We start from the raw sequence: 230686 nt of genomic DNA, 5'->3' as shown, positions 1-230686 counted from the left end.
GCTCCAGCCGTGCAGACGCCAGCGTTCGCGCCGCCCGAGCAAACGCGCGGCCATCCGCTTGGGCCCCGGCACATGCCGCGCCAGATCGACCAGCAGCAAATGACGCAGGCCGCTCGCCGCCGGCAGGGCTTTGAGCACGCGCGACCACAGGTCCACGCCCGGGAACGGCGCCAACGTCACCAGGATGCTGGCGCCGGCTTCTGCCAGCAGCGCTCCGATCGCCTCGGCGTCGAGCAGCGGATTGATCGCCATGACGATGCCCGCGGCCTCGCCGCCCCACAGCACGAAGTGGGTTTCCGGAAGATTCGGCAGCACGTAGGCGATCACCGAATCGGGCCTCGCGCCCAGGGCATGAAACGTATTGGCGCTGCGATGGATCTGGCGCAGGAACTGCGCGTAGCTCCAACACTCGGCGCGGGCGTGGTCGTCGGTGCGCAGGAAGAACGACAAGGCCGGCGCATCCGGGTCGAGCGCCGCGCCGCGCGCGATCATCTCCAGCGTGTTCGACGGCAAGTCCGGCGGACCCGCGCTTTCCAAGGCTTCGATATCGCGTAGAGAACCGATTCCGCTCATGCGCCGCCACTCCGTCGTGGGAGCCGGCGCCGGTTCGCGCCGCGCTCGTGTCCGCGTCACTGTGCCGCAATCGCCGCGCCGCAATCGCAACCGGCTTCAAGATTCGTCGTGCGCGGTCGGCGCGACTCAGTCCATGCCGACCCGCGCGTAGTCGACGAACTCGAAGTCGAATTCGTTGCGCGCGTCGGCCGCGTGCGACTCGCGCCATTCCACCCGCCACTCGCCGCTGTCGAAACGCGGGAAGAACGCGTCGGCCCCGATGACCTGGGTATCGACCCGGGTCAAGTGCATGCGCGCGGCCGAGGCCAGGCACAGCGCGTAGACCTCGCCGCCGCCGATCACGCACAACTCGGCGGCGCCGTCGGTCTGGGCCCGCTCCAATGCCTGTTCGGTCGAGCCCACCGCCTCCATGCCGGCGAACGGCACCTCACCGGACCGGGTCAGCACCAGGTTGCGCCGTCCGGGCAGCGCGCGACCCAGCGACTGCGCGGTCTTGCGCCCCATCAGCAGCGGCTTGCCCAGGGTCAACGCCTTGAAGCGTTTGAGATCGTCGGACAAACGCCACGGCAATGCGTTGTCGCGGCCGATGGCGTGGTTGCGGTCGAGCGCGGCGATCAGTACCAGACGGGTCATGCGGAACTCCTTGCGCCGTGGCGGTCAGGCGGACGGGATCACTTGAGCGAATCCGAAAGGCGTCCTTGCGCGACGAAATCCCCGTCGCCGGGGTCGATCTCGCCGTACTCGACATCGTCGAGCTTCCATCGGCCATCCTCGCGCACCATCGACGCGCGATTGTTCCGACGCACGGTCACATCCGAATCGACGCAGACGAATTCGATCTCGAAACTTTCCCGGCCCGGTCCGAGCACACTGCGCTTGCCGAGCTCGAACCCGGTCACGCCGTCGGCCAAGCCGGAAAACATATCGCCCTCGATGTAGGGCGGCTTCAAGCCGGGCTCCTGCGCGATCATGCGATCGCGTTCGCGCGCGGCCGGCTCCATCAGCGCCAGCAAGCGCCTGGACAGCAGCGGCCGGTAACGCGCGAGGTCTTCGCCGACCGGCAGGCCGCTGGCGTGCAGCTGCAGATGCAGGCGGTAGAACGCATGCGCCGCGTCGGCCGCACTGCCGTCGGGCAAGGACACGTCGGCTTCGGGTTCGGCACGTACGCCAGGTTCGATCGGGGCCTTGGGCGGCAATGGTTCCGGCAGCGCTTTCAGCGCCGATCCCGCCTGTGGCGCCACGGTCTGCAACGCGATCGAGGAGTCTTCGCCGGGCCGCATGCATGCGCTCAGGCACGGCAACAGCAACAGCGCCCACCCCGCCACGCGCAGTCGCGACGACGGCGCGGACGTCACCTCGCCATCCTCAAACCGCCACCGGCGCCTTGATCGCCGGCAAGGGGTCGTAGCCTTCGATGGCGATGTCCTCGTAGCTGAAACCGAAGATATCGCTCACCTGCGGATTGAGCTTCAAGGTCGGCAATGCGCGCGGCGTGCGCGAGAGCTGTTCGCGCGCCTGATCGTAGTGATTCGAGTACAGATGCGCGTCGCCGAGGGTATGGACGAAATCGCCCACGCCCAGGCCGCAGATCTGCGCGACCATATGGGTCAGCAGCGCGTAGCTGGCGATGTTGAACGGCACGCCGAGGAAGATGTCGCCGCTGCGCTGATAGAGCTGGCAGCTGAGCTTACCGTCGGCGACGTAGAACTGGAACAGCGCATGGCAGGGCATCAGCGCCATCCGCGGCAGGTCGGCCACGTTCCAGGCGCTGACGATCAGCCGGCGCGAATCGGGATTACGCTTGATTTCGTCGATCACCCAGCGGATCTGATCGATCTCCACGCCGTCGGCGCCGGACCAGCGTCGCCATTGCTTGCCGTAGACCGGCCCGAGCTCGCCGTCGCCATCGGCCCACTCGTCCCAGATGCTGACCTTGTGGTCCTTGAGATAGGCGATGTTGGTTTCGCCCTTCAGGAACCACAGCAGCTCGTGCACGATCGAGCGCAGGTGCAGCTTCTTGGTGGTGACCAACGGAAACCCGGCGTTCAAGTCGAACCGAAGCTGCCAGCCGAACACGCTGCGCGTGCCGGTGCCGGTGCGATCGGCCTTCTCCGCACCGTGCTCGAGTACATGACGAAGCAGATCGAGGTATTGCTGCATGGCTCAGCCCTTCGCCGGCGCGGATGCGGCCTGGTTTTCGGCCGCCAGCGGCTGCGGCTGCAGGGTCGGCGAACGGGTCGACAGCCACAACCAGAACAGGCCCAGCACGATCAACGGCGTGCTCAGCACCTGGCCCATGGTCAGCCAGCCGAACGCCAGATAGCCTTGATCGCCGAGCTGCGCATCGGGCACGCGCACGAACTCGACCAGGAAACGGAAGCAGCCGTACAGCAGCGCGAACATGCCCGACACCGCGTAGCGCGGACGCGGCTTGCGCGAGAACCACCACAGCACCACGAACATGGTCAGCCCTTCCAACGCGGCCTGATACAGCTGCGAGGGATGGCGCGCGTAGCGATCCAGCGCGCCGGCGGCGTACTGAGTCTGCAATTGCTGCGTGGTCCAGTTGGCGAACTCCGGTGCACGCGGGAAGATCACGCCCCAGCCGCCGTCGGTGAACTTGCCCCACAACTCGCCGCCGACGTAGTTGCCCAGGCGGCCGAAGCCCAGTCCCGGCGGCACCAGCGGCGCGACGAAATCCATCACGTCGAAGAAATGCGTGCGCTGGCTGCGCGCCCACCACCACGCCGCGCCCATCACGCCGAGCAGGCCGCCGTGGAAGCTCATGCCGCCTTCCCAGATCCGGAACAGCATCAACGGGTCTTTGAGCAACTCGGCGAAGTTGTAGAAGAACACGTAGCCCAGGCGTCCGCCGAGCACCACGCCGAGCATGGCGTAGAACAGCAGATCGCCGTAGGCCTGTTCGTTGACGCCGGGCAAACGGCCGGCGCGCACGCGCTGTCGGCCCAGCCACCAGGCGGTGACGAAGCCGAGCAGATACATGATCCCGTACCAATGGATTTGCAGCGGGCCGAGATGAAGCGCGATCGGATCGATCTGGTGCAGGATGGTCATGCGGCGGGACAGGCTCGGGGGCGGATGACCGGCTTATTGTGCCCCAGGCCGCCCTCAGCCGGGGTGCCGGTTGCGGCCGCCGGGGGCAGGCGAACACTGTGTTTCAGCGTGGGTTGGGCCGGATCGGGTTCGGGCGGGCGCTGCTTTTGTGGGAGGGGCTTCAGCCCCGACGGTTTTCGATCAGCTAGCCATACAGTTTCGATACCTGATCGAAAGGCGTCGGGGCTGAAGCCCCTCCCACAAAAAGCAAAGCTCATGCCGCATGGGTCAAATCCATCCCGGGCAAGCCAAGCCGCAGCGTCGAAGCCGGGCGATCAAAGCCGCGCCGGCCGGTCCGCCAGTTCGTTGCCCTCGCCGGCCGCGTCGTCCGCCGCGCGCGGGAATTGCTCTGCGATGATCTCCGACAAGGCCGCCACGCCGCCCAGCACCGCCGCTTCGGGCTCGCCCGCCGCCAAGGCCCGCTGGATGCTTTCGCACACCGCCTGCCAGCGCTCGTCGCCGACCCGCGTGTCGTAACCGCGATCGGCCACGATCTCGATGCGGTGATCGGCCAGCAACAGGTACAGCAATACCCCGTTGTTGGCCGCCGTATCCCAGACCCCGAGTTGCGCGAAGGCCGACAACGCGGCCTGGCGCGCGTCGCGGCCGTCGAGCAGCTCGCGCACGCTCAGCCGCGATTCGACCGCGAAACACAATTGACCGCGATGCCTGGCCTCGCCGGCCGCGATGGCCGCGCCGATGCGTTGCAGGCTGACCTCGGGAAACAGCCGCCGCGAAGACGGCGCGAACAAATGCCGCAGCACGCGCATCACCAACTCCCCGAGGCGCCGCCGCCTCCGCTGGAACCGCCACCGCCCGACCAGCCGCCGCCTCCACCGCCCCAGCCACCTCCGCCGTAGCTGCCCGAGCCGCCGCCCACGTACACCCCGCCGGAGCGACCGAGCATGGCGACGACCGCGCCCGCCACCGCCGCCCAGGCGACCGCCCAACCGGTCAGCGGCAACAACAGCAAGGTGCCTGCGCCGATCGCGACGCCGCCGATCAAGCCGCGCACCCACATCGGCACGCGGCTCAGCAGAAAGTGGACGAAGCCACCGGCGAAAATACCGATCATCAAACCCAGCACCCAATCGCCCTGGGGCGCCCTGCCGCCGCCCTGCGACTCGGCCAGCGGCGCCGGCAACGGTTCGCCGTCGATGAGCTTGATCAGCATCTGGCTGGCCTCGCCGATACCGCCGTCGTAGTCGCCGACGCGGAATCGGGGGGTGATGTATTCCTGAATGATGCGTCCGGCCTGGGCGTCGGTGATCGCGCCTTCCAGGCCGTAGCCGACTTCGATGCGCACGCGTCTGTCGTCCTTGGCCACCAGCAGCAGCACGCCGTCGTCGATGCCTTTGCGGCCCAGCTTGAATTGCTCGAACGCGCGCACCGCGTAGGTCTCGATTTCCTCCGGCCGGGTGGTCTGCACGATCAGTATCTGCAACTGCGCGCCCTTGCGCCGCTGCAGGTCGAGCGCCTGCGCCTCGAGCGAATCGCGGACCGCGGGGCTCAGCGTGCCGGTGGTGTCGACCACCGGCGAAGGCATCGGCGGGATCGTCGCGTCGCCGGCCGGCGCTTCTTCGGCCGCCGGCGTCGCGGCCGGCGCTTGCGCGACCTCGGGCGGCGACTTCAGCGCTTGCGCGCCGTCCTGCGCCAGCGCCGGCACCAGCGACAGCATCGCCAGCAGTCCGGCCGCGAGCGGACCGATCCAACGGCGCCGCACGCGGCGCATCGTCGTCGGCATCAGCGCCGGGATCGCCGGCATCGCGACGCGATCAGCCCTTGGCCGGGGCCGGCGGATTGGCCGCCGGCTGCGCGGGCTGGCCGAATTCGACCTTCGGCGCTTCCTGGATCTGCACCGGATTGTCGACGGTGAAATTGGGCTTGACCGCATAACCGAACATCTTCGCGGTCAGATTGGTCGGGAACTTGCGGATGAAGGTGTTGTAGTCCTGCACCGTGGTGATGTAACGCTGGCGCTCCACGGTGATCCGGTTCTCGGTGCCTTCCAACTGGGTCTGCAGGCTCAGGAAGCTCTGATCGGCCTTGAGCTGGGGATAGTTTTCGCTGACCACCAGCAGCCGGCCGATCGCGCCGCGCAGTTCGCCCTGGGCCTGCTCGAACTGCTGCAGCGAGGCCGGATCGTTGGCGTTGACGTTGATGCTGCCGACCTTGGCGCGCGCTTCGGTGACCTGGATCAGCACTTGCTGCTCATGGCTGGCGTAACCCTTTACCGTCGCGACCAGATTCGGCACCAGATCGGCACGGCGCTTGTAGACGTTGAGCACCTGCGACCACGCCGCGGTGACCGCTTCATCTTTCTGCTGGATGGTGTTGTAGCCGCAGCCGCTGAGCAGCGCGGTCAGGGCGAGCACGATCAGGGCACGGAACATGAGGCGGCACTCCAACGGGATGACGGCCGCATTGCAGCATCGGATGGCGGGGGGCGCAATGGACGGCGTGTGACGATGCGGGTCGGCGGCCAAACGGAGCGAGGCACTTGCGAGGGGGAGGCAATCGGAGGTCTGTCGCGGGATTCGAGCTCTCTTACGGGATCCGAGAGTCTCTTACGGGATCCGAGGTCTTTTGTGGGAGGGGCTTCAGCCCCGACGCTGTTCGATCCGGATTGGCGAATCCCGATGCTCTGGGCGAAAAGCGTCGGGGCTGAAGCCCCTCCCACAAAAGACCTCCTTCTACAAAAGGCCTCCTACAAGCTACAAAAGACCTCCTGCAACGACACCGGCGACGGCCAACGAAAAAGGCCGGCGATCGCTCGCCGGCCTTTCGATGACGCAACGCCGCGGCGGGCGCGCTTACTCGGCGGTCACCCGGCGCAGCGCGCGCTTCTTCGCCCACAGGTTCAAACATTCCACCAGCGCCGAGAAACCCATCGCGCCGTAGATGTAGCCCTTGGGAATATGCACTTCCACGCCGTCGGCAATCAGATACACGCCGACCAGCACGATGAAGGCCAGCGCCAGCATCTTGATGGTCGGGTTGTTGTCGATGAAATGGCCCAGCGGCTTGGCCGCCAGCAGCATCACCGCCACCGCCAACAGGATCGCGGCGACCATCACCGGAGTGTGATTGGCCATGCCGACCGCGGCGATCACCGAGTCCAGCGAGAACACGATGTCGATCACCGCGATCTGCGCGATCACCATCATGAACGACGCCGCCGGCTTGGTGTGCACATCGTCGGAGTCGCCCTCGCCGACGATCAGATCCTTGATCTCCATCGAGCCCTTCACCAGCAAGAACGCGCCGCCGAGGATCAGCACCAGATCGCGCACCGAGATGCCCTGGCCGAGCACGGTGAACAGATCGCTGGTCAGGCCGGCCAGCCAGGCCAGGGTCAACAGCAGCGCGATTCGGCTGATGCAGGCCACCGCGATACCAAACTTGCGGGCCTTCTCGCGCTCATCGAACGGCAGCTTGCTGACCGCGATCGAAATGAACACCAGATTGTCGATGCCCAGCACGATTTCGATCGCGCTCAGGGTGATCAGGGTGATCCAGACCTGCGGATCGGCGAGTAGGGAAATCACGTCAGTCACGTACGGCTTACCTCAAGATGGATAACGAAATCGCCCGCAGCCTCGGTGCGGGCAGCTCGGGCCGCCGCGACGGCCCGGGTCGAACGGCGCGGACGGCGCCGTTCTTGGATGCGCGATGCGGCGCTGGGCCGCGCTCAGCCCATCAGGTGTTGCCACAGGCGCGGACCGAGAATCGCGGCCCACACCAGCAGCACGTTCATCAACAGCACGAACACCGCCGCCGAGCCCATGTCCTTGGCGCGGCCGGCCAGCTCATGGAACTCCGGGCCGTAGCGTTCGATCACCGCCTCGACCGCGGAATTGAGCAGTTCCACGCTCAGCACCAACAGGATCGAGCCGATCAGCAGGGCGCGTTCGACCCCGGTGGCGCCGAAATGCCAGCCCACCGGCGCCAACACCAGGAACAGATAGACCTCCAGCCGGAACGAGGACTCGTGCAGCCAGGCCGCGCGCAGGCCCTGAAAGGACCAGGTCGCCGCCTTGAGGATGCGGCCCGGACCGCGCGGGAGGTGCCCGTATTCGTCAGCCATGCCGGCGCTGCTCCGATGCGACCGCAAGGCGGCAGGGCGCACGACCGCGGGAAGCGGGGCGCGCGGGCTGAGACGGCTCGGAGGTCGGCATGGCGTGCGGGTCTCGATCGTGCCGGCCGGGGCCGGCCGTAGGCGGCCGGCGGCCGCTGCAAGGCGGGGATTTTGCCACAAGCCCGGCGGCGCTGCCCTCCGCCCAGGGCGAGCGGGCATGGCGTTCAGCGCCGATGGAGCGCCGCGGCAGCACCGTCGCGCCCCAGGGCGGTGGCCGCGGACCGGACCTGTCGATGCGCCGAACGCCGGTTCGACTCTGCGGCCGTTTGCGCCGGGACAAGGCTCGGTCTGGCGCCTGCGGCGCGTAAGCAGGGTCGCCCGCAAGTCGAGCGAAGGCGGCGAGGTCCGCGGCGTCGGGCTCGATCGCGGCCTTGGGTCAGCCCGAGCCTGGCCGCGGATCCGTCGGCCACGCGGCCGGCAAGAATCAAGGCCGCGTTTTGGTGCCCGCCTCGACCACGTCGCGCTGCCAATAACCGAGCAGCTGAGCGCGCTGGCGCGGGCTCAGCCCGGCCAGGCATTCATCGCGCAAGCGCTCCGCGCGCGGGCGATCGCGCGCGGCGAGCAGCTCGCGCGCGGCTTCCAGCAAAGCGCGCCGGCGCACGTCGAGATTGCCGAAGGGATCGAAATAGGAATCCACCCGCGCCGAATCCTTGACCCCGTTCCAGGAAAACTTCGCGTCCCCCGCCGATGCCGCGATCACCCGGTATCGTTCGATCGCCTCGCCTCGCCGGATCCGTCCCTCCAGCAGATCCAGGCGGGTGCGGAACAACTGCGTTTGCGGCGTGGTGCCGGTCGCTTCCAAGGCTTCGACCGCGCCGCGCACGAAACCCCAATCGATCGCACCGCTCGACGACTGCGTGCCGAGCAAGTTGAAGCTGGCGATCGCCACGCGGTACTCGGGCCGGTCGTGCGCTTCGATCTCCGCCTCGCCGGGACGGCCCAACGACGAAGGCTGCACCAGCCGGATACCCGGCTCGTCCTTCAAAACCGCTTTGATATCGTGCTTGTGGAATTCGCCCACCACCACGACCACGGTGCCGCCTGGGTGTGCCCGTGCGGCGGCGGCGACGCGGCGCGCTTGCAGGTAGGTGCGATACAGGTACAGCCGCCGGGGCAGATCGTCCTTGCCGCGCGCCGCCGGCGTCGCCGTCCAACGGATGACGCGCTCGAGATTGTTGGGGCCGTCGGCGTGGAAGAAATCGCGCGCCAGGCTGTCCTGGCCGAACTTCAGAAACTGGTGCACGCCCTTGGCGGGACGCAGCTCCGGCGGCGTCTCGAAGTCGATGCCGAAACCGAGTTCGGCGTCTTCGGCCGGCGGTTGCCAATCGATGGGACACAACTCGATCCGATGCCGGCGCGCGAACGGCACCACCACGTCCTGGACCTCGTAGGTGAACTCGTAGAAGTCGCCGCGGGCGTAGGCTTCGGGCGCGCGCTCGATGCAGATCGCATCGGGTGCTGCGCGGTCGAGGAACGCATCCAGCAGCGCCGGCCGATCGTTACTGGCGACGAGTTGGACGGCATGGTCCACGCCCAGGATCATCACCGTCGTCGGCGCCGGCTCGATGCCCTGCGCCTGCGAGCCGGCCGCGCAGATCAACAGCAACGCACTCAGCCACCGCTTCTTCATTCGCGCTCCGCACCCTGGGATGCGCAAACGATGTCATGGCCCGGGCACCGGCGACCGTGCCTATAGTCGTAGTCGGCGGCCACGCCGTTTTTCGGCAGGGCCGCGGCCGATCTTCGAACGAGAGCGTTGCGCCCGCTGCGCACGGCACGGCTCACTGCTGGCGCAAGGCCTCGATCGGATCCAACTGCGAAGCCTTGCGCGCCGGGTAATAGCCGAAGAACAAACCGGTCGCGATCGAGAACCCCGCCGCCAACCCGATCACCTGCCCGTTCAAGGCCACCGGCAGAGCGCCGAGCTTGCCGACCAGCAAGGTGCCGACCACGCCGATCGCGATGCCGAACGCGCCGCCGATCAGCGAGATCAACATCGCCTCGGCGAGGAACTGGCGCTGGATGTCGCGCGGGCCCGCGCCGACCGCCATGCGCAGGCCGATCTCGCGGATCCGCTCGGTCACCGACACCAGCATGATGTTCATGATGCCGATGCCGCCGACGATCAGCGAGATCGTCGCCACTGCGCCGAGCAGCAGCGACATCAAGCGGGTGGTCTGGGTGCGCGTGGCCACTACCTCGGCGATGTTGCGCACGCTGAAATCGTCGTCGGCGCCGGGCTGGATGCGGTGACGCTGACGCAGCAGTCCCTCGATCTGCTCCTGCGCGTAGGACACGTCTTCGGCGCGGCCGACGCCGACCGCGATCTGCATCACCGCGCCGTTGGGCAGGCCCATCGCGCCGAGCAGGCGGCGGCGCCCGGTTTCCAGCGGCACCAGCACCACATCGTCCTGATCCTGGCCGAAACCGCCCTGGCCCTTGGGCTTGAGCGTGCCGATCACGGTGAACGGCACCCGCCCCAGGCGAATGGTCTGGCCGATCGCGTCCTCGTCGCCGAACAGTTCGCGGCGCACGGTTTCGCCCAGGATCACCGACTTGGCGGCGCTGCCGTAATCGCGCGTCTCGAAACTCGAACCGGCGGCGATGCTCCAGCCGTTGATGTCGAAGAAATCGGTCTGCACGCCCTGCCACTGGGTCGACCAGTTGTTCTCGGCGAACACCGCCTGAGTCCCGCCGCGCAAGGACGCGGCCACGTACTGCACTTCGGGTACTTCGCTGCGGATCGCCTCGCCGTCGGCTTCGGTCAGGGTGAAGAAGCTCGACGAACTCAAGCGCACGCCGCCGGTGCCGCGCCCGCCGCCGCCGGAACTGATGTCCAGGCGGTTGGAACCCAGGCCCGAGACCAGTTTGTCGATCTCCGACTGGGTGCCCTGCCCGACCGACACCATCACGATCACCGCGGCGATGCCGATGATCACGCCCAACGACGTCAGCGCGCTGCGCAACCAATTGCCTCGCAATGCGAATACCGCGGTGCGCAGCACTTCGAGGAAGTTCATGCGCCGGCCTCCTGCACGTGCAACTCACCGTCGCGCATCACGAAAATCCGGTCCGCATGCGCGGCCACATCCGGATCGTGGGTGATCAACACCACGGTGTGGTCTTGCGCCTGCAGACTCTTGAACAACGCCAGGATCTCCTCGCCGGTGCGCGTATCCAGCGCGCCGGTGGGCTCATCGGCGAGGATGACCGGCGGCCGGTTGATCAGCGCGCGCGCGACCGCCACGCGTTGCTGCTGGCCGCCGGACAGTTCGCTGGGCCGGTGATTGGAACGCGGGCCCAGGCCGACCGCTTCCAGCGCGGCTTGCGCGCGCTGCAGGCGCTCCACGCGGGGAACGTTGGCATAGCCCATCGGCATCGCCACGTTCTCCAGCGCGCTCATGCGCGAGAGCAGATTGAAACCCTGGAACACGAAACCGATCTTGTCGCGGCGCAGGATCGCGCGCTCCTCGGCATCCAGGCTGGCCACGTCGACGCCGTCGCACAGGTACACGCCGCTGGTGGGCGTGTCGAGGCAACCGATCAGATTCATCAAGGTGGATTTGCCCGAACCCGACGGCCCCATGATCGCGACGAACTCGCCGCGCGCGATCGACAATTCCACGCCGTGCAGCGCGATCACCTCGGCCTCGGACCCGGGCGAATAGACCTTGCCCAGATCGCGCGTCTCGATCACCGCGGGCTTGCCGCCGACCGCGCTCATTGGCTCGCGCGCCCGCTGCCGACGATGATCTCGTCGCCTTCCTTGATGTTGCCCGAGACCTCGGTCCAAGTGCCGTCGCTGACGCCGACCCGGACCACCACCGCCTGCGCCTTGCCGTCGACCAGCTTGTACAGCGGCGCCCGGCGCGCGCTGACCAGGGCGGCGATCTCGCCGTCCCATTGCTTGCGTTGCGCCTCGGTGAGCGCCTCGCGGAAACCGGAGAACTGCTGGTTGAAGCGCTCCTGCAAGCGCTGACGCGCGGCCCCGGACGGGGCGCCGCCATTGCTGTTGGCATTGCGATTGTTGTTGCCGCCGCCCGGACCGCGGCCGCCCATGATGATGGTCGGCGCGCCGCCGGGCGGGCCGCCGCTGGCGCCGGCCGGCGGCGCGGCCACGCGCGCGGCCATGCGTTGTTTCATCTGGGCCAGCGCGCCGTCGAACAACGCTTTCTGGCTGGCATCGAGCTTGAGCTTGTCGGCCAGCGCCGGCAGATCGTTGCCCAGGCCGCTGCGCTGCGCGCCGTTCGCGCCGCCCGACGCGCCCGCCGCGGCCGCATCGTCGTCGCCCGGCTTGTAGCGCAGCGCCGCGTTGCCGACGCGCAGTACGCCGTCGCGATGGCTGACTTCGATCTCGGCGTTGGCGGTCATGCCCGGCAACAGCACGCCGTCGGCGTTGTCGACCGACACCACCACCGGATAGGTGATGACATTGCTGGTGTTGGTCGCCGACAAACGCATTTGCTGCACGGCGCCGCGGAATTTGCGGTCGGGGAAAGAGTCGACGGTGAAGTCCACGCCCTGGCCCGCCTTGACCTGGCCGATGTCGGCCTCGTCGATGGCCAGCACGATCTCCATCTTCGACAGATCCTCGGCGATCTGGAACAGCACCGGCGATTGCAGGCTCGCGGCCACGGTCTGCCCAGGCTCGACCGTGCGGGTCAGCACCACGCCGTCGACCGGCGCGCGGATCACGGTGCGCTGCAGGTTGAGTTGCGAGGTCTGGGTCGAGGCGATCTGTTGGTTGATCTGAGCTTCCGCGCCGGCCAGTTGCGCGCGCGCTTGATCGCGCGCGGCGCGGGCCAGATCGGCGTCGCTGCGCGCGACCAACTGGTTCTTGGCCAGTTCGGTTTTGCGCTGATAGTCGAGTTCGGCGTTGCGCAAGGTCGCCTGCGCCGTGGCCAAGCCGGCGCGTGCGTTGTTGATCTGCGCCGAGCCCTGGGCGATCTGCGCTTCATAGGTGCTCGGATCGATGCGCGCGATCACCTGGCCCTTGGTCACCCGGTCGTTGAAATCGGCCAGCACTTCGGTGACCTGTCCGGAAATCTGGCTGCCGACGTCGACCGTGGAAATCGCCGACAACGCGCCGGTGGCCGAGATCGCCACGCGGATGTCGCCGCGTTCGACCTTGGCGGTGCGGTACGCCCCGGCCGCTTCCTCGGCGCTGCGCTTGCTGTAGAAATGCCAGCCGATCCCGGCCGCCGCCAGCACCAGCACGGCGATGACCGCGCGCTTGGGCCACGGCGACCGGCGCGGACGCAGGCTCTTGTTCGGGCTGGACGGGGTAGACGGCTTGGCTGCGCTCATGGTCTGGATTCGATGGCTATGCAGGCGCGAACGCGCGTGGCTGAACGGGGTTGACACTCGCGCTGTACTTGACCGCATTTGCCGCGAACGGTTCAGTTTCGTCGCGAGCCACCGACTCGGCAAGCGCGGCCGTCGCGCTGTGCTCCGCGGTGGCTTATCGGTAAACGGATGCGGCGTGACGGCGAAGCGTCGCGCCGCGGGCGATTTCGGCAGTCACGAGGTCCCTGGGGAGGCTCGGCACCGAATCGCGGGGCGATGAGGTCACTGGCAAGCCACGAGGTCTTTTGTGGGAGGGGCTTCAGCCCCGACGCTGTTCGCTCCGATCGCGATGGACTCCATTGCAATGGTTCTGTCGCTGCGGACCGAACAGCGTCGGGGCTGAAGCCCCTCCCACAAAAGACTTCATGGCTTTCCTGGCGCGCTTCGCTTGGACGGCTGCTTGGTCGGTTGCCTGGCCTGCCACCCGATCAGCGCGACAGATCGAAATGCAAGTCGGCGCCCGAGCGCAGCCCGCTGGCTCCGGCGCGCAGTCGAACCTCGTCGTCCGCCTTCTGCGCATGTGCCGGTGCCGCGACGCCCTGCGCCACGCGCCGCACGCCGGTGGTCTTGGCCAGGCCGGTGCACCAGGCCTGCCACCGCTTGCCGTTGCGCCGGTCGCGGTATCCCGCGCCCTGCAGTTGCTCGGGCGTGGCCGGCTCGGGCGTGAGCAGATCCAGATACTCGATCAAACCCCGCTCCGGGCCGCCGTCGTCGGCCACCGCATGGCAATAGATCGCGGTCCACAGATCCTCGCGCAGCCGCACCGCGTACACGTCGCCGGCCGCGACCGGCCCCGGCAACGAGCGTCCGGCCACGCGCGGCGCGGCGGCGCGCTTGACCTTCGCCGCGACCGGCGCGGCCGGCTTGACCGCCGGTTTGCCGATACCGCCGAACAAACGCTCGACCGCCGCCGTGTTGATGCCGTCGTCGGCGCTCCACCATGCCAGCGGCGCGGGCACCTCGACCCGGACGTTGGGCCGCTGGTCGCGCTCGACCGCGCGGGTCCAGCCGGTGAGCAAGCCCGGATGCTCGGCGTGTTCAATCACGCTGATGAAGGACAAGGCTTCGAGCGTGGATTCGCAGCGGTAGACCGTATTCGCGCTGAGCAGTTTGGCGTCCTTGAGCGCCTTGCGCGCGGCGCTGTAGCGGGTGCCGGGCGGCAACTGGCCGAGCAGTTCGAGCAGGCTGTGCCAGGTCCAGGCATCGTATTCGCCCGGTTGCGGCCACGATGCGGCGGCGAGCGCGAACTCCAAGGCCGCCACCGCCTCGACCGGGCCGTAGTTACCCCAGCCGGTGCCCTGGATCGAACGGTACAGCGCCCGCTGGGTCAGATCGAGCGGCATGCGCGCATCGTGGAAACAGACCCGGCAGGTCGGGTTCTTCTCGCTCATCGGTTCGAACGCGTGTGCCGGCATCGCCAGACCCAGGCACGCCGCGGGCAGAACCGATTGCCAGCTCAGGTCGGCGCTGGTCAGCGACGCGACGAACGCCCCGCCCGCCTGGCGCAGATCGATGCGCGCGGCCAACTCGCGCAATCGCGTCACCGCCTCGTCGTGACCCATCGCGCTCAGCGCGTTGGGCGGCAGCCCGGCCGCATCGAGATCGCGCAGGTCCTGCGCCGAGAAAGTGGCCGGCACCTTGTGCAGATAGCGGCCGTCTGCATCGAAATAAGTCGTGCCGCTCAAGTAGATGCGTTCGAGCAGGCCTCGGATTTCTGGCGTCATCGTATCGATCCTTCGCGCACGGCATGAAGGCCGAATATACCCGCCGCGATCGGCGATTCGCGCCGATGTGGCCACCCGGATACGCCGAGAACCGATCGGCCGCGGCCGCTCAGGCTTCGGGCACGCGCGGCAACGGAGCCGGCAGCGGCACCGTCGAGGCGGAGACCTGGATTCCGGGCTTGAAGCGGATCAACGCGGTGGTGCCTTGCTCGGGCGCGCTGGTCAGGGTCACCGGCCAGCCGAAACGTTCGCCGAGCCGGCGCACGATCGACAAGCCCATGCCCTTGCCGTCGTTGGCCGAGAAGTCGGCGCGGTAGAACGGAGTGAAGGCCTTGGTCAGGGTTTCCACCGACATGCCGATGCCGGTGTCGCGGATCTCGATGCTGTCGCGATTCAGGAGCACGTCGATCCGCCCCTGATCGGTAAAACGCACTGCGTTGCTGAGCAGGTTGCCGATCATCACTCCCAGCGCATGCGGCGGCGCGACCAGGCGCGGGCCGCCTTCGTCGTACAAATGCAGCTCCACCGGCTTGCCGTTGAGCAAGGGCAGGATCCGCTCCATCTCGTTGTCGACGATGTCGCGCACCGCGAACTCCTCCGATTGCGGCTCCACGTCGGATTCGCGCGCCAGGATCAGGAAGGCGTCGATCACCGCCTCCATGTCGCGGCCCGCGCGTTGCACCCGCAGCAGTGAGCGCTGTGCGCGCAGCGGCGTGTCCGGATCGGCCAGCATCAGGTCGGTGGCCACGCGGATCACGGTCAGCGGCGTGCGCAGTTCGTGGCTGGCGTCGCGGGTGAAGTCGCGTTCGCGCTGGACGAAATCGCTGACGCGTTCGGCCAGGCCGCTGAGCGCGCTCGACAGGCGGCGCACTTCGCTGCCCGGGTCGTAGGGGAATTTGATCGGCTCGATCAGGCTGGTGTCGGGATCGCGCGGGTCCCATTGCGAGACCACGTTGGCCAGCCAGCTCACCGGCGACACCAGGCGCTTGGAGGTGCGGTAGGTATGCCAGGAAATCAGGTAGGTGGTCAGCAGCGAGAACAGCAGCGAGAACAGACCGGTGTAGAGGATCGCCTCATCGATCAGCTCGGTCGCGTAGACCATGTAGAAGGTGCCGCGCTCGCGCCGGTCGACCAACACCACCCGGCCGCCGCCGGGCAAGTTGTGCAGGCCCGAATCGACCGCGCGCATCGAGGCGGGCAGCACCGAATCGCTGGCCCCGGCCGGGACGAAATGGCCGCGCGTGGTCGAGGTGCGCGGCAAAGGGTAGTCCGGATTGCGCGCGCGACCGGCCCAGTAGTCGTCGGCCTCGCGCTGCATGCGCTGTTCCAGCACGACGTGACGCACCGCCAAGCCCGCCAGGAGAATGCCCAGCGTAATGGCGATGCTGCCGATCAAGGCTTGCAGGATGAACGCAAGCTTGATCTTGCGCGGTAACCCTTGCGGCATGGCGGCTGCGACGCGTCAGTCGGGCGGCTGAGAAATGTCCGCCACGCGATACCCGGCGCTTTGTACGGTATGCAGCAGTTGCTTGCCGAACGGCTTGTCGATGGTCTTGCGCAGGTTGTACAGATGGCTGCGCAGGGTGTCCGAATCGGGCAGACCGTTGCCCCAGATCTCGCGTTCGATTTCCTGGCGGCTGACCACCCGCGGCGATTCGCGCATCAGGATGGTCAACAGGCGCAGGCCGATCGGCGAGAGCTGCAGTTCGCTGCCGCCGCGGGTGACCCGCAGGCTGGCCGGATCGAGCACCAGATCGGCGACCTTGAGCACTTCGCCACCGACCTGGCGGCGCTCGCGACGGATCAGGGCGCGCAGACGCGCCTCCAGTTCCTGGATCGCGAAGGGCTTGGTCAGGTAATCGTCGGCGCCGGCGCTCAGGCCGGTGAGCTTCTCGTCGAGCGTGTCGCGCGCGGTCAGCATCAGTACCGGCGTCGACTTGCGCGCTTCTTCACGCAGTTTCTTGCAGACCTCGATGCCGTCCATGCGCGGCAGCATCAGGTCCAGCACGATCACGTCGTAACTGTTCTCGGTCGCCAGGCGATAGCCGTCGAGGCCGTCCGCGGCGTAATCGACTTCAAAACCGCGGCTTTCGAGGTACTCGCCGACCATCTCGGAGATATTGCGGTTGTCTTCGACGATGAGGACCAGGCCCCCGTCTCTCGTACCCTGCATGCAGCCTCTCCATTCCTTCAGTTTTGTGAAGGTTGCCGTCGATAAGGTGGACGGCTCGTGAAGGCCACCATTAGGCTGCCCAATTCCGCCGTCCAATGCCCTCTGGGCACTCAATCGATGCTCGCCGACCGTCTGTACCCGATCTTGCTGCTGCTGGGCTCCAACATTTTCATGACCTTCGCCTGGTACGGCCACCTGAAGTACAAGTCCTCGCCGCTGGTGATCGCCATCGCGGTCAGCTGGGGCATCGCCTTGTTCGAGTACTGCCTGCAGGTGCCGGCCAACCGCATGGGCAGCGCGGTCTACTCGGCGCCGCAGCTCAAGGGCATGCAGGAGGTCATCACCTTGCTGGTGTTCGCCGGATTCTCGGCCTGGTACCTGGGCGAGCCGCTGAAATGGAACCACTGGGCCGGGTTCGGGCTGATCGTGGTGGCGGCCTGGCTGATCTTTCTGGATTGAGACAGCGGTGAACCGAAGCGGGGCCCCGGCACTGGGCGCGGCGAAGCGGGCTCAGGGCCCGCACAGGGATTCGACCAGAACCTCGCGTTGCCACTGCTGGCCGCCGGCCCGCACGGTCAGCCGCGCGTTCCACAACACCCGGGTGCTGGCATCGGCGTGTTCGCGCGCATGCAACGCGCGCGAGGCCGGCACGGCGGTCCAGCCGCCCTGCTCGTCCTCGACCTGCAACCGCGGCGGCCGCAGGCGCAGGTAGGCCGACACCCGCTCGGCCGGCACCGACCAGACCAGATCGGCCCCGCGCTGGCGCCGCAAGGTGGTGGATTCCACGTCGAACCGGCCATCGCTGCGGCGCAAGGCCACAGGCTGGCCGTCGAGCGACAGAAACAAGGCCGGCCAAGTCGCCGGATCCGCATCGTCGCCGTCGTTCTCACGCCACACCGTGGCGATCACCGCATCGCCCTCGGCCGGGGTCGGCGCGGCCGGGCGCATCCGCACGATCGGGCAGGTCTTGCTGTCCATCGCCGCGTCCAGCCAGGCCGAACGGCGCATCGGCAGGTCGGGCGAAACGGCGTGCGCGGCCGTCGTCATCGACATGAGCACGGCCGCGACGAGGAAGCCGAGCGACGCCGCCGGCTTGCCTTCGTGCGCCGCGCGGCTCGGCCCCATGCCTCGGCGCCGCCTCAGAACCTGATCTTGCCGGTCAAAATATCCTTGAACATCACCCAATCCCCGGCAAAGGAATAAAACGGGTATTTGAAGGTCGCCGGCCGGTTCTTCTCGAAGAAGAAATGCCCGACCCAGGCGAAACCGTAACCGCAGAACAAGGCCGCCAGCAGCAGCCACGGCCGCGCCTGGAACACGGCCAGCGCGAACAGCGTCAACACCCCGCAACTGCCGATGAAATGCAGCCGCCGGCTGGTGCGGTTGCTGTGTTCGCTCAAATAGAACGGATAGAACTCGCGAAAGCTTGCGAACCGGCTGGCCATCGATTTCTCCTATCGGCTGCATGTCTGGATTGCCGGGCCGAACCGGCTACTTCAGTTGTCGCCGCAAACGAAGTTGCCGCCACGCCACCACGACCGCGAACACGACCAGGATCGCTCCCATCGCGGTCAAAGCGTTGAACCAGCCGCGCTCGCTCAGGCCGAAATAAAACAGTACCGCCCCCAGCAACAGCGGAAATATCACCAACACGACACTTCCGCGGCGGGCGTGGCGGAAACTGGCTTCGCTGTTGGCGATCAGGGCGTCGCTGCGGCGCACGCGCGGCTCGCATTCGTCCGAACAGACCAGGGGACGGTCCGATCTCGCGCACGCATTGCGCGCATACGCCGCGCCCGCAGGAACGGCAGATGCCGAGCGCTTCGGTGGGAGCGTGGCGGTAGCAGTGCATGGGCCGACTCGGCGGGCGACGGCCCGATCCTGCGCCTGGACGCGCGAGGCTTCAAGTCGCCGGGCGAATTCCGCAATCTTTTGCGGAAGGGGCTTGGGCCCCGACGCTGTTCGATCAGGCCTGTGTCAGATCAGGCCAGTGCAAATTCGTGTCGGCGCTGAAGCCTCCCACAAAGACACCGGAGCGCTCACAAGAGGCGACCGTGTTCGATCCGCGGCCTTCGGCCCGACCGATGGGTTCAACCCGCCCGTGGCGAAAACATGATCACCGCCATCCCGGCCAGGCACAGGCCCGCACCCAGCAGGTCCCAACGCGTGGGCTTGATCGAATCGACCCACCACAGCCAGAAGATCGCCACGGTAATGTAGACGCCGCCGTAGGCCGCATAGACGCGACCCGACGCGGTGGGATGCAGGCTCAACAGCCAGGCGAACAAGGCCAGGCTCGCCGCCGCCGGCAACAACAGCCAAGCGCTGCCGCTCTTGCGCAGCCACAGGTACGGCAGATAGCAACCGACGATTTCGGCCACGGCGGTGAGCAGGAACAACAGGAAGGTCTTGAGCATGACGGCGTTCCGGCGGTGAGTGTCTGTGCCGTGAAGGGGCGCAGTGGCGGACAGGAAGGCGTCGGGCCTGAAGGCCCTCCCACAAAAGACTTCGTAGCTGCGCGGTTTTGTGGGAAGACCTTCTTTCGAAGCCTCAAGGTCTTGTGGGAAGGCCTTCTTTCAAAGCCGCGAGCTTTTGTGGGAAGACCTTCTTTCGAAGCCGCGAGCTTTTGTGGGAAGGCCTTCTTTCAAAGCCGCGAGCCTTTGTGGGAAGGCCTTCCATCGAAGCTGCAAGGTTTTGCAGGAAGCCTTCTTTCGAAGCCTCGAGGTTTTTGTGGGAGGGCCTTCAGGCCCGACGCTTTCCGCTCAGGTCGCCGGCAATTGGCAGGACCGCACAACCCCGCGCTCCGCTCACTCGCCGCGCTCGGCCCGCTTGGCCTTGTCCCAGTACGCGTCCTGCCCTTCCAGCGGCAATTCGGCCAGCGACAATCCATCCTGCGCGGCCAGCAACTCCATCGCTCGGAAGCGTCGCTCGAACTTGAGATTGGCGCGGCGCAGCGCGCCGCCGACGTCGACCTTGCCGTGCCGGGCCAGATTGGCGCAGACGAACAGCACGTCGCCGATCTCGTCCTCCAGCCGGTCGCGCGCGGCCGCATCGTCCGGCGCGGCGGCGACGGCATCGAACTCGGCGCGGACCTCGTCGATTTCCTCGTGCAGCTTGGCGATCACCGGCGTCACGCCGGGCCAATCGAAACCCACCGTGGCAGCGCGCTTTTGCAGCTTCACTGCACGCTGCCATTCCGGCAGGCCGCGCGCGATCCCGGCCAGGGCCGAGGTGTCGGCCTCGCCCGAGGCCTCGCGCTCGCGGCGCTTGAGTTCTTCCCAGGCCACCGTCTGCGCGTCGGCGTCCTCGACGCTGGCATCGCCGAACACGTGCGGATGCCGGCGCAGCATCTTGTCGCTGATCGCCGCGACCACCTCGTCGAAACCGAACTCGCCCTGTTCCTGCGCCATGCGCGAATGGAACACCACCTGCAGCAGCAGATCGCCGAGTTCGTCCTTCAGCGCGGCCAGATCCTGGCGATCGATCGCGTCGGCGACTTCGTAGGCTTCCTCGATCGTGTACGGCGCGATCGTGGCGAAGGTCTGTTCGATGTCCCACGGGCAGCCGCGTTCGCGATCGCGCAAGCGCGCCATGATCTCGAGCAAGCCGGCGATGCCCGGCGGCAGATTCAATACCTCAGCCATCTCGCCATTCCTTCCACGGCAGCGCGCGATCGCCCAGCGCGATGAAGTCGCCGTTGAGCAGATGATCGCGCTGGTTGTAACGGAACGGCCGGCCGCTCGGATCCAACACCGCGCCGCCGGCCGATTCGAGCACGCATTGCCCGGCCGCGGTGTCCCACTCGCTGGTCGGGCCGAAGCGTGGATACAGGTCCAGCGCGCCCTCGGCGATGCGGCAGAATTTCAACGAGGAACCCAGGCTGACCATGCGGATTCCGCCGGCCGCCTCGCGGTGCGCGCGGACCAGGAAATCGTCGCTGCGCTGGCTGTGGTGCGAACGGCTCGCCGCCACCCGCAGCGGTTGCGCGGGCGGCACCTGCGCGCGCACCTGCACTTGCACATCGCCATCGCGGCGATAAGCGCCGCCGCCGCGCTGGCCATGCCACAACGCGCCGCCGACCGGCGCCAGCACCAGGCCGAACACGGCCACGCCGTCTTCGATCAAAGCCAGATTCACCGAGAACTCGCCGTTGCGCTTGACGAACTCGCGAGTGCCGTCGAGCGGATCGACCAACCACAGGCGCGTCCATTGCCGGCGCTGCTCGAGCCCGATCTCCGCCGATTCCTCCGACAGCACCGGAATCTGCGGCGTCAGCCGGGCCAGCCCGTCGACGATCACATGATGCGCGGCCATGTCGGCCGCAGTCACCGGCGAGGCATCGGCCTTGCGTTCTACTTCGAATTCGCCGTCGTACACCGTCAGGATCGCCGCGGCCGCGGCGCGCGCGATTTCGATCGCGCCCTCGGTCAGCGCGCGGTCGTCTAGGCCCGCGACCAGGCTCATGGCGCCGGCGCGTCGGTCGCGCCCGCTGTCGGATACGGCTGCGGCGCCGGCTCGCCGTTGCGCAGCCATTCGCGGGCGATGAACAACGCGGCAATGCTGCGGCCTTCGGAGAAGTCCTCGCGCAGGATCAGTTCGTGCAGGTCGTCGAGCTTGAACGGCACCACCTCGAGCTCTTCGGGCTCGTCGCCGGGCAGACGCTCGGGATACAGATCGCGCGCCAGCACCAGATGCGCCTGATGGCTCATATAGGTGGGCGCCAGGGTCAGCGAACGCAGCACGGTCAGTGAACGCGCACCGTAACCGGCTTCTTCCTTGAGTTCGCGGTTGGCCGCCTCGATCGCATTCTCGCCCGCGTCGATCCGGCCCTTGACCAGACCTAACTCGTAGCGATGCACGCCCGCGGCGTATTCGCGCACCAACAGAACGGTGTCTGCATCCAGCATCGGCACGACGATCACCGCGCCTGGACCGGCCGTGCGGTTGCGCCCGTGCAGGCGTTCGTACTGGCGACGCTCGCCGTTGGAAAACTCCAGGTCGAGCGACTCCATCCGGTACGGGCCGGCCTGGTGCTCGGTGACGCTGTGGATGATCGGCAGCCGTCGACTCATGGCGCCGCTCCAAACACCAGCGATCCGAGCCTGAGCGATCCGGGCATGAGCAAGGAGCGGAAAGGCACGATAATAGGGGGATGCGAGAGATCACTCACGACCCACAGATGCTAACAGAGCCGGGCATTGCTGCGGCGGACTCCTGGCGCGAACGCGACCTGAAGGTGCTCTGGCACCCCTGCACGCAGATGCGCGAACACCCCCACACCCTGCCCCTGCTGCCGATCGCCAGCGGCCGCGGCCCCTGGCTGATCGGCCAGGACGGCCGCCGCTACCTGGATGCGATTTCCAGTTGGTGGACCAATCTGTTCGGCCATGCCGAGCCGCGCATCGCCCAGGCCATCGCGACCCAGGCGCAGACGCTGGAACACGTGATCCTGGCCGGCTGCTCGCACCCGCCCGCGGTCGAGCTGGCCGAGCGCCTGCTGGCGATCGCGCCGCGCCAACAAGGCCGCGCGCCGCTGAGCAAGGTGTTCTACGCCGACAACGGCTCGGCCGGGGTCGAGGTGGCGCTGAAGATGGCCTTCCACTGGTTCCGCAACCGCGGCGTCGACGGGCGGACCAAGTTCATCGCCCTGGAAAACGGCTATCACGGCGAGACGCTCGGCGCGCTCGCGGTCGGCGATATTCCGCTGTATCGGCGGATTTACGCGCCGTTGCTCGCCGAGTCGATCTTCGCGCCCTCGCCCGACGCGTATACGTGCGAACCCGGCGAAAGCCCGGCCGACCGCGCGCGCCGGGCCGCGCAGGCTTTGCGCGAATTGCTCGCACGCCATGCCGATGAAGTCTGCGCGTTGATCCTGGAGCCGCGCGTGCAGTGCGCCGGCGGCATGCGCATGCACGATCCGCTGTATCTCAAGCTGGCGCGCGAACTGTGCGACGCGCACGGCGTGTTCCTGATCGCCGACGAGATCGCGGTGGGCTTCGGCCGCACCGGCACGATGTTCGCGAGCGAACAATCCGGCGTCATGCCGGACCTGTTGTGCCTGTCCAAGGGTTTGACCGGCGGCGCGCTGCCGCTGGCGGCGGTGCTGACCACGCAGGATATCTACGACGGTTTCCTCGACGATTCGCGCGAGCGCGCCTTCCTGCATTCGCACAGCTACACCGGCAATCCGCTGGCCTGCGCGGCGGCGCTGGCCAGCCTGGACATCTTCCGCGACGACGCGGTGATCGAGCGCAACCGCGCAACCGCGGCGCGCATGAGCGCGCTCGCGGCCGCCTTCGCCGACCACCCGCACGTGGCCGACGTGCGCCAGGCCGGCATGATCGTCGCCTTCGAACTCACCCGCGGCGGCGACAAACGCACACCGTTCGATGCAGCCGCGCGGATCGGCCTGCGCGCCTATCGCGCCGCGCTCGAACGCGGCGTGCTGCTGCGGCCGCTGGGCGACATCTTGTATTGGATGCCGCCCTACTCGATCGACGAAGAAGCCTTGCAACTGCTCGCCGCGACCACCCGCGCGGCGATCGACCACGCCGTGCAGGAGGCCGACGCATGCGCCTGACCCGAGTCCACGTCGATGCCGCGCTCTCGCCCGGCACCGAGGTCGCGTTGCCCGAGGGCCCGGCCACCCATCTGGCGCGCGTGTTGCGTCACGAAGTCGGCGATGCCTGCGTGCTGTTCAACGGCGATGGCCGCGATTATCACGGCCGGATCAGCGCGGTGAGCAAGCGCGAAGTGCGCGTGGAAATTCTTTCCGCCGAAGACGTCGCGCGCGAATCGCCGCTGGGCTTGCACCTGCTGCAAGGCGTGGCGCGCGGAGAGAAGATGGATCTGATCCTGCAGAAAGCCACCGAACTCGGCGTCGCCGCGGTGCTGCCGCTGTGGTCGCAGCGCAGCGAGGTCAAGCTCGATGAAGCGCGCGCGGAAAAGCGCCTGGCGCACTGGCGCAGCGTGGTCGCCTCGGCCTGCGAACAAAGCGGCCGCGCCCGCGTGCCCGAGGTCGCCGCGCCGCGTTCGCTGACCGCGACCCTGGCGGCATTGCCCGCCGGCGGTACGCGTCTGATTCTCGACCCGGACGGCGAACTGACATTCGCCACGCTGCAGATCGCCGCGGCCACGCCGGTGCTGTTGGCGATCGGTCCGGAAGGCGGATGGTCGCCGCTGGATCGCCAGCAACTGCGCGATGCGGGTTTCCAGGGATTGCGCCTGGGCCCGCGCATCCTGCGCACCGAAACCGCCGGGCTGGCGGCGATCGCGGCCTTGCAGGCGCGCTTCGGCGATCTGGCCTGACGCCTGCGCGGCGGCGGTGTCGCCGCCGCGCGGACGGCCGATCGCTCAGGCCTGCGGCCAACGCATGCGGAACTCGCTCGATTTTCCAGGCGCGGTCGCCAGCGACATGCGCGCTTGCAGGGCGCGGATCCGCTCCATCACCATCGGCAGCCCCAGACCGCGGCTGCCACTGCCGTCGTTGGCCACCGCCGTGGTCACGCCGGATTCGAATACCTTCAAGATCGCATCGCGCTCGCTCATGCGGCCGACTTCATCGGCTCGATAACGGCCGTCGCGCAGCAACGCGGTACGCAAACGCACCAGGTTGATGCCGCGCCCGTCGTCGCGCACGCCGAACTGCCACGGGCCGGCCTCGTCGCGACTCAAGGTCAGCCGCACCACGCCGACCGGATCCTTGCCGACGCGCCGGCGCATCGACATGGACTCGACCCCGTGGGTCACCGCATTGCCGATCAGTTCCAGGCCGACCTCGCGCAGAATTCCCATCGTCGGCGCCGGCAGTTGTTCGAACAGATCCAACACCGCCTCCACCCGCACCGACTTGCCCTGTTGTCCGGCCAGGCGCCGCGCATGCGCGGCCCAATCGACGAACGCCGCCTTGGCCGGCGTCAACACCGCATCGCCGCCGCCGGACAGGGTCAGCAAGGGAATCAGGCCGAACGGATCTTCGACGTCGACTTCGGGCGAGGCGATGCCGAGCCGGCACCCATCGTCCGGCGGGACAGCGATCGACCGGTCGAACGAAGCGCCGTTCGCCGTCGCGCTTGCCGCAACGCGCTCGGAGCCGGTGCCCTCGTCCGGCGGTGGCGTCGGAGCATCGCTGCGTAAGCGCGGGGCTTCGGCGATGGAGGTGTCCGTCTGAGTGACGGCCGACGCATCCTGGGTGGCGACCGGTTCGGCAGGCTTCATCGACTGCGCTGATTGCACCGAAGCCTGGGCCGACGGCGGAGAGCGCGGCGGCGCATCGATCGCCGGGCTCGGCGGATCGGGATCGCGCGCGCCTGCGGCATCGCTTTGCGTTCGTCCGAACAGGTCCTTCGGCGGTTTCGCATCGCTGGCATCCGCTGCGACAAGTTTCGAACCAAGATCCGAATCGCCCGCCGCCGCCGACAGACGCGAGTCCGACTTCACGGCATCGGCCGGATTGCCCGCCGACGGCCGCGCCTGCGGTTCTTCATCCGACAACACCATCCTGCGCGACTGCATGCGCGCGAGAAACGCGACCGCTCGCTCATGCCCACCGGCGACAGTGGTTGCGATCGCGATCGGTGGTTGCAGCGCCGGCTTCGATGGGACCGGATCGATCGGAGCGTGCCTGATCGGTTCGGGAACCATCGCAGCGGGCCTGACCGACACCGGTTCGCTCACCAATCCTGTCGCCGACTTCGATGCCGCCTCACCCGCAATTGCTTGCGCTGCGGCTGGCGAAACCGCGGGCACAGGCGGCGCGTGGCTCCGCGCGGAAGCCGCCGACGCCAGGCCGGTAGCGTCTGGCACAGGCGCGGCCAACGCGGGCCGACCGCCATCGTCGGAAACCTTGCGCGGGCCGGGCGTCATCGCCGCCGGAGCCGTCCTGCGTTCGACCTGCGCCAACAACTCGCGCATCGTGGCGATGCGTTCGCCCAGATGCTCGACATGCGCGGCCAAACGTTGTCCGTCCTCGTAGCCGTAGTCCGCGCGGTCGCTCAACTCGGTCAGATCCAGTTCCAGACAATGCGCCGGCGTCTCGATCAGATCCAGATCGATCTCGCCGGCTTCGCGCTTGAGCAATTGCGCCTCGGTGAGCAAGGCCCGATAAGACGCATCGCGCTCGTTCGCGCCGCTCGCCACCGCCAGACGCTGCAACCGCACGCGGATCCGCTCCAACACCGCCACGCCGTGATCCAGGCCGGCGCGAATCTGCGCGCCATCGCGCCCCAGCACCCGCACCAGCCCTTCGATCTGGGCTCGCAAGCGCAGTTTCGCGCCGGCCAGCTCCTTGTTCAGACGCAGACGGTCGCCGATGTCGCTGACCGAGACCAACAGATACTCGGCGACGCCGTCGCGTTCGATCCGCTCGAAGCGAAAACCCAATTGCGTCTGCCGCGACGGCGGGCCGGCGAACACGATTTCGGCCAGGGGATTGCGCGCCGACAAACGGCGGTCGCGTCCGCCATCGCCGAACAGCAGGCGCAGATAAGCGCGCACCGCGTCCAGGGTTTCGGCCGGCAGCATCGGCCGCAGCACTTCGATCAGGTCCATTCCCGGCCATAGTTTTCGTTGCAACACCTGCAGCAACGCCGGAGACACCGGATCTCGGATGATGAAATCGGCATCGATCAGGAACATCCCGTCGGGCATCGCCCGCAGCACTTCCTCGGCGCGCGCGCGCCACAACGCCTGCGCGTCGTCTTCGGCGCGCAGACGCCTCAATGGATCGACGATCAGGTAGACGACGGCCAACAGCAGCGACAATCCGCCGCCGATCAGAACCATCCACAAACCCCGCTGCGCGAACCCGGACGGCTCGGCATCGCTCAAGGCTTGCGCGATCAACACCGCCGCCGAGGCGCACACCACCGCCACGCACACCATGATCGCGGCGATCGCGCCGAACAGTCCAAGATATCGCCGCCGAGCGGCCGTCATCGCATCCAACATGCCTGCCTCCCGCCGTCCGCGGCGATGGTGGCGACACCGCCGGGGGCCGTAACCCGACCGGTGCCGCCATCACCGCCGCGCGCGTCGCTGTTCCCACCTCGTCCGCGTGCCGCCGCTCATGGCGCGGCGGACGCCGCACAGCGCGTCGCCATGTGTTCGCGTGCCGCGCCATCCCGTTCGCCGCTCAATCCGTAAGCGGCCGCCTCATGGATCGCGAAGGACGGCCCCGGGACGGGCACCGCATCGGCCCGTCGCTGCGCATCAGGGGCTGCGCGACGACAATGGTCCACCGTCGCCGAGACCGCCTTCGCAAACCGTTGCCGGCCGGTCAATCCAGTCGTTCGATATCGACCACCAGCGATGAGCTGTAGGTTTTCCAACTCACCATGATCACGTAAGGCCGTTTGCGCGAACCCGAGTTGCTGATCGCCCCGGCCGCGGTCTTGGGCACCGAGATTTCCATGTCGCCGCCGAAATGCTTGCGCGCGTTTCCGGCCAGGGTATTGGCCAGTTCACCGACGGTGTCGCGCAGATTGGCGTCGGACTGATCGCTCTCGTTCAACGCCAGCAGCAGATGCCGGATCATCGCGCGCGGCGCCGACACGGTGATGGTGCCGCGGAACTGCCCGCTGATCGCGATCTGGCCGCTGTAGTCGTACACCGGAACGGTCCCGCTGTTGTCGTCGAGGAAGGCCCCGCGCACCACCGCCGCCTCATGAGTGAGCTGATTGAAGTAATTCGTCACCGCATCGATGAAGACCTTGATCTCGGTTTCGTTGAGGTCGCTCATTGCGGCAGCATCTCCAGTAAGGCTTGGACCAGTTGGTCGTCGGTGAACGGTTTGTAGAGGAATCCGCGCGCGCCTTTCTTGAGCGCATTGATCGCGGTGGTTTTATCGCTCAGCGCCGACACGACGAGGATGTTGACGTTCTCGTCGATGGCGGCGATCTGCTCGGTGCACTCCACCCCACCCAGTTCGGGCATGGTCAAGTCCATCGTCACCACGTTGGGACGGTGGCGCACGAACAAGTTCAGCGCCTCGGCGCCGTTGCGCGCCTGACCGACGATCTCCAGCCCAGGCAGGCGCGTATCGTTCGCCAGGCGCGCGATGCGCTGGCGAATCACATTGGAGTCGTCGACGATCAATAGCTTCATCATGGTCTGGACTCGTCAGAAAGAGAGCTGGAACTCGCCGGAATCCACCGGTGCGTTCGGAGCGACGGGCGCGGCGGCGGGCCTGATCTCGGCCACCGGCAAGCGGATACGGAATTCGGTATAGGCGCCGACCTTGGTCGCCAGCGAGATCGTCCCCGACATCGCGCGCACCTGTTTCATCACCAGGTCCATGCCGACGCCGTGCCCGGAGTCGCGATCGCCTCCGTCGGTGGCGGTGGACACGCCGGGCTCGAAGATCTTCATGATCGCGTCGCGATCGCTGAGCGCGGACAACTGCTCCGGCGTGTACTGCGCGGAGTTGGCCAACGCGGCGCGCACGCGCTTGGCGTCGATGCCGCGGCCGTCGTCGCGCGCCACCAATTCGATCTGGCGGCTGCCGATGTCCTCGCTGCGGAAGCTGATGGTACCGACCGGCGACTTGGCCACCGCCCGGCGCTCTTCGACCGGCTCGATGCCGTGTGCCACGGCGTTGCGCAGCAGCTGCAGGCCAATCGTGCGCAACGCATTCAGCGGCTCGGCCGGAACCCGGTCGAAGGCTTCCAGTTGCATGTCCAACTGCACCTGCTTGCCCTGTTCGCGGGCAATGCGCTCGGCGAGCCCGCGCCAGCCCTCCACCGCGCGCTGCGACGGCGAAGCCGCGCTGACCCGGGGTTCGGCGCTGTCGCGGCTGCCGTTGATCCTGTCGAGAAACTCGCGAATGGTCGTCACGCACTCGAACATATCGTCCAAGTGCACGGTCATCTTGACCATGTCGCTGCCCTCGACGCTGCCGCGATCGCGCAGGCCGATCAGGTCGACTTCGAAGTTGTGCGCCAGCGCTTCGATCATCTCCAGCCCCAACGCCGCCGCCTCGCTCTTGAGCGAGTGCACATCGCGGAAGATCGCATTGACCAGTTCGCTGTAGTCGGTTCCGCTGCGGCGCGCGGCGGCCTGGCGCAAATCGTCGTTGACCCGTTCGAGCACCACGCCGATGCGGTGCAGGAAGAAGCGCACTTCGCTGGATTCGCGGCTGAGCACGCGCAGCAGACCTTCCATTTCCTCGCGGGTGCGGGTCTTGGCCGCGGCGATCTCGTTGGTCAGGCGCACGCGTTCGGTCGCATCGGACACGGTCACCAGCAGATAGACCGTGCCCTCGCTTTCCTGCACGCGGTTGAACTGGAAATTGAGATAACGCGGCTGCGGTTGGCCGCGGCCGTCGCTGCCACCGGCCACCGGAACTTCCGACAGCGGATTGAGGCTGGCGACCAGGTTTTCCTTGACCCGCTTGCCGAACAGCAGGCCCAGGTAGTCGCGCGTGGCCTCCAGAGTCTGTGGCGCGACCATCGGGCGCATCACCTCGATCAGGTTCATGCCCGGCTCGACTTTGCGCTGCATGATCTGCGACAACGAGGTCGACATCTGGTTGCCGATCATGAAGTCGCCGGTCACCAGGAACAGGCCTTCCTTCACCGTGGCCAGAATGTCGTCGGTCTGTTTGCGCGACTGGATCACCGCCCGGTCGCCGGCCAACAGGCGGCGGAAGGCGACCAAGGCGGTGAACAGGAAGTTCAGCACGATCAACGCCGCACCGATGGTCTGCGCGGTGCTCAAGCGCTGGTTGGCCTTTTCGGTGATCGCCTGCGAAGCGGCGACCTGTTTATTGAGCAAGCCGAACAGCTCGGTATTGTTGCCACGGCCGTAATCGATCGCCCGGGCCAGTTCGGCCGCATCGACCGTGTTGCCCGCGAGCAAGGGTTTCACATGCGCCTGGTACGGCGTCCATATCTTCGCGATTCGGCCGTTGAGATCGGCCATTTCCGCCGAGATGATGCCGCGATCCAGGCTGCCGTCTTCATCGCCCGGCAGCATCCCGCCGTCGCGGAACACGGTGATGGTGTTGCCGATCAGTTGCGAACGCTGTTTCAGCGTGTCACGGGTTTCCTGGTCGACCGGCCGGCCGGCCGCGAGGTCCTGCTGCATTTCCAGCATCGATCGCAAGACGATCTGCGAGGCGCTTCGCTCGGCGCCGGCGATGTCTCGGGCGTGCGTGCCTTGCGCGATCTGCTGCGACAACAGCAAGCTCGCACCGATCAACGACGCGGCGATGACCAGAAACAGGCTCACCGCCAGGATCAAAACGAAGTATCGCTTCCAGAACGTGCTGCCCTTGGCCTGTTGCATGATGGCTCCCCCTGTGAGCACCGCCGGCGACTACCGGCGCTGTCGCGCGTTGCGGCGTGTTTCAGAAATAGATCTGCAGGCGCAGCTCGGCGATGTTCGGATCCAGATCGATGCCGCGCCGCTTGCTGTCGACCATTACGTAGTTGGCCTGCAGCTTGAAGTGCTGGCCGATGTACCAGTTCACCCCGACCGTCCAATCGCTCTGTCGCCCACCGAAGGAGACATCGCGATCGTCCAGATCGACATGCGAGTAACGCGCGGCCAGTTCCACCGCGCCGTAGCCGTGTTTCGGCTTTACGTTGCCGAACGCCGCGCTCTTGTAGCTGCGCTTTTCTCCGGTCAGCACCCTCGCGGCGGAGACGTAGTAACCGTCGGCGCTGTAGTCGTTCAGGCCTTCGCGCTCGACGTCGATGCGCAGGTATTCGCCCTGCACCAACAGCGGGCCGTGTTGCCAGATCGCTTCCAGACCGAGCCGGTCGACGGTTTCGACCCTGCCCAGCGCGCCGGAGTCGACCAGGCGCACGTCGGTCAGGAACGCCTCCGGACGCACGCGCAACCGCGCCGAATCGTCGTCGTGCTTCTCGTTGGAAGCCGCGACGCCCAGGTGAATCACATCGCTGTCGGTCTTGAGCGGGTTGAACACCACGCGCGCGCCCAAAGTCCGGCCGTCGTTGTCGCCCTGCAGGTCGCCGCCGGTCATGAGCGCGGCGTTGAAGTACCAGCCGGCCAATTTTTCGTAGGTCCAGTCGACGCCCAGACGGCGCCCCTGGTAGACCATGCTCGCCGGCAGAGAACGCTCGAGGAACGTGGTCGAGGTGGTACCGACCGCGCTTTCTTCGTAACCCACCGGAGTCTTGAACTGGCCGATGCGCAGGTCGCCGCCGACCTCGTTGGACAGGCGCAGGAAGTTGTCGAGCCAAACCTTGCTCTTGAAGTCGTAACCGATGGCGACATCGAACACGCCGGGCTTGCGCAAGAACGCGTTGAGTTCCTGGCGCCGCCACGCGTCGTCGACGACGAAGCGTTCGCCGCCGTTGGGCAGGCGATCGTCGCCGAACCGGTTGTAGTCGTAGCTCAGATTGCCCCTGAGGCCGAGCTCCACGCCCGAATCGGTGGCCAGCTTGACCGGCCAGTCGCCCAGCAGGCTGTAGCTCGGCGCTTCCGCGCAAGCCGCGCCGGCAAACGCCAAAGACACCGCGCCCGCAAGCATGCTCTTGATCCGCATAATCGTTCCCCTGTGATTGCTTTTCGTCCGGCCTGGCCGGAGTTCGATTGCTGGTCGGATCGTCGGCTTGGCGAATGCTCCAAGCGACATCGCCGATTTCACGCAGTACCCGGTGGTCGCGGCCCTCATGACCGGATCGCGACGGCCGTGCTCCCACGGTTCGGTCGCAGCATTCGTTCCCCAACGTCTGCCGCGGCCTGCGTCGAGCCGCGCGTCGTTCGCCGATCCCACCTGCCCTGGATCGCGGCCGACGCGCCGCACTCGCCTTCCCCTTGCCTTCCCTACCTCGCACATCGGTCTCGCGAGGTGAATTGCGCGCTGCACATCACATCGCGGACTTTCAGTTCGCGCTCTCGATATCGATACGCACCCCACTTGTCCAGCAGGAAAAAACCGCGATGCAGCCTCAAACCGCATCACGCGTGCACATCAGGGATCGAATAGGTGTGTGAGGCGCACCGCGCGCACGCACAGTCGTTTCGATGCCGCGCGCAACGCTACGACATCGCGCCCGATTGAGGACCGCGGTCAGGAACCTCGTCGAATCAAACAGCTACCGTGGCGACACCGATGCGTTGCGATGGCGACGGGGATGCAAGCCGCGTTGCGCGATGAATCGCGCCGGCACGTTGGCCGCGCCAAGTAGCACCTGGCGATGTGTCCACGACCAAGGAGTCGAAAGAAGCATCGACAGTTGGCCTGCGGATCTTTGAAAAATGTGATGTAAATCACATTGCATTCATTTTGGGCGCGAGGGTGCTGTGCCTTATGACACGCTGTTTATCGCGTGCAGGCATACGCAGGAACGCCAGTGTTGCTTGCGCGTGCGGCGGCCGCCGCGCGGCCGCTCAGATCTTGAAATAGATGCGCCGCTTATCGAGCAGCTTGACCACCGCCCACCACAGTGCGACGAACACCAGCGCGAAGGCCAGCGACGGCAGATACGGACCGAACCGCGGCGTCATCCAGTCCGCGAAACCGTACCGGTAGATCGGTTCCAACCAGCCCATTGCGATCAGCAAGTACAACATCAACGCCGAACCGGCGTACGCGGTGATCGCGTTGACACCGAACGCGCGTCCGATCGGCGGCCAACCGGCACGGTCGATCAGTCCATGGAACAACGCCAGAATCCAGCACGACCAGCCGCTCGACCACAGCACGTAGGCCGGCGTCCACAGGTTCTTGTTGATCGGCTGGGCCTGGGAAACCGCCCAACCCGCGATCAGGCACGCCAGTCCGGCGATGCACAACGCGCGCAGTTCGCCGCGCCGCAGCCAGTCGCCCGCGCGCAGGCCCAGCAAGGTGGTGGCCAGGGCGCCGAGCGTGGATACCAGACCTTCGGGGTCGTGCCCGCGGCCGGTGGCGGCGTCGATCTGGTAGACGTGCGCGCCGAACAGCGCGTGATCGAAACGGCTGGCGATGTTCTCGAACGGCGCGTAGCTGCCGCCCGATGCAAGCAGCGCGGCGTAACCGCCCAGCAGAACGAAGAACCCGATCCATTGCGCCCGTGTCGGCACGTATAAGGCGATCGCGGCGGCCGCAGCGAAACACAGACCGATGCGCTGCAACACACCGGGCAGGCGCAGAGATTCCCGGCCCGTGACCCACATCGCGATCGCGTGCAGCAACAGGCCCAGGCCCAGGATGCGCAACGCGCGCCACAACGCCGGAGGCAACAGATCGGCCGCGGGCACGCCGCTCTCGCGACGCGGCATCATCGCCAGCGCGATCGACACGCCGACGATGAACAAGAACATCGGGAATACTTGATCGGTCGGGGTGAACCCGTTCCATTGCGCGTGCGACAGCGGCGCGTAGACGTGGCTCCAATCGCCGGGATCGTTGACCAGCAGCATCGCCGCGACGGTCAGACCGCGCAGCGCATCGACCGAAGCGTAGCGTTTGACCGCGGACGCGGACGGCTGCGGCATCGCGCCGCCCGGCTGCGGCGCCGCGCTCAAGCCGCTTGCGCGAGCGCTTCGCCGATCATCGCCTCGACCGCTTCCAGATCGGGCAGCAGCGCGGCATCGTCGTTGAGTTTCACCCGCGCCTGCACGCCGTGCGGGAGCACGTCGCCTTCGCGGCCGTCACGGCTGAGGCTGTCGGCGGCCACGGTGACCAGACGCGGGAAGCCCTGGGTCAGCAGCGCGAAATACGGCAGTCGCGACGCCGCGCTGAGCGCCTTGAGCACGACCACCTTGCTGCCCAGGCCGCCGGGCTCGCGGGCCAGGCCGGACAGTTCGCCGAACGCAACCAGCGGCAGGGTCCAACCGCGCCAGCGTATCTCGCCGAGCAACCAGCGCGGCACGCCGGAGATCGGCGCCGGCGGCGCATACGACAACACCTCGGCGATGGTCGCGTTGGGCAGCAGCAAACGCGCGCCGCCGACCTGGATCAGCACGCCGCGGATGTCGTTCTGGGCACCGGCCGCGGTGACATCGTCGGAGGCGTCGCTGATTGGATTTTCGTTCGACATCGCGCGGATCCTCGCCGCGACGCGCGCGGCTTGTTGCGGAGGCTTCGACGGGCGAAGCCATTAAGTGAGACGCCGCGGCCGCTGCCCGCGGCCGCTTTCGGATCGGACTACGCGGGTCGCATCGCGCGCCGCGCAGCTTGTTTCAAAGCACCGGCGTTTCGGCCGGAACTCAGTTCGGATTCGGTCTGGACCAGCGCGTCGCCAACTTGGCCGCCAATTCGGCCGGCTGACCTTGTCCGGCGCCGCGCGCGATCGCCGCGGTGGCGGCGGCCGCATCGTAGCAACCGTCCGGCGCCTGGCCGGCGACCAAGGCGCCGTGGCCGGACAGCTTCATCGCCGCATCGACCTGGGCCGGATCGGCGCCGCTGAACAGCAATACCGCGCTGTCGGCCGCAGGCAGCGCTTCGAGCACATCGCCGCCTTCCACGAACTGGATGCCGCCTTCGGACACCTCGATCCCCACGCCCGCCGGCAGGATGTAGATCACCCCGGCGATGGTGCGCGAACCGGGTTCGGCCAATTTGACCAGCACCGAGGTCGCGCGCTGCATCTGCGCGACCAGCTTGTCGTAACGGCCGCCGTCCAGGCGTTGCTGCACGAGCACCGGCCGTTGGAAATCCTCCGGCAAGGCACCGAGCAGCTGACGCACGGCGTCGGGACCGCCGATGCCGGCCAGCACCAGGATCGCGCCGTTGCGGGTCGTGGCCGGCAAGCGGTCGTCGACCAGTTCCAAACCGGAAATACGCCGTTCGATTTCGTCCAGATCGTGCTTGCCCAACGAGGCGCCGCCGTGCGCGCCGCTCTGTCCGGTCGCCGCGCTGACCAGGCTGGCTTCATCGCTGAACGACCAATCCGGCACCGAGGGTACCGACGGCGGCGGCGTACGCGCGGCCAACGGCTCGCTGACGTCGTGCGAATCGAAATCCACGGTGGACTCGAACTTGAAGCTGTCCGCGCCGTCCTGGCCGCGGTGGCCGTCGTCGAATTCGATCGGCGCGATCGGCGTCGGGTCGCGCCGCGTGGCGTCGAAATCGATGCGCCCGCCTTCGGCGGCGAACGCCGCATCGAGGTCGACCAGTTCCTGCACCCGATTCGGCGCCGGCGCGCGCCATACGTCCAGATCGCCCAGGCCCGTTTCGTCCAAGACCGGCAGATCGGTATGTCCGACCTCGGCCTGGACCCAGTCGCCGATGTCCTGCGAGTACGGCTGAGGCTGGCCGGGCACGGTCGAACTGTTGTCGACCGCTTCCAAGGTCAGGCTGGTGAAATCAAAATCGGACTCGTCCCGATACGCGACGTCTTGTTGCACGACCGGCTGCGCGGTGAGTTCCTCGACGTCGTCGTCGGCCGCATAAGCCTGGATTTCGATCACGTCTTCATCGCCGAGCGGCGCCGTGCCCAACGCCTGACGGGCGAAGAATTCGCGTGCCTCGTCCGGCAGCGGCGGCGGCTCGGAGAGGACGCGATCGCCGGCCGAACCGATCGGCGCGACCCGCCCCAACTCGCCGATCTGTTCGGCGGCGGCGAAGGACGAAGCATCGGATGCGGGCTCGGCGGACACCGCGTCGAACGCGAGCGAGCCGGCGGCCGACGCAGTGCGAAGCGAGTCGGCTTGCGGCGGCTCGATCTCGAAGGCTTCGACCGCTTCGATTTCCTCGATGTCGCCGTAATCGACAGCGGCCGGCTCGGACTGAGGCAGCACCGCCAGTTCGATGTCGGGCGACACCGGTTCCTGCGCCAACGGCGAGGCCTCCGACAGCGGGCGCTGGAAACCTTCGGCGACCAGCACCGGCGGAGCTTCCGGCTCGGGCTCGCGTCCCGGCGGCAATACGTCGTCGTGGCGGTTGAGCTTGGCGCTGAGATGGCGCGCCCAGCGCGCCGCATCCCAGCCTTCGCGCGAAGCGGCCAGTTCGGCCTCCTCGAAAATCACCTCGATCGACGGATCGACCAGCAGGTTCTCGAATCGGTCCAGCGCATCCTCGGCGGCCGGATCGAGCACGACCACGACCACTTCCGGATCGGCCGCGTCGAGCGCGGCCGGATCGAGCACGGTCGGATCGCCTTCGAGCACCAGATTCGCGCCGGCCTCGACCAGCGCCCCACGCAGGCGCTCGCAGGCCACGCCGGCCCGCGCCAACAGTACGACGCGACGTTCTGCTTCAGCCATGACTACGGGAAATTCCAAGCAGTTCGAACACGTTGCGGATCAATTCGGGCTCCTGATAGGGCTTGCCGAGATAGCGCTCCACGCCGATCTCGAACGCGCGCTGGCGGTGTTTTTCGCCGGTACGCGAGGTGATCATCACGATCGGCACGTCGCGCAGATGCGGATCGGCCTTCATCTGGGTGGCCAGTTCATAGCCGTCCATGCGCGGCATTTCGATATCGAGCAGCATCAGATCCGGCACGCGTTCGGCCATGCGCTCGAGCGCGTCGATGCCGTCCTTCGCCGTCACCACCTCGAAATTGTGGCGCTCCAGCACGCGGCCGGTCACCTTGCGCATGGTCACCGAATCGTCGACCACCATCACCAGCGGCACGCGGCGGGTTTCCACCGACGCCGGCGGCGGCGCCGCGTTCTGGGCGAAATCCTGCAGCAGCGCGGCGCGGCGGCGTACCAGCGGGGCGATGTCGAGGATCACCACCACGCGACCGTCGCCCATGATGGTCGCGCCGAAGATGCCCGGCACCGACGCCACCTGCGGGCCGACCGGCTTGACCACGATTTCGCGGTTTCCGATGACCTGATCGATGGTGACCGCGGCGCGCAGATCGCCGGAGCGGATCAGCAGCAGCGGCATCTGCATCTGGCCTTCGGCCTTGGCCGGCGCGTGGCCGACCAGTACGCCCAGGTCGTGGACGTGGTAGTCCTCGCCGCCGTAGCGGTAGGCCAGGTCACCGGCGTCGAGCAGTTCGCGCGACAGGCGGCCGACGCCGCGCACCGAAGCGATCGGCACGGCGAAGGTGATGTCGCCGATGCGCACGAACACCGCCTGGGTGACCGCGAGGGTCTGCGGCAGACGCAGGGTGAAGTGAACGCCCTTGCCCGGGGTCGAATGAATATCGAGCGTGCCGCCGAGCTGACGTACTTCGCTGGCGACCACGTCCATGCCGACGCCGCGGCCGGCCAGTCGGCTGACCTCGTCGGCGGTGGAGAAGCCCGGTTCCAGGATCAGCGTGTCCAGATCGGTTTCCGACAGCACCGCGTCGGTGCGGACCAGGCCGCGTTCCTCGCCGCGGCGACGGATCGCCGCGCGGTCGAGACCGGCGCCGTCGTCGGCCACTTCCAGCACCACTTCCGAACCTTCGCGGCGCACCGCGATGCGCACCGTGCCTTCTTCGGGCTTGCCCGCGGCGCGGCGCTGGCCGGGTTTTTCCAGACCGTGCGCGACCGCGTTGCGGAGCATGTGCTCCAGCGGCGCGGTCATGCGTTCGAGCACGTTGCGGTCGAGTTCGCCCTGGGTGCCTTCCAGCTTCAGCGCGACCTGCTTGCCCAGTTCGGTCGAAGCCTGACGGACCACGCGACGCAGACGCGGCAGCAGCGTATCGAACGGTACCATGCGCGTGCGCATGAGGCCTTCCTGCAGCTCCGAGCTCACGCGCGACTGCTGCAGCAGCAAGGTTTCGTACTGGCGGGTCAGATCGTCGAGGGTGATCTGCAGGCTGTTCTGGTCGGCGGCCGATTCGCCCAGCGCGCGCGAGAGCTGCTGCAGGGTCGAGAAACGGTCGAGTTCCAGCGGATCGAACGATTGGTCGCCCGATACGCCCTCGCGCTGGTAGCGCGCGATGATCTGCGCTTCGGTTTCGATTTCCAGGCGGCGCAGCTGATCGCGCATACGCAGGTTGGTCTGCGCCATTTCCGCGATCGCGCCGCGGAACGCGCCCAACTGCTGTTCCAGGCGGGCGCGGTAGATCGCCACTTCGCCGGCGTAGTTGACCAGTCGATCCAGCAGATCGGCGCGGATGCGCACCTGTTCCTGCGGAGCGCGCACGCCGATGTCGTCTTCGTCGAAGAACGGCTGGTCGACGATCGGCGCCGACAACGGCTTGAGCGCGCCGCTGTCTTCGGCCGTCGCGTGCACCGCCTGCGCGGGCAGGAGCGCTTCGCCCTCGATCATGCCCGGCAATGTGTCGCCGCGCGAACGCGCGTCGAACATCGCGATCAGCGCCTGCGGCATGGCGATCGCCTTGCGCGCGCCTACCCGGGTGACCATCGCGTGCAGGCGGTCGAAACCGCGTTCGAGCAGGACGATGCCGTCGCGGCCGAGTTCGACGCGATGGTCGACCACCGCTTCGAGCAACGATTCCATGACGTGGCCGAGTTCGCCCACCGCCATGATGCCGGCCATGCGCGCGCCGCCCTTGAGCGTATGCAGATCGCGTTGCAGGCCGACCAGCGGTTCGCGCTCGTTCGGAGCGTCGCGCAGCTGGGCCAACACCCCGTCGGAATGATCGAGCAGATCGCCGCCTTCTTCGACGAAGATGTCGACCAGCTCCGGATCGAGTTCGCTCAGATCCAAGGCGTCTTCCGGATCCGGATCGGCGCTGGAGGCTTGCGCGAACGCCGCCGCGAGCGCGGCGGAGATACCGGCGACGGCGCTGCTCGGGAGCGCGGCGCTGTGCGCGTGAGCCGCGGCGCTGGCTGCGGCTTCGGCGGCGCGAGCAGCCTCGTCCTCGAGGTGAGCCTGGACCATTTCGTCCGGCTCGCTGGTTGCGGCTTCGAGGTACTCAGCACCCACACGTTCGGATTCGGCGCGTCCGGATTCGGCCTGTTCGGCGGCGAGGCGTTCGGCTTCCGCATGCTCGGCTTCGGCCTGCTCGGCGGCGACACGTTCTGCTTCCAGACGCTCGGCTTGGGCCTGTTCTGCGGCGAGACGTTCGGCCTCCAGACGTTCGGCTTCGGCTCGCTCGGCGGCGATCCGCTCAGCTTCAAGACGTGCGGCTTCGGCCTCGGCCGTGTATTGCGCTTCCAGACGCTCGTATTCGAGACGCTCTTCTTCGGCCTGGCGTTCGGCTGCCAGACGCGCTGCTTCGGCTTGTTCCGCGGCGAGGCGTTCGTCCTGCTCGGCGGCAAGGCGCTCGGCCTCGACGCGTTCGGTTTCCAGACGCTCGGCCTCGGCCTGCTCCGCGGCCAGACGCTCGGCTTGCGCTTGTTCGGCGGCGAGACGTTCGGCTTCAGCGCGTTCGGCTTCAGCGCGTTCGGCTTCCACGCGCGCGGCTTCGGCCTGCTCCGCAGCAAGGCGCTCGGCCTGTGCTTGTTCGGCGGCGAGACGCTCGGCTTCGATGCGCTCGGCGTCCACGCGCGCGGCTTCGGCTTGCTCCGCAGCAAGGCGCTCGGCCTGCGCTTGTTCGGCGGCGAGACGCTCGGCTTCGATGCGTTCGGCTTCCACACGCGCAGCTTCGGCCTGCTCGGCGGCAAGGCGCTCGGCCTGCACCCGCTCGGCAGCGACACGCTCGGCTTCCACACGCGCGGCCTCTGCTTGCTCCGCGGCAAAACGCTCGGCCTCGCGACGCGCGACTTCCGCTTGTTCGTTGGCGATCCGCGCGGCTTCGGCCTGTTCGGCGGCGACGCGCTCGGCGTGCGCACGCTCGGCCTGTTGACGCTCGGCTTCGGCCTGCTCAGCGGCGATGCGTGCGGCGGCGGCCTGCTCGGCGGCGATACGCTCGGCATTGACGCGAGCTTGTTCGGCTATGGTCGAATCGCTCAACCCCATCGGGCCGACGTTGCGAGCGTCGAAGTCGCCCGGCAACACGTCCAGGCTGATCTCGAAGGCTTCCTCGTTGGAGGCCGGGGTCGAGGTTTCGGCGTTGCCGCTCTCGCTCTCGCGCGACAGATCGTAGCCTTCGAACGCGCTCAGATCGGTGGCGGTGAGCTCGGACAGATCCTGGCCGTCGCTCGGGCCATCGAGGTCGAGGTCGAACCCCTCATCGATCATCGGCGAGCGCGCGTCGGGCAGGCTGTCGCGCAGCATCGCGATGCGCTCGGGCAGGCCGACGAACATCGGCACGTGCGGCGTCGGCGACTTCAGGGCTTCGACGGTGCTGCGGATCGCGTCGGCGACCGCGGTCAACGCGGACATGCCTTCGTCGCTGACCGGCGCGGCGCTGGCGAGCAGACGCTTGACGTAGACCTCGGTCGGCCCGGTCACGTCGGTGATGACCGGCACTTCGGTCATCGCGAAGGCGCCGTTCAAGGTATGGATGGAGCGCTGCAACTGATCGCTGGCCGGCTGCCGCTTGAGCTGCGAGGCGGCGAGCCAGGCCTCGATGGTGACCAGATGGCCTGCGACTTCGCCGTCGAGGATTTCCAGCAGCACCGGATCGACCGATGCCGGCACGTACGGACCGTCGATCGTCGGCTTGGTCGCGACCGGTTCGCTCGGCGCGTCCAACGACACCGGAGCCGGCGGCTGATAGAACGCTTCTTCGCCGCTGGAGAGCAGGTCGGCATGCGCTTCGATGCCGGCCACGTCGATGCTGAGCGGCGCTTCGTTGCGCAGCGCGGCGTAGAAGCCCGGCAGCGCGCGATGCGCGTGTTCGATCAGGTCGATCACTTCCGGACTGGCCGGACGGCCGTGCTCGCGCACGCGGTTGAGCAGGTTTTCGACCTTCCAGCTGAACTCGCCCAAGGTGCGCGCGCCGACCAGGCGGCCGCTGCCCTTGAGGGTATGGAATACGCGGCGCACCGGCTGCACGCGCGACAGATCGTCCGGCGCTTCGCGCCAGGCCGGCAGCAGCTGATCGAGGTTGGCGATTTCTTCCTCGAACTCTTCGAGGAAGATTTCCCGCACTTCATCGTCGATGTCGTCGACCGTCTCGAAACCGCCCTGAGCCGGCCGGGACTGGCCGAGGAACGACGGCGGCGAGGACGGCACGGCCTCCATCAACGCGGTGTTGACCAGACCGCCGGACACTCGCTCGGTGAAGTCGGCCGCTTCAGCGGTCGGCTGGCCCGACGCGGTTTCCGGCTCGAACGCCGATGCGTACTGGGCGGCGCCGTGTTCGGCGTCGACCGGCTCGGAGGCGGTCGGCGCGGCGTGGACTTCGATCTCCGACAGGCCCCAATCGGGCGCGACCGGCACTTGCGGCTTCGGCGCTCCGGCGACCGGTTCGCGCGCCGCGGGCGCGGACACCTGCGACGCGGCGGTTTGCGCTTGTTCGGTCGGCGGCTCGGCCCGGACCACGTCCGGCAGCGGCCAGTAACGCAGCGCTTCCAGGCTCTGGCGGGCGATGTCGAGGATGTCGTCGCGGTTCGGGCGTTGCTCGCGCAGCGCTTCGAGGTAGTACTCCAGGCTGGCCAGGGCGTCGGCCAGGGTGTCGAGCTGCTGGCCGCTGGGCACGCGGCGTCGGCCGATCAGTTCGACTTCGGTGTAGCGCTTCACGCCGGTGAGGTAATCGGCCGCCAGCGGCAGCTCGATCATGCGCAGGGCGCCGGCGACTTCGTCGAGCACGCGCGGGACTTCGGTGAGTTCCTCGTGGTCCCACTTGGTTTCCACGAAGGCGACGAAGGACTGGCGCGCATCGCCGAAGTTGGCGATGGCTTCGCGCGCGACCACGTCGAGCACCTTGCGCGCTTCGCCGGCCAGCAAATCTTCTTCGGCTTTGTCGTCGGGCAGGCCCAGGCGCGAGACCTGGTCGTCGAGCGAGGCGTCCACGTACAGCAGCGCCCCTGCGACATCGAGCAGGGTGCCCTCGTCGGCGGCGCGGCGGCCTTCGGCGATTTCGCTCATGGCCTCGCGCTGCTGCAGCACCACGGTGCGGGCCATGCCCAGCCCCATCATGCCGAGGGTGTCGCTGACCCGCGCCAGCGCCTCGACCTGCGGGCGCAATTCGCCGGCGTCGGTCTGGTTGGTGCGCAGGTGCAGGTCGAGCGCGTCCTTGACCCGCAGCAGGTCTTCCTTGATCGCCGCCGCGACGGTGTCGAGCAAGGCGCGATTGCGGCCGCTGAGGCTGCCGCGGGCGTGTTCGAGTTCGGACTCGCTGGGCAGATGCGCGGCGAGTTCGAAGGTCTGGCGCAGATCGTCCAGCGCCGGATGGCGGCCGTCGCTGTGGGCGACGTGGTACAGCAACTGGCGGGTGGGCTCGGCCGCGGGCTCGCCGCGCGGCGCGCTGAAGCCGTCGTCGGCCAGCATCTGCCGGGCTTCGCGCTCGACTCCGCCGAACGCCTGACGCAGCGCGCGGGTCGGCGGCAGCGCGCCGTCGCGCAGCGCGTGGGCGACCGAGGAGGCCACCCACAGCATGCGACGCACCGGTTCGAGCACCACATCGGCCAGCAGGCCGTCGATGGCAGAAGCCAATTGCGCGGTATTGCCCGGCGCGCCTTCTTCCGGCCATGCGGCCAGTGCGTCGCGCAGCGAGGCCAGATGCGGCGCGCTGACGTTGCGGCCGCCCGCGGCGCCGACCGGCAGCGGCGGCGGCAGATGCGCCGGCAGCGGACGGTCGAGGTTGGGCGCGAACAGCACGCTTTCGTTGAGGCCGGACTCGCCGCGCGTGGCGCGCAGTTCGTTGAGCAAGGGCAGCAGCACGATCGGAATATCGCGATGGCCGCCCTGCAGGCGTTCCAGATAATCGGGCAGCAGCACCACGCCGCGCATCAGCGCGGCGCAGGCTTCGTCGCGGTCGTTGACCGCGCCCTGCTGCAGCGCCACGGCCAGGCGTTCCATTTCCTCGGCGACCATCGCCGGGGCGTACAGCTCGACCATGCGCAGGGTGCCGTGCACCTGATGCAGATGGCTGGCGCACACCCGCATGCGCGAGGTGTCGGCGGGATCTTCGGCGAACGCCTCGATCTCCTGCCGCGCCTGACGCAGGGTTTCGTCCAGCTCGGGCTTGATCCAGCCCAGCGTGGTGGTGTCGATGGCTTCGCGCAAGGCGGTCATGGCGCGCTCCGCCCGTCAACGCGGTCGCGTCGCAGACGCGATCCGTGGCTCAGCCAGCGATGTGTCGGACGCTTCATCCTCGGTACAACCCTTTCGTAAGTCTGTTTCAGAGCACGCTGCATCGAAGCTGCCTGGCGCAGTTGCCGGTCCATCGCCGTCCCCCGCCGTCGGCAGTTCCGCGGCCCGTCCTCAGGCCGGCAGCTTGAAGTCGGCGACCGAACGACGCAGGTCGGCGGCCAACTGCGCCAGGTTTCCAATCGATGCCGCGGTCTGATTGGCGCCCTGCGAGGTCTGCGAGGTGATCTGCTGAATCGTGTTCATCGTCTGGGTGATGTTCGAGGCCGCGCTGGACTGCTGCTGCGCCGCGCTGGAAATGCCTTGAATCAGGTTCGACAAATCCGACGACACCTTTTCGATCTCGCCCAGTGCGGTACCGGCGTCCTCCGCCAATCGCGCACCCGCGACCACTTCCGAAGTCGTCTGCTCCATCGAGCTCACAGCTTCGTTGGTGTCGGACTGAATTGTCTGGACCAACGTCTCGATTCGCTTCGTCGCGTTGGACGCGCGTTCGGCCAGTCGCTGCACTTCGTCGGCCACCACCGCGAAGCCTCGGCCCGCTTCGCCAGCGGAGGCCGCCTGGATGGCCGCGTTGAGCGCCAGGATGTTGGTCTGCTCGGAGATGTCGTTGATCAGTTCGACGATCGAGCCGATTTCCTGCGAGCTCTCGCCCAGGCGCTTGATTCGCTTGGAGGTCTCCTGGATCTGATCGCGGATCGAATCCATGCCTTGAATCGTCTGCCGCACCACGCCCGCGCCCTTGGTCGCGATCTGCACCGAGCGCTGCGCCACGTCGGCCGATTCGGCCGAGTTCTTCGACACCTGGTTGATCGAGGCCGCGATTTCGCTGATGCGGTCGGAGGCCGAATTGATTTCCTGCGCCTGGTGTTCGGCGGCCTCGGCCAGATGCATCGCGGTGGCCTGGGTTTCCTGGGCGCTCGACGCCACCTGCACCGAGGTATCGGTAATCGTCTGCACCAGGCTGCGCAGCTGTTCGACGGCGAAGTTGATCGAGTCGGCGATCGCGCCGGTCATGTCTTCGGTGACCGTCGCTTTCACCGTCAGGTCGCCTTCTGCGAGCGAACCCATTTCGTCCAGCAAGCGCATGATCGCTTCCTGGTTCCGGTCGTTGAGTTCTTTCGTGGTCTGGTAGCGGCGCTGCTGGGCGTAGTTCAACGAGAACAGCAAGCCGGCGATCGCGACCAGCGCAGCCAGGCCGGAGATGATCGAGACCCAGATGTTGCCGAACACGCTGGTGTCGCGCACCGAGCCGAACGAGGTGAAGGCGCTGAAGAGCGATTCGCTCTCGGCGAGCATCTTGTCCGAGCCGCTGGTGATCGATTCGGCCGCCGCCTGCGCCTGGAACAGGTTCTTGGAGCTGGCCGAGATGGCGTCCAGGTCCTTCTTCATTTCCAGCCACAGCGCCTCGGCCTGGCCCAGCGCGGCCAGCGCGCCGCCGTTGGACAGCGCGTTGACGCCGAAGGAGGCGTCGCCCTTGCGCAGGCCGGTGAGGATGTTGCCGAACACGATCGCGTCGCGGCCGAGCGCGTCGCCGGCCATGCCGGCGCCGCTGCCGCCGGCGCGGATTTCAGTGATGCGGCGAGCCATGGTCGCCGACAGCACCACCTGGCGCAGGGCGATGTAGACCTGCGAGGACGGCGAGCCGGAGGCCGACATGGCGCGGACCAGTTCGTCCAGGCGCGCCTGCAGCTGCGGCACCTTGGCCGAGAAGTTGTCGGCGTTGCCGGCCAGGGCCAGCACCGCCTGTTCGGAAGCGATCACCTGTTCGGCGCTCTTGCCCATCGGCTCCCAGCTCTTGCTGACCACCCCGATCGGGCCGGACACGCCGGCGGTGCTGCCGAAGTTGTCGTTGAGCTGCTGGATGTCGGAGTCGATCGCCGCCTTGGTCTTCTTGAACTCGGCGAAGGTGTCCTTGTTGCCGCCGACCGCTTCGCGTCCTTGCACTGCGAGCTTCTGCGAGTTGACCTGCAAACGCGAGGCCGCCGAGCTGGCGCCGCCCAACCGGGCCGCCTTCCAGGTCGCGTAGCCGGTATTGAGGCCGAACACCAACACCGATAGGCCCAGCACGATCAGCCAGGTATTGGCGCCCAGTAGGCGGCTCTTGCCGGCGTTGTCCATCACAGTGCTCATGGTTCGGAAACCTCAGGTGTACGTGCGTTTGCGTGCTGGATTGAAGGGAGCGGCTTCAGGCCGCTGCTTGTCGGAATTCGGGAGTGCGCGCCAGCCGGTCGAGGCTGAAGATGCCCCAGGGCTGGCCGTCGATCAGATAGGCGCGATCGACGAAATGGGAGTAGCGGCCTTCGACCATGCGCTGCGCGCTGGCGTCGTCGAGCGCGACCTGCTGCTGGTCGTGGAAGCTGCGCTGGCCGTAGAGCTCGTCGATCAGCACCGCCACGTCGCCGCCGGGCTGGCGCACCAGCAAGATGCGCTGGCCTTCGTGCAGCACGGTGCGCTCGCCCTCCAGGAACTGCTTGAGGTCGACGATCGGCAGCAGGCTGCCGCGCACGTTGGCCAGCCCCAGCATCCACGCCTGCGCGCCGGGCACCTGGGTGACCTGGGGCAGCGAGAGGATTTCCACCACTTCGGTGAAGGTCGAGGCCAGCCGGCGACCGCCGATGCGGTAACCCACGCCGCGCCACAGGCCGGGCGCATCGAGCTGTTCGGGCAGACCGGGTACGTGCGCCAGGGAGCGGCGCTCGTAATCGCTCAGCACATCGAACGGCGTGTTCAAGGTCATCGTGTCAGTTACCCAGCAATTCTTTGATCCGCGCGATCAGCTCATCCTCGCGCGGCGGTTTGACGATGTAGTCGCGTGCGCCCTGGCGCATGCCCCAGAGGCGGTCGGCTTCCATGCCCTTGGTGCTGACGATCAGGACCGGGATCTCCTTGGTCTGCGCGTCGCGGCTGAGCGCGCGCGTGGCCTGGAACCCGTTCATGCCCGGCAACACCACATCCATCATCACCAGGTCCGGACGTTCCCGCTTGGCGGTCTCGATACCGTCCTCGGCGCTGCCCGCGGCGAAGACCTCGTGGCCGTTGCGCTGCAGCAGTTGGGTCAGGACCGCGGTGTCCGTCGGCGAGTCCTCGATAAGCAGGATGCGTGCCATGGTGTGCCCTACCCCCCGGTCAGGCGTGTACGTGCTTGCGGATCGCGTCGAGGAGTTCCTCGCGCGTGAAAGGCTTGGTCAGGTATTGCTCGGAGCCGACGATGCGTCCCCGGGCTTTATCGAACAGCCCATCCTTGGACGAAAGCATGATGACCGGCGTGCCCTTGAACAATTGATTGTTCTTGATGAGCGCACAGGTCTGATAGCCGTCCAGACGCGGCATCATGATATCCACGAAAATGATTTGCGGCTGCTGATCGGCGATCTTCGCCAACGCTTCGAATCCGTCGATGGCCGTGACCACCGCGCATCCTTCGCGCTTCAACAGCGTCTCGGCGGTTCGACGGATGGTCTTGGAATCGTCGATCACCATGACCCTGAGACCATCGAGGCTGCCGCTACGAACCTCGTCGAGCATTCTGTGTATCCCCCATTGCAAACGCCTTGAAATCCCCGGGCGTCGCGAAGCCGTCTTTATTCCAAGCCGCACGCAGACTGTCAAGCGCGCGTTCCGTGCCCGGAAACTGAATACGCAACGCATCGACATCACGGAGCGGATTTGCCGGGCATCACACGATGCCGGCGGCCGCATCCATCGGCCTGCGTATCCTCACCCTTAGCATCCGGCGATGACCTGATCGTTGCGTGTCGCAAATGGACGCAGTGCGGCCGTTTGCGACCCCTCCATCATGACAGATACCGGCGACCCGCCTGCTACCATCCCGTCAATCTTTCAGGATTCCGTTCCCATGCCGTTGGACATCGTCGTCGTGATGGACCCGATCGGGTCGATCAAGATCGCCAAGGACTCAACCTTCGCCATGCTACTGGAAGGCCAGCGGCGCGGACATCGGCTGTGGTACGTCAAACCCGGCGGTTTGAGCCTTCGCGGCGGAAAAGCCGTGGCGAACATGGCCCCTTTGCGAGTCCGCGACGACAAGGCCGGCTGGCATGAATTGGGAGAATCGTCACAAATCGAGCTCGGCGCTGCGCACGTGATCCTGATGCGCAAGGATCCGCCGGTCGATGCCGAGTACCTGCACGACACCCAGATTCTGTCGGTCGCCCAGCGCGCCGGCGCGTTCGTGGTCAACGACCCGCAGGGTTTGCGCGACTACAACGAGAAACTGGCCGCCCTGCTGTTCCCGCAGTGCTGCATCGACACCCTGGTCAGCCGCGAGGCGGCCGAGCTCAAGGCCTTCGTCCACGAACACGGCGAAGCGGTGCTCAAGCCGCTGGACGGCATGGGCGGGCGCTCGATCTTCCGTGCCAGCGCCGGGGAGGCCAACCTCAACGTGATCCTGGAAACCCTTGGGGATGGAGGGCGTCATCTGGTCATGGCGCAGAAATTCCTGCCGCAGATCAGCGACGGCGACAAACGCATCCTGCTGGTCGACGGCGTGCCGGTCGACTACGCCCTGGCACGCATTCCGCAAGGCGACGAGTTCCGCGGCAATCTGGCCGTCGGCGGACGCGGCGAAGGCCGGCCGCTGAGCGAGCGCGACCGCTGGATCGCCCGCGAGGTCGGCCCGGAGATGAAGCGCCGCGGCATGCTGTTCGTGGGCCTGGACGTGATCGGCGACTACATGACCGAGCTCAACGTCACCAGCCCTACCTGCATCCGCGAGCTGGACGAGCAATTCGGTCTCAACATCGCCGGCCTGCTGTTCGACGCGATCGAGGCCCGCCTGACCGCCGCCCGCGCCGCATGAGTTCCCGAGCCGTATGAGTTCTATCTCGCCTCCCCTGCCCGGCGGCGGCCTGGCCGAACCGCAGCGTTTCAGCGCCACCATGGTGCTGTCGGTGATCGTCCACGGCATCTTCCTGCTCGGCGTCGGCTACACCCTGGAGAAGGCGGCGCCGGTGGTGCCCGCGCTCGACGTGATCCTGACCCAAACCCAGACCGCGCTGACGCCCAAGCAGGCCGACTTCCTGGCCCAGGCCAACAACCAGGGCGGCGGCGAGCACGACAAGAGCACCCGCCCGCGCGACAACCAGTCCGGCCCGGCGCCGCAGGCCGAAGCCGGCGTGGCGCAGATGGCGCTGCGCGCGCAGTCGCCGACCGTCCAGCCCGAACCGGTCGCGCGCGTGGTCAGCAGCACCCGCGGCGAAACCGTGACCGCGCGCGACCGCGCCACCCAGACCCCGACCGAGCACCCGCTGCCGCCGGGCACGCGCAAAATCGAGCACGACATCGAAATGGCGCGCCTGGCCGCCGAGATCCACATGCGCTCGGAGCGCTACGCCAAGCGCCCGACCCGCAAGTTCGTCTCGGCCAGCACCACCGAATACGCCTGGGCCGGCTACCTGCGCGACTGGGTCGACCGGGTCGAGCGCGTGGGCAACCTCAATTATCCCGACGAAGCCCGGCGCCGCCGGCTGGCCGGACAAGTCGTCATCAGCGTGGCCGTGCGGCGCAACGGAAGTGTCGAACGCGCCGACATCGTGCGCAGCAGCGGCATCGCATTGCTGGATGCCTCGGCGCTGCGCATCGCCAAGCTGGCCGAACCGTATCCGCCGCTGCCCAAGACCGACGAGAATCCGGACATTCTGCATGTGACCCGGACTTGGAATTTCCTGCCGGGCGGGTCGTTGGTCGACGAGTAGCGGCCCGCATACCCCGAGGTTTTTGCGGGAGGGGCTTCAGCCCCGACGCTGTGTTCAAGCGCGATGCGATCATTCCCCAGGCGCGGCGACCTGACCCAAGAGCGTCGGGGCTGAAGCCCCTCCCACAAAAGACCTCGTGCATTCACCCATTAAATCGGGCTGTGGTCGCCCAGCACATCGATGCGACCGGCTCGAGCCTAATCGGCGCTGCCGTTCTCGAAGTGGATATGTTCCTGCGCGGCGCTCGAGAACCGGCCGATGAACTCGACGCCGATCTCCTTCTGCGTCTTTGGCTTGAAGTGTCCCTGCGCGATCGCCCAGTCGTAGACCGAAGTTCCGACGGGGTAACGGGTCAATACGCCTTTCAAGCCATGCCGTTCTATCCAGGCCACGGCCTCGTGTTTGTCGCCGAACATCGCGGACGCGAAGCGAGCCTAATCGGCGTTGAAGATCCAGACGGTGTCCGACTCGGTCATCGTCGATGTCCTGCACAGTGTGTTACGCAGCCCAGCCGAATCCGTCGCACCTTGTCGCCCTGTTCCGCGGTCATGAAGTTGCGTCCTGCGGCATCGGGCGTTTCTTGCGGCGCCCCAGTATTTCGGCGACGCGATGCCAGGTCCACAGGCCGATCAGGGCGGCGCCCAGCAACCAGATCCTGACGATGTAGGGCATGTGGCTCCAGAAGGTTCTTCGTTCTCCGTTCACCCGATAGCCGAAGCCCAATCGCTGCTTGTGGATGATGTTTCCCACCTCGAGATCGACCCGCGTGAACCCACCCGGAACGTCGTAACGGGTCCGTGTCTGCCCGTCCACTATCGCCGTGAACAGATGCGTGCACCGATTGCGCCGGGGCTCTTGGCAAACCAGTTCCGAACCGAGAATCCGCGCATCCCAGCGCAGGAAATAGAAGTCCGAAACCCAGTGCACGCACAGGCCCAGGATCACTATCCCGAAAACCAGCAAGACATTGTGCATGCCCGACCTGAGCACCTTCTCGGCAGGGTCGATGTCCTTTTTCCGCGTCATGCTTTGCATGAGGCTGCTGATCGCCTCATCGCCGGGAAGGCGGGTCGACGCGTCGGACTTTCCTGGCGATTCATGCTGCATCGATCCTCCCTGATGACCGCGGATAACGCGTTATTTCCGCAGCGCTGCCTGCTCTGCGATGGTTAAAGCCACTTTGTTGCGAAGATACGCCGGTTCGACGAGTTCCGGCGCGACCGCTTCGCCGCGCGCATGGGCGAGCACGGCGAGGCGGGCGAGATCGGCGGCGTGCGGCAGAGCGGTGGGATCGATCGCGGCGAAACGGCCGGCCTGGACTTGCGCCAATGCGCCCTCGGCCGCGGCGAAACCGGTGCCTACGCCGAACCATCCGCCGTCTCGGCCGGGAACGACGGCCGCGTCCGGCGCCACGACCGTTTCATCGTCCAAGGCGATCGCTTCGTCGCCGCGCAGCTCGAACGCGGCGGTGTAGACCTCGCCCATGCGCGCGTCGATCGCGGCGAACACGCGCTGCGGGTCGGTGTGGGCCACGTCCAGCGCGCGCGCGCGCATCGCCAGCACCGCCAGGGTCGATACCGGCACGATGGGCCGGTCCAGCGCCAGCGCGATGCCTTGCGCGATCGCGATCGCCAGACGCACGCCGGTGAACGCGCCGGGGCCGCGGCCGATCGCGATGGCGTCGAGTTGGCTGCGTTTGATCCCGGCCTGCGCCAGCAACTGCTCGGCCCACGGCAGCGAGAGTTCGGCGTGACGGCGCGGCGCGAGTTCGTAGCGTTCGCGCACCTCGCCGTCCAGCCACAGGGCGACGGAGCAGGCTTCGGTGGAGGTTTCAAGGGCTAGGAGGTTCATTGGGGCTTTTTTGATTGTCACCTTGGCTGCTGCACAGTCTCGGGTTCTGCTGCGCCTATCGCGCTTGCTTGGACTCGTCATTCCCGCCAAAGCGGGAATCCAGAGACTTCAAGCGTTCTCGCACGAAAGGCGCTGGATTCCGGCTTTCGCGGGAATGACGAAATGAGGGATTCACAGCGACAGGGCAAGCGACCGCAAGCGTCGCGACGCCCCGCTCGTCTGTCGCATCACTCCCCCTCCACCGCCGGATCATTCGGATTAGGCTGCCACAATTCGATCAACCCACCCTCCGGATCCACCACATATCCGAACTTGCCCTGCTCGCTTTCTTCGTAGCGATCCAGCACCCGGCAACCTTCTTCGCGCAACGCCTGCAAAGTCGCGGCGAGGTCGTCGACGCGGAAGTTGAGCATGTAAGGTTTGTCGCTGGGTTGGAAATACTCAGTGTTCTCGGCGAACGGCGACCACACGGTGTAAGCGCTCTGACCGGTGTCCTCGCGCTTCCACGAGAACAGCGCGCCGCCCCAGTCCTGCACGCCGATGTCCAGGTGCCGCGCATACCAGGCCGACAGTGCGCCCGGATCGCGCGCCTTGAAGAACACCCCGCCCAATCCGTGCACGCGCGGCTTGCGCGCCGCCGGTTCCTGCTCGCTCATGGCCAGTCTCCCTCGCTCGGTGACGAGCGGTCAGCGGTAGTAGTAGTCCTCGCCGTCGGACGCGGACGAGGCCGATTCTAGTACCACCGGCCGGCCGGCGAAGAAATCGGCCACGTCCTCGATCCGGCGGGTGCGCGGCAGCGGCGGCAGCGAGTCCAGGAAGGTACGGCCGTAGCTTTTGGTGTTCAGACGCGGATCGCACAGCACCAACACGCCGCGGTCGGTTTCGCTGCGGATCAGGCGGCCGGCGCCCTGCTTGAGCGCGATCACCGCCTGCGGCAGTTGTTCGTCGCGGAACGGGTTGCCGCCGCCGCGGCGGATCGCGTCCAGGCGCGCTTCGAACACCGGATCGTCCGGCGCGGCGAACGGCAGTTTATCGATCACCACCACGCTCAGCGCCTCGCCGGCCACGTCGACGCCTTCGCGGAAACTCGCCGCGCCCAGCAGCACGCCGTTGCCGGATGCGCGGAAGCGCTCCAGCAGCACGTGGCGCGGCGCTTCGCCTTGCACGAACAACGGCCAGGGGCCGCCTTTGAGCAATTCGGCGGTTTCGCGCAGCGCGCGGTGCGAGGCGAACAGGACGAAGGCGCGGCCGCCGGAGGCTTCCAGGATCGGCCGCAGTTTGTCGACCATGCTCTGGTTGTAGTGCCGCACCACCGGATCGGGCAGGCCCGGCGGCAGGTACAGCAGCGCCTGGCTCGCCCAATCGAACGGACTGGGCGCGAGCAGGGTCTTGGGTTCGCTCAGCCCCAGCTTCTGCGCGTAATGCTGGAAATGCCCGCCGACCGCCAGGGTGGCCGAGGTGAACACCCAGGCCGCGCGCGAGCGTTCGCGGTGATCGGCCAAGGGCCCGGCGACGTCCAACGGCGTGCGGCTCAGGCGGAAACCGCGCGCGGTCAGTTCGTACCACAGCACGCTGTTATCGGGCGCGGGCGGCGCGGCGTCCTCGGCGGCGTCGGCGGTTTGCTCCGGTTCGGTCTCGGCGGCGGCCGGACGCGGCTTGGGTGTGAACTCGTCGTCCTCGATCTCCTCAACGACCGGCGCGATCGGCGTGCCGCGCCAGCGCTTGAGCTTGGTCTCGAAATCCTTGGCGCGGGCATGACAGCTGTCGAAACCCGGCGCCGACGCGCGCAAGGGTTCCAGCGCCGCCTGCATCGTGCGCAGCGCCTGTTCCAGCGTGTCTAACGCGGCTTCCACCGCCGGCAATTCGGCCGCGCGGCGGCGGGTGGCGCGCACCGGCAGATCGTCCATCGCCGCGCGCAGACCGCGCACGGCCTGCTCCAGATCGCGCGCGGGCACCTGCAGACTGGCCAACGCGCCGGTCACGTTCTTGCACTCGCCGATCGCATCGCGCGCCAGCTCGACCAGCGGCCGCGCGCTGACCGCTTCGCCGAAGAACTGCGAGGCCAGTTCGGGCAGCTGATGCGCCTCGTCGACCACGAAGGCCTGCGCGCCGGGCAGGATTTCGCCGAAGCCTTCCTGCTTGAGCGCCAGATCGGCCAGCAGCAGATGATGATTGACCACCACCAGATCGGCCGCCTGCGCGCGTTGACGCGCCTGCACTACGAAGCAATCGCCGTACATCGGGCATTCGCTGCCCAGGCAGTTCTCCGCGGTGGAGGTCACCATCGGCAGCAGCGGCGAGTCTTCCGGCAGCGCGTCCAGTTCGGCCAGATCGCCCATCCGGGTGCGGCCGGACCAGCTGACGATGCGCTGGAACTGCGCCGCGTATTCGCGGCTGGTGAAACGCGGCTCGCCCTTGGCCTGCTCGGTGCGGTACTTGCACAGATAGTTGGCGCGGCCTTTCAACAACGCGGTCTTCAGGCCGACGCCGAGCGCGTCGCGCACGCGCGGCAGGTCGCGATGATAGAGCTGATCCTGCAGCGCGCGGGTGCCGGTGGAGACGATGGTCTTGAGCCCCGACAACAGCGCCGGCACCAGGTACGCGAAGGTCTTGCCGGTGCCCGTGCCCGCCTCGGCCAACAGGGTCGAGCGCGATTCGAACGCGTCGGCGATCGCCACCGACAGTTCCTGTTGAGCCGAACGCGGCGCGAACGCGGCGATGTTGCGCGCCAGATCGCCGCCTTCGCTCAGCGCGGCACGACTGGCGACGCCTAAGCGGCTAGGCTGCATGAACGGCTGGGTTCCATGGACGGCTCAGTAGCGTGCCGGCGCGGCCACGGTGCAGGTATCGATCTGGCCCTGCGCCTGCTTCTGCGCGGCCATGGCCTGGGTGCGTTGCGGCACCAGGGCGTCGTAATGGTCCTGGCGTTGGGCCAGCTTCATCGCCGCGAGCACGCCGTCGAGTTTGCCCTGGCGCGCCTGGGCGATGGTCGCCCAGTGCCGGCGACACAGCGGGCCGACCTTGGAGCCGCCGTCGAAGGCCTGGCGGGCGAAACGCTCGGCATCGTCGAGACGGTGCAGCAACAGTGCGGCCTCGGCGCGCTCCTGCAACAGCGCCGGGTCGGCGGTGTTGATCTGCAGGGCCTGATCCAGCGCGGCCGCCGCTTCGGTGTACTTGCGGGTCTTCTCCAACGCGCTCGCGCGCTGGCGCAGGTCTTCGACCTGGGTGTCGCGCAGCGGCTGCACGTCGAGCTCGCGCGCATCGGCGCCGCCAGCAGCGCGCACCTTGGCGACCGCGGCTTCGCCGTTGAAGGCGGCCTCGGCGAGCGCGGAAGGCTGCGGCGGCGCGACCGTGCAGGCCGCGGCCGACACGATCAAGGCCGCGATCGCGGCGCCGCGGGGGACGGCGCCGTGGAGGAAACTGCGGTTCATGGCTTACTGCTCCGGGGACGGGGGATTGTTCGGCGGCGTCGGTTCGCTCGCGGGTTCGTCCTTGTCCCTGCCGATGCCGAACCACTCGCGCCAACCGCCACCGGACTGCTCGGCTTCCGGTTGCGGCGCCGGGCACGGCGCATACTGCGGCGCGAAACCGGCGACGAAGGGGAAGCGGCGCGCGCCGATGCAGCCGGCGTCGGTGGTGTTGCTGCCGACCACCGCCTGCCAGTCCAGGCCCTTGTCGGTGACCTTGAGCGGCGCGGTGGGCAGGCGCGAGAAGATCGCCGACCACACCCGCATCGCACCGGTGGCGCCGTACAGGCCGGTGGTCTGGTTCTGATCGTTGCCGACCCAGATCACCGCCAGATGATCGCCGGTCCAGCCGGCGAACCAACTGTCGCGACCGTCGTTGCTGGTGCCGGTCTTGCCGGCGGGCGACAGCCGGCCCAGGCCGTCGCCGACCAGTTGCCGGCCGGTGCCGTTGGTGATGGCCTGCTGCAGCGCGATGGTGATCAGGCGCGCGGCGATCGCGTCGCCCTCCTGCGCCGGCGCGGGCTCCTTGTCGTAACGCTTGACCGCCTTGCCGTCGGCGCCGAGCACGCCGCGGACCGCATGCAGCGGCTGCACTTCGCCGCCGGAAGCGAGGAACTGGTACAGCTGCGCCATCGCGTACGGGCTTTGATCGACCGCGCCGAGAATCAGCGAGGGATTGTTCGGCGCCTGGATGCCCGCGAGCTTCTGCACCAGCTCGCCGATGCTCTCGGGCGAGACCTGCATGCCGATGCGCACCGTGGCCTGGTTGTAGGACATGGCCAGCGCATCGACCATGCGCACCAGGCCGTGACTGCGGCCGTCGGAGTTGCCGGGATTCCAGTTGCGGCCGCGACCCAGCTTGACCGTCACCGGCGAATCGTCGACCCAACTGGAGAGGTTGAACTCGCTGGGCCGCGCCAAAGCCAGCAGATACACGAACGGCTTGAGCAGCGAACCCACCGGCCGCTGCGCTTCCACCGCGCGGTTGAAACCGTGCTGGGTGAACTCGCGCGCGCCGACCACCGCGACCACTTCGCCGTTGTGCACGTCGGTGACCACCAGCCCGGCCTGCAGCGGCGGGCGGCGCTTGTTGTCCAGACTCTTGAGCGTGCGCGCCACCGCGCCTTCGGCCTGCGCCTGGGCCGAGGGCGACATGCCGCTCATCACGCTCAGACCGGCGCCGGCCAGCGCGTCGGCCGGATAGTCGCGCGCCAGCTGACGGCGGATCAGATCGACGTAAGCGGGGAAACGGTTGGCGGCGATGTTGCCGGGATTCTGGGTGATTTCCAGCGGCGTCTTGATCGCGCGATCGTGCTCGTCCTGTTTGATCAGCCCCGTTTCGAGCATCTCGCCGAGCACGAAGTTGCGCCGGCCCAGCGCGCGCTCGGGATTGCGCCGCGGGTCGTAGTACGACGGGCCGCGCACGATGCCGATCAACAAGGCGATCTGCTCGGTGTTGAGATCGCGCAGGTCGCGGCCGAACCAGAATTCCGAGGCCGCGGCGACGCCGTGGATCGCCTGCGAGCCGCGCTGACCCAGATAGACCTGATTGAAGTAGGCCTCCAGGATGGTGCGCTTGTCGTAGCGCGCCTCGATCAACAAGGCGTAGATGATTTCCTTGCCCTTGCGGGTCAGGGTCTGTTCCTGGCCGATGCCGAGCAGGCCGCTGCGCGCGAGCTGCTGGGTCAGGGTGCTGGCGCCCTGCTTGGCGCGGCCGGCGGCGACGTTCTTGAACGCGGCGCGGATCATGCCGCTGATGTCGATGCCCAGATGGCTGTTGAAGTCGCGGTCCTCGACCGCCTGCAGGCCGGTGACCAACAGCTCGGGCACCTCTTCAATACGCACCAATCGCCGCTCTTCCTGCTTCTGCCCATACAACGTGGCAATGCGCGCCGGATCTAACCGCGCGACCCGGATCGTCTTGCGCGTGGTCAGATCGCGCACGCTGGCGACGCGGCCGCCAGAGACGACCACTTCGATCCGGCGCGGCTGCACCGTGCCGTCGACGTCGTTGAAGCCGCGGCTGGCGATGGTGAACTTGGCGCCTTCGCGGGCGTAGGTGCCCGGGCGCTCGCCGCTGTCCTCGCGATAGGAGGCCGCGTCGAGTTCGGTCTTCAGCGTCGCCGGATCCAGCGCCAGGCCCGCCGTGAGTTCGAGCGGGCGCGCATACACGCGCGTGGGCAGCTGCCATTGCAACTGCCCGAACCGCTCGCCGACTTCGTGATTGAGATAGAGCGTGTAGGGAATCAGGAAGCCCAGGCCCAGGCCGACCGCGGCCAGGGCCCAGGTCACCAGGCGGCGGCGCCAACTCGGCGCGCTGCCCTGGTCGTCGCTGTCGTCGTGCTCGTCTTCGTCGTAATCGATTCGGGCCACAGGGGTGCCGTACGGGGAGTCGCGGAGAAGTCTAGCGCAGGCGTCCATGGCCCGTGCCCGGGCCGGACGGCAGGGGCGTTGCGCATTCAGACCCCGGGGATAAGCGATGGTTCAGGCAGGTCGGGCGCTGCGAGCGGGCAAGTCCCGGCAAGGCGCTGCGACCGAGGCGTTTGTCGCAGGCCTGTATGGGAGGAGCTTGAGCCTTGACGCTTTTCGATCCACGACGATTTTGCCCGCGAAACCGGTTGGACCGCGATCTGCGCCGAGAGCGTCGGGGCTCAAGCGCCTCTCACAGAGTTACTGGACCGATGGCTGCGGGATAGAAAGGCCGCTGGGAGGGATTTCGCTTCGGAGCCCTGCGCTGGGCGGTTATTTCAGTCCAATTCGGTTGGCATCGGCCCTTGCCGCCCCAGCAGGCCGTCGCGCAGGCCGCGCAGCATCGCCCCCAGGTAGGTCAGGCGCGGCTTGAGGAACAGCGAGGTGCCGACGAACTTGAGCACCAGCCGCGGAAAATCCTGCGCCGCCCAGCTCCGCGGCACCTCGGCGCGCCGATACAGCAGCACCCGGTTGCGCATCATGTAGTACAGCCGGGTCGGGCTGTGGACCACGCGCTTGTACGAGGGCCACAGGCCGGTGATCGACACCAGATCGCCGATGCGGTGCTGCATGTGCGCGTCGCAGATGCCGTACAGCTTGTAGCCACGATGGCGCGCGCGCGAACTCCACTCGATGTCGACGTTGTCGATGAACAAGCCCTCGTCCATGCCGCCGACCGCATCGAGCACTTCCAGCGGCAGCAGGCTGCCCGAGGTGATCAGGAAATCGCAGTCGACCGTCTGGCCGGGGCCGCCGAACAGTTTGCGGTTCATCGGAAAAGCGATCTGCACGAACGGCGCGACCTCGCCGGTGCGTTGGTCGCGGAACTGCGGCCCGACTGCGGCGACCTTGCCGCGCGCCTGCAACGCGTGCAGGTGCTGTTGCAACGTGGCGACCATGCCCGGATCGACGACGCTGTCCTGATCCATCAGCAGAATCTGCGCGAATCCGGCCGCTCGCGCGGCGTGAGCGACGTGGTTGATCGCGCTGCCCAGGCCGACGTTGCGCTCGGAGCGGAACACCTCGGCCCCGCGCCCGCGCAGATCGTCGAAATAGGCGTCGAGCGCTTCGCCGGGGCTGGCGTTGTCGAACACCATCACTCGCCCGACCTGGCCCTGCACCGCCGCGATGACCTGCTCCAGCAGTTCGATCTGCGGGTGATAGGTGACGATCGCGGCGCATACGTCCTGCACCGGCGATGGGATCGCTGCGCTCATTTCAGCGCTGTCCCAACAGATCGCTGAGCAGCGAACGCAAACCCGCCGAATAGCGGTGGTAGCGACCCTGGCGCCATTCCTCGCGCACCAGCCGAGCGCGGGCGATCAGGCCACGGGGCAGGTTCAGGCGCAGACTCAGGTGAGCGATCCGGGCGGCGATCGCCGCACGCCGATCGGCGGGAACGGCCAAGCCTTCGCGGTCGATGCGATCGCGCAGAGACTGAAGCTTGACCACCATCGCCCGCATATGATCCCGCCGGTGCCTGCCGCCGCCCAGACGCTCGACCAGACTACGGCGGCGCGCACCGATCTGGTTGGCGCCGTGCTGACGGTAACCGATGCTCGGCGTTTCGATGCAGTCGACCCCACCCGTGGCCGCGGCGACCAATGCCAGCCATTCGTCGTGAACCCAGCCGCTGTGGGGCAAGCCTTCCACCGCGGTATCGGGAATCGGCAGGGCCATGTCCAGCAGCTCGCGCCGGATCGCCGTGGTGGCGCCGGTGACGATATTGCGACGCAGCAGCACGTCGAAGCCGCGGCCCGAATGAAGGTCGGTCAGCTCCGAAGCGGTCACTTCCAGGGTCTGGAACATGCGTTGGCCGAGCTCCCGGCCTTCGTCGTCGATCAATTGCGAATCGCTGTGCAGCAGCAACAACTCCGGGCGGGATCGAAACCGCTGCAGAAACTCCTCGAGCTTGTTCCGATGCCACACATCGTCCTGATCGCACAGAAAGACGATTCCGGCGTCCGCGCGAGGCAGCGCCGCCTCGAAGTTACGCAGGTAGCCCAGGTTTCTCTGGTTGCGATGCAGTTCGACTTCGACCCCGGCGGCACGTGCGCGAACCGCGAAGGTTTCGAGCAGGGTCCAGGTGTCGTCGCCGGAAACGTCGTCGACCGCGATGATGCGATCGGGAACGCGCGATTGCGCCAGCAAGCTGTCGAGTTGCTGCGGCAGATAGCGCGCGCCGTTGTACGTGCACAGCACCACGGTCGCCCGCGGCGTGGCGGCTTGGCCGGTCGGCTCGGTCATCGGCCCGCCGATTCCCCGTCCGCGGCACGCGAACGCCGCTCGCAGGCCGCACGGACGCCCCTGATGCGAATCGGGGGGGAGCACTTACCGGGGGCGGGACACAAAAGCATTGAGCCATTATCGCTCAAGTGCGTTGACGCGTGGTCGGGGCCACCCACGCCCCATCGACGACAGCGATCTGCATCTTTTCCCGTGCAAGCGTCTCGGCCTTGGGACGGCGTCGCGCGCGGCCGACCCGGCCCTCGGTGCCGGCCCGCGCCGTCATCGCCGATACGCTCAGTTCGACGCCGCGCCGGCGGTGTGCACCCGCGCGGCCAGTTCCTGCAGCCCCGGGGCGGAAGCATCCAGCGCACGCGCGGCCTGCAACGCCGCGCGCGCCGTGCGCAGTTCGCCCGCGCCCAGGCGCTCGTCGCCGACCGCGATCCAGCGCTGGGCCAAACGGCCCGAAGCCTCGCGCAGACCCGGACCGACGCCTTCCAGCGCGCGCCGCGCGTCCAGGCATTCGCCGGCGCGGGCCAGACGGTTGCCGCTGAGCTCGCGCTCGAAACAGCGTTTGGCCGACGGCAGCAGGCGCGCGGCGGCGGCGCGCACCGCCGGATGCTGCGGGGCGATGGCCTGGGCGGCGCGCAGTTTGTCGTAGGCGCTTTCGCCGGGCGGAGTCAACAGATCGCCGCGCTGTTCGGCGGCGGCGGCTTGCGCCAACAGCCGCTGCAGCGACTGCCGGGAGTTGCTCGGGGGCTCCCGGTCGAAACGCTTGTGCGATTCGCGGGCCCGGTCCAGATGCAGGCGGGCGCTGGCGATCGAAGGCGCGTCGACCACGATCTCGCGCGCCAGGGCCAGCTCGGCCTCGGCCTGTTCGATGTGGAAGTCGGCCGCCAGCCGTTCGCTGCGCGCGGCGTGCGCGTCGGCGATCGCGAGCAGGCCGTTGCGCGCGGCTTCGTCGTCGGCATGCACCGCGAGCAGGTCGCGGTAACCGGCCAAGGCCTGCTCCAGGCGCTGGCGGCGCAGCGCCTGGTCGGCGTCGCGGCGACGGCGCTCGTAGTGGCTTTGCAGCACGGTCAGGCTGTCGGGCAGATCGGCATGGCCGGGATCGGCGTCCTGGGCGCGCTGAATGCCTTGCGCGCCGCGCACCAACTCGCCGTTCTCCAGCGCCTGCCGCGCCTGTTGCAGCAATTCGGCCAGGGTGTCGTCGCGGCCCTCCAGCGCGTCGTTACGCTGCGGTTGCAGTTCCAGCACGCGCTGATACAGCGGCAGCGCCGCGTCTGGCGCGCCGTCCAACCGGCCCTGTTCGCGCGCCGCGGCCGCGGCAGCGACCAGCCGGTCAAGGCCGGCGCGCGAGGCCTCGCGATCGCGCAGCCGCGCGGCCAGCGCTTCGACCTGGGCGCGCGGGGTGGCCAGATCGCGGGCCAGATCGAGCCGCTCGCGAGCGAAATCGAAATGGCCGCCGTCGATGGCCTGGCGCGCCTGCTGCAACGCAACCTGGCCGGTACGGGCCAGGCCGTCGCGGGCGTCGCCGCGGTCCGGATCGAGCGCCAGCGCGGCCTGATACAGCTCGCGCGCGCCGTTGCCGTCGGGCGAGGTCAGGCGGCCCTCGGCCAGGGCCTGCGCGGCCTGTTCGCGCAGGGTTTGCAGGCGGGTGTCGGGCCACAGCCATTCCGACAGCGGCTGGCGCCATGCGATCAACGCCGTCAGCGCGGCCAGCGCGAGCACGGCCAAGGCGATGCGCAGCCAGCGCCGACGCTGTTCCGGCGCCAGCGCCGACAGCCGGCCCGATAGGCGTTGCGACAGCCGCCGCGGTGCGTGTTCGAAGTCCAGCGTGCTCCAATCGCCGGCGCGCGGTTCGATGCGCGCGGCGCCGCCGGCGGGCGCGGAGGTGGCTTCGGGCGAGGACGGCGATCGTGGCTTCACCGCGACAGGATAGCGCTACGCCGATGACGATCGCGCTTGCGGCTCGCACGCGGCTCGCGTCTGGCGAGCGCCCGGCGCGGGCCTCAGCTGCGCTGCGCGTACTCCACGCCCGGCAGCGACGACAGCTTGCCGAGCAGGCTCGACAGCTGTCCGTAGTCGCCGACCCGCAGACGCAGGCGCAGGCGTACCTGCGCGCCGTTGCGTTCGACATCGCTGCGGATGCTGAGCACGTGCGCGTTGCCCTGGGCGATCACGTTGGTGACCTCCTTGAGCAGCCATTTACGATCCAGCGCCAGTACCTCGATATCGACCTCGTAGCCCGAGCCCTTGCGCCCCCACTCCACCGGCAGCACCCGCTGCGGCTGCGCCGCGGCCAGCCGCTCGAACGCGGCGCAACCGGGCCGGTGCACGCTGACCCCGCGGCCGCGGGTCAGGTAGCCGACGATCGGTTCGCCCGGCAACGGCTGGCAGCAACGCGCCAGCTGCACCAGCAGATTGCCCACGCCCTCGACGGTGAAGTCGGTGGACTTGCCGGGCACTTTGCGCGGCGTCGGCGCGATGGTGGTGGTCGAAGTCGGCGCGGCCGCTGGCGGCGGCGCGGCCAGGGCCCGTTCGTGCTCGAGCAAGGCGCGGCCGATCTGGTACGGGCCGATATCGCCCAGCGCCACCTGCACGTACAAGTCGCCATCGTTGGCCAGATTGAAGCGTTCGCGCGCCGGCGCCAGATCCGCGCCGAGCACGCCGAGCCGGCGCAGTTCCTTGTCCAGCAGTTCGCGTCCGGCGGTTTCGTTGCGCGAGCGATCGAGCTTGTGGAACCAGTTGCGCACCTTTTCGCGCGAACGGTTGCTGGCCAGGAAACCGTTGGAGGCGACCAGCCAGTCGCGGCGCGGCTCGCCGGTCTTGGCGGTCAGGATCTCGACCCGGTCGCCGCTGCGCAGCTTGTGATCCAACGGCACGATGCGCCCGTCGATCTTGGCGCCGCGGCAGCGATGACCGACCTCGGTGTGCACGTGATAGGCGAAATCCAGCGGGGTGGCGCCGGTCGGCAGATCGATCACCTCGCCCTTGGGGGTAAGCACGTAGACCCGGTCCTCGACCAGTTCGGTATCCAGCTCGCTGGCCAGCGCGGCCTCGTCGCCGCCCTGGCCGCCGTCGACCTTGGCGTCGAGCAGGCGCCGCATCCAGGCGATCTTGCGATCGAACGCGGCGTCGGCGCTGTGGCTGCCGACTTCCTTGTACTTCCAGTGCGCGGCCACGCCGAGTTCGGCCTGGCGGTGCATCTCTTGCGTGCGGATCTGCACTTCCAGGGTCTTGCCTTCCGGCCCGACCACGGCGGTGTGCAGCGAGCGGTAATCGTTGCGCTTGGGCCGGGCGATGTAATCGTCGAACTCGCTCGGGATCGGTGTCCAGGTGGCGTGGACCACGCCGAGCGCGGCGTAGCACGCGCCCAGGTCGTCGACCAGCACCCGCACCGCGCGCAGGTCGTAGAGCTCGCCGATCGGCACGTCCTTGCGCTGCATCTTCTTCCAGATGCTGTAGATGTGCTTGGGCCGGCCGGCGACCTCGGCCTCGACGCCCTGCGCGACCATCGCCTCGCGCAGGGTGCGCTTGACCTGTTCGATGTAGCGCTCGCGATCGCCGCGTTTTTCGTCGAGCAGGCGCGCGATCTTCTGATAGGTCTGCGGTTCCAGATAGCGGAACGCCAGATCCTCCAACTCCCACTTGAGCTGCCAGATGCCCAGCCGGTTGGCCAGCGGCGCGTGGATGTCGCGGGTCAATGCGGCCAGTTCGCGCCGGGTTTCCGGCGCCAGTTGCTCGGCATGGCGCATGCGCGCCAGTTGCCGCGCCAACAGAATCGGCACCACGCGCAGATCGCGCACGATCGCCAGCAACAGCCGGCGCAAGCCCTCGGTGCCCGAGCGCCGGCCCTGTTCGGCATGCAGCGCCCACACTTGGCCGGCGGCGCGCTGGCCGTCGAGCAGCGCGGCCAGCACCGGATGCTCGCGCTCCAGGCTCGGCCCCAGCGCCGTCGCCCAGCCGGGGAAGGCGTGCAGGATCGCCGCGGCGACGGTGTCGCTGTCGGCGTCGAGCAAGGCCAGCGCGTCCAGGGTCGCGGCGACCACCGCCGGCGAATCCAGCGTTCCGATCACGGCCCCGGGCTGCTGTGCGGCCGCCAACAGACTCTTGCGCAAGGGCGCGGACAGCGCCGCCGCCGCAGGCAGGGCCAGGACGTCGGACAGGGGCGAAAGCGGCTGCTCGGGGGAAACGTTCACTGCGTGGGGTCGGTTCGGAGCGAGGAAGAACGAGGGAGACTGTAGCGACGGTCAGGGTGAATGGGCCCGGCGGGACGGCGCGCGGCGCGCATCGAAGCCGGCGCGGCTAACGTCTACACTAGCGAGCAACCGCCCCGAGGAACAGCACGAATGTCCGCGATTCCCCTTTCCGCGTCGCCTCGCCTGCCCACTGCTGTCGCGCTGGCCGCCTGCCTCGCCGCAGCGCTCACCGCGCCGGCCGCGCTGGCGCAGCAGAAAATCGAACAGCAGATGAGCGCCGAACAGTTCAAGAACGCCGGGCTGAACAAGCTCAGCGACGACGAACTGGTCAATCTGAACGCCTGGCTCAACCGCACCCTCGACACCGAAACCAGCAAGGCCGTGGTCAAGGCGCAGGAAGAAACCAAGCACGAAAGCCGCGGCTTCCTTTCCAAGGGCACGTCCAAGGAGCCGATCGTCGCGCGCCTGAGCGGCGACTTCAGCGGTTTCGGCCGCGGCCGGACTTACGTGCTCGACAACGGCCAGGAATGGCGTCAGGACGACAACGCCGAACTGCCGGGCGTGCGCAACATGCCGTCGCCGCAGGTGCGGATCACCCCGACCATCATCGGCAACTCGTGGTACCTGTCGGTGCAGGGCTACAACACCCGCGCCAAGGTCAGCCGCGTCAAGTAAGCCTTCACCACTCCCGCCCGCGGCGCGCTGCACCGCGCGGCGGCAATCAGCCGTCTGAACATCCCGCCTCGGAGTCCGTCATGCGTGTGCCGTCTTCATTGACCCTCGCCCCGCTGTTCGCGATCGCGCTGGTCGCGCCCGCCGCCTTCGGCGCCGAGCGCGCCTATGTCCCGGTCGAACAACGCTTCAACGCCGACCAACTCAAGGCCACCGGCCTGGACACGCTGTCGGCGCAGCAATTGCAATTGTTGAACCAGTTGCTGTCGCAGGATCAGACCGCGGTGGTGACCGACACCGTCAAGCAGGTGCGCTCGGAGCGCAAAGGCCTGGCCCGGGTCGATCCCGAAGTGGTCAGCAGCACGCTCAAGGGCGAGTTCCGCGGCTGGTCCAGCGGCACCGTGCTGGAACTGGAGAACGGCCAGCGCTGGCGGGTGATCGACGGCAATCTCTACCTGGGCAAGCCGCAGCCGGCGCCGAAGGTCACCATCCGCCCCGGCATGATGGGCAGCTGGTACCTGGAAGCCGAAGGCCAGACGCCGAAGGCCAAGGTCACGCGGCTGGACTGATCCCAACGGCGCGGTAAGCCGCGAGCTTGGATGCGAGACGAAGGCGGCCACGGCCGCCTTCGTCGTTTCGGTGGCCGGTTTTCGGCATCGGGCGATTCTTGTGCGAGGACTCTTCAGTCCCGACGTTCTTGATCGGCCGCGACGTGGCCGACGACGACGGCGACATCAACCGAAGCGTCGAGGCTGGAGCCGTCCTGCAACGCGAGTGGCGCACCTGACTTCAGGGGCCCGCCAAACGCACCGATCGGTATTGCACGCGGAAGACCGGTTGCAGGCTCGGTTGTCCCAGCCAGTCCTCAGAACGCACTCTGAAACGCACGATGCGTTCGACGGGGCGGCGCTCCAGCCAGTCCCACAACTGGCGGGTGTCCTCGATCGCTGGCGACAGCAGGAAACCGGCTTCGGCCGCGCCCGGCACCAGCCGATACGTACGCGTCTGCCCGTCCGTCGATTCGACGTCCAGGAACAGCCGCGGCGCGCGCAGCGTCGCCGACGCCAGCCGCGACCACAGGGTCGGTTGCAGCGAAAACCGCACTTCCACGCCATCGCCGGATATCGCCGGCACCGCCACGAACTCGCCGATACGTGGCGAGACTTCCGCCGCCACGCTCGCCTCGGCGCTGGGCGTCGGGCCCCGGCGCATCAGCACCAGCCCGCGTTCGATGGCCGCGGCGCGATAGTCGCGCAGCAATCGCAGCAGGGCCTGCGGATCCTCGCTGGTCGGATAGCGGCCATCGATCGCCGCCATGTCCATCAGCACCCAGTCAGGCGCACGCGCCGACGCCAAGAACGAGGCGTTCATGCGCGCCAGTTCGGGTGTGTACGTCGAGTACCCCTGGAACACCGGCCTGGGCCGGTAGTTCATGCCATGCGACAGCAACAGGCCCTGTCCAACGGAGACGATGTCGATCGGCGCATCGCCGACGATGCGGCGCGTATGCGGCAGGTCGATCGCGGCACGCGCGGCACGCGCGGAATGTTCCAGTTCGTCGACGCGGCTGGAATAGCCGACCAGACTGTGCAGTCGCTGCACCGCGGTCACCGCCCCGGGCGGACCGGACACCAGCCACATGCGTACATGGCCGCCCGGGTACGGCGGTGCGAATGCGATCAATGCACACGCCAGCGCCGCCCAACTGCCGATCCGCGCGGCTTGGCCGGGGCCACGCAGCGCGGAGGCGACCAGCACCGCCATCGCACAGGCCGGGAAGAAGAGCGGCAAGTGGAACGTATCGGCCCGGGTATAGGCGGCCTTGAACGCCAACACGGTGCAACCGGCGGTCAACGCCAACGCAGCCCATCGCTGGCCCCGTCCCAACGGCGCGCGCGCCAGCAGCAAGATTTGCGCCGACAAGGCCGACAGCAACACCACCAGTCCAACCACATCGATCGCATCGGCCGCCGGCAAACCCCGCCATTGCATCGCGCTGCCGTAACCGACCGCGATTCGCCAACTGCTCGACAGATACGGCCACAGGCTTTGCGCCTGCTGGCCGGACCCGAACCAAAGCAGCAGGCTGGCCGCGAGGCTGGCGGCCACCGCGATCGCGCCGGCGCGACGGCCGGCCAGCACCGCCGCGCACGCGAGCCAGAGCAGCCACAACGGGAACAAGCTGAACTTGGCCAGCCACGGAACCGCACAGGTCGCACCGATCACCGCCGCCAGCGCGCCGGCGCTCCAGCCCTCGCGCTCGCGCAAGCGCCACAGCGCCAGCAAGGCCAACGGATACAAGGTGAGCCAGGCCACATCGCCGGCCCAGCCTGCGCCGAACGCCAGCAGCACAACCACCGCCACTACGCGCGCGGCGATGGGCGCGCCGCGCCCTGCTTGCAGGAACACGAGCGCATACAGCGCGGCGAAGCCGACCTGGGCCGCGGCCGCCAGACCGATGATCGAACTGCGATAGCTGAAGTACGGACTCAGCAGACCCAGCGGACCGTAGGTGAAGGCGATGTCCGTGCCCCACTGGCGGTCGTGTTCGAACGCCCAGCTCACCACCGCGGCCCAGGACGGATCCAGGTCGTAACCAGCGGCAGGATTGTCGAAGCGGAACGTCAGCAGGAACGCCAGCACGGTACCGACAGCCAGCAGAAACGCGGGCAAGACCCGCGCGAGGACGCGGCCTTGCGCGGGCGCGGTTGCAACGGGTGAACTCACCGACATGAAATGGCACGCCTGGATCGCGTGCTGACCGTGCACGCCCGGCGACGCGTCAGCGAAGATGATCCGCCGGCGGTCGGGTGCGGAATGGATCGTTTCCTGACGCAGCCCGCTTCCCCATGCGAGGCGGCCATCCGACAGGACGGCCGCCAGCATACCGACTCAGTCGCGCAATTGCGCCAGCCGCTGTGCCAGTTTCTTCGGTGAAACGCCACCGCGCACGCCCAGTTCCTGCGCGAACAGCGATACGCGCAGTTCCTCGATATCCCAACGCAGGGCCTGCCAGGCTTCGTCGTCGTCCTCGCCGGCCGCGTTGGCCGCGTCCAACGCGTCCACGAACGGCTTGAGTTCCAGCATCCGCCCCTGATCGCGCACCGGATCGCGCAGCGCGCGTTCGCTGCGCACCGACAAAGCCTTCAGATAACGCGGATATTCGGCCAAGGCGTGGGTGGCGACATCGCGCAGGAAACCCGGCGGGGTCAGCCGCGCCAACTGCGCGCGCATGTCGTCGAGGTTGCCGCTGGCCCAGCCCATCAGCGGCGATTCCAGGCGCGCGCGCACGTCGGCGACCGCGCTCAGGATCGCCTCGGCCTGACGCAGACGCTCCATCGCCTCGGGAAACAGCTTGCGCGCGACGGTATCGCGGCGCAGTTCGAACGCGGCCGGATCGCGCACCGCCACCAGTTCGCTGTCCTCGCCGAGCAAGGACTGCAGCGCGCCGTCGACCAGATCCTCGCGCAGCCGATCGCCGTCGCGCGGACGATCGTGCGAGCCGCGGTCTTGCGCATCGCGAGTGGGCGAGGAACGCTCCTTGCGCGGCGCGGCCGATTCGATCGCCGCATACAGCAGCCCGGTCTTGGGCTGGATCGGCAATTGCTTGCGCGATTGCTTGAGCTTGTCGGCCATCGCGATCGCCAGCAGCCGGCGCACGCCGCGCGGATGCGCGCGCACGGCGGCGTCTCGTTCGGCATGCACGCGCAGCGAAACCGTATCGCCGTCGTCGTGCAAGGCCGGGAACGCCGGCACGCCCGCCGCGCCGGGCACCGACATGGGAATGGCTTGCTCGGGGAACGCGGTCAGCCCGCGCTGGCCCAGGCCATCGGCGGCGCGTGCGGCGAACGCTCGCGCGGCGCGCTCGCCGAAGCGGGCGCGCAGTTCGTCCAGATCGCGCGATTCGGCCAACACCGTCGCGTCGTTTTGCTTGCCCTTGCCTTGAGGCGTATCGAGCAGACGCAGATTCATGCGCAGATGCGGCTCGATCGACGACGCATCGAAATCCGTCGGCGCGACCTCGGTGCCGGCGAGCTTGCGCAGGAAGCGCGCGAGCGTGCCGATCAGATCGTCGCCCTCGGATTTCGGATAGGCCTCGAAGAAAGCCTTGGCGAAATCCGGCGCCGGCACGAAATTGCGCCGCAAGATTTTCGGCAGCGATTTGATCAACGCCGCCGCCTTGTCGGCGACGAAGCCCGGCGCCAGCCACGACAGCTGCGCCGGATCGAGCGCGTTGAGCAGATGCAACGGCACCGCCAAGGTCATGCCGTCGTCGGGCGCTCCCGGTTCGAAGCGGTAACGCACCGCAAGACGCGCGTCGCCCAATTGCAGATACGGCGGGAACCGCGCGGCTTCGCTTTCGCCGCCGACCATCAGATCATCGACCGACCACTCCAACGCCGCCTTCTCCGCCGCCGGCAGCTTGCCGTACCAGGCGTCCAGCGCCTGCACGTTGTGCACCTGCGCCGGCAAGCGGTCCAGATACCATTGCGCCATCCATTCCTCATCGACCACCAACCCCGCGCGACGCTGCTTGGCTTCTTCCTCAAGCGCCTTGGCCAACGTGGCCAGATTGCGCGCCAGGAATCCGGCGCGGGTGTTGATCTCGCCGCTCACCAACGCGTCGCGGACGAAGATCGCCCGGCTTTCTTCCGGATAAAGCGCGCCGTAATGGATCGGCCGCTTCGGCGCCAGCACCAGGCCGAACAGGCTGATCTGCTCGCTGCCGACCACCCGACCCTGCGAGCGCGCCCAGCGCGGGTCGTGATGGCGGCGCGCGAGCAAATGCGGCAGCTCTTGAATCGCCCAGTCCGGCTCGATGCTGGCATTGGTCATCGACCACACCCGCTCGGTGTCGAGCAAGGTCGCCGACAGCACCCACGGCGGCGGTTTCTTCGCCAGCGGCGAACCGGGAAACAGTTGGAACTTGCGTCCACGCGGGCCGTCGTAGAAGCCTTTCTCCGCACGGAAACCGATCTGGGTCGGCAGGCCGGCGATCAGGGCGCGGTGCAACGCGGCGTAGTGGTCGGAACTCGCGACTGCGGGCTCGGAATCCGGCAGCGCCCGGGCCGCCGTGGCCTTGCCTTTGTCTTTCTCGGTTGCCGACTCCCGATTCCCGATTCCCGCGAACGCCAACTCATCGCACAACAACTTCAGCTGCCGATGCAGCTCGCGCCACTCGCGCATGCGCAGGAAGCCGAGGAAATGCTTCTCGCACCACGCGCGCAGCTTGGACTGGGTCAGTTCTTCGTGCGCAAGCTGATAGGCGTCCCACAGCTTGATGATGCCGACGAACTCCGAACGCGGATCGGCGAACAGCGCATGCGCGGCGTCGGCGGCGCCGCGCTGGTCGGCCGGGCGTTCGCGCGGATCCTGAATTCCCAGGAACGCGGCGATGGCGATCATCTCGCGCAGACAGCCGTGGCCGTTGGCCGCCACCAGCATGCGCGCCAGCTTCACGTCCACCGGCAGCCGCGCCATGGTGCGGCCGATCGCGGCGAGCTTCTTGCTCTCGTCGACCGCACCGAGTTCGGCCAGTTGCTGCCAGCCGTCGGCGACGGCGCGGCCGTCGGGCGGTTCAAGGAACGGGAAGTCCTCGATATGGCCCAGGCCCAGCGAGAGCATGCGCAGGATCACTCCGGCCAGCGCGGCGCGGCGGATTTCCGGATCGGTGTAACGCGCGCGCGACTGGAAATCGGCCTCGCTGTAGAGGCGATAGCAGGTGCCTTCGCTGATGCGGCCGCAGCGGCCCTTGCGCTGGTCGGCGCTGGCTTGGCTGATCGGTTCGATATGCAGGCGGTCGAGCTTGCCGCGCGGGCTGTAGCGCTTGACCCGGGCCAGACCCGGATCGACCACGTAACGGATGCGCGGCACGGTCAGCGAGGTTTCGGCCACGTTGGTGGCCAGCACGATGCGGCGCTTCGGCCCGGGATTGAACACCCGGTCCTGATCGCGCACCGACAACCGCGCATACAACGGCAGCACCTCGGTTTCGCGGTATTTGCGCCGCTCCAGCGCCTGATGCGCGTCGCGGATTTCGCGCTCGCCCGACAGGAAGATCAGCACGTCGCCGCGCGGATCCTCGCGGGTGATTTCGTCGCAGGCCGCGACGATGCCGTCGTTGACGCTGCGCTCGCCGCCGCGCGCTTCGCGCACGCGGCCGTCGCCGGTTTCGGTTTCGCCCTCGCCTTCCAGCGGCCGGTAACGCACCGATACCGGATAGCCGCGGCCTTCCACGTTGACCACCGGCGCGTTATCGAAATGGGCTGCGAAGCGGTCGGTGTCGATGGTCGCCGACGTCACGATGATCTTCAGGTCGCTGCGCTTCTTCAGCAGTTGCTTGAGATAGCCGAGCAGGAAATCGATGTTGAGGCTGCGCTCGTGCGCCTCGTCGATCAGGATGGTGTCGTAGGCCGACAGCCAGCGATCGGACTGGATCTCGGCCAGCAGGATACCGTCGGTCATGAACTTGACCGCGGTGCGCTCGCCGACGTTGTCGTTGAAGCGAACCTGATAGCCGACCGTCTCGCCGACCTGGGTGTGGAGTTCCTCGGCCACGCGCCGGGCGACCGCGCGCGCGGCGATGCGGCGCGGCTGGGTGCAGCCGATCATGCCGGCGGCGCCGCGGCCGGCGGCCAGGCACAGCTTGGGCAACTGGGTGGTCTTGCCCGAACCGGTTTCGCCGGCGATCACCACCACCGGATGCTTGCGGATCAGCTCGACGATGCGCTCGGCTTCGGCCGCGATCGGCAAAGCCGGGTCCACCGGCGCGCGCGGCAGCGATGCCGCGCGCGCTTCGCGCTGCGCGACCGAGGCGGCCAGCGCCTGGGCGAACGTCGCCCGCGCCTTCTCGTCGCCGGGCTTGCCGCTCCAGCGCGACCACAGGCCGTGCAGACGGCCGCGGTCGCGGCTGAGCGCGCCGTCGATGGCGCGCCGCGCCTGACGCAGCGCGTCGGCGCTAGTCGTCGCGCTCACATCGGCTTCATTAGACTGTTTGGAATGACTGGTATTCATCGATAGATCGTTTGCATCGCAGCGCTAGGAACAAACCATTTCACATCGGCGGCGACAGCGCCTATTGTCGCCGCAAGATCCGGAAACCGTTCCGGCGCAAGCTATAAATTCCAAACCACGCATCACATCCCCGCACTGGAGAAGGAGTCGCACATGGCCAAGTCCAACAAGCCGGCGTCCGGCAAGTCCGCCAAGACCAAACCCGGCAAATCCAAGGCCGACGCGCCGGTCAATCCGACCGCGTCGCCGGGCCCCGGCGATCGCGGCCCGTCGATCGATATCGGGATCTCGGCGGCCGATCGCAAGAAGATCGCCGAAGGCCTGTCGCGCTTCTTGGCCGACAGCTACACCTTGTACCTGAAGACCCACAACTTCCATTGGAACGTGACCGGGCCGATGTTCAACAGCCTGCACGTCATGTTCGAAACCCAGTACACCGAGCAGTGGACCGCGCTGGACGAAATCGCCGAACGCATCCGCGCGCTGGGCTTCAACGCGCCGGGCTCCTACGCCGAGTTCGTGCGCCTGAGCTCGATTCCGGAAGAGCCGGGCCTGACCGACGCCGCCGACTGGCATGAAATGGTCCGCCAACTGGTGATCGGCAACGAAGCGGTGTGCCGCACCGCGCGCAAGGTACTCGACCAAGCCGACGACGTCGATGACGCGCCGACCGAAGATCTGCTGACCCAGCGCCTGCAGACCCACGAGAAGTATGCGTGGATGCTGCGTTCGCTGCTGCAGTGATCGCATCGCGGGTTCCGCCGGCGCCGCGCTGAGCGCGCGCCGGCGGATGCGCCTGGCCCCTCTTCCGGCAACGGCGGAGGGGTTTTTATTGCGTGGCGGCCAGCAATGGCGGCGGCGATTTGCCCGCGCGGGCCAGTTCGTCCTCCCAGGCCTGCACGTCTTGCCGCGCCTGCTCCAGCAGCCAGTCGCGGAACGCGCGGATCTTGACGCTGGCGCGGCCGACTTCAGGATAGGCCAACCAGTAATCGCGACCGTCGCGCAGCACCAGATCGAACGGCTGCACCAGGCGCCCGGACGCCAGTTCGGCGCGGAAGAACAACGGTGAGGTGATCGCTACGCCCTGCCCGGCCATCGCCGCGGTGACCTCGTACTGCTCGATACCCAGATCCAGCGCCGGTTTCAGCGGCGTCTCGCCCAGCGCCACCCCGGCCGCCTCCAGCCACTGGCGCCACCAGCGCTCGCGTCCGATCCGCGGCAGCCGCAGCAAATCCGCAGGCGTCCGCAACGCGCCGCTGTCCAACAACGCCGGACTGCACAGGGGCGCGAACAACCCCGGCAACAGGTAGTGGGTCTGCATGCCCGGCCATTGCCCGCCGCCGTTGCGCAGGCTGACGTCGAACTCGCCCTGGGCCAGATCGATCAGCGGCACGCTGGTGTCCAGCCGCACGGCCAGTTGGGGGTGCGCCAGTTGGAAACCGCCCAACCGCGGCACCAGCCAGTTCGCGCCCACCGTCGGCAACGCGGTGATCGCCAGCTCGCTCTGCGAACGTTCGCGGCTGCGCGCGAACGCGGAGCGCAAGGCCTGGAAGGCGTCGAGCACCGCCGGCGCCAGGCGCTCGCCGTCGCGGGTCAGCGCGACCTTGCGCGGCAAGCGCTGGAACAACACCAGGCCCAGGCGCTGCTCCAGACGCTTGATCTGGTAGCTGACCGCGGCCTGGGTCATGTCCAGTTCCTCGGCCGCGCGGGTAAAGCTGCCCAGGCGCGCGGCGGCTTCGAACGCGCGGATCGCACTGAGCGAGGGCAAGGCCGATTTATTCATAAATTTCACTTATGGATAGGCGGCGAAATTCGGCTTGTCGCGCGGGTGCCATGGCTCCTAGGCTCCATGAGCACCCGAAAACTATGAGTCAAGGCGATCCAGCACGGCCAGTCGCCTTACCCAAGCCATCTTAGGCCTAGCCTTCGCCTGCCGCCACCGCCCCGGAGCCCCCATGCCGCACCGTCCCTTGCTCAACCTCGCCCTCGCCGCGCTGGCGCTGCTGCCCTGCTGCGTCGCGGCCGCCCCCGCCACGCCCGCCTCGGTGGTGCAGGCCGACCTGGACGCGCTCAACGCCAACGATCTGGACGCCTTCATGGCTTTGTATGCGCCGCAGGCGCAGATCTTCGGCCTTCCCAAGGAACCGCACGCGCTGGCCGGCCCACGCCTGGAGCAGATGTACGGCCGCGAAAAACTGCGCGCGCACTTCGCCAAGGCCATGGCCGCGCCGGTCACGCCGAAGATCGAGCAGACCGAATCGATCGCATTGGGCGAACTGGTGGTCGGCCGCGTGCGCATCACCGATCCGCAGCGCGCCGAGCCGACCGAGATGATGGTGGTCTACCGGGTCCGCGACGGGTTGATCCAGGAGCTATGGCATCTGGTCAAGGAGGACGACGACAACCGCGCGCACAGCACCGGCGCGCTGGCGACCATGCACGCGCTGGTGGAGACCAGCAACCGCGCCGACGCCGATGGTTTCCTGGCGCTGTTCGCGGCGGATGCGCGCCATCACCGCATGTCCGAAGATCCCGCGCGGCTGGCTTGGGAGCAGTCCAAGAACATCGTCGACCGCGCCAGCCGTGAGCGCGTGTACCGGGCGCTTTACGCCAACGGCGCCGGCCTGCAGGTGCAGACCCTGGCTTCGTTCGCGGTCGGCGATCTGGTCGCCATGCACGAGCGCATCACCGACACCGCCAAGCCCGGCGAGGTCAAGGAATTGGTCTCGGTGTTGCGCGTGCGCGACGGCCGCGTGCTCGATCTGTGGCCGCTGCAGCGGCAACTCTCCGGGGCTTCGACCGCGCAGGCCGCGCGATGAAGCTCTGGGGCGCCTTGGCGCTGGCCGCGCTGCTGGCCGTGTCGTGGCTGGCGCTGGCGCAGGCCGAGAGCGCGCAGGAAGCGGTGGTGCGGCGCTATGTCCAGGCCTGGAACGATCAGAACGTGGAAGGCTTCCTGGCCTTGGCCAGCCCGAATGCGCGCACCTACCGGCGCGACCGCGACGACGACGGCCTGGCCGGACGCTCGATCGCCGGCGACGACGCGGGCGCGCGCGCACGCTTCTACCGCAGCGCCTTCGCCCGGCGGCCGCACGTGCGCGTGGACATCGTGCAATTGCAGGCCGTGGACGACATGGTCATGAGCCGCGAACGGGTCAGCGGTGGCGCCGACGGCAAGGTCGCCGATGAGCTCACAGTCTATCAAGTGCGCGATCGCAAGATCTGCAATGTCTGGCATGTCAAGCGGCGCTCGCGCTGAGGGGCCGTCGCCATCGGAGCGAAAAGCGTCGGGGCTGAAGCCCCTCCCACAAAAGATTGCGTAACCGCGAGGTTTATTGTGGGAGGGGCTTCAGCCCCGACGCTTTTCGCCTTGCCGCGACCGAACCACGGCTCCCCGGACGCCCCCCCCGCCTGAACCTTCTGCCTTGCGTACCACGCATCCCGCCGACTGCCCATCGCGGCCCTTTCCGACCGACAGGCGGACCGGCCCGGTTAAACTGGCGGCATGTCATCGCCCGCAGCAGAACTTCTTCACCACGTATTCGGCCATACCGCGTTCCGCGACGAACAGGCGCAGATCGTCCAGCACGTGATCGACGGCGGCGACGCCCTGGTGCTGATGCCCACCGGCGGCGGCAAATCGCTGTGCTTCCAGATCCCCTCGCTGGTGCGCGAAGGCTGCGGCCTGGTGATCTCGCCGCTGATCGCGCTGATGCAGGATCAGGTGGAGGCGTTGCGCCAGCTCGGCGTGCGCGCGGCCTTCCTCAATTCCACGCTCAGCGCCGACGCCGCGGCCGAGGTCGAACGGCAACTGCTCGCCGGCGAGCTCGACCTGCTCTACGTCGCGCCCGAGCGCTTGCTCACCGGGCGCTGCCTGAACCTGATCGACCGCGCGCGGATCTCGCTGTTCGCCATCGACGAGGCCCACTGCGTCTCGCAATGGGGCCACGACTTCCGCCCCGAATACCGCGAACTGACCATCCTGCACGAGCGCTGGCCCGACATCCCGCGCATCGCCCTGACCGCCACCGCCGACGAGCCGACTCAGCGCGAGATCGCCGAGCGGCTCAACCTGGAAGAGGCGCGACGCTTCGTCAGCTCCTTCGACCGGCCCAATCTGCGCTACCGGGTAGTGCACAAGGACAACGGCACCCGTCAGTTGCTCGACTTCCTCGCCGCCCACCGCGACGAAAGCGGCATCGTCTACGCGTTCTCGCGCAAGCGGGTGGAATCGGTGGCCGAGCAACTGGTCGCCGCCGGGATCAAGGCCCTGCCCTACCACGCCGGGATCGAGTCCAGCGTGCGCGCGGCCAATCAGCGGCGTTTCCTGCAGGAAGACGGCATCGTGATGGTCGCCACCATCGCCTTCGGCATGGGCATCGACAAGCCCGACGTGCGCTTCGTGGCTCATGTCGACCTGCCCAAATCGATCGAAGGCTATTACCAAGAGACCGGACGCGCCGGACGCGACGGCGAACCGGCCGAAACCTGGCTGTGTTACGGCTTGGGCGATGTGGTCAATCTGCGCCAGCTCATCCAGCAAGGCGAGGCCGGCGAAGAACGCAAGCGGTTGGAGCTGCGCAAGCTCGATTCCTTATTGGGCTTCTGCGAATCCACCGAATGCCGGCGCAAGAGTCTGCTCGGGTGGTTCGGCGAGCCGCACCCGGGCGATTGCGGCAATTGCGACAACTGCCTGGAACCGCCGCAAAGCTGGGACGGCACCACCGCCGCGCGCAAGGCGCTGTCGTGCGTGTACCGCACCGGCCAGCGGTTCGGCGCCGGCCACGTGATCGACGTGCTGCGCGGCGCGGTCACCGACAAGGTCACCCGCTTCGGCCACGAGGAACTGAGCACCTTCGGCATCGGCAGCGATCTCGACGCCAAGCAATGGAGCAGCGTGTTCCGCCAATTGGTCGCCGCGGGCCTGCTGGAGGCCGATATCGAGCGCCACGGCGCCTTGCGCCTGACCGCCGACAGCGGCCCGGTGCTGCGCGGCGAACGCAATCTGCGTTTCCGCAGCGAAACCCCCAAGGCGGCGCGCACGAGCGGCGGCCGCAAGACCCGCGGCGGCGCGACCGCGGCGCCGATGATCGACCTGGATCCCGAATCGCTGATTCGCTTCAACGCCCTGCGCGAATGGCGCTCGACCACCGCGCGCGAGCAGAACGTGCCGGCCTACGTGATCTTCCACGACAGTACCCTGCGCGCGATCGCCGAACAGGCGCCGGACGATCTGGACGAGCTCGGCCGCATTCCCGGCATCGGCGCGAGCAAGCTCGACCGTTATGGCGAGGCGGTGTTGCAGCATTTGTTGGATCAGGCCTGATTCGCGATCGGCGTAGATGCAGGCGCAGCGTACGGCGCGATCGCGACCATGGGTCTGCGATGCTTGCGCGCGCTTGCCTCGTCGATGGGAATTCGCGGTCGCGGCTTGCGCAGCTCCTGCACGGGCTGCACAAGTCGATCGCATCGTGATGAAGCCACTGTAGGAGCGGCGCAAGCCGCGATCGCGACATCGCGATTACGACGAAAGCGCCGTTTCGCGCCGCCGCTCACGACCAGACGCCGCCCCGATCGGATTCGCGCCTACTGCAACTGATACGAGAAGTTCATGTTCCAACGCGGCTTGCGATCGTCCGCCTCGATCGGCAGATCCGCGGTCGGCTTGGCGTAAGCGAAGTCGACGTTGAAATGCTTGTTGTCCGACAAACGCAGACCGATGCCGACCGAGCCGAGCTTGTCCGGCAGCGGACGACGACCGTCGGTCATCGTGACCTCGGCGTGCTGCACCACCAGGTACGGCGTCACCGTCTTGAGCCAACGCGTCTTCGGGCGGAAGTTGCGGCTGAGCTCCAGGCCGGCGCCCCAACCCCTGTCGCCGGAAGTCTCGCCCGGATCGTAGGCCAGACCGAAACGGGTGCCGCCGAAGCTGATCTGCTCCGACGACGGCAGCCGCTGGCGCGTGAATTGACCGCTCGCGCGCAGCACCGCGGCGTAGCGCTGGTCCTTCCAGGTACGGGTCTGCGCATAGCCCACGCTGTACTTGGTGAACGCGACATCGCTGGCCGGATCCAGGTTCACCCCACTGATGTTGGTCAGCGTCTGCGCCGAGGCGCCCCAGGTATCCAGACCTTTCGCGATCGACACGCTGATCTGGCGCGCGCGGTCCTTCTTGGCCTGGGTGTAATCCAGCGAGCCCTGCACCACCCGTGTCTTGGAGCGCTGCTCCAGGCTCGCGCCGTTGATCGTGTTGAGGTAGCGGTCGGACTGATCGGCGGCGTAGATCGCGGCGGACACGAACAAGGAGCGTTCGCTGGTGAGCTGCAGCGGATAACGCGCGCTGATCTGCACCCGGTCCTGCTCGACCCGATGATCCAGGAACGCCGGCAATGGCGTCTTGGTGACCGGCACGCCGCGATAGCGCGTGCCTTCGGCGCGTCCGATCCAGCCGTCGCTGCCGAACAATTGCGAATAACCGGCGCTGTAGAAACGTTCATTGCCGCGACCGTCCGGATACAGCGCGGCCAAGCTCCACTGCTCGGCCAGCGAGGTGAGCGCGTTGAGGTTCAACGACATCAATCCCTGCGTGCCGGGATGATTGAACTCCAGTGCCCAGGTCGCGTCGTAACGCTTGCCGTCGACGGTCAGATCCAGCGACGTCGCGCCGTCGGTGGTGGTCGGCGCGGGCACGTTGATGTTGAGCTTGGCCCCGGGCAGAAAACCCAGGATCTGCGAATACCGTTCGAACGTGCTCTGGCGCAGCGGCCGATCGTCGACGATGTGCTGGGCGATCGCGCGCACCTTGCGTTCGAGCTTGCCGACTTTGCCGGTGATGTTGACCCGCGCCACGTAACCTTCCACCGCGACCACGCGCACGGTGCCGTCGGCGAAATCCTGGGTGGGGACGTAACAGAACGACAGCGCGTAGCCGCGCTCGCGATACAACTTGGTGCACTGCGCCGCGGCGGTGAGCAGATCGGCGACGGTGATTTGTTTGCCGGCCAGCGGCAGGAACAAGTTGGTGACCTGTTCGAACGGCACCGACTTGACCCCGGAGACTTCGAACTTCGCCGGCGTGAGCTGCAATGCCAGCAACGCGGCCATTTCCGGATTCTGCTGCGGCGCCACGGTCGTGCTGACCTTGGGCTCGGCCTTGGGCAACGGCGCCTGCGGCAGTGTCTGCAGCGGATTGCCGGCGGTCGGCAACCGTGGCGGGGCGGTCTGGGAATACGCCGGCGCGGTCGCCTGCAACAACGCGGACACGGCCAACGCGAGTGGATAGCGCTTCCCCCAAAGCCCTGTGCGCATGCGGCGCCCCTTGCTGGTTTTCGGCGGTGGCGGCAAGGCCGCCAATGGGGATGCGCGCCCACCCTAGGCCGGACGCGCATCCGCAATAGTCCTGCACTCACTCTGGATCTTTGTCGCGCGTCGGGAACGGCGATCGCCGTTCCCGCGCGCTGGGTCACACCCGATCAGGGCTTCTTCTTGCCGCCGAGCAAACCGGTGCCGAGCAGACCGCCCTTGCCCGATTCGCCGCCGCCGAGCACGCCGCCCAACAGGCCACCGTTGGGATTATTGAGCCCGGTCGCCCCGGCTACGCCGTTGACGACCGTGCTCAACCCCTGGGTAACCGGCTGCAGCGGACCGTTCACGGCCGCGGTCGCGGCCGTACCGACCTGAGTCACGCCACCGCCCACGCCGGCGACCGCGCCGCCGACCAGACTGGTGACTGGCGCCAACGGCGTGTTCGCGCCGGTGGCGGCCAAACCGGCACCGACGTTGCCGACCGTACCGCCGAGTCCGGCCACACCGGTGGTCACGCCCGCCGCGGTCACCCCGACCGGGTTGGCGATCGAACCGGCATTGCCCAGGCCCGCGGTAATGCCCGCGCCGACCGTGCCGAGATTGTTGCTGACACCCTGCACCGCGCCGCCGACCAGAGTGGTCGCGCCACCCGGTACCGGCGCGCTGCCGATGGCCCCGCCGAGCGCATTGCCGGCCGAAGCCACGCCGCCGACCACGCCGCCCGCGCCGCGCGACACGTTGGCGACCAGATTGCCGCCGCCGCTGCCGCCGGTACCGCCGCCGTTGGTCTGCAACAGACCCGCGACCGGAGTCACGACCTGGCTCAAGGCACCGGTCAGCTGCTGGCCGGCCTGGCCTTCCAGCACGCCGCCGAGCTTGCCGCCCAGATCCTTGACCCCGCCGCCGACGCCCGAAACCAGGCTGCCGGCCGCGCTGGTCAGCGGCTGGATCGGCGAACCCTGGAACGCGCCGACCGTGGCGACCGTCTTGCCGAGGTCGTCGACCGTGGTGCCTACGTTGACCACCAGATTGTCGACGCCGCCGACGGTGGTGCCGATCGGATTGGCGATATTGCCGATCTGACCGAGACCGCTGCTGGTAGACAAACCCAATCCGCTGACGGTCTTGCCCAGATCGTCGACGACCTTGGCCAAGCCCTGGGTGGTGGGATTGTTGCCGCCGAGCAGCGCCTGATTCGGAATCTGCGCGCCGAGCGTGCTTACGCCCGAACCGATGCCCGAGACCAGATTGCCGGCGACGGTGACGATCGCGCCCAGCGCGTTGCCGGGACTCGCGGTGCCTGGGCCGCCCGGATTGCCGGGACCGCCGGGGCCACCCGGATTACCTGGACCGCCAGGGCCGCCGGGATTGCCGGGGCCGCCTGGACCACCCGGATTGCCGGGACCGCCGGGATTACCCGGACCACCGGGGCCGCCTGGCCCGCCGGGATTACCCGGACCGCCCGGACCGCCGGGTTCGCCCGGACCACCAGGGCCGCCCGGCTCGCCGGGACCGCCCGGGCCGCCGGGACCTGGATTGAAGCTGGATCTGACCCCGCCCGAACCCGAGCAGCCCGTCGTGGATACCGTGATCGTCAAGATGCACGCCGCGAGCAGGCTGTAGGAAAGGGCCTTGCGAATGCTGTGAGTTTCCATCACGTCCTCCGAATGCAGCTCTGGGCTGCTTCGTGCCCTAGGGGTTAATCGCTACGCCTGCGTTCGCGGGGGCGACACCGGCCAAGCGCCGGGAACACACATTCAAGGTGTCATTTCGTGTGCACCGTGAACAGGCTGCTCCTGTTTAGTGTTAAGGGTGCGTGATGAAATGACCTCGACCGACCGACCCGGCGTAACTTTCCGATAACCGGCATTTTCGGTGAGAAAGCGTGATTTTCGTTCACGCGAGTGCGCTGGAACGGGGCTTTCGTGGCAAACCGGACAATGGCCCTGCGGCCGCGTATGGCGGCTTGGAAACGGACGAACAACCGCCCGGCTAATTACCACTCAAAAGTGTGATCCATTCGATCTTGAGCCGCCGCGCGGATTCTAACTTCCGCACCAACACGACAGCTATTTGTGTATCGAAGTCACATTAAATACATGCGCGTATTCCGCATGCACGAACGCCTCCGCACGGACGAGGCGGCGCCCGAGGCATCATGAATTACGTAAATAACGACAATCGTGCAAATGCATTACGCAATTTAGATGTGCGTAATCGGCTTACCACTCCACGGTGCCGCGGATCACCGCCTGCACCCGTCCACCGATCCAGACCTCGCCATCCTCATCGATCCGCAGCTCGACGCAGCCGTCGCGGCCGACTTCGCGGCCCTGGCTCACGCAATAGCCGTCGCCACGCGTCAGCCGGCCGGCCGCCAGCAAGGCCGCGGCGATCGCCGCGTTGGCGCTGCCGGTCACCGGGTCCTCGTCGATGCCGTCGGCCGGGCAGAACGCCCGCACCACCAAGGCGTATCCGGGCTCCTCGCTGGGCGCAAATACCGCCAGGCCGAGGGTGCGCTCATCGCCGAGCGCGGCGATCGCGGCCAGATCCGGGCGCCACTCGCGCACCGCCCGCGCATCGGCCAACTCGGCCAGCCACCAGCGCGGGCCGTTGTCCCATAACGACGGCGCCAGCGCGCCGCGCGGTACCGCGGCCAAGGCCGCGTCCACCCGCGCCGATTGCGCCGCGTCTACCTGGCAACGCCGCGCCTGCGGCGCGCGGATGCTGATGCGCGGCGCGCCGGCATCGTGCGACACCCGCACCGGCAACAAACCCGCCCCGCATTGCTGGACCAGCGACTCGCTGTGCGGCGGAACCCGCCGCGCGTCCAGCGCCGCCCACGCCGCGCCCACGCTCGGATGCCCGGCGAAGGCCAGTTCCTGGCGCGGAGTGAAGATGCGCACGCGGTAATCCGCGCCGGCATCGGGCGACAACAGAAAAACCGTCTCGGGCAGATGCATCCACGCGGCGAACGATTGCATCGCCGCCTCGTCCATGCCTTGCGCATCGAACACCACCGCCAGCGGATTGCCCGCGCCGATGCGATGACTGAAGACATCCAATTGCAGATAGCGTCGCAGACTCATGCAGGGATCGTAGCCGCCGAACGCGCGGCGGTTATGTGGCTTTTGGCCTGTTGACGCAGAACGGATCGGGATTCGAGTCGGCCGCGGCGAAGCTTCGGCCGGTCCCGCCGAACGGTTCGCAGCGCGCCGATCACGGGCAACTGTTGGCGCTCTTGTAATCGGTATAGCGGTCGGAGCCGTCGAAGTAATGGATCTGACGGCCGTTGAACTTGATCTTCTGCAAGGCGCCGTTGTGCAGTTGCTCATGATGCAGATGCGCGCCGAAGGACGTGCCGGTATTGCCGACCGTGCCGACGCCCTGCCCCAGGGCGACGGTGTCGCCGACCCTGACCGAGAACGAGTTCAGATGCGCGTACAGCGTGCTCCAACCGCCGCCGTGATCGATCACCACGTACTTGCCATAGCTGCGATTGCCGACATCGCGCACCTTGCTGACCTTGCCCTTGGCCGCGGCCACGACTTTGTCGCCGGCGCCGTTGGCTCGACTGAGATCGACCGCCAACTGCGGGCTGTGCTTTTCGCGCGTGTTGCCTTTCCACACCTGCTTGCACGGGAACGGCATCTGGAAGTTCGGCGGCGCGGCGAACGCGGACGGCAAGGCGAGGGCGGCGCACAGCGCGAGCGCCGAACAAAGGGAAAAACCAGTCATGCCTGAATCCTCGATAGACCATGGGGTATCGGCGGACGCGATCGCGCCGCTGGGGATAAACCGCCGCGGAGCGGCCTCCATCCACGAGTGGAGACCGCTCCGCAACGCTCCGCGAATCGCACGCCGACTGAAGGAGAGAACAGTCGGCCGGCCTAGGGGGCATGGGGCCTGTGCACAACGGAGAAACCAAGATGCGGTGCGGCGAGCGATCGCCCTCGCGCCATGGCCGCACCGCGAATCGAATCAACGCGCGCTCACCCGCGGCAGCGGTGGCGCGGTTTCGGCCACGGGCGACGGCGTCGACCGCGTCGGTGCCGAGGCGCGCGGCGTTTCGGTCATCGCCTGCACTTGCCCCGAGCAGCGCCTGCCGATCGGCCGACAAGCCCACGCTGGTGACGAATGCGGCATACAGCGCGAGCATCCACCACCAGCGGCGCGAGCGCCCCACGGCGGACCGTTGCGAAAACCACAACATGCGCAGCGACTCCTGAACTGAAAAACGACGGCGGCACCGTCACGCCGGGACAAGCCCGCCGCCGAATCCAGGCGCGAGCGATCCCGCTTCGCCGCGCGCGCGGCGAACTCGTTGCAATGCGAGTGCGGCGACGCGATGCGCCAATCGCCGCGTCTGATCCGGACCGCGAATACCGCCGCGGCCCGGAGTCGCGCGGCGGGCGATCGGCCCGGCGCGATGCGCTCTCAGCGCCCCTCGATCAGGCGCGTAGCGATGTCCGGCGAGAACGTGCCGGCAGGCGTGTTCGGCGCGATGCCGCACTTGCCGTCCGAATCGCCCGGAACCTTCAGCCACAACAGCATTTCCGCACCGCTGGCGCTGTTCTGCGAGACCACGCCGAGCTTGCGGCCGGCCGGATTGCACCACTCGCCGTTGGAGCCGTTGCCGTTGCGGCTGGTATCGACAACGAACGGCTTCTCGTAACCGAACTGCGCCTTCAACTGCGCCTTGACCGAAGCGCCATAACGGTTCGAATCGACACTGGTGTGGTAGTTCGACACGTTCAAGGCGAAACCGCGGATGTCGCTCACGCCGGCCGAGTTCAGGCGCCGCGCCATTTCATCGGCGGCGATCCAACTGGCGTTGCCGCCGTCGTGATAGACCTGCGCATTGGGCGCGCGCATCTTGAACTCGCGCGCGGCGTACTGCAGCAGGCCGATCCGGACCGAGCGCTGATCGGCGGCCAGGCAGTCCAGCTGGGCCAGCGCGTCGGGCTCGATCACCACCACCGCACGGCGGCTGCCGATGCCGGAAGCGAAGCTGGAAATCCAGGTGCGATAAGCCTCCGGACTGCCCGCGCCGCCGCCGGAATGGCTGCCGCAATCGCGTCCGGGAATGTTGTAAGCCACCAGGATCGGCAGCTTGTCTGCCGCACGCGCCGCATCGACGAAACTCGACACCGCGGTGCCGACGTTGCCGCTCCAATTGCCGAACCAACGCGCCATCGGCTTGGTCGCGATCGAGCTTTTGATCTTGCTCGCACGCGCATCGGCCGCGTGGTCGCGCACCCAGATCGCCGGATTGGAATTCGGATCGACGTAGAACCCGCCGTTCTGGTTGGCCGCGGCCGCGCAGCCCGGACCGAACAGCGCGGCCAATCCCAGCAGCAATGCCGGTGAGCCGAGTTTGCTTGTATGACGCATGTCTCCTCCTACAGGTGACGCATGGTGGGGTACCGTCGCCGGAAACGCATTCGTTTCGCGCGTTACCTAGTTTTGCTTACGACAGCAATCAGCTTGGCTTTGTTCGCAAGCGCCGACGCGGAACAAAATGACCGTCTGTCCGTCGGCGCACTTTTAACCACCTCACACTTTCGAATATTCGCGAAGCTGCCCATCGACAGCGCTAAATCTCCGTGTTAGTCGTGGACGCATGCTCCCTTCCCCGGAGCATGCGTCCACCTACTATCGACCGGGCTCGAACGACAACGATCAAGCGCAACCGAACACTCCCTCCAGAGCATGGTTCCAGTCTAAGCAGATAGCCTGTCGTCGACCTGTCGCACCCTCGGCGTAGACGCACGCCGCGACCGCGCAGCGCCCGATCGGCCTATCGCCCCCTTCCAACACCCGCATGCGCCTTGCGCATGGCTTCAGGCTATCCAGGAGTTTGTATGCGCATCTTGCTCGTCGAGGACAATCTCGATCTGGCTCAGGCCGTGGTGCAACATCTGCGCCGCACCGGCAACGCGGTCGATCACGAAGCCGACGGTCTCAACGCCTGCCGTTATCTGGAACACGAACGCTACGATCTGGTGCTGCTCGACATCGGCCTTCCGCGCATGGACGGCTTGAGCCTGCTGGCGGAACTGCGCCGGCGCGGCGACGCCACGCCGGTGCTGATGTTGACCGAGCGCTCGGATATCGAAGACCGAATCAGCGCGCTCGATGTCGGCGCCGACGATTACATCGGCAAGCCCTTCGATTTCCGCGAACTCAGCGCGCGTTGCCGCGCCCTGACCCGACGCCGGCAGGCGCAGACTTCCAGCCTGGTGCGGATCGGCCCGCTGGTGATGGACAACGCCGCGCGGCGCGTGCGTTTCGAGGATCGCACCATCGACCTGCCCAATCGCGAGTACAGCCTGCTGGAGATCCTGGTCGGCCGGCTCGGCCAGGTGGTCAGCAAGAGCGAGATCACCAACCGTCTGTTCGCCTTGAGCGAAGAAGCCGGCTCCAACACGGTCGAGCTGTACGTCGCGCGCCTGCGCAAGAAACTGCCGCAGCAGTTCCTGCGCATCGTCACCGTGCGCGGCACCGGTTATCTGGCCGAGACCACCCGCGCCGAAGCGATCCTGGGCCAGCCGTTCGGCGCCGCGCATGACTGAAGCCGAGCACACCCGCCCATCGATCCGCCGCACCTTGCTGCTGTCGATCGGGCTGCTGTCGCTGGTCGGCATGTTGCTGCTGTTCTTCGGCGCCGGCCGCTACGGCGAACGCGCGGCGGACTTGTCCTACGACCGCCTGCTCAACGCCTCGGCGCTGACCATCGCCGACAGCATCACCCTGGTCGACGAACAGTGGGAGGCCAATATTCCCTGCGCCGCCCTCGAACTGCTGTCGGCCGCGCCGGACGATCGCGCGTTCTACCGCGTCTATCTCGCCGGCGGCCGCACCCTGACCGGCTACGACGATCTGCCGCGTCCGCCGGCCGGTCTGGGCGATCGCACCGTGTTCTTCGATTCCCACTACCGCGGCGAAGCGGTGCGCTTCGCCGTGCTGCGCCGCGCCGCCAGCAGCGCCGACCGTCCGGAAGCGGCGATGGTGCAGATCGGCCAGACCCGGCGCGCGCGCGACGAGGTCGCCCGCGACATCGTCTGGCACGTGACCGGCTGGATCGCGCTGTTCACCGTGGCGATCCTGCTGCTGGCCTGGTTCGCCATCGACCGCGCGCTGCAACCGTTGGTGCGGATCGAGCAGGACTTCAGCGTACGCACGCCGTTCGACCTGCGCCCGATCACCCGCGCGGTGCCGACCGAACTGTCGCACGTGGTCGCCGCGCAGAACCATTTCATGTCGCGCCTGTCGACCAACATCGACGCCTTGCGCGCCTACATCGCCGAAGCCGCTCACCAGATGCGCAACCCGCTGGCCTCGCTGCGGGCTCAGGCGCAGCTGTCGCTGCATCAGAACAACCCGCAGCAATGGCGACAAGGCCTGCATGCGATCGAGCGTCACTCCGGCAAGCTCAGCCGCCTGCTCAATCAGTTGCTCAGCCACGCCAACGTCACCCATCGCGCCGAGCTGCATCACTTCAAACCGGTGAACCTGGAAACCATCGCGCGCCAGGCCTTGCACGAATCCGTGCCGCTGGCCGAACCGCGGCCGGACGTGCGCTTCGAGTGCAGCGCGCACGATACCGCCCTGCTCGGCGACGCGCTGATGCTGCGCGAAGCGATCAAGAACCTGATCGACAACGCGATCAAGCACGGCGCGGGCGAGGACGCACCGGTGCAAGTGCGGCTGGAACAGGACGACACCGGCCTGTCGCTCAGCGTCAGCGACGCGGGCCCCGGCATGAGCGCTGAGGATTGCGAACGCGCCTTCGAACGCTTCGGCCGCGGCGAGAGCGCTTCCGCGCAAGGCGCCGGACTGGGACTCGCGATCGTCAAGCGGGTCGTCGAAAGCCACGGTGGCCGCGTGATCCTGCGATCCTCGCCGCTGGGCGGCTTGCACGTGCGCCTGCACCTGCCCAAGGATGCGGCATGAAACTGCTGCGATACGCGCTCGCGGCGGCGCTGTTCCTGGTCGCGTCGCTCGGTGCGGTGTATCTGGGGCCCGCGCGGGCGCGACCGCCGCAGAACGAACGTATCACCGTGTTCGAGTCGCGCATCGCCCGGCAAGGACGGCTGGTGCTCTACGGCTCGGCCAATGTCGGCCTGGTGCGGGCATTGATCGTCGACTACCAACGTATCCATCCCGGGGTCGAGGTGCGTTATTCGCATCTGGATACGAAGGACATCTATCAGCGCAGCGCGCGCTCTTCCGCCGCGCAGGAGCGCCCCGATCTGTTGCTCAGCAGCAGCACCGACCTGCAGATCAAACTGGTCAACGACGGTTTCGCCCGGCCTTATCGCTCTCCGCAGAATCAGGCCTTGCCCGCCGCCGCGCGTTGGCGCGACGAGATCTTCGCCTACGGCTACGAGCCCGTGGTGATGGTCTACAACACCACGCGCCTGGCCCCGCAACGAGTGCCGCAGACCCGCGAGCAGTTACAGAAACTGCTGCACGATCCCGGCAATCCGCTGCGCGGCCGCATCGGCCTGCAGGACCCGCGCGACAGCGCCGTGGCGTATTTCATCGCCACCCAGGAAACCAAGCTGCTCGGCAACGACGCCGGCCCCATGCTGACCGCGCTCGGCGAGAATCGCGCGCAGTTGTTCAAGCGCATGGACACCTTGCTCGACCAACTGTCCAGCGGCGAGATGAGCTTCGCCTACGGCGTATTCGGCTCCTACGCCCTGCAACGGATCGAGCGCGGCGCATCGCTGCGCATCGTCCTGCCGCGCGATCATCTGCTCCTGGTCGCGCGCACCGCGCTGATCCCGCTCGAGGCGCCAAACCCAGGCGAAGCGCAGCGTTTCCTCGATCACATGCTGTCCGCGAGAGGACAGTCGATCCTCGCCAGCGAAGCCAAACTGATTCCGGCGCGCACCGACCTGCCGGCGAACGCGCAGGTCTACGGCGGCTTCGATCCGCGCAGCGCGAGCTTGCGCCGCTCGCCGCTGGGACTGGGCTTCCTGGTGTATCTGGACGAAGTGAAGCGGCGGCGTTTTCTCGAGCGCTGGCGCGAATACCTGACGCCCGCCGAATCCGCCGCAGCGCAGCGCTGAGTGGCGGTATGAGCGTTCCCCGCGGACCGCCGGCCGGCCCGGACTGTCTCGACGATTTTACCGACCCGAAGCAGAGGCAGTCATTACGCCTCCCAGCCGCCTGTTTCAGGCGATGAGCCAACCCAATCCCGGTCCAGATCCTGTCGATGGCCTCATGAGGGCTCCTGCGAGCTCGCACTGGCTACCGAGGGGCTAACCAGGGCCCGGGCCGCCGCGGCGTCCCGGCTCCGACAGCCGGTTCGGAGCCGGGAGAGCCCCCGCATCCGGCTCGAAGCCCATCGGAACTGAGCAGTCCGACAGGGTCGGTGATCCTTTTTTCTTTCGCATTGCGTGTGCCTGCATGACGGCCATGGAAGGCATTGCACCGACTCGGCCAGGATGATCGGCAGGATGCCGTCGTCACCGGTCACCGCCCTGCACAAAGGAACTCTCATGACACTCGTGTCCGCACGCAACCTGCTCGCCCTCGCCTGTCTTGCCGGCCTGGGGTTCGTTCCCGCCAGTCAAGCCAAGCCCGTCGCGATCGCCGCCTCACCGATACTGTCCAGTTGGGCCGGCCAGTACGCGGGAGACTCCACCCATCGGGTGAATTCGATCTTCGCCTACTTCCGCGTCCCAAGCGCAGTCCGCTGCCCCGCCGCCGGCGCCTCCTTCTCGGCCCTGGTGGGTCTCAATGGCAACGTCGCAGTCCACGCGCCACAAGCCACCGGACTGGAAACCGTCTGCAACAACGGCGTTGTCAGCTACCGCGCGTGGTGGCGGATGAGCACGGGCGCCAATCAATACATCAGTTCCAGCTACATACTGCGCGCCGGCGACGTCATCGGTCTGGCGATCAACAATATGTCGGTGAGCGGTGCCGGCGCCGGCACCTATCAGTTCGACATCGTCAACTTCGGTACGACCTTCCCGAACAGCGGCAGCGCGGCGTCGCAGTGGCGCTTCAAGATCACGAAAAACGGCGCGTCGATCCTTTCCACCTCCGGGCGGGTCGGCGTGGAGTCCATTCCGCGTGTGTATCCGAATTTCGGATCGCTCACCTTCTCCAGCCTGGGTGGCTTCACCAGTCCGGCGGAGTGCAACAACCTGTTCTACCCGCCCTTCGGCAATCCCAACCCGATCACCCCCGCCTGCCCGAGCAATCAGACCGCTCCCGCCATCACCACCACCTACGCGGGGCTGAATAATCTGCCCCAGGTCACCACCGGTCCGCTGTTCTATCTCCAGCCGCAGATCCCCGATCTGCTCGCCAACAACATCCAGTTTACCGTGAGCTATGTCGATCCCTGATCGGTGCTAGATCGACGCCAGCCGTCGGCGGCTTCAGGCCTCGCCGCTTGGAGCCGCCCACCGCGGGCCGTCACCGCCTTCCGCTCGCCACAAGGAGGTTACTCATGCGTTTCCTATGCCCGATCGCGCTTTGTGTCTTGTTGTTCGCCCAACCCGCCTGCGCCGATAACGACTTCTGCGACGGCGTCCACTCTCCCAATACGATCGGCGATTCGCCGTTCGGCGGGCGCTGCGAAGTCGATATGCTGCACGACGACAACAGCGCGACTCCCGCCGCTACCAATCCCATGCGGGTGCACGACCTGATCTTTACCGAAGCACGGCTGAGGAGATTCACCTCGGCCCGCATGTTCAAGCTGGACGCGCAGGTCAAGCAATTCACCCTGGACGACCGCGAAACCCTGATCGAGTGGTCGTTTGTCTCGCAACCAACTTCTGCGCATCGGGTGCTGCTGCTGACGCTGTCGCGCGATCCCGAAGCCGCAGACGCGCCGTCTCCCATCGTGCTGCTGGCACAGTGGTACGCCCCCCCTGCCGCCGGTTGGTCGCTGGCCGACGACATGTACAGCCAGCAACCGCTGGCGGAAACGGCCATCGCGCTGCCCCCCGACTCGCTCTTGTCCACGATCACTCTGGTGTTCGACGGCCACGTAGCGGGCGTGCAAATCAACGACCACGCCTGGGCGGCCTTCCCGTTACCGGACACGACCTGGGTGCCGGCACGCCTCAGGAATGCGATCCTGACCAGCTCGCCGCTCCCCTCCGGCGTGGGTACGTGGATCAGTTGGCCGGAGACGCTCCACTGAAACTTGCGCCACCGTGTCGCCATAGTCGTGAGCGAGGATGTGGAAGCGCCGCACATCCATGGGTCGCAGCACGGATTCGTGCAGACAGCGCCATGAGCACGAGGCTGCCTAAGCCGCAGAATGCGCCGAACAGCACGAACCCGATAGTTCCAGACATATCCCTTCTCTAGTAAATGGCGGCGACGAGCCTGTGCTTCGTGCCGTGACGGCTGAGCCGCTTGCGAAGCGTAGCAAGCGGACTCGACGCCGCCTTATGGGACAGCTTCGCGGTCGGGCTTGCGTTCGACCGGCTTGAACCACCACTTCGCCGGCCCGATGAACACCCAGTAGAACGCGATACCGTGCGCGACCAGTTGGACCACAGCGGATGCCACCAACAGATACTCATCGCCCGCCAGGTGCCGATACAAGGACATGAACGAGAATGGCAGCCCGAGGATGGTGAGGCCAAAGTAGACCATACGGGCCCAGTTCCGCCCGATGGAGATGAATTCGATCAGCACGACCGTGAAAACCGCGGTCAACGCGGAAATCAATATGGCGATGCCGGGAATGCGCCGGAAAGAGTCATCGATGAACGGCCCCATGAGGCCCAGCGCGAGCGCAAGATACAGCAGGCCCACGGCCATGCGGATCTGATCGGGTTTCTTCTTGCTCATGTCCATCGTCCTTGATTGCGGAGTGCAGCGTCCCTGGAACCCTAGCGGCAGTGGTGCGCCGAGCGCAAGCGGAAACGACACGGCCACTCGCCTGCCCGGCCCCGGGGTCGATACATCGCCTCGCCCAGTCGGGCCCGCAAGCGCGCTGCGGCTCAACGCCCGGATACGGAGCGCGAGCTCCGAGAGGACGGCGCTATTTCCCGGCCACTGAAGACTTCACCGCGATCGGCACGTACAAGGCGCTGGGGCGCTGCGCATCGTGATACAGCGTCACCTCGACCCGGCGCGCGTCCTTGCCCGATTCCTGCGCGACGACGCCGCCGCTGTTGTAGTTCTTCTGCATCGTCATGGTGTTGAGCGGCGCGATCACCAGACGCAGACGGCTGCCCTGGCTCAGGCGCCGCGCGGTGAAATTGAAACGGTCGAAGTCGTAACGCTCCACCGCCCCCGCAGTGACCAAGACCGGCTTGCGCAGGCTCTCGCGGTAACGCGCACGCTTGTATTCCTGCGTCAGGAACACCGTGCTGCCGTCGGATTTGACCTCGTAAATGTTCACCGCGAAATCGGTATCCGGCTGGTCCAGCGCGATGTACGCCGACAACTTGAAGAAGCCGGCGATATCGGTATCGCGTTCCAACGCAGGCGTGTGATAGACCAACTGCTTGCCCGACGACAACTGCGTGATGCGCTGATCGGTGATGAAGGAATAGGTCAGCGCGAACACCTCCGGCCGGTTTTCGTATTGCAGCGGGCTGGTGTCGAGCGGATCGTAGACGTACCGGTCCGGCGCGCTCGATGCCGGCGGCGCAGCGCGCAGTTGCCCGGCTTCGAATACGTCGTTGGCGCGGCCGCCCTGCGAATCCAGATACCAGGCCTGGGTGCTCGCCGTGACCGCGGGCAGCGACGGCGCGTAACGCCAGGCCTCCTCGCCGACCATGTAGAAGGCGACCTTGTCCTTCAGGAACTCGGGTTTCTTGCCCTGTTTCAGGATCCAGTCGTACCACGCGGTATGCAAGGAGGGCATGTCGACCACCGAGGCCGGCGCGAACTTGAGCCCACCCATCTCCGCCTGCGGAACATTGGTACCGGCGTGATCCCACGGACCGATGATCAGATAGTGCGCGGCCTTGGCGCGGTCGCTGCCATAGCGCATGTGTTCCTGGTAATAGTTCATCGCGCCGGGCTGATCGCCGTCGTAATGACCAGTGATGCTCAGGATCGGCGCGGTCATCTTCGCGTACTGCTCGGGCGAAGGCCGATAACTGTCCCAGTAGGCATCCTGTTCCGGATGTCCTAACCAACCCTGGAAGGTCGGCGATGGGTTGCCGATGTAGCTGTCGAGTTCCTTGAACGGCGCATGCGCCTCGTACCAGCGCCGATACTGCTCCGCCCAGAACGCACCGTCGGCGAAAATCCGGTCCTGCGAGGCATGGCCGCTGACGAAAGTCAGCCACTGCATGTTGTAGGTGTACGGGATGTTGTTGAGGATCGGGAAATCGATGCCGGGCCCGACCGACGCCACCGGGATGATGGTGACCAAGTGTGGCGGCAGTTCTTTCGCCACGGCCCACTGGCTGTACCCGCCGTACGAACCGCCGCTCATCGCGATCTTGCCGTTGCATTCGCCCTGTTGCGCCAGCCATTCGGCAACGTCGTGACCGTCCCTGGCCTCCTGCAGCATCGGCGTGAATTCGCCTTCGGAGTTGCCGCGGCCACGCACGTCGACGGCGTAATAGGTGTAACCGTGACGGGCGAAATACATCGCGCGTTCGTGATTGCGCTGAGCCGTGTACGGAGTCAACGCGAAAATGCAGGGCGTGCCGGTCTTCTGACCCTGCGGCCGATACCGGATCGCGCTGAGATTCACCCCGTCGCGCAGCGGAATCCTCAGGTTCCATTGAAACGCGACCTCCGCCGGCACCGGTTTCGCCTCCTGCGCGGCGGCCGAGCCGACCAGACACAATGCGCCGAGTACTCCGCTTGCGATAACGCGTCTTTGCATGGGCCGGCTCCAGTTCTGGGAGAACTGTCTGCCTCGCCCCTGTGGCTGTCGAGTGACGAGTGTCATTCCGGCCACGAATCCCCGCCGTTCGCCACGCCGCCGGGCCACTGAGCCGTTACCCGCGGGGTCAAAAAGCGAGCGCGCCCGACAATTTAGCCCGGTACTTCTCGACCAATACCTCATCGCGCGCTGGATTGGCCGGCGGCCCGGCACCTGAATTGGATCGCAGGAAGTCCCCTGACGCGGGACCCGGTTTTTCGTAAAAAGGACCGATACGGTTCAGAACCAGCGTACCGCTCGTGTCATGTGCGTCCCTATTTTGACCTGCGAACAGCTAATGGAGTGCTGCGCCATTCGCCACGAGCCCAACCGATGACGGACCGCCGCACGTGCCCGCCGCAGCCATGCGCCGCCGGAAACCCGACGCGCATGGCCGCAATGGCGCCAAGAACATCGGCGCCATCGGCATCGGTACGGTCGGCTTCAGCGCGACTGACAACTGAAGAGGAAGTCGCGATCCACCGCGGTCTGCAGCAATCCGAGCGCGGCGCCGGCGGTGCGCACCGTCCACACGGCCTGATCGCCTTCGACGCCGGCCGGCGAAGGCTTGGGCTCTGGCCACAACTTCACGCTGGCCGAGCCTGAGCCACTGTGCGAGACCGTCGCATCGCACAAGGTCGTGCGGTATTCGCCGTTGCTGTAGCCGTTACGCACGGTGACCCTGTAGACCCCGATGGCGGCGCGGGTGATGCCGCTGATATCGCAGGCGACCACACCCGGAAGCGCGGCAGTCTGCGGAAATCCAACCTGCACGGTGCCGTCGGAATTGATGTAGAAGTGGCACGAACTGGCCTGAGCCAGGATGGGCGTTGCCAGCAACGCACAAGCGCTGACGAAGGCGAGCATGCGCGCACGGCGCGCGCCGCGGCGACGAAGGTCCGAATTCATTGGTGTTCTCCTTGAAGTAGGCGTTGACGTTTCTAGGGGAGGTCAACTTCGAGAACTGCTGATCGACGATGGCTGATTCGATCGTCGCAAGATCGCGCCGGCCCGCGGACGAGTCACGCCGCGCGGGCGACGCGCGATCGATGTTGCGCCGCGCCTTCGAGCGACGAACGTGATTGCCATCGACGATCGATTTTCCGAGGCGCGCGTCGATGTTCAATCGCGATCGATCGCTCGTTCGCGCTGCCTATCCGGCGTGAAAATCGGGTGCGCGCCGTGCATCTGTCCCATTGCGAGCGTGTCGCGCGGCATGTGCGTTCAGCGGCTTTGTGCGAATGCCGTCAAGCCCAGGCCGGACGGTTCGACACGCCGTCCCTGGATAGCCCCGCAGGGCGACGACAACCGAGAGTAGCCGATGGCGCAGGCGCAAGGATAGCCACTTGGAACGACGCTAATTGCCTATCTTCGGGCAGACGACGACTTCGCCAGTAACCGGATCACGGCCACGGATGAGCGCGGCGCCACAGCTCATCATCTGGAAGCGGCGACGGCTTGGATGAGTCCTCGGATCCCCGGCGAAGCACCCTCATTCTTCGATCGCCTCGACACCACGCTGCCTGAGGCTCTCGAGGTGAGCGCGCATTTCTTCGAGCCGTTCGGCGGAGTGCCTCTGCCAATCGACGATCTCGTCGATGACGCGAAACGGGCTGCGAGAACGGTACGACCGGGTGGGGTTTCCCGGAAATTTCTTGTCCGTCAGATTCGGATCGTCTTCGATGGCGCCGGTCGGTTCCACCACATAGATTCTGCCGGGCCCATCGCCGACGGCCAGCTCGGCGCCCCAGACGGCCGCGTCCAGCGTGGCGCTCAGGTAAACGAACGCCGCCTGTTTCCTCTTGCCGTAGTTGGAGACAAAGCCCGGTTCGATCAGGTCGCCCGCCTTCAGATCGGCTTTGGTGCCGTGGTAGTACGTCTGCGGATCGGTCATCACATCACTCCGGTTTCCTGCCACTCGACAGACTGGCGATGCTGCCGCATGCCCCGGCCCTTGCCGCAAGCCCCCCTGCGTTGTATAAATTGATTGTGGGAGGCGCGCTGCGCCTCCTTTTTTGTTTCTGGCCGCCTTGGAACCTTCGTGCGCGCAGGTATGGCCACGGACCCGATATCGCGACCTCGTAAAAAAGAGCGGCCTGCGCGCGTTAAGGCCGACTTGCCCACCGGCTCAAAGCATCACGCTCGTCGCCAAGGACGCAGCCACGCACCACAGCACGATCCATAGCGCCGAGATCCGCAGGGTCGCCAACAGCGCAAATCCGATCACGGCCGTGGCGAAGTCGGCCGGGCCGCGCACACCTTCGGACCAAACTGGATCGTAGAACGCCGCGATCAGCAAGCCGACGACGGCGGCATTTATCCCGGCCATCGCACTGGCAGCCCAAGGGCGCCGCACCAAGCTCCCCCACATGGGCAGCACCGCCAATAAGAGCAGGAAGCCCGGTAGAAACAGGGCGAACACCGCGATTGTCGCGCCCACCGCAGCCGGCACGCCCAACGGCACTTCTGCCCCAACGAAAGCGGCCAGGGAAAACATCGGTCCCGGCATCGCTTGGGCCGCCCCGTATCCCGCGAGGAATCGGTCCGCGTCGACCCAGCCTGGATCGACTACCGACTGCTGCAACATCGGCAAGACCACGTGGCCGCCGCCGAACACCAATGCCCCAGCCTGATAGAACGCAGCCGCCAGTCCTCCAAGGGTTGGCGCCGTCGTCGACTGCCACATCAACGCGCCTGCCATGCCAACCAGAAAGAGAAGCAGAAACGCGACGCCGTATCGATGGCCGTAGGGAATGGGAAAGACCGCAACCTTCGGCGCCGTCACATGACGGCACAGCCACAACCCGAAGATGCCTCCAAGCGCGATTGCGATCAATTGCATCCAGGCGTTACCTGTCAGCACGATCAGAGCGACCGCGCCGACGGCTATCAGTGCACGCGGCGCATCCGGTGCCAGTTGCCGCACCATGCCGAGCAGACCGTGCGCGACCACGACCACCGCGACCAGCTTCAGACCGTGCACAGCCGCGGCGCCGAGACCTTGCCCCAGATACGGCGCCAACGTGGCGAAGCCGAACATCAGTAACGCCGACGGCAACGTGAAGGCAATAAAAGCCGCCAGGGCGCCAAGCCAACCGCCACGGAACAGGCCGATCGCAAATCCCATCTGACTACTGCCCGGCCCCGGTAAAAACTGACACACCGATAGCAACTGCGCGAAGCGGGCGTCGTCCAGCCAACCGCGCCGAGTGACGAACTCTTCGCGAAAGTAAGCCAGGTGCGCAATCGGCCCACCGAACGATGTCAGGCCCAGGCGGAAGAAAACACGGAACACTTCGCCCGCGCGACCGGGGCTTGACGCGAACTGGGGGGCTATGTCGGACAACGGCGGCTCTCGTTAATGGCGGATCTTTCGCAATGCTATCAGCGCATCCTTGCGGCTGAGACAGCGACGTAAAATTGGCGATCATCCATTGCTCCACCCTGGCGAAAGACCTGCGCAGTGACGCCAAGCGGCTGCGCGAGACGTTCGCCAACGAAGCCGAGGCGCGCGAACAGGCGGATGCGGAATGGGCGCGCGTGCAGCGCGGGGCGACTACGCTGTCCTACACACTGGCGCTTGCACGCCTGGAGCTGTATCCCGAACAACACGTGCGGGTGCGAGGATTCAAATCGGAAATCGACGGCACGCCCTGGTTGATCGCGAAGACCACGCACACGATGACCGGCGATAACGGATTTTCAACCGCGCTTGAACTTGAGGCCCATACTTCCAGCGCGTAGCCACTCTTGCATACACCGTTAGCGCGTCATTCCACTACGGCAGCCTAGTTCCTGCAGCAGGCGCTCTAAGGCAATTCCCGTACAGCCAACTCGGCATTCACTCGCTTGTCCTTGAAAGTCCGCGGGGACGAAATGCCCCCGCGGGCCCCAGCTTAATCGGGCTTGCGCGCTGCGACTAAGGAGGAATGCCGCAACGCCGCTTGCAAGCGTTGTATTCAGCCACGCACGTAGCGCTGGGTTTACTGCATGCGAAGTAGGTCACTTCGCAACGGTTTTGGCAGACTTCCCAGGGATTAGCGGGACCATCGGCGAACGCACTCAGCGAGAGTGCTGCGCCGCAACAGAACGCCGCGAGCGCGATCAAACGCGGCACCTTTCGTGTGACTTTCATGTCGACTCCCATCTTCGCCCGTCATTGGGCGTCGATATGAGTACCAATAAATCGTTGCGCGCGCCATGGTTTCTGTGCGCTCAAGTCGGGAAATGACCGCGACCTATCGCGAGGTCACATTTCGATGCACCAACGACCTATGCGGCCATAGCTGGGTTGCCGACTTGATCGCGGTTCGTATCACCTCCCCATCGGCCTGCCCGAATCCCGACGTGCAATTGCCGCTCGCTCGCAATGTGCTGATGCGAACCATTGTTCACCAGATGGAACTAGCGCTCATGGATGCAGCCAATGACTGAGCGTAGCGCCCGCTAGCTCTCCGCGTCGCTCGCGACGCCTCGCCACCTAATGCCATCGCGCACAGTCGACCGGCCGGGCTCGGCCTCTTATTGCCCGAAGTAACCCCATGAGCGAAACCCTGCAACAACAAATCGCCAAGCGTCTTCAACGGGATTAGCGCGCGGCAACGGTTGATGGATGCCGCAGTGGAAGCCAAGGTCATCACTGAAGACCAGCGCTTCACATTCCACGGACTCAAGCAGCGAGGCATCACCGATTCAGTGGACAAGGCGTCGGGTGGGCACAGGTCGACGCAAATGCGACAGCGGTACGACCATGAAATCCCCGTCGTGGAACCTGCCGTCGAGCGCGAATTTTCCGGGAATTTTCCCGGGACAAGAAAAAAGGCACTTAGGGTTCGCCCTAAGTGCCTGTTTTATCTGGTGGGTCGTGAAGGATTCGAACCTTCGACCAAAAGATTAAAAGTCTTCTGCTCTACCGACTGAGCTAACGACCCAGATTGTGTTGCCGACGGCATCCTTGCGGACCGCGTCGTGAGCCCAGGCGTTGCGCCGGGCCGGATATTCTAGCAAAGCCTGCGCCGCTGAGTCAGGCCCCCACGCGAACATGTTCAGACCCGGCGCAAGCCGGGCCGGCGCGATGGCCCGCGGCCTTAGACGTAACGGCTCAGATGTAACGGGTCGGGTCGGCCACGCCGGCGGCGGTGAAGCCTTCCGCGCGCAGACGGCAGGCGTCGCAGTGGCGGCAGGCGCGGCCGCCGTCGTCGGCCTGGTAGCACGAGACGGTTTCGGCGAAATCCACGCCCAGGCGCAGGCCTTCGCGGACGATGTCGGCCTTGCTCATGAACTGCAGCGGGGCCTGCACGCGCAGTCCGGCGCCTTCCACGCCGGCCTTGGTCGCCAGGTTGGCCAGGCGTTCGAAGGCTTCCACGAACTCGGGGCGGCAGTCGGGGTAGCCGGAATAGTCGACCGCGTTGACGCCGCAGAAGATGTCGTTGGCGCCGAGCACTTCGGCCCAGCCCAGGGCGATCGACAGCATGATCGTGTTGCGCGCGGGCACGTAGGTGACCGGGATGTCGTCCTTGGCCGCGGCGGTGCCGATGGCGTGGCCGTCGTCGTCGAGCGGCACCGCGATGGTCTCGTCGGTCAGCGCTGAGCCGCCGATGCTGCGCAGGTCGACGCTGACGGTCTTGTGCGCGACCGCGCCGAGGCTGACGGCGACGCGCGCGGCGGCGTCGAGTTCGGAGGTATGGCGCTGGCCGTAGCGCACGCTCAGCGCGTGCACGGCGAAGCCCTGCTCGCGCGCGATGGCGATGACGACGGCGGAGTCCATGCCTCCGGAGACCAGAACGACGGCTTTTTTCATGATGTGCAGCTCGGGATCGGGGATCGGGAAAGCGAAGCGGTTAATGCTTTTGCTCGTCATTCCCGCGAAGGCGGGAATCCAGAGACTTCAGAGTTCTGTCGCGATAAGGCCCTGGATCCCCGCCTGCGCGGGGATGACGAGCAAAAAACGTGATCGCCTCATCTGCCGGGCTCGTCGTTCCAAAGAATCTTGTGCAACTGCAACTGGAAGCGCACCGGCAGCCGGTCGGCGACGATCCAGTCGGCCAGGTCGCTGGGTTTGATCTGGGTGAAGCTCGGCGAGAACAGCACGTCGCAGACCGCGGTCAGGCCGTGCTCGGCGACGATGCCCTTGGACCACTCGTAGTCGGCTCGGCTGCAGATCACGAACTTGATCTGGTCGCGCGGCGTCAGCAGCGGCAGGTTGCTCCACAGGTTGCGGTGGGCTTCCAGCGAATCGGGGGTCTTGATGTCGAGTACGCGCGACACGCGCGAATCGACCGGGCCGATGTCGATCGCGCCGGAGGTTTCCAGCGAGACTTCATAACCGGCGTCGCAGAGCTTTTGCAGCAGTTGGATGCAGCGCTTCTGCGCCAGCGGCTCGCCGCCGGTCACGCAGACGTGGCGCGCGCCATGCTTGGCGACCTCGGCCAGGATCGCGTCGAACTCCCACCACTCCCCGCCGTGGAAGGCGTAGGCGGTGTCGCAGTACTGGCAACGCAGCGGGCAGCCGGTCAGGCGCACGAACACGGTCGGCCAGCCGATCGAGTTGGATTCGCCTTGCAGCGACAGGAAGATTTCGGTCAGCCGCAGGCGCTCGGACGGCGCGGCGGCCGTCTGCGAGGTAACGGCGTTCATCGGGATCTCAGTTGCGCAGCCGGCTCAGCTGGATCGCATTGAGGCGATCGGAGGCTGTGCGGGCGGCGTCGGTGCCGGGGTAGCGGGTGGCGACGTCGGCGAGCGTGCGCTCGGCGGCTTCGACCTGTTTCAGGCCGAACTGGGCCAGACCGACTTTCAACAAAGCCCCGGCGGCCTTGTCGTGGGTCGGGTAGCGATCGAGCAGCGCCTGGAACTGCTCCTGCGCGAGCTGGTAATTCTGGGTGACGTAATAGCTTTCGCCGAGCCAGTACAGCGCGTTCGGCGCATAGGCCCCGCTGGGGTGCGCGGCCAGGAACTCCTGGAACAGCCGCGCCGATTCGGCGTACTGGCCGGACTTGAGCGCGCCGAAGGCGGTGTCGTAGGCGGCGCGCTCGTCGCTGCCCTGGGCGATCAGACCGGCGTCGCCGTGCACCGCCGGCGGGGTGTCCTTGACCGGCGGCGGTGTCGGAGCCTTGGGCGCCGACGCCTGCGGACCGGCGCCGGCCGGAGCGACCGCGCCGCCACCGCTTTCGAGGCGGTTGAGGCGGTTGTCGGTGTCCAGGTACTGCGCCTTGCTGCTGTCTTGCAGTTGCTTGTTGAGTTGCTGCAGCTCTTCGATCTGCGAGCGCAGGGCCTGCATCTCGGTCTTGAGCTGATTGACCTGATTGAGCAGGTCGAGATTGGCCTGATTGTCCGAAGCGCGCTGTTCGAGCACCGCGACGCGGTCGGCCAAACTGGTGCGCTGGGCAAAAGCGGGCGTGGCGGCCGTTACGGCCGCCACGATCGCTAAGGCTAGTGCGAATTTACGCATCGCTGATAAGCCTTTTGTCTGCGTGGAGTTGCGCTACTCGCCGATTACTTGGCGGTGTAGACGATCTCGACGCGACGGTTCTTGGCCCAGCAGTCTTCGTTGGAGTCGGTGCAGACCGGACGCTCTTCGCCGTAGGAAGTCACGGTGATCTGGCTGCCCGAGCCGCCGTTGGCCTGGATCGCCGAGGACACGGCCTGGCCGCGGCGCTCGCCGAGACCGAAGTTGTACTCGCGGCTGCCGCGCTCGTCGGCGTTGCCTTCCAGGGTCATGCGCGAGGACGGACGGTCGCGCAGGTACTTGGCGTGGCAGCCGACGATGGCCTGGAATTCCGGCTTCAGCGAATCCTGGTCCAGATCGAAGTAGACCACGCGCTGACGCAGGCAGGCGTCGGTGTCGAGATCGTTCGGGCCATAGGCGCCGGAGGCGACCGGGCCGGTTTCGCCGCTCGGAGTGCTGGTGGACGGGCCGGTGGTGTCGGTCGGCGCGACTTCCTTGACCTTCTTGGAGCAGGCGACGGCCGCGGTGCAGAGCACGGCGGTGAGCAGGATGCGGGCAGCGTTGTTCATGGGTATTCCTCGTCAGTTGTAACGTGGGGCAGGAGTCGTTCGGGGGTGTGCAGCAGGCTGTGGGCGCGATCCGCGCGTGGGGTCGGCCGGCGCGTCAGCGCGGCAGCCGGTACGGTCCCCAGGCCGGTTCGCGCACGTCGCCGTCGGCGAGCACCAGGCGCTGGCGCACCCGGGCATCGGCGGAAACGGCATACAGCACGCCACGGCGTCCTTCGCGCGCAGCATAAATGATCATGGAGGCATTCGGTGCAAAGCTGGGCGACTCGTCCAGCGAACCCGGCGACAAAGTGGTCCAGCGCGGCGAGCCGAGGCTGGAATCCATCATCGCGATCCGGTAGGTGCTGCCGGCGCCCTGCGCGGTGACGATCTTCTTGCCGTCGAAGGACACGTCGGCGCTGGCGTTGTAGCTGCCCTGGAAGGTCACCCGGCTGGCGCTGCCGCCGCTGGCGGCGACCTGGTAGATCTGCGGCTTGCCGCCGCGGTCGGAGGTGAAATAGATCTTGCTGGCGTCGGCCGACCAGGTCGGCTCGGTGTCGATCGCGAAGTGGTTGGTCAGCTGGGTCAGCGCCTTGCTGCCCAGGTCCATCACGTAGATCTCCGGGTTGCCGCTGCGCGACAGGGTCAGGGCCAGGCGGCGGCCGTCGGGCGAGAACGCCGGCGCGCCGTTGATGCCGCGGAACTTGGCGATCAGCTCGCGGCTGCCGGTGCCGATGTTCTGGATGTAGATCGAGGAATTGCCGCCTTCGAAGCTGACATATGCCAGCTTGTTGCCGTCCGGGCTCCACGAGGGCGAAACCAGCGGCTCGGGCGAGCGCACCACGGTCTGCGGATTGAAACCGTCCGAGTCGGCGACCATGAGCGCGAAATTGCTGCCGCGGCCCACGCCAGTGGCGGTCACGTAAGCGATCCGAGTGAAGAACGCACCGCGCACCCCGGTGATCTTCTCGTACACCGCGTCGGCAATCTGGTGCGCCACATCGCGCATCGCGTTGGAGCGCGCGGTCATGGCGAAGCCGAGCAGACGCTGCTGCTTGGCCACGTCGAACAGCTCGTATTCGACCCGGTAGCTGCCGGCGCCGGCGTCGGCGACACGGCCCACGACGATATAGTCCTGGTTGAGCGCGCGCCAATCCGGATAGCTGATCTCGCTGCCGCGGGTCGGCTTGGCGGTCATTTGCTCGACCGGCAGGCCGCGGAATTGGCCGGAACGATTGAGATCGTTGCGAACCACTTCGGCGATGTCGGTCGGCGGGGCCGCGGCGGCGCCCTGGTACGGCATCGGCACCACCGCGATCGGAGTGGCCGAGGCGTTGCCGCCGACGATGTCGATCTCCAACCCTTGCTGCTGGGCCACGGCGGCGAAGGGAAGCAGGAGAGCCAGCATCGAGGCCAGCCAGCGCAGGGGTCGTTTCATCGGCACTCCGTGGGGTTCAACGGGGGTTTGTTCAGGTTCGGCATTGTTAACGGTGTTGAGTGAACGTGGGCTCAAAACCTGGCGTCAATTTGCATTTGCGGCTCCCCGGAAGGGGCAAACGGTCGTCAATGGCGTGGATCGGAGGCGAAAATCCGCCCCTGGGCCGGTTTTGGCACAACGCCGCCATCCGACGGCCGGGCGGATCTCAGCGCTCGCGCAGACGTCTCCACCAGCGTTTGGGGCGGCTGTCCTCGGCCGAATCGGGATCCTGCGCGCGCAGGCTCAGGCGCAACTGCGGCCGGAACACTTGTTCGTAGCCGGTGTACGGCAGCGGGCTGGCGGCCTTGGCGGCGGCGAGCAGCAAGCTGCGGCCGGCTGCGTCCAGATCGCAGGGTTCGGCTACCTGCACGGCGATCAGTTTGCCGCCGGGCACCTGGCGCAGGTCCAGGGCGCAGAAACTGTCGCCGGCGACGCTGGCGGGCGGGTGCCATTGCTGCAGGATGCTGTCGCGCAGCTCCTGGTAATAGCGCAGTTGGTTTTCCGGCATGCAGCGCTGGGGTTCGGACTGGCAGTCCAGGCCGATCTGTTGGTTGCGCTGCGCGACGGCGGCCGGCACGGCCGTCAGAACGGTCAGCAGCGCCAGACTCAGGGCGGCGGTGGTCGCGCGCGCGGTCATCAGCGATCCTCGGCTCTGAAATTCACGTTGAGATTGCGCGAAAACACCTTCTCGAAGCCGGCGTAAGGCAAAGGCTGGGCCTTGAGCACCGCAGCTTCGATCGAGCGCCTGCCTTGTTCGTCGTAGCCGCAGGGCTCGACCACTTCCACCGCGATCACGCTGCCGCCGGGCAACTGGCGGATGTTGAGCCGGCAGCCGGCGCCGAGCGGCACCGAGTCCGGGCGCGTCCATTTCTGCACGATCGCGGCCTGCAGGGCGGCGGCATAACGCGCGGCCAAGCCAGCGTCGACGCCTTGGTTGCCGGCCGGCGCGGGCGTGGCCGCCGCTGCGTTCTGGCTGGCGGTGGCGGCGCGCGAATCGGCGATCTGTTGCAGCTTCTGCTCGGCCAGATCGCTCTGGCGCTGCAGCTTGGCGCGTTCGGCGCGGATCTTTTCCAGTTCCTTGAGCTTTTCCTGCTGCTCGGCCAGGCGCTTCTGCTGCTGCGCCTCTTCCTGCCGTTCCTGCTCGGTCAGATCGACCTGTTCCTGGCGCGCCTTGGCGTCCTGCACCTCCTGTTCCTCGGCGCGGTTCGGCGTGGGCGTATCGACCACTTGTTCCTGGGAGGTGTCGTCGGGCACCGCGATGAAATCCTGCGGCGCCTGCTGCTGCGGCACGGGCGCGTCTTGCGGCTTGGGCTCTTCGATCGGCTGCGGCAGCGGCGTGGCGTCTTCCGGCTCGGGCTGCGGCAACGGATCGACCGGCTTGACCTTGGTGCGCAGGGTGCGCTGCATCGCTGCCGACAAATCGCTGACGTCGGTCAGTTCCGAGGACAACGGAGAACCGGCGGCCGAGACCTGGCCGCTGTTCCAGTTGAACAGCACGCTCAGGATCAACGCCGCGACCAGCAGGCCGTGCAGCAGCACGGCCAGGATCACGGCTTGCACCGTATCGGCGCGGTTTTCCCTCATTGCCTGGCGCTCTTCTCGGGCTGGCTCATCAGGCCCACCTTCTCCACCCCGGCGTTCTGCAGGATGTTCATCGCATCCATGATCGGCTGGTAGTTGGAGCGGCCGTCGCCGGCGATGTAGACCTGCAGCTTCTCTTTATCGTTCTGCTTGACCAGGGCGCCGACCTTGGTCGCGAGCGTTTCCGCGCTGACCGCTTCTTTCTTGCCGGCCTTGACCACGAGGAAGTAATTGCCCTTGTCGTCGATCTGCACCACCACCGGATCGTTCTTGGTCTCGATCGATCTGGCGTTGGATTTGGGCAGCTCGACGTCCACGCCCAGGGTGAGCAGGGGCGCGGTCACCATGAAGATGATCAGCAGCACCAACATCACGTCGATGTAGGGCACGACGTTGATCTCGGACTTGAGCTTGCGTTTGCGCGGGCGGCGGATGGTGCCGGACATGGCGATTCCTCTGGTTACGCGGGGCGCGGGCGCCGCTGCGGATGCGGCGGTCGCGCGGGGCGCGGGCTATGCGGAGTGGTCGGCGCGGGCCGCATCACTCGTCCAGGTGCGCCTGCCGCTGCAGGATCGAGGAGAATTCTTCCGAGAACGCGTCGTAGCGCACGGCCAGACGCTCCACGCTGGTGGCGAAGCGGTTGTAGGCCCACACCGCCGGGATCGCCACGAACAGGCCCATCGCGGTGGCCAGCAGCGCTTCGGAGATGCCCGGAGCGACATCGGCGATGCCGACCTGCTTGGAGGCCGAAACCAGCGAATGCATGGTCACCATGATGCCGAACACGGTGCCGACCAGGCCGATGTAGGGCGAGGTCGAACCGATGTTGGCCAGCAGTTCCAGATTGTGTTCGAGCCCGTCGATCTCGCGCGAGCCGGTCGCGCGCATCGCGCGCTGGGCGCCTTCGAGCTGGGCGCGGGCGTCGACGCCGCGGCGCTGGCGGATGCGGTTGAACTCGCGGAAGCCGGCTTCGAAGATCGCTTCCAGGCCGCCGATCGAACGCGCGCGCTCGGTGGTGCCGGCGTAGAGCTTGGACAGCTCGGCGCCCGACCAGAAACGTTCTTCGAAATGGTCGGCCTCGGCCTTGGTCCGGCGGATCACCTTCCATTTGCGGAAGATGATGATCCACGAGGTGATCGAGGCGATCACCAGCAGCAGCATGATGAACTGCACTGGGAGGCTGGCCTTGATCACCAGATCCCACAGATTGAAGGCGGCGGGGGCGTTGCCGGCCGCCGCGGCGCCTTGCGTCACGGCCTGGGCGGCTTCCTCCGGCAGGGCTTGCACAGTCGTGGCCAGAAGCGCGATCAGCGATGACGTCATGCTTTGTTTCTCCGTAGCCCGATGCGCGGGCCAGTGGTGGGGCTGCGCGGTCCGTGGGGAGTCAAGGAGCCGCGGGGTGTGGAGGGGTTATTGCTTGGTGGTGGGTTTTACAACGCTGTTCGTGAAGCCGGCGATGTCTGTGAAACCGGCGATGTTCGTGAAGCGGGGTGTACGGGCTGCCGGCCCGATCAGGCGCCGTCGCCGGGCGTTTGCTGCGCCTGCAGTTGCGCCAGCAGTTGCGGGGGAATCGCGCATGGACGCCAATGTTCGGCATCCACCGCGGCGACCCGGACCTGCGCGCTGATCAGCTGTTCCCCGCCGCGGCGCACGGTCTGCGCGAAGATCAGGCTGGCGCGGCGGCAGTTCCGCAGCTCCACCGTGACCTCCAGCGCATCGTCCAGCCGCGCCGGCTTGAGGAAGCCGATCTGCATCCCGGCGACCACGAACAACAGCCCATGATCGCGGCGCAAACCGTCCTGACCGTAACCCAGCGCGCGCACCCATTCGGTCCGCGCGCGCTCCAGAAACGCCAGGTACTGGGCGTGATACACCACTCCGCCAGCGTCGGTATCTTCCCAATACACGCGTGTCGGCCAACTGAATAGCCGGGATTCGGGATTCGGGATTCGGGATTCGCGGATCAAGAGCGGGGCCCTCGGGACATCGGGGCGGGCGAGGCCATCGAGCTCACGACTCCGGCTCCTGGTCGAACAGCCCGACGGTATCTGCGCGCGGTTTCAGGCCCATCAGGCGATAGGCCTTGGGCGTGGCCATGCGGCCGCGCGCGGTGCGGATCAGATAACCCTGCTGGATCAGGAACGGCTCGACCACGTCCTCGAGCGTGCCGCGCTCCTCGCTGAGCGCGGCGGCCAGCGATTCCACCCCGACCGGGCCGCCGTCGAAGGACTCGATGATGATCCGCAGCAAGCGCCGGTCGAGCTCGTCGAAACCCTCCGGGTCGATCTTGAGCATCGCCATCGCCGCATCGGCGGTTTCGCGGTCGATCACCCCGCTGGCGCGGACCTGGGCGTAGTCGCGCACGCGCCGCAGCAGGCGGTTGGCGATGCGCGGGGTGCCGCGCGAGCGCCGGGCGATCTCCGAGGCGCCTTCGGGCGCGCAGGCGATGCCGAGAATTTGCGCGGAACGGCGCACGATCCGCGTCAGTTCCTCGGCGTTGTAGAACTCCAGCCGCTGGACGATGCCGAAGCGGTCGCGCAGCGGCGCGGTCAGCAGGCCGGCGCGGGTGGTCGCGCCGATCAGGGTGAACGGCGGCAGGTCGAGCTTGATCGAGCGGGCCGCGGGACCCTCGCCGATCATGATGTCGATCTGGTAGTCCTCCATCGCCGGGTACAGCACTTCCTCGACTACCGGCGAGAGACGATGGATTTCGTCGACGAACAGCACGTCGTGCGGCTGCAGATTGGTCAGCAGCGCGGCCAGATCGCCGGCCTTCTCGATCACCGGGCCCGAGGTCTGGCGCAGATTGACCCCCAGCTCGTTGGCGATCACATGGCTCAAAGTGGTCTTGCCCAGGCCGGGCGGGCCGAAGATCAGCACGTGATCCATGGCCTCGCCGCGCTGCTTGGCCGCCTCGATGTAGATCTTGAGCTGCTCGCGCACCGGTTGCTGGCCCAGGTACTCGTCCAGGCGCTTGGGCCGGATCGAGGCCTCGATGGCGTCGTCTTCGCGGGTGGCGCCTGGGGCGATGATGCGCGGATCGTTCATGCCGATATGTTCGCATGTTGGAGAGAGCAAATCCCCCCTAGCCCCCCTTTTTTAAAGGGGGGAAGCGACTTCGTGCGAAGTCGCGATCCGGGTCGTGGGGCTTCGACGAAATGCGCGGGGCTTGCGCCAGGCTCGATCAGTCCAGCTCGGCCTGGCGCAGATCGGCGAAGAAGCGGTCGAAGTCGCGCGCGCGGTAGCGCGGGGTCAATTCGTCGAAGTATTCGAAATACACCACGTCCGGTTCCCGCTCCGGCCCGCGTTCGCGATAGTCCAGACACAGCATCCAGTTGATGTTGTGCATCGCCAGCACCACGATCTGCTCGCAGCGCGCGTGCATGCGGGCGAAGCTCCACAGCTCGGTGCCGTCCTGAAAATCGCTGGCCACATCCATCAGAGTGCGCAGATGGCCGAGCGAGCTGAGATACCGATCGGGGACGACGCTTTCCCAATCGTAGGAATGCCGCGAAGGATGGCGGCTCAGCGGCGCCCATTCGAAGCGGGTGTAGCCGCCGTCCTGGCGCCGATACAGCGCGCGCAGCAACGCCGGCAGGCGCACGCCCAGGCGGGCCTCGGCGGCGGCGATCGCATCCTCGGGCGCGGGCGCGCCGCTGGCGTCGCTCCAGAAGCCCGGACCGCTCCAGAACGTGTCCAGGCTCGGTGGCTCGGGCCGCCACTGCAGCGTCTGCGCCGGATCGTGCCGCGCCTGCAGCGCCGGGCTCCAGAACTGCAGATCGACCAGATCGGCGAGCCAGCGCGCCGCATCGGCGTACTCGCGCAAACGTCGCTGATGATCGGTCCATACGATCGCCGGCTCGGCCTCGGCCGAATAATCCAGGCACAAGGTCTTGTTGTGCTCGTCGATCGCGATGGCGATCAGGCGGCGATCGTCCGCGGCCAGGGCGATGTAGGCGTCGTCGCGATATTGCTCGCGCTCGCGCAGTTGCGCGAAGGAAAACCACTCGCTCAGCGGCAGCAATCGCGCGCGCGGCACCAGCCAGTCGGCCTTCGTCCAATCGCCGGGTGCCTCCACACTGGCCGCCCGCGCCATCCGCACCGCGCCGCCGTCGTAGCGGGCGTACAAGCGGCGCAGCCATGCCGGCAAGACGATATCCAGCCGGGCCTCGACGGCGGCGATCGACTCAGCGCTCGCCGGCGCCCGGCCCAGGTTGAGCTCTTCGTCCCAGAAGCTGTCCAGCGACGGCGCGCGGCCGTACACCATCCACTGCAGCGACGAAGCGCGCGCCACGGGTCAGATCTCGACCTGCGCGCCCAGTTCGACCAGACGGTTGCCGGGAATCCGGAAGAACCCGGTCGCCGGCGCCGCGTTGCGATGCATGAAGGCGAACAGGCGGTCGCGCCAGATCGGCATGCCGCGATGGCGGCTGGCGACCACGGTTTCGCGGCTGGCGAAGTACGTGGTGTCCATCGGATCGAAGTAGATGCCGCCGGCGTCGCACGAGCGCATCAGCGCCAGCGGCACGTCGGGCACTTCCATGAAGCCGAAGCGGATCAGCACGCGATAGAAGTCGTTGCCGATCGCCTCGATCTTGAGCCGCTTGTCCTTGGGCGCGTACGGCACGCCGAGGGTTTCCACGGTCAAGAACACGTTGCGTTCGTGCAGCACCTTGTTGTGCTTGAGGTTGTGCAGCAGCGCATGCGGCACCACGCCCTTGTCGGCGGTCATGAAGATCGCCGTGCCGGGCACGCGCGCCGGCGGCGCGAGCATCAGGCCGGGCAGGAAGCTGTCGAGCTGGATGCCTTCCTTGCGCACTTCCTCATGCAGCAGCTCGCGGCCGCGGCGCCAGGTGCGCAGCAGGGTGAACACCACCAGGCCCAGCACCACCGGGAACCACGCGCCCTGGAAGAACTTGGCGCCGTTGGCGATGACGAAACCGAGGTCGACGGCGAAGAACACCACGCACAGCGGCAACACCCACTTGCGCCAGCGCGGCCACAGCGCGCGCGCGACCAAGGCGAGCAATAATGTATCGATCAGCATCGTGGTCGCGACCGAGATGCCGTACGCGGTGGCCAGCGCGGTCGAACTGCGGAACGCCAACACCACGCCGATCACCGTGATCGCCAGCACCCAGTTGATGTAGGGCACGTAGATCTGGCCGATGGTGTCGCTGGAGGTGTGCTTGATCTGCATGCGCGGGATATAGCCCAGCTGCATGGCCTGGCGCGCGACCGAATACGCGCCGGTGATCACCGCCTGCGAGGCGATCACAGCGGCCATCGTCGCCAGCACGATCATCGGATACAGCGCCCACGACGGCACCGCCTCGAAGAACGGATTCTTCACCGCCTCGGGATGGTTCAGTACGAACGCGCCCTGGCCCAGATAGTTGAGCATCAGGCACGGCAGCACCATGGTGTACCAGGCGTAGCGGATCGGTTTGGCGCCGAAGTGGCCCATGTCGGCGTACAACGCTTCGCCGCCGGTCACCGCCAACACCACCGCGCCGAGGATCAGCACCGAATGCGAGCCGTGCTCCATGAAGAAGCGCATGGCCCAGCGCGGATCCAGCGCCTTGAACACTTCCGGGCTCTGAATGATGTTGTGGATGCCGATCGCCGCCAGGGCCACGAACCAGATCATGGTGATCGGCCCGAACACCTTGCCGACCTTTTCGGTACCGAAGCGCTGGGCCAGAAACACCATCACCAGGATCACCACGGTGATCGGCACGATGAAACGATGCAGCCCGGGCGCGGCGACTTCCAGGCCCTCGACCGCGCCGAGCACCGAAATCGCCGGAGTGATGACGCTGTCGCCGAAGAACAACGAGGCGCCGAAGATGCCGAGGATGCCGACCACGTAAGCCGAACGCCCGCCCTTGGCCAGGGTGCGCTGGGCCAGGGTCATCAGCGCCATGATCCCGCCTTCGCCGTCGTTGTCGGCGCGCATGATGATGGTCACGTACTTCATGGTGACCACGATCATCAGCGCCCAGAACACCAGCGACAAAATGCCCAGCACCGTGTCGTGATTGCCGGTCAGGCCGAAATGCGGCGAGAACGCCTCTTTCAGCGTGTACAGCGGACTGGTGCCGATATCGCCGAACACCACGCCGATAGCGCCCACGACCAACCCAGGAAGCCCCTGTTTGGAGCCATGATGGCCTGAGTTGTGGCCGTTCGCGGCCGAGTGGCCGTGAGCGTTGTTACCGTGGGAAGGAACAGTGGAAGACATTTCGCGTAGTTCCGTGGCGGAAGCCCGCCTTGGCTCAACGAAGCGCGGACTTTAGCGCTTTGCGGATGATGGCGGCGGCATCGTCGCCGGCGGCGGTGGCCTCGCGCGCCATTCGCGCGGCTTCAACCGGTTTGTATCCCAATTGCTGCAACGCGCTCACGGCTTCGCTTTGCGCATCGCCGGGCACGCCGGAGCCGCCGAGAGTGGCGCCCACGCCGGCCAGGTCGGCGGCGCGGTCGCGCAGTTCCACCACCATGCGTTCGGCGGTCTTCTTGCCGATCCCGGGAATGCGAGTCAGCGCGGTCACATCGCCGGTCTGCACCAGCCGCGCGAACTCCTCAACCGGCACGCCCGACAACACCGCCAGGGCGATCTTGGCGCCGATGCCGCTGACCTTCTGCACGTCGCGGAACAGGCGCCGTTCGGCTTCGCGCAGAAAGCCGTACAGCGAGACGCTGTCCTCTTTCTGCGCGTAGTGGGTGAACAAGGCGACTTCGCGGCCGAGCTCGGGCAGATCGTAGAAGGTGCTCATCGGCGCTTCGAGCTCGTAACCCACGCCGTGCACGTCGACCACCAGCCACGGCGGCTGCTTGTGCACCAGGATGCCTTTGAGACGACCGATCACGGACACACTCCAAACGGAATAAGCGGCCGACCGCGCGCAGCGCGCCGGCGGACGGGTGAGGGATGCGGGAAAAATAGCCGGCCGGCGACCAAGACAACGCGGTCGCGCGCGCGGAACCCTACCCCGCGCGCCGCGGACGACGCGGCAACAGCCCTGTCGCGGGCCATCTCAGGCTCCGCGCCTGCGCAGTTGGTGGGTGGAGATGCCGGTGCGCTGGGCCGTAGCGCTCATGTGGGCATGGGTCAGGGCCACCGCAAGCGCATCGGCGGCGTCGGCCTGCAGCTTCACTTCGGGAAGATTCAGCAACAACCGCACCATGTGCTGGACCTGTTGCTTGTCGGCCGCGCCGCGCCCGACCAGGGACTGCTTGATCACCCGCGGCGGGTACTCGCTGATCTTGATCTTGCGTCGCACCACCGTGGCCAGGGCAGCGCCGCGGGCGTGGCCGAGCTTGAGCGCGGAGGTCGCCGATTTGTCCATGAACACGGTTTCGATCGCGACTTCGCTCGGCTGGTACTCGTCGAGCACCGCCTCCAGGCCCTCGCACAGCAGCCCCAGGCGTGAAGGAAAATCCTCCGCGTCCAGCAGGTTGAGCGCGCGCGCATGCACGAAGGTGCAACGTCCGTCCGCGGCGACGTCGATCACGCCCACACCGGTGCGTTGCGAGCCTGGGTCGATGCCTAGGATTCTGATCACGATAGGGGCTTAGCGAGAAAGCATCGGAACCGGGCATCCGGCGGAACCGTCGAACCGGCGCGAAGCGCCCGTTCTCCCATTCTGCGTTCCCTGTTCCGCGCCTTCACGCATAGGCGTCCTCGCCCAGATCGGCATTGGAATAGACGCTCTGCACGTCGTCCATGTCTTCCAGCCAGTTCAGCAGCTTGACCACCTGCTGCGCGGTTTCGCCGCTGACGGCGATGTTGTTGTCGGCGCGGTAGGTGACCTCGGCCTGAGCCGGATGCAGGCCGGCGGCGTCCATCGCGGCCTTGACCGCGGCGAAGGCGTCCGGCGCGGTCAGCACATCGATCGAGTTGTCTTCGGGATAGACCACCACGTCGTCGGCGCCGGCTTCGATCGCCGCTTCGGTGATCTTTTCCTCGTCCGCGCCGGCCTCGAACCACAGCACGCCGCACTTGGCGAACATGAAGGACACCGAGCCGTCGGTGCCCAGGTTGCCGCCGAACTTGCCAAAGGCGTGGCGCACGTCGGCCACGGTGCGGACCTTGTTGTCGGTCAGGCAGTCGACGATCACCGCCACGCCGCCGGGCGCGTAGCCCTCGTAGCGCACTTCTTCGTATTCCACGCCTTCCAGCGCGCCGGTGGCTTTCTTGATCGCGCGCTCGATCACGTCCTTGGACATGTTCGCCGACAGCCCCTTGTCGACCGCGGTGCGCAGGGCCGGGTTGCCGTTGGGATCGCCGCCGCCGCGCCGCGCGGCGACGCTGATCTCGCGGATGATCTTGGTGAAGATCTTGCCGCGACGCGCATCTTCGGCGTTCTTGCGTGCTTCGATCGACGGACCTCTACCCATGGCGTTACCGGACCGGTTATCTGAACAAGCCGGCGATTTTACCCGAACGCGCCCGTGCCAGGACTCGAAAACGCCGATTGGTGCGGGTTCTTGTATTTCCGGCGTCCGTCCGGCTCAGTCGCCGAACCGGCCGCGACGGAAAAACGACTCGGCCATGCGCGCGGCCTGCACCGAAAACAGCAGGCCGCTGTGGCTGGCCTGGATCACCGCATGCTCGGCCAGGCCCGGCAGGCGGGTTTCCGAGACCGCCACGGTGCCGTCGCTTTCGCCTTCGAAACGGCCGAAATAGCGGCCCAGGCCATGCGGACTGCGGCCGGCGATCAGGCCGACCTCGGCCTGGCCCTGCCAGGGCGGGCAACCGTTGTGAAGCAATTGCGCCGCGCGTCCCAGCACCGGTGCGCTCCAGGCACGCCGGGCCAGGCCATCGGCGGCCGAGCTGCCGAGCAAGGGCGAACCCAGGCACACCACCCGCCGTACCGGCAGCTCAGGATGCTCGTTCAGGGCGCTCAGGGTGATCAGGCCGCCCAGGCTGTGGGCGAGCACATGGCCCGGCGCGCGCTCCAGGCTCTGGATCAAGCGCGGGATCGTCGCCTCCGGGCCGCCACCGGCGCCGGCGTAGGCGAAGACTTCAGGTTCGAAACCGGCCGCCAACAGCCGCGCGCCCAGCCAGGCCATCGATACGCCGGGCATCCAGATGCCATGCAGCATTACGATCCTGCGGGTAGTGGGGGATCTCGCCATTGCGTTCCTCGCTGCGGCCGGTGTCGTTGCAATATCGGGCCGCCGGGCCCGCGATCCAAGCGGCTCGGCCGCGCGCCGGCCACCGAGGTGACTTCAAGCACCGGCGGCGCGGCCGCGCTTGGCCTAGCGTCTGCGTTCCTTTCGCGAAGGTTCGCACGCATGCCGTCGATAGTTCGCCACACCCTGTTGTTCGCATTCGCCGCTCTGGCGGCCTCACCGGCGCTCGCCGAAACGCTGCCAGGCGAGCTGCTGGGCCCCGGCACCCTCTCCACCGCCGCCAACGAAACCAGCGCGACCTTCAGCGCGGACGAGCGCAGCGTCTATTTCATGCGCGGCGACTACGCCTCGGCCGACACCACCATCCTGGTCGCCGAGCGCATCGGCACCGGCTGGGGCCGGATACGGGTGGCGCCTTTCTCGGGCGTTTGGCGCGACTCCGAACCGCATATCAGTCCCGACGGCAAACGCCTGTATTTCGTCTCCAATCGCCCGCCCGCACCGGGGGCGCCGCCGGTCACCACCACCCGCGCCGGGCAACGATTCCCCGGCGCCAACCTGTGGTACGTCGACGCCCGCGACACAGGCTGGGGCGAACCGGTTCACATCGCCGGCGCGATCAATGCCGTCGCCTCGGTGTTCAATCCCTCGCAGGCCGCCAGCGGCAATCTGTACTTCTCTTCGGTGCGCGAGGATTCCAACGGCGTCAACCAGTTGTATATGGCCGAGCCGCTGGGCTCGGGCTGGTTCGCGCCGCGCCGGCTCGACGTCGGCCTGGGCCCGAAGGCCAATCGCATGGACCCGGCGATCGATCCGCAGGAACGTTTCCTGCTGTTCGCCGGCAACGAGGGCGATTCGCGCGGCGCGGCCGACATCTACATCGTGTTCCGCGACGCGCAAGGCGGCTGGGGCAAACCGATCGCGCTGCCCGGCGAGGTCAACAGCGTGTGGCTGGAAAACGCGCCGACGCTGGGCCGCAAATTCGGCGAGCTCTACCTCACCAGCATGCGGCCGCGCATGGCCGAATATCCCAAGCGCCAACCCGATCGCGTGGGCGATATCGCCCGGCGCATGGCCGAGCCGCTCAACGGCTCGCGCAATCTGTGGCGTTTCGATATTTCGTCGGTGCTGCGCGAACACGGCATCGAAGATTAGGGCCGCTGAGCGCGCGTGGGCACCGCCCCGCGCCGCATCGCGCAGATGCAGCGCAGGGCGGGATCGCTCAGTTGCAGCGATGCAAGGTCAGGCCGGTCGGGGCGCCCGCGTTGCCCCAGGTCTGAACGCTGCCGTCGCATTCGATCCGACCGCCGCCGACCGCGTTGCCGCTGCTGTCGTAGCGGGTCCACTCGGCCCATTCCTCGCCGAGAATCGGATACCGCGCGAACGCCGTGCCGGCGATCGCGACCAGGCCCAACACCAGTGCCGCCTTGAATACCGTCTTGCGGGTACGAAGCATCTGCCATCTCCTTGGGTGCTCGCGGACCGCATGTCCGCGCAACGAGCCTAGGACAGTCCCGGTTACAAACGTTCACCTAAGCCGAAGTGAGATCACAGTTCCGCGCATGGGCGTGGCGAGGCATAAAACTGAACATGACTGGCATCACTTGAATTTGTAGCACCTGAAACTAGTCAAGTCCTTTGGAAATGCCTGGACGAATAAATTCGTGACGAATCTCTATTAAACACAAACCGGGAACAGCAAACCCTTATTAGTGTGACGATGCGCAAATTCTGTGACACTCGCCCCGCTTCAGGATGCGCGCCACTCCTCCTCGCCGACGGCGCTGCGTAATGGCCTCCCGCCACCCTGCCCTGCCCATCGTCAACGTGCTCGCCTCGGCCCTGCTGGCCGCCGTGGCCATGCACTCCTCGACGGCGGCTTCCTGCGATCAACGGCGGCATACCGCCCTGCTGCACCCTATCCATCGGTATTTCGACCGGATCGAGCTGCGGCTCGGCCAGGACTACCCGCTGCTGCTGAAATGGTCGCCGAGCCAACTGGTCGGGCAAGGACGCATCGACTGCGGCTGCGGCGACAGCCGCCGACCGACCGGAACGCCGGACGCGAGCCAGTGGCTCAAGCCGATGCGCTACCTGCTGCGCGCGTGGAGTTGAACGAGGCAACCGGCCGATACCGTGCGCGTCGCGGCCGGTATTCACACGCGAGTCCCGATCCGAAGACGCAGCCGCTCACATAAGCGCAAAACGCCATAAGCCCACGCGTGTCCGGGCGTCCGATCCGCGTGCGCAATCACGTTTGCGCCCGCGGCCCGCTCCTAGATTCCCGGCCACGCCCAACGAGGGCGATCACCAGGGAGTCGGTATGAATCGATCGTCATGGTTTCTGACTCTGAGCCTCGCGCTCGCGCCCTGCTTGGCCGCGCACGCGGCGCCACCTCGGGTCACCAACGGCCTGGTCGGCGAATGGCATCTGGACCTGTCCGGCAACAGCGCGCCGGACACCAGCGGCTTCGGCCGCAACGGCACAGTGCTGGGCGGCAGCGCCTCGTCCTGGGGCTGGCTCGGCACCTCCGCCGATTTGAGCGGCGGCAAGTACGTCGAAGTGCCCAACTCATCGAACCTCAACTTCGGCACCGGCAGCTTCACCCTCGCCGCCTGGGTGCGCATGGCCGCGCCGGGCTCGTCCACGGTCAAGACCTTGATCGAGAATCGCGGCGACGGCAGCGGTCGCGGCTATTCCTTCGGCGTCGACCAAGGCAGGAATGTCCTGCTGCAGCTCAACGACGGCACGAACTGGGCGAATTACACTTCCGACGGCAGCCTGACGCTCGCGGCGAACCGCTGGCATCACATCGCCGCCGTGGTGAACCGCAGCAGCGCGCCGTACACGATCTCGTTCTACATCGACGGCCGCCGCACCACCGCGCAGCCGACACCGATCACCGCCAATATCGACAACACCACGCGTCCGTTCCAGATCGGCGGACACATCAGCAACGCCACGAGCCGTTTCAGCGACCGCGCCGACGAAGTGTTGGTCTACAACCGCGCGCTTCCGGCCGATGCGACTGGCGGACTGGGCGACATCATGGCCCCGGGCCGCACCAGCTTCCAATCGACCTATTGGAACGACGGCAGCACCCGCCAGCGCAACAACAACTGCTACAACTACGCCAACAACAAGGCCACGCAAACCTTCGCCCAGCCCGGTCGCGCCGCCGGCAGCATGTACAGCTCGATCACCTGTGCGGCGGTACGCGCCGCGGCCGAACGCGACGGCCTGGAACCGGTCGCCGACACGCAAATTAACGCCAGCAGCTACAAAAACATCTCCGCACTGGTCGTCGGTCCCAATTGGGACTATCACTGGTACCGGCGCGACGCCAACGGCAAGTGGACACACAAACCCGGCGGCACCGCGGCCACCAACCGCGACAATTCGGGCAACGAGATCACCGACCCGCGCACCGCGAACCGCGGCAACTACACCGATTTCTGCGGTTTCTACCGCGTCTGGTCCGACAGCATCGAGGGCAGCGGTCATGAACAAATCAACTAAGCCTGCGGCCCACGGAGGAACCATGCACAAGCGTTCGCTGAAGACTCTGATCGTCGGTTTGGCGTTGCTCGCCGCGCCCGTCTTGGCCCTCGCCGCCGATGCGCCCGGTTTGCAGATCACCTATCTGGTTTATTCCGGCCGCCCCAACCCGGTGGTCACGGTGACCGATGCGGCCTCGCTGCGCGCGATCGAAACCCGCCTTGCCGACGCCATGGCCGCACCCGCGACCGCTGGCGCCGCGCCGGACCCGATCCTGGGCTACAACGGCATCCTGATCGAACACGTCGGCGGCTCCTCGGCGAAGGCCAAGCCGCAGCCGCTGGTGATCAAGGGGCAGCAGGTGCGCATCGATACCGCTCCGGCGACTGAGCTCAAGTCGGCGACCGCGAGCACGCGCACTTCGGCGGCGGCGAGCGATCTGGAGGCGATGCTGCTCAAGCTCGGGCAGAAGCGTGGCGCGTTGGATGCCACGACTTTGAATGTGTTGCTTGACGAGCGTTGAGCGGCTGATCGCTTAGATCGTCAAAGTTGAAAACACACGGCCCCGTGTCGCGAAGGCGATGCGGGGCCGTTGTTGTTTTTGCGGGATGGTTTCGACGTAGTTGCGGTGGCGCGGTTGCGGCTCGCGCCGCTCCTACATGAGGCGACTGTAGGAGCTGCGCAAGCTGCGACCGCGAATCCGCAACAATTGCGAAAGTTTCGACGAAGTCGCGTTGGCGCGGTCGCGGCTCTCGCCGCTCCTACCCCCGAGGCCGCGTCGCCGCGCGCCGCAGGATAAATTCGTGATCGCGGGTGTCGCCCACCACGAATTCGTATTCGCCGACTCGCTCGAAGCCATAACGCCCGTAGAAGCGCTGCGCGCCATGGTTTTCGGACCACACCCCGATCCACAACGTCCGCGGCCCATCACGCTCCAGCCATGCCAACACCGCCTCGAACATGCGCGCGCCCCAACCGCCGTTCTGCGCCTCGCGCAAGACGTACAGGCGCTTGAGTTCGCCATCGCCCGACGCCACCTCGGCATGCGGCAAGCCGCAAGGACCGGCCAGCGCATGACCGACGGCGATGCCATCGCGCTCCAACAACCACGCGGCGTAGTTCGGATCGCTCAACAGCCGCCCGATCGCCTCGTGCGAATAGGTCTCGCGCAAAAATTCGGCCAAATGCTGCGGCGGATACGAATCGCCGAAAGTTTCGGTGAAGCTGCGCGCCGATACGTCGGCCAGGGCCGCGATGTCGGCGGGCGTGGCGCGACGCAGAGAGAAGTTGTCGACGGTAAGACTCATACGCCCTCGCTGGAACGACGATGGAAATTCAAGTGGGTCGACGGCTGCGCAATCAAACCGCATGCGCATCGCGGACGAAACGCGCGACGCGCTATCGGAATCTTCTGTGGGAGGGGCTTCAGCCCCGACGCTTTTCGGTCAGATCCGTTGCACCAGACCGAAAAGCGTCGGGGCTGAAGCCCCTCCCACAAAAGACCTCCCGGCCTAACCTCGTTTCCTCGCCTCCCAAAGCATCGACCCGGCGCGAAGCCGGGCCGATGCGCCGATCGCGATCCGATCCGATCCGATCAGGCCGGATCTTTCTTCGGCCGCACCATCACGTGTACCTCGGCCAGCTGCGCATCCGGAATCGGCGACGGCGCGCCGGTCATCAGGCATTGCGCGGTGGTGGTCTTGGGGAATGCGATGACGTCGCGGATCGATTCGGTGCCGGCCATCAGCGCCGCGATGCGGTCGATGCCGAAGGCGATGCCGCCGTGCGGCGGCGCGCCGTACTTGAGCGCGTCGAGCAGGAAACCGAACTTCGCCTCGGCCTCTTCCGTGCCGATGCCCAGCAGGTCGAACACCGCCGACTGCATCTGCGGACGATGGATACGAATCGAACCGCCGCCGATCTCGTTGCCGTTGAGCACCATGTCGTAGCCGCGCGACACTGCGGTCTTGGCGTTGGCGCGCAGGTCGGCGATGTCGTCCACCGCCGGCGCGGTGAAGGGGTGATGCAGGGCCACGTAGCGCTGCGCCTCTTCGTCCCACTCGAACATCGGGAAGTCGGTGACCCACAGCGGCTTCCAGCCGTCCTGGATCAGGCCCAGATCCTTGCCGAGCTTCAGGCGCAACGCGCCCATGAAGTCGCTGGCGGTCTTGTAGTCGGCCGCGCCGAAGAAGATCGCATCGCCGGTCTGCGCGCCCGAAGCCTCGACGATCTTGGCCAGGGTGGCATCGTCGAAGAACTTGGCGATCGGCGAGTTGATGCCCTCGCGGCCCTTGGACGCGTCCTCGATCTTCATCCACGCCAGGCCCTTGGCGCCGTGCTTGGCCGCATGCGCGCCGGCCTCGTCGATCTGCTTGCGCGACCAGCCCGCGGCGCCCGGTGCGCGCAGTGCGATCACGCGGCCGTCGGCGTGGTTGGCCCAATCGGTGAAGACCTTGAACTCGCAGGTCTTGACCAGTTCGGCGATGTCGGCGAATTCCAGGTCGATCCGCAGGTCCGGCTTGTCCGAACCGTAGCGGCGCATCGCCTCGGCATAGGTCATGCGCGGAAATTCGGCGGCCAGTTCGACATCGATGCTTTCCTTGAACACTACGCGGATCATGCCTTCCACGGTGTCCTGCACATCGCGCTCGGACACCCAGGCGAATTCCATGTCGAGCTGGGTGAACTCGAGCTGGCGATCGGCGCGCAGCGCTTCGTCGCGGAAGCAGCGCGCGATCTGGTAGTAACGGTCGAAGCCGGCCACCATCAGGATCTGCTTGAACAACTGCGGCGACTGCGGCAGCGCGTAGAACTCGCCCGGATGCATGCGCGCCGGAACCAGGAAGTCGCGCGCGCCTTCGGGCGTGGCCTTGGTCAGGATCGGGGTTTCGATGTCCTGGAAGCCGCGCGCGTCGAGCCAGCGGCGCAGCGACTGCACCAAACGGATGCGCGTGCGCATCATCTTCTGCATCTCGGGACGGCGCAGGTCCAGGTAGCGGTAGGTCAGACGGGTTTCTTCGCCGGCGTTCTCATGGGCGTGGAACGGCAGCGGTTCGGCCTTGTTGAGCACTTCGATCGAGGTCGGCAACACTTCGACCTTGCCGCTGCGGATTTTGTCGTTGGCCGCGCCGCGCGCGCGCACGGTGCCGATCACGCGCACGCAGCTTTCCACGCTCAGATCGCCGGCGATCTTGAACAGATCGGCCATGTCCGAATCGACCACGATCTGGACCACGCCTTCGTGATCGCGCAAATCGGTGAACACCACGTGGCTTTGGACTCGATTGGTGTTGACCCAGCCGCACAGGGTGACGGTCTGGCCGATCAGCGCCTCATCGACGAGGCCGCAGAAGTGGGTACGCATGGAAGCTCCAATTGGTCGATCTGTGAATCTTGGGGGTGTCGCGGGGCGGGATCGGCCGCGGCGCGGCCGGGACGATCACCTCACCGGCCGTGGGCCGGGGTCGAACATTCTAGTCCACCGGCAGCATTCCCGGTGCCTCGAGGTCTTTTGTGGGAGGGCCTTCAGGCCCGACGCTTTTCGCTAAGGCGCTGCGTCCGGCCGGAAAGCGTCGGGCCTGAAGGCCCTCCCACAAAAGACCTCGGGAATGCGCGGCGGGCGCGGCCCGGAAACGAAACGGGCGCCTCGCGGCGCCCGTTCGGGATCGGATCGATAACCGGCCAGAGGCTCAAGACGCCCCGCCACCGGTGCTCGCAGGCTTGTTCGCCGGCGCCGATTCGGCCTTCTTTTCGGGCTTGGCGTCGGCCTTCTTCTCGGCCGGTTTGCTGTCGCCACCGGAGGCCGCGGTCGAGGAAGACGCCCCGCCCGAGCTGCCCTCGCCCGCCAGATTGCGCTTCTTGTCGCCGTCCTTCTTGAAATCGGTCTCGTACCAGCCACCGCCGGCCAGACGGAACTGCGGGGCGGTCAACTGCCGGCCGACCTTCTGCGCGCCGCATTCGGGGCAGACGGTCGGATCGGCGTCGGACAGCTTCTGCAGGCAGTCGAAGCTGTGGCCGCAGGCGCTGCATTGGAAGGCGTAGATGGGCATGGCGATGGCTGTGTTCGGAACGGCTGAATGCAACAGTTTGGGGACGGATCGCGCCGATGCAAGCGCTGTCGAGCGCCGTGAGACCCCGATTCGGGGCTTGCGCGCCCTCATCCGCCCCTGCGGGACACCTTCTCCCGCAGAGCGGGAGAAGGGAACAGCCGAGCATCGTTCCATCCCTCTTCCGCTCGCTGAAAGAGGGATGGTGAGGGGCTCAAGCCGCGTCGTACAACGACATCCACTCCGCCTCGGCCTTGGCCAGTTCGGCGGCGACCTGGTCGCGTTGCTTGGCCAGTTCGGCCGCGTTGTCGCCGCCGCCGGCGTACTTGGTCGGGTCGGCCAGATCCATGTCCAGCGTATGCAGCCTGGATTCCAGCTCGGCCACGCGCTTTTCGGCTTCGGCGAGCTTGATCGGATTGACCTTGCGCGCGCCCTTGCCACCGGACGCCTGCTTGGCCGCCGATGCGGCCGCGGTGGCCTGCGCGGCGGCCTTGGCCACCGCCGCGCCCTTGCCGTCGTTGCTGTTGTCGCGGGTGCGCAGCCATACCGCGTAGGCGTCGAGATCGCCGTCGAACGGTTGGGCCACGCCGTCGGCGACGCGCCAGAAGGTTTCGCAAACCAGGCCGATCAAGTGGCGGTCGTGCGAGACCAGCACGATCGCGCCGGGGAAATCCGACAGCGCTTCGGCCAGGGCTTCGCGCACGTCGAGGTCCAAGTGGTTGGTCGGTTCGTCGAGCAGCAGCACGTTCGGTTTGCGCCAGGCGATCATCGCCAGGGCCAGACGCGCGCGTTCGCCGCCGGAGAAGCCGTCGACCGATTCGAAGGCGCGGTCGCCGGGGAAATTCCACTTGCCGAGGAAATCGCGCAGTTGCTGGGTCGGCACGCCCGGGGCGATTTCGATCAGATGATCGATCGGGCTCACGCCGGCATGCAGGGATTCGACCGTGTGCTGGGCGAAGTAGCCGATGCGCAGATCCGGGTGGCCGCCGCGCTCGCCGGTGAGCAATTCCAACTCGCCGACCAGCGATTTGACCAGGGTCGACTTGCCCGCGCCGTTGGGGCCGAGCAAGGCGATACGGTCGCCGGCTTCGAGGATGAAGCTGACGTCGTCGAGGACGACGTGATCGCCGTAGCCGCAATCGGCGTGGATCAGGCGCAGCAAGGCGTGCGGCAGCTTGGTCGGCGCGGGGAATTCGATCCGCATCGCGCGTTCCATGCGCACCGCCTCGGTGCCGACCATCTTGGCCAGGCGCTTGACCCGCGACTGCGCCTGCTTGGCCTTGGCCGCGCTGGCGCTGAAGCGGTCGATGAAGCTCTGCAGATGGGCGCGCTCGGCCTGCTGCTTTTCGTGGGTGATCTGCTGCAGGCGCAGATGCTCGGCGCGCTGACGTTCGAACGAGGTGTAATCGCCGACGTAGAGCTTGGCCTTGCCGTCGTGCAGATGCAGGGTATGGGTGGTGACCTCGTCGAGGAACTCGCGATCGTGCGAGATCAGCAGCAAGGTGCCCGGGTACTTGAGCAGCCATTGCTCCAGCCACAGCACCGCGTCGAGGTCCAAGTGGTTGGTCGGTTCGTCGAGCAGCAGCAGGTCCGACGGGGTCATCAGCGCGCGCGCCAGGTTCAGGCGCACGCGCCAGCCGCCGGAGAACTCCTTGACTGCGCGCTCGTGGGTATCGGCGCTGAAACCCAGGCCGTGCAGCAGCTTGCCGGCGCGCGCGGTGGCGTCGTAGCCGCCGAGCTCTTCGAGCTGATGATGGGCCTCGGCGACGGCTTCCCAGTCCTCGCGCTCGACCGCTTCGCGCTCGGCGACGATGACCTTGTAGACGTTGGCGTCGCCGGACAGGACGAAGTCCAGCGCCGGGTCGTCCAAGGCCGGGGTTTCCTGAGCCACGCTGGCGATACGCACGCGGTTGGGCACGTCGATATCGCCGCGGTCGGCCTCGACCTCGCCCTGGATCGCCGCGAACAGCGAGGACTTGCCGGTGCCGTTACGGCCGATCACGCCCACCCGCCAGCCGGCGTGCAGGGTCAGGTCTACGTTGGACAGCAGCAGGCGTTCGCCACGCCGCATGGCGAAATCACGGAAAGAAATCATGCCGATATGGTCGCATGACTGATCGGCATTTGCTCATGAGCACAGGTTCGGCCACGACCGGGCCGGCCGCCGAATAATCGGGACGTCGGCCTCAGACCGCCCCCACGCGTCAACGAGATCGCCCTCCACGGCAAAGCGCCCCCGGCGCCGGCCGCGGTGGTGGCGCTTGCCCTGACGTCCCCCGTTCGACCGCCCGGAGTCTCCATGTCCCGTCGTCTGTCCCTGCTCAGCACCGCCGTAACGCTCGCCCTCGCCACCTCGCCCGCCTGGGCCCAGGACGCCGGCGCTACCGAGGCGGCCGCCTCCAACCCGACCAATCTGGACACGCTGATCGTCACCGGTACCCGCGTGGCCGACCGCACTGTTGCCGAATCCACCGCGCCGATCGACATCATCACCCCGCAGACCCTGGAGGCGACCGGCACGGTCGAACTGGCCACCGCGTTGTCGCGCGCCCTGCCTTCGCTGAACTTCCCGCGCCCGGCGATCACCGACGCCACCGACGCGGTGCGCCCGGCGCAGTTGCGCGGGCTGGCGCCGGATCAGGTGCTGGTGCTGGTCAACGGCAAGCGCCGCCACACCACGTCGTTGATCAACCTCAACGACAGCATCGGCCGCGGCTCCTCGCCGGTGGACCTCAACGCGATCCCGATCGCCGCGATCGAACGGGTGGAAGTGCTGCGCGACGGCGCTTCGGCGCAATACGGTTCGGACGCGATCGCCGGCGTCATCAACATCGTGCTCAAGGGCTCGGGCGAAGGCGGCTCCATCGCCGCGCGCTACGGCCAGTTCAGCGCCGGCGACGGCAAGCAGTACCAACTGTCGGGCGATGCCGGTTTCAAACTCGGCGAAAACGGCAGCGTGCACCTGTCCGCGCAAGGCGGCCACAGCGACAACACCGACCGCGCGCGGCCGTACCTGGGCACGGTCACGCCGACCAGCAATCCGGCCGGCAAGGTCGTGCACCGTTACGGCGATCCGGAAATCGATCAGGCCGCTGTCGCGTACAACGCCGAATACAAGGCCGCCGAAGGCGTGGAGTTCTATTCCTTCGGCACCGCCAGCCGCCGCCGCGCGATTTCCAACGGCTATTTCCGCGCGCCCGGCAATGCCAACAACATCCTGTCGGTGTATCCGAACGGATTCCTGCCGCAGATCGACAACGTCAGCAAGGACCGCGCGCTCGTGCTCGGCCTGCGCGGCCAGACCGCCGGCGGCTGGAACCTCGACCTGAGCTACAACTACGGCCAGAACCAGCTCGATTTCGACGTGCGCAACAGCCTCAACCGCACCCTCGGCGTCGCCTCGCCGCACGATTTCTATATCGGCGCGCTCGAAGTCACCCAGAACGTGCTCAACGCCGATTTCAACAAAGCCTTCGACATAGGCTGGCTGAAGTACCCACTGACCGTCGCCTTCGGCACCGAGTGGCGCGGCGAGAAATTCAACCAATCCGCCGGCGAACTGGCCTCGTACGTCGCCGGCCCCGAACCCGGCGCGCCGGGCGCGCAGGTGTTTCCGGGCTTCACCCCGTCGGATGCGAGCCGGCGCAATCGCAACAGCCACTCGTTCTATGTTGATCTGGAAACCGACGTGACCGACAAGCTCTCGCTGGGCGCCGCGGCGCGCTACGAGAGCTACAGCGACTTCGGCGAGACCACCTCGGGCAAGCTGTCGGCGCGTTACGCCTTCACCGACAAGGTGGCGCTGCGCGGCACGGTCTCGACCGGCTTCCGCGCGCCGTCGCTGCAGCAGCAGTTCTACCAGTCCACTCAGACCGTGATCGTGCTCGGCGATCCCAATCCGTTCCAGGTGCGCACCTTCGCCGTCGACGACCCGGCCGCCGTCGCGCTTGGCGCCGAGCCGCTGAAGGCCGAGGAATCGACCAATATCGGCCTGGGCCTGGTGCTGCAACCGGTGGAAGGTCTGTACATCACCGTCGACGCGTATCAGATCGATGTGGACGACCGCATCATCCTCTCGGAAAACCTGCGCGGGCCGGCGGTGGCGACCTTTCTTGAAGCGCGCGGCTATCCCGGCATCAACGGCGGCCGTTACTTCACCAACGCCGTGGATACGCGCACTCGCGGCATCGACGTCGTCGGCAGCTACAAGTGGACGCTCGGCGGCGGTACGCTGGATCTGACCGGCGGCTACAACCACAACAAGACCACGCTCGAGCGCATCGCCGCCAATCCGCCGGAGCTCACCGCCGGCGGTTTGAATCTGCAGCGCATCGGCCGGGTCGAACAAGGCCGCATCACCCAGGGCGCTCCGCGCGACAAGTTCTTCCTCGGCGGCGCTTGGAACACCGGGCCTTGGCGCTTCGATGCCACCGCCACGCGCTACGGCGAATTCCACACCTTCAACGACGATCCCAGCGGCGTGCGCGATCAGACCTATTCGGCGAAGTGGACCTTGGATCTGGCCGCCACCTACGCCATCGACGGATGGGAGTTCACCGTCGGCGGCGACAACGTGCTCAACGAATACCCGGACGAATCGATCTACGCCAACAGCGAAAGCGGCCAGTTGCCCTACAGCGGCAACTCGCCGTTCGGGTTCAACGGCGCGTTCGCGTACGCCAAGGTCGGCTACAAGTGGTGAAACCGCGGGAGGCGGCGCATTGCCGCCTCCCCGGCGCTCCCGGTCCGGGCGCGGCGCGTCCGGACCGGCGGCAGGGATTGGCGCAATGCGTCAAGACCCGGCGCGCCGCGATGCTACCCTCCCCGGGCCGAATGACTCGGCGCAATCATGGGAAGGAATGTCATGTCCAAGTCTCGCTTGCTGACCCCGGTATTGCTCGCATCGATCACCGTCGTCTCGGCCTTGCTGCCCGTATCCAGCGCGTTCGCGGCTTGCAACGATTGCGGCTGGCTCTTCATCCGCTGCATGAGCCGCGCGGATACGCCCGAAAAGGAACAAGAGTGCGAAGACGCGCGGGTGCTGTGCGAAGAAACCTTCTGTACCAATCCGCTGGCCGCGCGATGGGAATTGCCGCAGCCCGCTGCCGCCAATCCGCTGCCGGCGCCGACCGATGAGGCCGCAACGCGGAACCCGCGCGAAAAATCGAGCGCTCAGTAACGCCGGCGCGAACCTTCGACGGACGGCAAACGAAAAGCCCCGCATTTGGCGGGGCTTTTTTTATCGCCGGGCCCGGCCGACTTCAGGCATGCACCCGACTCAGGAAATCGTGGACCAGCGGCAGGGCCTGGTCGAAATGGGTTTCCAGCAGCCAGTGGCCCGCGCCATCGAGCAGATGAAGCTCGGCGTCGTGCAGGATCATCGCGCCGGACTGTAAAGCGTCGGGGCTGAAGCTCCCTCCCACAAAAGACCTCGCTGCGCCGTCGGTCGCTTGGTTCGGTGCGCAATGCCGCACTCGCCACATCCGCGCGGATATGAAAGAGCCGAGCGCCAAGTGTTGAGTGGTGCGGGCGGGACACTGAGCGCGAAGCGACGAGGTCTTTTGTGGGAGGGGCTTGAGCCCCGACGCTTTTATTCAAGATCATCGCCCCGGACTGTAAAGCGTCGGGGCTGAAGCTCCCTCCCACAAAAGACCTTGCTGCGTCATCGGTCGCTTGGAGCTGATGGCCCTCCCACAAAAGACCTCGCTACGCCGTGCAGCGCTGGGCCGCTGCGTCATTGCCTGGCCTGCACATCGCCGCGGCTACGATTTCGCGCAAATCGCTCGGTCCACGCACGATCGGCCGCGCGGGGCTGAACCGGAATTCATCCAAATCATGCGCGAGCGAAAGCGCTGCGATCGGCCACCGGCGAACCGCGTCGCAGCCCTGCCCGGCAAGCGTGCAGTCGCTGAACGCCACCGTCGCCGGCCTCGGGAATCCAGGTAAAAATCTCGCAGAAACAATCGTTTGCGACACTCAGTCAAACGAGAAAGACTTGCGTCGAATGCCCTGAGCACACATTCTCTAAGGACCAGACCACAGGAGATCCGATGCACCACACCTCCCTGATCGCGATCCTGGTAGCCAGCTTCGTCCTGGCCTTCATCTTCGGAATGATTGCGCAACGCCTGCGGCTGTCGCCGCTGGTGGGCTACCTCATCGCCGGCATCATCGCCGGCCCCTTCACGCCGGGTTTCGTCGGCGACCAGACGCTCGCGCCGCAGTTGGCCGAAATCGGCGTCATCTTGCTGATGTTCGGTGTCGGGTTGCATTTCTCGCTGGGCGATCTGCTCGAAGTGAAAGCCATCGCATTGCCCGGCGCGATCCTGCAGATCGCGGTGGCGACCGCGTTGGGCTGGGGCATGGCGCTGGCGTTGGGCTGGTCGCACGGGGCGGGCATCGTGTTCGGCCTGGCCTTGTCGGTCGCCAGTACCGTGGTGCTGTTGCGCGCGCTGGAGGAACGCCGCCTGGTGGAAACCGCCAAGGGCCGGATCGCGGTGGGTTGGCTGATCGTCGAGGACTTGGCGATGGTGCTCGCGCTGGTGCTGCTGCCGGCGCTGTCGGGCCTGCTCAAGGGCGAGGCCACCGAAGGTTCGGCGATCTGGAGCCAGTTGTTCATCACCCTGGCCAAGGTCGGCGCCTTCGTCGCCTTCATGCTGATCGTCGGACGGCGGGTGATTCCGTGGATTCTCGAACGCGTGGCCGGCACCGGTTCGCGCGAGTTGTTCACTTTGTGCGTGCTGGCGATCGCGCTGGGCGTGGCGTTCGGTTCGGCCGAACTGTTCGGGGTGTCGTTCGCGCTGGGCGCGTTCTTCGCCGGCATGATGCTCAACGAATCCGAATTCAGCCATCAGGCCGCCAACGAGACCCTGCCGTTGCGCGATGCGTTCGCGGTGTTGTTCTTCGTCTCGGTCGGCATGCTGTTCAACCCGATGATCCTGATCCAGGAGCCGCTGGAAGTGCTGGCGGTGTTCGCGATCATCGTGATCGGCAAATCGGCCGCCGCTTACGCGCTGGTGCGCGCGTTCGGCAAGCCCAACTCGACCGCGCTGATGATCTCCGCCAGCCTGGCCCAGATCGGCGAGTTCTCCTTCATCCTCGCCACTCTCGGCCTGGACCTGGGGATCCTGCCCAAGGAAGGCCAGGACCTGATCCTCGCCGGCGCGCTGATGTCGATCATCGCCAATCCGCTGCTGTTCGCCTGGCTGGACCGCAAGAACGCGCGCGATGCCGCGGCGTTGCAGGAAGCGCTGGTCGACCCGGTGGTTCCGCCGGTGCCGGCCGACATCGACAAGCACGTGATCCTGATCGGTTACGGCCGGGTCGGCAGCGAACTGGCGCGGCTGTTGACCGACCAGAAGGTGCCGCTGGTGGTCATCGACGGCGAGGACAGCCTGATCGCCAAGGCGCGAGCGGCCGGGTTGCCGGCGATCCTGGGCAACGCGGTCAACGAGCGGGTGCTGCGCGAGGCCGTGCCCGAACGCGCCACCACGGTGATGCTGGCGATTCCGCAAGCATTGGAAGCCGGCGAGATCATTGCCAAACTCAGGGAGATGAACCCGGCGCTGAGCATCGTCGCGCGCGCGCACAGCGACAACGAGGTCCGCCACCTGATCGAACACGGCGCCGACGGCGCGGTGATGGCCGAGCGCGAATTGGCGCACAGCCTGGCCGAGATGGTGCTGGCCGCGCCGGTGTATCGCGGCTCACGCCATCTGCCGCCATCGACGGCACTGGCGTGAGCGGGTTAGGCTGAATCGATCGTCCCGCAACACTGTCCTTTCGAGAAACAAGCACGGCCATGAGCGAAATCGATACCTCCGAGCCCGGGTCCGCCGGCACCGAACCCTCCGACGACAACACCGCCCCGGACAATCTCGCGCCGCAGCTCAGCGCGGCCGAGGCGCGGGTGATCGGCTGCCTGATCGAGAAGGAAGCGACCACGCCCGACGTCTACCCGCTGACCCTCAACGCCATCGTCACCGCGTGCAATCAGAAGACCTCGCGCGAACCGATCATGGCGCTGGAGCAAGGCGAGGTCGCCAACGTGCTGCGCCGGTTGGAACCGCGCGGCTGGATCAAGTCGCAGCACACCGCACGCGCGGAGCGTTACTCGCATCGCGCCGGTGGCGTGCTCGATACCACCCGACCGCAGACGGTGCTGATCGCGTTGTTGATGCTGCGCGGCCCGCAGACCGCTTACGAACTGCTCTCGCGCAGCGAACGCATGGCCAAGTTCGACTCGGTCGGCGACGTGCAATACGCGCTGGAACGTCTGAGCCAGCATTCGCCGCCGCTGGTGCGTTTGCTCGGCCGCCAGTCCGGTCAGCGCGAAGACCGTTACGGCCACCTGCTCAGCGGCGAACCGGTGTGGAACGGTTCGATCGGTGGCGCTTACGACGAACACGCCGCGGCTTCGCCCTCGGCGCAATCGGCGCTGGTCGAACGGATCGCGGCGCTGGAAGCCAAGGTCGCCGAATTGGAAGCACGGCTGGAAGCGGCCGGGGCCTGAACTCCGTAGTCGCCGGAACCGGGCGGCGAAGGCTGCCACAGCCCCCGCGATTCGAGAATTCATCGCCGCCGCGGATTCGCGGTCGCGGCTTGCGCCGCTCCTACGGCGAGCACTCGCTCCGTCCGTCAGCCCTTGTAGGAGCGGCGCGAGCCGCGACCACGCAGTCGCCGGCACCGGGCGGCGAAGGCTGCCGGATGTTTGCGATTCGAGAATTCATCGCCGCCGCGGATTCGCGGTCGCGGCTTGCGCCGCTCCTACAGCGAGCGCTCGCCCTGTCCGTCAGCCCTTGTAGGAGCGGCGCGAGCCGCGACCACGCAGTCGCCAGAACCGGGCGGCGAAGGCTGCCGGATGTCCGCGATTCGAGAATTCATCGCCGCCGCGGATTCGCGGTCGCGGCTTGCGCCGCTCCTGCAGCGAGCGCGCGCCCTGTCCGTCAGCCCTTGTAGGAGCGGCGCGAGCCGCGACCACGCAGTCGCCAGAACCGGGCGGCGAAGGCTGCCGGATGTCCGCGATTCGAGAATTCATCGCCGCCGCGGATTCGCGGTCGCGGCTTGCGCCGCTCCTGCAGCGAGCGCGCGCCCTGTCCGTCAGCCCTTGTAGGAGCGGCGCGAGCCGCGACCACGCAGTCGCCAGAACCGGGCGGCGAAGGCTGCCGGATGTCCGCGATTCGAGAATTCATCGCCACTGCGGATTCGCGGTCGCGGTTTGCGCCGCTCCTGCAGCGAGCGTCCGTCCCCGGTTCAGGCCAACGGCAGATAGATATCGGTGCGCAGCAAGGCCTGCGGAACTTCGTCGGGATCGTCGAGGTATTCGTGGTGCAGCGGCGCATCGCGCAAGGATTCGCCGCTGTCGGGCAGCCAGCGCGCCAACAGCGCGTCGGTCAGCGCTTCGAGCCCGTCGAAAGCGCCGACATGGCGGACGCGCGCGTAGCGTCCACCGCCCAATCGCATCATCCGCAACCCGCCGCCCGGGTCGAGGTCGAACCCGGCTTCCAGGGCCAGCACGCAATCGAACGCGCAGGCTTGCGGCGGTACGTCGCGGCGGTCGTCCCACGGCACGCCGTACAGACCGCGCAGCGAATCCAGCAGACCCCGCTCGGCGGCCCAGTCGAACAAGCGGTGGTAGCCGCCGTTTTTCTCCGCGTACGCCCCGGTGACCCGCAGCGCGACGACCTGGAACGGATCCACGCTGACCACCTCGACCCGCAATGGCGGCAGCGGCTCGGACGCCGCCGGTTGCGGCGGCGACGACAACCGATCGATCTCGCGCCATAGCCGCTCGGGCTCGGCGCGCAGTTCGCTCGGGGTGCCGCCGACGCTCTGGCGGAACGCGCGGCTGAACGCCTGCGGCGTTTGATAGCCGACCGCGAGCGCGGCGTCGGTGACGGTGCGCTCGACGCTGGCGAGCAGGCGCAATCCCTGCAGCAAGCGCAGCCGCGCCACGGTCTGGCCGGTGGTCTCGCCGGTCATCGCGCGGTAGACGCGGTGGAAATGGAACGGCGAGAACGATGCGGCCTCGGCCAGGCGGCTCAGTTCGGGCGGCTCTTCGCCGCGCACGATCGATTGCTCGATCAGCGCGACCGCGCGTTCGATCCGACGCTGATGGGCGTCGCGCGTGCCGGGCTTGAACGCGCCCTGGCCCCGCTCCGACACTGGCGCATGGTCGTCCGCGACGCGTTCGCCGTCGACGGTGTCGGCCGCAGGCGGACCCTGATGCACGGACACGGGACGTTCCTTGACGGGGGGCATGGTCGAGCTCCTCGCGATCGTCGGTGGGGAATCGGTGCTCAGCCTCGCAGCCCGGGACCGGGCCGGCGGTTCCTATCTTGCGCTTTCGCGTCGTGCGCGGTTCACCACGACAGCGCCATCGCGACCAGCACGCCCGCCTCGATCAATTCGGTCAATGCGCCGCAGGTATCGCCGGTCATGCCTTGCAAGCGGCGCATGCAGGCGCGCCGCCACAGCCAGAAGATCAGGCCGGCGCTGAACACGGCCAGCGCACCGCGCCAGCCGGCGACCGCGCACACGGCCACACTGGCCAGCACCGCGACGATGCAGGCCGCACGCGGCGCATCGACCAGCGCCTGGCCCAGGCCGCCGCCGCGCACGTAGGGCGTGGTCAGAAACGCCAGGGTCAGGCTGGCCCGCGCCAACATCGGCGCCAACAACAGCGTGGTCCAGGCCGGCTGCGGCAGGCTGGCCAAGGCGGCGAATTTCAACAGCAACGTCAGCGTAACCACGACCACCGCGATCGGCCCGCTGCGCGGATCTTTCATGATCGTCAGGGTGCGCTCGCGGCGTTGTGCCGGATCCAGTCCCATGCCGCCGACCCAGGCGTCGGCGCTGTCGGCCAGGCCGTCCAGATGCAAGGCGCCGGTCAGCGCGACCCACGCCGCCAGAAGCAGCGCCGCCGACAACAGCGGTGGCCGGGTCTGCAGAACCCAGGCCAAGGCGCACAGCAACGCGCCGATCAACACACCGACCAAGGGATACCAGACCAGCGAGCGCGCCTGCGCGCGTGGATCGGCGAAGGCCGAGGCCGGCACCGGAATCCGGGTGAGGAACCCGATCGCGGCCAGCAACGCCCGCATCAGCCGTCGACCGGATCAGCCTGGGCCCGCGGCGCGGCGGGCGCGGCTTCGCGCGAGGTTTCGTGCATGCTCTTGGGCGGCCAGCTCAGCGAATGCAGCGAGGCGTGGGCAACGTCGATATTGAGCAGATCGGTGTAGCGCCGGCCCACGGCCAGACAGCGCAGCAGGCGGATCACGCCGCCGTGGCTCACCGCCAGCACGCGTTGGCCGGCGTGCTCGCGCACGATCGCATCGGCGGCCGCGATCAGCCGCGCGGCGAAATCGGCGAAGCGTTCCGCGCCCGGCGGCGGGTGCGCGACCGGATCGGCCCAGAAACGCGCCAGCGCCTCGCCTTGTTCGGCGGCGATGACGTCGACCGCCATCCCCTGCCACGCGCCGAAGTGGTATTCGCGCAAACGCGGCTCCAGCGCCAGCGGCAGACCGCGCGCCTGCGCCAGTTCTTGCGCGAACGCCGCGCAGCGTTGCAGCGGTGAGCTGACGATGACATCCCATTCGCGGCCGAGCACCGCGTCGCGCATTTGCCGCCAGCCCAGTTCCAGCAGGCTGTCGTCGAGTTGGCCGCGGTAGCTGCGATGGCCGGTGTCGCCATGGCGCAGCAGGTCGATCGAGGTGGCGCTGGAAGTCATCGCGGCATCGGTCCTTGTGCGCGGTCGGTCGACCAGGGCACCGATGATGCCCGTTCGGCCCCGTTCGGGGAATGGGACCGGGCGCGCAGTCGCACAGGCATACGCAGTTCGACACCGCGCCCGCGCCGAACGCGATGCGACTCAGTGCGCATGCGTGCCGTCGCTGCCCGATACGCCGGCCTGAGCGAAGGTCGCCATGCCGTTGTGCAGGTCGCAGGCCAGCCGCAGCAGCGGCACCGCCACCGCCGCGCCGCTGGCTTCGCCCAGGCGCATTCCCAGGTCCAGCAACGGCCGCGCCTGCAGCGCGTCGAGCACCGCCGCGTGCCCGCGCTCGTGCGAGCGGTGCGCATACAGCAGCCAGTCGCGGCAACCCGGATTGAGCCGCAGCGCGGTCAACGCGGCGACGCTGGAGATGAAACCGTCGACCAGCACCGGCAATCCGGCCTGGGCGGCGGCCAGGTACGCGCCTGCCAGAGCGGCGATCTCGAAACCGCCCAGGCGGCGCAGACGTTCCAGATCGTCGCCGGCGGCCGCGTGCAAGGCCAAGGCGCGTTCGATCACCGCAGCCTTGTGGGCGATGCCGGCCGCATCGAGCCCGGTGCCCGCGCCGGCCAATCCGGTCGGCGCGCGCTGCAGCAGCGCGCAGGCCAGCGCCGCGGCCGAAGTCGTATTGGCGATACCCATCTCGCCGCCGATGAACAACTGCGCGCCCGCGTCCGATGCCGCGCGCACGCTGACCGCGCCGGCCGCCAGCGCGGCGCGCAACTGCGCTTCGCTCATCGCCGGCTCGATGCAGAAATTGCTGGTGCTCGGCGCGATGATCGCGCGACGCACGCCCGGCACCGGACCAGGATCGTTGACCGTGCCCAGATTCACCACCTCCAGGGTCACCTGCCCTGTCGCGCCCAAGCTGCGCGCCAGCACGCTGATCGCCGCGCCGCCGCTGGCGAAGTTGCGCACCATCTCGCCGGTGACCGCCTGCGGAAACGCCGACACGCCCTCGGCGGCGACACCGTGATCGGCGGCGAACACGCTGATCCAGACCCGCTCGACCGACGGCGTTGGCGTGCGCTGCAACCACGCCAACCGCACCGCCAATTCCTCCAGCGCGCCGAGCGACCCCGGCGGCTTGGTCAACTGCCCCTGGCGCGCGCGCGCCTGAGCCTGGATCTGCGCATTGGCCTGCATGCAATCGCGCCGCCACCAATCGCCCGCATCGCTCGCATCCGAACGCCTTGCGTCCACGCCGCTCACAGCGCGGGCCCCTTCAGCAGCATCGGCAGCCCCGCCGCGACGAACACCACCCGATCGCACGACTGCCCCAGCGCCTGATGCAGGCGACCGGCCTCATCGACGTAACGCCGGGTCAGCGCGCCCATCGGCACCACGCCCAATCCGACCTCGTTGCTGACCAAAAGCACCGACCCGTCCACCCCAGCCAAGGTCGAAAACAAGGCTCTACGCTCGCGCTCCCACACCTCGACATCCTCCAACCCCAACAAATTACTGAGCCACAACGTCAAACAATCCACCAACACACAGCGCCCCGGCGCGGCATGCCTTCGCAAGGCGTCGGCCAAGGCGAACGGTTCTTCGACGCAACCCCAGGCCGCGGGCCGACGTTGCCGATGGTGTGCGATGCGCTCGCTCATTTCCGTGTCCAACGCCTGCGCGGTGGCGATGTAGACCACATCATCGAACGCAGACGCCATGCGTTCGGCCAAGGCGCTCTTGCCCGAACGCGCGCCGCCGAGAATCAGACTGTGCATGGGTCGTGCTCCAGGCCGAACAACGCGGCCAATGCGGTGGTGTCCAGGTGCGCCTGAACCGCGTCGGCGAGACGGTCGATGCCGGCCTCGCGCAAGCCGCGCAGATCCAGGGTCTGCGCTTGCTCCAGACCGGCCCAGCGCAGCAGCGCGGCCAGCGCCTCGGGCTCGTCGAACACGCCGTGCAGATAGGTGCCGAGAATCTGTCCGTCGGCCGATATCGCGCCGTCGCCGCGGCCGTCGTCCAATACCACCGCGGGATGCTCCAAGGCCGGACCGACGCTGATCCCGCAATGGATCTCGTAACCGCCGGCGGCGACGTCGGCGAAGGCGAGCCGGCCGCGCACGTTGCGCAGTTGTTTGTGCGCCTGCAGCGTGGTGTCCAGGTCCAACCAGCCCAGGCCTTCGCTCGAACCCGCCGGACCCTCCAGGCCGAGCGGATCGCGCACGCCGCGGCCGAGCATCTGCAATCCGCCGCAAATGCCGAGGAGTTTTCCGCCGTAGCGCAGATGCCGCGCGATCGCCTCCGCCCAACCTTGCCGGCGCAGCCAATCCAGATCGGCGCGGGTGGACTTGGAACCCGGCAACACGATCAGATCGCAGGCCGGCGGTGTTTCGCCGGGCCCGACGAAGACGCAGTCGACCTGGGGATGCGCGCGCAGCGCGTCGAAATCGTTGTGGTTGCTGATCCGCGGCAGGGCCGGCACCGCCACCCGCAAACGCGCGCCCGGCTTGGCCGCGGCGTGGCGCGGCAGCGCGTCCTCGGCTTCCAGATGCAAGCCTTGCAGATACGGCAGCACACCGAGCACCGGCTTGCCGGTTTCGCGCTCCAGCCACTCCAGACCCGGCTGCAACAGAGCCAGGTCGCCGCGAAACCGGTTGATCACGAAGCCGGCGACTCTTGCCCGTTCGCTGTCCGACAACAAGGCCAGGGTGCCGACCAGATGCGCGAACACGCCGCCGCGATCGATGTCGGCGATCAACAGCACCGGACAATCCACCGCCTCGGCATAGCCCATGTTGGCGATGTCGTTGGCGCGCAGATTGATCTCGGCCGGGCTGCCGGCGCCTTCGACCACCACCGCGTCGAAGCGTTCGGCCAAGCGATGGTGCGAGGCCAGCACCGCCTCCATCGCCACGCGTTTGTAGTCGTGATACGCGCGCGCATCCAGGTTGATCACCGCGCGGCCGTGCACGATCACCTGGGCGCCGGTGTCGCTGTTGGGCTTGAGCAGGATCGGATTGAAATCGGTGTGCGGCGCCAGACCGGCGGCCTGCGCCTGCACCGCCTGGGCGCGGCCGATCTCGCCGCCGTCCTCGGTCACCGCCGAGTTCAGCGCCATGTTCTGCGGCTTGAACGGCGCCACCGCGACGCCGCGCCGACGCAACCAGCGGCATAACGCGGTGACCAGCGCGCTCTTGCCCGCATCGGACGTACAGCCTTGAACCATCACCACCCGCGCCGTCATGGCTCGCTCCTGTCGGCATCGTTGAAGGCTTGGACGACCTGCGCCAGCGCCTGGTCCAAGCGTTGCCATTCGTGCTCCGCGCCCGGCAGGCCGAAGCGCAGGCTGGCCGGTTGCTCGAACCAGCGGGTCAGGATGCCGCGTTGCGCCAGCGCCTGATGCCATTGCAGCGCGCGCGGATCGCGCCGCCATTGGAAGAACGCGCTGCCGCCGCTGGGTACCAGGCCGTGCGCGCTCAGCATCGCGGCCAGACGCGCGCCTTGGGCGAGCAATCGCCGGCGCATCGCCGCCTGCCAATCGCGATCGGCCAGCGCCTGACGCATCACATAGCGCGCCGGGCCGGTCAGCGTCCACGGGCCCAGGCGTTCGCGCAGGGCTTCAAGCAAATCCGGCGCGGCGCAGACGAAGCCCGCGCGCGCGCCGGCCAGGCCGAAGAACTTGCCGACCGAACGCAGTACGATCAATCCCGCGCGCGCACTGTCGGCGCAGACGCTGCGCTCGGGCGTGGCGTCGATGAAGGCCTCGTCGATGAGCAACCAGCCGCCGCGCGCGGCCAACTCCGAATGCAGCGCGATCAGCGCCTCGCGTTCGAACGCGTCGCCACCGGGATTGTTCGGATGGATCAACACGATCACGTCGAAAGCCTCGGCACGGGCGAACAGTTCCGCCGCCGGCGCCGTCTCTACCGCATGCCCGGCACGGCGCCAGGCATGCGCGTGCTCGGCGTAACCGGGCGCGAGCACGCCGACCCGCGAACGCGCGCGCAACTGCGGCAGCACCTGGATCGCCGCCTGCGAACCGGCCACCGGCAGCAGATGTTCTGCGCCGTAACAGGCGCGCGCTGCCTCGATCAGACCGTCGTCGTCTTCCGGCAATCGATGCCAGGCGCGCGCGGGAATCTCCGGCACCGGCCAGGCGCTCGGGTTGATGCCTGTGGACAGGTCCAGCCAGTCCTGCGCCGCGATGCCGTAGCGCTGCGCCGCACGCAGCAGGCGGCCGCCGTGTTCAAGCATGGAGGCGATCTCCGCGCCGACTCTGCGCGGCGCGCGGCTCAGGCCCGTGCATACGTCCACTCCGCCCAGGCCCACAGCAAAACGGCCGCCACCCAGATCACGGCGCCGCGGTCGACCATCGTCAACGCGCGCCGGATCGAATCGGCATCCGGCGCGGCGCCCTCGCCCAACAACGGGTGCGATTCCCACACGCCGTGATACGGCGCATCGCCGCCCAGGCGCACGCGCAGCGCGCCGGCGCCGGCGGCCATCACCGGTCCCGCGTTCGGGCTGTCCCAGGTCCGCGCCTGGGTGCGCCAGCAACGCAGCGCACTGCGGGTATGACCGAGCGCGGCGTAGGTCGCGGCGGTCAGCCGCGCCGGAATCCAGTTCAGCACGTCGTCGCTACGCGCGGCCGCCCAACCGAAGCGTTCATAGCGCTGCGTGCGATAACCCCACATCGCATCCAGGGTATTGGCCAGGCGATAGAACACCGCGCCGGCCGGCCCGAGCGCGACGAACCAGAACAACGCCGCGAACACCGCGTCGCTGCCGTTCTCCAGCACCGATTCGGTCGCCGCCGCGGCGACGCGTTCGGCGTCCAGCGCCTGTGTGTCGCGGCTGACGATGCGGGCGACCGCGCGACGCGCGCAAGCCAGATCGCCGGCGGCTAAAGCCTCGGCAACCGGCCCGGCGTGCTCGTTCAAGCTGCGCAGCCCGATCGCCAGATACAGCATCGCGGCCGCGTATACGCCGCCGGCCCACGGCGACAGCTCGAACAGCAGACGCTCCATCCACCACACCATCGCGCTCAGCGGCAACACCGCCAACGACCATGCCATCGCGCCGCGCGCGCGGCTGTCGCGGTGCAAGGCCGATTCGATCGCGCGCGCCAGCCGGCCGAACGCGACCAGCGGATGCGCGCGGCGCGGCTCGCCCAGCAGCGCATCCAGCAGCACGCCGCACAGCATCGCCAGCGACAGCGGCATCGCGCTCATGGCCGCAACAGTTGCACGGCCGCGGCGGGATCGGACGGGAAGTAGAAATGCACGAAGCTCGCGGTCAGGCGCTTGCGGCGATACACCGCTTCGCGGCTGGGCCCGCCGTTGGGGTTGTGCGATTGCGCGATGGCTTCGGCCTGGATCTGCGCGCTCGCGTAATGGAAGGTGTGCCCGCGCAGTTCGCCTTCGGGCAGCACCACCGACTGCAGACCCAACGCGGCCAGCCGCGGCTGGATCGCCGCGCTGCCGCGCAGCAGGCCGGCCATGTCGCCGCTGCGCCCTTCGCGGTCGCGCAGCGAGTCCAGCGCGTACAACAAACCTCCGCACTCGGCGAGCAAGGGCTTGCCGGCGTCGACGTGGCGATGCAGGGCTTCGCGCAACGCCGCGTTGGCCGACAGCGCGGCCAGATGCAGTTCCGGATACCCGCCGGGCAGCCAGACCGCGTCGCATTCGGGCAACGTGTCGCCGGCGACCGGCGAGAAGAACGTCAGCTCCGCGCCGGCCTGGCGCAACAGTTGCAGGTTCGCCGGATAGAGGAAACAGAACGCGACGTCGCGCGCGATCGCGATGCGTGCGTCTTGCAAGTGTGCGGGCACGTCGGCGCAGGCCGCCGCCGCGAAGTCCACCGGCGGCGGCAGTTCGGTATCGGCGTGTTCGGCCCAGGCGTCGGCCAGCGCGTCCAAGCGCACGTCGATATCGCCCAGCTCGCCCGCCGCGACCAGGCCCAGATGCCGCTCGGGCAAGGCCAGCGCGGCATCGCGCGGCAGTGCGCCGAGCCAGCGCAGATCCGCCGGCAGACTCTCGCGCAGCAACTGCGCGTGATACGCGCTGCCGATCCGGTTGGCGGCCACGCCGTACACGCGCAAGCCGTCGCGATAACGCGCCAAGCCAGTCGCCAGTGCGCCGAAAGTCTGCGCCATCGCTGAGCCGTCGATCACCGCCAGCACCGGGATGCCGAGACGTTGCGCCAAATCGGCGCTGGAAGGCGAGCCGTCGAACAGGCCCATCACGCCCTCGATCAGGATCAGATCGGCTTCGCCCGCGGCCGCATGCAGGCGCGCGCGCACGTCGGCTTCGCCGCACATCCACAGATCCAGTTGCTCCGCGCGATGGCCGCTGGCGCGTTCGAGCACCATCGGATCGAGAAAATCCGGGCCGGTCTTGAACACCCGCACCCGCCGCCCCTGGCGCGCATGCCAGCGCGCGAGCGCGGCGGTGACGCTGGTCTTGCCTTGGCCGGATGCGGGAGCGGAGATCAACAGGGCCGGACAGCGGCGATTGGGGATCGGGGATTCGGGATTCGCAGAAGCAAAGGTCGAGACGCCCGACGCTTTGTCGAATCCCGAATCCCCGACCCCCAATCCCGGCTTCACAGCTCTATCCCCTTCTGCGCCTTGATCCCCGCCTTGAACGCATGCTTGACCACGCGCATGTCGGTGACCGTATCGGCCGCTTCGATCAGCGCGTCCGGCGCACCGCGGCCGGTGATCACCACATGCTGCCGCGGCGGGCGCGCAGCGACCGCGGCCAACACCTGCTCCAGTGCCACGTAGCGATGGGCCAGGGCGATATTGAGCTCGTCGAGCAGCACGAAGTCGTAAGCCGGATCGGCGAGCATCTTCGCCGCGACCGCCCAGGCCGAATCCGCGGCGGCGATATCGCGCTGCTTGTCCTGGGTTTCCCAGGTGAAGCCCTCGCCCATCACGTGATAGTCCAGTTCCTCGAAGCGGCGGAAGAAGGCTTCTTCGCCGGTCGAAAAACTACCCTTGATGAATTGCACGACCCCGCATTTGAAACCGTGGCCGAGCGAACGGGCGAGCATGCCGAAGCCGGACGAGCTCTTGCCCTTGCCGTTGCCGGTATTGACCACCAGCACGCCGCGCTCGATGGTCGCCTTGGCGATCTTGCGATCGATCAGCTCCTTCTTGCGCTGCATGCGTTCGCGGTGTTTGTCCTCGTTCAAGCCGGCGTAGCCCGCGCGATCGGGCGCGGTGTCCTCGGGCGCGCTCATGCCCGCGCTCCAGCGCGTTGGCGGCTACCGACCAGACGCCCGATCGCATACACCGCGAAGCCGGCTCCGACGTAACCGGCCAAGGTCCCCAGCGTGCGCGGGTAATAACGCGGCACGCGGTCGATGAAGCCGGCCAGGCTCGCATCGGGGTAACGACCGGACAGGAAATAGAAGCCGCCCTTGGAGATCACATAGGCCACCGCCGAGGTCGCCAGCAACACCAGCACCAGCCGCGGCACGCTGCTCCAATGGTCGCGATGCATGCGCGAATACAGGCGACCGCCCCACCACAAGCTGCCGTACGCCAGGGCCAGCGCCCAATACGCTGGCGACAGGCACCAGTCGGTCACCCGGCCCAACGCCAGACTGGCCAGATCCAGCAGCGAGGACAGCACGAACAACGCCGGAAACGCCCAGCCCGGACGCAGCATCGCTCCGGCCAGGAAGAACACCGCCCACGATGCGCTGGGCAACGCGTCGACGGTGGCGAAATGTTGCCCGCGCGTGCAGATCATCAGCGCGGCCAGGGCCGCCGCGGTCAGCAGTTGCGCGTTGCGCGAGCGCAGCGGCAAGACCGCGTCGCTGGGAGCAAGCAGGATCGGCATGATCGGACTCCTGAATCGAAAGCGCGCCTGTCGAACGCGCGTGCAGCGGAAACGGGCGAGGCGGCCGCGGTCTCAGACCTTGGCCGCCGGCGCGGCGGCAGGCGCGGGCAGGAAACGCACGATCAGCGCATGCACCAGGAACGCGACCGCGATATAGGCGATCGTGGTCCGCACGAACAACGGCCCCCACTGCCACACCCGCGAGACGTACTCGGCCCAGTTCGGATCGGCATAGCGCCCGCCGAACCAATAGAACGCGCCGTTGGAGACCAGGAACGACACACTGGCCGCGACCAGCGCCACGCCCAGCCCGGCGGCGACCGCGCGTCCGCGCGCGGCCATGCGCGGCGCGTACATCCGTCCGGCGTACCACAGCACCGCGTAGGCGACCAACAAGAACGCATACGACGGCGTCACGCAGTAGTGCTGGAAGAAGCTCAGCCCGCGACCGGTGATGGCGATGTAATCGATCGCCACCGCGATGACCAGGAGCCCGGCGAACACCGCGTGCCGGCGCAGATACAGCCCGCCAAGGAAGAACACCGCCATCGAGGCATCCGGCAAGTGCAAGGCGCTGCCGAAATGGTGGAAACGCGTGGCGATCATCAAGGTCAGCGCGACGGCGAACATGCTGATCTTCACGGGCATGGACATCTGGTTCAAAGGCGTCTCGTTCATCGGCGTCTCTCGGTCGGTGCCGGCCGCGCGGGTGCGGCCGGCGTACGCTGCGCGGTATCAGCGGGCGGGACGGTAACGCAGGGTCAGCAGATAGTTGCGGCCGGGCTGATTGTAGAAGGCCGCGGTCTCGTAATGCCGGTCGAACAGGTTATTGGCCGACAACTGCAGGCTCCAGGCCTGGTCGAAGGCGTAACCCAGACGCAGGTCGGTCAGCGCATAACCGCCCAGGCGTCGGGTATTGGCCAGATCGTCGTAGCGCTCGCCCGCGGCGTAAACGCTGGCGCCGAGCGACAGCGCGCTGGCCGCGCCGAGTTCGAAGCGGCGGTCCAGATCGATCCGCGCGCTGCGCCGCGCGCGCCGCGGCAACAGATGGTCGTTGTAGCTGCTGCGGCTGTCGTTGCGCGGATCCAGCCAGGTCGCGCTGGCGCGCAGATCCCACTGCGCCACACGCGTATCGAGCACCGCCTCCACGCCGCGGATGAGCGAGCGGTCGACGTTGCCCGGCAGCCCGATCGAAGCGTCGTAGGCGATCATGTCGTCGATCCGGGTCTGATACGCGTTGACCGACCACACCTGCTTGCGCTGTTCGCCGAAGGTGCCGCGCAGGCCGAGTTCGAAGCTGCGCGAGGTCTCCGGCGACAAGTCCGGATTGCCGTAACCGGGGTAATACAGCTCATTGAAGGTCGGCGCCTTGAACGCGGTACCGTAGCTCGCGGTCACGCGCAGGCGATCGGTGAAATCCCAACCCCACAACACGCTGCCGGTGGTTTGCCCGCCGAACTGGCTGTCGTCGTCGCGACGCAGGCTGGCCTGCAGCGACTGAGCCCCGAAATCGCCCTGCCACTGGCCGAACGCGCCGCGCAGGATGCGGCGATCGCGCGCGTATCGGGTGTTGCTTTCCACTTCGTCGCGCTGCCAATCGAAGCCGCCACTGAATACGTTGGATCCGAAGCTGAAATCCCCCTGCACCGAACCCAGGCGCCGGCGCGTATCGAACGTGCTCGAATACCGGCCGTCCTTGTAGTTGTCGCTCAGGTCCTGGCTCTGACCGGCATTGAAGCTCAGCGCGACGCGATCGCTGGGCCGGTATCCCAGCTTGGCGCCGAACACCTGCTGCACGGTGTCGGCCTGATTGTTCTGGCTGCCGTCGTACTGGTTGTTGCCCTGCGCGCGGAACACCCGCGCTTGCGCGTCCCATCGCTCGTTGAAGCGGTAGCCGCCCTGCGCGGTCAGCGAGCTGTTGCGGTAGCCGTCGCGATCGGGCGAATGGGTGAAGCAGCCCGCGCCGCCCGGCGAGGGTTTGCCGCGGCAGGCGTTGATGCCGTCGGTGTCCTCGTGCGCGGCGTTGATCGAGTACCAGGCGCGCTCGCCCTTGCCGGCGACGCCGGCCGAAGCGCGATGGGTCCGGTTGCTGCCGATCGACGCGCTGAAGTTCGGCACGAACGGACCCTGCGGTCGCCGGGTGAATATCTGGATCACCCCGCCGATGGCCTCGGAACCGTACAGACTGGAGAACGGGCCGCGCACGATCTCCACCCGTTCGATCTGCTCGACCGGAATGTCCTGCAGCGAGGCGCCGCCGCTGGTCGCCGAACCGAGCTTGATGCCGTCGACCAACACCAGCACGTGGTCCGATTCGGTGCCGCGCAAGAACAGCGAAGTGGATTTGCCCGGACCGCCGTTGTTGGCCAGCGAGGCGCCCGGCGTGCCGCGCAGCAGATCCGGCAGCGAGGCCGGCTGCAGGCGCTCGATTTCGGCCCGGTCGATCACCGTGACCGCGGCCAGGGTGGCGTCCTGGGTTTGCGCGGTGCGCGTGGCGGTGACCACCACCTGATCCAGGTCGACCGCGGCCGGCGCGGCCTGCGCCGCGAACATCGCCGACATCAACGCCGCGGACAAACCCGCGCGCATCCGCGGGCCCGCGCCGGTCGCGCGGGAGGAAACGAATTCAACGGACGCAATCACTGGCAAATCTCCAAGGCCGCGCCTCACCCGCGCGGACCAGACAGGGTCGGGACACGCGGAGAGCAGCCAGGAGAGACGCGCAAGCGCACGATCCCCGAGACGCAGGCCCTCCGCCTGTCGGTTCACGCTCTGGGCCGGTCTCCGGGCTCGCGAGCGGAATCGACCGGTCCGATCCTGCGGACCCGATTCCCGAACCGCGCCTTCCCGTGCCTGAGCACAGTGGCCATTGCGGTGCGTTGACTCGCCTACCGTTGCGGGGGCAGCTCCGGCATGAGCGCGTTGGCAGACCAGCGCGCGACCGGATTCCCGTTTCAATCGCCGGACTGTGCCGGCGATCACCTTGAGCGCGGGCATCTTAACAGTGCGTCCGTATGCCAACGCCAGGGTATGGGACTCAAACAGGCATGCGCGCAGGCGTATTGGCACATTTCAGACGCGTCTGATTCATTCTCCCGGGCCGGTCGCGGACGATGCCTGCCATCCCAGCACACCCGAGTCATTCGCCATGAGTGCCCCCGACTTGCGTTTGAGCACCGCCCCGATCGTCCGCAGCGTGGTCATCGGCGCCCAATCCGGGATCGGCCGCGCGGTGTCGGCGCGCCTGTCGCGCCGTCGCGGCGAGCTGATCCTGGCCTGCGGCGACCTGGACCGGCTCGAAGAATCCGCCGAGACCCTGCGCCCTCTGGCCAAGTCGCCGATCCAGACCCACCAGGCTCAGCTCGAAGACCGCGACAGCCTGCGCCGCCTGTTCGACCGGACCGGCCAGATCGATCATCTGGTCATCGCCGCCAGCGCGCCAGCGCCCGGCCGGCCGCTGGCCGAACTGGACCTGGAAGAGGTGCGGCTGGCGTTCGAGCGCAAGCTGTGGGGCTCGATCCAGGCCGTGCAATTGGTCCTGCCCTATCTGAGCAGCCACGGCAGCGTGACCCTGACCAGCGGCATCGTCGCGCGCAAGGCCACTCCGGGCGCGCTGGCCCGGACCGTCATCAACGCCGCGCTGGAGGCCAGCGTCAAGGTCATGGCGCGCGAACTGGCGCCGATGCGGGTCAACGCGGTCAGCCCGGGCCTGACCGACGGCGACGGCTACAGCGGCGTGGAGCCGTTCGCACTGATGTCGATGCTCGCGCGCGCCGGCGAACAGCTTCCGGTCGGCCGCGTCGGCCGCGCCGACGAGATCGCCTCGGCCTATCTGTTCGCGATCGACAACGCCTTCGTCACCGGCACGGTGATCGATGTCGACGGAGGCGCGCTGATCGCCTGACCCCCGCGCGTCGGCCGCCGCGCCGACGCCGCATCCCACCTTCCGGACGCCGGGCTCGCAATCGCCGCGACCCGGCGTTTTTTTGTGCGCGAGCGGCTCAAGTCGGGCTTGAGTCGGGCTTGAGTCGCGCTCGATTGGCGCTCGGGAGCGTGGCTTCCCGGCCGGCGCCGCTGGCACCTTGCGTCTGGCCGATCTGCAAAAACGAGGCGTCTACCACTTTTTGATTACTTGCGTTAGGCCAGATTTGGCAGCTTTATTGACCCACTTGTTATAACCGTGTTAAACCCGGATGACATCGCTGTCAGCCCCCCACCAGGAGTCTTCATGCACGCTCGCCGCACGCTCACCGGACCCCTTCACCCGCTGGCCCTGGGCCTGCTGATCGCATTCGCCGCGCCCGCCGCATTCGCCCAGGACGCCGCGACCGCCCCGCAGGGCGACCCCAAGACCCTGGACCAGGTCATCGTCACCGGCACCCGGGTCAGCGACCGCACCGTCGCCGAATCGACCGCGCCGATCGACATCATCACCCCGGAAACCCTCGAAGCCAGCGGCACCGTCGAGCTGGCCACGGCCCTGGCGCGCGCCCTGCCTTCGCTCAACTTCCCGCGCCCGGCGATCACCGACGGCACCGACGCGGTACGTCCGGCGCAGTTGCGCGGCCTCGCTCCCGATCAAGTGCTGGTGCTGGTCAACGGCAAGCGCCGTCACACCACCGCGCTGATCAACCTCAACGGCAGCCAGGGCCGCGGCTCGTCGCCGGTCGACCTCAACGCGATTCCGATCGCCTCGATCGAACGCGTGGAAGTGCTGCGCGACGGCGCCTCCGCGCAATACGGTTCCGACGCCATCGCCGGCGTGGTCAACATCGTGCTCAAGGGCAGCGACCACGGCGGCAGCATCGCCGCGCGCTACGGCCAATACAGCGCCGGCGACGGCAAGCAGTACCAGCTCTCGGGCGACGCCGGCCTCAAGCTCGGCGAGAACGGCAAGCTGCATCTGGCCGCGCAGGGCGGACACCAGGACCAGACCAACCGCGCGCGCCCGTTCCAGGGCGTGGTCGAACAGCGCTACGGCGATCCCGAGATCGACAGCGGTGCGATTTCCTACAACGGCGAATACAGCCCGGCCGATTACCTGACCTTCTATTCCTTCGGCAGCTACAGCAAGCGCGACGTGCTCTCCAACGGCTATTTCCGCTTCGCCGGCGATCCGCGCAACATCCCGTCGATCTATCCGGGCGGCTTCCTGCCGCAGATCCACAACATCAGCAAGGACCGCGCCGCGGTGATCGGCCTGCGCACCGAAACCGCCGGCGGCACCCAGATCGATTTCAGCTACAACTACGGCCACAACGGCCTGACCTTCGATATCGAAAACACCCTCAACCGCAGCCTGGGTCCGAGCTCGCCGACGCAGTTCTACGCCGGTGCGCTCGAAGTCGCCCAGCACGTGTTGAACCTCGACTTCACCCGCCCGGTCGATTTCGGCTGGCAATACCCGGTGACCTTCGCCTGGGGCGCGGAATGGCGCGGCGAGGAATTCAGCCAGCGCGCCGGCGAACCGCTGTCCTACGCCAACGGCGGCGTGGCGGCGCCCAACGGCCAAGTCATTCCCGGCGCACAGGTGTTCTCCGGTTTCCGCGCCGCCGACGCGGGCGATTTCGACCGCCACAGCTACTCGCTGTACATCGATGCGGAAGCCGACTTCACCGACAAGTTCTCCGCCGGCCTGGCCGCGCGCTACGAGAGCTACAGCGATTTCGGCGACACCACCTCGGGCAAGCTGTCGGCGCGTTACGCCTTCACCGACAAGGTGGCCCTGCGCGCCACCGCTTCGACCGGGTTCCGCGCGCCGTCGTTGCAGCAGCAGTTCTTCCAGTCGATCGCGACCAACTTCATCAGCGGCATCCCGTACGAAATCGGTACCTTCCGGGTCGACAACCCGGCCGCGGTCGCGCTGGGCTCGGAAGCACTGAAGGCCGAGGAATCGACCAACTACAGCCTGGGCGTGGTGCTGCAACCGACCGACGGCTTGTACATCACCATCGACGCGTACCACATCAAGGTCGACGACCGCATTCTGCTGTCGGAAAACCTCACCAGCACCGCGGTGCGCAATTACCTGCAGGCCAACGGCTATCCGGGCATCGGCGGCGGGCGTTACTTCACCAATGCGGTCGACACCAAGACGCAGGGCGTGGATGTCATCGCGACCCAGGCCTGGGATCTTGCGTCGGGTAAGTTCAACCTCACCCTTGGCTACAACTACTCCAAGACCGAGATCGAACACATCGCGCCCAATCCGTCGCGTCTGGCCGCGATCGACCCGAGCGCGGTGCGCATCGGCCGCACCGAGATCGGCCGCATCACCAAGGGCGCGCCGAAGGACAAGTTCTTCCTCGCCGGCGATTGGAAGACCGGCAACTGGTCGTTCAACGCCACCGCCACCCGCTACGGCGAGTTCACCGAGCTGCACCAGACCGATCCGCTGCAGGATCAGACCTTCGGCGCGGACTGGACGCTTGATCTGGCGGCGACCTATCGCTTGAACAACTGGGACTTCACCGTCGGCGGCGACAACGTGCTCAACGAGTATCCCGACGAGCAGAAGCTGGTCCTCGGCACCCGCAACTACCTGCCCTACAACACCGCCTCGCCGTTCGGCTTCAACGGCGCGTTCGCCTACCTCAAGGTGGGCTACAAGTGGTGAGCTGAGCTGCAGCGCACGGCGGAACAAGCGCGCCCTCTCCCGCGTACCGCAGAGGGCTGGGCCGAGTGCCCACGCCGCATGCGATGCCACCTGAGCAAGACCCGACGGCCCGCAACCCGGGCCGTCGCTTTTTCCGTCCTTCCGGCACATCCCCGGACCGTCGGGATCGGCTATATACCAAGCCTGCCGTCGCCCGCATCGGCCAGAGCCGTACCTCCGCACGCAGGCGACGTTTCCCGCACCGCTTCACGCAAAGCCGAGGCCCCGTCATGCGCATGACCGCTCCGCTGTTGCTCTCGCTCGTCCCGCTGTTGCTGTCCCTGGCCGTGTCCGACGCGCTCGCCGCGCCGGGAAAACACGAACACACCGTGCTGATGCAAGGCAAACCCGCGGGCAAACAGAGCGTGGACAACGCCGCCGACGGCAGCGCCACAGCTGAGTATCAATTCAGCGACCGCGGCCGCGGCGATCACATCAACGGCCGTTGGACCCTGGATGCGGCCGGCATCCCGACCCGGTACGACGCCGAGGGCAATAACTATCTGAAGGTTCCGGTCAAGGAACATTTCAGCCTGCAGGGCGGCAAAGCCAGTTGGAAGAACGACAGCGAGCAAGGCGAGAAGACGCTGAGCACGCCCGCATTCTTCCTGCCGCTCAACGCGATTCCGGAAATTCAAGGCGTGCTGGCGCGCGCCCTGCTCAAGGCCCCCGACCGCAAGCTCGCCCTGTTGCCCGCGGGCGAGGCTCGGTTGGAGGAAGGCGGCACCCTGGAAGTGGCGGGCAAAAACGGGCCGCGGACCTTGTCGCTGTATCGCATCTCCGGCCTGGACTACACGCCCGGCTCGGTCTGGCTGGACGCGAACGGCGACACCGCGGCGGTGATCTTCGCCTCGGGCTGGGTCTCGGTGATCGCGCCGGAGTACCAGGACGCGCTGCCCAAGCTGATCGAATTCCAGGAGCGCGCGGGCGCGCAGTGGGCGCTGCGCATGGCGCGCGAACTCACCCACGCGCCCAAGGGCTCGCTGTTGATACGCAACGCGCGACTGTTCGATCCGCGCGACCTCACGGTGACCGCGAATACCAGCGTGCTGATCGAGAACGAACGCATCGTTCGCGTCGCGCCGGACGCCTCGTTGAAAGCGCCGGCGAACGCGGAAGTGTTCGACGCCGGCGATCGCTTCCTGATGCCGGGCCTGTGGGACGTGCACAAGCATTACTCCGACTCCGACGGTGCGATGGACATCGCCAACGGCATCACCAGCAGCCGCGACGTGGCCAACAACACCGACGCGTTCCTGGAAAAGATCAAGCGCTTCGACGCCGGCACCGAGATCGGCCCGCGTGTGCTCGCCGCCGGCTTCATCGACGGCCCCGGCCCCTACGCCGGACCGACCAAGATGCTGGTCGCCACGCCGGAAGAAGCGATCAAGGCCGTGGACTGGTACGCCGACCATGGCTACATGCAGATCAAGAGCTATTCCTCGCTCAAACCCGAGTTGGTGCCGGTGATCGCCGACCGCGCCCACGCGCGCGGCCTGCGTTACAGCGGCCACGTACCGGCGTTCATGTCGGCCAAGCAGTTCATCGAAGCCGGTGCCGACGAACTGCAGCATCTGTTGTTCGTCGAACTCAACTTCATGTACCCGCGCGTGCAGGACACGCATACGATGGCGCGGCTCACCGAAGTCGCCGCGCACGCCGCCGAGTTCCCACCCGAAAAGCCCGAGGTGCGCGAGTTCATCGCCTTCCTCAAGCGCCATCACACCGTGCTCGATCCGACCATGGGCATTGGAGAGGATCTGTTCGCGGGCAATCCGCAGGACAAGACGCCGCCGGGCTTGAAGACCGTCGCCTCGCGGTTGCCGCCGCAGGCCCAGCGCAATCTCAGCTGGGGCGCGCTGAAGGCGCCCAAGGGCGAAGAAGATGCCTATGCGAAATCCTTCCCCGCGATGATGCGCCTGCTCAAGGCCTTGTACGACGCCGGCGTGACCATCATGCCGGGCACCGACGCGCTGGCCGGCTACATGCTGCACTCGGAACTGTCGATCTACGCGCGCGCCGGCATTCCCAACGCCGAAGTGCTGCGCCTGGCGACGCTGACGCCGTCGCAGGTGCTCGGCGTGGACAAGGATCGCGGCGTGATCGCACCGGGCAAGTACGCCGACCTGGTGTTGATCGACGGCGATCCGATCAAGGACATGGAAGACATCCGCAAAGTCGATGCGGTGTTCAAGGGCGGCAAGCGTTTCGATCCGGCGCAGATCGAAAAGGCCTTGGGGATCGTGCCGCGTAAAGGGGCGGGCGGCGGGAAGTAACGCCGGACGCCCTGTTCCGCGGTCGCGGCTTGCGCCGCTCCTACAGACAGCCCATGTAGGAGCGGCGCAAGCCGCGACCGCGACTGACTTCACAACAAAGAGGCCCGCAAGCGCGGGCCTTCTCATTGCCGCCGACCGCGAATCGATCAGGCCTCCGACCAAGCCAGTTCAAGTCGCGCCGGCCGGACGCTTGCCGTTCGTCGCCCCGCCGCGGCGGACGGCGCGGAGCATCACAATTGTTGGGCGACGGCGAACGATTCGCGACGCATGGTGCACCGCATCAAGCAGTAGCGTCTCCACTCCCTCACCCAGGACAACACCACGATGTTGCGATTCCTTCCTCCGGCCGGTGCGCTCGCATTGGCTCTGCTGTGCACTCCCGCCGCGGCCACCGAATGGGGCTACGCCCACGGCACCGAAGGCTGGGGCGCGCTCGATCCCGCATTCGCCGCCTGCTCCTCGGGCAGCCAACAATCGCCGATCGACGTGATTTCCGCGCGTTCGGCCCCGACTACCGCACCGCCGTTGAGTTTCCACTACGCAACCAGCGCCGCATTCTCGATCGACCACCTCGGCCACACCGTGCAGGCGACGGTGCCGGCCGGCAATAGCTTGAGCATCGGCAGCAAGGTCTATCAGCTGGTGCAGTTCCATTTCCACACCCCGAGCGAGAATTTCCTCGACGGCGAGCAATACCCGCTGGAGCTGCATCTGGTGCATCGCGCAAGCGACGACACCCTGGCGGTGGTCGGCGTGTTCTTCGACGAGGGTGCGGCCGATGCGCAACTGCAGAAATTGGTCGCGGTGCTGCCGCACGAAGAAGGCGAGCATGGCAACGTTTCGGCGTTCAACCTGCGCTCGCTGGTGCCGGCCGGACGCATCCATCGCTTCAAGGGCTCGTTGACCACGCCGCCATGCAGCGAGAACGTGTCCTGGCATGTGGTGAGCACGCGTAAATCCGCGTCGCTGCAACAACTAGCGGCGTTCGGCGCGCTGTTCTCCGGCGCTGAGTTCCCGGGCGGCAATCGTCGGCCGGTGCAATCGTTGAACGGCCGCGCCCTGGGCCATCGCAGCGGCGACTGATCGCAAGCCGCGCCGCGGAGCGATCACGCGCGGCGTCGTGCGGGAGCGATGCAGCGCGCGATCCGCATCGGCGCGATCAACGCCAAAAACGAAACGGCCCGCAGATGCGGGCCGTTTCGTCAGCGCGGACGCAACGCGTCAAGCCTTGCGGAACACCAAGTGCCCCGCCTCGGCCTCGACCTGGATCGTATCGCCGCTGACGAACCCGCCGCTGAGGATCCTCGAAGCCAGCGGATTCTCCAACTGCTGCTGCACCGCGCGCTTGAGCGGCCGCGCGCCGTAAACCGGGTCGAAACCGACGTTGCCGATCAGGTTCAGCGCCGCCTCCGACAACACCAGCTTCAAGCCGCGTTCGGCCAGGCGCTTGTCCAGACCGTGCAGCTGGATCTTGGCGATTTCGCGAATCTGACTCTTGTCGAGCGGATGGAACACCACGATGTCGTCGAGCCGGTTGATGAACTCCGGACGGAAGTGCGCCTGCACCACGCCCATCACCGCGGCCTTCATCTGGGTATAGCTTTCCGGGGTATCGTCGGAATTCAGTTCCTGGATCATCTGCGAGCCCAGGTTCGAGGTCATCACGATCACGGTATTGCGGAAATCCACCGTGCGCCCCTGGCCGTCGGTCAGACGGCCGTCGTCGAGCACCTGCAACAGGATGTTGAACACGTCCGGATGCGCCTTCTCGACCTCGTCGAGCAAGATCACGCTGTACGGACGGCGGCGCACCGCTTCGGTGAGATAGCCGCCCTCTTCGTAGCCGACATAGCCCGGAGGCGCGCCGACCAGGCGGCTGACCGCGTGCTTCTCCATGAACTCGCTCATGTCGATGCGGATCATCGCATCCGAAGAGTCGAACAGGAATTCGGCCAGCGCCTTGCACAGTTCGGTCTTGCCCACGCCGGTCGGGCCGAGGAACAGGAACGAACCGCTCGGACGATTGGGATCGGACAAGCCCGCGCGCGAACGCCGCACCGCGTCGGACACCACCCGCACCGCTTCGTCCTGGCCGACCACGCGCGCATGCAGGGCCTGTTCCATCTTCAGCAGCTTGTCGCGCTCGCCTTCGAGCATCTTCGACACCGGGATGCCGGTCCAGCGCGCGACCACCTCGGCGATCTCCTCGGCGGTGACCTTATCCTGCAACAGCGTGAAACCCTTGGTTTCGACTTCCTGCGCGGCCCTGAGCTGCTTTTCCAGCTCGGGCATGCGGCCGTACTGGATCTCGCTCATGCGCGCGAAATCCTGCGTGCGCTGCGCGGCTTCCAGATCGAGCTTGGCCTGTTCGATCTGCTCCTTGACCCTGGTCGCGCCCTGCAAGGTCGCTTTCTCGGCCTTCCAGATTTCTTCCAGGTCGTTGAACTCGCGCTCCAGCACGGCGATCTCGGCTTCCAGATCGGCCAGACGTTGCTTGGATTCGGCGTCCTTCTCCTTCTTCAGCGCTTCGCGCTGGATCTTGAGCTGGATCAGCCGGCGTTCCTTGCGGTCGAGCTCTTCAGGCTTGGAGTCGATCTCCATGCGGATGCGCGAGGCGGCCTCGTCCATCAGGTCGATGGCCTTGTCGGGCAGTTGCCGGTCGGCGATATAGCGATGCGACAAGGTCGCCGCGGCGACGATCGCCGGATCGGTGATCTCCACGCCGTGGTGCACCGCGTAGCGCTCCTTCAAGCCGCGCAGGATCGCGATGGTGTCTTCCACCGTCGGCTCGCCAACGAAGACCTTCTGGAAGCGGCGTTCCAGCGCGGCGTCCTTTTCCACGTACTTGCGATACTCGTCGAGCGTGGTCGCGCCGATGCAATGCAGTTCGCCGCGCGCGAGCGCCGGCTTGAGCATGTTGCCGGCGTCCATCGCGCCTTCGGCCTTGCCGGCGCCTACCATGGTGTGCAGTTCGTCGATGAACAAGATCACCTGGCCTTCGTTCTTGGCCAGATCGTTGAGCACGGCCTTGAGCCGCTCCTCGAACTCGCCGCGGAACTTGGCGCCGGCGATCAGCGCGCCCATGTCGAGCGAGAGCACGCGCTTGCCGCGCAGGCCCTCGGGCACTTCATTGTTGATGATGCGCTGGGCCAGACCTTCGGCGATCGCGGTCTTGCCGACGCCGGGTTCGCCGATCAGCACCGGATTGTTCTTGGTCCGGCGCTGCAACACCTGGATGGTGCGGCGAATCTCTTCATCGCGGCCGATCACCGGATCGAGCTTGCCCGATTCGGCGCGCGCGGTCAGGTCGATGCAGTACTTTTCCAGCGCCTGGCGCTGTTCTTCGGCGTTTTCCGATTGCACGCTCTCGCCCCCACGCAGTTTATCGATGGCCGGTTCCAATTTGGCCTTGGCGGCGCCGGCGGCCTTGAGCGCGCGGCCGGCGTCGCCGCCGTCCTCGAGCGCGGCGAGCAGGAACAGTTCGCTGGCGATGAAGGCATCGCCGCGCTGCTGGGCCAGTTTGTCGGTGACGTTGAGCAGGCGCGCCAGATCGTTGCCGACCGAGACGTTGCCGGCCTGGCCCGACACCTTGGGCAGTTTTTCCAGCGCCTCGCCCAGGCGCTCGCGCAGCAGCGGCACATTGACGCCGGCCTGAGACAGCAGCGGCTTGGTGCTGCCGCCGCTCTGGTCGAGCAAGGCGGTCAGCAGATGCGCCGGTTCGATGAGACTGTGATCGCGCCCGACCGCCAGCGATTGCGCATCCGACAGGGCCTGTTGGAAGCGCGAGGTGAGCTTGTCCATCCGCATGGAGGGTTCTCCGAAAGGTGTGGCGGCCGGGCGAGAGTGTCGCGCGTGGGCCGCGAATGACCTGTCAATGCGGGTTGGGGCGCAATCTTTCAAGCGAGCGCGGGCTATGGCCTCCTTTGCAAAGGGGGAACTGCTGGCGCTGTGGCTTGGGGATTCGCCGGGGAAGCGGTGCGGCGGAAACTCAGACCCGCGAAGTCGGCTGCAAAATCTCGACCCAATACCCGTCCGGATCCTTGATGAAGGCGATGTCCTTCATCCGGCCGTCGGTGAGCTTCTTCTGGAACGTCACGCCGAGGGCTTCGAAACGCGCGCAGGCGGCTTCGACGTCGGGCACCGATACGCAGATATGGCCGAAGCCGCGCGGTTCGCTGTTGCCATGGTGATAGCCGAAGTCCACGTCGTCCTCGGTGCCGTGGTTATGGGTCAACTCCAGCACGCCGCGCTGGCTCAACAACCATTCGCCGCGCGCCGGTTCTTCCGCGGGAATCTGCGTCGGATCGTTCACCAGCACCAGGAAGTACAAGCTGAACTTGGCTTCGGCGAAATCGCGCTTGCGCACCAGGGTGAAGCCGAGCACGCGGGTGTAGAAATCCAGCGAGGCCCCAGGATCCTTGATCCGCAGCATGGTGTGGTTGAACACGAAGTCGCGGGTCGCCGCTTCCGGTTGCGCGGTCACGCCGGGCACGGCGTTGAGTTCGTTCTGCAGGGACATGGCGTGGGCCGGTGATAAGGGGAATGCAGGATTTAGGGGCGCGGCGCCGCGGTCTCAAGCCTGCGGCGGCGCCGCCGGTACCGGATCGCGCTGGAACGACAGCAACACCAGCAACAACGCCAGGCCGATGTAGGCGCCGATGAACTGCCAGGCGATGGTGCGCTGCAGCCCTTCCAGCGCCCAGGGCAGGTACACGCCGCCGCGCGGATCGACCGAGTGGATGATGCCGAACAACGCCAATACCGCGCCGGCAAGCAGGAACCCGGCGGCCCGGCGCAGGCGGCCGTCCACCATCGCCGCGACCGCCGAGGTCCAGATCATCGAGGTCATGATGAAACCGTTGCCCAAGGTCACGATCACCGCCAGTTCCGGCAGGCCGTGGCCGTCGAGCGCGCTCATCAGCTGAGCATGGTGATCCGGCGCGATCCAGCCCGGATTGCCGGTCTTGATCGCGAGCATGTAGGCCACCGACGGCAGGAAGCCGAACACCATCGCGGTGGCGTGCCTGCTCGGCGTGGCCTGGAAGGCCTGGGTGGTGATGTCGAGCGCGACGTAGACAATGATCGGCGCCAGCACTGCCAGCGGCAGCCACTGCACCAGGCCGGAGACGATGCCGAGAATGCCGCCCAGGCCGATGAACAAACCGGTCAACAAGGTGTAACCGCTGCGCGCGCCCATGTGCTTGTAGGCCGGCTGGCCGATGTAAGGCGTGGTCTGGGCGACGCCGCCGACAAAACCGGCGACCAAGGTAGAGAACGCCTCCGCCAGCAAGATATCGCGCGTCCGATAATCATCGCCAGCCGCGCGCGCGCTTTCGCTGACGTTGATGCCGCCGACCACCATGAGCAGCCCGAATGGCAGCAGCAGCGGCAAGTACGGCACGGTATAGGGCAAGCCGTCGAGGAAGCCCAGGGTCGGCAGCGGCAGGACGAAGTTCAACGGCTGCGCGGTCGGGAAGGTAAAGCCCGGCGCGCCCAAGCCGAGCGCGCCGAAGCCGTAGAACAACGCGGTCCCGAACACGAACGCGACGAACACACCCGGCAACTTCACCGGCAGCCGCCCTTTCGCGATCAGAACGTACAGCAACAGCCCCAACGTCATGAACCCGACCATCGGCGAACGCAAGGTTTCGATCAGCGGCAAGAAGCCCATCAACACCAGCGCCACGCCTGCGATCGAACCGAGCAGACCCGCGCGCGGAATCAACCGCGTCACCGCATCGCCGGCGAACGACAGCACGAACTTGAGCAAGCCCATCACGATCAGCGAGGCCATGCCGAGCTGCCAGGTCGCGGTCGCCGCGGCCTGCTCATCCATGCCGGCCTGTTTGAAGCCGACGAAGGCCGGACCGAGCACGAGCAAGGCCATGCCGATGCTGGTCGGCGCGTCCAGGCCCAGCGGCATCGCGGTGACGTCGTCGCGGCCGGTTTTCGCCGCCAGCCGTCGCGCCATCCAGGTGTAGATCAGATTGCCGACCAGCACGCCGAAGGCGGTGCCGGGAAACATGCGCGTGTAGATCACCTCGGCCGGGAAGCCGAAGATGCCGATCAACGCCGCGGAGATGAAGCCGAGGATGGACAGGTTGTCCACCACCAGACCGAAGAAGCCGTTGAGGTCCCCGGCGACGAACCACGAGCGCCGCTTCTGTAAGCTATCGACGTTCACCAGCCGCGTCCCCCGTCCGAACCAAAAGCCGGGACCGCCCGATCAAAAACCAAGACGAACCAGCCGCGTCCTCCGTCCGAACCGAAAGCCGGGACCGCCCGATCAAAAACCAAGGCGAACCAGCCGCGTCCCCCGTTATTCGCGCCGCCAACAAGAAACCCAAGACCCGCCAGCTGCGTGGCCGCGCAGTCTGGGCGCAACGGCGAGGAAAACAAATCGAAGACGCTCATGGGCCGTACTCGGGATGTGGGATGCGGGAATGGGCGCATCCTTGCCGGGTGGAACCCGCGGTCCGTGCGGGGTTGGGCGAACAGGGTCGTGATTCGGATGGCGCCATGGACGACGTTGCGACACGAGATTCGATTGAGCGAGGCTCTTGGTCGGGTTCGCGGTCGGTGGGAATTTGCGGGCGCGGCTTGCGCCGCTCCTACATGGGCTATCTGTAGGAGCGGCGCAAGCCGCGACCACGTCCTGTACGCCGCAACGTCGTTTCGATCTCGACGAAATCCCTAAAAATCCGCGGAATTCGCAGTTTAGACGACGTCCGTGCGCAGCATAGAACGCCACGCCCTCCCGCGCACCCGCGATACGGAAACGCAGCAGTCCAAAACCCGCATGCAAACGGCCCCTACGACGCTTCAGCCCTCGACATCCAGCCAACCGCGGTAATGCACCAGCAACCCGATTCCCGGCAACGCCGCGCGCACATCGAAGCGATAACGCCCGTCGCGCTCGAACTCGCGCGCATGCACGCCGCCGAACCAACCCAGCGGCAGCGGCAAGCCGAGCGCGCGCACGCGGACCAGCCGCCAGGTCAAGCCGGGGTCGGATGCGATCTCGTGCAAGGTTTCGCCCGACGATGAATAGACCGCGCCGCCCGCGCCCGCAGACGACACCGCGACCGCCTCGCCGCTGTGCAACGACTGCATGCCCGAGGGCGCCGGCTGGGAAACCTCGCCGGCCAGTTCGAGCGCGAACGCGAACCGCATCGGTCCCAAGCGCTCGAACACCAGACCGTCGCCTCCGACCAGTCGCGAACGCATCGTCGATTTGCCGAAGCGTCGGATCCAGGTTTCGCCGCGCACGCCTGCGTCGATCTCCACTTCGATCGGCCCGGTATACGCCTTGGGCAAGCCGGCGATGCGCGCGAACACGCGCGAGCACAGACCTTCGCCGCGTTCGGCCTCGACCTCGCCGTGGTATCGCTGGCGACCGCCGCGCCCATGCAACAGGCGCAAAGTCCGCGGCATGAACATGAAGCGCACGCCGAGCACGCGCGGATACAAGCCCTCACGCGCGCTCAGTTGCGCCGGCGTCGGAACGTTCTTCATCGCTCGCCCCTTACAACCCGCTCAGATCGGCCGGCACCGCATACTCGCGGCCGTCGAAGGACAGCCGCACGCTGCGCTTTTTGCGAGCGCCCGGCACGTCCGCGCATTCCTTTCCTTCCACTACATTGCGCCGGGTGTCCTCGACGCTGCTGACCAGCAGGCCGGCGTAGCCGTGATCGCGCTTGGCGTCGATCGCGACGGTGCGCTTGGCGCTCTCGAACTCGCCGGCGCATTGGGTGTCCCATTCGCCGCGCTCGCGCGACACTTCCAGCTTGCGCAGCACCGGCCGCAACGTGCCGCCGCTGGCCGCGTACAGGTTCATCACGGTGCTGCCGTAGGGATTGGGGCGCGAAGATCCGCTGTAATCGATGCGCACGCCGAAAGCGGTGGCGCTCTCGTTGAGGAGGTAACGCGCGGTGTCCAGCGTGACCGAGCTGATCCGGATCGCATCGGAGGTCAACGCCCCGTTCTCTCGGTAGCGCTGCAGAATGCGCGGCCGCGCCGAATCGACGACCAACACTTCCAGATCGGCGGTTTCCGCATCCTGACCGCTGGCGGCTTCATGGCGCAGACGCACCGCGAGCAGCGTCTTGTCCGGCGAGGCCGGCCAGACCTTGCAGGCCACGTCTTCGAGTCGGATCCAGCGCGGTTGCGCGCCGGCGGTGCGCAGCGATTCGCCGTCGTCGCCGGCTACGGTTTTCGCGCCGGGATAGGCGGCTTTCAACACGTCGTACAGACGCGACTCGCAATCCATCGCGGCGGCGTCGGCGCTGAACGAAGCGGCGAGGAATAAAGACAGGGACAGGACCGTCCGTTGGGCCGTGGTTCGCATCAGTCCATCCAAATGAGAGTCGCCATGCGGCCGGTGCGTCGGTCGCGGCGGTGGGAATAGAAACGGCCGGGCTCAGCGATCGTGCACAACCCGCCGCCGTGAACATGATCGGCGCGCAGGCCGGACTTCGCCAGCCGCAATCGGGCCAAGGCGTACAGATCGACGAGCCAATGGCCGGGACGCGTGGCGACGAAGGCCGCGTCCGCGGCCGGATCGCGCGAAAGGAACGCATCGCGCACTTCCGCGCCGATTTCATAATGGCTCGGCCCGGCCGCCGGGCCGAGCCAGGCATGCAGGCGATCGGGCACGGTGCGCATCGCCGCGACCGTCGCTTCCAACACGCCGTCGGCCAATCCGCGCCAACCCGCGTGCGCGGCGCCGACTTCGCTGCCGTCGTGCGCGGCGAACAGCACCGGCAGACAATCGGCGGTGAGGATGGCCAGCACCACGCCGCCCTCGGAGGCGACCGAAGCGTCGGCCTCGGGTTCGTCGTCGCCGGTCGCCGTGCCTGAGCTCGCCGCATCGAAACGGATCACTCCGGCGCCGTGCACCTGATGCAGCCAGCGCGGCGGCGACGGCAGCGCGGCGCGTTCGGCCAGCAGCTCGCGATTGCGCGCGACCGCGGCCGGATCGTCGCGATCCGCGCCGTAACGCGTGCCGAGATTGAAACGATCGAACGGCGCCTGCGATACGCCCAGGCCGCCGCGCACGGTGGTGAAACCGTGCACCGACGCCGGCAGCGGCCAGTCCGCGGCGATCCACGGCGCGGCGTCGGGTTGTGCGCTCATCGGCCGGCGTCCGCCGCCGCGCGCGAGTCGTCGCGCAATTCGCCGACCAGATGCTGCATGTCGGCTGGCACCGCGGCGGTGCAGCGCACCGGCTCGCCGCTGACCGGATGGGCAAACTCCAAGGTCTCGGCATGCAGGGCCTGGCGCTTGAAGCCGCGCAGCGCTTCCACCAGACCGTCGGTCGCGCCCTTGGGCAGCTTGAGCGGGCCACCGTACAGCGGGTCGCCGACGATCGGGTGCTTGAGGTGCTGCATGTGCACGCGGATCTGATGGGTGCGGCCGGTTTCCAGGCGGCATTCCAGCAGGGTATGGGCGCGGAAGCGCTCGCGCAGGCGGTAATGGGTGACTGCGTCCTTACCGTCGTCGCGCACGCCCATGCGCAGGCGATCGCGCGGGTGACGGTCGATCGGCGCGTTGGCGGTACCGCCGGAGACCAACGCGCCGACCACCACGGCCAGGTACTGGCGGTGGACTTCGCGCGCGGACAGCTGATCGACCAGCGAGGTGTGCGCCGGCAAGGTGCGGGCCACCACCATCACTCCCGAGGTGTCCTTGTCCAGGCGATGGACGATACCGGCGCGCGGCAGCGCGGCCAGCGAGGGATCGTGGTGCAGCAAGGCGTTGACCAGGGTGCCGGCCGGATTGCCGGCGCCGGGGTGCACGACCAGCCCGGCCGGCTTGTCCAGGACGATCACCTCGGCGTCCTCATAGAGGATGTCGAGGGCGATGTTCTCGGCTTCGGCGTGGGTCTGGGTGTCCAGGACCACGTTCAGCTCGACGCTCTCGCCGCCGCGGACCGGGTCGCGCGGACGCACCTGCTCGCCGTTCAGGCGGGCGTCGCCGCTCTTGATCCAAGCCGCCAGCCGCGATCGCGAATAGTCGGGAAACAGCTCGGCGAGGACCGCATCGAAGCGGCGGCCGGCCGCGCTGTCGGGCACGGTGGCGATCAGGGTCTGGCGGGGGTCGCTCATCAGGGTCGGGTCTATGGGATCTGTGCAAGGGGGTGGAACGGCGGCCCGAGCGGAGCGGCGGGCCGGCGAGCGAAGTACGGGATCGGTTAAGGGGGCCGACCCGCGGACTGCTATTATCGGCTCTTCGTGCCTCCGGCGCCCGTCGATGCCTGCCATGACTGTACGTTCCGCCCCGTCCCGCGCTGATTTGTCCCGTATGACTCGCCTGTTCTGCCTGTTGCTGCTGGTCGCCGTCGCCGCCACCGGCTGCAAGAGCGTCGGCAAGATGTTCAAGAAGGACAAGGACGCGGACGAAGGCCAGCCGGTCGAGGCCATCTACGAGAAAGCCCACAAGTCGATGACCAACGGCAACTGGGCTTCGGCCGAGGTCAGCTTCAAGCGCCTGGTCGCCCAGTACCCGTACGGCCCCTACACCGAGCAGGCGCTGATCGAGACCGCCTACGCTCAGTACAAGTCGGGCAAGCACGACGACGCGGTCAGCAGCATCGACCGTTTCATCCGCACCTACCCGACCCACCGCAACATCGCCTATCTGTACTACCTGCGCGGGCTGGTGAATTCCAGTCGCGACACGGTGTTCCTGCAGAAGGTCTGGCGCCTGGACGTGAGCCGCCGCGACCTGGCGACGCCGATGCAGGCCTACAACGATTTCCTGATCGTGGCCGAACGCTATCCCAACAGCCGCTACGCCGAGGATTCGCGCAAGCGCATGATGGTGCTGCGCGACACCTTCGCCCGTCATGAGCTGGACGTGTCGCTGTACTACCTGCGCCGCACCGCCCTCGTGGCCGCGGTCGATCGCGCCAAGTACCTGCTCGAAACCTACCCGCAGAGCCGTTACCAGAACGACGCGGTGGCGGTGCTGCTCAAGGCCTACGAGGGCCTGGACAACCCGACCCTCGCCGCCGACGCCAAGCGCGTGCTGCAGCAGAACGACGCCGGCCATCCGGCGCTGACCGGCAAGTGGCCGGACTACCCGAGCAACCTGCGCAAGCTCAACCCGTTCGCGGGCGAGAAGTCGGCGGTGGACAACCGCGACCGGGACGAGGCCAAGCGCAAGCAGTAAGCGCCCGGTTCGAATCGCAAAACTGAAAACGCCGCCCCAAGGGCGGCGTTTTTTGTTGCTGACGATCGCGACGCAGGTCCGGCCGCCCCCTGTAGGAGCGGCGCAAGCCGCGACCGCAACATCGCGCATACGCCGTAACTGTGATGTCGCGGTCGCGGCTCGCGCCGCTCCTACAGGGAGGTACGGATCAGAACGTCATGCCGAATAGCCGTTGCTGATCGGATAGCGCCGCTCGCGCCCGAACGCGCGCCGCGACACCTTGGGCCCCGGCGCGGCCTGGTGCCGCTTCCATTCGCTGATCCGCACCAGCCGCAGCACCCGCTCCACCGTCGCCGGATCGAAGCCGGCGTTGATGATTTCGTCGCGTGACTGCTCCTGATCGACATGGCGAAGCAGGATCGCATCGAGTACGTCGTAGGGCGGCAGCGAATCCTGGTCCTTCTGGTTCTCGCGCAACTCCGCCGACGGCGGGCGATCGATCACCGCCCACGGAATCACCGGCGCGCCGGCGATGGCGTTGCGCCAGCGCGCCAACGCGAACACCTCGGTCTTGTACAGATCCTTGATCGGCGCGTAGCCGCCGCACATATCGCCGTAGATGGTCGCGTAACCGACCGCGTACTCGCTCTTGTTGCCGGTGGTCAGCAGCAGACCGCCGAACTTGTTGCTCATCGCCATCAGCAGCGCGCCGCGGGTGCGCGACTGCAGATTCTCCTCGGTCACGTCAACCGGCTTGCCGGCGAAGGTTTCGGCCAGCGTGTCCAGATAGCCCTGGAACGGCTTCTCGATCGGCAAGGCCAGCAGACGCACGCCCTGGCGCGCGCATTGCTCGGCGGCGAGGTCGTTGGACAGGTCGGCGGTGTAGCGCGAGGGCATGCGCACCGCGACCACGTTCTGCGGCCCCAACGCGTCGACCGCGATGGCCATGACCAGGGACGAGTCGATACCGCCCGACAGCCCCAGCCATACCTTTTCGAAGCCGTTCTTGCGGCAGTAATCGCGCGTGCCGCGCACCACCGCGCGCCAGGCCAGCGCATCGCGCCCTTCGTCGTGCTCGCTGGGCCACGACACCGGCGTGAAGCGGCGCGTGGCGCCGTCGTAATCTGCGATCAGCCAATGGTCTTCGAACGCGGCCGCGGCCTGATGCACGTTGCCGTCGCCGTCGGCGAGCACCGAGGCGCCGTCGAACACCAGCGCGTCCTGGCCGCCGACCACATTGAGATACGCCAGCGCCACGCCGGTTTCTTGCGTGCGCAGCGCCAGCAGCGCGTCGCGCTGGGCGTGCTTGTCGCGTTCGAACGGCGAGGCGTTGGGCACCAGCACCAGACTCGCACCGGCCTGCGCCGTCGCCGCCAGCGGCTCGGCGAACCACAGGTCTTCGCAGATCACCACGCCGACCGGCACGCCCTTGACCTCGAACACGCAGGCCTCGCCGTCGGGATCGACGTCGAAATAGCGGCGCTCGTCGAACACCGCATAGTTGGGCAATTCGCGCTTGCGGTAAGTCGCCTCGACCCGGCCGCCGCGCAGCACGCTGGCGGCGTTGTAGACCACCGCGCCGGCCGCCTGCGGCCAGCCGACCACCGCGACGATGCCGTGCGCCGCGCCGGCGATGCGCTCCAGCGCGGCTTGGCAGTCGGCCAGGAAACTCGGCCGCAGCAACAGGTCTTCCGGCGGATAGCCGCTGACCGCCAGTTCGGGGAACAGCACCATGTCGGCGCCGTGCTCGTCGCGCGCCTGCGCGATCATCGCCGCGATGCGTTCGGCGTTCTTTTCGACCGCGCCGACGGGGAAGTCGAATTGGGCCAGGGCGATGCGAAGCGTTGCGGACATGCGCGAATTACTCGTTGAATGCGGACAATGACTTCGGGACAGGCGCGCCTGGAGCCGGCTCCGGCCCGGGCCGCGCGAAACCGGTACGGGACCTACGAACTACAGCCGCACATAGCCGGCTTCCTTCTGCGCGCGGATCGCCAATACGAAGACGGTCTCGATCGCTTGCACATAGCGGTACAACGCCACGTAACCCCTTGTGTCCTGGCCGACGATCAGTTCGCGCAAGTCCGAATCCGTGCTTCGACCGATCAACGGGTTGTCGGCAAGCACATCCAGAGCGTTGACGATCCCTTCGATGCGCGAGCCGGTTTCGGCGACCTCGTGCTCGAGCAAGTGGTCGATGATCCGATCGAAATCTTCCAGCACTTCGGGGGCGAACTCGATCCTGGCCATTCAACCCGCCGGTTTTTTCGGCTTCGGCGCCGCGGCCGGCCGGCCGGCGGCACGCGCTTGCAAGTAGCTGCGCATGTCCGACCAGCCGATCATCTCGCCGGTGGCGACGATCCGCGCGTAACGCTGCTCGGCCTGATCGTGCATTTGATCGCGGTGTTCCTGGGCTTCGGCCTTCTCGGCAATCGCCTCGAGGATAAAGCCGTGCGGCGTCGTGCCGGCGCGTTCGGCGGCCCGCGCCACGCGGGTTTTGAGTTCTTCGGTCAGGCGGATGGTCGTGGTGGACATGGCATCCTCGATTGCGATCGCGATGGGGCCAGGCCAGTGTAGCACAAAAGTGCTACAGCCACGAAGGGCGCTGCGCGAAGCAAAAAAAAGCCGCCCGGAGGCGGCTTCTTTGGTCGTTCAATGCAGCATCGCGCTCAACTGCATCGCGCCGGCTTACTTCGCCAAGCGCTTGGCGATCGCCGCGCCCAGGTCGCCCGGCGACTTGACCGTGGTGACGCCGGCCTTTTCCATCGCCGCGAACTTGCCTTCGGCCGTGCCCTGACCGCCCGAGGCGATCGCGCCGGCGTGGCCCATGCGCTTGCCCTTCGGCGCCGAGGCGCCGGCGATGAAGCCGACCACCGGCTTGGTGACGTACTGAGCGATGAACTCGGCCGCTTCTTCCTCGGCCGAACCGCCGATTTCGCCGACCATGATGATGCCTTCGGTCTGCGGATCGTCCTGGAACCACTTCAGCGCGTCGATGAAGTTGGTGCCGTTGATCGGGTCGCCGCCGATGCCGATGCAGGTCGACTGGCCCAGGCCCACGTCGGTGGTCTGCTTGACCGCTTCATAGGTCAGCGTGCCCGAACGCGAGACGATGCCGATCTTGCCCGGCTTGTGGATGTGGCCCGGCATGATGCCGATCTTGCACTCGCCCGGGGTGATGACGCCGGGGCAGTTCGGACCGACCAGAACCACGTCCTCAAAACCGTTGAGGGTGTTCTTCACGCGCAGCATGTCCAGCACCGGAATGCCTTCGGTGATGCACACGATGACCTTGATGCCGGCGTCGGCCGCTTCCAGGATCGCATCGGCCGCGAACGGCGGCGGCACGTAGATCACCGAGGCGTCGGCGCCGGTCTCTTCGACTGCGTCGCGCACGGTGTTGAAGACCGGCAGGCCCAGATGCTGGGTGCCGCCCTTGCCCGGGGTCACGCCGCCGACGACCTTGGTGCCGTACTCGAGCATCTGTTCGGCGTGGAAGGTGCCCTGCGAGCCGGTGAAGCCCTGCACGATGACCTTGGTGTTCTTATTGATCAAAACGGACATGTCATTAGCCCCTTACTTGCCAGCGACGGCAGCAACCGCCTTCTTAGCGCCGTCGTTGATATTGTCCGCCGGGGTAATGGCCAGACCCGAATTCTTCAGCAGTTCCTTGCCGGCTTCCACGTTGGTGCCTTCAAGACGCACGATGACCGGCACCTTGACGTCGACTTCCTTGACCGCGGCGATGATGCCCTCGGCGATCATGTCGCAGCGGACGATGCCGCCGAAGATGTTGACGAAGATCGCCTTGACCTTGTCCGAGCTGAGAATCAGCTTGAACGCTTCGGTCACGCGCTCCTTGGTGGCGCCGCCGCCGACGTCGAGGAAGTTGGCCGGCGAGCCGCCTTCCAACTGGATCACGTCCATGGTCGCCATCGCCAGACCGGCGCCGTTGACCATGCAGCCGATGTTGCCGTCCATGGTGACGTAGTTGAGATCGTGCTGACTGGCCAGCACTTCGGTCTCGTCTTCCTGGCGGATGTCGCGCATCGCCGCCAGGTCCTTGTGACGGAACGTGGCGTTGTCGTCGCTGTTGACCTTGCCGTCAAGCACGGCCAGGTTGCCGTTGGTGAGGATCGCCAGCGGGTTGAGTTCGACCAGCGCCAGGTCCTTCTCGTTGAACAGCTTGTACAAGCCCAGCATGATCGTGGTCAGCTGGCCGGCCTGCTTGGCGTTGAGGCCCAGGTCGAAGGCGAGCTCGCGGCACTGGTAGGCCTGCAGGCCCTGCACGTAGTTGACGTGCACGGTCTTGATCGCTTCCGGGGTTTCCTCGGCGACCTTCTCGATGTCCACGCCGCCTTCGGCCGAAGCGATGAAGGTGACCGACTGGGTCGAACGGTCGACCAAGATCGACAAGTACAGTTCCTTGTCGATGTCGGTGCCTTCGGAGATCAGCACCGAGTCGATCGGCAGAGCGACGCCGGCCGACTGGTAGGTCTCCATCTTGGTGCCGAGCATGGCCTTGGCGTACTGCTTCACTTCGTCGAAGTTCTTCGCCAGCTTGACGCCGCCGGCCTTGCCGCGGCCGCCTGCGTGGATCTGGGCCTTGACCACCCACAGATCGCCCGGAATGGCCTTGGCGGCCGCAACGGCTTCATCGGGAGTGCGCGCAACGCGCCCGGCCGGCACTGCGATGCCGTAGTCGGCAAACAGCTGCTTTGCCTGATATTCGTGAAAATTCATGCGTCACCGAGGGGAGTGAAAGACGTCCCGCGCGTGTACCCGGCCGAGGGCCGGCGGACGCGCGAGGGGGCCGCATTGTCGCCGATCGCGGCGGGTCGAGCAAAACCCGGCGACGGCCGGTCGACCGGCCGGACCCAGCATGGCCCCCGCGTGTTACCGGCCGATGCCGCGGGCGGAGCAGGCTCCGGGCCGTCCGGACCGCGCCCGCGACCGCTCCGATGCAAGCCCGAACGACGCACCGCGGCTACGCGGCGGCCCGATCAGGCAAGGTCCGCCCGACGGACCTGCCCCGCCTCGACGGCGTCCATGCCACCCGACCGCCGCTCCGCATCGGGCGCGAGCGGCCGCCCGCCCTATACTGATAAGTACTCCGCCCGCGCCGGGAATCCCCGCTTGCCGTCAGGTCTCGCTCCCTCCAGTCCGGCCGATGCCGACCTCGCGCTGCGCCGCGAACTGTATTTCTTCACCCTCTATCGCCTGCTGGAAGCCGCCTTGCTGGTGTTCTTCCTGTTCGGACCGGTGGACAGCCTGATCGCCCCTCCACGCCACGACTTGTTCGCCCGCTCGCTGGCGCTGTCGTATCTGTTCATGGCCGCGCTGCTGTTCGTGTTCGGCCGCCGCGGCGAGTTGCGCGGCCAGGTGATCGCCGGCATCGCCTGCGACCTGTTCTTCGGCATCCTGGCGATTCACGCGCTGCCCTCGGCCGGCACCGGCATCGCCCTGATGCTGATGTTCAACGTCGGCGCGGCCGCGCTGCTGCTGCCCACTCGCTACGGCATCAGCGCCGCGGTCCTGGCCTGCATCGGGCTGGTCGGCGAATGGCTGTGGAGCGAGCTCGGCAGCGAAAGCGTGGGCCGCACCCTCGCCGAGCCGATCATGTTCGCACTGGGCTATCTGTCGATCGCGCTGCTCACCAACATGCTCGGCCGGCAGATGCGCGAAAGCCAGGAACTGGCCGAACGCCGCGGCGCCGAGGCCGCCAACTACGCCGAAATCAACGAACTCATCATTCGCCGCATGCGCACCGGCGTGCTCCTGGTCGACGGCGAAGGCCGCCTGCGCCTGGCCAACGAGGCGGCGATGCTGTTGCTCGGCGACAGCGGCGAGTACGACGGCACCCGCCACGGCCACCGCATCCTCGCGATCGCTTCGCCCGAACTCGCCCGCCGCTTGAGCCGCTGGCGGGTGGAGGGGCGCCCCGACGAAAGCCCGCTGCAGCTCGCCCCCGACCTGCCCGAGGTAGTGCCGCGCTTCACCCGCCTGCTCGCCGGCAGCGATCAGACCCTGATCTTTCTCGACGACACCTCGCTGGTCTCGCGCCGCGCCGAATCGATCACCCTGGCCGCGCTCGGCCGCTTCTCGGCCAGCCTCGCCCACGAGATCCGCAATCCGCTCGCGGCGATCAACTACGCGGTGCAGTTGCTGGAAGAATCGCGCGATATCGCCGTGTCCGACCGGCGCCTGCTGGAAATCGTGCGCCAGCAGGGCTCGCGCATGAACGGCATCGTCGAGAACGTGCTCGGCATGGCCCGGCGCGAACCGGCCAAGCCCGAGCATGTGGAGTTGATGGGCTTCGTGCGCCAGTTCGTCGACGAATACCGTGCCAGTCACCCGATCGAGCTGGACACCTTGCGCGCGACCGGATCGCACAGCCAGGCCGCCGCGCTGGTCGATCCGCGCCAACTGCATCAGGCACTGACCGTGCTGGTGCACAACGCGCTCACCTACGGCCGCCAGCCCAGCGAACCGGCACGGGTGACCGTGCACGTGTACTTCGACGAAGTCGGCTTGCCGGCGATCGACGTGCTCGATCGCGGCCCGGGCATTCCCGACTCGGTCGCCGAACGCTTGTTCCGCCCGTTCTTCACCACCTCCAGCCACGGCACCGGCCTGGGGCTGTATATCGCGCGCGAACTATGCAGGGCCAACCAGGCCGCACTGGACTACGTGCCGGTGCCGGGCGGCGGCGGCTGCTTCCGCATCCGCCTGGCCGGCGCAAGCGCGCTCTCGCCGGGCTGAACGGATGCTACTCGACGAGGGCATTAGCAGAATCTGTGCCACAAGCGTCTTGGCCTTAACCATCCCGTTAAGCTATCTTGGGCGGTGGAGGGCGTAATGGCTGAAACTCGTAGTGCATTGGTAGTCGATGACGAGCGCGATATTCGCGAGTTGCTCGTCATGACCTTGGGCCGGATGGGCCTGCGTTGCGACACCGCGTCGGGCCTCGGCGAGGCTCGCAGCCAGCTCCTGCGCAACAGTTACGATTTATGCCTCACCGACATGCGCCTGCCCGACGGCTCGGGCATGGACTTGGTGGCCGAGATCAGCCAGAAGTATCCGAACACGCCGGTCGCGATGATCACCGCCTTCGGCAACGTCGAAGCCGCGGTCGACGCGCTCAAGGCCGGCGCGTTCGACTTCGTCGCCAAGCCGGTCGACCTGGCCGTGCTGCGCGACCTGGTCCGCCACGCCCTGGAACTCAACGAGACCCGCCGCACCGCCAGCGAGGCGGTCGGTTCGCGCCTGTACGGCGAATCGCCGGCGATGATCAAGCTGCGCCAGACCATCGGCAAGGTCGCGCGCAGTCAGGCGCCGGTCTATATCGCCGGCGAGTCCGGCGTCGGCAAAGAGCTGGTCGCCCGCACCATCCACTCCGAAGGCGGCCGCGCCGATGGCCCGTTCGTGCCGGTCAACTGCGGCGCGATCCCGGCCGAGCTGATGGAAAGCGAGTTCTTCGGTCATAAGAAAGGCAGCTTCACCGGCGCCCACGCCGACAAGCCCGGCCTGTTCCAGGCCGCCGACGGCGGCACCTTGTTTCTCGACGAGGTCGCCGAGCTGCCGCTGCCGATGCAGGTCAAGCTGCTGCGCGCGATCCAGGAAAAATCGATCCGCCCGGTCGGCGCGCAAACCGAAGTCGTGGTCGACGTGCGCATCCTCTCGGCGACCCACAAGGACCTCGCCGCGCTGGTCGCCGACGGCCGCTTCCGCCAGGACTTGTACTACCGCATCAACGTGATCGAACTGCGCGTGCCGCCGTTGCGCGAGCGCCTGGACGATCTGCCCGGCCTGGCCGCCAAGATCCTGCACCGCCTGGCCGGCAATCAGGGCCGCCCCGTACCGAGCCTGGGCGAGGACGCGCTCGATGCGCTGCGCGCCTACGGCTTCCCCGGCAACGTGCGCGAACTCGAAAACATTCTCGAGCGCGCCCTGGCCCTGGCCGAAGGCGAAGTGCTCAACGCCACCGACCTGCGGCTGCCGCGCCTGGCCACCCAGGCCCCGCCCGGCATCGCTGCTGGCGCCCCGAACACCGCCGGCGGGCACCCCGCCGCACCGCCGGGCGCCGTCGATCCGCGCACCTTGAACCCACGCGACACCGCGACCAGCGCCCTGCCCTCGTACATCGAGGAGATCGAGCGAGCGGCGATCCAGCAGGCGCTGCAGGAAAACCGCTACAACAAGACCCGCACCGCGGCGGCGCTGGGCATCACCTTCCGCGCGCTGCGGTACAAGCTCAAGAAGCTCGGGATCGATTGAGGCCGCCGCTGGCGGCCCTGACTTCGCGGCTCAGGCCGCGGCCAGAAACAGCGCCTGCAATTCGTGGTGCGCGAACCAGTCGCCGATTCCACGCAAGTCGCCGGGGAAATAACGCGAACGCGCCAGCTTGAAGCCGGTCCCGGCGACCACCTCGTCGGTCGACAACATCGCCCGGTCGACGAAGGTGCGATGGGTCGCATCGATGCGATAGCCCGCCTGGCCGGGCACGATCGCCAGTACGCGCCCGATGCCGAGACCGCGCGCGGCCGTCAGCAGCCGTCGCAAAATCGCCGCGGGCTCGTCCAGGTGTTCGAGCACGTGGCTGATCACCATCGATTCGAACCGCGCGCCGTGCAGCGCAGTGAGCTTCCAATCGTCGGCGTAGCCGTCGTAGGCCTCCACGTCCAGCCCCCTGGCGCGGCAATGAGCCACCGTGGCGAGGTTGTACTCCAGACCTTTCGACCCCGCCGGCAGGCGTTCGAGCAATTCGCCCACGCCGCAACCGAAATCCAGGGTCGGACCGTGCAACTGCGCCGCTGCGCTGCGCAGGTAGGCGCGCCGCACGATCCGCCGCAGCGCGCTGCGATCAGTCTGGTAGGCGGTGTAACTGGCATCGAAGTCGCCGCTCATTTCAGCTCTCGTCTTCGCTCGACAGCAGCAGCGGATGCAACGTGCGGCGCGGGACCGCGGCGATATCGTAGGCCAGGAAACCCAGCACCAACTGGATGCCGATGATGATCTGCAAGGCCGCCAGCATGACGCTACCGGCCGACGCGGTGATGCCGGTGGCGAAAGAGTCGTACCAAAAGCGCAGGCCCAGCACGGCGCCCAGCACGATGAACAACGTGCCCAGCGCAAGCTGGATGGAGGCCAGCGACAAATCGCGCAGGAAATAGTTATAGAAGATGCGCTTGCCGGTGTTGCGCACGTGCTTGAGCATGAAATCGAACAGGATCTTAGAGATGCGCAGATTGCTGGTCTCGTCGCCGTAGCGCGCGTCCATCGGCACATCGACCACGACCGCACGCACGATGTTCAGACGGAACAGCATGTCGGTTTCGAAGAAGTAGCGACGACTGATCTTCGCCAACGGCAGTTGCGCCACCACCCGCGCGTGGATGGCCGTATAACCGTTGGTCGGGTCGAAGATGTCCCAATAGCCGGAAGATATCTTGGTCATGAACGACAGCATCGCATTGCCGAAGATGCGCAAGCGCGGCATGCGATTGATCTGGGCAAGATCGTAGAAGCGGTTGCCCTTGGTGTAGTCGGCGTCGCCGCGCAGGATCGGACCGATCAGGCGCGGCAGCGCGCGCGCATCCATCTGATCGTCGCCGTCCATCTTGACGATGACATCGCAGCCGTCGTCCAACGCCCGCTGGTAACCGGCGATGACCGCGCCGCCGACGCCGAGATTGACTTCGTTATAGATCACGCTCACTCGCGGGTCGGTATTGAGCGCCTCGACATGGCGGCCCGACTCATCCGGGCAACGGTCGTCGACGACGTAAATCCGACTCACCAGTTCAGGGATCGAAGCGATCACATCCATGATGTGGCGACGCACGCGATGGCAGGGAATCACCACCGCGACCTGCACACGCACCGGCGCGACGCCTTGAGGCGCCTGCGACCACATTCTCCCCGGCGCTCTGCTTTCGGCCATGACCGTCTCGTTCATTCCCGCTCCCCGGCAGCGTAGGACAGGGCGTACACGCGCGCCAGCCAGCCCGCGACCGCGGGCGGCCACAGCGCCCGGAACATCTCCATATCCTCACGCGCGCGAACGCCGTCGATCACCGCGGCGGTGGTCTCGCTGCTGGCATGGATGCGGTGCAACATCAGCGATTGGCGCACATATACGAAACTGCCCGGGCGACGCGCCCGGCGCAACCAGGCGTCCCAGTCCAGATTGACCTTGAGATCTTCGCGGAATCCGGGCCCGTCCGCATCCACGCGCAACGTCACCGTCGGGCAGGAGATCGCGCAACCGAAGCGCAACGCGCGCTGCTTGGCCGCGAGGCTTCCGATCCGGCGCCGCCCCAGAAAGGCCAATTCCAACAGAACGCGCTTGATCAGCAACATCGGCGTATGGAATCGCTCGCGCTCGCCCAACAGCTCACCGTATCCCGTCGCGATCAGACTTACATCCGGCGCCGCGCGCGTCGCAGCGATCGAACGCTCGGCGAAACGCGGCAGATAGATATCGTCCTGATGGGCGATGGTGACCAGATCGGTATCGGCCTGGGACACAGCGAAATTCCAGTCGCGGCCTATCCCGCCATTGGGGCCGTGCACGCACAGGCGCGCGCCGAACTCGGCGGCGAGAGCTTCCAGTCCGTCATAAGGCGTGGAGGTGGCGACCACGATCGGCGAAGCGACGGTCTGCGCGCGCAGCGATTGCAGACAATCGCGCAAATGCGGCGAACGACCGTATGCAGGAACGACGAAGCTATGCGACAAATCGCGCTGCACGACTCAGCCGCCCTGGCCCAACATGGAAATCATCAACACTCCGATCGACACCAGCACGATGCCGGCCCACTGCATCGGCGCCAAGCGTTCGCCATAAAGCAGCCAACTCGATACCGCCATCAAGATATAGAAGAAGGCGCCGGAGGTCGCGAAGGCCACGCCCAGCTTGACCCGGCTGACCACCAGCATCCACACCGTGAACCCGATCGCCTGCACGGCGACGGCCACGATCACCGCGGGCGAGCTCAATGCCGCCCATAGCCACGCCACGCCGGTCGGCGCCGGCGAGCGCGCCGCGATCTGCAACATCGCGTGCTTTACCAACAACTGACTGCCCAGGGTCGAGCACGTCACGAAGAAAATCATCGCAAGATCGCGAATCACTCAAAGCCCTCTCTACAGCGCCGATTGGCACCAGAAATGCGACATATTTCTCATCTTGCCCCGCCCCCCTGGAGCGGATGCCCTCAATCGCGGATGACGCACGCGTCGGCATCGATCAGGCGCAGGAAATCTAGCATGCGAGCCGTCGGCCGCAATGCACGCGCCAGACCGAGGTCGGCGCCGTTGCGATCTCGCCCGCCGGCGACGATTTCGCCTCGTCCCTATTCAACCTGCCCTTGTGCGTCACCCAAATCGAACCGCACTGACAAATTGCGTCACCGAAAACGGGCCAAAACCAATTCATTAACGTGACAACAAACCCAGTTTGAATTCGGGCCTGCCCAACACCGGCAGTTGGCATGGGTTATGCGTAGCCTTAGGCACGTGCAGCTCGCACGGCTGCCGAAGGACCGAACACCGGGCCTGCTGGCACGTAAGTTTCTATCAATCACTCCTAGGGGAAACACCATGAAGAACCAGAAAGGCTTCACCCTCATCGAACTGATGATCGTCATCGCCATCCTCGGCATCCTGGTCGCGATCGCGCTGCCGGCTTACCAGGACTACTCGGTCCGCGCCAAGATGTCCGAAGGCCTCGCGGCCGCTGCTCCGGCCAAGCTGGCCGTGTCGGAAACGGCTTCGGATCGTGGCTCGCTGGCTACTGTGACTCAGGCGCTCACCGGCTTCCAGTTCCAGGGCCCGACCCGGTACGTTGCAACGGTCTCGATCGCCGCGCAGGGCATCATCACCGTGGAGACTAAAGAGACTGGCGCGGATCCGGCTGGCGCTACCATCACCCTGACCCCGTCGGTTGCGGACGGTACGACCACCTCGACCCAGCTGGTCTGGAAGTGCACCTCCAGCGTCACCCGCAAGTCCCAGGTTCCGGCCGAGTGCCGCGGCACCTAAGCTAAAACGCAGTGCGTTTCACGAAGGCCCGGCGAATACAAGCCGGGCCTTTTTTTATATTGATCGAACGCACGGCCGAGAAGTAATTCATGACCGAACGATCTATGGCTAACGGCACGTAACAGACCGACATGTACCAGAATGAATCCTGCGTTTAACAAGACAACCGTCTCCTCGGCGACTGCCAATACTCAACAACCTATCGCGACTTACCGTATCGCCGATTTGGGGAGACAACAGCATGATCCTTCAACCTTGCTAACCAAGAGTAACGTTTTCGCTTCGCCAGCTAACTTACTTTTGCGCTACCTTCGCAATCCTCCAGACACGAAAGCCTTCCTATGCTGTTGAGTCGCTACTTGAATCGCAATGTGGTGGGCCTGGGCGCATTGCTGCTGGCTACGATCGCACTGTACTGGATCGGTCTCAAAGGCCCATTCCTGTTCGACGATGGATGGAACCTGGCGCCGATCGAGAAATGGCGGTTGGGTAAGGCGACTTTTCAGGAGGTAGTGTTCGGCGATCGTTCGCTACTGCTGGCACGCCCAGTTGCAATGGCCAGCTTCGTGCTTACATCCAGCTTCGGACCTGGCACGTTCCCATACAAGCTGGGCAATCTTGTCATTCACCTTCTGTGTGGCGTATTGGTTTGGGTCATTACGCGACGGATATCGCGACAAGACGTACAACTGAACCCAAACGCAAATCTCGTAGCTCTGATTGTCGCCGCGTTCTGGCTACTCCATCCTTTGCATGTCAGCACAGTTCTATATGCAGTTCAGCGCATGGCGCAACTGGCGAGCTTATTCGTGCTGGCATCGTGCTGGACCTATCTGATTGCTCGTCAACAGGCGTCCCAAGGGCTGACTCGCAAGGCAGCACTACACCTATTCTTGACTTTCCCGTTGCTGGTAGCGGCCGGCCTGTTAAGCAAACAGAACGCCGCGGTGGCCCCTCTTCTGTGCCTAGTTATTGAGGTTGCCTACTTCCGAGGCCAAGCGGGCAAGCGTCTGATAACTACATTCTTTGCGCTGAGCCTAGGCATACCGGCGCTTGCGACTGCCATTTTCCTAGCCGCACGGCCATACGTCCTGACTCAAGGCTATACCGAGTGGACGTTCACTCTCAGCCAACGCCTCCTCACCCAGCCACACGCATTGGCCGACTATCTGTCGATGCTGGTGCTGCCACGCGGCCCACAAATGGGCCTGTACACGGATGATTTCCCCGTCTCGACCGGCATTCTTGCGCCGCCGTCGACTTTGATATCCATCCTATCGCTCGCAGCGTTTAGCATCGTAGCGATACTCCTGAGGAGACGCGCGCCAATCGTGTTCGCTGGGTGGTTCTTTTTCCTTGGAGCGCATATAGTCGAGTCCAGCATACTTCCGCTGGAAATGTACTACGAGCATCGCAACTACCTGCCATCGGTCGGAATTTTCTGGATCATTGTCGGCGGCCTGGCCTCTGCTCCACCAATAAGCACCAATGTTCTGACCCCTCGCCAGTTGGGGCTGATTGGGGCAACCGTATTTGCCGCCATACTTGCGTTTGCGACATTCGGGCGAGTGCTCATATGGCAAGACAAGGAATCTATTTTCGCGCAAGGACTGACATACCACCCACAGTCCCTGCGCGCGGTGTTTGACAGCAGCATGCTGGCGCTGGAAAAGAAGCAATTCGACACCGCGAAAAAACTGACTGCGCAATTGGCAGTCAATGGGGAAAACCCGCAGTATCGGGCGTTATCCAATATATTCCTGATATCCATCGACTGCGAAAAGAACGGTGATGCCGATCCTGCGTACTTGAAGGCCGCACAGAAGGACGTGGGCGATCGCGTCACCGTTCTCGAATCCGAGATCATGCGTTACCTGACGACGATTCATGCCGAGAAAGGTGGCTGCGGCAAGGCCACGGCATCCGACATCGCCGACACATTCAGCCTCATCATCGAGCGAAGCCGCCAACAACCCGACAGCGCGACGCCGAAATGGACCGCCCGCTTTTATGCGGCGCAGATGTTTGCCCGCGCCGAACGCTGGGAGGAAGCCGAACACATGTCCAGGATCGCCTGGGAACAAGGCCGCACCATCTCGACCGGGAGTCTGCACGCCACGTTGCTGATGAGCGTGGGCCGGACCAACGACGCCCACGCGCTCTATCGGGTGCTCGCCAAACGCGTGCCGGCACATGACCTCAAGAATCAGGCGGAACTGGCCAGCCTGCGGACATACTTCCAGGAGCAAGGCCACCCGATTCCGTGACCTTAATCGGATTTCAGGCGCTTCAAGCCATACAAGCGCCAGACGGGGACCTGCGGTCTGCCTAACCTCGACCGGATTGCGCTACAGTCTCAGACGGGGAAACTAGAGGTTCGTATGTCTACGGTGGCGAACGCCAACCTTGTGGGAATCACCGGCATTGTCCGACGCCTGGTCCTGGACGGGGCGCTCGAGGAGCAGGCCGCGCGCGGTGCATTGTCCGCTGCCAGCGCCGAGCGGGTCTCGATCGCGACCTATCTGCTGGAAAAGCGCCTGACGACTCCCAGTCAGTTAGCGGCCGCCAATTCAGTCGAGTTCGGCATCCCGCTGATCGACCCGGGCGCCATCGACCCCGCCCAGGCGGCGATCAACGCCGTCAGTGAGAGCCTGTTCCGCACCCACAACGTGCTGCCGCTGTTCAAGCGCGGCAACAAGCTGTTCGTCGGGCTGGCGGATCCGACCAATACCCGCGCGCTGGACGAGATCAAGTTCCAGACCAACTTGGCCATCGAGGCCATCCTGGTCGACGAGGACACGATCAAGCGCACCCTCGACCGTTGGATGGACACGGCCGACGCGCTCAATGCGGCGGTCGGCGACGGCGAAGGACTCGATAATCTCGACATCGGCAAGGACGAGGATCTGGCCACGGCCGCCGGCGACAGCGGTATCGACGCCAAGAGCGACGACACTCCGGTGGTCAAGTTCGTCAACAAGGTGCTGGTCGACGCGATCCGTCGCGGCGCTTCGGACATCCATTTCGAACCTTACGAAACCGACTACCGGGTGCGCCTGCGCATCGACGGCTTGCTCAAGCAAGTCGCCAAAGTGCCCAACAAGCTGCACGCGCGCATCGCCGCGCGCCTGAAGGTCATGGCGCAGCTCGACATCGCCGAGAAGCGCGTGCCGCAGGACGGACGCATCAAGCTCAACCTGTCCAAGACCAAGCAGATCGACTTCCGTATGAGCACCTTGCCGACGCTGTTCGGCGAGAAGATCGTGCTGCGTATCCTCGACGGCAGCGCGGCGCGGCTGGGGATCGAGAAACTCGGCTATGAGGACTATCAGAAGGAACTGTTCGTCAACGCCGTAATGAAGCCTTACGGCATGGTCCTGGTGACCGGCCCGACCGGCTCGGGCAAGACGGTTTCGCTGTACACCGCGCTCAATATCCTCAACGACGACCAGCGCAATATCTCCACGGTCGAAGACCCGGTCGAGATCCGCGTGCCTGGCATCAACCAGGTGCAGATGAACGTCAAGCGCGGAATGACTTTCGCCGCCGCCTTGCGCAGCTTTCTGCGCCAGGATCCGGACGTGATCATGGTCGGCGAAATCCGCGACCTAGAGACCGCGGAAATCGCCATCAAAGCAGCACAGACCGGCCACATGGTGCTCTCGACCCTGCATACCAACGACGCCCCGCAGACCATTTCGCGACTGATGAACATGGGCGTGGCGCCGTACAACATCACCTCCTCAGTCACCCTGGTGATCGCGCAGCGCCTTGCGCGCCGCCTGCACGACTGCAAGCGCGAGGTGCATCTGCCCGAGCATGCTCTGCTGGCGGAAGGCTTCACCCACGAGGAAATCACCTCGGGTTTCAAACTGTACGAGCCGGCGGGATGCCCGGACTGCACCGAGGGCTACAAGGGACGTACCGGCATCTATCAGGTCATGCCCATGACCGACGAAATCCAGGCCATCGTGCTCGAGGGCGGCAATGCGATGCAGATCGCCGCCGCGGCCATCAAGTCGGGCGTGAGCGATCTGCGTCGCTCGGCCCTGGTCAAGGTGATGAACGGCGTCACCGGCCTGGCCGAAATCAACCGCGTAACTAAGGACTAAGCCCCATGTCCGCGACCCGCTCCGCAACCAAAACCGCCGCCGTACCCCGCCGCGCCAATCCCCTGGACGTATTCGTCTGGCAAGGCACCGACAAGCGCGGCATCAAGATGAAGGGCGAGCAGTCGGCCAAGAATGCCAATCTGGTCCGCGCCGAACTGCGCCGCCAAGGCATCAATCCGACCGTGGTCAAGCCCAAGGGCAAGCCGCTGTTCGGCGCCGCCGGCAAGCGCATCACCCCGCGCGAGATCGCGATCTTCAGCCGCCAGATCGCCACCATGATGAAATCCGGCGTGCCGATCGTGAGTGCGCTGGAAATCATCGGCGAGGGGCAGAAAAACATTCGCATGAAGAACCTGCTGAACACGATCCGAGGCGATCTGGAAAGCGGTCTATCGATGCACGAGGCCCTGTCCAAGCACCCCGTCCAGTTCGACGAGCTTTATCGCAACCTGGTCAAGGCCGGCGAATCGGCCGGCGTGCTGGAAACGGTGCTCGACACCATCGCCAACTACAAAGAAAACATCGAAACCCTCAAGGGCAAGATCAAGAAAGCGCTGTTCTACCCGGCGATGGTCGTCGCGGTCGCCATCCTGGTCAGCGCGGTGTTGCTGATCTTCGTGGTGCCGACCTTCAAGGCCACTTTCCAAAGCTTCGGCGCCGACTTGCCGGCCTTCACCTTGCTGGTGATCGGCATGAGCGAGTTCGCAATTTCGTGGTGGTGGCTGATCCTGCTGGTCGCAATCGGCGCGGTGGTCGCATTCATCATGGCCAAGAACCGCTCACCGGCCTTCGCCCACTTCCTCGACCGGATGATGCTGAAGCTTCCGATCGTCGGCCAGATTCTGCATAACGCCGCGGTCGCGCGCTTCGCCCGGACCCTGGCGGTCACCTTCCGCGCGGGCGTGCCGCTGGTCGAGGCGCTGGAGACCGTGGCCGGCGCGACCGGCAACGTGGTCTACGAGAAGGCGGTGCTGCGTATCCGCGATGACGTCTCGGTGGGTTATCAGGTCAACATGGCGATGAAGCAGGTCAACCTGTTCCCGCACATGGTCATCCAGATGACCGCGATCGGCGAAGAAGCCGGCGCGCTCGACACCATGCTGATCAAGGTCGCCGAGTTCTTCGAACAGGAGGTCAACAACGCCGTCGACGCGCTGTCGAGCCTGCTGGAGCCGCTGATCATGATCATCCTCGGCGTTCTCGTCGGCGGCATGGTCGTCGCCATGTACCTGCCGATCTTCAAGCTTGCTGCGACGATCTGATCGGCGAAGTATCCTGCGCACATGGCATTTCTAGATCAGAACCCCGGCCTCGGGTATCCCCTCGCGGCCGGTTTGGGGCTGCTGCTCGGCAGCTTCTACAACGTGGTGATCCTGCGCCTGCCCAAGCGGCTGGAGTGGGAGTGGAAGAAGGACGCGCGCGAGGCCCTGGAGCTGCCGGAGATTTACGATCCGCCCCCGCCGGGTATCGCGGTCGAGCGCTCGCACTGCCCGCACTGCAAGCATCAGTTGTCCTGGTACGAGAACATCCCGGTCGTCAGTTACGCGGTGCTGGGCGGCAAGTGCCGGCACTGCAAGGCGCCGATCTCGATCCAGTACCCGGCGGTCGAACTGCTGACCATGCTGCTGATGCTGGCCTGCGTGGCCCGCTTCGGCTTCGGCTGGCAGGGATTCGGGGCGATGGTGTTCACCAGCTTCCTGATCATCCTGTCCGGCATCGACCTGCGCACCCAGTACCTGCCCGACGCCCTGACTCTGCCATTGATGTGGCTGGGCATCATCGCGGCCAGCGACAACCTGTATTTCCCGGTCAAACCGGCCGTACTCGGCGCGATCGCGGGGTTTACCAGTCTGTGGCTGGTGAACTGGATCTATAAGCAGTATCAGGTCGTGGTCAAACGGGTCAAAAACCCGCGTGAGGGCATGGGCGGCGGCGACTTCAAGCTGCTCGCCGCGATCGGCGCCTGGGTCGGGCTCAAGGGCGTGCTGCCGGTGATTCTGATGTCCTCGCTGGTCGGCGCGGTGATCGGCTCGGTCTGGCTGGCGGTCAAGGGCCGCGACATCGGCATTCCGATTCCGTTCGGCCCGTATCTGGCGATCGCCGGCTGGATCGTGTTCTTCTGGGGCGAAGCGCTGCTGCAGGCCTATCTGCGGTACTCCGGGATCGGCTGAGATGGCCGGGTTCTGCGTCGGCGTGACCGGCGGGGTGGCCTCGGGCAAGAGCGAGGTGACCCGGCGCTTCGAGGCGCTGGGCATCGTCGTCGCCGACGCCGATCTGGCCGCGCGCGCGGCGGTGGCGGCCGGCAGCCAAGGGCTGGCCCAGGTGGTCGCGACATTCGGCGACGAAATCCTGGATGGCCAGGGCGCGCTGGATCGCGCCGCGATGCGCCGGATCGTGTTCGGCGACGAGGCCGCCCGACGGCGACTGGAGGCCATCGTGCATCCGCTGGTGCGCTCGATGCTGCGCGAACAGTGCCAAACCGCCGCCGGCGCCTATGCGATCGCAGCGATTCCGCTGCTGGCCGAAGGCGGTGGACGCGACGCCTACCCTTGGCTGGACCGCTGCCTGGTGGTCGATGTGCCAGTGGCCGTGCAGCAGGCCCGGGTGATGCGGCGCGATGGAATCGAAGCGGAGTTGGCGCAGCGCATGATCGCGGCCCAGGCCACCCGCGAGGCGCGGCTGGCGATCGCTGACGACGTCATCGTCAACGACGGCCCGATCGACGCGCTAAAGGTGCAGGTCGAGGCGTTGGACCGGCGTTATCGGGCGCTGGCGGAGAGCTTGCGGGACTGAGGCATCTCGCGAACTGAGCCGAAAGCATCGGGCCTGAAGGCCTTCCCACAAAAGGCGCTGAAATCACAAGAGCTCTTGTGGGAGGGCCTTCAGGCCCGACGCCTTCCGATATCACCGGTGCCCCGGGCCCAACCTTCGCGCCTCAAACCGGTGCCCACAGGCTCCGAATCGCCGCGATGCCTTGCGCGCCATGCCGGCGCGCCTCGCCCAGATCCTCCAGACCCAGCCCGCCGATGGCATAGATCGGCAACGACACCGACTCGCGCAAGGCCGCGAAGGCTTCCCAGCCGATGCCGAGCACGCTCGGATGGCTCGGGGTCGGCTTGATCGAGCCGAGCACGGCGAAGTCGCAGCCCAACGCCTGTGCGGCGCGCAGTTCGTCGGCGTCGTGGCAGGAGGCCGCCAGAGGCAATGACGACGCGATCGGGCGCTGGCTCAACTCGCGCAGTTGCGCGGCGCGCAGATGCAGGCCGACGCCGAGCGAAGTCGCCAGGGCGAGGTCGCCGTTGATCAACACCTCGGCCTTGGCCGCGCGACAGCGCTTGACCGCGGCCGCGACCAGGCGCGCCCATCGCTGCGCGTCGGCGGCGTTCGCCAGTTGCGGCGCGCGCAGCTGCACGCGCCGCATGCCGGCCGCCAGCGAAGCCGACAGCGCCGCCAGCCAATCTTCGTCGCCGACGCCGGGCTCGGGGGTGACCAGATAACGGTCGGCCTGCTCCAATGCGGCGACCACCGGCCGATCGGCCGGCGGCATCGCATAGCTGGCGAGCTTGTGCGGCGGCACCCAGACCAGAGCCTGACCCTCGCGACCGCGCGCGCTGCCGCGCCAGGCGCGGATCTCGCGCACGTCCAGGACCAGACGCTTGTCGGGATAGGCCTGAGGAACCCGGATCAACTCCGCGCCCACCTCGGCCTCGATGCCGAGCTCCTCGTGCAGCTCGCGGCTAAGCGCCGCCTCGGCGGTTTCGCCGGGCTCACGCTTGCCGCCGGGGAACTCCCACAGGCCGGCCAGATCGCGGCCTTCGGTACGGCGACTGAGCAGCACCCGACCACGCGCGTCGCGGATGACCCCGGCGACGACTTCTACAAGGCGGGATGGGGGATGGAGGATGGGGGATGAGGGAGAAGCGGCGGCGGCCGCTGCGTTATCGGCCGGGACGGCCTCGGCTTTCGCCTTGCCGATCCCGAATCCCGAATCCCGAATCCCGCCGCCCTCAGCCCAACTGCCCATGGCAGTGCTTGTACTTCTTACCGCTACCGCAGGGGCAAGGATCGTTGCGGCCGACATTGGCGAAAGCTTCTTCGGAAGCCTGCGCGGCTTCCTCGTCGGCGCCGAAACCGCCGGCGCTGGCGTGCTGGAACTGCATCTGCCGCAGCTGCGTCTCGGCCTGCGCGCGCTCCTGGGCTTCCAGCGCGGCGATTTCCTCTTCGCTCTGGATGCGCACGCGCGCCAGGATGGTCACCACTTCGCGCTTGACCTTGTCGAGCATCTCGGAGAACAGCTCGAAGGCTTCCTTCTTGTACTCCTGCTTGGGCTGCTTCTGCGCGTAACCGCGCAGATGGATGCCCTGGCGCAGGTAGTCCATGCGCGCCAGATGTTCCTTCCAGTTCTGGTCGAGCACGTTGAGCATGATGTGTTTTTCGAGCATGCGCATGGTTTCGCTGCCCAACTGCTGCTCGCGCGCGTCGAAGTGCCCGGCGACCGCGTCCTGGACGTGCTGGCCCACCGTCTCGGCGTCGAGTTCCTCGGCCTTGCTCGCGGTTTCCACCAGCGGCACCTGCACGTTGAACTCCTGCGCGATGGTGGCTTCCAGGCCCGGCAGATCCCATTGGTCGTCGACCGAATTGGCCGGGACGTGGCGCTGGACCATGTCGGCGACGACGTCGCCGCGAATGCCCACGACGTTGTCCTGCACGCTTTCGGCTTCCAGCAACTCGTCGCGCTGGCCGTAGATCACCTTGCGCTGATCGTTGTTGACGTCGTCGAAGTCGAGCAGGTTCTTACGGATATCGAAGTTGTGCGCCTCGACCTTGCGTTGCGCGTTGGCGATCTGCTTGGTCACCAACGGGCTTTCGATGATGTCGTCTTCCTTCAGGCCCATGCGCGCCATCACGCGCTGCACCCAGTCGGCGGCGAAGATGCGCATCAGATTGTCTTCGAGCGACAGGTAGAAGCGCGAAGAACCCGGATCGCCCTGGCGGCCGGCGCGACCGCGCAACTGGTTGTCGATACGGCGCGATTCGTGACGCTCGGTGCCGACGATGTGCAAGCCGCCGGACGCCTTGACCGCGTCGTGGCGCTGCTGCCACTCGCCCTTCAGGCGTTTGTGGGTGACCTCGTCGACCGGTTCGCCGTTGTTCTGCGCGGCCAGATCGTTGAGTTCGGCCTCCAGAGAACCGCCGAGCACGATGTCGGTACCGCGGCCGGCCATGTTGGTGGCGATGGTGATCGCGCCGGGGCGGCCGGCCTGGGCGATGATGTTGGCTTCGCGCTCGTGCTGCTTGGCGTTGAGCACTTCGTGCGGCACGCCGGCGCTCTTGAGCTGCTGGCTCAGCATTTCCGAGACTTCGATCGAGGTCGTACCGACCAGCACCGGCTGTCCGCGTTCGTGCGCCGCCTGGATCTCGGCCAGCACCGCGCGATATTTGCCGTTGCGATTGAGGAACACCTGATCGGAGTGGTCCTTGCGCTGCATCGGCCGGTTGGTCGGAATCACGATCACTTCCAGGCCGTAGATGCTCTGGAATTCGTAGGCTTCCGTGTCCGCCGTACCGGTCATGCCGGACAGCTTCTTGTACATGCGGAACAGATTCTGGAAGGTGATCGAGGCCAGCGTCTGGTTCTCGCGCTGGACCGGCACGCCTTCCTTCGCCTCCACCGCCTGATGCAGGCCGTCGGACCAGCGGCGCCCTTGCAGGGTGCGGCCGGTGAATTCGTCGACGATCACCACTTCGCCGTCGCGCACGATGTAATCGACGTCGCGCTGATAGATGGCATGCGCGCGCAGCGCGGCGTTGAGGTGATGCACGACCGAAATGTTGTGGCCGGCGTACAGCGAATCGTCGTCTTCCGACAAGATGCCGGCCTTGCGCAGCAGATCCTCGGCGTGTTCCTGGCCGGCTTCGGACAGGTGCACCGACTTGCCCTTCTCGTCGACCCAGTAATCGCCGTCGCCGTCTTCCTTGTCCTGACGGGTCAGCGAGGGAACGATGCGGTTGACCTTGATGTACAGCTCCGGCGATTCGTCGGCCGGGCCGGAGATGATCAGCGGGGTGCGCGCTTCGTCGATCAGGATCGAGTCGACTTCGTCGACGATCGCGTAATGCAGGCCGCGCTGGAAACGATCGTCCTTCGACAGCGCCATGTTGTCGCGCAGATAGTCGAAGCCGAATTCGTTGTTGGTGCCGTAGGTGATGTCGCTGGCGTAAGCGGCGTGCTTGTCGCTGTGCTGCATGCCCGGGTAGACCACGCCGACGCTCAGGCCCAGCCAGTTGTAGACCTTGCCCATCCACGCCGAGTCGCGGCGTGCGAGGTAGTCGTTGACGGTGACCACGTGCACGCCCTTGCCTTCGAGCGCGTTGAGGTACACCGGCAGCGTGCCGACCAGGGTCTTGCCTTCGCCGGTGCGCATCTCGGCGATCTTGCCCAGATGCAGGACCATGCCGCCGATCAGCTGCACATCGTAATGACGCATGCCGAGCACGCGCCTGGACGCTTCACGGCAGACCGCGAAAGCCTCCGGCAGCAACTTGTCGAGCGACTCGCCGGCGGCGACGCGCTGCTGGAACTCCGGCGTCTTGGCCTGCAACTGGGCATCGGAGAGTTTTTCCATCTCCGGCTCGAGCGCATTGATCTTGACGACCGATCGTTGCAGTTGGCGCAGCAAGCGATCGTTGCGGCTGCCGAAAACGCGGGTAAGCAAGCTGTTGAGCATGAACGGGTCCGTGTAAAGCGAACGGGGTTGCACAAGCGGGACGTGTTAAGAACGCGTTGCCGCCGGCAAGTTCCCCAGGAATCCAGTCTACCGGCCGATCCGTCGCGACCGGCGTCCCGTTATGGGTCGCCGAAACGAAATCGGGAGCGCCGTGCGCCCCCGATCGGATCGAGCCTGGTCTTTGGCCACACGCATTCTAGCGTGGGGGGCGACCTGAACGGTATCAAGGGGGATGTGCGCCGATCGAATGTGGGACTTTGCCCAATTCGGCAGTTTCGCAACTGCCCGCTGTCGCTCCCTGCTTACCGCAGTGCGGCGGGCGTTCGATGGGGCGCGAACCGGTGGCTCGCAAATGGGGACTTTCTCGCCCGGCCCGCCGCAGTGCGGCGGGCGTTCGGCGGGCTGCGAGCCGGTGGCTCGAAAATGGGGACTTTCTCGCCCAGCCCGCCGCAGTGCGGCGGGCGTTCGATGGGGCGCGAACCGGTGGCTCGAAAATGGGGACTTTCTCGCCCGGCCCGCCGCAGTGCGGCGGGCGTTCGGCGGGCTGCGAGCCGGTGGCTCGCAAAAAACGGGGACTTTCTCGCCCGGCCCGCCGCAGTGCGGCGGGCGTTCGGCGGGCTGCGAGCCGGTGGCTCGCAAGCGAGCCCGCCTCACCCCCGCAACGGCGACTGCTGGTTGAGGAACTTGACCGGATTCACGACCCGGCCGCTTTCCCAGACTTCGAAGTGCACGTGGGCACCAGTGGAGCGGCCGCTGGAGCCCGCCTTAGCGATCTCCTGCCCGGCGCGGACCAGCTCGCCGACCTTCATCAGCAGGCGCGAGTTGTGCGCATAGCGGGTCACGTAGCCGTTGCCGTGGTCGATCTCGACCACATTGCCGTAGCCCGAACGCACGCCGGAATAGCTGACCACGCCGTCAGCCACGGCCAGCACCGGGTCGCCGACATCGGCTTCGAAGTCGATGCCCTTGTGGAACGCGGCGCCGCCGTTGAACGGGTCGGCGCGACCGCCGAAGCCCGAAGTAATGTAGCTGTTGGCGATCGGCGCACGCGAGGGCACCGCGTTCATGTCGATCTGACGGTTGAACAGCAGCGCTTCGAGCACCGAGAGCTGTTCGCCGGAGGCCTTGAACTGGCTCGCCAGCTTGTCCATCCCGGCATTGAGCTCGGGCTTGGCCATGTCGCGGACCGGGCCGGCGCCACCGACGCCGACCGGCTTGTTGAAATCGAACTCGCCGTCCTGGAGCTGGCCGATCCGGGTCAGGCGCTCGCCCAGGGCGTTGAGGCGGTTGGCCTCGGCCTGCAGCTCGCCCATGCGCGCGGCCAGAGCATTGATCTCGCGCTGCGCGTCGCGGCGGGTGGCGGCGATCTGACCCTGCTGCTGCGCCAGTTCGGCGCGTAGCATGCGGTTGTCGGCGATCCCGGCGCCGGCACCGACGCATACGCCGGTACCGAGCAGCAGCGCCATGGCGAGCGCGGGCCGGTGAGAGCCGATCCGGCCGCACTGCTGGAAGAAACCGTCCAGCTTGGCGCGCGTGTTGTTTACGATGGATTGATAGGTCATGTGTCCGATGTCTGATTACAAGCCCAAAAGGCCGCCGTCGCGCGGCCCTTCCACGCCGCGCATCGCTATGGATGCGCTGACGGGAACTGACCCCGCTGGCAACCCGGGCGGTTCCATTGTCCGTCGCGCCATGTGGCTCGACGAACTGGACCGTCGGTTACGCCCCTACCTGCCGCCTTCGATCGCCGCGCATGCGCGGCTGGCCAACTTCGAACGCGGCAGGCTCGTGTACGTCGTCGATGCCCCGGTGTGGCGCGCCAAACTGCGGCTCGCGGCTCCGGAACTGCTCGACGCAGCCCGATCCATCGGGCTGGATGTGGCCGAACTCGTCGTCAAGACGACGATTCCGAACCCGGCGGCAGCACCGGAGCGGAAGGCCAAACCCATGTCGGCCGCGACGCAAGCTGCGTTGCAGGCCGCACTGGCCTCGTTGAACAAGCCCGATCCTTCGGGTCCCAACGATGCCAGTTGACGCTCGGCCGGTTCGCGTTTGGGCGCGAATCGGCGGGGGTCCGAGAGCCGGGTCGGGGCATCCTACTGGCCGAGCCCCCCGGGTTTGTTAAGTGTTCGGTAGCGTTCTAGAAAAGTTTCGTTAGAAAAAAGTTAAGGCGTCACACTACATTCACGAGTGTGACCGAGTTAACGTTCCTGACTTTTCTGGGCCGTCGTCACAAGACGCCGGGCTTCGCATTCAGCCGGAAGCGTCCGGGGCGAAGGTGCATCCGCTGAGCCGGGATGCGAGGCGATGGACGTCGAAGGCCGGCAGAAACGGTTCCGGCAGGGCCACACGGTCTCCGCCGCGTACCCGCGGCGGGGACGGCGGCTCAGGCCGTGGCAGGCTCGCCGTAGGCGACCGGAGTGGGCTCGGCGTCGCTGTAGCTCACCAATTCCCAGGCCGAACGCTCGGCCAGCAGCGCGCGCACCAGCTTGTTGTTGAGCGCGTGGCCGGACTTGTAGCCCTCGTAGGCGCCGATGATGGCGTGGCCGGCCAGATACAGGTCGCCGACCGCGTCGAGTATCTTGTGGCGCACGAACTCGTCGGCGTAACGCAGGCCGTCGTCGTTGAGCACGCGAAACTCGTCGAGCACGATCGCGTTGTCCATCGAGCCGCCCAGGCCGAGGTTGCGTTCGCGCATGTATTCCAGATCGCGCATGAAGCCGAAGGTGCGGGCGCGGCTCACTTCGCGGATGTAGTTCTCGGTGGAGAACTGCACTTCCGCGCGCGACTGCGAGGCCGGGATCGCCGGATGGTCGAAGACCACGGTGAAGCCCAGGCGGAAACCTTCGAACGGCTCGAAACGCGCGACCTTGTCGCCTTCGCGCACTTCCACCGGGTGCTTGATGCGGATGAAACGCTTGGGCGCGTCCTGCTCGGCGATGCCGGCGGACTGCAGCAGGAACACGAACGGACCGGCCGAGCCGTCCATGATCGGCACTTCCGGCGCGGACAGCTCGACGATGCAGTTGTCGATGCCCAGTCCGGCCATGGCCGAGAGCAGATGCTCGACCGTCATGACCTTGCCGGCGCCGTAGGTCAGGCCGGTGCACAGCGTGGTCTCGGTGACCAGATCGGCGCGCGCGGGCATCTCCACCACCGGGTCGAGATCGACGCGGCGGAACACGATGCCGGTGTCCACCGAGGCCGGACGCAGGGTGAGAAACACTTTCTCGCCGCTGTGCAAGCCCACGCCGGTGGCGCGGATCACATTCTTGAGGGTGCGCTGACGCAGCATGGTCGTGGGGACTTCCGCGAAGTTCTTGTTCTGGAGTGGTACTGGCTGTCCGACCGGGCGGCCACGGGGCCTGCAGGGACGGAATAGCTAATGGGGACGGGCATTAAACCGCGCAAGATTAGCACGCGGATGACTGAACCTGAACGAAAAGGACACAGCGTCCCGCCGTTGTCAACAGCGGCGTTCAAACTGACCGGTCGGCCCGCCTTTGCGGGGTCGGGCCGACCGGCCCAAAGCCCCGCGCATAAACGCCGGGGCAAGATGCCTGTGACCGGGGACGAGTCCGGCCCTAGGGTGGATCCCGGCGCGCAGAACGATCTACGCGCCGTGTACCGCCCGGTTGACGCCGACGGCCGTCCGGACCGGGCGATTGTTGTCGCCCTGCCCGTTCGATCCCCCGGCTCAACCCGCGCGCCGGCCTCAGTCGGCCTGACGGCGCAGGAACGCCGGGATGTCCAGGTAGCTGTTGTCGCTGCCGAAATCCGCAACGGCCGGGCCGGTCGGTTCCTGGCGCGTGTTGCCGCGCAGGCTGCCGCCGAAGCTCGGCATCGGCGCGTGGCCGACGTCGTCCATGGCGCCGAATTCCGGCTGGCCGGTGGTCGCGTTGCGCACCAGCTGGATCGGCGCGCGCTGCGAATCGCGGTCGTAACCCTGCCCGCGCACCGACTGCTTGGCGGCGACGCGGTTGAGGCCGGTAGCGACCACGGTGACCTTGACCTCGTCCTGCATGTCCGGGTCGAGCACGGTGCCGATGACCACGGTCGCGTCTTCGGAAGCGAAGTTCTCGATCGTGCGGCCGACTTCGTCGAACTCGGCCATGGTGAAGTCCGGACCGGCGGTGATGTTGACCAGGATGCCGTTGGCGCCGGCCAGGTTCACATCGTCCAGCAACGGGTTCTGGATCGCCGCCTCGGCCGCGGCCTGGGCGCGATCGTCGCCGCGCGCGGCGCCGGTACCCATCATCGCCAGGCCCATCTCGCTCATCACTGTGCGCACGTCGGCGAAGTCGACATTGATCAGGCCCGGACGCACGATCAGATCGGCGATGCCCTGCACCGCGCCGAGCAGCACGTCGTTAGCGGCGCGGAAGGCCTGGATCATCGTCGCGTTGCGGCCGAGCACGGTGATCAACTTCTCGTTGGGGATCGTGATCAGCGAATCGCAGTGATGCGACAGCTCCTCGATGCCCTTGAGCGCGACCTGCATGCGGCGGCGGCCTTCGAACGGGAACGGCTTGGTGACCACGGCCACGGTCAGGATACCCATCTCTTTAGCGAGCTGAGCCACCACCGGCGCAGCGCCGGTGCCGGTGCCGCCGCCCATGCCGGCGGTGATGAAGACCATGTCGGCGCCGGTCAGCGCGTCCATGATGCGTTCGCGATCTTCCAGCGCCGCCTGACGGCCGACTTCCGGATTCGCGCCGGCGCCCAGACCCTTGGTGACGTTGCTGCCGAGCTGCAGCTGCAGCTTGGCGCCGCAGTTCTTGATCGCCTGCGCGTCGGTGTTGGCGGTGATGAATTCCACGCCATCGACGTTGCCGCTGACCATGTGCGCCACGGCGTTGCCGCCGCCGCCGCCCACGCCAACGACCTTGATGACCGCGTTCGGGGCCATTTTTTCAACCAGTTCGAAATGTGCCATGTCCTCGTCCTCTAGTTTTATGTGTTGCTAGTTATGGGTGGGGGATGTATGCCAGTACGCTCACCGCTCTGCCCGCTTGCCGGCCATGGCGCCCTCGCCTCGGCCGTGAGACTCCGTTACCGCGACGTCAGAACTCGCCGCGATACCAGTTCTTGATCTTGTTGAAGAAGCTGCCGGCGCGGCCGGTGGAGATCACCGGGCGGCGCGGGTTTTCGATCTGGCTGCCCATCAGCAACAGGCCCACGCCGGTGGCGTGCACCGGATTTCCGACCACTTCGCCCAGACCGGTGACGTGCTGCGGAATGCCGACGCGCACCGGCATCTGCAGCATTTCCTCGGCCAGCTCGACCACGCCTTCCATCTTGGCCGCACCGCCGGTCAGGACCATGCCGGCGCGGACGTGATGTTCGAAACCCGAACGGCGCAGTTCGGCCTGGATCATTTCGAAGATTTCCTCGTAACGCGCCTGCACCGCCTGAGCCAAGGAATGACGCGGCATGCGCCGCGGCGGACGATCGCCGACGCTGGGAACCTGGATCGATTCCTCGGCGGTCGCCATCTGCGCCAACGCGCAGGCGTAGCGCACCTTGATCTGCTCGGCTTCCGGCGTGGGCGTGCGCAGCATGTGCGCGATGTCCTCGGTGACCTTGTCGCCGGCGATCGGCAGCGACGCGCTGTGCGCGATCGCGCCCTGCACGAACACCGCGATGTCGGTGGTGCCCGCGCCGATGTCGACCAGGACCACACCGAGCTCGCGCTCGTCGCTGGTCAGCACCGCGTTGCTCGAGGCCAGTACGCCCAGGATCAGATCGTCCACCTGCAAACCGCAGCGCTGCACGCACTTGCTGATATTGGCCGCGGCCGACTGCGCGCACACCACCAGATGCGCATGCACTTCCAGGCGCACGCCGGTCATGCCGACCGGGTTGCGGATGCCTTCCTGCGAATCGTCGAGCACGTAGTCGCGAGGAATCGCGTGCAGTATCTTCTGGTCGGCCGGGATCGCCACCGCCTTGGCCGCTTCCAGGACCCGGTCCAGATCGCCGTAGGTCACCTCGCCGTCGCGGATCGGCGCGATGCCCTGCGAGTTGCGGCACTGGATGTGGTTGCCGGAGATCGAGGCGTAGACCGAGCGGATCTCGCAGCCGGCCATCAGCTCGGCCTCCTCGATCGCGCGCTGAATCGACTGCACCGTGGATTCGATGTCGACGACCACGCCGCGCTTGAGTCCGCGCGATTCGTGCGAGCCGATGCCGATCACTTCGATGGGATTGCCAGGCGAATACTCGCCCACCAGCGCCACCACTTTGGAGGTGCCGACGTCGAGGCCTACGATCAGCGACTTGTCGCCTTTGCGATTCATGACTGTCCTTGCTGCTGCTTCGGTGCCGCCGCGGGTGCCTGTACCGGCGCCCACGACAGCGAAAAACCATTGGTGTAACGAAGATCCGCGCGCGCCAGCACCTGCACGCGCTGCGCCATCAACTGCGGCAGCAACTTGACGAAGCGGCTCAGGCGCGTGCGCTCCTGACTGCGACCGACCACGATCTGCGCGCCGTTGCCCAGGCCCAGGGTCCAACTGCCGCGCTGATCGACTTCGATCTGCCTGACGTCCAGACCGATCGGCGCGAACAACTCGCGCGACTCGTTGTACAGCGCGACCACGTCGGCGACGCGGCTGTCGGGACCGGCGAACTGCGGCAGGTTCGCCGGCACCTGGATGTTGCTGATCGGGAACAGACGACCCTGCTCGGACAACAGCTGATCCTTGCCCCAACGCGCGAACGGCTTGTGTTCGATCACGCTGACTTCCAACACGTCGGGCCAGCGCTTACGCACTTCGGCATGCTCGACCCACGGCAGCTTCGCCACCGCGTCCTGCGCCTTGGGCAGATCCACCGCGAAGAAACCGCGCTGCGCATACGGCAGCAGGGTCTTGCGCAGCGCGGTCGCATCGACCCGCTCGAACTCGCCGGTGACGCGCAGGCGCTTGAGCGGCCACTGCTCCGCGCCGATCCAGCCGCTGAGCACGGCCACGACCGGCAGCGCGACCAGGGCCAGCGCCAGCAACCATCCGACGAGTCGCAGCAGGGCGTTCACGCCGCGCCGCCTCCTTGCACCGCCGCCGCCGCACCGACAGGCGCGCTCACGGTCGCTTCCAGCACGCGCCAGCACAGCTCGTCGTACTCGATGCCGAGCTGACGCGCGGCCTTGGGCACCAGCGAATGGCTGGTCATCCCCGGCGCGGTGTTGACCTCGATCAGATACAGCTGGCCGTCGTTACGGTCGCGCATGAAATCGACCCGGCCCCAGCCCTTGCAACCGGCGGCGACGAAGGCTTCCATCGCCAGACGGCGGATTTCGTCTTCGACCGCGCCTTCCAGGCCCGGACAAAGATATTGAGTGTCATCGGCGATGTACTTGGCGTGATAGTCGTACCACTCGCCCTTGGGCACGATCCGGATCGAAGGCAGCGCGGTATAGCCGTCGCCGTCGATCAGCACCGCGACGGTGAGCTCGTCGCCGATCACCATCTGCTCCATCAACATTTCGCCGGGGTAGCGCGCGGCCAGCGCGACCGCATCGTCGATGTCGGCGTCCTTGAGCACGCGCGACACGCCGACGCTGGAACCTTCGCTCGACGGCTTGATGATGACCGGCAGGCCGATCTCGCGCGCCGCGGCATGCACGTCGTCGCCCTTGGCGATGCGCTTGTACTTCGGCGTCGGCAGGCCGGCGCCGATCCACACCTGCTTGGTGCGGATCTTGTCCATCGCCAGCGCCGAGCCGAGCACGTCCGAACCGGTATAGGGCACGCCGAACGCTTCGAGCACGCCCTGCAGCACGCCGTCTTCGCCGCCGCCCTTGTTGCCGTGCAGGATATTGAACACGCGGTCGACGCCGCCGACACGGATGATATCGATCAGCGCCGGAATGCCGTCGACCGCGAACGCGTCCACGCCGCGCGAGCGCAGCGCTTCGAGCACGCCGCGCCCGGAATCCAGCGACACCTCGCGCTCGGCGCTGGTGCCGCCCATGAGCACGGCGACGCGGCCGAACACGGCCGGATCGGTGACGCGGAGCGGTGCGAACTGCGAACTCACTTCTGCTCTCCTTGGAAACCCTGGGTAGCGAGCTGCTGCGCGGCGGCGCCGATGTCGCCGGCGCCCATCAGCAACAGCAGATCGCCGTCGTTCAACACATCCGGCAACACGCCGGCCAGATCGCCCGCGCCGTTGACCACGACCGGATCGATACGGCCGCGCGCGCGGATCGCGCGCGCCAGCGACTTGGCGTCGGCGCCGGCGATCGGCGCTTCGCCGGCCGGATAGACCTCGGTCAGCACCAGCGCGTCCACCGAGGACAGCACCGCGGCGAAATCGTCGAACAGATCGCGGGTGCGGCTGTAACGGTGCGGCTGGAACGCGACCACCAGACGCTTGTCCGGCCAGCCGCCGCGCGCGGCGGCGAACACGGCCTCGAGCTCTTTCGGGTGGTGGCCATAGTCGTCGACCAACTGCACCGATGCGCCTTTGTCGGTCTTGATCTGCGCGAGCAGGTTGAAGCGACGGCCGATGCCTTCGAATTTCTCCAGCGCGCGCGCGATCGCATCGGGCTGCACGCCGAGCTGCCACGCCACCGAGCAGGCAGCCAATGCGTTGAGCACGTTGTGGCGGCCGGGCAGCGCCAAGGTGACCGCGGTGCGGGTCGCATCGGGCAGGCACAAGGTGAAATGCATCGCGCCGCCGGTCTGGCTGACGTCTTCGGCGCGCACGTCGGCGGTTTCGTCGAAGCCGTAGGTCATCACATGCCGCGGCGTTTCGGCCGCGAGCTTGGCGACGTTGGCGTCGTCGATGCACAGCACGGCCAGTCCGTAGAACGGCAGGCGGTGCAGGAATTCCTCGAACGCGGCCTGGACCTTGGCGAAGTCGCCGCCGTAGTTTTCCAGGTGATCGGCGTCGATGTTGGTGACGATGGCGATCTGCGGGTTCAGCCGCAGGAAGCTGCCGTCGCTCTCGTCGGCCTCGGCGACCAGCCACTGACCGCCGCCCAAGCCGGCATTGGCGCCGGCGGCGAGCAGTTTGCCGCCGATCACGAAGGTCGGGTCGATGCCGCCTTCGGCCAGCACGCTGGCAGTCAGCGAGGTGGTAGTGGTCTTGCCGTGGGTGCCGGCCACCGCAATGCCGCGGCGGAAGCGCATCAGTTCGGCCAGCATTTCCGCGCGCGGCACCACCGGAATGCGCTGCGCGCGCGCTTCCATCAGCTCGGGGTTGTCGCGCTTGATCGCGCTGGACACCACTACGCAATCGGCGCCGAGCACGTTGGCCGCTGCATGCCCGCGATGCACGTTGGCGCCCATCGCGGCCAGACGACGTGTCACCGCGTTGTCGGCCATGTCCGAGCCAGACACCTGATAGCCCAGCGTGCACATGACTTCGGCGATGCCGCTCATGCCGGTGCCGCCGATGCCGACGAAATGCACGCGCGGAAACGCCTTGGCCAGGTCGCCAGTGTGCTGCAGGCGGCGGCGCAATGCCGTGCTCATGCCGGCTCCTTCATGTTCGACTGCTCCAATACGATCTGGGCGACGCGATCGGCCGCGTCGGGTTTGGCGAGGCTTCGCGCCGCTTCGGCCATCTGCAGCAGCACGCCGCGCTCGGCCAGGATTTCGATCGTCGCCGACAGGCGCGCGCCCAGGTCGTCGCCGGCCTGCGGCAGCAACTGCGCCGCGCCGCGATCGACCAGAAAACGCGCGTTCTTGGTCTGGTGGTCGTCCACCGCCTGCGGGAACGGCACCAGCACGCTGCCGATGCCGGCGGCGCACAGCTCGGCCAGGGTCAGCGCGCCGGCGCGGCAGACCACCAGGTCGGCCCAATCGTAAGCGGCCGCCATGTCGGCGATGAACGGCTCCAACGAAGCGATGATCCCGGCCTTTGCATACGCCTGCTGCGCATCGGCCAGCAGCTTCTCGCCGCATTGATGACGCACCTCGCAGGGCACGCGGCCACGCAGGCCGGCGATGGCCTCGGGCACCGCACTGTTGAGCGCGCGCGCGCCCTGGCTGCCGCCGAGCACCAGCAGACGCAGCGGACCGCTGCGGCCTGCAAAACGTTGCGCGGGCGACGCGACCGCGGCGATCTCCGCGCGCACCGGGTTGCCCACCACTTCCTCGGCCACGTTGGCGAAGGTGTCCGGGAATCCGGTCAGCACGCGGCGCGCGAAACGCGACAACACGCGATTGGTCATGCCCGGCGCGCGGTTTTGTTCGTGCACGATCAGCGGCAGGCCGGCCAGCCGCGCGGCGATGCCGCCCGGGCCGGCCGCATAGCCGCCGAAGCTGACCACCGCCCGCGGTTGACGTTGACGCAGCACGCGCTGGGCCGCGCGCACCGAAGCGATCACCCGGAACGGCGCGCGCAACAGCGTGGCCACGCCCTTGCCGCGCACGCCGCTGATCGCGATGGTGTCGATGTCGATGCCGTGCTGCGGCACCAAGCGGGTTTCCATGCCGCCGTCGGCGCCGAGCCAGCAGACTGGAACGTTGCGGCCACGCAGCGCCTTGGCCACCGCAAGCCCCGGGAAAATATGTCCACCCGTGCCGCCGGCCAGGATCATCACCGGACGTTCGCTGGAACGCAGCTCGTTCATGCCGACCTCCCGAGCGAAGGCTCGACGCGTTCGCGCAGACGGCTGGTGCCGCGCGCGGCCTCGCTGCGCGCGGCGCTGGCCGCGGCCGCCGAAGGCAGCGGATTGGAGGTGGCCGGCACGCCGCCCGATCCGCCCGGCGCTTGCGCCGCTTCGCCGCGCAGACGCGCGACCTGGCGCTGGGCGCGATCGAGTTCGTAGGACACGCGCAACAACACCGCCAGCGCCGCGCAGCTCATCAGCACGCTGGAGCCGCCGGAGGAAATCATCGGCAGGGTCAGGCCCTTGGTCGGCAACAGACCCAGGTTGACCCCGATCGAGACGAAGCTCTGCAGCCCCATCCACAAGGCGATGCCAAAGGCCACGTAGCCGGAGAAATGGCGACGCATCTCCACGCACTTCAAGCCGATCCACAGCGCGCGGCCGGTCAGCAGCGCGTACATGCCGACCACCGCGCACACACCGGCGAAACCGAACTCCTCGGCGATCACCGCCATGATGAAGTCGGTATGCGCCTCGGGCAGGTACGACAACTTCTGCACCGACGCGCCCAGACCGACCCCGAGCCATTCGCCGCGACCGACCGCCATCAACGCATTGGTCAGCTGGTAACCGGTGCCGAACGGATCGCTCCACGGATTCATGAAGGAGGTCAGGCGGATCACCCGGTACGGCTCGGCGATGGCGATGACCGCCAGGATCGGCAGGCCGATCAACACCGGGCCGAACATGCGCGGCATGTTGACGCCGCCGAGCACCAGCATGCCGGCGGTGATCGCCAGCAGCAGCGAGGACGAACCGAAGTCAGGCTGCATCAGCAACAGGCCGACCAGCACCACGGCCACGCCGATCGGCTTGAGCATCGCGCCCCAGGTCGCCGAGATGTCTTCGCTGAAACGCTTGAGGTAGCTCGCCAGCCAGACGATGTAGAGCAGCTTGACCGCCTCGACCGCCTGGAAGCCGACCGGGCCGAGATTGATCCAGCGCTTGGCGCCGTTGACCTGCTTGCCGATCACCGGCACGAACACCAGCAACAACAGCACAATGCACACCAGCAACAGCCACTGGTTGTGCTGTTCGATGGTCTTGAGCTCGGTGCGCATCAGCCAGAACGCCATGCCCAGGCCGACGCCGAGGAAGACCAGGTGGCGAGTCAGGAAGTAGAACGCGTCGACTTCGTGGGTCGCGGCGACGCCGAGCGAGGCCGAGCCGACCATGACCACGCCGGTGCAGGCCAAGGCAATGGACACGAACAACAGCCACGGGTCGTAGCGACCGTGGATGGCGTCGAGCCGGGTTGCCTGGCGTGCGGAGTTTTCCATCAGCGGACCTTGAGAGTGGCCAGACCGACCAGGACGAGAACGACCGAGATGATCCAGAAGCGCACGATCACGCGCGGCTCGGGCCAGCCCTTGAGTTCGAAGTGGTGATGGATCGGCGCCATGCGGAACACGCGCTTGCCGGTCAGCTTGAACGAAGCGACCTGGATCATCACCGACAGGGTTTCGATCACGAACACGCCGCCCATGATCACCAGCACCAGTTCCTGGCGCACGATGATGGCGATGGTGCCGAGCACCGCACCCAACGCCAGCGCGCCGATGTCGCCCATGAACACCATCGCCGGGTAGGTGTTGAACCATAGGAACCCGAGGCCGGCGCCGGCGATCGCCGCGCAGATGATGACCAGCTCGCCGGCGCCCGGCACCTGCGGAATCTGCAGGTACTTGGAAAACTCGGCGTGGCCTGAGGCGTAGGCGAACACGCCCAGCGCGCAGGCCACCAGCACGGTCGGCATGATCGCCAGACCATCGAGGCCGTCGGTCAGATTGACCGCGTTGGAGAAGCCGACGATCCAGAAATAGGCGACCACGATCAGCCCCGCGCCCAGCGGAATCGCGATGGCCTTGATCAGCGGTACATAGAAGGTGGTGCTGGCGACCACCGCCGGATCGGCGGTGAAATACAGGAAGGCGCCCGCGGCCAGGCCGAAGATCGACTGCAGCAGATACTTCCAGCGCGATTTCAGGCCATTGGGATCGCGGCGGACGATCTTGATCCAGTCGTCGTACCAGCCGATCGCACCGAAGCACAACATCACCGCCAGCACCAGCCACACGTACCTGTTGCGCAGATCGCCCCACAGCAGCACCGAGGCCAGCACCGTCATCAGGATCAGCGCGCCGCCCATGGTCGGCGTGCCGGCCTTGGAGAAATGGGTCTGCGGACCGTCCTGACGGATCGGCTGGCCGCCCTTGTACTGGGCGAGCCGGCGGATCACCGCCGGGCCCCACCACAGCGACAAGGCGAGCGCGGTCAACGCGCTGAGAATGCCGCGGAACGTCAGATAGCCGAACAGACCGAACAGGCTCTGAAGCTGCTCCAGCCAACGAGTGAGTTCAAGCAGCATGCGTGGTCCCCTTCCCCTGTGCGGGCTTATGCGCGGACAGCAACGCCGTCACGATCTTGTCCATCGCACTGCTGTGCGATCCCTTCACCAACACGCGCACGCCTTCGCGCAGCTCGGCGCTCAGCGCCCGGGCCAGCGAGTCGTGGCTGTCGAACACTTGCGCGCCGTCGCCGAAGGCCTGCGCCGCGGCGGTCGGCAGCTCGCCCAACGCGAACAGCCGGCGCAGGCCGGCGGCCTTGGCGCGACGGCCGATTTCGGCGTGCATGGCGATTTCCTCGTTGCCGATCTCGCGCATCGCGCCGAGCACCAACCAGTTTTCGCCCGCCATCTCGGCCAAAGTGTCGATGGCCGCCGCAGTCGAACCCGGATTGGCGTTGTAGCTGTCGTCGATCAACACCGCGCCGTTGTCCAGGCGATGAGTGATCAGGCGGCCGTCGACCGGCTGCGCGGCGTTGAGGCCGGCGGCGATCGTCTCCAGCGGGATCTGCGCACCGAGCGCCAACGCGGCGGCGGCGAGCGCGTTGCGCACGTTATGACGTCCCACCATGTTGAGAGCGATCGCAACCCGGCCCAACGGGGTTACCAGCGCGAACGTAGAACCTTCAGGTCCGACGCGAACGTCCTTCGCCGTCACTTCCGCACTCGCATCGATGCCGTAACGCACGATCGCGCGGCCGGAAGCGCGGTTCTCGAAATACGGCGCGAACGCATCATCGGCATTGATCGCGGCCACGCCGAACGACGGCAGCGCATCGTAGATCGCGGCCTTGGTGTCGGCGATGCCGAGCAGGCTGCCCATGCGCTCCAGATGCGCCGGCGCCACGTTATTGACCAGCGAGACCTGCGGGCGCGCGATGCGCACCAGGTAATCGATGTCGCCGGGTTTGCCCGCGCCCATCTCGTACACCGCGTACAACGCATCTTCCGGCGCGTCGAGCACCGCCAGCGGCAGACCGATTTCGTTGTTGCGATTGCCCGGGGTGGAATAGGTCCGGCCCGGCGCGGCCTGTTGCAGGATCGCGGTGATCAGCGCCTTGACGCTGGTCTTGCCGTTGCTGCCGGTGATCGCGATCACGCGGGTGTCGCGGGTCGACTGCAGGGTGGTCGCCATATCGGCCAGCGCGCGTTCGGTATCGGCGACGATCACCTGCGCGATCGGCGCGTCGACCTCCCGCGAAACCAAGGCAGCGACCACGGCCGCGAAGTCTTTTGCGGGAGGGGCTTCAGCCCCGACCAGGATCGCCGCATCGTGTGTCGGGGCTGAAGCCCCTCCCACAACGGCGCCCGCCAATTTCGCGACGTGATCGTGCCCATCGAAACGCTCGCCCTTGAGCGCGACGAACAGCGCCGCGCCGCTGGCGGGCAGCGCGCGGGTGTCAGTGGCGACCACGTCGATCGCGGCATCCTCGCCGTGCAGGCGGCCACCGGTCATGCGCGCGATCTGGGACAGCAGCAGGCGCCTCATGCTCGCGCCTCCAACGCCGCCTGTGCGATCAAGGTGTCGTCGAAAGGATGCCGCACTCCGTGGATTTCCTGGTAAGGCTCGTGGCCCTTGCCGGCCACCAGCACGATGTCGTCGGGACCGGCGTCGAAGATCGCGTGATCGATCGCCGCGCGACGGTCGCGCAGCACGACCGCGCGGTGCGGATCGCGGAAGCCCTGGAGAATGTCGGCGACGATGACGTCGCCGTCCTCGCCGCGCGGGTTGTCGTCGGTGACCACGACCAGATCCGCGCCGTGCTCGGCGATCGCCGCCATCTGCGGACGCTTGCCGCGATCGCGCTCGCCGCCGCAGCCGAACACGCAGATCAGCCGCGCATTGGCGTGCGCGCGCAGCGAAGCCAGCGCCTGCTCCAGCGCATCGGGCGTATGCGCGTAATCGATCACCACCAGCGGCAGCACGCCGTCGCCGCCGAGGCGGTTCATGCGGCCATGGATGGGTTCGAGCTGCGACAAAGTCTGCGCGATCTGCGCCGGCGCATCGCCCAGCGCGTACAGCGCGCCGGCCACCGCCAGCAGATTGTCGACGTTGAAACGGCCGAGCAGCTTGGACGCGACCTTGTGCGCCTTGCCGGCCACGACCAGATCGAAACCGATGCCGCGGCTGTCGAAGCTCAGCGCTTCGGCGCGCAGCGCGGCGCCGTCGCGGCCGCGCGAACTCAGGCCGATCGCGCGCACGCTCTTGGACAGTTGCGCGATCAACTCGCGGCCGAACTCGTCGTCGAGATTGATCGCCGCCGCCCTCAGCCCGGCCCAATCGAACAAACGCGCCTTGGCCGCGCCGTAGGCGGCCATGTCGCCGTGGTAATCGAGGTGATCGCGGGTCAGATTGGTGAACACGCCGACATCGAAATGCACGCCGGCCACGCGGCCCTGATCGAGCGCGTGCGAGCTGACTTCCATCGCGATCGCCTGCGCGCCCGCCTCGTGCATGTCGGCCAACAGTTCGTGCAATTGCAGCACCAGCGGCGTGGTGAAACCGGTCGGGACGATCTCACCGTACAGGCCGGCGCCGAGCGTGCCGACCGTGCCGCAGCGGATGCCGCTCAGCGTCCACGCCTGCGCGATCAACTGCACGGTCGAGGTCTTGCCGTTGGTGCCGGTCACGCCGACCACGGTCATCGCTTCGCTCGCGCGGCCGTGGAAGACATCGCCCATCTCGCCCAGGCGCGAACGCAGCCCGGGCACGGCGATCGCATCGGCCGGCGCCGGCAGATCCTCGGGCGCGGGCGGCTCGAACAGGATCGCGACCGCGCCCTGCGCGCGCGCCTGCTCGACGAACTTGAGCCCGTGCACGCCGAATCCGGCGATCGCCACGAACGCGTTGCCCGGCCGCACCGCGCGGCTGTCCATCACCAGGCCCGAGATGCGCAGATCGCCGGGGATGCCGGCGATGTCGGGCAGCAATTCGGCCAAAGGCATCAGGCGGCTCATCGCGCGCCTCCGTGGACCGGAGTCTGCGCGACCGCGCTGGCGGCGATGGGTGGCGGCGACGTCGCGGGATGCGCCGCGGTCGACGCGGCCGGAACCACCGGCCCGCTCGGCTTGCCGCCGTTTTGCCTGAGTCGCTTGGCTTCGGCCGCGGCCTGCACCGCCAGCCAGGTTTCGATGTCGTCCGGCGCCACGTCCATCAGGCGCAACGCACCGTCCATAACGTTGCGGAACACCGGGCCGGACACCGAACCGCCGTAGTAACCCTTCTTGGTCGGATCGGGTTCGCTGACCACCACCACCATCGAGAAGCGCGGCTTCTCCACCGGCACTACGCCGGCGAACAGCGACACGTACTTCTTCGAATAGCCGCCGGTGGCGCTGAACTTGCGCGTGGTGCCGGTCTTGCCGGCGACGTGATAGCCCAGGATCGCGGCCTGCTTGGCGGTGCCGCCGGGCTCGGTCACGGTCTGCATCATGCGCATGATTTCGCCGGCCACGGCCGGATCGAGCACCTGGCGCGCTTCGTTGCGCTGGCCCTTGACGAAGGTCGGCTGGATCAACTTGCCGCCGTTGGCCATCGCCGCATACGCCATCGCGATCTGCATCGGCGTCGCCGACAGACCGTAGCCGTAGGCCATACCGGTTTTGGTGGTGCCGCTCCAGCGCTGCGGCGGCGCGAGCAGGCCCGAGGATTCGCCCGGGAAACCGCTGCCCGGCTTGCTGCCGTAGCCGAAGCCGTGGATGAACTTGTAGAAGTAGTCGTTGGGCAGCAGCAGCGCGAGCTTGGCCGCGCCGACGTTGGAGCTCTTGGTGATCACGCCGGTGACGGTCAACGTGCCGTTGTTATGGGTATCGGTGATGCGGTAACGGCCATTGGGCATCCAGCCCGGCTCGGTGTGCACCAGGGTGGTCGGCTTGACCGTGCCGGCGTTGAGCGCGGCGGCCACGGTGATCGGCTTCATCGTCGAACCCGGCTCGACCACGTCGGTGATCGCGCGGTTGCGATGCGTGTCGCGGTTGCCGGCGCCGAGCAGATTCGGGTTGTAGGTCGGCAGATTGGCCATCGCCAGCACTTCGCCGGTCTCGATGTCGAGCACCACCGCCGAGGCGCTGCTGGCGCCGGTGTCGAGCAGCGCGCGGCGCAGTTCGCGATAGGTCAGGTACTGGATGCGGCGATCCAGGGTCAGGGTCAGGTCCTTGCCCGGTTCTGCCGAATGCACCAGGTCGACGTTCTCGACGATGCGGCCGGCGCCGTCGCGGATCACCCGCTTGGTGCCGGGCTTGCCGCGCAGCTCATGGTCGAACGCAAGCTCCAGGCCTTCCTGGCCGCGGTCGTCGATGTTGGTGAAACCCAACACGTGCGCCATCGCCTCGCCCTGCGGGTAGAAGCGGCGGAATTCGCGCTGCGAGAACACGCCGGGCACCTTGTGCGCGAGGATCCTGCGCGCCTCGTCCGGATTGATCCGGCGCTTGAGGTACATGAACTCCTTGCCCGAGCGCTGCGAGAGCTTGCGCGCGAGTTCATCCGGCGCCACGCCCAGGGCCTTGGCCAGATCCGGCAGGCGTTCGGGGTTCTTGGCCAGTTCCTTGGGATTGCCCCAGATCGACTCGACCGGCGTGGACACCGCCAGCGGCTCGCCGTTGCGGTCGGTGATCATGCCGCGCGAGGTCGGAATCGGAATCTCGCGCAGCGAACGCGCGTCGCCCTGCTGGCGATAGAAATCGTTGCTGATCACCTGCAGGTCCAGCGCCCGGCCCACCAGCGCCAGCGAGCACAGCCCCAGCGCGCCGCCGACCAGGATCAGGCGGTTGCGCAGATTGAACTGGGCGCTGCGGCTGCGCGGCTTGTTGCCGGCGCGCGCGCGTTCCTCGCGCAGACGCGCGAAGCCTTCGCCAAGGTTCTCGACCAGGCGGTCGAGGCCGCCGCCGCGGTTGCCGCGTTCGCCGAGCACGCGATCGAGCGGGCCGCTGCGGCCGCCGCGCTTGTTCTTGCGCCCGCTCATGGTCCGGCCCTCATGGTCGGATCACCACGGTTTCGCCGCCTTCGGGGAACTTCATCCCGATGCGCTCGCGGGCGACCTGGTCGATGCGGTTGCTTTCCGCCCAGGTGGCCTGCTCCAACTGCAGCCGGCCGAATTCGATGTTGAGCTCATCGCGCTCGCGTTGCAGCTTGTTGAGCTGCACGAACAACTGGCGGTGCTCGTGACGCGCGAACACCACCAGCAACGCGGAGACCACGTTGGCGACGATCAGCAGGGCGAGCAGCAGGCGCATCATGCCGCCGCCTCCAGCTTCTCAGCCACCCGCAACACCGCGCTGCGCGCGCGCGGGTTGTCGGCCGTCTCTTCCCACTCGGCTTTCTGCGCGCCGTCGATGGCGCGCAGGACCGGGGTGAAGTCGACCTCCACCGGCATCCGGCGGTTGGCCGGCGGCGCCTTGGAGTGACGCAGGATGAATTGTTTGACGATGCGGTCTTCCAGCGAATGGAAGCTGATCACCGCCAGCCGGCCGCCGGGCTTCAGGCGCGCCAGCGCGGCGTCCAGGCCGAGTTCCAGATCGGCCAGCTCGCGGTTGATGAAGATGCGGATGGCCTGGAAGCTGCGGGTGGCCGGATGGATCTTCTGATCGCCGCGCGGCATCACCGAGGCGATCAGGTCGGCGAGCTGGGCGGTGCGGGTCAACGGCTGCCCGTCGCGGGGCGCTTTGATAGCGCGCGCGATCTTGCGGCTCTGCCGTTCCTCGCCATACATCCACAACACGTCCGCGATCTCCTTCTCGCTCGCCGTCGCCAGCCATTCCGCCGCGCTGAGCCCGTTGTCGGGGTCCATGCGCATGTCCAAGGGGCCGTCCTTGCCGAAGCTGAAACCGCGCTCGGCCACGTCGAGCTGCGGCGAGGACACGCCCAGATCCAGCAACACGCCGTCCAGGCCGCCGGCGGTGGCATCCCACTGCGCCAGATCGGCGAAGCTGCCGCGATAGATGGACACGCGGGGATCGCCGCCGAACTCGCGTTCGGCCACGGCGATCGCCTCGGGGTCCTTGTCCATCACCAACAGCCGTCCTCCGGCCTGCAATTGCGAAAGCACGCCGCGGGCATGCCCGCCGCGTCCGAACGTGCCGTCCAGATAGGCGCCGTTCCCGTGCACCCGCAGGCCTTCGAGCACCTGTCGGTACATCACGGGAAGGTGGCCGGACCGCGCGTGCGTGCGTTCCATGCCACCGCCCGTCATAGCTGCAGGTCGAGCAGCTCGTCGCTCAGATCGTCGTCGGTAATCGTCTGACGGATCTGCGCGTGATGCGCCTGCTCGCTCCAAAGTTCGAATTTGTCGCCCATGCCCAGCAACACGGCCTTCTTCTCGATGCCGACCGCGGCGCGGTGGCTGGCCGGCACGGTGATGCGGCCGTTGCCGTCGAGTTCCACGAACGCCGCGGCGCCGACCAGCTTGAGCTGCATGTTGCGATTGACCTGCTTGACCTTGGGCAGCTTGTTGACCTGATCGCGGACGCGTTCCCAGATCGACAGCGGATACAGATAGAGCGAGCCGGACTCGAACGGGTTGTAGGTGATGACCAGGCGGTTGTCGCATTCGCGCGCGACGAGATCGCGGTAAGCGGTGGGTACCGCCAGCCGTCCCTTGTCGTCGATCGTGATGGCGGTTTCGCCTTGGAACATCTGCGCACCTTTGCGGCTCCCGTCTCTACCGGACGGGTCACCTCAGTTCGTTCGCCCAACTTGGGCGGAGCCTCCGAAAACCACTAAAACCCAGGTTTTCCCTCGGATGTCCACATTAGCAGGGCCCACAGGGTTGTCAACAACTTTCCGGGCGAAATTTCGCTAGGCGCATCAATGGCTTGCAACGAACTTGAGAGTCTTATTCAAGACTTATCCACTAGCCTTTGTTTCGTCTCATGTTTTGAGACTCTGAACGTCACAAAGTGACCCGAGAGCGAACTGGATCACAGTTGTCCAGCCCATGCTGCGCGGCAGCATTACTGCAAGATCGGCGTAGAAGATCGATTTTCCCGGCCTGATCGCTGGCAACTATCGCTGTGGGCGCAGTGCGCGTGCCTGCCGCCGACGGCGGAGTCCGACATTCGGTTCACATCCCAGGGCCTAGCGTGACCCCAACTTTCTCTTGGAACCGCCCATGCCCGCCCCTGTCTTGCGCGCCGGCCGACTGGTCCTGCCCCTGGCCCTCATTGCCACGTTCGCGGCCGGCTGCGCTCGCGACGAATCGGCCAAGGCGCCGCTGACCGCCGCGGCCGCCGATGCGACCATCCTCAAGCGCCTGCAGGCCGAACAGGCCCAGCAGGACCGTCACCTGCAGACCTTCGACGAACTCGATTTCGTCCATTACAGCGGCCAGCAGTGGAACGACTTCCACAAGAGCCACGCCCAGAACATCGTCGTCCACTACCCCGACGGGCGCACCACGACCGGGCTGGACGCGCACATCGCCGAGCTCAAGCCGCAGTTCGTGTTCGCGCCCGACACCCGGATCAAAGTGCATCCGGTCAAGATCGCCCAGGGCAACCTGACCGCGGTGACCGGAGTCATGGAAGGCACTTTCAGCCAGCCGATGCCGCTGGGCGACGGCAAGACACTGGCGCCGACCCACAAACCGTTCAAGCTCGCCATGGCCACCATCGGCCGGTGGGAAAACGGGGTGATGGTCGAGGAGTGGCTGTTCTGGGACAACCAGGCCTTCATGAAGCAGATCGGCGCGGCGCAGTAGATCGAACCCTTCTCCCGCGAGCGGGAGACACTGGCCCGACGGGCCGGATGAGGGCGTGGGGCCCGACTTGCGCAAACGCTGCGCTTCACGCGCCCTCACCCAACCCGCCCCAGCCCAAACGCATAGCGTTTGGGCGTTCGCGGACGCGCGAGCCGACGGCTCGCAAGCAGCGCCCGCTTACCCCGCAAGCGGGAGAGGGCTAAGGCAAAAAAAGCGATGAAGAGCACGCGCACAAATCGCCGCGCCCCGCCAATACGAGAGCCCCCTTTAGTAAAGGGGGGCGCCCCGAAGGGGCGGGGATTTGGATGCCAATAAGCTGGGGCCCAAAGTTTGCACCGCAAACTTTGGGGCTTCTTAGGCGAATGCCTAAGAAGCGCGGAGTGGGCCGATAAGCCGGGTTCTGTCGTGGACAGTCATTCCTCTAGGCGCAACGTCACCGTTACGCTCAAGCAACCTACCCGGAGACATCGCGGGCCGCGACATAGTCTCCCTATTTGGTCTTGCTCCCGGTGGGGTTTGCCGTGCCGGTCCGTTGCCGGACTCGCGGTGCGCTCTTACCGCACCGTTTCACCCTTACCACGCACCCTTGCGGGCCGTTCGGCGGTCTGCTCTCTGTTGCACTTTCCGTCGGCTCGCGCCGCCCAGGCGTTACCTGGCACCGTGCCCTGTGGAGCCCGGACTTTCCTCGGCACCGGATCTTGCGATCCGATGACGCGACTGCCTGGCCTGCTCCGCGCGGGCATTGTCGCACGCGCCGCGGGCAATCGGCCGTCGCGCGGTTAAATTGGCGACACCCCGTCAGCGGCAAGGAGCGGCCGAACATGCAAAGCGACGACCCCGAAGACCACTTCCCGCTGTACCCGCGCGGCATGCTCCGCCGCGCCGGCTTGCTCGACGCCGAAAGCCTCGCCGCGCGCCTGCCCGATTGGACCGAGGAAGAACTGCAGGCCGCGTTCTGGCCGGCCTATGGCTCGATCCGCCGAACCGAAATCGACGGCGAGCGCTCCTTCAGCATCGACGGCGGCGAACGGACCCTGCAGGTCAACGGTCTGCCGATCTTCATCTCCGAAGACCGTTGGTTCTTCGAAGTGGTCGCAGGGCCCGAACTGCTGGATCAACTGGTCGCGGCGATGCGCCCCCTGCGCAAACCACCGCCGACGGGCTGATCGACGGCGCTCATTCGCCGCTGCCGTACAAGGCCTTGCGCGGCGCCCCGCTCAACTCCGCGGCCAGCTTCGCCGCGGTCGACGGCGGCAGGTGTTCGCTGAGCTTGGCGTAGATGCGCTTGCCTTCGACCACCTTGGCATCGGCATCGTCGCCGGCGCCTTCGACGATGACCACGAACTCGCCCTTGCGCTGGTTCGGATCGGCTTTGACCTGCGCGGCCAGTTCGGCCAGCGACCCGTCGAGCACGGTTTCGAACAGCTTGGTCAGCTCGCGCGCGATCACCGCGCCGCGCTGCGCGCCGAACACAGCGATCATGTCATCGAGGGTTTCCTCGATCCGGTGGGCCGATTCGTAGAACAGCAAAGTCTGTGGCTCGGCCGCCAGACGGGTGAGCCGTTCGCGCCGGGCCGAGCCCTTGGCCGGCAGAAAACCTTCAAAACTGAACCGGTCCGAGGCCAGGCCGGCGACGCTGAGCGCGGCGATCGCGGCGCAGGCGCCCGGCACCGGCGAGACCCGCACCCCGGCCGCGCGCGCGGCGCGCACCAACCGATAGCCGGGATCGCTGACCAAGGGCGTGCCCGCATCCGATACCAACGCCAGCGAATCCCCGCCTTGCAGACGCGACACCAGTTGCGCGGCCTGCTGCTCTTCATTGTGCTGATGCAGCGCCAACAACGGCCGCTCCAGGCCGAAATGCGACAACAACTGCCGCGTATGCCGGGTGTCTTCAGCGCAGATCGCCGCGACCGTGCGCAAAGTCTCCAGCGCGCGCGGCGTGAGGTCGCCGAGATTGCCGATCGGGGTGGCGACGATATGTAAGGTGCCGGGAGTGTGCATCGTGCTCAATTGAATGGGGTGGCCGGGAAGGGGCGGCGAACGGCGTGTATCGGCGGGAGTCGACGGCGACACCGCGCCGTTCGCGTATCCAACACCCCCACGCCCGCGCCGTACCTGAAGCGCAGGCGCCGGAAATGATTCACCGCTACTCATGGCCGGGTAGAATCCTAACCGGTCCCATAGGAACGCCGCTGCGCGGCGAATGCAAGCCGATGACTCATAAGAAAAACCGGCCCGCCTTGACATGGATGTTCAGCGTCTTGGCCGCCACCGCCGTGCTCGGCGGCTGCGCCAGCGTGGAGACCCGCCCGGTCGCTGCGACCCAGACCTCCAACCCGATGGTGGCCCAGGCCAGCCATCTGGCGCGCGCTCATGCCGGCCTGGCCGGCGCCGAGCGCAGCGCCAACGAACAACAGATCGAACGCCTGCTGGCCAATCTCGACGACGCCACGCTCAGCCGCGAAGCCAACGCGCTGGCAGCCGGCGACCCGCTGTACAACTTCGTCGGCCGCGCGCTGATGAAGCGCGGCCTGCCGTTGCCGCGTCCGTTCGACCGCAGCTCGGACTGGCGCTTCAACGCCGGTCAGCGTCCGCCGGCCGAGGCCGACGGTTACCGGCCGCCGGTCAAGCTCGCGGTGCTGCTGCCGTCCAGCGGCCCCACCGCGGTCGCCGCCGCGTCAGTGCGCGACGGTTTGAACGCCGCCTACTACGGCGAAAGCCGGCGCCGCCCGGAAATATTCTTCTACGACACCGCCGGTACCGCCGGCGGCGCCTTGGCCGCTTACGACAAGGCCGTCGCCGACGGCAGCGATTTCGTGATCGGCCCGCTCGGCCGCGACGAGGTCAGCGCGGTGTTCGGCAAGGACGCGTTGCCGGTGCCGGTGCTCGCGCTCAATCGCGGCAACGTCGCCCCGCCCAGCGGCAACGTCAGCTTCTCGCTGACGCCGGAAGACGAGGGTCTGGCCGCGGCCGATTACCTGCTCGAACGCAAGGCCAAGCGCGTGCTCGCCATCGAAGGCGGCGACGACAGCCAGCGCCGCGCGATCGCCGCGCTCAAGGAACGCCTGGCTTCGAACGGCGCCGTGCTCACCGACAGCATCAGCGAAGGCACCGCCGATCTGGGCCCGTTCGTGGCCAAGGAAGGCGGCGTGGATGCGGTGTTCCTGGCGGTCAAAGGCAGTTCGGCGCGCACGCTGATTCCCAAGCTCGCCTTGGCCGGCCTGTCCGACAAGCCGCGCGTGGCGACTTCGCAGTTGTTGTCGGGCACCGGCAAGCCGGAACAGGACCGCGTGCTCGACGGCATCGCCTTCCCGTCGGAAACCTGGACCGCCGGCGGCATCCGCGGACTGCCGCCGGCGGTCGGCGTCGCCCAGACCCTGCCGACCGCACGCGGCCCAGGCGCGCGGCTGTTCGCCTTCGGTTACGACGCCTGGCAGCTCAGCGCCTACCTGGAACGCCTGGCCACGCGTCCTGACGCGTACATCGCCGGTGCGACCGGCGTGCTGCGCATCGACGGCGGCGGCACCGTGCTGCGCACGCCGGCATGGTCGACCTTCAGCAGCGGCGTCGCAGTGCCGCTGGCGGATGCTTCGCGGCGCTGATACGGACAACGGCGCGGCGCGCACGGCATGACGAACCGTCGCGGGCTCGGCGCCGCGGTCGAAGCCGCGGCGCGCGCGCACCTGCTCGAACACGGGCTGGGTGCGATTGCGGCCAACGCCAACTACCGTTTCGGCGAACTCGATCTGGTGATGCTCGACGGCGCCGTCGTGGCGTTCGTGGAAGTGCGCTATCGCCGCGACGCCCGCTTCGGCGGCGGCGCGGCTTCGGTGGATGCGCGCAAGCGCCGCAAGCTGGTACTGGCCGCGCAAGCGTTTCTGCTCGCGCATCCGGCGTATGCCGACAGCCCCTGCCGTTTCGATGTGATCGAAGCCGACGGCGATCCGGCCCGGCCGAGCTTGCACTGGCTGCGCGATGCGTTTCGCGCTGACGATATCTAGCTGCGAGGCGGCAACCACGTTCGCTCGAGCAGTCTTGGAGTCAAGGCCGCTGCGTGTAGCCCCGCTGTAGGAGCTGCGCAAGCTGCGACCGCGAGTCCACACCCACCACGCAAGCGTGTTTCGCGGTCGCAGCTTACGCAGCTCCTACAACGGGTGATCGGGATTTTTGTCGCCGGGCTGCATATCCACCCTGCTCGGACGCCCGTATCCATTGCCAACACCGTGCCCGAGGCGCGAGCGAGCGGCCGGCAGCTCGCGGCGATACCATAAGCGCTATGCCCACCGTCATGACCCACGCCGTGGTCCCGCTCGCCCTGGGTTGGGCGCTCGGCTCGCGCGCGGTTCCTCCGCGTTTGTTGCTGACCGGCGCGCTGGTGGCGATGCTGCCCGACGCCGATGTGGTCGCGTTCAAGCTCGGCATCGCTTATGCCGACGATTTCGGCCATCGCGGCGCCAGCCATTCCTTCGCGTTCGCCGCCTTGATCGCGGTGTTCGGCGCGATGACCTCGCATTGGTTGCGCGCGCCGCCGTGGCGGGTGGCGTTGTGGTTGTTCCTGTGCGCGGCCTCGCATCCCGCGCTGGATGCCTTGACCGACGGAGGGCTCGGCGTGGCTTTGTATTGGCCGTGGTCGGATGCGCGCATCTTCGCGCCCTGGAGGCCGATCGAGGTCTCGCCGATCGGCGCGCGTTTCTTCAGCGCGCGCGGCCTGGAAGTGTTGTGGTCGGAAGCACGCTGGATCGTGGTGCCGGCGCTCGCCTTGGGAACGCTGGGCGCCGGCCTGCGGCGGACGTTCGCACGCGCGGAACCGGCGCGATGAGCGCCGCCGCCGACTCGCGTCTGCCGCCGGCCTTGCACGAGGAACTCGCGCGCTTGCTCGGCGAGGGCTGGCTGACCGATCCTGGCGAGCGCCTGTCCTACGCCTACGACAACTCGCGCCGCCAATCCTTGCCCGACGCGGTCGCGCTGCCGCGCACGCGCGAGCAGGTGCAAGCGCTGGTACGCGCGTGCCGGAGCCACCGCGTGCCGGTGGTCGCGCGCGGCCGCGGCACCAATACCACCGGCGCGTCGGTGCCGATCGCCGGCGGCGTGGTGGTGTCGTTCGAACGCATGAACCGGATCGTCGAAATCCGCCCGGGCGACCGATGCGCGATCGTCGAACCGGGCGTGCTCAACGGCGATCTGCAACAGGCCTTGAAAGAACACGGACTGTTCTGGCCGCCCGATCCGACCAGCGCGGCCTTCAGTACGGTCGGCGGCAACCTGGCCTGCAACGCCGGCGGCCCGCGCGCGGTGAAGTACGGCGCCAGCCGCGACAACGTGCTGGCGGTGACCGCGGTGACCGGCGCGGGCGAGTTGATCGTCTGCGGCACGGCCACCACCAAAGGCTCCACCGGCTACGACCTGCATCGCCTTCTGGTCGGCAGCGAAGGCACGCTCGCATTGATCGTCGAAGCCAGCCTGCGGCTGACGCCATCGGCACCGGCGCGCGCCGCGTTGCGCGCGACGTATCGCGACGTGTCCTCGGCCGCGCTCGCGGTCGCGCGGCTGATGGCGCAACCGGTCACGCCGTCGATGCTCGAGTTCATGGACGGCCATGCCGTGCGGCTCGCGCGCGATGTCGGCGGCGCCGACCTGCCGCTGGATGCCGGCGCGCTGCTGATGATCGAAGCCGACGGCGACGCGTACACCCTGCCGCACTCGATCCAGGCGCTCAAGCGCGCCGCCGATGGCGAGGGATTGATCTCGCTCGACGACGCCGCCGACGAGGCCGCGCGCGAAAAACTCTGGGCCGCGCGCAAGGCGTTGTCGCCTTCGTTGCGCACGCTGGCGCCGGGCAAGATCAACGAAGACGTGGTGGTGCCGGTCTCGCGCATTCCCGAACTGGTCGACGGCGTGCAGGCGCTGTCGCGCGAATTCGATCTGCCGATCGTGTGCTTCGGCCACGCCGGCAACGGCAATCTGCACGTCAATCTGCTTTACGAACCCGCCGACGCCTCGCAGAACCAACGCGCCCACACCGCGATGGGCCATGTGTTCGAACTGGCCTTGGCGTTGGGCGGGACGTTATCGGGCGAGCACGGCATCGGTCTGGCCAAGCGCGATTTCATGCCGCAGGCAGTGGGCGCGCAGACGCTGGCGCTGATGCGGCAACTCAAGCGTGTGTTCGACCCCGACGGCATTCTCAATCCGGGCAAGCTGCTGCCGGACGAATAAAGCGCGAGGTTTCGCCGGGCGCGCGTCGCACCGCCGCGTCGCGGCGCCGGTTGGCCAACGTACCGGCCGTGCGGGTGCGGCGGCGAATCGACTGCCGCACTCACGCCGCCGCGCGGCTCACAGCATCCGCAGCCCCGGCAACGCATTGAAGTACATCGACACCTCGCCCGGGCCGAATTCCGCCTGCCCCGGCCGTCCCGGCACGCCGTCCGGACCGGAACCGCCGGAGTCGCCGTAGCGTCCATCGCGACCGGGACGCGCGCCACCGCCGCCACTGCCCTGACTGCCGCCGCTGCCGCCGTCGCCACCGGGACCGGGCGGTCCGCCGGATACATCGAAATGCAGCAAATGCGCCAACTCGGGATAACGCCGGTCGTAGATCAGTTCGATGCGACCGCCATCGCCGCCGATGCCGCCGGGCGCGCCGAAACCGCCATCGCCGCCGTCCCCGCCTTCGCCGCCGTAACCGGGACGATCCTTGTCGCCGTCGCCGCGTCCGCCATCGCCGCCGCTGCCACCAATGCCGCCATCGCCGCCCGCGCCACCGATGCCGCCGACCGCGACCAAGGTCAGCGGACGATCCGCCGGCGCCAACACCAGATCTTCGAAATCGCCGAGCACGCGCACCGCGATCAACTTCGGATACGAACGCGTGCTCACGTAGGTCGCATACATGCGCAGTTGCGGTCCATTGAAACCCGGACCGCCAGGCGCGCCATCGCCGCCGCGGCCGCCGTAACCACCGTGTTGTCCATCGAAGCCGTTGCGTCCGTCGCTGCCGCTGTAACCGCTGGCCCCGCCGCTGCCGGGCTGACCCGGCCCGCCGGGCGCGCCGACGCTGAGGATGCATCGGTAATCGGCGGGGTAATGCCGCGATTGCGCCAGCTGCGCGTTGGGATGCAGCAGTTGCGTGCTGATCGCGAAACCACTGTCGAGCGTCGCCAGCACGTCGGGATTGGGCGTGAACCAACCCAATTCGTCGAACCGGCCCTGCGCGCTGGAGAAGGTGAAGTTGCGGAAATCCAGCATGCCGTTGCGGCGGGTGCCGTTGGCGCCGCGCCAGGTTTCGTAACCGGCGGGCGCGGGCTGACGCGGCAATTGCGCGGTGACCGTCACATGCATCTGCACCGGCTGGCGCGGGCAGATCGTGGTCACGTCCGGACCGATGTCGGTTTCCATCGCGCTGACCTGGGCGTCCTGCAGATGGATCGTGTTGATGCCGGCGATCGAGCGCACCGCGCCGCAACCGCTCAACGCAACGCCGATCGCTACTGCGAGCGCGATGTTGAAGACGGAAGCGAAACCCTGGGCGCGTGCCGGTTCGGGGCTGAAGCGATCGCTGCCCGGAGAAACGTGGCACATGGCGAAGGGCCGGCTGAGAAGGAGAGCCACCCTCGCATTCAGGCAATGAAGCCGGTCTGAACTTTTCGACCTGCGCGACCCAACTGATGGCACAGGCTTTCACCATCGTCCGTCGAGGTGGCGCGCACCACGAACCAAACCGCGCGGGCCAACGATCCGGCGGCGCCGGGAAGCTCGCGATCTAAAGATCCAGACCGAATCCCACGCCGCCGGACCGCTCGCTGCCGCTGAAGGCCGCGCCGAGCGAGAACGAAGCGCGCTCGCCGATACGCCGTCCGTAGCCCAGCGACACCGCCTGTTCGCCGCTTTGGAACCCCGCGCCGATCGCGATGCGTCCGCGCCGGCTCTGCCCGCCGGCGGTGTTGATCGCCATGTTGAGCATGGCTGCGCTCATCGCGCCCTGCCGGTCGATGCGCCGGTCCTGATCGCGGAAACGATCGTCGATGCGGCCGCGGAAGGCCTCGAAGTCGTCGGCCAGATGCGCCAACGCGCCGACGCGTTGATCGGTGTAGCTGCGCGCCGAAGACAAAGTCGCCGCGTCCGCGGTCGCGACATCGCCGCGGATCGCCGCTTCGCGGTCGTCGGTGTACGCATTCGTGGCGGGGCCGCCGGTCGCCACCGCGGTATCGGTGTAAGCGTTCGCGGTGGCCAGCGTGGAGCGCAATTGCTCGACGTTGACCGCATCGGTGGCCTGCGTGCCTGCGGCGACATTGACGATCTGACGCTCGGCACCGGCCGCGCCGACCGACAAGGTGTCGGCGCGATCGGCGACGGCGCCGTGGCCGATCGCCGTGCTGTAATCGGCTAAGGCCTGACTGCCGTGTCCGAAGGCGCTGCTCTGCAAGCCGCGCGCGCTGTTGTTGAAACCGAACGCGCTGGCCTGCTCGCCGTCGGCATAATTGTTCGCACCGACCGCGCTGCCGTACATCGAACTGGCGTAGTTGGCCGCGCCGACTGCGCTGCCGAAATCGCCGTCGGCCACGTTCGCCGTACCCAGCGCCGTACCCGAGTTGGCGCCGACCGAATTGCTCACTCCCACCGCAGTGCCTCGGATTCCGTCGGCGCGGTTGTCGAAACCCACGGCGACGGCATAGGCAGCGGCGGACCGATTGCGCGCGCCGAATGCGCTGCCGTAATCGTTGAGCACCTGATTGCCGTCGCCGGCGGCGACGCTGTAATTTCCGTAGGCGCTGTTGCCGCTGCCGAACGCGCTGGCGCTGATGCCGCCCACCCGATTGGCGGAACCGAATGCGCTGCCTTGGCGGCCGGTCGTGGTGTTGGAAAGACCCACCGCCACGCCTTGCGCGGCGTAAACACGGTTGGTCCTGCCCAAGGCCACGCTCTGTTCGGCGCTGGCGTTGTTGTCGATGCCGTAAGCGCTGCTGGTGGCGTGGCAGGTGGTGTTGTCCGCGCCGTGCTCATTGCCGGCATTGGTTCCGGGTGGTGGGTTGATCGCCAGGCCCAGGTCGTCGCGACAGACATCGTCGGCGTGCGCGGGACACGCCGCCACGCCCGCCAAGGTCAGCAGCAAGAACACGGTGTGGCGAGCGCCACCGAACGACAAACCGCGCAACACACGCATGTTTGGCTCCTTTGGAACCGTTGCGGCGAAGCGATCCGTCTTCGCCGTTGGACAATCCGGTGCGGATCAGTCGCGGGTGCCCTGCCAGTTGCAGCGCTCGGGTCCACCGCTGCCGCTGCGCCAGCAGCCGAGGAAGCGGTCGCGGCCTTGCAGGGTGAAGGTCACCTCGCCCGACTGAGCGCCTTCGGTCCATCGGCCTTTGAGTTCGTCGCCGCGCACCGTGCCGGCGACGCGTCCGCTTTGCTGCGGATACACGCCGGTGGCGCTGTCGCCGTTCACGCTGATCGTCATCGGCCCGTAAGTAGTGGTCCAACGGCCAGCGAAACTGGCCGCGGTGGCCGCGGTGGCCGCGGCGGCCAGACGGGTCGTGCCGATCGCGGTGCTTGCCGCCACCGGCTTCGCCAAGCCGGCCAGGCGTCTGGAAGACAAATCCGCCGGCGCCGCAGCGGTCGCGATCGCCTTCGGCGCGGGCGGCGGCGCAGGTGCGGCCGTCAGTTCCGGCGCGGGGCCGCAGATCGGCAACAAATGATCGACGTACAAGCCCGACGATCCGGCGATGCCGCTGAACAGTTGGCCGTCGGCGCAGCGGTTTTCGACCACCACGCCCCGGCCGGATTCGGTGATCGGAATCGGAATCAGCGGCGGCTTGGAAATTTCCGAGTCCGAGCCGAACGAACGCGCGACCCGATTGCCCGATGAGCCGTCGACCGGCACGCAAGTGAACTCGATCGAATGCAGCACGCGCGGATCGCGTGCATAGGCGATGCGATAATCGGCGCCGACCGCCATGCCGTCGGGACAGCGTCGGCTTGCGGCATCGCCGCCGCCCGACTCTCCCACGCGCGGTTGCGCCACCGCCGGCCCCAGCCGCTGCGCGTTCGCGTCCCAACCCGCGCACAGCGGCGCGATGTGGTCGACCCAGGCGCCGACCCGGCCGGTGAAACCGACCACGACCTGCTGGTCCGGGCATTCGATTCGATAAGGCACCGCGCCGTACGCGGCGGGCGCGCAATGCGCCATCGCCAGCCCGGTTGCGATCAGGCTCAACCATCGGCCTGCCCGTTCGATACCACGCGACCCCGATCGATCGGCGGTCGGCGGGACTGTGCTGCGACCCCACTGCATTGCGCGTTCCATGTCCGGCACCCGTCTGCTGAAGACAGGCGCAGGCTAGGCAGACCGGATCGGGCTGCCTATCGCATCACGATGCGACAAGATCGCGCATAACGCGGAACCCGGTCAGACCAGGCCATGGCGCAGCGCGTAAGCGGCGGCCTCGGCGACGCTGTGCACTTGCAACGCCGAGTAAATCCGCCGCACGTGCGTGCGCACGGTATCGAGCGAGATGTCGAGCGCGCGCGCGGCCTGCGGATACGATTTTCCCTTGACCAGTTCGCGCAACACATCCAGTTGACGCGGCGTCAGGCCCAGATCGGCGGGCAGGCGATGATTCAAGGCATGCGCGTTGCCGACCCGGACGAAGTTCATCACCGTCGCCGCCAGTTGCGGCGACAGCGCCGCCCCGTGGCCGGCGACTTGTTCCAACTGTTCGCCGATCTGCGAACCCAACGCGCTCTTGAGCAGATAGCCGTCGGCGCCGGCGCAGATGGCCGCCAGCACACGATAGGGTTCTTCGAACACAGTGAGCACGACCACGCGCAGTTCCGGAAACATCGCCTTGAGCTTGCGCGTGGCCTCGATACCGTCCAATTGCGGCAAACCGATGTCCATCAACACCAGATCCCATGGCCGCTCCTCGCCGCGGCGCCGGGCCTGCGCGGCGCGCGCCAACAGCGGCTCGGCGGCCGGATAGGCGGCGACCAGCGCGAACCGCGGCAGATGGCGCGCCAAGGTTTCCAGACTGGCGCGGTAGCGCGGATCGTCTTCGACCACGGCCACGCGGATCGCTGCGGGCATAGCGTTCATGCACCGCACCGTGCCGGTCGCCGCCGCGGCGGGATATCGCATGGGCATGCGATCCGATCCCGCCGTTTGCGCCCAGCCTTCGCGCGAGTCGTATTCATTCAAGTACCGAACGGTTCGAAGTACAAGGCGATGAGGGTCCCGGCGCCTGGCGCGCTGTCCAGCTCCAACCGCGCGCCGATTAAACGCGCGCGCTGGCGCATCGTGTCCAGACCGCTGCGGCGCGCGGGATGTTCGGGATCGAAGCCGACACCGTCGTCGTCGATGCGCAGACACCAGCCGGCCGCCTGCGCGCTCAGTTCGACCACGACCTGCCCCGCGCCGGCATGCCGGGCGGCGTTGTGCAAGGCCTCCAGCGCGATCATCAGCACATGCCGGCGCACCTGCGGCTGCACCGTGCCGGGCGGGAACGCCTGCGGCCAGCGCATGCGCAACTCCGGCGAAGGCCCCGGCAACAGGCGGCCGGCGTGCTGGGCCAATTGCGCGGCCAGATCGCCCAGGCCGGCGCGGCTTTCGCGCATGGTCCACACCAGCGAGCGCAGGCCGCCACCCAGCAGTTCGGCGACCGAAGCGATCTCGCCGGCGATCTGGCGCCGCTCGCGCTCATCGGAACCTTCGCGCGCGGCCACGTTGGCCAGCACGCTGATCGAGCCCAGACCCGAGCCCATCTCGTCGTGCAGGTCCATGGCGATGTCGTTGCGCTGCCGTTCCAGCCGCAGCAACTGCTGCACGCGCAGGCGATACAGCACGATCGCGACGCCCAACAACAGGCTCAGCCAGATCAGCCGCGCCCACCAGGTCGCCCACCACGGCGGCGCGACGTCGAACGCGAACGCCTGCGCCGACGACCAGCGCTCGCCGTCGAGACTGGCCTGCATCTGCACGCGATAGCGGCCGGCGGACAGGTCGATCAATTGCAGGATCGGCTCGCTGCCCGCCTTCGACCAGGCGTCGCGATCGGAGGTGCGCGAGCGGAAACGCAGCAGGCCGCGATCGCGATAGGTCAGCGCGGCGTATTCCAGATCCAGCCGGCGCTGCTGCGCGCTCAGATGCAAGGGGCGGTCCGGATCGTGCTCGCGTCCGTCCACCGTCGCCCGCACCAGCCGCACGTTCGGCGGCGGCAGATGCAATTGGCGTTCGCTGGCCGGTACCGCGATCGCGCCGCGGTTGCCGACCACCCACAGATCGCCGTTGTCGCGTTCGAACACGGCAGTCGCCGCGTTGCCCGGCAGACCCTGCATCGCCCCGGGCTGCTCGAGCACGCGCCAACCCGCCGCGCAGTCGTCGCAGGGCGCGATCCGCAACGCACTGCCTCCGCCGGCGACCCAGTACCCGCCCTTCGGCGAGGCGCGCACCATGCCCATGTAGTTCACCGGCAGCGAGTCGTTGCCCGGCAACCGCCTCACCGTTTCGCCGCGCAGTTCCTGCAGTCCGGTGACGCTGGCGTACCAGTAGCGTTGCGCACCGACGCGTTGCAGCGGACCCGAACCCGACGGCCGCGGCACGGCGATGCAATGCCGCGGCCGCAGCGGCGTCGGCGCATCGGTGCGATACCAGCAAGCGTGGCGGCCGCCGACGCGCAGCAACTCGTCGCGCTCGGTCACCGCGATCAGGGTGGACTCCTGCGGATTCGAAGTCGCCGGCAACACCAGTTCGACCGCGCGAGTGTCGCCGTTCTCGATCCGATAGACGCCGCCGGTGGTGTTCAACCACAAGCGCCGGTGCCGGTCGATGGCGCAGCCGGTGCTCATGAATTCCCGCAGCGGCCGCGCCGGCACCGAAGCGCGATGCAGGCCGGTGTCGTCGAGACGATGGATCAGACCGCTGCGGGTCAGCCACAGCCCGCCTTCGCCGTCCTCGCACGGCACCCCGCTGATCGCCGGGCCGGGAACCGGATCGAGCATGCGCAACGTGCTCGCATCGAAACGCACGGCGCCGGCCCAGGTCGAGATCCACATCTGCTCGCGGTAAGGTTCGGCGCGGAACAGGTGGTTGGACGGCAGACCTTCCAGTTCGGTCCACTGCCACGTGTGCGGGCCGGGGAAATGCAGCAAGCCGACGAAAGTACCCAGCCATAGACTGGCTTCGCGATCGATCAACAACGGCCCGCCGCTGGGCACGCCCTGACGCAGGTCCTGCAAGCGTTGGCTGCCGTCGTCGGAGACGGTGACCAGCACATGATCCAACGACAGCCACACGGTGCCGTCGCGTTCGACCATATCCAGCGCGCGTCCGTACGGGCGCCGGAAACTGCGCAGGCCGCGCGCGTCCTTGCGCCAGATCAGGGGCGCGATGGTTTCGGTGCGATGGGCGACGAACCAATACGGCCCATCGCCGCCGCCGGCCACCGCGAACAATCCCGGTTGCCGCAGCAGTCGCTCGGCGCTGGCGTCGGGGTTCAACCGCCACGCGCCGCGATCGGTCACCAAGGCGACGCCGTCGCGCAGCGGCGATAAGCGCCACGGTGTTTCCCCGTCGAACGTCGCCGCGGCGATCTGCAGCCAGCCGCCGCCGCGGTCCCGCCGCCATACGCGCTCGCCCAACACCACCCACAGCCGGCCCTGCGCATCGAACAACGCCGCGGTGAGATCGCGCACGGCCCGGCCTTGCGGGCCGATCCAGGGTTCGAGGGTGCCGCCGCGGCGGGCGTAGGCGACGCCGGCATTGCTGGCGGCGATCAGTTCTTCGCCGCCGATCGCGACGATCACGGTCGGTTCGTGCAGGCGCTCGCGGCCCCAGGCCTTGAAGCTGCGTCCGTCGAAACGGACCAGACCGCCGAAGGTGCCGAGCCAGAGAAAACCGTCGCGGTCCTGCGCCAAGGCGGCTATTTCGCCGGAATTGAGCCCCTGGCTCTGGTCGTAGAACACCGAGTGATTGCGCTGCCCAGCCGCGCGCCCGGCGTACAGTGCCGTCAGCAACAACAGCCAGACTGCAACACCTCGTTCCATCGCACTCTGCCGGGCGGAGAGGTCGGCCGAGCTTACTCGCAGCGCCGGGCGCGCGACTGTGCCGCGCGATCCAGACATTCGGGCCGGCGTGGCGGCCGCGGGCGAGACCGAGGGCCTGTGCGGTGTCGGTGCCGACGCCGTGTGTTTCAGATCCCGGCGGCGGACCGGAAAGCGCTGGGGTCAAGCCCGTACTACCCCAGCCGCTGTGTCGCGTCGGCCGTAGCGCCACCAACCGTTGCGGGGTGCTGCGCGCGGATCAGCGCTTCTTGTTCGGCAGCATCTTGACCCCGGGTATCGAACGGAAATATCGAGACACGTCGCCCGCGGTGGCTTGCGCGCGTCCGGCCCGACCGCCTGTGCCGTAGCTGCCGTAGTTGCCTTGATTTCCGGAGTTTCCGCTGTTGCCCGAGCCGCCGCCGCCCGAGCCTCCCATACCGCCGTTGCCCGAGGCGCCGCCGGTGCCGCCCGAACCGGGCAGACCGCCGTCGACGTCGAACAGCAGCAGTTGCGCGAGTTCGGGATAGCGAGCGTCGTACATCAGCTCGATCTGACCGCCATCGCCGCCGATGCCGCCCGGACCGCCGGAACCGCCCGGACCGCCGTCGCCCCCGCTGCCGCCCGCCGCACCGCTGTTTTCGTCGTCTTTGCCGTTTCCGCCGCCGCTGCCCGAACCGCCGCTCCCGCCGCTTCCGCCGCGCCCTCCGCTGCCGCCTTGCCCGCCGCGCGCGATCAGCGCCAGCGGACGATCGGCGGGCGCGAGCACGAAGTCGTGGATGTCGCCCGACACGCGCACCGCCAACAGCTTGGGATACAGCCGCGTGCTGACATAGGTCGCATAGACCTGCACATGCGGCCCCTGATAACCGTCGCCGCCGGGGCCGCCGTCTTCGCCCCAACCACCCTCGCCGCCTTTCTGGCCCTCGCTGCCGCTGCTGCCGGAAGAACCGTCGGAGCCCTCGGTGCCGCCGCGGCCCGGCGCTCCCGGCCGGCCGGCACTGACGATGCAGCTGTATTCGGGTTCGTAACGCCGGGTCTGCGCCAGTTGCGCGGTCGGATGCAGCAACTGGGTGTCGATCACGAAGCCGCTGTCGAGCGTGGCCAGCAGGTCGGTGTTGGGATAGAACCAGCCCCATTCGTCGAACCGGCCTTGTTCGCTGGCAAACGCGAAATTGCTGAAATCCAGCATGCCGTTGCGACGCACGCCCGGAGTGCCGCGCCAAGTGTCGTAGGTCGAAGGCGCCGCCTCCCCCGGCCGCTGCGCGGAAACCGCCACATGCATCTGCATCGGCCGGCGCGGGCAAATCAAGGTCGCGCCGAAATCGATTTCGCTCTCCATCGCGAAGATCTGCGCGTCCTGCAGTTGGACGGTGTTGACGCCCACGTAGGTGCGCACCACGCCGCAACCGCTCAAGGCGAGCGTTGAGGCGATCGCCAGCACGCCTATCGACGACGAGGCTATCGACAGCGGGGCTATCGACAGCGGGGACCGACCGAGTCGGCGCGACACAACGGATGACGACGATGCACGACGCGTGAAGTCCATATCGGCGGTGTGTGATGTCGAGGTAGCCGTCAGGCTCGCATCCACGCAGTGAAAGCGGTCTGAACTTTTCCGGGCACCGGCATGGCCGATGGCATCGCTCGAACGAACAGGACGGCTCAGGCGCCGTCGAATCCGATGGCCGTGAGCGTCGTGGAGGAACCAACGTCCTGGCCGGTCGGGCCGGAAGCGATCAGCCGAAGTGCCGATAACCCGTGCGAACCGGCGTCCACGCCGAGCCATCGGCCGAGCGCACGCGCACCGCGAACTCGGCGCCCGCTTGCGGCGCTTCGATCCGTCCGATCACCGCGGCCGGCGTTTGCGTCTGGCTCAAGGCCTGGGCGATCGCCGACCGCTGCCGCGCCGGCGCGGTGAAGCACAATTCGTAGTCGTCGCCGCCGCTGAGTTGCAAGATCCGGCGCGAATCGCCCGCGCACGCGGCGGCCAAGGCGGTCGAGGCCGGCAACGCATCGACCTCGATGCACGCGGCGACGCCGGAAGCCGCGCAGACGTGTCCGAGATCGGCAAGCAGGCCGTCGGAAATATCGATGCCGGCGCGCACCAGTCCGCGCAAGGCGCGTCCGGCCGCGACCCGCGGAGTCGGACGGTGCAAGCGTTCGAACAAGCGCGCAGCTTCGGTCCGGGCATCGCCGGCGTTGCGGCCCACTTCGTTTTCGCAGTACGGCGCCACGCCCGCCAGCGCCAACGCCGCGGCGGCATCGCCGAGCGTGCCGGTGATCCAGATCTCGTCGTCGACTTGCGCCGCGTCGCGGCGCAGGGCCCAGCCGGGTTCGATGAAGCCCATCGCGGTCACGCACACCGACAAGGGCCCGCGCGTGGTGTCGCCGCCGACCAGGGCCACGCGATGCTGCGCGGCCAGTTCGAGGAAACCGTCGAGGAACCCATCGACGAAGGCCTGCAATCCATCGCCGCTCTGAGCGGGCAACGACAGCGACAAGGTGCACCACGCCGGCTCGGCGCCCATCGCGGCCAGATCGGACAGGTTCGCCGCGAGCGATTTCCAGCCGATGTTGGCCGCGGCCGCATCGCGCGCGAAATGCACGTCGGCGTTGAGCGTATCGGTAGCGACGACCAGTTGCCGGCCCGCCGCCGGCTGCAACAGCGCGGCGTCGTCGCCGATGCCCAGCACCACGTCCTCGCGCGTCGCCGCGCGGGCGCGGATGCGGGCGATCAGGTCGAATTCGGCGGCGCTCATCGCGACAGTCCGTGGCGCCGACGCCCGTTGCGGGCGCGGCGCGGGCGGATCACTTCTTCTTGGACGCGGAGAATTCGACCGCGCGCCATTGCGCGGCGGCATGGTCGAGCACGCCGTTGACGTAGGTGTGGCCGTGCTCGGCGCCGAAACGCTTGACCGTCTCGATGGCCTCGTTGATGACCACGCGGTACGGCACGTCGGGACGGTGACGCAGTTCGTAGGCGGCGATGCGCAGCGCCGCGCGTTCGATCGCGTCGACCTGCTCGATCTCGCGATCCAGGAACGGCGTCAGCGCCTGATCCAGATCGTCCTGATGCTGGTCCACGCCGCGCACCAGGTCTTCGAAATAGGTCAGGTCGGCGACTTCATGCGCTTGTTCGTGGGCGAACTGGGCGATCACGTCGTTGACCTTGGTGCCCGACATCTGCCATGCGTACACCGCCTGTAGCGCGCGGCGGCGGGCGCGCGAACGCGCGACCGGGTCGATCCCATCCTGGCGGCGGCGATTGTTCATGACAGTTGCTCCAGCAGGTGACTCATTTCCAATGCGGCCAGCGCCGCTTCCTCGCCCTTGTTGCCGTGGCTGCCGCCGGCGCGGTTTTCCGCGTCTTCGTGGCGTTCCACCGCGAGCACGCCGTTGGCGATCGGCAGACCGTGGTCGAGGCTGACCTGCATCAGGCCGTCGGAGCAGCCGTCGGCGACTTGTTCGTAGTGGCGGGTGTCGCCGCGCACCACGCAACCCAGCGCGACCACCGCGACGTGCCGGCCGGCCAGGGCCAGGCGGCGGGCGATCACCGGCAGTTCCCAGGCGCCGGGGACGCGGATCACGTCGATGGCGTCTTCGGTGACGCCGTGCTCGGCGAAGGTCTTGCGCGCGCCGGCCACCAGGGTGTCGGTGATGCGCGGGTTCCAGCGGCTGGCGATGATGGCGTAGCGCGCGCCCTGGGGGCTGCGCAGGTCGCCTTCGTAGTGGGGCATGTCGGGGTCCGCTGTACTGAGGGGGCTGGGCGAAAGGGGGTTAGTTTAGCGGCTGGGGGCGGCGGGTGCCGGTCTTGGGGCGAGTTGCGCTGGCCATGATGAGGCGCTGTCGGCACCCAAGCCCCTCCCACAAAAGACTTCGCCGCCATGCGAGCTTTTGTGGGAGGGGCTTCAGCCCCGACAGCCAGCCGCTGCGTCGGCACCCATCCAGGCCAGCGCGCCACCAAGAGGGCGGCGCGCATGGATCCGCCGCGACTCAGCCCAGCGTCGCGATATCCACGTACTCGACCACTTCCAGACCGAATCCGGCCAGGCCGATCTGCTTGCGCGGCGTACCCAGCACGCGCAGCTTGCCCAGGCCCAGATCGGCCAGTATCTGCCCGCCGGCGCCGTTGCGCCGCCATTCGGCCAGCGCATGGCCGCGAGTCGGCACCGCCGCGGACACCGGGGCTTCGTGCGTGTCGGCCTGCGCTTCGTGCGCGGCGGGCTGCTCGCGCACCCTCGCCAGCAGCGCCTCGGCATCGGCGTGATCGGCCAGCAGCACCAGCGCGCCGCGGCCTTCGCGCGCGATCGCGGCGAGCACATCGCCGACCGCCGGGCCGAAGTCCGCGCGGCGCCAATGCAGCGCATCGGCCAGCGGGTTGAGCACGTGCACACGCACCAGGGTCGGGGTCTGCGCATCGGCCTGGCCGCGCACCATCGCGAAATGCAGCGAGTGGGTCAGGCGGTCGCGATAGCTCAGCAGTTGGAACGGGCCGTGCTCGGTTTCGATCTCGCGCGCGTCCACACGCTCGATGGTGTGTTCGGTGGCCAGGCGATAGCGGATCAGTTCTTCGATCGAACCGATCTTGAGCCCGTGCTCGGCGGCGAAGGCCTCCAACTGCGGACGCCGCGCCATGCTGCCGTCGGCATTCAGTATTTCGACCAGTACGCCGGCCGGCTCAAGGCCGGCCAGCAGGGCCAGATCGCTCGCCGCTTCGGTGTGGCCGGCGCGGCTGAGCACGCCACCGGGCTGCGACATCAGCGGGAAGATGTGGCCGGGCTGGGCCAGATCGGCCGGCTTGGCGTCGGGCCTCACCGCGGTGCGCACGGTGTGGGCGCGGTCGTAGGCCGAGATGCCGGTGGTGACGCCTTCGGCGGCCTCGATGCTGACGGTGAAGTTGGTGTGGTGCGGTGAGGTGTTGTCGCGCACCATCGGGCCCAGGCCGAGTTGCAGGCAGCGCTCGCGCATCAGCGACAGGCACACCAGGCCGCGCGCGTGGGTGACCATGAAGTTGATATCGGCCGGACGCACCAGTTCGGCGGCCATGATCAGATCGCCTTCGTTCTCGCGATCCTCGTCGTCGACGATCACCACCATGCGGCCGGCGCGGATTTCCTCCAGCAATTCGGGAACGCTCGCGAAACTCATGCCGCACCTCCGATCTGGCGATCGCCGAGCAGGCGCTCGACGTAGCGGGCGACCAAGTCGATTTCGAGATTGACCGAAGAGCCGACGCCGGTGGCGCTGAACGCCGTGTTCTCCACGGTATGCGGAATCAACGCGATCTCGAACCCTTCGCCATCGGTTTCGTTGACCGTCAGGCTGACGCCGTCGACGCAGATCGAGCCCTTCTTGGCGATGTAGCGCAACAACGGTTGCGGAGCGCCGAAGCGCCAACGCTGCGCGCGCGCGTCCTGATGTACCGACAGCACCGCGCCGACGCCGTCGACGTGGCCGCTGACCATGTGCCCGCCGAGGCGGTCGCTCGGGCGCATCGCCCGTTCCAGATTGACCCGCGCGCCGGGCTTGAGCGCGCCGAGCGTGGTCAACGACAGGGTTTCGGTGGAGGCGTCGGCGCAGAACCAGTCCGCGCCGAATTCGATCACGGTCAGACAGACCCCGTTGACCGCGATGCTTTCGCCCAACTTGGGCTCGGAGAAATCCAGACTGCCGGTGGCGATGCGCAAGCGCACATCGCCCCCGATGTCCTGCTTGTCGGCCAGCGTGCCGACGCCTTCGATGATGCCGGTGAACATCAGCGCACCTCTCGACGGAGGACGCTCGGGCGCGAGGCCGCGGCGGTGTTGCGATCGAACTGGGTCATGAAACGTTTCCCGCATGAAGTGAGCGAAAAACGCCTCAAGGCTATGAAGACAACGCACGACGCGCGGCCGGGCCGCGGGAGTCGTCTCGCCCGTCGTGTCGAACGGGCTCGCGCGTAGCCGTCTTCTTTCATCCGGACTGTGACCGTCGGCTCCGGCATCGGACCGGATCTGCTGACCCTCGGGCTCGCGCGACCGCAGACTGCGGCCGGGATCCCAAGGCGCTCGCGGGCTCGCGCGTTGCCGCGCCTACCGCCGGTGGGGAGTTTCGCCCCGCCCTGAAGACGTTACCTGTGGTGTACCGGCGAACCGGCGCACGCAGTTTACCACCCACGGCGCGACCGACCGTTTCCGGACCGGGCGGCTGGGGCGATGCTGTGTTCTGTCGGGACTCGGGACTCGGGACTCGGGACTCGGGACTCGGGACTCGGGACTCGGGACTCGGGACTCGGAAACAGCGTACTTACCTACCGTCATTCCCGCTGACCGAGACTGGGTAAATAAGCTATTGTTTTAGAACATTTTTTCCAAGGTCCAGCCGCACTTATACCAACTCCAGTACCAACAATTTCGCTGGCTGAAGCGGGCGTAATCTCGGACCTCGCGATCCTGCGACTATGACTGTCGCCGCCCTAGTACGGCTTGAGGCCCTTTTGCCTCTCTAGCGGCCACCGGCAAGTCGCGGGCGGTGTTCGATGGCCCGCACATCAACAATTTCAGCGAACTCTGCAACGTCAGGGAACAGCTCGCCAATCTGACATCCCAGTGCGACGGCGATCTTGGCCAAGATCACGGGGCTAGCACCGTGATGGCCGTTTTCCAACTGCCCCAAGTGAGCCCGATCCATTGGGATGCCGTGAGCCAAACGATGCTGGCTGATCCCGCGCGCGATACGCGCCTCCTTGATCCTCAGCCCGATCAGCTCCTCGACCGTAGGCGACGCTTGTGCCTTGGCCTTCGGTTTCGCCTTCTTACGAGGCGCAGTGCTCGCTGCGGACTTCTTCATCCTTACAAGGCTAGGGGGAAGGCGGTCGAATGCCTGCTGGCAATGTCCCGGCTGGAAACTTCCAGCAAAAGGTGCGAGCCTGGAGACGGCCGCCTCAAGCGGTCAGTAGCCAGCTAAGCCCCTGCCGCCCTGTCGTCGCGCACCGCGATTGAACCAGCAGCGACTAGAGAAACGTGGCTCCAGAACCACCGGAGGCGATAACGAGCAATCAACGACGGCAGCAACTGCGCGACGCGCGGGACATCCACTCCACATGGCGTGCGCTGTGCAATTAGGCGTCAGGTACGCGCAAACCAATTTCGGCGCTCAAGTGTGGAGCTTCGACCTAATTGTTACGCCAGTAATGAACCTGCCCGGTCGGCAGATGCCGCGTCCGCTTGTCAGAAAAATCCGAATAAACCTGAATCAGATTTGAGCTAATGCTCAATAAGTGCAGCGCGTCCAGCAGCGTTGTTCGCCATAGCGACTGATATTTAGCCTATTCGCTCGGAACTAGGCAGCAGTAAGTGTGCCACGCCTCACACTCGCGCCAGCATAGGCCGAATTTTCGGCCTCCATGAAAACCCGATAGGCCGAATTTTCGGCTGATGACAAAGTGCCGGAGGTAACGCCACACTATCAACACACGGTGCGGGCTTGGAGGCCAACAACGAATCAGCTCAAGGAAAAGAGGATGAAATACATCGTTGCAGACGACCAGCCACACACCGTGATGGTATTGAAGTCGCTGCTCGTGAACCAACTGAAGGTAGATCCTGAGCAAATTCAGGCGGCTTACGATAGCGAAGAACTGCTTGAATCAATCAGCGAACTGCAACTCGCTCCAGCTGTCGTGATTTTAGACGTAGCGTTGCCGGAGGCGCACGATCGACTGAGCATGCTACGAGCCGCCCTGTTACGAGACAACAAGCTTAAAATCGTCATGTACTCAACAAACGACAGCCCCTTCCTTGTTGAAGATGCGATGACGGCAGGTGCGCTTGGTTATGTATGCAAGAAGAGCTCACTGCTTCTGCTTTCAGAAGCGGTGCGCGTAGCGAGACAGGGCATCGTACTCATCGATCCCGCGATCAAGATGGAGATACTCCCCAGCCATCCCTGGAGCAAGGTAACCCAGCAACAACGCCGAATATTGATTGCGCTATGTCAAGGAACCCCACCCGGCGAGATCGCAACGGAAGTTGGGGTCCGTTACGACAGCATTTCAAGACACAAACGCAAAGCTATAAAAAAACTCCGGATCAAAAATGACATCGAGTTACTTGCCTATCTTCATCAAAATGGTCTCACTTATCTCCTAGACAGCTGATGGTCCGAAAACTTTGACTTGGGCCTCCGCCGCATAAGATAGCTAGAAACAGCTACAACCTATTTGCAGCACATTCAATACGACAAGGAGTCTGTATGGAACACCGCAGCAGAGTGAACCGATCCATCAGGGGGGCCGCGATACTGATGGTTGCGTTGAGTGGCCTTTGGCTCAGTCAAGCCAGCGCACAGGTGATCGTCAACGATCCGGTCAACTACGGAGCCCAGCTCCAGCAGATCGCGAAGGACGCGGCTGAGTTCGGCAAGAATGCCAAGCGGTGGACGGATACGGCGAACCACTACCAGCAGCAGCTCATCCGGCTCCAGCGCTTGAACTTCGGTCAGGCGCAAATGACTGACACCTTTCCGCCGCGGCAGGCCGACTACGGCATGGAAGACTTGTGCCCTGGAGAAGGCGGGATCAAGGAGCAATTGGTTGGCGCGTTCAAGATGGCCATGCCGAAGCTGGACGCCAACGTCATCAATGAGCAACTGACGGTGTGCCAGCGAATGGTGTATGCCGAGAACATGAAATACAACGAATCGGTCCAGATGTTACGGACACTGATGCTCCGCAACGTCGAGTTCAAGCAGATCGAAGCGCAACGGGACACCGCCGGCTCACGGCAGGGCGATCTCGCCGCGAACGACAATGAAGCACAGCGATTCATGCTTCGTACGTCGATGGAGTTGGATTACTGGCAAGCCCGAATGAAGGCATACGACGACTATGTCGAAGGTCTCAAGTGGGATCAGAGTCGACTCGCCAAGCGGGCCTTGAGCGGCAACAAGGGTAAAGGGCAGCTTGTCGGCAAGATCATCCAGGCCGGCGTACTCAAGGCGGCGCTCTCGAAATGAGCTCTCGCATCCCTGGCTGCAACCTCCCTTTTACCCTCTTAGTTCGGATCTGACTTATGGACATCCTTTCCCTGGACGGAATCTTCTCGTTCGTGACGCCGAAGGCTCAAGGTGGCGTCTTGGACTTCGCCTTCTTCAAGCTCATCAACGACTACTTCAGCGAAGAAATCACCACCTTCGGCTTCAAGCTCATGCAGCGGATGATGACGTGGGTAGGTGGACTCGCGCTCACCCTAGCTACGCTTTACTTCCTGGTGGCCGGCTATCGCGTCGCAACCGGCCATTCCCGCGAGCCGATGATGGGGCTCGTGACCAACAGCCTGAAAGTGGTGTTGATCTTATTCGTTGCCACCGGGATGACCTTCGGCAACGTGAACATCTACAACTTACTCACCACTGGCCTCGACACCGAAATTCACGAAACCATCAGTGGCGAAACCGGCAAGACTTCTGTCGCAGCCATTGATCAGAACTTGGCCTACATGCAGATCGCCATGAGCGCCATCGATGCCGTCCAAGTGGTCGACGGTGACGACGAAACAAGAGAGCAGAAAGGCCGCGCCTTGCTCATGGCCGGGTTCGGCACCGCAAGCGTTCCCATGACGGTTGGCGCGCTCACGCTCATGTATCGCTTCGGCATTGCCTTCTTTGTCGGATTGGCACCGTTGTTTATCTTGTGCTTGATGTTCGAACAGACAAAAGAGCTGTTCAAGAAGTGGCTGATGTCGGGAATAGCGACTTACTTCGCAATGGCGGCGTTGAGCGTGATGTCCGCCATCGCCTTGAAGTTCATGTCGAAGGTCGCCGTCGCCTTTTGGGTGTCCAAAGCACTGAATGGCATCCTGGGCTTGGAGCCTGAAGGAATGACCTCGCTGGCCATTCAGCAAGGCGGTATTGGGCTCATTGTCACGGTTCTTCTGATCTCGGTGCCGCCGATGGTGGGTACGTTCTTCAACGGGGCGCTGGGCAGCTTCTCCACCTACACAGCTTTCAATCCCACACCCGCAACGAGTCCTGGGCCTCAAGGGCAGCCCCCTGGGTCATATGCCCCGCCGGCTACCCATACCAAGGGCACTTCGGAAAACCAGCGACTACCTGGCTCATCCTATGATTCAGGTGCCCGATACAGCACAGGTGCTTCATTGGACGCTCCCGACCCGAATGAGATCAAGAAGAAATGAATGCCAAGTTCATCTCAGGAATCATCCTGGCGCTGCTAATAACGACTGGCTCAGCACATGCGGAGGGTGGCTGTCCGCAGGGCTTCTATCCGCAGAACTCGCCAAGCGTGAAATCCTGCATCCCGTTCCCCTCCACGGGAGGTGGCACTGTCCAGACAGGACCTAAATGGTCGTCACGTTGGGGAGCTATCGCACAGGACAAAACAAGTGGTGTTGTTGGCGCCGTGGCAAATAGAAACAACAAAAGACAAGCAAAAAAAGACGCTCTTGCTGAATGCAAGGCGCGAGGTGGCTCCGATTGCAGGTCCGAGCTTGAGTACATCAACCAATGCGTCGCGATTATCCAGGGGTTGACGGGTTCAAATTTCTCCCATGCAGAAACAGTAGAGCAGGCTATAGATCTTGGGACGAGTGCTTGCAAGAAGCGTGGCGACACCGACTGTCACATCTACTACAAGGCATGCAGCCTGCCGGTCCAAGTTCGATAACCCCAAGTATCGAGTACATCGATGAAAAATCGACGCCACAGTTTAAGCGAATCAGAGAAATTGCTTCGGCCGGCGTCGCTCGCCGTGCTGTCTGTTCTTGTTCTGCACATGATGTCCATGTCGGGACGATGCTTTGAGTGGGCAATCGAAATGGACATGCCGGTGATATCCGCAGCTTTTTCCATCGGCGTTGGAATCATGCTGATAGTTGTGGCTGCGGCATGCATCTGGCTTCTTCGACTCAGCGGCGTGGCCGGCGAGCAATCACCTTCTGCGGGTGCGGGCAGGAGATACGATCGGCGGAATATGCAACTCGCGATCTTCGCTGCGTTTGTATGCTTGCTCGCGGCAAGCGTGACTTTTCTATCCGTTCCTTATGGGAGCTTTGGTCCAACCGGCAATGGAGCCATCGTCATTACGCAGTTTGTGCTCGTTTGGATCGGCATTTTCTCGGCAATCAAGTCCTTACAGTTCGGAGCCGCGTCCATAGCCACCGCTGCGGCCTTGAACAACCTTAGCTCCCGTTCCTTTTAGTGTCGGCGCGTCATCTCATCGATGCGCCTCATCATCGCGTGTTTGGAGCTTTATCAATCCACAGCTGGAGAAACAAATGCTGATCGCTCGAAAGTACGTTCACCTGATCCTGGCCGCCATTGTGGTGGCTACGACTTCCCAGTCTCTGCCGGCCAAGTCACCGGCGGCGACCGGTAATGCGACCCAGGCCCAATCGGCGTCCACCTTGATCTTCAATGGCACGCGCTATGCCCATCGCTGGTCCAAAGGCACGCAGAACGAGTTCACTCCGGTCGGACAGGAGGATCTTTCCAAGTGGCAGGACATGATCACCCTGGTGCCGCGTCAAGATGCTCAGGACAGCGCGACGCTGGCCGCGCTCGCCGAGGCCTCGCTGGCTCAGTACAAGGGCGCCGGCAATATCCTCAAAACCGAATCAACGCCCCGCACGGAAAACAAGCCAACCGAGTATCTGCTCGTGGCGATCCTGCCAGGGAAAGGTTTTCTCGAAACGGTATTCGTTCGGATCAAACTGATCGAAGGCACGGGCGTGATGGCAATTTACGCGCACCGGAACTACGGCGAGACGGCAAAGGAAGACTTTGGTGCTTGGATCAAAGCCAACGGAACGGCTGTCGAACAAGCCCTGATGAGCTGGAACGGCATTCCCGCCGCGGCCAGCCTGAACGCACTGCCGCAGAGCCCATGACCGACCACAGCGGCCTCGGCTAAGAGATTCGCTGGGGATCAACAGTCCGATCCGAACGCGCTTCTTGTCCGATAATTCATGACCGTCTCCTTACAAGGAAATCGCCTTGCACATCGTCCGCTCTGAATTCACCCGTGGACTAGTAACGCGATGGGCGGTCCTGGTCCTGTTGGCCTTCCTCGCTGGGTGTCTTGCCCCGTCGTCGCCCGCGTCAGGAGAACAGCCGTCGGCAGCGCAAAAGGTAAGCCTTGAAGCGCAGTTCCCTGGTCAACCGAAAGCTCAAGCCTTGGCGTTCGCCGCCCAGCGGGGCGATGCGGTCGAGATCAGGCGGTTAATAAAAGATGAGGGAGTCAATCCCGATAAGATTTTCGGTCGCGAAGGAATGCCGTTAGTCGCATGGCCGGTGTTCCACGAAAACCCGACAGGTTTAAAGGCCCTTCTGGAAAACGGAGCCGATCCGAATGCAGCGACTCCGATAACAGATAACCCGAATAAGGCGCGCTTTAAAGGCCGAAACAAGAACAACGCCCTGGTGTGGGCATCCAAAGAAAAGAACCCCATTTACCTCAAGCTGCTGCTGGAGCACGGAGGGAATCCGAACACCCGCAACTCCAATGGCGAGACGCTGCTGTTCCAGGCGGCCATTTGGGGCAATCAGTGGCAGAACGTCCAGACTTTGGTCGAGCACGGCGCGAACGTGAATGAGCCGGATGCAGGCATGTTGGGGCCGATTCTTGAACATTATGCCGGTCTTGGGGGCTTTCAATCGGTGTATTGGCTGCTAGAGCATGGAGCCGATCCCTCTGTGATGTACAAGCCGGGCCCCGGCATCAGTCCGGCCCAGTCCTACACCATCAACTCGATCTTCTGGCACCCAGGCAACCCTAAAGACCCTTCTTGGCAGCGCAAATGTCAGCAGTGGCTGCTTAAGCATGGCTACCAGCGCCCACCTTTAGGCAAGAACTACAGTGATATGCGCAAAGCCTTCGGTTTCCCCAGTGAAGAAGCAGATATCCCTTTGCTGTAATTCGACATTACTTAAGACAAGGAGTCACTAGATGTTCCCCACTGAAGTCGAACTCAAGGAGCGTCAGGTTTTTCTGCAAACGCTTCGTGCTAGTGGCGATCCTGCCGCTGTAGCTCGCGCGAACGAGATGGACGGATTGTTCCACGATGACAACATGGCGGTCCTTGCGAAAGATGTCTATTTTTCGGCTATGGATGAAGGCGCAGAAGAAGATCAACAGAAAGCCCCACCGGGCTGGACACGCGCCAGCGAGAACCTTGAGTTGCTTCGAAAGCGAATGCCTAAGCTGGCTGATGTCAGCGATGAGCGGCTGCTTGACCTTCTTAAACCCGAGGACTCTGGTTTCCGTGCCGAGATTTACCTGCCCGACGCTAGCGCCCTAGGCCCCGACCAAAAGCCGGTGGTGGTGGTAAAGGGCTCGGCCGGTAAAGTAATGGCCGATGGCTCGTTGCGCGATACGACCAACGAGGACTTCCTGGCCAATAACTTCCCCCAATCTGTCGGCATGCAAACCGATTACTACGATCGAGGCATGCGACTCGGAACCCTGCTTAAGCAGCGTGGCATTGAAGTCGAGTTCGCTGGCCATTCCCTCGGCGGCGGTGTTACCTCAGCCATGTCGGCGGTCACCGGGTATCCCGCCACCACGTTCAACGCTGCCGGTCTGCATCCAGAAACGGCCCAGCGCTTCGCCCGCGAGAATCCAGGCGTTCAAGTATATGACGCTCAGAAGACGGTGGCCTCGTATCAAGTTGACCTGACCTGAAAAAACTGATCCAGATCGATTGTTCATAAACTATGACTAAGGAGATTTGGACCATGCCCAAGAAGCGCTTTAGTTCCGAAGAGATCATCCACAAGCTGCGAGAGGCCGAAGTGCTGTCGGCGCAAGGCCGCACGATCGCGGAGATCAGTCGTCAGTTGGGTGTGACCGAGCAGACCTACTTCCGTTGGCGCAAGGAATACGGAGGTTTGAAGGTAGACCAGGCCAAGCGTCTGAAGGATATGG

The 230686-nt window shown here is 66.8% G+C and carries 198 protein-coding genes, 1 tRNA gene, 1 other RNA gene, 4 pseudogenes and 2 riboswitches (1 of these 206 cut by a window edge); of the genes and pseudogenes, 56 read left to right on the top strand and 148 right to left on the bottom strand.

The features are described from left to right. The 18 genes from ACTOWJ_RS16085 to ACTOWJ_RS16000 form a co-directional block, all read right to left on the bottom strand. Positions 1–573 carry the start of an acyl-CoA synthetase gene (locus ACTOWJ_RS16085; protein WP_441335638.1) on the bottom strand. It extends 1380 nt beyond the left edge of the window, so only the first 573 of its 1953 coding nucleotides appear in the window; its start codon is at positions 571–573; the stop codon falls past the left edge of the window. Between the two features lie 126 nt (positions 574–699). Next, the gene (locus ACTOWJ_RS16080; protein WP_441335637.1) at positions 700–1206 is read right to left on the bottom strand and encodes a dihydrofolate reductase; all 507 of its coding nucleotides are present in this window, start codon (positions 1204–1206) and stop codon (positions 700–702) included. A 38-nt stretch (positions 1207–1244) separates the two neighbouring features. Beyond that, positions 1245–1928 carry a hypothetical protein gene (locus tag ACTOWJ_RS16075; protein ID WP_441335636.1) on the bottom strand — a complete coding sequence of 228 codons (684 nt, stop codon included), beginning with the start codon at positions 1926–1928 and terminating at the stop codon, positions 1245–1247. A gap of 10 nt (positions 1929–1938) precedes the next feature. Continuing rightward, positions 1939–2733 carry a thymidylate synthase gene (locus ACTOWJ_RS16070; RefSeq protein ID WP_441335635.1) on the bottom strand — a complete coding sequence of 265 codons (795 nt, stop codon included), beginning with the start codon at positions 2731–2733 and terminating at the stop codon, positions 1939–1941. 3 nt (positions 2734–2736) lie between these two features. After that, the gene (gene lgt / locus ACTOWJ_RS16065; protein ID WP_441335634.1) at positions 2737–3648 is read right to left on the bottom strand and encodes a prolipoprotein diacylglyceryl transferase; all 912 of its coding nucleotides are present in this window, start codon (positions 3646–3648) and stop codon (positions 2737–2739) included. A gap of 314 nt (positions 3649–3962) precedes the next feature. After that, positions 3963–4457 carry a TPM domain-containing protein gene (locus ACTOWJ_RS16060; protein WP_441335633.1) on the bottom strand — a complete coding sequence of 165 codons (495 nt, stop codon included), beginning with the start codon at positions 4455–4457 and terminating at the stop codon, positions 3963–3965. Continuing rightward, positions 4457–5452, bottom strand: coding sequence for a TPM domain-containing protein (locus tag ACTOWJ_RS16055; protein ID WP_441335632.1), 996 nt, complete (start codon positions 5450–5452; stop codon positions 4457–4459). Before ACTOWJ_RS16055 ends, ACTOWJ_RS16060 begins: the two co-directional genes overlap by 1 nt. Positions 5453–5462: 10 nt before the next feature. Beyond that, on the bottom strand, positions 5463–6080 hold the full coding sequence (locus tag ACTOWJ_RS16050; RefSeq protein WP_441335631.1) for a LemA family protein: 618 nt from the start codon (positions 6078–6080) through the stop codon (positions 5463–5465). Then, entirely contained in the window at positions 6065–6367 is a 303-nt protein-coding gene (locus ACTOWJ_RS16045) for a DUF6053 domain-containing protein (RefSeq protein WP_441335630.1), read from the bottom strand. Before ACTOWJ_RS16045 ends, ACTOWJ_RS16050 begins: the two co-directional genes overlap by 16 nt. A gap of 133 nt (positions 6368–6500) precedes the next feature. Further along, positions 6501–7235, bottom strand: a complete 735-nt coding sequence (locus ACTOWJ_RS16040; protein WP_441335629.1) for a TerC family protein — start codon at positions 7233–7235, stop codon at positions 6501–6503. Positions 7236–7378: 143 nt separating this feature from the next. After that, on the bottom strand, positions 7379–7774 hold the full coding sequence (locus ACTOWJ_RS16035) for a diacylglycerol kinase (protein WP_441335628.1): 396 nt from the start codon (positions 7772–7774) through the stop codon (positions 7379–7381). A 475-nt stretch (positions 7775–8249) separates the two neighbouring features. Then, positions 8250–9455 carry a hypothetical protein gene (locus ACTOWJ_RS16030; RefSeq protein WP_441335627.1) on the bottom strand — a complete coding sequence of 402 codons (1206 nt, stop codon included), beginning with the start codon at positions 9453–9455 and terminating at the stop codon, positions 8250–8252. A 151-nt stretch (positions 9456–9606) separates the two neighbouring features. Continuing rightward, positions 9607–10845 carry an ABC transporter permease gene (locus ACTOWJ_RS16025; protein WP_441335626.1) on the bottom strand — a complete coding sequence of 413 codons (1239 nt, stop codon included), beginning with the start codon at positions 10843–10845 and terminating at the stop codon, positions 9607–9609. Then, positions 10842–11549, bottom strand: coding sequence for an ABC transporter ATP-binding protein (locus ACTOWJ_RS16020; RefSeq protein ID WP_441335625.1), 708 nt, complete (start codon positions 11547–11549; stop codon positions 10842–10844). The genes ACTOWJ_RS16025 and ACTOWJ_RS16020 overlap by 4 nt, the downstream gene beginning before the upstream one ends. Continuing rightward, positions 11546–13132 carry an efflux RND transporter periplasmic adaptor subunit gene (locus ACTOWJ_RS16015; protein ID WP_441335624.1) on the bottom strand — a complete coding sequence of 529 codons (1587 nt, stop codon included), beginning with the start codon at positions 13130–13132 and terminating at the stop codon, positions 11546–11548. The genes ACTOWJ_RS16020 and ACTOWJ_RS16015 overlap by 4 nt, the downstream gene beginning before the upstream one ends. Before the next feature lie 467 nt (positions 13133–13599). After that, positions 13600–14895, bottom strand: a complete 1296-nt coding sequence (locus tag ACTOWJ_RS16010) for a hypothetical protein (RefSeq protein ID WP_441335623.1) — start codon at positions 14893–14895, stop codon at positions 13600–13602. Positions 14896–15004: 109 nt separating this feature from the next. Beyond that, positions 15005–16342 carry a sensor histidine kinase gene (locus ACTOWJ_RS16005; protein WP_441335622.1) on the bottom strand — a complete coding sequence of 446 codons (1338 nt, stop codon included), beginning with the start codon at positions 16340–16342 and terminating at the stop codon, positions 15005–15007. A 15-nt stretch (positions 16343–16357) separates the two neighbouring features. Beyond that, entirely contained in the window at positions 16358–17068 is a 711-nt protein-coding gene (locus ACTOWJ_RS16000; RefSeq protein ID WP_036112873.1) for a response regulator transcription factor, read from the bottom strand. 117 nt (positions 17069–17185) lie between these two features. Here ACTOWJ_RS16000 and ACTOWJ_RS15995 point away from each other — a divergent pair, with 117 nt between their 5' ends. After that, positions 17186–17527, top strand: a complete 342-nt coding sequence (locus ACTOWJ_RS15995; RefSeq protein ID WP_441335787.1) for a DMT family protein — start codon at positions 17186–17188, stop codon at positions 17525–17527. A gap of 51 nt (positions 17528–17578) precedes the next feature. On the opposite strand, the gene ACTOWJ_RS15990 is transcribed toward ACTOWJ_RS15995, so the two are convergent. The 7 genes from ACTOWJ_RS15990 to nudE form a co-directional block, all read right to left on the bottom strand. Next, positions 17579–18193, bottom strand: a complete 615-nt coding sequence (locus tag ACTOWJ_RS15990; protein ID WP_441335621.1) for a hypothetical protein — start codon at positions 18191–18193, stop codon at positions 17579–17581. Between the two features lie 14 nt (positions 18194–18207). Continuing rightward, positions 18208–18513, bottom strand: a complete 306-nt coding sequence (locus ACTOWJ_RS15985) for an Mpo1-like protein (RefSeq protein ID WP_441335620.1) — start codon at positions 18511–18513, stop codon at positions 18208–18210. A 46-nt stretch (positions 18514–18559) separates the two neighbouring features. Continuing rightward, entirely contained in the window at positions 18560–18790 is a 231-nt protein-coding gene (locus ACTOWJ_RS15980; RefSeq protein ID WP_441335619.1) for a hypothetical protein, read from the bottom strand. A gap of 368 nt (positions 18791–19158) precedes the next feature. After that, on the bottom strand, positions 19159–19485 hold the full coding sequence (locus ACTOWJ_RS15975; RefSeq protein ID WP_441335618.1) for a YnfA family protein: 327 nt from the start codon (positions 19483–19485) through the stop codon (positions 19159–19161). Between the two features lie 390 nt (positions 19486–19875). Next, positions 19876–20712: a nucleoside triphosphate pyrophosphohydrolase gene (gene mazG, locus ACTOWJ_RS15970; protein WP_441335617.1), complete on the bottom strand. Its 837-nt coding sequence runs from the start codon at positions 20710–20712 to the stop codon at positions 19876–19878. Next, entirely contained in the window at positions 20705–21532 is an 828-nt protein-coding gene (gene cysQ / locus ACTOWJ_RS15965) for a 3'(2'),5'-bisphosphate nucleotidase CysQ (protein ID WP_441335616.1), read from the bottom strand. Before cysQ ends, mazG begins: the two co-directional genes overlap by 8 nt. Then, complete coding sequence (gene nudE / locus ACTOWJ_RS15960; protein WP_441335615.1) at positions 21529–22140, bottom strand: ADP compounds hydrolase NudE; 612 nt, start codon at positions 22138–22140, stop codon at positions 21529–21531. Before nudE ends, cysQ begins: the two co-directional genes overlap by 4 nt. Before the next feature lie 107 nt (positions 22141–22247). On the opposite strand from nudE, the gene bioA reads away from it, so the two are divergent. Beyond that, entirely contained in the window at positions 22248–23648 is a 1401-nt protein-coding gene (bioA, locus tag ACTOWJ_RS15955) for an adenosylmethionine--8-amino-7-oxononanoate transaminase (protein WP_441335614.1), read from the top strand. Further along, a complete protein-coding gene (locus ACTOWJ_RS15950; RefSeq protein ID WP_441335613.1) occupies positions 23639–24376 on the top strand; it encodes a 16S rRNA (uracil(1498)-N(3))-methyltransferase in 738 nt (245 codons plus the stop codon). Before bioA ends, ACTOWJ_RS15950 begins: the two co-directional genes overlap by 10 nt. Positions 24377–24421: 45 nt before the next feature. On the opposite strand, the gene ACTOWJ_RS15945 is transcribed toward ACTOWJ_RS15950, so the two are convergent. The 13 genes from ACTOWJ_RS15945 to pilG all read right to left on the bottom strand — a co-directional run bounded on the left by ACTOWJ_RS15945 (position 24422) and on the right by pilG (position 46538). Beyond that, complete coding sequence (locus tag ACTOWJ_RS15945) at positions 24422–27016, bottom strand: ATP-binding protein (RefSeq protein ID WP_441335612.1); 2595 nt, start codon at positions 27014–27016, stop codon at positions 24422–24424. Between the two features lie 328 nt (positions 27017–27344). After that, positions 27345–27806, bottom strand: a complete 462-nt coding sequence (locus ACTOWJ_RS15940) for a chemotaxis protein CheX (RefSeq protein ID WP_441335611.1) — start codon at positions 27804–27806, stop codon at positions 27345–27347. Then, positions 27803–28174: a response regulator gene (locus tag ACTOWJ_RS15935; protein ID WP_441335610.1), complete on the bottom strand. Its 372-nt coding sequence runs from the start codon at positions 28172–28174 to the stop codon at positions 27803–27805. Before ACTOWJ_RS15935 ends, ACTOWJ_RS15940 begins: the two co-directional genes overlap by 4 nt. Before the next feature lie 12 nt (positions 28175–28186). After that, positions 28187–30352 carry an ATP-binding protein gene (locus tag ACTOWJ_RS15930; protein WP_441335609.1) on the bottom strand — a complete coding sequence of 722 codons (2166 nt, stop codon included), beginning with the start codon at positions 30350–30352 and terminating at the stop codon, positions 28187–28189. 61 nt (positions 30353–30413) lie between these two features. Next, positions 30414–31577: an OprO/OprP family phosphate-selective porin gene (locus ACTOWJ_RS15925; RefSeq protein ID WP_441335608.1), complete on the bottom strand. Its 1164-nt coding sequence runs from the start codon at positions 31575–31577 to the stop codon at positions 30414–30416. Positions 31578–32425: 848 nt separating this feature from the next. Beyond that, complete coding sequence (locus tag ACTOWJ_RS15920) at positions 32426–33511, bottom strand: acyltransferase family protein (protein WP_441335607.1); 1086 nt, start codon at positions 33509–33511, stop codon at positions 32426–32428. Positions 33512–33537: 26 nt separating this feature from the next. After that, entirely contained in the window at positions 33538–34056 is a 519-nt protein-coding gene (locus tag ACTOWJ_RS15915) for a chemotaxis protein CheW (protein ID WP_441335606.1), read from the bottom strand. A 169-nt stretch (positions 34057–34225) separates the two neighbouring features. Continuing rightward, entirely contained in the window at positions 34226–36223 is a 1998-nt protein-coding gene (locus tag ACTOWJ_RS15910; RefSeq protein ID WP_441335605.1) for a chemotaxis protein CheB, read from the bottom strand. Continuing rightward, complete coding sequence (locus ACTOWJ_RS15905) at positions 36216–42935, bottom strand: Hpt domain-containing protein (protein WP_441335604.1); 6720 nt, start codon at positions 42933–42935, stop codon at positions 36216–36218. The genes ACTOWJ_RS15910 and ACTOWJ_RS15905 overlap by 8 nt, the downstream gene beginning before the upstream one ends. A gap of 189 nt (positions 42936–43124) precedes the next feature. Continuing rightward, positions 43125–45143, bottom strand: coding sequence for a methyl-accepting chemotaxis protein (locus ACTOWJ_RS15900; protein WP_441335603.1), 2019 nt, complete (start codon positions 45141–45143; stop codon positions 43125–43127). Between the two features lie 55 nt (positions 45144–45198). Then, entirely contained in the window at positions 45199–45744 is a 546-nt protein-coding gene (locus ACTOWJ_RS15895) for a chemotaxis protein CheW (RefSeq protein ID WP_441335786.1), read from the bottom strand. A gap of 10 nt (positions 45745–45754) precedes the next feature. Beyond that, entirely contained in the window at positions 45755–46120 is a 366-nt protein-coding gene (locus tag ACTOWJ_RS15890; RefSeq protein ID WP_441335602.1) for a response regulator, read from the bottom strand. Positions 46121–46139: 19 nt separating this feature from the next. Beyond that, positions 46140–46538 carry a twitching motility response regulator PilG gene (gene pilG / locus ACTOWJ_RS15885; RefSeq protein WP_441330934.1) on the bottom strand — a complete coding sequence of 133 codons (399 nt, stop codon included), beginning with the start codon at positions 46536–46538 and terminating at the stop codon, positions 46140–46142. Between the two features lie 331 nt (positions 46539–46869). Here pilG and gshB point away from each other — a divergent pair, with 331 nt between their 5' ends. Beyond that, positions 46870–47832, top strand: a complete 963-nt coding sequence (gshB, locus tag ACTOWJ_RS15880) for a glutathione synthase (protein ID WP_441335601.1) — start codon at positions 46870–46872, stop codon at positions 47830–47832. A 13-nt stretch (positions 47833–47845) separates the two neighbouring features. After that, positions 47846–48727 (top strand): energy transducer TonB, encoded by an 882-nt coding sequence (locus ACTOWJ_RS15875; protein ID WP_441335600.1) that lies wholly within the window; start codon positions 47846–47848, stop codon positions 48725–48727. A gap of 197 nt (positions 48728–48924) precedes the next feature. On the opposite strand, the pseudogene ACTOWJ_RS15870 reads toward ACTOWJ_RS15875, so the two are convergent. From ACTOWJ_RS15870 to ACTOWJ_RS15820, 11 genes and pseudogenes are all read right to left on the bottom strand, one after another. Further along, a pseudogene (locus ACTOWJ_RS15870) lies at positions 48925–49149 on the bottom strand (DUF7710 domain-containing protein); the annotation flags it as partial. Positions 49150–49273: 124 nt separating this feature from the next. Beyond that, positions 49274–49834 carry a hypothetical protein gene (locus tag ACTOWJ_RS15865; RefSeq protein WP_441335599.1) on the bottom strand — a complete coding sequence of 187 codons (561 nt, stop codon included), beginning with the start codon at positions 49832–49834 and terminating at the stop codon, positions 49274–49276. Positions 49835–49864: 30 nt separating this feature from the next. Further along, on the bottom strand, positions 49865–50578 hold the full coding sequence (gene tsaB / locus ACTOWJ_RS15860; protein WP_441335598.1) for a tRNA (adenosine(37)-N6)-threonylcarbamoyltransferase complex dimerization subunit type 1 TsaB: 714 nt from the start codon (positions 50576–50578) through the stop codon (positions 49865–49867). A 227-nt stretch (positions 50579–50805) separates the two neighbouring features. After that, positions 50806–51234 carry a VOC family protein gene (locus ACTOWJ_RS15855; RefSeq protein WP_441335597.1) on the bottom strand — a complete coding sequence of 143 codons (429 nt, stop codon included), beginning with the start codon at positions 51232–51234 and terminating at the stop codon, positions 50806–50808. A gap of 30 nt (positions 51235–51264) precedes the next feature. Then, positions 51265–53367 (bottom strand): ATP-dependent DNA helicase, encoded by a 2103-nt coding sequence (locus tag ACTOWJ_RS15850; RefSeq protein WP_441335596.1) that lies wholly within the window; start codon positions 53365–53367, stop codon positions 51265–51267. Positions 53368–53391: 24 nt separating this feature from the next. Further along, positions 53392–54009 carry a hypothetical protein gene (locus ACTOWJ_RS15845; RefSeq protein WP_441335595.1) on the bottom strand — a complete coding sequence of 206 codons (618 nt, stop codon included), beginning with the start codon at positions 54007–54009 and terminating at the stop codon, positions 53392–53394. A 3-nt stretch (positions 54010–54012) separates the two neighbouring features. Continuing rightward, positions 54013–56466 (bottom strand): penicillin-binding protein 1B, encoded by a 2454-nt coding sequence (mrcB, locus tag ACTOWJ_RS15840; RefSeq protein WP_441335594.1) that lies wholly within the window; start codon positions 56464–56466, stop codon positions 54013–54015. Positions 56467–56792: 326 nt separating this feature from the next. Then, a complete protein-coding gene (locus ACTOWJ_RS15835; protein ID WP_441335593.1) occupies positions 56793–57731 on the bottom strand; it encodes a glycosyltransferase family 2 protein in 939 nt (312 codons plus the stop codon). 1 nt (position 57732) lies between these two features. Beyond that, entirely contained in the window at positions 57733–58761 is a 1029-nt protein-coding gene (locus ACTOWJ_RS15830) for a glycosyltransferase family 2 protein (protein ID WP_441335592.1), read from the bottom strand. Positions 58762–59037: 276 nt separating this feature from the next. After that, positions 59038–60669: a hypothetical protein gene (locus ACTOWJ_RS15825; RefSeq protein WP_441335591.1), complete on the bottom strand. Its 1632-nt coding sequence runs from the start codon at positions 60667–60669 to the stop codon at positions 59038–59040. 83 nt (positions 60670–60752) lie between these two features. After that, the gene (locus tag ACTOWJ_RS15820; protein WP_441335590.1) at positions 60753–62942 is read right to left on the bottom strand and encodes a RelA/SpoT family protein; all 2190 of its coding nucleotides are present in this window, start codon (positions 62940–62942) and stop codon (positions 60753–60755) included. A 150-nt stretch (positions 62943–63092) separates the two neighbouring features. Here ACTOWJ_RS15820 and ACTOWJ_RS15815 point away from each other — a divergent pair, with 150 nt between their 5' ends. Beyond that, positions 63093–63617, top strand: a complete 525-nt coding sequence (locus tag ACTOWJ_RS15815) for a hypothetical protein (RefSeq protein WP_441335589.1) — start codon at positions 63093–63095, stop codon at positions 63615–63617. Between the two features lie 80 nt (positions 63618–63697). Then, positions 63698–64183, top strand: a complete 486-nt coding sequence (locus tag ACTOWJ_RS15810) for a hypothetical protein (RefSeq protein WP_441335588.1) — start codon at positions 63698–63700, stop codon at positions 64181–64183. A 220-nt stretch (positions 64184–64403) separates the two neighbouring features. On the opposite strand, the gene ACTOWJ_RS15805 is transcribed toward ACTOWJ_RS15810, so the two are convergent. Together ACTOWJ_RS15805 and hrpA are read right to left on the bottom strand one after the other, a co-directional pair. After that, positions 64404–66500 (bottom strand): hypothetical protein, encoded by a 2097-nt coding sequence (locus ACTOWJ_RS15805; RefSeq protein ID WP_441335587.1) that lies wholly within the window; start codon positions 66498–66500, stop codon positions 64404–64406. A 6-nt stretch (positions 66501–66506) separates the two neighbouring features. Then, entirely contained in the window at positions 66507–70589 is a 4083-nt protein-coding gene (gene hrpA / locus ACTOWJ_RS15800; protein WP_441335785.1) for an ATP-dependent RNA helicase HrpA, read from the bottom strand. A gap of 192 nt (positions 70590–70781) precedes the next feature. Between hrpA and ACTOWJ_RS15795 the strand changes: the two genes are divergently transcribed. Then, complete coding sequence (locus ACTOWJ_RS15795) at positions 70782–71372, top strand: Dps family protein (RefSeq protein WP_441335586.1); 591 nt, start codon at positions 70782–70784, stop codon at positions 71370–71372. Positions 71373–71457: 85 nt separating this feature from the next. Here ACTOWJ_RS15795 and ACTOWJ_RS15790 read toward each other — a convergent pair whose 3' ends face one another. Beyond that, positions 71458–72411, bottom strand: coding sequence for a LysR substrate-binding domain-containing protein (locus ACTOWJ_RS15790; protein WP_441335585.1), 954 nt, complete (start codon positions 72409–72411; stop codon positions 71458–71460). Positions 72412–72583: 172 nt separating this feature from the next. On the opposite strand from ACTOWJ_RS15790, the gene ACTOWJ_RS15785 reads away from it, so the two are divergent. The 3 genes from ACTOWJ_RS15785 (at position 72584) to recQ (ending at position 75951) form a co-directional block, all read left to right on the top strand. Next, a complete protein-coding gene (locus ACTOWJ_RS15785; RefSeq protein WP_441335584.1) occupies positions 72584–73447 on the top strand; it encodes a nuclear transport factor 2 family protein in 864 nt (287 codons plus the stop codon). After that, on the top strand, positions 73444–73884 hold the full coding sequence (locus ACTOWJ_RS15780; RefSeq protein WP_441335583.1) for a nuclear transport factor 2 family protein: 441 nt from the start codon (positions 73444–73446) through the stop codon (positions 73882–73884). Before ACTOWJ_RS15785 ends, ACTOWJ_RS15780 begins: the two co-directional genes overlap by 4 nt. 246 nt (positions 73885–74130) lie before the next feature. Further along, entirely contained in the window at positions 74131–75951 is a 1821-nt protein-coding gene (gene recQ, locus ACTOWJ_RS15775; protein WP_441335582.1) for a DNA helicase RecQ, read from the top strand. Between the two features lie 260 nt (positions 75952–76211). Here recQ and ACTOWJ_RS15770 read toward each other — a convergent pair whose 3' ends face one another. The 5 genes from ACTOWJ_RS15770 to ACTOWJ_RS15750 form a co-directional block, all read right to left on the bottom strand. Further along, the gene (locus tag ACTOWJ_RS15770; protein WP_441335581.1) at positions 76212–77933 is read right to left on the bottom strand and encodes a ShlB/FhaC/HecB family hemolysin secretion/activation protein; all 1722 of its coding nucleotides are present in this window, start codon (positions 77931–77933) and stop codon (positions 76212–76214) included. 164 nt (positions 77934–78097) lie between these two features. Continuing rightward, on the bottom strand, positions 78098–79585 hold the full coding sequence (locus ACTOWJ_RS15765) for a collagen-like triple helix repeat-containing protein (protein WP_441335580.1): 1488 nt from the start codon (positions 79583–79585) through the stop codon (positions 78098–78100). Between the two features lie 567 nt (positions 79586–80152). After that, positions 80153–81019, bottom strand: a complete 867-nt coding sequence (locus tag ACTOWJ_RS15760; protein ID WP_441335579.1) for a PhzF family phenazine biosynthesis protein — start codon at positions 81017–81019, stop codon at positions 80153–80155. A gap of 130 nt (positions 81020–81149) precedes the next feature. Beyond that, on the bottom strand, positions 81150–81668 hold the full coding sequence (locus tag ACTOWJ_RS15755) for a M23 family metallopeptidase (protein ID WP_441335578.1): 519 nt from the start codon (positions 81666–81668) through the stop codon (positions 81150–81152). Positions 81669–82367: 699 nt separating this feature from the next. After that, positions 82368–83324, bottom strand: a complete 957-nt coding sequence (locus ACTOWJ_RS15750) for a glycoside hydrolase family 6 protein (RefSeq protein ID WP_441335577.1) — start codon at positions 83322–83324, stop codon at positions 82368–82370. Positions 83325–83794: 470 nt separating this feature from the next. Between ACTOWJ_RS15750 and ACTOWJ_RS15745 the strand changes: the two genes are divergently transcribed. The 5 genes from ACTOWJ_RS15745 to ACTOWJ_RS15725 all read left to right on the top strand — a co-directional run bounded on the left by ACTOWJ_RS15745 (position 83795) and on the right by ACTOWJ_RS15725 (position 89106). Continuing rightward, on the top strand, positions 83795–84505 hold the full coding sequence (locus ACTOWJ_RS15745) for a response regulator transcription factor (RefSeq protein WP_441335576.1): 711 nt from the start codon (positions 83795–83797) through the stop codon (positions 84503–84505). Beyond that, positions 84498–85886: a sensor histidine kinase gene (locus ACTOWJ_RS15740; RefSeq protein ID WP_441335575.1), complete on the top strand. Its 1389-nt coding sequence runs from the start codon at positions 84498–84500 to the stop codon at positions 85884–85886. Before ACTOWJ_RS15745 ends, ACTOWJ_RS15740 begins: the two co-directional genes overlap by 8 nt. After that, a complete protein-coding gene (locus ACTOWJ_RS15735; protein ID WP_441335574.1) occupies positions 85883–87010 on the top strand; it encodes an ABC transporter substrate-binding protein in 1128 nt (375 codons plus the stop codon). Before ACTOWJ_RS15740 ends, ACTOWJ_RS15735 begins: the two co-directional genes overlap by 4 nt. Before the next feature lie 432 nt (positions 87011–87442). Next, positions 87443–88300 (top strand): G1 family glutamic endopeptidase, encoded by an 858-nt coding sequence (locus tag ACTOWJ_RS15730; protein WP_441335573.1) that lies wholly within the window; start codon positions 87443–87445, stop codon positions 88298–88300. A 104-nt stretch (positions 88301–88404) separates the two neighbouring features. After that, on the top strand, positions 88405–89106 hold the full coding sequence (locus ACTOWJ_RS15725) for a hypothetical protein (RefSeq protein WP_441335572.1): 702 nt from the start codon (positions 88405–88407) through the stop codon (positions 89104–89106). Positions 89107–89357: 251 nt separating this feature from the next. Here the strand turns inward: ACTOWJ_RS15725 and ACTOWJ_RS15720 are convergent, their stop codons facing one another. The 5 genes from ACTOWJ_RS15720 to chrA form a co-directional block, all read right to left on the bottom strand. Continuing rightward, a complete protein-coding gene (locus ACTOWJ_RS15720) occupies positions 89358–89765 on the bottom strand; it encodes a hypothetical protein (RefSeq protein WP_441335571.1) in 408 nt (135 codons plus the stop codon). A 193-nt stretch (positions 89766–89958) separates the two neighbouring features. Beyond that, positions 89959–91767 carry a CocE/NonD family hydrolase gene (locus tag ACTOWJ_RS15715; protein ID WP_441335570.1) on the bottom strand — a complete coding sequence of 603 codons (1809 nt, stop codon included), beginning with the start codon at positions 91765–91767 and terminating at the stop codon, positions 89959–89961. 483 nt (positions 91768–92250) lie between these two features. After that, positions 92251–92715 (bottom strand): hypothetical protein, encoded by a 465-nt coding sequence (locus ACTOWJ_RS15710; protein ID WP_441335569.1) that lies wholly within the window; start codon positions 92713–92715, stop codon positions 92251–92253. Positions 92716–93298: 583 nt separating this feature from the next. Continuing rightward, positions 93299–93700 (bottom strand): NAD(+)--rifampin ADP-ribosyltransferase, encoded by a 402-nt coding sequence (gene arr, locus ACTOWJ_RS15705; protein ID WP_441335568.1) that lies wholly within the window; start codon positions 93698–93700, stop codon positions 93299–93301. Positions 93701–93934: 234 nt separating this feature from the next. After that, on the bottom strand, positions 93935–95152 hold the full coding sequence (gene chrA / locus ACTOWJ_RS15700; protein ID WP_441335567.1) for a chromate efflux transporter: 1218 nt from the start codon (positions 95150–95152) through the stop codon (positions 93935–93937). 74 nt (positions 95153–95226) lie between these two features. On the opposite strand from chrA, the gene ACTOWJ_RS15695 reads away from it, so the two are divergent. Both ACTOWJ_RS15695 and ACTOWJ_RS15690 read left to right on the top strand, forming a co-directional pair. Beyond that, on the top strand, positions 95227–95550 hold the full coding sequence (locus tag ACTOWJ_RS15695) for a hypothetical protein (protein ID WP_441335566.1): 324 nt from the start codon (positions 95227–95229) through the stop codon (positions 95548–95550). A gap of 456 nt (positions 95551–96006) precedes the next feature. Further along, positions 96007–96240, top strand: a complete 234-nt coding sequence (locus tag ACTOWJ_RS15690) for an ogr/Delta-like zinc finger family protein (protein ID WP_441335565.1) — start codon at positions 96007–96009, stop codon at positions 96238–96240. Positions 96241–96661: 421 nt separating this feature from the next. On the opposite strand, the gene ACTOWJ_RS15685 is transcribed toward ACTOWJ_RS15690, so the two are convergent. The 18 genes from ACTOWJ_RS15685 to ACTOWJ_RS15600 form a co-directional block, all read right to left on the bottom strand. After that, positions 96662–96737 (bottom strand) — tRNA-Lys (locus ACTOWJ_RS15685). A gap of 170 nt (positions 96738–96907) precedes the next feature. After that, positions 96908–97606, bottom strand: a complete 699-nt coding sequence (gene queC, locus ACTOWJ_RS15680) for a 7-cyano-7-deazaguanine synthase QueC (RefSeq protein WP_441335564.1) — start codon at positions 97604–97606, stop codon at positions 96908–96910. A 158-nt stretch (positions 97607–97764) separates the two neighbouring features. After that, entirely contained in the window at positions 97765–98442 is a 678-nt protein-coding gene (gene queE / locus ACTOWJ_RS15675) for a 7-carboxy-7-deazaguanine synthase QueE (RefSeq protein ID WP_441335563.1), read from the bottom strand. A gap of 7 nt (positions 98443–98449) precedes the next feature. Further along, positions 98450–99253: a tol-pal system protein YbgF gene (gene ybgF, locus ACTOWJ_RS15670; protein ID WP_441335562.1), complete on the bottom strand. Its 804-nt coding sequence runs from the start codon at positions 99251–99253 to the stop codon at positions 98450–98452. Positions 99254–99297: 44 nt separating this feature from the next. Next, a complete protein-coding gene (gene pal / locus ACTOWJ_RS15665) occupies positions 99298–99819 on the bottom strand; it encodes a peptidoglycan-associated lipoprotein Pal (RefSeq protein WP_441335561.1) in 522 nt (173 codons plus the stop codon). Positions 99820–99913: 94 nt separating this feature from the next. Then, positions 99914–101233, bottom strand: coding sequence for a Tol-Pal system beta propeller repeat protein TolB (gene tolB / locus ACTOWJ_RS15660; RefSeq protein ID WP_441335560.1), 1320 nt, complete (start codon positions 101231–101233; stop codon positions 99914–99916). Positions 101234–101438: 205 nt separating this feature from the next. Beyond that, positions 101439–101909, bottom strand: coding sequence for a hypothetical protein (locus ACTOWJ_RS15655; protein WP_441335559.1), 471 nt, complete (start codon positions 101907–101909; stop codon positions 101439–101441). Next, a complete protein-coding gene (gene tolA, locus ACTOWJ_RS15650) occupies positions 101909–102856 on the bottom strand; it encodes a cell envelope integrity protein TolA (protein WP_441335558.1) in 948 nt (315 codons plus the stop codon). The genes ACTOWJ_RS15655 and tolA overlap by 1 nt, the downstream gene beginning before the upstream one ends. After that, positions 102853–103299: a protein TolR gene (gene tolR, locus ACTOWJ_RS15645; RefSeq protein WP_441335557.1), complete on the bottom strand. Its 447-nt coding sequence runs from the start codon at positions 103297–103299 to the stop codon at positions 102853–102855. Before tolR ends, tolA begins: the two co-directional genes overlap by 4 nt. 94 nt (positions 103300–103393) lie before the next feature. After that, positions 103394–104176 (bottom strand): protein TolQ, encoded by a 783-nt coding sequence (tolQ, locus tag ACTOWJ_RS15640; protein WP_441335556.1) that lies wholly within the window; start codon positions 104174–104176, stop codon positions 103394–103396. A gap of 188 nt (positions 104177–104364) precedes the next feature. Beyond that, positions 104365–104820 carry a tol-pal system-associated acyl-CoA thioesterase gene (gene ybgC, locus ACTOWJ_RS15635; protein ID WP_441335555.1) on the bottom strand — a complete coding sequence of 152 codons (456 nt, stop codon included), beginning with the start codon at positions 104818–104820 and terminating at the stop codon, positions 104365–104367. A 43-nt stretch (positions 104821–104863) separates the two neighbouring features. After that, a complete protein-coding gene (ruvB, locus tag ACTOWJ_RS15630; protein ID WP_441335554.1) occupies positions 104864–105901 on the bottom strand; it encodes a Holliday junction branch migration DNA helicase RuvB in 1038 nt (345 codons plus the stop codon). Between the two features lie 136 nt (positions 105902–106037). Continuing rightward, positions 106038–107120: an SMI1/KNR4 family protein gene (locus ACTOWJ_RS15625; protein ID WP_441335784.1), complete on the bottom strand. Its 1083-nt coding sequence runs from the start codon at positions 107118–107120 to the stop codon at positions 106038–106040. A 30-nt stretch (positions 107121–107150) separates the two neighbouring features. Next, positions 107151–109097: a potassium transporter Kup gene (locus ACTOWJ_RS15620; protein WP_441335553.1), complete on the bottom strand. Its 1947-nt coding sequence runs from the start codon at positions 109095–109097 to the stop codon at positions 107151–107153. Between the two features lie 34 nt (positions 109098–109131). Continuing rightward, positions 109132–109722 (bottom strand): Holliday junction branch migration protein RuvA, encoded by a 591-nt coding sequence (gene ruvA, locus ACTOWJ_RS15615; RefSeq protein ID WP_441335552.1) that lies wholly within the window; start codon positions 109720–109722, stop codon positions 109132–109134. A 168-nt stretch (positions 109723–109890) separates the two neighbouring features. Further along, on the bottom strand, positions 109891–110418 hold the full coding sequence (gene ruvC / locus ACTOWJ_RS15610) for a crossover junction endodeoxyribonuclease RuvC (RefSeq protein WP_441335551.1): 528 nt from the start codon (positions 110416–110418) through the stop codon (positions 109891–109893). 103 nt (positions 110419–110521) lie between these two features. Continuing rightward, positions 110522–111253 (bottom strand): YebC/PmpR family DNA-binding transcriptional regulator, encoded by a 732-nt coding sequence (locus ACTOWJ_RS15605; RefSeq protein WP_441335550.1) that lies wholly within the window; start codon positions 111251–111253, stop codon positions 110522–110524. Positions 111254–111367: 114 nt separating this feature from the next. After that, entirely contained in the window at positions 111368–111961 is a 594-nt protein-coding gene (locus ACTOWJ_RS15600) for an esterase/lipase family protein (RefSeq protein ID WP_441335549.1), read from the bottom strand. 192 nt (positions 111962–112153) lie between these two features. Between ACTOWJ_RS15600 and ACTOWJ_RS15595 the strand changes: the two genes are divergently transcribed. After that, positions 112154–113146 (top strand): TolB family protein, encoded by a 993-nt coding sequence (locus tag ACTOWJ_RS15595; RefSeq protein WP_441335548.1) that lies wholly within the window; start codon positions 112154–112156, stop codon positions 113144–113146. Between the two features lie 67 nt (positions 113147–113213). On the opposite strand, the gene ACTOWJ_RS15590 is transcribed toward ACTOWJ_RS15595, so the two are convergent. Then, on the bottom strand, positions 113214–113447 hold the full coding sequence (locus tag ACTOWJ_RS15590; protein WP_441335547.1) for a DUF6289 family protein: 234 nt from the start codon (positions 113445–113447) through the stop codon (positions 113214–113216). Positions 113448–113782: 335 nt separating this feature from the next. On the opposite strand from ACTOWJ_RS15590, the gene ACTOWJ_RS15585 reads away from it, so the two are divergent. The 3 genes from ACTOWJ_RS15585 (at position 113783) to ACTOWJ_RS15575 (ending at position 116013) form a co-directional block, all read left to right on the top strand. Beyond that, on the top strand, positions 113783–114106 hold the full coding sequence (locus ACTOWJ_RS15585) for a hypothetical protein (protein ID WP_441335546.1): 324 nt from the start codon (positions 113783–113785) through the stop codon (positions 114104–114106). 208 nt (positions 114107–114314) lie between these two features. After that, the gene (locus tag ACTOWJ_RS15580) at positions 114315–115511 is read left to right on the top strand and encodes a LamG domain-containing protein (RefSeq protein ID WP_441335545.1); all 1197 of its coding nucleotides are present in this window, start codon (positions 114315–114317) and stop codon (positions 115509–115511) included. A 22-nt stretch (positions 115512–115533) separates the two neighbouring features. Next, positions 115534–116013, top strand: a complete 480-nt coding sequence (locus tag ACTOWJ_RS15575; protein ID WP_441335544.1) for a hypothetical protein — start codon at positions 115534–115536, stop codon at positions 116011–116013. Positions 116014–116251: 238 nt separating this feature from the next. Here the strand turns inward: ACTOWJ_RS15575 and ACTOWJ_RS15570 are convergent, their stop codons facing one another. After that, entirely contained in the window at positions 116252–116797 is a 546-nt protein-coding gene (locus ACTOWJ_RS15570; RefSeq protein WP_441335543.1) for a GNAT family N-acetyltransferase, read from the bottom strand. Between ACTOWJ_RS15570 and ACTOWJ_RS15565 the strand changes: the two genes are divergently transcribed. Further along, positions 116745–117005 carry a DUF6053 domain-containing protein gene (locus ACTOWJ_RS15565; RefSeq protein WP_441335542.1) on the top strand — a complete coding sequence of 87 codons (261 nt, stop codon included), beginning with the start codon at positions 116745–116747 and terminating at the stop codon, positions 117003–117005. The two genes, ACTOWJ_RS15570 and ACTOWJ_RS15565, sit on opposite strands and share 53 nt — an antisense overlap. Positions 117006–117084: 79 nt before the next feature. Here the strand turns inward: ACTOWJ_RS15565 and aspS are convergent, their stop codons facing one another. From aspS to ACTOWJ_RS15550, 3 genes are all read right to left on the bottom strand, one after another. After that, positions 117085–118854: an aspartate--tRNA ligase gene (gene aspS / locus ACTOWJ_RS15560; protein ID WP_441335541.1), complete on the bottom strand. Its 1770-nt coding sequence runs from the start codon at positions 118852–118854 to the stop codon at positions 117085–117087. A gap of 325 nt (positions 118855–119179) precedes the next feature. After that, positions 119180–119539 (bottom strand): FmdB family zinc ribbon protein, encoded by a 360-nt coding sequence (locus tag ACTOWJ_RS15555; RefSeq protein WP_441335540.1) that lies wholly within the window; start codon positions 119537–119539, stop codon positions 119180–119182. Positions 119540–119750: 211 nt separating this feature from the next. Next, entirely contained in the window at positions 119751–121631 is a 1881-nt protein-coding gene (locus tag ACTOWJ_RS15550; RefSeq protein ID WP_441335539.1) for an ABC-F family ATP-binding cassette domain-containing protein, read from the bottom strand. A gap of 204 nt (positions 121632–121835) precedes the next feature. Here ACTOWJ_RS15550 and ACTOWJ_RS15545 point away from each other — a divergent pair, with 204 nt between their 5' ends. The 4 genes from ACTOWJ_RS15545 (at position 121836) to ACTOWJ_RS15530 (ending at position 128048) form a co-directional block, all read left to right on the top strand. Further along, complete coding sequence (locus tag ACTOWJ_RS15545) at positions 121836–124238, top strand: TonB-dependent receptor plug domain-containing protein (protein ID WP_441335538.1); 2403 nt, start codon at positions 121836–121838, stop codon at positions 124236–124238. Between the two features lie 162 nt (positions 124239–124400). After that, the gene (locus ACTOWJ_RS15540; protein ID WP_441335537.1) at positions 124401–124715 is read left to right on the top strand and encodes a hypothetical protein; all 315 of its coding nucleotides are present in this window, start codon (positions 124401–124403) and stop codon (positions 124713–124715) included. A gap of 871 nt (positions 124716–125586) precedes the next feature. Further along, complete coding sequence (gene ybaL / locus ACTOWJ_RS15535) at positions 125587–127278, top strand: YbaL family putative K(+) efflux transporter (protein ID WP_441335536.1); 1692 nt, start codon at positions 125587–125589, stop codon at positions 127276–127278. Positions 127279–127337: 59 nt separating this feature from the next. Beyond that, positions 127338–128048 carry a YceH family protein gene (locus tag ACTOWJ_RS15530; RefSeq protein WP_441335535.1) on the top strand — a complete coding sequence of 237 codons (711 nt, stop codon included), beginning with the start codon at positions 127338–127340 and terminating at the stop codon, positions 128046–128048. A gap of 740 nt (positions 128049–128788) precedes the next feature. On the opposite strand, the gene ACTOWJ_RS15525 is transcribed toward ACTOWJ_RS15530, so the two are convergent. The 13 genes from ACTOWJ_RS15525 to btuB form a co-directional block, all read right to left on the bottom strand. Further along, a complete protein-coding gene (locus ACTOWJ_RS15525; protein ID WP_441335534.1) occupies positions 128789–129772 on the bottom strand; it encodes an AraC family transcriptional regulator in 984 nt (327 codons plus the stop codon). A gap of 125 nt (positions 129773–129897) precedes the next feature. Beyond that, entirely contained in the window at positions 129898–130641 is a 744-nt protein-coding gene (locus ACTOWJ_RS15520) for an adenosylcobinamide-GDP ribazoletransferase (protein ID WP_441335783.1), read from the bottom strand. Continuing rightward, positions 130638–131264, bottom strand: coding sequence for a histidine phosphatase family protein (locus ACTOWJ_RS15515; RefSeq protein ID WP_441335533.1), 627 nt, complete (start codon positions 131262–131264; stop codon positions 130638–130640). The genes ACTOWJ_RS15520 and ACTOWJ_RS15515 overlap by 4 nt, the downstream gene beginning before the upstream one ends. Before the next feature lie 141 nt (positions 131265–131405). Further along, positions 131406–132518, bottom strand: coding sequence for a nicotinate-nucleotide--dimethylbenzimidazole phosphoribosyltransferase (gene cobT / locus ACTOWJ_RS15510; RefSeq protein WP_441335532.1), 1113 nt, complete (start codon positions 132516–132518; stop codon positions 131406–131408). After that, positions 132515–133033 carry a bifunctional adenosylcobinamide kinase/adenosylcobinamide-phosphate guanylyltransferase gene (gene cobU, locus ACTOWJ_RS15505; protein ID WP_441335531.1) on the bottom strand — a complete coding sequence of 173 codons (519 nt, stop codon included), beginning with the start codon at positions 133031–133033 and terminating at the stop codon, positions 132515–132517. Before cobU ends, cobT begins: the two co-directional genes overlap by 4 nt. Next, positions 133021–134499 (bottom strand): cobyric acid synthase, encoded by a 1479-nt coding sequence (locus ACTOWJ_RS15500; protein ID WP_441335530.1) that lies wholly within the window; start codon positions 134497–134499, stop codon positions 133021–133023. Before ACTOWJ_RS15500 ends, cobU begins: the two co-directional genes overlap by 13 nt. Further along, a complete protein-coding gene (gene cobD, locus ACTOWJ_RS15495) occupies positions 134496–135509 on the bottom strand; it encodes a threonine-phosphate decarboxylase CobD (RefSeq protein ID WP_441335529.1) in 1014 nt (337 codons plus the stop codon). Before cobD ends, ACTOWJ_RS15500 begins: the two co-directional genes overlap by 4 nt. Positions 135510–135547: 38 nt before the next feature. Continuing rightward, entirely contained in the window at positions 135548–136477 is a 930-nt protein-coding gene (gene cbiB, locus ACTOWJ_RS15490; protein WP_441335782.1) for an adenosylcobinamide-phosphate synthase CbiB, read from the bottom strand. A 5-nt stretch (positions 136478–136482) separates the two neighbouring features. Then, positions 136483–137748 (bottom strand): cobyrinate a,c-diamide synthase, encoded by a 1266-nt coding sequence (locus ACTOWJ_RS15485; protein WP_441335528.1) that lies wholly within the window; start codon positions 137746–137748, stop codon positions 136483–136485. Between the two features lie 110 nt (positions 137749–137858). After that, positions 137859–138500, bottom strand: coding sequence for a cob(I)yrinic acid a,c-diamide adenosyltransferase (cobO, locus tag ACTOWJ_RS15480; RefSeq protein ID WP_441335527.1), 642 nt, complete (start codon positions 138498–138500; stop codon positions 137859–137861). Beyond that, positions 138497–139096 (bottom strand): hypothetical protein, encoded by a 600-nt coding sequence (locus ACTOWJ_RS15475; RefSeq protein WP_441335781.1) that lies wholly within the window; start codon positions 139094–139096, stop codon positions 138497–138499. The genes cobO and ACTOWJ_RS15475 overlap by 4 nt, the downstream gene beginning before the upstream one ends. Before the next feature lie 81 nt (positions 139097–139177). Beyond that, positions 139178–139783 (bottom strand): hypothetical protein, encoded by a 606-nt coding sequence (locus ACTOWJ_RS15470; protein WP_441335526.1) that lies wholly within the window; start codon positions 139781–139783, stop codon positions 139178–139180. A 57-nt stretch (positions 139784–139840) separates the two neighbouring features. After that, positions 139841–141694, bottom strand: coding sequence for a TonB-dependent vitamin B12 receptor (gene btuB / locus ACTOWJ_RS15465; protein ID WP_441335780.1), 1854 nt, complete (start codon positions 141692–141694; stop codon positions 139841–139843). A gap of 169 nt (positions 141695–141863) precedes the next feature. Then, positions 141864–142106: riboswitch (cobalamin riboswitch) on the bottom strand. Between the two features lie 147 nt (positions 142107–142253). Between btuB and ACTOWJ_RS15460 the strand changes: the two genes are divergently transcribed. The 4 genes from ACTOWJ_RS15460 to ACTOWJ_RS15445 all read left to right on the top strand — a co-directional run bounded on the left by ACTOWJ_RS15460 (position 142254) and on the right by ACTOWJ_RS15445 (position 149119). After that, positions 142254–143009 (top strand): SDR family oxidoreductase, encoded by a 756-nt coding sequence (locus tag ACTOWJ_RS15460; protein ID WP_441335525.1) that lies wholly within the window; start codon positions 142254–142256, stop codon positions 143007–143009. Positions 143010–143333: 324 nt separating this feature from the next. Beyond that, a complete protein-coding gene (locus ACTOWJ_RS15455; protein ID WP_441335524.1) occupies positions 143334–145721 on the top strand; it encodes a TonB-dependent receptor plug domain-containing protein in 2388 nt (795 codons plus the stop codon). A gap of 269 nt (positions 145722–145990) precedes the next feature. Next, complete coding sequence (locus tag ACTOWJ_RS15450) at positions 145991–148036, top strand: amidohydrolase family protein (protein WP_441335523.1); 2046 nt, start codon at positions 145991–145993, stop codon at positions 148034–148036. A gap of 324 nt (positions 148037–148360) precedes the next feature. Further along, positions 148361–149119: a carbonic anhydrase gene (locus tag ACTOWJ_RS15445; protein ID WP_441335522.1), complete on the top strand. Its 759-nt coding sequence runs from the start codon at positions 148361–148363 to the stop codon at positions 149117–149119. Positions 149120–149257: 138 nt separating this feature from the next. Here the strand turns inward: ACTOWJ_RS15445 and clpB are convergent, their stop codons facing one another. The 8 genes from clpB to rluD all read right to left on the bottom strand — a co-directional run bounded on the left by clpB (position 149258) and on the right by rluD (position 158142). Then, a complete protein-coding gene (clpB, locus tag ACTOWJ_RS15440) occupies positions 149258–151843 on the bottom strand; it encodes an ATP-dependent chaperone ClpB (RefSeq protein WP_441335521.1) in 2586 nt (861 codons plus the stop codon). A gap of 181 nt (positions 151844–152024) precedes the next feature. Next, positions 152025–152555 carry a lactoylglutathione lyase gene (gene gloA, locus ACTOWJ_RS15435; RefSeq protein ID WP_441335520.1) on the bottom strand — a complete coding sequence of 177 codons (531 nt, stop codon included), beginning with the start codon at positions 152553–152555 and terminating at the stop codon, positions 152025–152027. A 54-nt stretch (positions 152556–152609) separates the two neighbouring features. Then, positions 152610–154220 (bottom strand): hypothetical protein, encoded by a 1611-nt coding sequence (locus ACTOWJ_RS15430; RefSeq protein ID WP_441335519.1) that lies wholly within the window; start codon positions 154218–154220, stop codon positions 152610–152612. Beyond that, positions 154217–154450, bottom strand: coding sequence for a hypothetical protein (locus tag ACTOWJ_RS15425; protein WP_441335518.1), 234 nt, complete (start codon positions 154448–154450; stop codon positions 154217–154219). Before ACTOWJ_RS15425 ends, ACTOWJ_RS15430 begins: the two co-directional genes overlap by 4 nt. A 408-nt stretch (positions 154451–154858) precedes the next feature. After that, positions 154859–155551, bottom strand: a complete 693-nt coding sequence (locus ACTOWJ_RS15420; RefSeq protein ID WP_441335517.1) for a DUF4166 domain-containing protein — start codon at positions 155549–155551, stop codon at positions 154859–154861. Positions 155552–155561: 10 nt separating this feature from the next. After that, positions 155562–156383, bottom strand: a complete 822-nt coding sequence (locus tag ACTOWJ_RS15415) for a hypothetical protein (RefSeq protein WP_441335516.1) — start codon at positions 156381–156383, stop codon at positions 155562–155564. Then, positions 156383–157171, bottom strand: coding sequence for a peptidoglycan editing factor PgeF (gene pgeF, locus ACTOWJ_RS15410; RefSeq protein ID WP_441335515.1), 789 nt, complete (start codon positions 157169–157171; stop codon positions 156383–156385). The genes ACTOWJ_RS15415 and pgeF overlap by 1 nt, the downstream gene beginning before the upstream one ends. Continuing rightward, a complete protein-coding gene (gene rluD, locus ACTOWJ_RS15405) occupies positions 157168–158142 on the bottom strand; it encodes a 23S rRNA pseudouridine(1911/1915/1917) synthase RluD (RefSeq protein ID WP_441335514.1) in 975 nt (324 codons plus the stop codon). The genes pgeF and rluD overlap by 4 nt, the downstream gene beginning before the upstream one ends. A 154-nt stretch (positions 158143–158296) precedes the next feature. On the opposite strand from rluD, the gene ACTOWJ_RS15400 reads away from it, so the two are divergent. Continuing rightward, positions 158297–159208 carry an outer membrane protein assembly factor BamD gene (locus ACTOWJ_RS15400; protein ID WP_441335513.1) on the top strand — a complete coding sequence of 304 codons (912 nt, stop codon included), beginning with the start codon at positions 158297–158299 and terminating at the stop codon, positions 159206–159208. Between the two features lie 195 nt (positions 159209–159403). On the opposite strand, the gene ACTOWJ_RS15395 is transcribed toward ACTOWJ_RS15400, so the two are convergent. The 5 genes from ACTOWJ_RS15395 to sucC all read right to left on the bottom strand — a co-directional run bounded on the left by ACTOWJ_RS15395 (position 159404) and on the right by sucC (position 163930). Then, positions 159404–161041, bottom strand: coding sequence for an NAD+ synthase (locus tag ACTOWJ_RS15395; protein ID WP_441335512.1), 1638 nt, complete (start codon positions 161039–161041; stop codon positions 159404–159406). A gap of 99 nt (positions 161042–161140) precedes the next feature. Further along, positions 161141–161437, bottom strand: a complete 297-nt coding sequence (locus ACTOWJ_RS15390) for a type II toxin-antitoxin system RelE/ParE family toxin (RefSeq protein ID WP_441335511.1) — start codon at positions 161435–161437, stop codon at positions 161141–161143. After that, positions 161438–161722 (bottom strand): CopG family ribbon-helix-helix protein, encoded by a 285-nt coding sequence (locus ACTOWJ_RS15385; protein WP_441335510.1) that lies wholly within the window; start codon positions 161720–161722, stop codon positions 161438–161440. It lies immediately after the preceding gene. Positions 161723–161875: 153 nt separating this feature from the next. Next, positions 161876–162751, bottom strand: a complete 876-nt coding sequence (gene sucD / locus ACTOWJ_RS15380) for a succinate--CoA ligase subunit alpha (protein WP_441335509.1) — start codon at positions 162749–162751, stop codon at positions 161876–161878. Positions 162752–162763: 12 nt separating this feature from the next. Beyond that, positions 162764–163930 (bottom strand): ADP-forming succinate--CoA ligase subunit beta, encoded by a 1167-nt coding sequence (sucC, locus tag ACTOWJ_RS15375; protein WP_441335508.1) that lies wholly within the window; start codon positions 163928–163930, stop codon positions 162764–162766. A gap of 393 nt (positions 163931–164323) precedes the next feature. On the opposite strand from sucC, the gene ACTOWJ_RS15370 reads away from it, so the two are divergent. Together ACTOWJ_RS15370 and ACTOWJ_RS15365 are read left to right on the top strand one after the other, a co-directional pair. Beyond that, positions 164324–165949, top strand: coding sequence for a sensor histidine kinase (locus ACTOWJ_RS15370; protein WP_441335507.1), 1626 nt, complete (start codon positions 164324–164326; stop codon positions 165947–165949). Between the two features lie 96 nt (positions 165950–166045). After that, positions 166046–167464, top strand: a complete 1419-nt coding sequence (locus ACTOWJ_RS15365) for a sigma-54-dependent transcriptional regulator (protein ID WP_441335506.1) — start codon at positions 166046–166048, stop codon at positions 167462–167464. A 30-nt stretch (positions 167465–167494) separates the two neighbouring features. On the opposite strand, the gene ACTOWJ_RS15360 is transcribed toward ACTOWJ_RS15365, so the two are convergent. Genes ACTOWJ_RS15360 through ACTOWJ_RS15345 form a run of 4 tightly spaced genes read right to left on the bottom strand, consistent with a single transcriptional unit; the run spans position 167495 to position 170305 of the window. Then, positions 167495–168094: a class I SAM-dependent methyltransferase gene (locus tag ACTOWJ_RS15360; protein ID WP_441335505.1), complete on the bottom strand. Its 600-nt coding sequence runs from the start codon at positions 168092–168094 to the stop codon at positions 167495–167497. 1 nt (position 168095) lies between these two features. Next, a complete protein-coding gene (locus ACTOWJ_RS15355; RefSeq protein WP_441335504.1) occupies positions 168096–169130 on the bottom strand; it encodes a glycosyltransferase family 2 protein in 1035 nt (344 codons plus the stop codon). Between the two features lie 11 nt (positions 169131–169141). Then, on the bottom strand, positions 169142–169939 hold the full coding sequence (locus ACTOWJ_RS15350) for a glycosyltransferase family 2 protein (RefSeq protein WP_441335503.1): 798 nt from the start codon (positions 169937–169939) through the stop codon (positions 169142–169144). Positions 169940–169942: 3 nt separating this feature from the next. Beyond that, positions 169943–170305 (bottom strand): EamA family transporter, encoded by a 363-nt coding sequence (locus ACTOWJ_RS15345; protein WP_441335502.1) that lies wholly within the window; start codon positions 170303–170305, stop codon positions 169943–169945. 486 nt (positions 170306–170791) lie between these two features. Here ACTOWJ_RS15345 and ACTOWJ_RS15340 point away from each other — a divergent pair, with 486 nt between their 5' ends. The 6 genes from ACTOWJ_RS15340 to coaE all read left to right on the top strand — a co-directional run bounded on the left by ACTOWJ_RS15340 (position 170792) and on the right by coaE (position 178137). After that, on the top strand, positions 170792–171232 hold the full coding sequence (locus ACTOWJ_RS15340; RefSeq protein ID WP_441335501.1) for a pilin: 441 nt from the start codon (positions 170792–170794) through the stop codon (positions 171230–171232). Between the two features lie 341 nt (positions 171233–171573). Next, the gene (locus tag ACTOWJ_RS15335) at positions 171574–173499 is read left to right on the top strand and encodes a hypothetical protein (protein ID WP_441335500.1); all 1926 of its coding nucleotides are present in this window, start codon (positions 171574–171576) and stop codon (positions 173497–173499) included. A 114-nt stretch (positions 173500–173613) separates the two neighbouring features. Next, the gene (pilB, locus tag ACTOWJ_RS15330; RefSeq protein WP_441335499.1) at positions 173614–175344 is read left to right on the top strand and encodes a type IV-A pilus assembly ATPase PilB; all 1731 of its coding nucleotides are present in this window, start codon (positions 173614–173616) and stop codon (positions 175342–175344) included. A 5-nt stretch (positions 175345–175349) separates the two neighbouring features. Next, a complete protein-coding gene (locus tag ACTOWJ_RS15325; RefSeq protein ID WP_441335498.1) occupies positions 175350–176606 on the top strand; it encodes a type II secretion system F family protein in 1257 nt (418 codons plus the stop codon). 21 nt (positions 176607–176627) lie between these two features. Then, positions 176628–177515 carry a prepilin peptidase gene (locus tag ACTOWJ_RS15320; protein WP_441335497.1) on the top strand — a complete coding sequence of 296 codons (888 nt, stop codon included), beginning with the start codon at positions 176628–176630 and terminating at the stop codon, positions 177513–177515. 1 nt (position 177516) lies between these two features. Further along, positions 177517–178137 (top strand): dephospho-CoA kinase, encoded by a 621-nt coding sequence (gene coaE / locus ACTOWJ_RS15315; protein WP_441335496.1) that lies wholly within the window; start codon positions 177517–177519, stop codon positions 178135–178137. Positions 178138–178279: 142 nt separating this feature from the next. Here coaE and ACTOWJ_RS15310 read toward each other — a convergent pair whose 3' ends face one another. The 3 genes from ACTOWJ_RS15310 to ACTOWJ_RS15300 all read right to left on the bottom strand — a co-directional run bounded on the left by ACTOWJ_RS15310 (position 178280) and on the right by ACTOWJ_RS15300 (position 183634). Further along, entirely contained in the window at positions 178280–179248 is a 969-nt protein-coding gene (locus tag ACTOWJ_RS15310) for a Nudix family hydrolase (protein WP_441335779.1), read from the bottom strand. 103 nt (positions 179249–179351) lie between these two features. After that, positions 179352–182072 (bottom strand): preprotein translocase subunit SecA, encoded by a 2721-nt coding sequence (gene secA / locus ACTOWJ_RS15305; protein ID WP_441335495.1) that lies wholly within the window; start codon positions 182070–182072, stop codon positions 179352–179354. A 650-nt stretch (positions 182073–182722) separates the two neighbouring features. Further along, positions 182723–183634 carry a peptidoglycan DD-metalloendopeptidase family protein gene (locus tag ACTOWJ_RS15300; RefSeq protein ID WP_441335494.1) on the bottom strand — a complete coding sequence of 304 codons (912 nt, stop codon included), beginning with the start codon at positions 183632–183634 and terminating at the stop codon, positions 182723–182725. A gap of 7 nt (positions 183635–183641) precedes the next feature. Between ACTOWJ_RS15300 and ACTOWJ_RS15295 the strand changes: the two genes are divergently transcribed. Next, entirely contained in the window at positions 183642–184106 is a 465-nt protein-coding gene (locus ACTOWJ_RS15295; protein ID WP_441335493.1) for a DUF721 domain-containing protein, read from the top strand. 352 nt (positions 184107–184458) lie between these two features. Here ACTOWJ_RS15295 and lpxC read toward each other — a convergent pair whose 3' ends face one another. The 15 genes and pseudogenes from lpxC to mraZ all read right to left on the bottom strand — a co-directional run bounded on the left by lpxC (position 184459) and on the right by mraZ (position 201671). After that, positions 184459–185367 (bottom strand): UDP-3-O-acyl-N-acetylglucosamine deacetylase, encoded by a 909-nt coding sequence (gene lpxC, locus ACTOWJ_RS15290; protein WP_441335492.1) that lies wholly within the window; start codon positions 185365–185367, stop codon positions 184459–184461. Between the two features lie 420 nt (positions 185368–185787). Next, complete coding sequence (gene ftsZ / locus ACTOWJ_RS15285) at positions 185788–187008, bottom strand: cell division protein FtsZ (protein ID WP_441335491.1); 1221 nt, start codon at positions 187006–187008, stop codon at positions 185788–185790. 127 nt (positions 187009–187135) lie between these two features. Further along, the gene (ftsA, locus tag ACTOWJ_RS15280; RefSeq protein WP_441335490.1) at positions 187136–188371 is read right to left on the bottom strand and encodes a cell division protein FtsA; all 1236 of its coding nucleotides are present in this window, start codon (positions 188369–188371) and stop codon (positions 187136–187138) included. A 56-nt stretch (positions 188372–188427) separates the two neighbouring features. Next, positions 188428–189108 (bottom strand): annotated as a pseudogene (locus ACTOWJ_RS15275) (cell division protein FtsQ/DivIB); the annotation flags it as partial. Next, positions 189105–190112, bottom strand: a complete 1008-nt coding sequence (locus tag ACTOWJ_RS15270; protein WP_441335489.1) for a D-alanine--D-alanine ligase — start codon at positions 190110–190112, stop codon at positions 189105–189107. The gene ACTOWJ_RS15270 and the pseudogene ACTOWJ_RS15275, both read right to left, overlap by 4 nt. Continuing rightward, positions 190109–191542 (bottom strand): UDP-N-acetylmuramate--L-alanine ligase, encoded by a 1434-nt coding sequence (gene murC / locus ACTOWJ_RS15265; RefSeq protein ID WP_441335778.1) that lies wholly within the window; start codon positions 191540–191542, stop codon positions 190109–190111. The genes ACTOWJ_RS15270 and murC overlap by 4 nt, the downstream gene beginning before the upstream one ends. Before the next feature lie 8 nt (positions 191543–191550). Next, positions 191551–192657 carry an undecaprenyldiphospho-muramoylpentapeptide beta-N-acetylglucosaminyltransferase gene (gene murG / locus ACTOWJ_RS15260; protein ID WP_441335488.1) on the bottom strand — a complete coding sequence of 369 codons (1107 nt, stop codon included), beginning with the start codon at positions 192655–192657 and terminating at the stop codon, positions 191551–191553. Next, positions 192654–193976, bottom strand: coding sequence for a putative lipid II flippase FtsW (gene ftsW, locus ACTOWJ_RS15255; protein ID WP_441335487.1), 1323 nt, complete (start codon positions 193974–193976; stop codon positions 192654–192656). The genes murG and ftsW overlap by 4 nt, the downstream gene beginning before the upstream one ends. Beyond that, positions 193976–195064 carry a phospho-N-acetylmuramoyl-pentapeptide-transferase gene (gene mraY / locus ACTOWJ_RS15250; RefSeq protein WP_441335486.1) on the bottom strand — a complete coding sequence of 363 codons (1089 nt, stop codon included), beginning with the start codon at positions 195062–195064 and terminating at the stop codon, positions 193976–193978. The genes ftsW and mraY overlap by 1 nt, the downstream gene beginning before the upstream one ends. Then, a complete protein-coding gene (locus ACTOWJ_RS15245; RefSeq protein WP_441335485.1) occupies positions 195054–196529 on the bottom strand; it encodes a UDP-N-acetylmuramoyl-tripeptide--D-alanyl-D-alanine ligase in 1476 nt (491 codons plus the stop codon). The genes mraY and ACTOWJ_RS15245 overlap by 11 nt, the downstream gene beginning before the upstream one ends. Beyond that, complete coding sequence (locus ACTOWJ_RS15240; RefSeq protein WP_441335777.1) at positions 196526–197986, bottom strand: UDP-N-acetylmuramoyl-L-alanyl-D-glutamate--2,6-diaminopimelate ligase; 1461 nt, start codon at positions 197984–197986, stop codon at positions 196526–196528. Before ACTOWJ_RS15240 ends, ACTOWJ_RS15245 begins: the two co-directional genes overlap by 4 nt. A gap of 8 nt (positions 197987–197994) precedes the next feature. Continuing rightward, a complete protein-coding gene (locus ACTOWJ_RS15235) occupies positions 197995–200001 on the bottom strand; it encodes a peptidoglycan D,D-transpeptidase FtsI family protein (protein WP_441335484.1) in 2007 nt (668 codons plus the stop codon). Positions 200002–200011: 10 nt separating this feature from the next. Next, positions 200012–200275: a cell division protein FtsL gene (gene ftsL / locus ACTOWJ_RS15230; protein ID WP_215059394.1), complete on the bottom strand. Its 264-nt coding sequence runs from the start codon at positions 200273–200275 to the stop codon at positions 200012–200014. Continuing rightward, positions 200272–201213 (bottom strand): 16S rRNA (cytosine(1402)-N(4))-methyltransferase RsmH, encoded by a 942-nt coding sequence (gene rsmH / locus ACTOWJ_RS15225; protein ID WP_441335483.1) that lies wholly within the window; start codon positions 201211–201213, stop codon positions 200272–200274. The genes ftsL and rsmH overlap by 4 nt, the downstream gene beginning before the upstream one ends. An 11-nt stretch (positions 201214–201224) precedes the next feature. Further along, positions 201225–201671, bottom strand: a complete 447-nt coding sequence (gene mraZ, locus ACTOWJ_RS15220) for a division/cell wall cluster transcriptional repressor MraZ (RefSeq protein WP_057944121.1) — start codon at positions 201669–201671, stop codon at positions 201225–201227. A 475-nt stretch (positions 201672–202146) separates the two neighbouring features. Here mraZ and ACTOWJ_RS15215 point away from each other — a divergent pair, with 475 nt between their 5' ends. Further along, positions 202147–202734 carry an ester cyclase gene (locus ACTOWJ_RS15215; RefSeq protein WP_441335482.1) on the top strand — a complete coding sequence of 196 codons (588 nt, stop codon included), beginning with the start codon at positions 202147–202149 and terminating at the stop codon, positions 202732–202734. A gap of 373 nt (positions 202735–203107) precedes the next feature. Here the strand turns inward: ACTOWJ_RS15215 and rnpB are convergent. After that, positions 203108–203467: RNase P RNA component class A (gene rnpB / locus ACTOWJ_RS15210), an RNA gene on the bottom strand. An 88-nt stretch (positions 203468–203555) separates the two neighbouring features. On the opposite strand from rnpB, the gene ACTOWJ_RS15205 reads away from it, so the two are divergent. Then, positions 203556–203900: a hypothetical protein gene (locus ACTOWJ_RS15205; protein ID WP_441335481.1), complete on the top strand. Its 345-nt coding sequence runs from the start codon at positions 203556–203558 to the stop codon at positions 203898–203900. Positions 203901–203910: 10 nt separating this feature from the next. Here the strand turns inward: ACTOWJ_RS15205 and rsmI are convergent, their stop codons facing one another. Beyond that, positions 203911–204738, bottom strand: coding sequence for a 16S rRNA (cytidine(1402)-2'-O)-methyltransferase (gene rsmI, locus ACTOWJ_RS15200; RefSeq protein ID WP_441335480.1), 828 nt, complete (start codon positions 204736–204738; stop codon positions 203911–203913). A gap of 260 nt (positions 204739–204998) precedes the next feature. Between rsmI and ACTOWJ_RS15195 the strand changes: the two genes are divergently transcribed. The 4 genes from ACTOWJ_RS15195 (at position 204999) to ACTOWJ_RS15180 (ending at position 208953) form a co-directional block, all read left to right on the top strand. Next, on the top strand, positions 204999–206339 hold the full coding sequence (locus tag ACTOWJ_RS15195) for a penicillin-binding protein activator (protein WP_441335479.1): 1341 nt from the start codon (positions 204999–205001) through the stop codon (positions 206337–206339). 27 nt (positions 206340–206366) lie between these two features. After that, positions 206367–206738 (top strand): YraN family protein, encoded by a 372-nt coding sequence (locus ACTOWJ_RS15190; protein ID WP_441335478.1) that lies wholly within the window; start codon positions 206367–206369, stop codon positions 206736–206738. 275 nt (positions 206739–207013) lie between these two features. Continuing rightward, positions 207014–207556, top strand: a complete 543-nt coding sequence (locus ACTOWJ_RS15185) for a metal-dependent hydrolase (RefSeq protein ID WP_441335477.1) — start codon at positions 207014–207016, stop codon at positions 207554–207556. Next, positions 207553–208953: an FAD-binding oxidoreductase gene (locus ACTOWJ_RS15180; RefSeq protein ID WP_441335476.1), complete on the top strand. Its 1401-nt coding sequence runs from the start codon at positions 207553–207555 to the stop codon at positions 208951–208953. The genes ACTOWJ_RS15185 and ACTOWJ_RS15180 overlap by 4 nt, the downstream gene beginning before the upstream one ends. A gap of 117 nt (positions 208954–209070) precedes the next feature. Here the strand turns inward: ACTOWJ_RS15180 and ACTOWJ_RS15175 are convergent, their stop codons facing one another. From ACTOWJ_RS15175 to ACTOWJ_RS15115, 13 genes and pseudogenes are all read right to left on the bottom strand, one after another. Beyond that, complete coding sequence (locus ACTOWJ_RS15175) at positions 209071–210315, bottom strand: hypothetical protein (RefSeq protein WP_441335475.1); 1245 nt, start codon at positions 210313–210315, stop codon at positions 209071–209073. A gap of 181 nt (positions 210316–210496) precedes the next feature. Then, positions 210497–210868 (bottom strand): annotated as a pseudogene (locus ACTOWJ_RS15170) (YadA-like family protein); the annotation flags it as partial. A gap of 57 nt (positions 210869–210925) precedes the next feature. Then, positions 210926–211243 (bottom strand): annotated as a pseudogene (locus ACTOWJ_RS15165) (YadA-like family protein); the annotation flags it as partial. A gap of 720 nt (positions 211244–211963) precedes the next feature. Continuing rightward, on the bottom strand, positions 211964–212944 hold the full coding sequence (locus tag ACTOWJ_RS15160) for a hypothetical protein (protein ID WP_441335474.1): 981 nt from the start codon (positions 212942–212944) through the stop codon (positions 211964–211966). A gap of 192 nt (positions 212945–213136) precedes the next feature. Further along, on the bottom strand, positions 213137–213823 hold the full coding sequence (locus tag ACTOWJ_RS15155; protein ID WP_441335473.1) for a response regulator: 687 nt from the start codon (positions 213821–213823) through the stop codon (positions 213137–213139). Positions 213824–213921: 98 nt separating this feature from the next. Beyond that, positions 213922–216768 carry a sensor histidine kinase gene (locus ACTOWJ_RS15150; RefSeq protein WP_441335472.1) on the bottom strand — a complete coding sequence of 949 codons (2847 nt, stop codon included), beginning with the start codon at positions 216766–216768 and terminating at the stop codon, positions 213922–213924. 256 nt (positions 216769–217024) lie between these two features. Further along, on the bottom strand, positions 217025–218206 hold the full coding sequence (locus tag ACTOWJ_RS15145) for a hypothetical protein (RefSeq protein WP_441335471.1): 1182 nt from the start codon (positions 218204–218206) through the stop codon (positions 217025–217027). 295 nt (positions 218207–218501) lie between these two features. Beyond that, on the bottom strand, positions 218502–219524 hold the full coding sequence (gene thiL, locus ACTOWJ_RS15140; protein ID WP_441335470.1) for a thiamine-phosphate kinase: 1023 nt from the start codon (positions 219522–219524) through the stop codon (positions 218502–218504). A 49-nt stretch (positions 219525–219573) separates the two neighbouring features. Further along, positions 219574–220038 (bottom strand): transcription antitermination factor NusB, encoded by a 465-nt coding sequence (gene nusB / locus ACTOWJ_RS15135; protein WP_441335469.1) that lies wholly within the window; start codon positions 220036–220038, stop codon positions 219574–219576. Further along, a complete protein-coding gene (gene ribH / locus ACTOWJ_RS15130) occupies positions 220035–220502 on the bottom strand; it encodes a 6,7-dimethyl-8-ribityllumazine synthase (protein ID WP_441335468.1) in 468 nt (155 codons plus the stop codon). The genes nusB and ribH overlap by 4 nt, the downstream gene beginning before the upstream one ends. A gap of 256 nt (positions 220503–220758) precedes the next feature. Continuing rightward, entirely contained in the window at positions 220759–221913 is a 1155-nt protein-coding gene (gene ribB, locus ACTOWJ_RS15125) for a 3,4-dihydroxy-2-butanone-4-phosphate synthase (RefSeq protein ID WP_441335467.1), read from the bottom strand. After that, positions 221910–222521: a riboflavin synthase gene (locus ACTOWJ_RS15120; RefSeq protein WP_441335466.1), complete on the bottom strand. Its 612-nt coding sequence runs from the start codon at positions 222519–222521 to the stop codon at positions 221910–221912. Before ACTOWJ_RS15120 ends, ribB begins: the two co-directional genes overlap by 4 nt. 184 nt (positions 222522–222705) lie before the next feature. Continuing rightward, a riboswitch (FMN riboswitch) is annotated at positions 222706–222877 on the bottom strand. A 371-nt stretch (positions 222878–223248) separates the two neighbouring features. Beyond that, positions 223249–223593 carry a helix-turn-helix domain-containing protein gene (locus ACTOWJ_RS15115; protein WP_441335465.1) on the bottom strand — a complete coding sequence of 115 codons (345 nt, stop codon included), beginning with the start codon at positions 223591–223593 and terminating at the stop codon, positions 223249–223251. 673 nt (positions 223594–224266) lie between these two features. Between ACTOWJ_RS15115 and ACTOWJ_RS15110 the strand changes: the two genes are divergently transcribed. From ACTOWJ_RS15110 to ACTOWJ_RS15070, 9 genes are all read left to right on the top strand, one after another. Further along, positions 224267–224902 carry a response regulator gene (locus ACTOWJ_RS15110; protein WP_441335464.1) on the top strand — a complete coding sequence of 212 codons (636 nt, stop codon included), beginning with the start codon at positions 224267–224269 and terminating at the stop codon, positions 224900–224902. Between the two features lie 95 nt (positions 224903–224997). Next, on the top strand, positions 224998–225759 hold the full coding sequence (locus ACTOWJ_RS15105; protein WP_441335463.1) for a hypothetical protein: 762 nt from the start codon (positions 224998–225000) through the stop codon (positions 225757–225759). A 56-nt stretch (positions 225760–225815) separates the two neighbouring features. Further along, a complete protein-coding gene (locus ACTOWJ_RS15100; protein WP_441335462.1) occupies positions 225816–226940 on the top strand; it encodes a type IV secretion system protein in 1125 nt (374 codons plus the stop codon). Continuing rightward, positions 226937–227428 carry a DUF4189 domain-containing protein gene (locus tag ACTOWJ_RS15095; protein WP_441335461.1) on the top strand — a complete coding sequence of 164 codons (492 nt, stop codon included), beginning with the start codon at positions 226937–226939 and terminating at the stop codon, positions 227426–227428. The genes ACTOWJ_RS15100 and ACTOWJ_RS15095 overlap by 4 nt, the downstream gene beginning before the upstream one ends. Positions 227429–227449: 21 nt before the next feature. Further along, on the top strand, positions 227450–227962 hold the full coding sequence (locus tag ACTOWJ_RS15090) for a hypothetical protein (RefSeq protein ID WP_441335460.1): 513 nt from the start codon (positions 227450–227452) through the stop codon (positions 227960–227962). Between the two features lie 76 nt (positions 227963–228038). Further along, positions 228039–228650: a hypothetical protein gene (locus ACTOWJ_RS15085; protein ID WP_441335459.1), complete on the top strand. Its 612-nt coding sequence runs from the start codon at positions 228039–228041 to the stop codon at positions 228648–228650. 106 nt (positions 228651–228756) lie between these two features. Continuing rightward, positions 228757–229677 (top strand): ankyrin repeat domain-containing protein, encoded by a 921-nt coding sequence (locus ACTOWJ_RS15080; protein ID WP_441335458.1) that lies wholly within the window; start codon positions 228757–228759, stop codon positions 229675–229677. A 31-nt stretch (positions 229678–229708) separates the two neighbouring features. Continuing rightward, complete coding sequence (locus tag ACTOWJ_RS15075; protein ID WP_441335457.1) at positions 229709–230443, top strand: hypothetical protein; 735 nt, start codon at positions 229709–229711, stop codon at positions 230441–230443. Positions 230444–230496: 53 nt separating this feature from the next. Beyond that, positions 230497–230686 (top strand): transposase (locus ACTOWJ_RS15070; protein ID WP_441333487.1); only part of this gene is annotated, 190 nt, incomplete at its 3' end.

Origin of the sequence: Lysobacter sp. CA199 (assembly GCF_052078715.1) — a bacterium.
Lineage (GTDB): Bacteria > Pseudomonadota > Gammaproteobacteria > Xanthomonadales > Xanthomonadaceae > Lysobacter.
Note: the sequence above shows the minus strand (reverse complement) of the source record. Positions and strands in the feature narration are given on the sequence as shown.

Excerpts from the sequence above, each read along its gene's own strand:
- ACTOWJ_RS16080 (WP_441335637.1), bottom strand. The coding sequence starts at position 1,206 with ATGACCCGTCTGGTACTGATCGCCGCGCTCGACCGCAACCACGCCATC.
- ACTOWJ_RS16070 (WP_441335635.1), bottom strand. The coding sequence starts at position 2,733 with ATGCAGCAATACCTCGATCTGCTTCGTCATGTACTCGAGCACGGTGCG.
- lgt (WP_441335634.1), bottom strand. The coding sequence starts at position 3,648 with ATGACCATCCTGCACCAGATCGATCCGATCGCGCTTCATCTCGGCCCG.
- ACTOWJ_RS16060 (WP_441335633.1), bottom strand. The coding sequence starts at position 4,457 with ATGCGCGTGCTGCGGCATTTGTTCGCGCCGTCTTCGCGGCGGCTGTTT.
- ACTOWJ_RS16055 (WP_441335632.1), bottom strand. The coding sequence starts at position 5,452 with ATGCCGGCGATCCCGGCGCTGATGCCGACGACGATGCGCCGCGTGCGG.
- ACTOWJ_RS16050 (WP_441335631.1), bottom strand. The coding sequence starts at position 6,080 with ATGTTCCGTGCCCTGATCGTGCTCGCCCTGACCGCGCTGCTCAGCGGC.
- ACTOWJ_RS16035 (WP_441335628.1), bottom strand. The coding sequence starts at position 7,774 with ATGGCTGACGAATACGGGCACCTCCCGCGCGGTCCGGGCCGCATCCTC.
- ACTOWJ_RS16030 (WP_441335627.1), bottom strand. The coding sequence starts at position 9,455 with ATGAAGAAGCGGTGGCTGAGTGCGTTGCTGTTGATCTGCGCGGCCGGC.
- ACTOWJ_RS16025 (WP_441335626.1), bottom strand. The coding sequence starts at position 10,845 with ATGAACTTCCTCGAAGTGCTGCGCACCGCGGTATTCGCATTGCGAGGC.
- ACTOWJ_RS16020 (WP_441335625.1), bottom strand. The coding sequence starts at position 11,549 with ATGAGCGCGGTCGGCGGCAAGCCCGCGGTGATCGAGACGCGCGATCTG.
- ACTOWJ_RS16015 (WP_441335624.1), bottom strand. The coding sequence starts at position 13,132 with ATGAGCGCAGCCAAGCCGTCTACCCCGTCCAGCCCGAACAAGAGCCTG.
- ACTOWJ_RS16010 (WP_441335623.1), bottom strand. The coding sequence starts at position 14,895 with ATGACGCCAGAAATCCGAGGCCTGCTCGAACGCATCTACTTGAGCGGC.
- ACTOWJ_RS16005 (WP_441335622.1), bottom strand. The coding sequence starts at position 16,342 with ATGCCGCAAGGGTTACCGCGCAAGATCAAGCTTGCGTTCATCCTGCAA.
- ACTOWJ_RS16000 (WP_036112873.1), bottom strand. The coding sequence starts at position 17,068 with ATGCAGGGTACGAGAGACGGGGGCCTGGTCCTCATCGTCGAAGACAAC.
- ACTOWJ_RS15995 (WP_441335787.1), top strand. The coding sequence starts at position 17,186 with ATGCTCGCCGACCGTCTGTACCCGATCTTGCTGCTGCTGGGCTCCAAC.
- ACTOWJ_RS15990 (WP_441335621.1), bottom strand. The coding sequence starts at position 18,193 with ATGGGGCCGAGCCGCGCGGCGCACGAAGGCAAGCCGGCGGCGTCGCTC.
- ACTOWJ_RS15985 (WP_441335620.1), bottom strand. The coding sequence starts at position 18,513 with ATGGCCAGCCGGTTCGCAAGCTTTCGCGAGTTCTATCCGTTCTATTTG.
- ACTOWJ_RS15975 (WP_441335618.1), bottom strand. The coding sequence starts at position 19,485 with ATGCTCAAGACCTTCCTGTTGTTCCTGCTCACCGCCGTGGCCGAAATC.
- mazG (WP_441335617.1), bottom strand. The coding sequence starts at position 20,712 with ATGGCTGAGGTATTGAATCTGCCGCCGGGCATCGCCGGCTTGCTCGAG.
- cysQ (WP_441335616.1), bottom strand. The coding sequence starts at position 21,532 with ATGAGCCTGGTCGCGGGCCTAGACGACCGCGCGCTGACCGAGGGCGCG.
- nudE (WP_441335615.1), bottom strand. The coding sequence starts at position 22,140 with ATGAGTCGACGGCTGCCGATCATCCACAGCGTCACCGAGCACCAGGCC.
- bioA (WP_441335614.1), top strand. The coding sequence starts at position 22,248 with ATGCTAACAGAGCCGGGCATTGCTGCGGCGGACTCCTGGCGCGAACGC.
- ACTOWJ_RS15950 (WP_441335613.1), top strand. The coding sequence starts at position 23,639 with ATGCGCCTGACCCGAGTCCACGTCGATGCCGCGCTCTCGCCCGGCACC.
- ACTOWJ_RS15945 (WP_441335612.1), bottom strand. The coding sequence starts at position 27,016 with ATGTTGGATGCGATGACGGCCGCTCGGCGGCGATATCTTGGACTGTTC.
- ACTOWJ_RS15940 (WP_441335611.1), bottom strand. The coding sequence starts at position 27,806 with ATGAGCGACCTCAACGAAACCGAGATCAAGGTCTTCATCGATGCGGTG.
- ACTOWJ_RS15935 (WP_441335610.1), bottom strand. The coding sequence starts at position 28,174 with ATGATGAAGCTATTGATCGTCGACGACTCCAATGTGATTCGCCAGCGC.
- ACTOWJ_RS15930 (WP_441335609.1), bottom strand. The coding sequence starts at position 30,352 with ATGCAACAGGCCAAGGGCAGCACGTTCTGGAAGCGATACTTCGTTTTG.
- ACTOWJ_RS15925 (WP_441335608.1), bottom strand. The coding sequence starts at position 31,577 with ATGCGGATCAAGAGCATGCTTGCGGGCGCGGTGTCTTTGGCGTTTGCC.
- ACTOWJ_RS15920 (WP_441335607.1), bottom strand. The coding sequence starts at position 33,511 with ATGCCGCAGCCGTCCGCGTCCGCGGTCAAACGCTACGCTTCGGTCGAT.
- ACTOWJ_RS15915 (WP_441335606.1), bottom strand. The coding sequence starts at position 34,056 with ATGTCGAACGAAAATCCAATCAGCGACGCCTCCGACGATGTCACCGCG.
- ACTOWJ_RS15910 (WP_441335605.1), bottom strand. The coding sequence starts at position 36,223 with ATGGCTGAAGCAGAACGTCGCGTCGTACTGTTGGCGCGGGCCGGCGTG.
- ACTOWJ_RS15905 (WP_441335604.1), bottom strand. The coding sequence starts at position 42,935 with ATGACCGCCTTGCGCGAAGCCATCGACACCACCACGCTGGGCTGGATC.
- ACTOWJ_RS15900 (WP_441335603.1), bottom strand. The coding sequence starts at position 45,143 with ATGAGCACTGTGATGGACAACGCCGGCAAGAGCCGCCTACTGGGCGCC.
- ACTOWJ_RS15890 (WP_441335602.1), bottom strand. The coding sequence starts at position 46,120 with ATGGCACGCATCCTGCTTATCGAGGACTCGCCGACGGACACCGCGGTC.
- pilG (WP_441330934.1), bottom strand. The coding sequence starts at position 46,538 with ATGCTCGACGAGGTTCGTAGCGGCAGCCTCGATGGTCTCAGGGTCATG.
- gshB (WP_441335601.1), top strand. The coding sequence starts at position 46,870 with ATGCCGTTGGACATCGTCGTCGTGATGGACCCGATCGGGTCGATCAAG.
- ACTOWJ_RS15875 (WP_441335600.1), top strand. The coding sequence starts at position 47,846 with ATGAGTTCTATCTCGCCTCCCCTGCCCGGCGGCGGCCTGGCCGAACCG.
- ACTOWJ_RS15865 (WP_441335599.1), bottom strand. The coding sequence starts at position 49,834 with ATGCAGCATGAATCGCCAGGAAAGTCCGACGCGTCGACCCGCCTTCCC.
- tsaB (WP_441335598.1), bottom strand. The coding sequence starts at position 50,578 with ATGAACCTCCTAGCCCTTGAAACCTCCACCGAAGCCTGCTCCGTCGCC.
- ACTOWJ_RS15855 (WP_441335597.1), bottom strand. The coding sequence starts at position 51,234 with ATGAGCGAGCAGGAACCGGCGGCGCGCAAGCCGCGCGTGCACGGATTG.
- ACTOWJ_RS15850 (WP_441335596.1), bottom strand. The coding sequence starts at position 53,367 with ATGCAGCCTAGCCGCTTAGGCGTCGCCAGTCGTGCCGCGCTGAGCGAA.
- ACTOWJ_RS15845 (WP_441335595.1), bottom strand. The coding sequence starts at position 54,009 with ATGAACCGCAGTTTCCTCCACGGCGCCGTCCCCCGCGGCGCCGCGATC.
- mrcB (WP_441335594.1), bottom strand. The coding sequence starts at position 56,466 with ATGGACGCCTGCGCTAGACTTCTCCGCGACTCCCCGTACGGCACCCCT.
- ACTOWJ_RS15835 (WP_441335593.1), bottom strand. The coding sequence starts at position 57,731 with ATGAGCGCAGCGATCCCATCGCCGGTGCAGGACGTATGCGCCGCGATC.
- ACTOWJ_RS15830 (WP_441335592.1), bottom strand. The coding sequence starts at position 58,761 with ATGACCGAGCCGACCGGCCAAGCCGCCACGCCGCGGGCGACCGTGGTG.
- ACTOWJ_RS15815 (WP_441335589.1), top strand. The coding sequence starts at position 63,093 with ATGTCCGCGATTCCCCTTTCCGCGTCGCCTCGCCTGCCCACTGCTGTC.
- ACTOWJ_RS15810 (WP_441335588.1), top strand. The coding sequence starts at position 63,698 with ATGCGTGTGCCGTCTTCATTGACCCTCGCCCCGCTGTTCGCGATCGCG.
- ACTOWJ_RS15805 (WP_441335587.1), bottom strand. The coding sequence starts at position 66,500 with ATGCTGGCGGCCGTCCTGTCGGATGGCCGCCTCGCATGGGGAAGCGGG.
- ACTOWJ_RS15795 (WP_441335586.1), top strand. The coding sequence starts at position 70,782 with ATGGCCAAGTCCAACAAGCCGGCGTCCGGCAAGTCCGCCAAGACCAAA.
- ACTOWJ_RS15790 (WP_441335585.1), bottom strand. The coding sequence starts at position 72,411 with ATGAATAAATCGGCCTTGCCCTCGCTCAGTGCGATCCGCGCGTTCGAA.
- ACTOWJ_RS15785 (WP_441335584.1), top strand. The coding sequence starts at position 72,584 with ATGCCGCACCGTCCCTTGCTCAACCTCGCCCTCGCCGCGCTGGCGCTG.
- ACTOWJ_RS15780 (WP_441335583.1), top strand. The coding sequence starts at position 73,444 with ATGAAGCTCTGGGGCGCCTTGGCGCTGGCCGCGCTGCTGGCCGTGTCG.
- recQ (WP_441335582.1), top strand. The coding sequence starts at position 74,131 with ATGTCATCGCCCGCAGCAGAACTTCTTCACCACGTATTCGGCCATACC.
- ACTOWJ_RS15770 (WP_441335581.1), bottom strand. The coding sequence starts at position 77,933 with ATGCGCACAGGGCTTTGGGGGAAGCGCTATCCACTCGCGTTGGCCGTG.
- ACTOWJ_RS15765 (WP_441335580.1), bottom strand. The coding sequence starts at position 79,585 with ATGGAAACTCACAGCATTCGCAAGGCCCTTTCCTACAGCCTGCTCGCG.
- ACTOWJ_RS15760 (WP_441335579.1), bottom strand. The coding sequence starts at position 81,019 with ATGAGTCTGCGACGCTATCTGCAATTGGATGTCTTCAGTCATCGCATC.
- ACTOWJ_RS15755 (WP_441335578.1), bottom strand. The coding sequence starts at position 81,668 with ATGACTGGTTTTTCCCTTTGTTCGGCGCTCGCGCTGTGCGCCGCCCTC.
- ACTOWJ_RS15750 (WP_441335577.1), bottom strand. The coding sequence starts at position 83,324 with ATGCGTCATACAAGCAAACTCGGCTCACCGGCATTGCTGCTGGGATTG.
- ACTOWJ_RS15745 (WP_441335576.1), top strand. The coding sequence starts at position 83,795 with ATGCGCATCTTGCTCGTCGAGGACAATCTCGATCTGGCTCAGGCCGTG.
- ACTOWJ_RS15740 (WP_441335575.1), top strand. The coding sequence starts at position 84,498 with ATGACTGAAGCCGAGCACACCCGCCCATCGATCCGCCGCACCTTGCTG.
- ACTOWJ_RS15735 (WP_441335574.1), top strand. The coding sequence starts at position 85,883 with ATGAAACTGCTGCGATACGCGCTCGCGGCGGCGCTGTTCCTGGTCGCG.
- ACTOWJ_RS15730 (WP_441335573.1), top strand. The coding sequence starts at position 87,443 with ATGACACTCGTGTCCGCACGCAACCTGCTCGCCCTCGCCTGTCTTGCC.
- ACTOWJ_RS15725 (WP_441335572.1), top strand. The coding sequence starts at position 88,405 with ATGCGTTTCCTATGCCCGATCGCGCTTTGTGTCTTGTTGTTCGCCCAA.
- ACTOWJ_RS15720 (WP_441335571.1), bottom strand. The coding sequence starts at position 89,765 with ATGAGCAAGAAGAAACCCGATCAGATCCGCATGGCCGTGGGCCTGCTG.
- ACTOWJ_RS15715 (WP_441335570.1), bottom strand. The coding sequence starts at position 91,767 with ATGCAAAGACGCGTTATCGCAAGCGGAGTACTCGGCGCATTGTGTCTG.
- ACTOWJ_RS15710 (WP_441335569.1), bottom strand. The coding sequence starts at position 92,715 with ATGAATTCGGACCTTCGTCGCCGCGGCGCGCGCCGTGCGCGCATGCTC.
- arr (WP_441335568.1), bottom strand. The coding sequence starts at position 93,700 with ATGACCGATCCGCAGACGTACTACCACGGCACCAAAGCCGATCTGAAG.
- ACTOWJ_RS15690 (WP_441335565.1), top strand. The coding sequence starts at position 96,007 with ATGGTTTCTGTGCGCTCAAGTCGGGAAATGACCGCGACCTATCGCGAG.
- queC (WP_441335564.1), bottom strand. The coding sequence starts at position 97,606 with ATGAAAAAAGCCGTCGTTCTGGTCTCCGGAGGCATGGACTCCGCCGTC.
- queE (WP_441335563.1), bottom strand. The coding sequence starts at position 98,442 with ATGAACGCCGTTACCTCGCAGACGGCCGCCGCGCCGTCCGAGCGCCTG.
- ybgF (WP_441335562.1), bottom strand. The coding sequence starts at position 99,253 with ATGCGTAAATTCGCACTAGCCTTAGCGATCGTGGCGGCCGTAACGGCC.
- pal (WP_441335561.1), bottom strand. The coding sequence starts at position 99,819 with ATGAACAACGCTGCCCGCATCCTGCTCACCGCCGTGCTCTGCACCGCG.
- tolB (WP_441335560.1), bottom strand. The coding sequence starts at position 101,233 with ATGAAACGACCCCTGCGCTGGCTGGCCTCGATGCTGGCTCTCCTGCTT.
- ACTOWJ_RS15655 (WP_441335559.1), bottom strand. The coding sequence starts at position 101,909 with ATGACCGCGCGCGCGACCACCGCCGCCCTGAGTCTGGCGCTGCTGACC.
- tolA (WP_441335558.1), bottom strand. The coding sequence starts at position 102,856 with ATGAGGGAAAACCGCGCCGATACGGTGCAAGCCGTGATCCTGGCCGTG.
- tolR (WP_441335557.1), bottom strand. The coding sequence starts at position 103,299 with ATGTCCGGCACCATCCGCCGCCCGCGCAAACGCAAGCTCAAGTCCGAG.
- tolQ (WP_441335556.1), bottom strand. The coding sequence starts at position 104,176 with ATGACGTCATCGCTGATCGCGCTTCTGGCCACGACTGTGCAAGCCCTG.
- ruvB (WP_441335554.1), bottom strand. The coding sequence starts at position 105,901 with ATGAACGATCCGCGCATCATCGCCCCAGGCGCCACCCGCGAAGACGAC.
- ACTOWJ_RS15625 (WP_441335784.1), bottom strand. The coding sequence starts at position 107,120 with ATGGTGTACGGCCGCGCGCCGTCGCTGGACAGCTTCTGGGACGAAGAG.
- ACTOWJ_RS15620 (WP_441335553.1), bottom strand. The coding sequence starts at position 109,097 with ATGTCTTCCACTGTTCCTTCCCACGGTAACAACGCTCACGGCCACTCG.
- ACTOWJ_RS15605 (WP_441335550.1), bottom strand. The coding sequence starts at position 111,253 with ATGGGTAGAGGTCCGTCGATCGAAGCACGCAAGAACGCCGAAGATGCG.
- ACTOWJ_RS15600 (WP_441335549.1), bottom strand. The coding sequence starts at position 111,961 with ATGCTGCATGGCATCTGGATGCCCGGCGTATCGATGGCCTGGCTGGGC.
- ACTOWJ_RS15595 (WP_441335548.1), top strand. The coding sequence starts at position 112,154 with ATGCCGTCGATAGTTCGCCACACCCTGTTGTTCGCATTCGCCGCTCTG.
- ACTOWJ_RS15590 (WP_441335547.1), bottom strand. The coding sequence starts at position 113,447 with ATGCTTCGTACCCGCAAGACGGTATTCAAGGCGGCACTGGTGTTGGGC.
- ACTOWJ_RS15585 (WP_441335546.1), top strand. The coding sequence starts at position 113,783 with ATGGCCTCCCGCCACCCTGCCCTGCCCATCGTCAACGTGCTCGCCTCG.
- ACTOWJ_RS15580 (WP_441335545.1), top strand. The coding sequence starts at position 114,315 with ATGAATCGATCGTCATGGTTTCTGACTCTGAGCCTCGCGCTCGCGCCC.
- ACTOWJ_RS15575 (WP_441335544.1), top strand. The coding sequence starts at position 115,534 with ATGCACAAGCGTTCGCTGAAGACTCTGATCGTCGGTTTGGCGTTGCTC.
- ACTOWJ_RS15565 (WP_441335542.1), top strand. The coding sequence starts at position 116,745 with ATGTCGGCGGGCGTGGCGCGACGCAGAGAGAAGTTGTCGACGGTAAGA.
- ACTOWJ_RS15570 (WP_441335543.1), bottom strand. The coding sequence starts at position 116,797 with ATGAGTCTTACCGTCGACAACTTCTCTCTGCGTCGCGCCACGCCCGCC.
- aspS (WP_441335541.1), bottom strand. The coding sequence starts at position 118,854 with ATGCGTACCCACTTCTGCGGCCTCGTCGATGAGGCGCTGATCGGCCAG.
- ACTOWJ_RS15555 (WP_441335540.1), bottom strand. The coding sequence starts at position 119,539 with ATGCCCATCTACGCCTTCCAATGCAGCGCCTGCGGCCACAGCTTCGAC.
- ACTOWJ_RS15550 (WP_441335539.1), bottom strand. The coding sequence starts at position 121,631 with ATGATTTCTTTCCGTGATTTCGCCATGCGGCGTGGCGAACGCCTGCTG.
- ACTOWJ_RS15545 (WP_441335538.1), top strand. The coding sequence starts at position 121,836 with ATGTCCCGTCGTCTGTCCCTGCTCAGCACCGCCGTAACGCTCGCCCTC.
- ACTOWJ_RS15540 (WP_441335537.1), top strand. The coding sequence starts at position 124,401 with ATGTCCAAGTCTCGCTTGCTGACCCCGGTATTGCTCGCATCGATCACC.
- ybaL (WP_441335536.1), top strand. The coding sequence starts at position 125,587 with ATGCACCACACCTCCCTGATCGCGATCCTGGTAGCCAGCTTCGTCCTG.
- ACTOWJ_RS15530 (WP_441335535.1), top strand. The coding sequence starts at position 127,338 with ATGAGCGAAATCGATACCTCCGAGCCCGGGTCCGCCGGCACCGAACCC.
- ACTOWJ_RS15515 (WP_441335533.1), bottom strand. The coding sequence starts at position 131,264 with ATGACTTCCAGCGCCACCTCGATCGACCTGCTGCGCCATGGCGACACC.
- cobU (WP_441335531.1), bottom strand. The coding sequence starts at position 133,033 with ATGCACAGTCTGATTCTCGGCGGCGCGCGTTCGGGCAAGAGCGCCTTG.
- ACTOWJ_RS15500 (WP_441335530.1), bottom strand. The coding sequence starts at position 134,499 with ATGACGGCGCGGGTGGTGATGGTTCAAGGCTGTACGTCCGATGCGGGC.
- cobD (WP_441335529.1), bottom strand. The coding sequence starts at position 135,509 with ATGCTTGAACACGGCGGCCGCCTGCTGCGTGCGGCGCAGCGCTACGGC.
- cbiB (WP_441335782.1), bottom strand. The coding sequence starts at position 136,477 with ATGCCGCTGTCGCTGGCGATGCTGTGCGGCGTGCTGCTGGATGCGCTG.
- cobO (WP_441335527.1), bottom strand. The coding sequence starts at position 138,500 with ATGAGCGCGCCCGAGGACACCGCGCCCGATCGCGCGGGCTACGCCGGC.
- ACTOWJ_RS15470 (WP_441335526.1), bottom strand. The coding sequence starts at position 139,783 with ATGAACGAGACGCCTTTGAACCAGATGTCCATGCCCGTGAAGATCAGC.
- btuB (WP_441335780.1), bottom strand. The coding sequence starts at position 141,694 with ATGCGCGCGGGTTTGTCCGCGGCGTTGATGTCGGCGATGTTCGCGGCG.
- ACTOWJ_RS15460 (WP_441335525.1), top strand. The coding sequence starts at position 142,254 with ATGAGTGCCCCCGACTTGCGTTTGAGCACCGCCCCGATCGTCCGCAGC.
- ACTOWJ_RS15455 (WP_441335524.1), top strand. The coding sequence starts at position 143,334 with ATGCACGCTCGCCGCACGCTCACCGGACCCCTTCACCCGCTGGCCCTG.
- ACTOWJ_RS15450 (WP_441335523.1), top strand. The coding sequence starts at position 145,991 with ATGCGCATGACCGCTCCGCTGTTGCTCTCGCTCGTCCCGCTGTTGCTG.
- ACTOWJ_RS15445 (WP_441335522.1), top strand. The coding sequence starts at position 148,361 with ATGTTGCGATTCCTTCCTCCGGCCGGTGCGCTCGCATTGGCTCTGCTG.
- clpB (WP_441335521.1), bottom strand. The coding sequence starts at position 151,843 with ATGCGGATGGACAAGCTCACCTCGCGCTTCCAACAGGCCCTGTCGGAT.
- gloA (WP_441335520.1), bottom strand. The coding sequence starts at position 152,555 with ATGTCCCTGCAGAACGAACTCAACGCCGTGCCCGGCGTGACCGCGCAA.
- ACTOWJ_RS15425 (WP_441335518.1), bottom strand. The coding sequence starts at position 154,450 with ATGAGCGTCTTCGATTTGTTTTCCTCGCCGTTGCGCCCAGACTGCGCG.
- ACTOWJ_RS15420 (WP_441335517.1), bottom strand. The coding sequence starts at position 155,551 with ATGAAGAACGTTCCGACGCCGGCGCAACTGAGCGCGCGTGAGGGCTTG.
- ACTOWJ_RS15415 (WP_441335516.1), bottom strand. The coding sequence starts at position 156,383 with ATGCGAACCACGGCCCAACGGACGGTCCTGTCCCTGTCTTTATTCCTC.
- pgeF (WP_441335515.1), bottom strand. The coding sequence starts at position 157,171 with ATGAGCGCACAACCCGACGCCGCGCCGTGGATCGCCGCGGACTGGCCG.
- rluD (WP_441335514.1), bottom strand. The coding sequence starts at position 158,142 with ATGAGCGACCCCCGCCAGACCCTGATCGCCACCGTGCCCGACAGCGCG.
- ACTOWJ_RS15400 (WP_441335513.1), top strand. The coding sequence starts at position 158,297 with ATGACTGTACGTTCCGCCCCGTCCCGCGCTGATTTGTCCCGTATGACT.
- ACTOWJ_RS15395 (WP_441335512.1), bottom strand. The coding sequence starts at position 161,041 with ATGTCCGCAACGCTTCGCATCGCCCTGGCCCAATTCGACTTCCCCGTC.
- ACTOWJ_RS15390 (WP_441335511.1), bottom strand. The coding sequence starts at position 161,437 with ATGGCCAGGATCGAGTTCGCCCCCGAAGTGCTGGAAGATTTCGATCGG.
- ACTOWJ_RS15385 (WP_441335510.1), bottom strand. The coding sequence starts at position 161,722 with ATGTCCACCACGACCATCCGCCTGACCGAAGAACTCAAAACCCGCGTG.
- sucD (WP_441335509.1), bottom strand. The coding sequence starts at position 162,751 with ATGTCCGTTTTGATCAATAAGAACACCAAGGTCATCGTGCAGGGCTTC.
- sucC (WP_441335508.1), bottom strand. The coding sequence starts at position 163,930 with ATGAATTTTCACGAATATCAGGCAAAGCAGCTGTTTGCCGACTACGGC.
- ACTOWJ_RS15365 (WP_441335506.1), top strand. The coding sequence starts at position 166,046 with ATGGCTGAAACTCGTAGTGCATTGGTAGTCGATGACGAGCGCGATATT.
- ACTOWJ_RS15360 (WP_441335505.1), bottom strand. The coding sequence starts at position 168,094 with ATGAGCGGCGACTTCGATGCCAGTTACACCGCCTACCAGACTGATCGC.
- ACTOWJ_RS15355 (WP_441335504.1), bottom strand. The coding sequence starts at position 169,130 with ATGGCCGAAAGCAGAGCGCCGGGGAGAATGTGGTCGCAGGCGCCTCAA.
- ACTOWJ_RS15345 (WP_441335502.1), bottom strand. The coding sequence starts at position 170,305 with ATGATTTTCTTCGTGACGTGCTCGACCCTGGGCAGTCAGTTGTTGGTA.
- ACTOWJ_RS15340 (WP_441335501.1), top strand. The coding sequence starts at position 170,792 with ATGAAGAACCAGAAAGGCTTCACCCTCATCGAACTGATGATCGTCATC.
- ACTOWJ_RS15335 (WP_441335500.1), top strand. The coding sequence starts at position 171,574 with ATGCTGTTGAGTCGCTACTTGAATCGCAATGTGGTGGGCCTGGGCGCA.
- pilB (WP_441335499.1), top strand. The coding sequence starts at position 173,614 with ATGTCTACGGTGGCGAACGCCAACCTTGTGGGAATCACCGGCATTGTC.
- ACTOWJ_RS15325 (WP_441335498.1), top strand. The coding sequence starts at position 175,350 with ATGTCCGCGACCCGCTCCGCAACCAAAACCGCCGCCGTACCCCGCCGC.
- ACTOWJ_RS15320 (WP_441335497.1), top strand. The coding sequence starts at position 176,628 with ATGGCATTTCTAGATCAGAACCCCGGCCTCGGGTATCCCCTCGCGGCC.
- coaE (WP_441335496.1), top strand. The coding sequence starts at position 177,517 with ATGGCCGGGTTCTGCGTCGGCGTGACCGGCGGGGTGGCCTCGGGCAAG.
- secA (WP_441335495.1), bottom strand. The coding sequence starts at position 182,072 with ATGCTCAACAGCTTGCTTACCCGCGTTTTCGGCAGCCGCAACGATCGC.
- ACTOWJ_RS15300 (WP_441335494.1), bottom strand. The coding sequence starts at position 183,634 with ATGACCTATCAATCCATCGTAAACAACACGCGCGCCAAGCTGGACGGT.
- ACTOWJ_RS15295 (WP_441335493.1), top strand. The coding sequence starts at position 183,642 with ATGTCTGATTACAAGCCCAAAAGGCCGCCGTCGCGCGGCCCTTCCACG.
- lpxC (WP_441335492.1), bottom strand. The coding sequence starts at position 185,367 with ATGCTGCGTCAGCGCACCCTCAAGAATGTGATCCGCGCCACCGGCGTG.
- ftsZ (WP_441335491.1), bottom strand. The coding sequence starts at position 187,008 with ATGGCACATTTCGAACTGGTTGAAAAAATGGCCCCGAACGCGGTCATC.
- ftsA (WP_441335490.1), bottom strand. The coding sequence starts at position 188,371 with ATGAATCGCAAAGGCGACAAGTCGCTGATCGTAGGCCTCGACGTCGGC.
- murG (WP_441335488.1), bottom strand. The coding sequence starts at position 192,657 with ATGAACGAGCTGCGTTCCAGCGAACGTCCGGTGATGATCCTGGCCGGC.
- ftsW (WP_441335487.1), bottom strand. The coding sequence starts at position 193,976 with ATGGAAAACTCCGCACGCCAGGCAACCCGGCTCGACGCCATCCACGGT.
- mraY (WP_441335486.1), bottom strand. The coding sequence starts at position 195,064 with ATGCTGCTTGAACTCACTCGTTGGCTGGAGCAGCTTCAGAGCCTGTTC.
- ACTOWJ_RS15245 (WP_441335485.1), bottom strand. The coding sequence starts at position 196,529 with ATGAGGCGCCTGCTGCTGTCCCAGATCGCGCGCATGACCGGTGGCCGC.
- ACTOWJ_RS15240 (WP_441335777.1), bottom strand. The coding sequence starts at position 197,986 with ATGCCTTTGGCCGAATTGCTGCCCGACATCGCCGGCATCCCCGGCGAT.
- ACTOWJ_RS15235 (WP_441335484.1), bottom strand. The coding sequence starts at position 200,001 with ATGAGCGGGCGCAAGAACAAGCGCGGCGGCCGCAGCGGCCCGCTCGAT.
- ftsL (WP_215059394.1), bottom strand. The coding sequence starts at position 200,275 with ATGATGCGCCTGCTGCTCGCCCTGCTGATCGTCGCCAACGTGGTCTCC.
- rsmH (WP_441335483.1), bottom strand. The coding sequence starts at position 201,213 with ATGGAACGCACGCACGCGCGGTCCGGCCACCTTCCCGTGATGTACCGA.
- mraZ (WP_057944121.1), bottom strand. The coding sequence starts at position 201,671 with ATGTTCCAAGGCGAAACCGCCATCACGATCGACGACAAGGGACGGCTG.
- ACTOWJ_RS15215 (WP_441335482.1), top strand. The coding sequence starts at position 202,147 with ATGCCCGCCCCTGTCTTGCGCGCCGGCCGACTGGTCCTGCCCCTGGCC.
- ACTOWJ_RS15205 (WP_441335481.1), top strand. The coding sequence starts at position 203,556 with ATGCAAAGCGACGACCCCGAAGACCACTTCCCGCTGTACCCGCGCGGC.
- rsmI (WP_441335480.1), bottom strand. The coding sequence starts at position 204,738 with ATGCACACTCCCGGCACCTTACATATCGTCGCCACCCCGATCGGCAAT.
- ACTOWJ_RS15190 (WP_441335478.1), top strand. The coding sequence starts at position 206,367 with ATGACGAACCGTCGCGGGCTCGGCGCCGCGGTCGAAGCCGCGGCGCGC.
- ACTOWJ_RS15185 (WP_441335477.1), top strand. The coding sequence starts at position 207,014 with ATGCCCACCGTCATGACCCACGCCGTGGTCCCGCTCGCCCTGGGTTGG.
- ACTOWJ_RS15180 (WP_441335476.1), top strand. The coding sequence starts at position 207,553 with ATGAGCGCCGCCGCCGACTCGCGTCTGCCGCCGGCCTTGCACGAGGAA.
- ACTOWJ_RS15175 (WP_441335475.1), bottom strand. The coding sequence starts at position 210,315 with ATGTGCCACGTTTCTCCGGGCAGCGATCGCTTCAGCCCCGAACCGGCA.
- ACTOWJ_RS15155 (WP_441335473.1), bottom strand. The coding sequence starts at position 213,823 with ATGAACGCTATGCCCGCAGCGATCCGCGTGGCCGTGGTCGAAGACGAT.
- ACTOWJ_RS15150 (WP_441335472.1), bottom strand. The coding sequence starts at position 216,768 with ATGGAACGAGGTGTTGCAGTCTGGCTGTTGTTGCTGACGGCACTGTAC.
- thiL (WP_441335470.1), bottom strand. The coding sequence starts at position 219,524 with ATGAGCGCCGCCGAATTCGACCTGATCGCCCGCATCCGCGCCCGCGCG.
- nusB (WP_441335469.1), bottom strand. The coding sequence starts at position 220,038 with ATGAACAATCGCCGCCGCCAGGATGGGATCGACCCGGTCGCGCGTTCG.
- ribH (WP_441335468.1), bottom strand. The coding sequence starts at position 220,502 with ATGCCCCACTACGAAGGCGACCTGCGCAGCCCCCAGGGCGCGCGCTAC.
- ribB (WP_441335467.1), bottom strand. The coding sequence starts at position 221,913 with ATGAGTTTCGCGAGCGTTCCCGAATTGCTGGAGGAAATCCGCGCCGGC.
- ACTOWJ_RS15120 (WP_441335466.1), bottom strand. The coding sequence starts at position 222,521 with ATGTTCACCGGCATCATCGAAGGCGTCGGCACGCTGGCCGACAAGCAG.
- ACTOWJ_RS15115 (WP_441335465.1), bottom strand. The coding sequence starts at position 223,593 with ATGAAGAAGTCCGCAGCGAGCACTGCGCCTCGTAAGAAGGCGAAACCG.
- ACTOWJ_RS15110 (WP_441335464.1), top strand. The coding sequence starts at position 224,267 with ATGAAATACATCGTTGCAGACGACCAGCCACACACCGTGATGGTATTG.
- ACTOWJ_RS15105 (WP_441335463.1), top strand. The coding sequence starts at position 224,998 with ATGGAACACCGCAGCAGAGTGAACCGATCCATCAGGGGGGCCGCGATA.
- ACTOWJ_RS15100 (WP_441335462.1), top strand. The coding sequence starts at position 225,816 with ATGGACATCCTTTCCCTGGACGGAATCTTCTCGTTCGTGACGCCGAAG.
- ACTOWJ_RS15095 (WP_441335461.1), top strand. The coding sequence starts at position 226,937 with ATGAATGCCAAGTTCATCTCAGGAATCATCCTGGCGCTGCTAATAACG.
- ACTOWJ_RS15090 (WP_441335460.1), top strand. The coding sequence starts at position 227,450 with ATGAAAAATCGACGCCACAGTTTAAGCGAATCAGAGAAATTGCTTCGG.
- ACTOWJ_RS15085 (WP_441335459.1), top strand. The coding sequence starts at position 228,039 with ATGCTGATCGCTCGAAAGTACGTTCACCTGATCCTGGCCGCCATTGTG.
- ACTOWJ_RS15075 (WP_441335457.1), top strand. The coding sequence starts at position 229,709 with ATGTTCCCCACTGAAGTCGAACTCAAGGAGCGTCAGGTTTTTCTGCAA.